This is a genomic window from Streptosporangium saharense (genome assembly GCF_014203715.1).
GTDB classification, from domain to species: Bacteria; Actinomycetota; Actinomycetes; order Streptosporangiales; family Streptosporangiaceae; genus Streptosporangium; species Streptosporangium saharense.
Window position 1 is genome coordinate 229,746 of sequence record NZ_JACHJP010000006.1, and the last position, 177,961, is coordinate 407,706.

Here is a 177,961-nt window from a genome sequence, read left to right on the forward strand (position 1 = left end):
TACGACGGCGTCGAGAAGGTCTTCGCCATGCAGGCGGGCAGGGAGATCAGGGTCATGGTCAAGCCCGAGGCGATCGACGACATCCAGGCCCAGGTGATCGCCCGCGACGTGGCCAAACAGGTCGAGGAGGAGCTGACCTACCCCGGCCAGATCCGCATCACCGTGGTCCGCGAGTCCCGCGCCACGGAGTTCGCCCGATAGGGAACCACCGCAGACGCGGGACCAAACGTCAGGGACGGAACAGCTGCTGGTAGAACGCCAGCTCCGTAGCCAGGGCCGTGCTTCGGGTCTCGGCGCGGCGGAAGCCGTGCGACTCTCCCTCGAAGGTGAGGTAGGTGCACGGGACACCGCGTTCGGCCAGCGCGTCGGCGAAGGCCTGCGACTGCGCCGGAGGCACCACGGGGTCGGACAGTCCCTGCAGCAGGAGCATCGGGCACGTCACCTCGGAGACCCGGGCGAGTGGTTCGCGGGAGCCGTACAGGACGGGGTCCGTGCCGACCAGCCAGTCGATGTAGCGGGACTCGAAGTCGTGGGTGGTGGTCACGAACGGGGCGAGCGCGCTCACGCCGAAGTAGGAGACGCCGCCCGCGAACGCGTCGGAGGCGCAGCAGGCGGCCATGACGGTCCAGCCGCCCGCGCTGCCGCCCCTGATCGCGATCCGCTTCGGGTCGGCGAGCCCTTCGGCGGCCAGCCACTGCGCCGCGGAGACGGCGTCCTCGACGTCGACAACTCCCCACTCGCCGTGCAGCAGCTCGCGGTAGGCGCGGCCGTACCCGGTCGAGCCGCCGTAGTTGAGGTCGAGCACCCCGATGCCCCTGCTGGTGAAGAAGGCCTTCTCCAGGTCGAGCGCGCTGATGCTGTGCGCGGTCGGGCCGCCGTGGACGAACACCACGTACGGCGCCGCCCCCTGCCCCTGGGCCTCCGGGCTGGTCGGCGGGTAGACGATCGCGTGCACCCGGCGCCCCGAGCTGCCCTCGAACTCGACGCTCCTGGGGACGGGCAGGTAGGCGGGGTCGGGCAGCTCGGTGACGTCGCGCCGGAACTCCTCGGTCTTCCCCGTCGCGGGGTCGAGCCTGACGACGGCGCGGGGGATCGCCGGGCCGTAGGCGATCGCGGCCACCGTCCGCCCGTCGCAGGACAGGGACGGGTGCCAGCCGTCATAGGGGGTGTCCAGGTCGGTCAGCGTGCCGTCCTCGGGGTCGAGCACGCCCACGCGCAGGTCACCCCGGCCGTGCAGCAGGACGATCCGCCCGTCGGCCAGCGGCGCGTACGGTGCCCCGCCGAGCTGCCAGAGCGGTCCGGCGCACTCCTCGTCGATGGGGTGGAGCGCCCGCGCGGGGGAGCCGCCGAGGCCGCTCAGGTAGAGGTTCCACCAGCCTGAGCGGTCGGAGACGAAGTACAGGCTCCGGTCGTCACGCCAGTGGGGGGCCAGGACCGACTCCTCAAGCCCCCCGGCCACCGTGCTGGTCAGGCCGTCCGACAGCCGGGTGACCCGGATCTCGGTGCCGTTCCACGGCATACGGGGGTGGTCCCAGCAGACGTAGGCCAGGTGCTCGCCGTCGGGCGACAGGACGGGGAAGGCGTAGAAGTCGCTTCCGCCGACCAGCTCGCGGGGCTCGGACCCGCCGTCCAGCGGGATGGAGACGATCGAGCGGCTGACCCGCCCGTCGTCGTGGTGCCGCTCGCGCACGCACAGGATCCGCCCGTCGTGGACGGTCATGTCCGCGTAACGCAGACCGCACTCGGGCTTGGGCTCCGGCGTGACGGGCACGGGCTCGGCGCCGGGGGACAGCAGGTAGAGGCGCTGGTCGGCGAAGTTCGTGAACACCAGGCCGCCACCGGGGACCAGGGCGTAGGGCCGCCCGCCGTACTCGTGGACGCGCGTCCTGGCGTTCCACGGGGCGGCCAGGAGCTGTGTGCGCGTGCCGTCGGAGTCCTGCCGCACGATCGTGGTGCGGCCGCCCTCAAGGGGACGGTCCTCGGTCCACCACGTCTGGGTGCCGGACACCGTCGGGAACCCCAGGCGCAGCCCTGACCGGGCGACACCCGTGGTCGAGATCGGAGAGGGCCAGGTACCGTACGGCCGGACGGCCTGCTCGGGGGACATGGCGCCATCCTGCCCGATAACCCGTCGCCTGTCGCCGGTATGGTCCTCATCCCTCGTGGCGTGCGGAAATTCGTCTCCCGTGGTCACCTGACGCAGCCTCCCAAACAGTGATGATCAGCTTTTCCCGGGCGCCGTCAGTCGACCGCGGAGACGCCGGGGGTCGTACCGGCCACCACGATCGCCCCCGGGGGCTCGACCGGCGTGGCCGTGGTCTTACGACTGCGGCGGCTGCGTCGCTCCAGCCAGGTGGCGACGGCGCCGACGACCAGGTTGATGATGATGTAGACGACCGCGATGACGATCACGGAGGGGATGAGGTTGTTGAAGTTGGACGGCAGCACCCGCGCCCCCGCGTTCAGCAGGTCCTCGAAGGAGACGATGAAGCCCAGCGCCGTGTCCTTCAGGAGCACAACGAGCTGCGAGACGATCGCCGGCATCATCGCCGTGACGGCCTGCGGCAGCAGGATCATCCGCATGACCTGGCCCTTGCGCAGGCCGACGGCGTAGGCCGCCTCCGACTGGCCGCGTGGCACGGCCTGGATGCCCGCCCGCACGATCTCGGCCAGCACGGAGCCGTTGTACAGGACTAGGCCGACGACCACGGCGGCGAACGGCGTCACGGTGAGCCCGAAGACCGCGCTTCCGCCGTACATCACCGCGAAGATCATGATGAGCAGCGGGATCGCCCTGAAGAACTCGACGACCACCCCGGCGGGGACGCGGATCAGGGCGTGGTCGGACAGCCGCCCGATGCCCAGGACGAACCCGAACGGCACCGCGATCAGCGAGGCGACCAGCGCGGCGCTCAGGGTGTTCAGCAGGCCCGGCACGATCAGGTTGATCCACACGTCGCCCCGCAGGAACGGCGTCCACAGGGCCGGGTCGAGCTGGTTCTTCTCGCCCAGCTTGGCCACCATCGTGTAGGCGGCCAGCAGCGCGACCACGACGACCACCACCGTGAGCACGGTGTTGCGCGCTCGGGCGCGGGGGCCGGGGGCGTCGTAGAGGATGTCGGTCGAGCGTGTGCTCATCGGACCACCGCCAGGCGCCTGGACAGCCAGGTGAACAGCAGCCCGGTCGGCAGGGTCAGCACTAGGAAGCCGAGCGCGAACCCGAAGAAGATCGGGACGACCGCGTCGCCGTGCGCCTCGAAGAGTGTCTTCATCGTCAGGGACGCCTCGGTGACGCCGATGGCCGCGGCGATCGTGGTGTTCTTGGTCAGCGCGATCAGGATGCTGCCCAGCGGGGCGACCACCGCGCGCAGCGCCTGGGGCAGCACGATCAGCCTGAGGTTCTGGGAGAAGGTCAGGCCGATGGCGCGGGCCGCCTCCGCCTGGCCGACCGGCACGGTGTTGATCCCGGACCTGATCGCCTCGCAGACGAACGCGGCCGTGTAGGCCGACAGGCCGATGATCGACAGCCAGAGGTAGTTGGTGGACAGGCTCGTGGAGAACGAGACGTCCAGGACCAGGCCGAGACCGAGTCCGCAGAACACGATCACCAGGGTCAGCGGGGTGTTCCGCAGGATGTTGACGTAGGCCGTGCCGATGCCGCGCAGCACGGGCAGCGGGCTGACCCGCATCGCGGCCAGGATCGTCCCGAGGACCAGCGCCGCGGCCCCGCTGGCGAGCGTGAGCCGGATGGTCAGCCAGAAGGCGTTCAGGATGACCGGGAATTCGTCGAGGAGTGCCTGCACTCGTCCCTCCAGGGAGACCCCGGGCCGGGGACGCGTGCCCCGGCCCGGGGGTGGGTCAGTAGCGCTCGATGGCGGGCGGCGTGGTGAAGAACTTGCCGAACTCCCCGAAGTTGGCGTCCACGGCCTTCTTCCAGCTGCCGTCGGCGAACATCTTCTCGAGGGCCTTGTTGATCTTCTCGCGGGTGTCCTTGTCGTCGAGCTTCAGGCCGATGCCGTACTTCTCCTCGGAGAAGGGCTTGCCGACGAGGCGGAACTTGCCCGGCGACTGGGTGGCGAACCCGGCGAGGATCGTCGCGTCCGTGGAGATCGCGTCGACCTGCTTGTTCTCCAGCAGCGGCAGGCAGGCGCCGTAGCCCTGCTGCTCGATGAGGTACTGGCTCTTCCACGCCTCGCCGAACTTGTCCACCAGGCGCTTGGGCGAGGAGGAGCCCTGGGCGCCGCACACCTTCTTGTTCCTCAGGTCCTCCTCACCGTTGATCGTCGTGTCGTCCGCGCGGGTCAGGACGTCCTGCCCGGTGATGAGGTACGGCCCGGCGAAGGAGATCTTCTTCTTGCGGTCGTCGGTGATCGAGTAGGTCGCGGCGACGATGTTGACCTGGCCCTGCTGGATGAAGGGCTCCCGGTTGGCCGAGATGGCCTCCTTGAACTCGATCTGGTTGTCCTGGTAGCCGAGCTCCTTGGCGACGTATCTCGCCACGTCCACGTCGAAGCCCTTGAACGAACCGTCCGGCTGCTTCTGACCGAGTCCTGGCTGGTCGAACTTGATGCCCACGACGAACTTGCCGCCGCCGCTCCCGCCGCCGCACGCGGTGAGCCCGGCCACCATGGCCGCCACGGCGACAAGCACGGTCCCGGCACGCTTTACACGCATCCTGCTACCTCGTCTTCCCTTATTTCCTTGAGAAACCTGGTGGCCCTAGTGCGTAAGGATCTTGGAGAGGAAGTCCCTGGCCCGGTCGGTCCTGGCGGAGGTGAAGAACTCCTGAGGGGTGCTCTCCTCGACGATGCTGCCCTCGGCCATGAACACCACCCGGTCGGCCGCGCGGCGGGCGAACCCCATCTCGTGGGTGACGACCATCATCGTCATGCCGTCTGCGGCCAGGCCGATCATGACGTCGAGCACCTCCTGGACCATCTCCGGGTCCAGCGCCGAGGTCGGCTCGTCGAACAGGATCATCTTGGGGTTCATGGCCAGGGCGCGGGCGATGGCCACGCGCTGCTGCTGGCCGCCCGAGAGCTGGGCGGGATACTTCGCCGCCTGGGCTCCGATGCCGACCCGGTCGAGTAACTCCATGCCCAGCGCGCGGGCCTTGGCCTTGGCCATGCCCCGCACCTTGGTCGGGCCGAGGGTGACGTTCTCCAGGATCGTCTTGTGCGCGAACAGGTTGAAGGACTGGAACACCATGCCGACCTCGGCCCTGAGCATGGCCAGCGCCCTGCCCTCGGCGGGCAGCGGCCGTCCGTCGAAGGTGACCGTCCCCCCGTCCACGGTCTCCAGCCTGTTGATCGTCCGGCACAGGGTGGACTTTCCGCCTCCCGAGGGGCCGATGACCACGACGACCTCTCCTCTGGAGATCGTCAGATTGATGTCACGCAGGACGTGCAGGTTGCCGAAATGCTTGTTCACGTTCGTGAGGACGACCAGAGGAGTCGCTTCCCCGTTCTCCGTCATGAAACACAACGTAAATCTGTAACCGGCACCTCGGGCTAACCCTGAGGTACCGATCAGATCACATCCCCCTTACTCAGGGTAAAGATTTGCTGTTTTCTGTCATATCTCGACGAGACTCGTGGCGTTAAGTAGCCGATCGAGCGGTCTCGGGCCGTACCTCGGGGTCGGCGGAGCGCCTACCCTTGTCTTGAGATGACTGCCACCGTGGAGAGCGCCCGCACGTACGAGGTTCGTACCTACGGGTGCCAGATGAATGTGCACGACTCCGAGCGCCTTTCCGGCCTCCTGGAGGACGCGGGCTACGTCCCCGCGCCCGAGGGGCAGGTCGCCGACGTGGTCGTGTTCAACACCTGTGCCGTGCGAGAGAACGCCGACAACCGGCTCTACGGCAACCTCGGGCACCTGCGCCCCTCGAAGGTCGGCAACCCCGGCATGCAGATCGCCGTGGGCGGCTGCCTGGCGCAGAAGGACCAGGGAGAGATCGTCCGCAGGGCGCCCTGGGTCGACGTGGTCTTCGGCACGCACAACATCGGCTCGCTGCCGGTGCTCCTCGAACGCGCGCGCGTCCAGCAGGAGGCGCAGGTCGAGATCAAGGAGTCGCTGGAGACCTTCCCGAGCACGCTGCCGACCAAGCGCGAGTCGGCCTACGCCGCCTGGGTCTCGATCTCCGTCGGGTGCAACAACACCTGCACCTTCTGCATCGTGCCCTCGCTGCGTGGCAAGGAGAAGGACCGCCGCCCCGGCGACATCCTCAACGAGGTGCGGACCCTGGTCGACCAGGGGGTCCTGGAGATCACCCTGCTCGGCCAGAACGTCAACACCTACGGCGTCGAGTTCGGCGACCGGCTCGCCTTCGGCAAGCTCCTGCGGGCCTGCGGCGACGTCGAGGGCCTGGAGCGGGTCCGCTTCACCAGCCCGCACCCGGCCGCGTTCACCGACGACGTCATCGCGGCCATGGCCGAGACACCCAACGTGATGCACCAGCTCCACATGCCCCTGCAGTCCGGCTCCGACCGGGTCCTGAAGGCGATGCGCCGCTCCTACCGGGCCGAGCGCTACCTGGGCATCATCGAGCGCGTTCGCGCCGCCATGCCCGACGCGGCCATCTCGACCGACATCATCGTCGGCTTCCCCGGCGAGACCGAGGAGGACTTCCAGGAGACCCTGGAGGTCGTGCGCCGTTCCCGCTTCGCCAACGCCTTCACCTTCCAGTACTCCATCCGTCCCGGCACGCCCGCGGCGACCATGGACGGCCAGGTGCCCAAGGAGGTCGTGCAGGAGCGCTACGAGCGTCTCGTGGCCCTGCAGAACGAGATCTCCTGGGAGGAGAACCGCGGGCAGGTCGGCAGGACGCTCGAAGTCCTGGTCGCCGAGGGCGAGGGCCGCAAGGACGAGGCGACCAACCGCCTGTCGGGCCGTGCCCCCGACAACCGTCTGGTCCACTTCACCCCCGGAGCCGAGGTGCCCAGGCCCGGTGACACGGTCCGCGTCGAGGTCACCTACGCCGCGCCGCACCACCTGGTGGCCGACGGCCCCGTCCTTGAGCTGCGCCGTACCCGCGCGGGCGACGCCTGGCAGGCCAGGCAGGGCGCCCCCGCGTCCGGCGGAGCGGGGGTCATGCTCGGCATGCCGTCGATCGGCCGTCCCGCGGCTCCCGAGGTCCAGGACTCCGGCTGCTCCGTCCGCTCCTGAGCGACGCTCAGCGGCCGGAGAGCCCGTCGAGCACGGCCTCGCAGTAGGCGCGGCGCAGGCCGTCCAGCATGGCGCAGATGCCCTGCCGCACGGGCCTCTTCCTGGGCGTCGCGGGCCGTCTGACCTTCGTCTTCGGACGCTGTGCGTTCTGGCGGGGAGCCGTACGCGCCCGGCCCCACGTCGCGTGCTCCGGCGCGCGGCCCGCGGGGCGGGCCACGGGCGGCACGAGCACGACCGCGGACCTCGGCGGCAACCGAAGCCGCTGGGGGTACGGCTCGGCCTCGGGCAACCCCGTGACGACCCGGCTGAGACCGGGGTCGGGCCCCGGGGCGGGCGGCCGTGGCGCGTCGGTGACGATCGCGACGCTGACCCCCGCGACTCCCGCGGCCACCAGCACACTCGCCAGAGCGTACGGCCAGGCGTACGGCGCGGCCCTCCCGGAGTCTGACAAGCCGCACTTCCTTCCTGGGAGCCGGGGACGTTTCGCGTCGTCCAGTTTGACGGGCGACCGAGGGGTCCTGTGCGGGTTTCCCCTGGAGAACGGGTATTTCCCGGCCTTTTCCTGGACGGCCTTCCCGGTGGGCGCGAAACCCGGTGAAGATGAAACACCAGAAATGGAGCGATCCATTTGGTGCGCGTGATACGGGACGGCAGTGAGAAAACCAGGAAATCGCGGAAATGTGAGGGGTGCGGGGCGCCCGAGGCGCTCCGTTAGTCTGGCGGGGTGCTTGTCGCCGCGGCGGTCTGCCCGCATCCCCCGTTGCTGTTGCCGGAGCTGGCCGGTGCCGCCGCCGTCGAGCTCGACGGGCTGAGGGCCGCCTGCGCGGCCGCGCTCCACGCCCTGCGCGAGGCCGGGCCCGAGGCGGTCGTGGTGGTCGGCGGCGCCTCCCACGCCGGGACGTACGGCCCGCACGCCGCGGGAAGCCTGGCCCCCTGGGGAGCCGACGTCGTGGTCGGCACCGGCGAGCCCGTGCTTCCGCTGTCCCTGACGGTCGGCCGGTGGCTGCTCGACAGGGAGGGGATGACCGCCTCCGCCTTCCACGCCGTGCCGTTCGACGCGCCAGAGGAGGAGTGCGCGCGGCTGGGGGCGCGGCTGGCCACCGAGCACGACAGGGTCGCGCTGCTGGTCATGGCCGACGGCTCGGCCCGCCTTACCGAGAAGTCGCCGGGCTATCTGGACCCGAGGGCGCTGCCGTACGACGCGATGATCGTCGAGGCGCTGGGGCGGGGTGAGGTGCCGGAGCTCGACCCCGGGCAGGCGGAGGAGCTGTGGGTCCAGGGCAGGGCCGCGCTGCGGGTCCTGGCGGGGGCGGGCGGTCCCCCCGAGGGGCTCGCGGGGAAGGTCCTCTACGCCGACGCTCCTTATGGCGTCGGCTACTTCGTCGCCAGCCTGGTCTCCTGAGGGTTCACCCCACCACGCGGCGGGGGACGGCGATCCGCTCCAGGTCGTGGGCCAGGACGACGTCGCCGTCGAAGTGGCGCCGCGCCTCGTCGAGGAACCGGGGCTCCTCGTCCGGGCCGTAGCGCTCCGACAGGTGCGTCAGGACGAGGCGGCGCACCCCCGACTCGGCGGCGACCAGGCCCGCCTGCTCCGCGGTCAGGTGGCCGTACCGCGAGGCCAGCTCGGTCTCCCCGGACAGGAACGTGGACTCGATCACCAGCAGGTCCACCCCCTCGGCCAGGGCGAACACCCCCTCGCACAGCCGGGTGTCCATGACGAAGGCGGCGCTCTGGCCGGGACGCGGCCTTGAGCACTCCTCAAGCCTGACCGTCGCGCCGTCGGGGGCGACGACCGTGCCCGTGCGCTGCAGCTCACCGATCGCAGGGCCGCGAACCCCCCGCTCCGCCAGCAGCTCGGGAACCATCCGGTGGCCGTCCGGCTCGTCGAGGCGGTAGCCGTAGGAGTCGACCGGGTGGGACAGCGGACGGGCCGTGAGGGTCACCGGTCCCGCGTCGAGCCGCGCCTCTTCCCCGGAGACGGGATGCTCGACGATGACCTCGGTGTCGGCGAAGGAGGAGGCGTGCCGCAGCCGCCGCCAGTAGACCTCCCCGCTCGCCGGGAAGACCGCGGAGACCCGGTGGGAGACCCCGTCCCTGGCGATGCGCTGGACGATCCCGGGGACGCCGAGACAGTGGTCGCCGTGGAAGTGCGTGACGCAGATCCAGGTGACGTCGTGCGAGCCGACACCCGCGAACAGCATCTGACGCTGGGTGCCCTCACCGGGATCGAACAGGAAGCCCTGGCCGTCCCAGCGCAGGAGATAGCCGTTGTGGTTGCGGTGACGGGTGGGGACCGCGCTTGAGGTGCCGAGGACGACGAGTTCACGGTGGGACACGACCCGATGCTAGGGGACCGTGATCATCGGGAGGGAATACGGCTCGGTGGGGCGCTCTTTCATGAAGAATGATGACAGGAACCGTGGCGTTCGGGACGGTCCAGACGCCTCTGGGGGAGATGCTCGCCGCCGTCACCGAGGACGGCGTCGCCGGGGTCGGCTGGACCCACAGAAGCACGGGGCTCAGGGCGCGCATGCTGGAGGGACTCGGCCTGGCCGAGATCGACGACCCGGGCAGGACGGAACCCGTGCTCGGCGAACTCGCCGAGTACTACGCGGGCAGGCTGCGGACCTTCGGCGTCCCGGTGGACTGGCGGCTGACCTCACCCGTCCAGCGCAGGGTGCTCGGCACGCTGTACGAGACGGTCGCCTACGGCAAGGCCGTGACGTACGGCGAGCTCGCCACCCGCAGCGGAACCGGCGTCCCGGCGCGGGCCATCGGGTCGATCATGGGGGCCAACCCCATCCCGATCATCGTTCCCTGCCACCGGGTGGTCGCGGGCAACGGGCTCGGCGGGTTCAGCGGGGGAGAGGGCGTGGAGTCCAAGCGGTGGCTGCTCACCCTGGAGGGCTATCTGCAGCCGACCCTCGACTGGGACTGAGCACCCCCGGCCCCCGCGTAACCCCCTGATGTCCTCAGACGGCGGGCGGGTCGACCCTGCCCTCGTCGGAGCGGCCCTGACCCGGGTGTGTCCGGGGATCGTTCTGCGAGCCGTACGGGGCGTTCTGCCCTGAAGGCCGCTGCACGCCTTCCGGCTCGTCGATTCTGTCGGCCATCTCCTTCGCCTTGGTGGCCGCGGTGTCGATGTGCTGGTCGTATTTGCCGCCCGTCTTCTCCTTGGCCATCCGCGCCGCCTGGTCCACGCCCTGCTTGGCGAGTTCCTCGGCCTTGGCGCTGTGGTCACCGAGCATGCTCTTGACCTTGTCGAAGATCGACATGGGTGTGTCCCCCGATCCGGTTCGACGAATCATCGTCCTCATGCATACCCAGGGAGTTGACACACTTATCACCGTGCGCCAGCTACCAGTCATCGCCGTCGTGGGCCCAACCGCGGCGGGAAAGTCCGATCTCGCCGTCGACCTCGCCCTCGAACTGGGGGGTGAGGTGATCAACACCGACTCCATGCAGCTCTACCGGGGGATGGACATCGGGACGGCCAAACTGACCCCGGAGGAGCGGCGCGGGGTCCCGCACCACCTGCTCGACATCTGGGAGGTGACCAGGACCGCGAGCGTCGCCGAGTACCAGGCGCTGGCCAGGCCGCTGATCGACGACATGCTGGCGCGGGGGGTCGTGCCCGTCCTGGCCGGGGGGTCAGGGCTCTACGTGCGGGCCGCGCTCGACGACCTGGAGTTCCCCGGCACCGACCCCGGCATCCGGGCCCGCCTTGAGGCGGAGCTCGAACGCGTGGGCACCGCCCCGCTGTACGAACGGCTCCGCGACCTCGACCCGAAGGCCGCGGAGGCGATCCTGCCGGGCAACGGCCGTAGGATCGTCCGCGCCCTTGAGGTCATCGAGCTGTCCGGACGGCCGTTCTCGGCCACCATGCCCTCCTACGACGCGATCTACCACAGCGTCCAGCTGGGGGTCGAGGTGCCCAGGGAGGTCCTCGACGAGCGGGTGGCCGTACGGGTCGAGCGCATGTGGGAGGCGGGGCTGGTCGAGGAGGTCGGGCGGCTGGCCGCACACGGTCTCGCCGAGGGCCGTACGGCCAGCCGCGCGCTCGGCTACGCCCAGGTGCTGCGCTTCCTCGACGGCGAGTGGACCGAGGACCAGGCGAAACAGGAGACGATCAGGGCCACCCGCAGGTTCGTGCGCCGTCAGGAGTCGTGGTTCCGCCGCGACCCCCGGGTGCTCTGGCTGCCCCAGCGGGAGCCTGGCCTGTTGGGCAGGGCGCTGGCGCTGATACCCCGGTGACGCGCCGATAGAGTTGGGACATGCGATTTGTCAAGGGCCACGGCACAGAGAACGATTTCGTGATCATCCCCGACCTCGACGGCGAGGTGGAGCTCTCCGCGGCGTTCGTCGCCGCGGTGTGTGACCGGCACACGGGGATCGGCGCGGACGGCGTGCTGCACGTGATGCCCACCAAGCTCAGCCCCGAGGTCGCCGACCAGGCGGGCCAGGCCGAGTGGTTCATGGACTACCGCAACGCCGACGGCGGCGTCGCGCAGATGTGCGGCAACGGCGTGCGGGTCTTCGCCCGCTACCTGGTCGACTCGGGCCTGGCGGACGCCGGTGAGTTCGGGGTCGCGACCAGGGGAGGCGTCAAGCGCGTGCGGCTGGCCGAGACCGGCGACGTGACCGTGGAGATGGGCAGGCCGAAGACGTTCGGCGAGAGCGTCGCGACCGTCGCGGGCAAGCCCTACGAGGGGCTCCACGTGGACATGGGCAACCCCCACCTGGCGTGCGTCATCGGGGACCCGGTCGCCCAGCTCGACCTGTCCCACCAGCCCGCCTTCGACCCCGCCGTGTTCCCCGAGGGGGTGAACATCGAGCTGCTCAACCCGGTCGGGGAGCGCCGCGTGGTGATGCGGGTTTTCGAGCGCGGCTCGGGCGAGACGCGCTCCTGCGGGACTGGCGCCGTCGCCTCCGCCGTCGCCGCGGCCAGGCTGGCGGGGGAGACCACCGGCACCTGGGCCGTCGAGGTGCTCGGCGGCACGGTGACCGTCACCCTCGAAGAGGACACCAGCTATCTGGCCGGCCCCGCCGTACTGGTGGCCTCGGGAGAGCTGAACCTGTGAGGCGGCGCGGATTTCGTGGGAGCGCTCTCGCGGCCGGATGTGGCGAACTCCGCTGAACTGGTCGAATCGCATCGCCAATCGGGATGGCGCAGTCGTTTGGGGCATGGTCGCCGACCTGGCAGACTGACGTCCCATGGACGTGGACATCTGGGCCTGGGTGGGCGACACCCAGCGGCAACTGCACGAAGCCGGGAACACCGGCCTGGCCATGGCGATCGGCGACGTGCCCGCGCAGGCACTGGAGGGCCGGTACGCGCAGCTCGACGTGCTCGCGCCGGCCATCGCACAGCAGGCGCAGAACCTGGGGCTGCCCTGGCTGGAGTTCTACGCCCGCTACTGGCATCTGATCGGCCGCATCGGCGACCGCGCCCAGGGGGCGGTCGCCCTCGCCGACGCCGAGACGCTGGTCGAGTTCTCCCGGCGCGAGGACGTCCGTGACTGCCCCGGGGCGCCCGGAGCCGTGACGGCGCTGGCCCTCACCCAGGCGAACACCGACGGTCCCGGCTACGCCGCCGAGCGGCTGGCCGCCCTCGACGCCGTCGTGGTCGAGCCGGACTCGCTGGCCTTCTCCTCCGTCGCGGAGCAGTACGTCGCGGCGCTGCTGGACGCGGGCCGCGCCGAGGAGGCGGTCACCTACGCCGAGTCCGCGGTCGCCAGGCTCGGCGCCGTGGACAGGGAGGCGAGCTGGGAGCTCGGCGCCGCCTCCGCCCGCGCCCTGCTGGCCGCGGGCCGCGCCGAGGACGCGCTCACCGCGCTCGACGCGGCCGCCGGTTTCAAGCCCGACGACCCCGTGGCCAAGGAGCACCGCGAGGGCGTGCTGCGCTCGCTCGTGCTCGCCGTGCTCGGCAGGCCGCAGGAGTCCGTCGACGCGCTGCCCGACCTGGACGTCGTCGGCGACCACCCGCGGGTCTGGGCCGAGTGGGCGCGGGCCATCCGCGAGCTCGCCGGATTCGCGAAGATCACCAACACCTGGCAGCTCGGCCGGGTGCTCAAGCAGTGGATCGACTACTTCGCCATGATGGGCGGCTACCAGGCGCGGGTCGAGCTGGCGCTCGTCGCCGGGGACCTCGCGGTGAGCAGGCAGAGCGTCTGGCAGGCCAGGCTGCTCGCCGACATCGCCGAGTCCGCCGTCGGTGAGCTGAAGTCCCCGGGGAACGTCGCGGAGCGGATCGCCGCGCTGCGTGTCGCCGCGGACGCGGTTACCGAGCCCGAGGCCCCCGGGCCCCAGGATGAGCTCGTCGAGTACTTCGACGCCGCGGACGGCTTCAACGCCGACCCCGAGCGCTGGGTCGGCTGGCTGGCGCCGCTGTCCGGTCAGGACCTGCTCGCCACCCGCAGGCACACCACCACGCTGGGCTTCCTCGGCTACCCGGCCAGGGGCGCCGACATCTACTGGACCATGCTGGTCGAGTCGGGCGACGTCGAGACCGCCGACCCGCAGGACGTCTCCTACCTCACCGGCCTGCTGATCGAGGCCCGTCAGGACGAGCGTCTCGAACAGCTCGCGCAGCGGCTTCCCGAGGCCCAGCGTCACCTGTCCCTCGGCCGTCTGTACCGCGCGCGGGAGCGCTGGGAGCAGGCCGCGACCGAGGGTGAGGCCGCGGCCGCCGCGGGCGCGGGCATCGAGGCGAGCCGCCTGTGGGCCGCCGCCGTACAGCAGAGCGGTGACAACGCCAAGGGCGCCGCGATCCTGCGTGACGTGCTCGACTCGGAGGAGACCGAGCCCGAGGACATCTGGCGGATGATCACCATGGCCACGGCCGCCGAGGATTGGGAGACCGTCCGCGCGGGCACCACCAAGCTCGGCATGCCGCTGAAGTCCACGGAGGGGCCGATCGAGGAGGAGATGGGCCTGGTGCGCATCGTCCTGCCCGCCCCCGACGGCGGCCAGCGCGTGGTCATCAGCGTGCGCACCGGCCCGGCGACGGCCCGGCTGGCCATCCCGCAGCCTCCCGGCCTTGACTACAACGCCGGTGACCTGGTCGTCTTCGACCCCCAACTGCTCGAACCGATCCCGGAGAACCCCGAGGAGCAGGAGGGCTTCATCCCGCCCTTCGCCGCGGTCAGCATGCTCCGCCCGGGTGGCTACACCAGCTGGTTCTTCGACGGCGCCGCTCCCAGCGAGGCCGACTGGACCGAGTTCAACGAGGTCATGGCCGAGCGCGGCTGGCCGATGTGGGTCTACAGCGACGACAACTACACCGTCGCGCACCCGACCTCCGGTGAGCGGCTGCCGGGCGTCTTCGGCTGGATCGCGATCCCGCCGGACGTCACGCCGGTCGAGCTCGACGCGGTGCTCGACGACGCGACCGAGCGCTGGGTGCACCCGCTGGCCTGGCTGGACCTCGCCAAGTCCGTGGACGTCGAGGTCGAACGGCACGAGCGCATCGTCAAGGAGTACGGCCTGTAACCCCGTGCCAGTGGCCGCCCGGGGCATTGTCCCGGGCGGCCTTCACGTGACCAGCGCGGCCATCCCGGCGAATTCTCGTAACGTGAGGTAATCGTCTCACCTGAGTTAAGCATCCAGTTTCATGGAACATGCGCACTCGTTACGCGCACGTGCCACAGTTCCTGTACTCAGGTGAGTGGATGGAGGCATCTTGCAGGACATCGACCGGCTCGGCGCGGTGATCCGGGATGAGCGCCCGTGGGGTGCTTTCGAGCGGTACACCCTCAACGAGACGTCCACGGTGAAGATCATCGAAGTGGCGCCCGGGCAGCGGCTCAGCCTGCAGCGGCACGAGCACCGCGACGAGCTCTGGGTCGCCCTCGACCCCGGCGCGGTGTTCGAGATCGACGGTGAGCGCATCGAGCCCGCCGTCGGCGACCGCGTGCTGATCAGGGCGGGACAGACCCACCGGCTCAGCTCCTCGGGCAAGGCGACCAGGATCCTGGAGATAGCCTTCGGTCACTTCGACGAGGACGACATCGAGCGCCTTGAGGACTCCTACGGCCGCGTCTGAGCAGGTGAGGGATTGCTTACGTGACCTAGAGCGGCAGATGAGGGTTACGCGGTGTGACCTTATGATTGATAGCGGCGGATGAGGGTAGTTCGCCGCTTCGTCATCGGTGAAATCGTAATAAGGGGTGCCATGGTGCGGTCGGCGCTGGGTCGGGGAGCGGTGGCCGTGGCGGTCGCCTTCACTCTGGCGGGATGCGGTCTCACCGGACAGGCGGGCGGGGGAGCCTCGACCGCCCAGGGCAAGTCCTCCGCCGAAGCCCTCAGCGAGCTGGGCAAGCTGCAGGTCAAGGGGCGTGCCCCGATGACCGGCTTCGACCGCGACAAGTTCGGTCCCGCCTGGTCCGACGTCGACCACAACGGCTGCGACACCCGCAACGACATCCTCAAGCGCGACCTGAAGGACGAGACCTTCAAGGCGGGCACCCACGACTGCATCGTGCTGACCGGTGTCCTGGACGACCCCTACAGCGGCAAGACCATCAAGTTCGAACGCGGCCAGAAGACCAGCTCCGCCGTACAGATCGACCATGTGGTCGCCCTCGCCGACGCCTGGCAGAAGGGCGCGCAGCAGCTGCCGGAGGGCAAGCGCAAGGAACTGGCCAACGACCCGCTGAACCTGCTGGCCGTGGACGGGCCGCTGAACAGCCAGAAGGGCGCCGGTGACGCGGCGACCTGGCTTCCGCCGCGCGGCGCCTACCGGTGCGCCTATGTCTCACGCCAGATCCAGGTGAAGGCGAAGTACGACCTGTGGGTGACGTCCGCGGAGAAGGACGCCATGCGGAAGATCCTCAACTCCTGCTGACGGCCCGCCCGTAGCCCGTCCTGTCACGTCGCTCGTTCGTGACGTGACGCCAATAGGATCCGCCTTCGACAAACGCACTCAAGGCGGACGTAAAGGATGGGCGATGAGCGCTAAGGGGCCGGTCGGCAGACGGAGACGGCTGTGGACCTATCTGATCGCGGTTCCCCTGCTGGTGGTGTGCGGCCTGATCCTCAGCGGTTGTTCGCGGGTGAGCACCCAGCCCGACGAGATGGTCCTGCACTACGCGGGTGGCCTGTTCGAGCCGATCAAGTTCGAGCGGTGCATCAACCCCTCCAGCGGGGCGACGCTGCTCGGCCCCGGCGACACCCCCTACTCCTATCCGTTCGGGCAGCGGACCTTCGACTTCTCCGACACCAAGGACGCCGAGTCCAAGCCGTTGTCCGTCGTCTCGAAGGACAACGTCGAGATGACGGTCTCCGGGGTCGCGACGTTCACGTTGAACACCGACTGCAAGACGCTGCAGCGCTTCCACGAGAAGATCGGGCTGAAGTTCCGCGCCTACTACGAGGACGGCGAGTCCGAGGGCTGGAAGCGGATGCTCAACCTGTACATGCGGGTGCCGCTCGACCGCGCGATGGACGCCGCCTCGCAGGAGTTCGAGTGGCGGGGGCTGTTCAACGACCCGAAGGTGAAGCAGGCCTGGGAGGCCAGGGTCGGCGTGCTGGCCAGGCAGTTCATCGAGGAGACCGGCGGCGCCGACTACTTCTGCAACCCCAACTACACCGGCAGTGGCGCGTGCGGTGACATCTCCCTGACCATCCAGAAGCCCGAGCCGCCCACCGCGCTGGTGAACGCCCTCGCCGACGAGCAGGCCGCCAAGACCGAGAACATCGCCCAGGCGCAGCGCAACGCGAAGGTCCGCACCGAGCTGGAGTCCATCAGGGACCTCGTCAAGGTCCTCGGCCCCCAGGGCGCCGTGCTCTGGCAGGCCATCCAGAAGGGCCAGGTCTCGGTGGTCCCGGTTCCCCAGGGCAGCAACCTCAACATCACTCCTTCCGCCAGATAACCGGCGGGGTCACGCGCCCAGCGCGACGCCGAAGTCGTGGGCGATCTTCCGCATGCCCTCGGCGAGCTCCTCCCGGTCGAGCACCTCGATCCGCCCGACCGGGCCGGAGACCGACATCGCGGCGACCGTGCGACCGCCGTCGCGCACCCCGACGGCCATGCAGTGCACGCCCAGCTCCTCCTCGCCCAGGTCCATGGCATAGCCCCGCTCGCGCACCCGCCGCAGCTCCGTCAGCATGCCGGGCAGGTCGGTGATCGTGTTGGCGGTGCGCCTCGGCATGCCGGTCCGCCCGACCAGCGCCGCCACCTCCTCCTCGGCGCGGTCGGCCATCAGGACCTTCCCCACCGCCGTGCTGTGCGGCAGCACCCGCCTGCCGACCTCGGCGAACATCCGCAGCCTCCTGGGCGAGGGCACCTGGGCCACGTAGACGACGAAGTCCCCCTCAAGCACCGCCAGGTTGGCCGTCTCACCGGACAGTTCGACCATCCTCGCGAGGTACGGCTGCGCCAGCGTCGCGACCATGCGCTCGGCCACCCCGCCGAGCCGTACCAGGGCGCCGCCGAGCGCGTAGCGGCGGTCGGACTCCTGGCGCACGTAACCGCGCGCGAGCAGGGTGCGCAGCAGCCGGTGGATCGTCCCGTACGGCAGGCCGGTCCCGGCGGCGATCTCGGAGAGCCCGGCCTCCCCACCCCGCTCCGCGAGCGCCTCAAGGACGTCGAGCGCCCGGTCGACCGACTGCACGGTGCCGTTGCCGCTCCCGTTGACCGATCCGTCCCTGCTCGGGGCTGTGCTGTCCATGTCGTCTGTGCCGTCCGTTCCCGTTCCGCAGAGGTCTGTGTCTGTTCTACCGCTCACCACGCCCGGTCCAGGCCACGCAGGGAGGCGTCCAGCACCTGGGCGACGTGCGCGACGGGGATCGGGCCGGCGCCACGGCGGCGGACGGCCGAGCCGATCTGCAGGGTGCAGCCGGGGTTGGCCGAGACCAGCAGGTCGGCCCCGGTGGCCAGCACCCGTTCCGCCTTGCGGTCGCCGAGGTCGCGGGCCGCCTCCGGCTGCAGGAGATTGTAGGTCCCCGCGGAGCCGCAGCAGATGGACGACTCGGCGATCTCCACCAGCCTGAGCCCGGGGACGGCCGAAAGCAGCGCCCTGGGCTGGGCGCGGATCCCCTGCGCGTGCGCCAGGTGGCAGGCGTCGTGGTAGGCTACGGTGACCGGCAGCGGGTGCCTTGTGGCCACGGGGCCAATCTCGGCGAGATACTCCGACAGGTCCACGACCCTGATGTTTTGCGCCCGGTCCTCCCCGAGCAGGTCGCCGTACTCCTTCATGGTCGATCCGCAGCCCGCGGCGTTGACCACGACCGTGTCCACCCCGGCGCGCTCGAAGGTCGCCAGTGTCCGTTCCGCGAGCCGTACGGCCTGCTCGGGCAGCCCCGAGTGCAGCGACAGGGCACCGCAGCAGCCCTGCGCGGGCGGGATCACCACCTCGCAGCCCTCCATCGCCAGCACCCGCGCGGTCGCCGCGTTGACCTGGGGGAAGAAGGCGCCCTGGACGCATCCGGTGAGCATGCCGACCGTGGCCCTGCGCCGCCCGACCGCCCTGACCCGGCGCGGCAGCCGTACCCGGGCGGGGACCGGGGGAGCCAGCTCGGCCATCGCGGCCAGGGAGGGGCTGATCCGCTCCAGCCTCGGGGCGAGGCGGCGGCGTGCCCCCTCGGTGAGCCGCAGCGGCAGCCGCATCGCCCGCAGCCGCCGAGGATAGGGGAACAGCCGGAAGACCAGGGCCCGCAGCGCCCGCTCCTGGAGGGGTCTGCGGTGGGCCCGTTCGACCTCGGCCCTGGTTTGCTCGATCAGCCGGTCGTACCTCACCCCGGAGGGACAGGCCGTCACGCACGCCATGCATCCCAGGCAGGCGTCGAAGTGCCCGGCCATCTCCGGGGTCAGCGGCGTGCCCCCGACGTGCTGGCCCATGAGGTGGATCCGGCCCCGGGGGGAGTCCATCTCCTCGCCCCACAGCACGTAGGTCGGGCACGTCGGCAGGCAGAACCCGCAGTGCACACAGTCGCCGATCAGCTCCGGGTCCATCTCAGATCCCTCCCGCGAACCGGCCGGGGGACAGTCTCCGGTCCGGGTCGAACCGCTCCTTGACCCGCCGCATCAGCGGCAGCGCGCCGACCGGCCCCCACCTGTCGATCCCCTCGATCGCGTCGTACGGCGCGGCGAGGACGACCAGGCGGCCCCCGAGCCGGTCGCGGACGGCCGAGACGAACGCCGGGAGCACGTCCGGTGGCGGCGCCGCCCACAGCACCCCCGAGGCGGCCGAGCCCCGCACCCTGACGGGGCCACACGCCGTGACCTCCCGCAGCGTCCGGCCCACCTCGGCGGGAGGCAGGCGCAGTTCGCACAGCACCCCACCGGGGTCACCGGGCAGCGTGTTCCACCAGCCGGGCGCCTCGTCACGGACCCGCGCCGGATGCCCGCCCGCCAGTTCCCGTACGGCCGCCGCCCGTTCCCCGGCCGCCGTCCCCTCGACGAGGGCGGCGACGACCGGCGCGCTCCCGGTTCCCGGCCAGTCCACCTCGACGGCGGACGGCTCGGCCTGCGAGGCCGCCAGCGCGGCGACGAGGCCGTCCAGGGCCGCGAGCGAGTCCGGCTCCACCGTGATCCAGCGGCGCTCCGGCGCGACCGGGTGGAGGCGGAAGACGGCCTCGGTGACGACGCCGAGCGTGCCGTACGAGCCGCACAGGAGTTTGCCGAGGTCGTAGCCCGCGACGTTCTTGACGACCCGGCCGCCGGAGGTCGCGACCGTGCCGTCGGCCAGGACCACGGTGACGCCGATCAGCAGGTCGCGGGCGGTGCCGTACCTGAACCTGCGGGGGCCCGCGACGGCGGTGGCGAGCGTGCCGCCGACGGTGCCCGCGCCGAGCGGGTCGTCCAGGGCCAGTTCCTGGGCGACGCCGGGGAAGGAGGCCAGCGTGCCGACGGGCAGGCCGGCGGAGACCCTGACGACCAGGTCACCGGGGGAGTGCTCAAGAGAGGTCAGGCGGCCGGTGCGCAGCAGCAGGTCGCAGCGCTCGGGCGGGTTGCCCCAGGCCAGCTTCGTGCCCGCTCCCGAGGGGACGACGGCGAGGTCGTGCTCCGCGGAGACCCGCATCAGCGCGGCGACCTCGGCGGTCGTGCCTGGATACGCGACCCAGCGGGGGGCGTCTCCGGGAGCGGCTGGCTCGACAGGTACGCCCGTTCCGCGCAGCGCCTCGAACGGGGTCTCCATCAGAACTGCTCCGCCTGTCCGGACTCGACCAGCGGGTGCGCGCCCCTGCGCACGCCGGGGGCCTCGCCGCACAGGCGTGGGGTCGGGAAGACCTTGCCCGGGTTCGACAGTCCCTCGGGATCGAAGGCGCAGCGCACCAACTGCATGGTGGCGAGATCATCCTCAGAGAACATTTTCGTCATATATCGGGACTTGTCGATGCCGACGCCATGCTCCCCGGTGATCGAGCCGCCGTGTTCGACGCAGAGGTCGAGAATCCTGCCGGAGACCAGCTCGGCCCGTTCGGCGGCCCCCGGTTCGTCGTCGTCGAACAGCACCAGCGGGTGCAGGTTGCCGTCCCCGGCGTGGAAGACGTTGGCCACCCGGATGCCGTGCTCCCCGGAGATCCGTTCGATGTCGGCCAGCACCTCGGGCAGCGCGGTCCTGGGCACCACCCCGTCCTGGACGATGTAGGCCGGGCTGATCCTGCCGACCGCGGCGAAGGCCGACTTGCGGCCCTTCCACACGGCGGCCCGCTCGGCGGGGTCGGCCGCGACGCGCAGCTCGAAGGCGCCGTTCTCCTCGCAGATCCGTCGCACCTCGGCGAACTGGTGCGCGACCTCGGGGGAGGGACCGTCCAGTTCGACGATGAGCACCGCCCCCGCGCCCTCGGGGTAGGAGCAGGCGACCGCCGCCTCCGCGGCCTCGATCGCCAGGGCGTCCATCATCTCGATCGCGGCGGGCAGGATGCCGCCGCCGATGATCGCCGAGACCGCCCGGCCGCCGCTCTCGACGTCGTCGAAGGCGGCCAGCAGCGTCGTCACGGCCTGCGGGGCCCGCGTCAGCCGTACGGTGACCTTGGTGGTGATGCCCAGCGTGCCCTCGGAGCCGACGAAGGCGCCCAGCAGGTCGTAGCCGGGGTCGGTGTGCGACAGCTCGACGAGGTCGCCGTCGGGGGTGACGATCTCCAGGGCGAGGACGTGGTTGACGGTGAAGCCGTACTTCAGGCAGTGGGCGCCGCCGGAGTTCTCCGCGACGTTGCCGCCGATGGAGCAGACCTGCTGGCTTGAGGGGTCGGGCGCGTAGTAGTAGCCCTGCTCACGGACCGCCTCGGTGATCGCCAGGTTGGTGACCCCCGGCTCGACGACAGCCAGCCGGTTCGGCAGGTCGATCGACAGAATCCGCCGCATCCTGGAGGTGACGACCAGCACCCCGTCCGTCCTGGGCAGCGCCCCGCCGGACAGGCCGGTCCCCGCGCCCCTGGCCACGAACGGCACGCCGTGGCGGGCGCAGACCCGCACAATGGCCGCGACCTGCTCGGCGGTCTCCGGGAGCACGACGACCCCGGGACTCGTCCGGTGGTGGGTCAGGCCGTCGCACTCGTAGGTGCGCAGCCGTACGGGATCGGTGATCACCGAGCCGGGGCCGAGGATCTCCAGGAACCGTCGGACCGGCTCGTCGAGGGCGGTGTCCGGCATCGCGCCTCCCTTCCCCCGTGGGGGCCCGTGGGTCACGGGCCCCGCGCGGACGTGGTCGCCTCAGGGCATGCGGGCGTAGGCCGGCAGCGTCAGGAACTCGGCGAAGTCGTCGTCGAGGGCGACCTCCTTGAACAGGGCCGTCGCCTGGGCGTAGCGCTCGGCGTCGTAGCCGGGCTGCGCGGCGATCCTGGCGAGTTCCTCCTCGATGATCCGCTCGACGAGTTCCCTTGTCACCACGGCGCCGGTGTCGGCGAGGCGGATGTCGTTGTGGATCCACTGCCAGATCTGGGAACGGGAGATCTCCGCGGTCGCCGCGTCCTCCATCAGGTTGTGGATGGCCACCGCGCCCTGCCCGCCCATCCAGGCCGCGAGGTAGCGCAGCGCCACGTCCACGTTGTTGCGCAGCCCTGCCTCGGTGATCTCCCCCGGCGTCTTGGAGACCGCGAGCAGGTCGGCGGCCGAGACCGAGACGTCCTCGCGCAGCCGGTCGAGCTGGTTGGGCCGGTCGCCGAGGACGCCGTCGAAGACCTCGCGGCAGACCGGGACCAGGTCGGGGTGGGCCACCCACGAGCCGTCGAACCCGTCGCCGGACTCGCGGGTCTTGTCCGCGGTGACCTTCTCCAGGGCGACCCGGTTGACCTCGGGGTCGCGGCGGGAGGGGATGAACGCGGCCATGCCGCCGATGGCGTGGGCGCCGCGTTTGTGGCAGGTGCGCACGAGCAGCTCGGTGTAGGCGCGCATGAAGGGGGCGGTCATGGTCACCGCGTTGCGCTCGGGCAGCAGGAACTCCCTGCCCCGGGTACGGAACTTCTTGATCACGCTGAACAGGTAGTCCCAGCGGCCCGCGTTCAGCCCCGCCGAGTGCTCGCGCAGCTCGTGGAGGATCTCCTCCATCTCGAAGGCGGCCGGGTAGGTCTCGATCAGGACGGTCGCCCTGATCGTGCCCCTGGGGACGCCGAGCAGCTCCTGGGCCCTGACGAAGACGTCGTTCCAGAGACGGGCCTCCAGGTGCGACTCCATCTTCGGCAGGTAGAAGTAGGGGCCCTTGCCCTTGGCGATCTGCCGCTTCGCCGAGTGGAAGAAGTAGAGCCCGAAGTCGACAAGTGAACCGGAGAACGGCTCGCCGTCGAGGGTGAGGTGCTTTTCCTCCAGGTGCCAGCCGCGCGGGCGGACCACGATCGTCGCGAGCTCCTCGTCGGGCCTGAGCGCGTAGTCCTTGCCGCCGGAGGAGAAGTCGATGGTCCGGTCGAGCGCGTCCCGCAGGTTGAGCTGGCCGTTGACCGTGTTCTCCCAGGTGGGGGCGTTGGCGTCCTCGAAGTCCGCGAGCCAGACCTTGGCCCCGGAGTTCAGCGCGTTGATCGTCATCTTGCGGTCGACGGGGCCGGTGATCTCCACCCTGCGGTCCTCAAGGCCGGGCGCGGGCGGGGCGACCCGCCACTCGGACTCGCGCACGTGCCGGGTCTCGGGCAGGAAGTCGAGGGTGCCGCCCGCGGACAGCTCCGCCTGGCGCTCCTGGCGGGCCCGTAGCAGCTCAAGGCGCCTGGCGCCGAACTCGCGCTGGAGTGTGGCCGTGAAGGCCAGCGCCTCCGGCGTGAGGATCTCGTCGAACCGGTCCGCCGATGGGCCGTGGATCTCAACGCCGTCCATGAGCTTCCTTTCCGCAGAGTGGAAAAATACTTCTGAATTGTGGAATAGACGCTACTCGATGCCTGGCCAGGGGGAAAGCCCGGGGTCCATAGGGGGTCCTGTCGGGGGATTCCCCGATGGAGGGCGAGGCCGTACTCCAGGAGAGTTGGACAGGTCCCGAACAGGGGGCGCACGAGGAAGGTCGGAGATGCTGTCCAAGCTGGTTGTGAGGAAGAACGTGGTCGCCGTGGGGGCGCTCGCCGGAGCGGCGGTCGTCCTGCTGTCCGGATGCAGGGTGAACCTCGACCTCGGGGAGCAGAGGCAGTCCGTCACCTCCTACACCGTCGGGGGCGACCTCACGGCCCTTGAGGCGTACACCCACGCCGGGGACGTCGTGGTCGCCGAGACCGGGCAGCGGGAGGTCAGGGTGACCGAGACCCGCCACTGGCACGGGGACGCCAAGGACAGCCCGAAGACCGAGCACCCCGTCGCGGGCGGCACGCTCACCCTGCGCTACGACTGCCAGCGCTCCTCGCACTGCTCTGTCGACTACCGGATCGAGATCCCCAAGGGGCTCGCGGTCACCCTGGAGTCCACCGCGGGCGACCTCACGCTGCGCGCGCTGACCGGCGAGGTGAACGCGACAGCCACCTCGGGCGACATCGAGGGCAACGACCTGGGCGCGAAGAACCTCGTCGCGACCACGGGGGCGGGCGACGTGGAGGTCAGGTTCGCCGCCGTGCCCACCCGCGTCGAGGTCGAGACCGGCGCGGGCGGTGCCACCGTACGGCTGCCGCAGGGCGGCTACAACGTCACGGCGGGCACCGGGGCCGGGGAGGAGATCGTCAAGGTCACCAACGACCCGGCCTCGCCCAACGTCGTCTCGGTACGGACCGGCGCCGGGGACGCCAAGGTGCTGCCCGTGTGAGCCACGCCGGATAACGGGATGAATCCCCAGCCGTTCACGTGGCACCATCTTGGGGAAGAGACCTCGGGGTTCGGGCGTTCTCATAAGGGATGACGCATACGAACCACGTATCTGAACGGAGCGACAACATAGACACTCGTGAGCCGCTGGAGATCGACCGATTCGACGACCTGCCGGAGATCGGCGAGATGGACCTGGCCGAGCGCCAGGCACTGCGCAGGGTCGCGGGGCTCTCAACGGAGCTCCAGGACGTCACCGAGGTCGAGTACCGCCGGCTGCGACTTGAACGAGTCGTCCTGGTCGGCGTCTGGACCTCGGGAACGGCGACCGACGCCGAGAACTCCCTCCTCGAACTGAAGCTCCTGGCCGAGACGGCCGGATCCGAAGTCCTGGAAGGGCTGATCCAGCGTCGTCAGAAGCCCGACACCGCCACCTACATCGGCTCGGGCAAGGCGCAGGAGCTCGCAGACATCGTCGAGGCCACCGGCGCCGACACCGTGGTGTGCGACGGAGAGCTGAGCCCCGGCCAGCTGCGCCAGCTTGAGGAGGTCGTCAAGGTCAAGGTCATCGACCGGACCATGCTGATCCTCGACATCTTCGCCCAGCACGCCAAGAGCCGCGAGGGCAAGGCACAGGTCGAGCTGGCCCAGCTCAACTACCTGCTGCCGCGCCTGCGAGGCTGGGGTGGCAACCTGTCCCGCCAGGTCGGTGGACGCGCCGCGAACGGCGTCGGCATCGGTGGCCGAGGCCCCGGTGAGACCAAGATCGAGCTGGACCGCAGGCGCATCCGCGAGCGGATGGCCAAGCTGCGCCGCCAGATCGGGGAGATGACCACCGCCAGGGAGACCAAGCGGGCCAGGCGTCTTTCCCGTGAGGTGCCCGCGGTCGCCATCGCCGGATACACCAACGCGGGCAAGTCCTCGCTGCTGAACCGGCTGACCAGCGCCGGTGTGCTGGTCGAGGACGCCCTGTTCGCCACGCTGGACCCGACGGTCCGCAGGGCGCACACGCCGGACGGCAGGCTGTTCACGCTCGCCGACACCGTCGGGTTCGTCCGGCACCTGCCGCACCAGCTGGTCGAGGCGTTCCGCTCGACGCTTGAGGAGATCGGCGACGCCGACCTGATCCTGCACGTGGTCGACGGCTCGCACCCCGACCCGGAGTCACAGCTCGCCGCCGTGCGGGAGGTCGTCTCCGAGATCGAGAGCGCCCACGACATCCCGGAGATCGTCGTCGTCAACAAGGCCGACGTCGCCGACCCGGTCGTGCTGGCCCAGCTTGAGGCCAGGGAGAAGCCCATCGTCGTGGTCTCGGCCCGCACCGGCGCCGGGATCGACGAGCTGATGGCGCTGATCGAGCGGGAGCTTCCCCGCTTCGACCAGGAGGTCAGGCTGCTGGTGCCGTACCAGCGGGGCGACCTGATCTCCAGGGCGCACCGGGAGGGCGAGGTGCTGGGCATCGAGCACACCGGTGACGGCACGATCCTGCACGCCAGGGTCCTGCCCTCGCTCTTCGCCGAGCTGGAGCGGACCGCCAAGCCGGTCGAGACCGTCTGAGAGACAGCCTGGGCCCCGTCCACCGTCTGCCGGTGGGCGGGGCCTCTAGCGTATGCCGCGCCGGAAGACCACCAGCGCCACGTCGTCCTCCCTGGCGCCGAACCGCCCGATCAGCCGCTCGCAGAACAGCTCAAGGTCGTCCTCGACCGTGTCCGCGAGCTGCCGTACGATCTCCAGGCTCTCGTCGAGGAGCTTGTCGCGGTCCTCGACGAGGCCGTCGGTGAACATCAGCACCGCCCCGTCCTCCGGCACGGTCAGCAGGTCCACCCGGTAGGTCTCCTCGGCCACGCCGAGCAGCAGGTTGCCGAGCCGGTCGTAGCGGGTCTGGCCGTCACCGATGAGCAGCGGGGGGATGTGACCCGCGTTGGCGACCTCCATGCTCCCGGTGGCCGGGTCGATGAGCGTCAGGCACACGGTCGCGGTCATCCCGGGGTGATAGCGCCGCAGCACGTCGTTGAGCAGGCCCATGGACGCGCCCAGGTCCACGGTGCCGATGAGCGAGGCGCGCAGCGCGTGACGCAGCTCCGCCATGACCGTCGCGGCGTGCAGGGAGTGCCCCTGGACGTCCCCGATGGCGATGAGCACGCGCTCGCCGAGCCGCAGAACCTCGTAGAAGTCGCCGCCGACCTCCACGTTGTCCACCGCGGGCTGGTAACGCCAGCTGATCCGTAGGCCGGGCACCTCGGGGATCCTGGAAGGCAGCAGACTGCGCTGCAGGGTGAGGGCTATCGCGTGCTCCTCGGCGTAGGCGCGCAGCGCGTCGAGCGCCAGCGCCAGTGCCTGACCGAGCTGCCGCAGGACGTTCGACTCGTCCTCGACCAGCTCCGGCGCCGCCTCGACGCCGAGGAACACCGGTGGCCTGCCCGCTTTCGTACGGCACAGCACCGCCCGCACGTCACCCACGATGGCCGCGTCGGGCAGCAGCCGCAGCCAGTCGCCCGCGGGGACGGTGAAGACCTGGGTCCCGGTCGCGTTGCCCAGCGACATCGCGCCCAGCGCGGGCAGGGTGCCCGCTGTCACGTTCCTGGAGACCGCGCAGTCCGGGGGCAGCGCGGTGTATCTGCGGGTGCGCCCGTCGGGTGGCAGCGCCATCGTGCCCGCCTGCCTGCCGAGGATCCTGGAGGCGCCCTCGACGGCCGTGACCAGGAGTTCGTCGAAGGTGGCCGCCGAGTTCATCGCGAGGGTGACCTCGGTGAGGGCCGCCAGCCGCTCGGCGATCCGCTCGGCCCGCTGCCGGGCCCGGTAGTAGCGCAGCGTCGCCTCGACCGTCGCGGCGAACTCGTCCGGCTCGACCGGCTCGGCCAGGTAGGCGTCCGCCCCCCGTTCGAGCCCGTGGGCCCGGTCGGCCGGGGTGATCGCCGCCCCGGAGATCTGGACGACCGGGATCGAGGCGGTCGTGGGATCGGCCTTGATCCGCTCACACACCTCGTAACCGCTGATGTCGGGCAACCGTACGTCCAGGACCACCAGGTCGGGCCGCAGCTCCCTGACCTTGGCGAGCGCCTCGACACCACCGGTTGCCTGCATCACCTCGTGCCCGGAGCGCCGCAGCCAGCTCGACAGGATGTACAGCTTGGTCGGGGTGTCGTCGACGACGAGCACCCTCGCCTGTGCCTGGTTCACCGAGTGTCCGCCTGTTCCAGGGCGCTGCGCAGGGCCGCCAGCAGGCTGTCCCTGCGCAGCCCCTGCTTGGGGACGACCGCGCTGGCCTCCTGCGGATACTGGTGCGAGCCCGCCGCGGTCACCATGACGACCGGGATCCGCCGCAGCCGCTCGTCCTGCGCCATCCGCTGCAGCAGGGCCGCGCCGTCCAGCCTGGGCATGAGCAGGTCGACCAGGGCGAGGTCGGGCGGGTTCGCGGCCATCGTCTCCAGCGCCACCAGGCCGTCGGCGGCCTCGTCCACGTGCGCGGCGACCCCGGAGAGCATCCGCCGTACGGTCGCGCGGAACTCCGCGTCGTCGTCGGCGACGAGAACCCGTCCGACGGACGGCACCGCGTCGTCCCGGCTGGGCAGCCTGACCGTGACCGTCGTCCCCTCACCCGTCCCGCTGGACAGCCTGAGCGTGCCGCCCATCGCTTCGACAAGCCTGCGCGCGTACGGCAGGCCGAGCCCGGTGCCCCTCGTCCTGACCTGGATCGGCCCCGGCACCTGGTAGAACTCCTCGAAGACCCGCTCCTGGTGCTCCTCGGGCACGCCGATCCCGGTGTCGGTGACCAGGAGGACGACCTCGTGGGTCGCGGCGTCGAAGCCGACGTCGAGCGCGACCTCGCCCTCCTCGGTGAACTTCAGCGCGTTGGACAGCAGGTTGCGCAACACCCGGGTGAGCATCGTCTCGTCGACGACCATCTCCCGGGCCTCGGGCGCGATCCGCGTCGTCAGGCGGACCCGGGTGCCGCCGGTCGGGTGCAGCGCCATGCGCAGCCGTTCGGCCAGGGCGACCAGGTCCACCTGGGACGGCTGCGGGTCGAGCCGCCCCGCCTGCGCCTTGGCCATGTCGAGCAGCTCGCTCACCAGGTTGAGGAGCGTCTCGGCCGAGGAGCCGATCAGTTGGATCTGGTGGATCTGCTCGTCGGCCAGCGGCTCCCCGCCGGGTCCGACCAGGAGCCGCACCAGCCCGATGATCGAGTTGAGCGGGGTACGCAGCTCGTGGCTGACCGTCGCCCAGAACCGGTCCTTGGCGGCGCTCGCCTCCCTGAGCTGGGCGGACTTCTCGTCCAGCTCGGCGTAGAGCGCGACGACGCCGCGGTTGGTCTCCTCCAGCTCCTCGGAGAGCTGGTTGTACAGCGCCAGCACGCCCTGGTTGGTCTCCTGCAGCTCGGCGTTGAGCTGGATGACCTCCTCCAGGGTCGCCGCCAGTTCGCGGTTCTGCTGGCGCAGCTCGTCCAGGACGGTGGTCGGGGTCAGTCCCGCGAGCTTGGCACGTATCTCCTTGGCCGAGGGCTTCGGTCTGCCCGGAGGGAGCCGTTTGAGCATGCCTATCGTCCCCCTGGCGGGATCCAGGTGGATCGCGTCGACGAGACGCCCCGCCAGCGTCACACCGTCCGCCGTCTGGAGGGCGGCCTGCTCGGGCAGACCGATCCTGACGACCAGGCTGTCCTGTCCCGCGGCGTCCTGCCCCAGAAGGAAGGTGGCGAACGTCTCCGCCCTCGCGCCCAGCACCTCGCGGCCGATCTCGCTCAGCGCCGTGGCCATCCGGATCTGGTCCTGGGGGTCGAGACCGACGGCCTCGGCGACGTCGCGGCCGAGTTTGCGCATGGCGAACACGTCCTGCTCGTCCCTGACGGGCATGCCGATCAGCTCTTCGCCGTCCCGGACCGGGTTCTCCCGGTTCATCTGCCGGGCCTCACGGCCACCACGCAGGCGTCGTCCCTGCGCGTGCCCGCGTCCCTCAGCAGGGTGGCGGCCACCACCGAGGGAGTCCGGGTGACGAGCCCCGGGTAGGAGGTGATGTCCCAGCGGTCGGACAACCCGTCCGAGTGGAGCACGACCATGCTGTGCGGCGGCACGGTGTACTCGTACTGGCGCAGGGTCCTGGCCTGGTGGCCCGCGATCCCCGGCACCGAGATCATGCCCTGCCTGCCGTCGTGGCTCGCGATCCAGGCGGAGACGTTGCCGAGGCCCGCGAAGCTGACCGTGCCCGCGACCCGGTCCACGTGGGCGACGGCGACGGCCCCGCCCCTGGTCTGGGGCAGCCCCCGATGGATGCGCCCGAGGATGTCCACGGGCGCCAGGGCGGTGTGCTCGGCGAACAGCCGTACGGCCTCACGTGAGGCGTGGGCGGCGGCCTCGCCGTGGCCGAGACCGTCGCAGAGCATCACGGACGCCGAGGTGTCCGAGTCCGAGATCGCGAACGCGTCACCGCAGACGCTCTCCTCGCCGATCGGGCGCGTCACGCCGCTGACCCGGCAGGCGGGCTTGGGCCCCTGACGTGCGGTGAAGTACATGCCGAGCACAGTGCCCCGTCCGGGCACGGAGTGAACCTCGTAGCCGGTCGCCATCCGCGCGATGCCGCCCATGCCGATGCCGAGGGTCCCCGCCGTCGAGTAGCCGTCACGCAGGGCGCGGGCGACGTCGCGCATCCCCGGGCCGCGGTCGACGGCGACGATCTCGATCGCCGAGGTGAGCTCGGGGTGGGGGCGGATCAGCATGGTGCCCTCGACCGCGTGCTTGACCAGGTTCGAGGCCGCCTCGCTCACGGCGACGGCGACCCGTCCCGTGTCCTCCTCGTCGAACCCCCGGTTCTCGGCCAGCACGACCGCGGCGCGACGCAGGGCGCCGATCGCGCTGGCGTCCTCTGCCCTGGCCCACACGTCGTTCTGGGAGACGATCACCTCGCCCATTTCGTCACCGTGATGAGCGTTCCCTCCCCTGGAGCCGACTTCAGGTCGAACTCGTCGACCAGCCTGCGGGAACCGCTGAGCCCGAGGCCGAGGCCGCCGCCGGTGGTCCACCCGTCGACGAGGGCCTGCTCGATGTCGGGAATGCCGGGCCCCTCGTCGCTGAAGGTCAGACGCAGGCCCTTACGCAGGCCGTTCTGCACGATCTCGACGCGGACCCGGCCGCCGCCCGCGTAGACCAGCGCGTTTCGGGCCAGTTCGCTGGCCGCGGTCACGACCTTGGTCTGGTCGACGAGAGACAGCCCCACGTCAACAGCCGCGGTCCTGACGTGCTGGCGCACCAGGACGACGTCGTTGTTGCCGTTGATGGGCAGCTCGGTGGGGGTGGTCACCGGGCGGCCGTGGTGATACGGGGAGCTTCGAGGTGTTTCAGCAGTGCGACGCCCTTCTCGAGGTTCAGCGCGGTACGCACGCCGCCGAGGGAGAGCCCGAGCTCCACGAGGGTGATCGCCACCGCGGGCCGCATCCCGACGACCACCGTCTCGGCGTCGAGCATCCGGGAGATCGCCGCGATGGTCGCCAGCATGCGCCCGATGAACGAGTCGACGATCTCGACGGCGGTGATGTCGATGATCACACCGCGGGCGCCCGTAGCGACGACCTTGTCCGCCAGGTCCTCCTGCAGGGCCAGGACGCTCTGGTCCTGCAGGTCGATCTGGATGGAGACGATCAGGATGTCTCCGAGCTTGAGGACGGGGACGCGGTCCATCACCCCTCCTCTGTCCGTACGGCGACGCGGGTCCTCCTGCTGACGAACTCCACACCGCTCTCCCGCAGCGCGTGCGCCAGGGCGTCGGCGAGGGAGGCCTTGGTCACGATGTCGCCGAACTCGATGCCCAGGGTGACGATGGTGTGGGCGATCTGCGGGCGGATGCCGGAGATCACACACTCGGCGCCCATCAGCCGCGCCGCGACCACGGTCTTGAGGAGGTGCTGGGCGACCTGGGTGTCGACCGCGGGCACGCCGGTGATGTCGATGACGGCGTGCTCGGAGCCGGTGTCGACCAGCGTCTGCAGCAGCTTCTCCATCACCACCTGGGTCCTGGCCGAGTCGAGCGTGCCGACCAGCGGAACCGCGACGATGCCCTCCCAGAGCTTGACCACCGGGGTGGACAGTTCGAGGAGCTGCTCCGCCTGGTCGACGATCACCTTCTCCCTGGCGGCCGAGTAGTTCTCGATGGTGAACAGTCCCAGGTCGTCGATGAGCTGGGAGAACCAGACGAACCCCCGCAGGGCCTCGGGGGAGCCGTCGGTCTCGATGAACTCGTAGACCGCCTCCTTGAGGCCGAACACCACGATGGCGGTCTCGGAGGGGGTGAATCCCTGACGGGCACGGTTGCGGGACAGCTCGGCGAGCAGGCCGCGCAGGTCACTGGAGTCGCCCCCCTCTCCGAGGGACTGCAGGAGCGCCTGGAACAGTTCGCGCAGCTGCGCGGCGAGGTCGGCGCGGTCCACGTTGCCGGTGGAGGAGGATCCCGCTATCTCCTGCCAGCGCCGAAGGACGCGCTCCTCGTTGTCCTGGAGCAGCTGTTCTATGCGACGCCGACCGGCGTCTGCGGGGACGGACAAGGTGACTCCCATGCGTACGGCTTGAGGACAGCTCGCACGAAAGGCTACATGGTATGTCCTGCTTAAAGCCTGTTTTGGGAGGTGGGGGGCAGTGTCATGGGGGCGGGGTTTCCCGGCCGGGTTTTCTCGCGGGGTTTCCTGGTCAGGGCTTCTCGTCAGGGCTCCCGCCGGGTTTCGCGGTCCGGTTTCCCGGTAGGGGTGGTGAACGTCACCTTCGCGTCCGCCGGGGTTCGCCGGTTCGCCGCCGGGCTCTGGTGGGGTTCGGGACGGGCTCCTGCGATGGGTGGCTTTGACGGACTTCGCGCCGATGCGTGACTGGTCGGTGGCCGCGAGGCATGATATGAGGACCCGATTTCAACAGCCTAGATAGATGGCATGTCCAGTTTCAATGGAAAAGCTTGCCTTGATGGGGCTATGTGGGGTGCACTATTGGTCGGTGAAAACCGTACAAAAGCCCCAAAAGCGACAGTGGTCGGGCAAGGTTTGGATTGCTACCATAAGGCAAATCCAGCGGAGAGCTGGGGTGCAAGTTGCCTCGGCGACCGCTGTTACCGATGGTCAAGAAGTGGCTTGAGCTGCGTGAACGTGTTCAGGTCGCACGGGGCCGTGTAGCCGGTGGGTCGGGTGTGGCCACGGTGAAGCGGTGGTTCTTCCCAATTAGCCTGTACAGCGAGCTCACTTGTGAAATAACGTAACTGAACTGAAATCGCCTGATCATGATCTCGGCGATACTGTCGCCGCACAACGATATGCGGATGAGAGCAGGAGACCCCCGATGTCGTCCGGACTCACAGCGAATCCAGCAGGCATGACGCTCCGCGTCCGCCAAGCCGGTTTGCCGTCTCCGGTAACGGCCTCCCTCCCGATGTCCTTCCCTGCGTGCAAGGCTGTGATGCGATGACGGTCCGCCTTCTGACCAACATCGGCCGTCTCTGGACCGGCAACGATGTGTGCAGCAATGCCGCGATCCTGGTGCACAACGACCGGATCGCCTGGGTCGGGCGAGCCGCGGACCTGCCACAGAGCGTCCCCGGCGTGGTCGACGACATCGTTGACGTCGACCATGTCGAGAACCTCGGCGGTGCGCTGGTCACCCCCGGCCTGATCGACGCCCACACCCATCCGGTGTACGCGGGCAACCGCTACGCCGAGATGGCCATGCGCTCCGGCGGATCCAGCTCCTCGGCGATCACCGCGGCCGGTGGCGGCATCGGCTCCACCGTCACGGTGACCCGCGGCACCGACCCGTGGACCCTGTGCAACGGCGTCCGCGAACGCCTGCGCGAGTGGCTGCTCGCCGGCACCACGACCGTCGAGGCCAAGACCGGCTACCACCTCACCCGCGACGGTGAGCTGGCCGACGTGCGACTGCTGCGCGAGCTCGAGAAGGAACCGATGATGCCGCGCGTGCACGTCACCTTCCTTGCCGCGCACGTCGTCCCACCGGAGTACTTCGGCCGTCAGCGCGACTACGTCGAGGCGGTCGGCGCCTGGTGCGCAGACGCCGCGGCGGCCGGTGCCGACAGCGTCGACGTCTACTGCGACGAGGGCCACTTCACCACCGACGAGGCCCGCTGGGTCCTGGCGTCGGGCCGCAACGTCGGTCTGCTGCCGCGCGTGCACGCCGGTGCCTACAGCCGTCGCGGCGCGGTTCAGCTCGCCGCCGAGCTCGGCTGCGCCTCGGCCGACCTGCTCCACCACACCTCGGACGAGGACATCTCGCTCCTGTCCCGCTACGGCGTCCCCGCCGTGGTCTGCCCGGGAACCGCGCTCCAGCGCGGCAGCCTGCCGCCGGTCAGGCGCATGCTCGCCCAGGGTGTCACCGTCGCGCTCGGCAGCGACCACAACCCCGGGCACTGCGGGATCACCTCGATGGCCCTGGTCATCAGCCTCGCCGTCGCGGCCTTCGGGATGAGCGTCGGTGACGCACTGCGTGCGGCGACGCTCGGTGGCGCGACCGTGCTCGGCGTTCCCGACCGCGGCGTCCTCGCTCCCGGCAGGCTGGCCGACATCGTCCAGTGGGACGCCGACCACGAGGGAGCCTTCGCCTGGGCGTTCGGTCTCAAGCCGCGCCGGGTCTGGCGCGGTGGCACCCCCGTCCAGTAACCAGCTTCCCGGTCCCTGACGCCGGTCGGGACCGGGGCTCTGTACGTCCGGCGGTGACGGGAATGTAACTTCCCGCTTCCCGTCCCGCCGGTCCTCCTCTCGAAGCACGGTTGTCCACAGGCCGGTCACGGGGTCCGGAGTTTTCCACAGAACCGCGTTCGGTAGCCGGAGGGGGTGCGGCGGCGCCGTACCGTCCTGGGCGTGCGGACAACAGATCAGGACACCGACCGACTCAGGGCCGGGGCGCGGCTACGGTTGCTGACGTCTCCCGGCTCCCCAGCGTCCTTCGGAGACGGTCCGGGGGAGGCGTCGGCTCGCCGCTCCGACGGTCCCGCCGGCTGGTCGCGGTCGGTCCCGGCGCCGCCGTTCCCACCCTCCTTCGAGGCTCTCCGTACGGCTGTCGCGGCCCAGGGGCCGGTGTTCGGGGTCAGCCGTTCCGGGCTGCGCGTCCTCGTCCTCGTCGCGCTTGTCGCCGCCGCCGTCGCGGGCGTCCACCTGTGGCTGTCCCGCCCTGAGCCAGAGGCCCTCTCCCCGCCCGAGGCCGTGCTGGAGAAGAGCACGCCGTCTCCGGCGGCGGTCCGGGCCGGGGTTCCAGAAGCCACGGAGACTCCCAAGGTCACCGTCCACGTCACCGGCAAGGTCCGCCGTCCCGGGGTGATCACCCTGCCCGGTGGCTCCCGCGTCACCGACGCGCTCCAGGCCGCCGGAGGTGTGCGCGGAAACGCCTCGGCCGGTTCCCTCAACCTCGCCCGCAGGGTGGTCGACGGAGAGCAGATCGTCGTCGGGGCGCCGGGGCTCTCCGGCGTCGCCGTGCCCGCCCCCGCCGATCCGGCGACCGTCGTCCTCGACCTCAACACCGCGACCCCGCAGCAACTGGAGCAACTGCCGGGGGTCGGCGAGGTGCTGGCCCGGCGCATCATCGAGTACCGCGACAGTCATGGGGGCTTCCTCAGGGTCGAGCAACTGCGTGATATCAGCGGCATCGGCGATCGGAAGTACGCCGAGCTGAAGGACAGGGTCCACACATGACCGGCCTGGTTCCCGGCCAGGGCGCTCCCACGAGGACGCACACCCCGCACCTGGTCCTGCCCGCCCTCGCCTCCTGGGCGACCGCCCTCGTGCTCGTCGGCTGCTCCGCCTCCACGGGCGCCTGCGTGGCCCTGGCCGCTCTCGGTGCCGCCCTCCCGGTGGTGGCGACGACCCGCGCCGGGGGAGGTACGGCCCGGCGCGGGGAGGGCTGGTGTGGGGCGGTGCTCGCCGTGCTGGTGTGCGTGGCGGCCGTGGCCGGGGTGGTCGCCCTCCACGTGCACGCGGCCGGCACGGGGCCGGTGGCCGAGCTGGCCGGAAGACGGGCCTCGGTGACGTTCGAGGCGGTGGTGACGGACGACCCCCGGGAGCGTGTCCAGCGCGGCGGTCTCTCCCGCAGAAGCAGCTTCGTGGTGCCCGCGCGCGTCGAGATGGTCAGGGAGACACCCGGCTCGCCAGGAGGCCGGGGGAGCGGGGTGAGGCTGCGGGCCTCGGTGATCCTGCTCGCCTCGGGAGAGGAGTGGCGCTCCCTGCTGCCCAGCCAGCGCATAGCCGTGCGCGGGCGGTTCGAGACCGCCGAGCCCGGTGAACTGCTCACCGCGGTGGTGCTGGTGCGCGGACCGCCCCGGGTGCTGGGCGGACCGTCATGGGTCCAGCGCGTGGCGGGAACGCTTCGCGCGGGGCTGCGTGAGGCCTCGACGGTGCTCCCGCAGGACCAGCGCGGCCTGCTACCAGCGCTGGTCGTCGGTGACATGTCCCAGATGGACAGGCAGGTGAAGGCCGACTTCAAACAGGCCGGTCTCAGTCACCTGACGGCCGTCTCCGGGGCCAACCTCGCCGTCGTGGCGGGGGCAGCCGTCGCGCTGGCCAGGATCACGGGCCTTCGCCTGCCGCTCAGGGCGGCGCTGGCCGTTCTCGCCATGGTCTTCTTCACCGTCGTCGCCCGGCCCTCGCCCAGCGTGCTCCGCGCCCTGCTCATGGGCGGCGTCGCCGCCCTGGCACTCGGCACCGGCCGCTCACGCGACGGGTTCGCGGCGCTGTCGGTGACCGTTCTCGGCCTGATCCTCTTCGACCCCGTCCTCGCCCGCTCCTACGGCTTCGCCCTGTCGGTCTTCGCCACCGGCGGCATCCTGGTGCTCGCGCCACGCTGGCGGGACCGGCTCGCCAGGAGGCTGCCCCGCTGGGCCGCGGAGGCGGTCGCCGTGCCCACGGCGGCCCAGGTCGCCGTCACCCCGGTGCTGGTCCTGATGTCCGGGCAGATCGCGCCCGTGGCGATCCCCGCGAACCTGCTCGCGGGCCCCGCCGTGGCCCCGGCGACCCTGCTCGGATTCACCGCCGCGCTGGTCGCGCCGCTGCACATGGGCGCCGCGCAGCTGCTGGCCCGTCCCGCGGGGCTGGCCACCGGCTGGATCGTCGGCGTGGCCGAGCGCGCCGCTGACCTTCCCCTGGCGGTGCTCCCGTGGCCGGGCGGTCTCGCCGGACTGGCCGCGCTGCTGGTGGCCGCTCCGCTGGCCGTGCTGGCGTTGCGGCACCGGTGGTCACGCCGGATGGTCGCCGCCGTGGCCGTAGGGGCACTCCTCGCCGTCGTCGTGGCCGGGTCGGTCGTGCTGCGCCGCTCCTCCGGAGACTGGCTGCTGGTCGCGTGCGACGTGGGCCAGGGTGACGCGCTGCTGGTCGCCGCGGGCCCCGGGCGCGCCGTGGTGGTGGACACCGGCACCGATCCCGTGCTGGTGGACCGGTGCCTGAGATCCAGGGGGATCAGACAGGTCCCGCTCGTCGTCCTCACCCACCCCCACTTCGACCACGTCGGTGGGCTGGAGGGGGTCTTCCGCGGCCGCTCCGTGGGGGCGGTCGTCGTCACCCCGCGCGATGTGGCCGAGCGCGAGAGCGTCCGGCTGAACACGGACCTGACCCGGCGCGGGATCGCCGAGTGGACGGCGCGGCCCGGGACGAGGTGGTGCTTCGGCCCCTCCGAGCTCACGGTCCTCGCGCCGTGGGGCGAGACGCCCCCTTCAGGAGGAGGGGAGGGCACGACCATCAACAACGCCAGCGTCGTGCTGCACGTGCGCTGGGCGTCCGGTACGGCGCTGCTCAGCGGGGACGTCGAGACCGAGGCGCAGGCCGAACTGCTCAGGAGGGGCCTGCCACGGGCCGACATCCTCAAGGTTCCCCATCACGGTTCGGCGAGATACGACCCCGGCTTCCTCGCGGCCACCGGCGCCCGCGCCGCGTTGATCAGTGTGGGGGCGGGCAACGACTACGGCCATCCGGCGCCCTCGACCGTCACCGGGTTGCTGGCACTCGGCATGCGGGTCTACCGGACGGACCTGTCGGGCGCCCTGACCGTGGTCGCCCGGGGGACGGGGCTGGCCGTCATCAGGGAGAGGTGAGCCCTTGACCTGTTGGACGCCCTGGGACGTCTCAAGGACATCCTGGGACGCTCCTGGATGTCCGGTAGACGTCCTTGGATGTCGCCGGATGCCCGTGGAGATCCCTGGACGTCCCCGGCGGGGCGTTAGGCTCTGTCACATGATCACCAAATGGGATGTCGCGACACCGGGGGTGATGCGACTGCCGTCGGGACGGCTCGTCCGGGGCAGGGGGCTCCGATACCCGCTTCCCGAGGGAGAGCAGCCGACCTTCGGGCTCTACCTCCTGGGACACCGTCCTTCCGCCGTCGACTGGAACCACCGCTGGCTCCGCTGGCCCGACTTCTGGCTGCCCTCCGACCGCGCGGAGGCCGTCGAGGCACTGCGCGAAGTCTGGGAGCGTGCCGGGAGTGAGCGGGTCGAGGTCGCCTGCGGCGGTGGGCGTGGCCGTACGGGCACGGCCCTGGCCTGCGTCGCGGTGCTGGACGGGGTTCCCGGTCCCGAGGCGGTCGCCTACGTCCGCGAGCACTACGCCTCGAAGGCCGTCGAGACGCCCTGGCAGCGTCGCTACGTGTCCCGCTTCCCGTGATCCCGCCGGACGGCCTGCTGGCCCGGCTGCTGCCCGACGCGCCGGAGGACCTCGTCATCCACGAAGGACAGTTCCACCGGGTGGTCGTCGGCGCCGACCGGGTCGTGTGCCTGCCACGCACCAGGGCGGCGGCCTCCCGGCTGCCCCGGCGCGCGGAGACCCTACGCCTGCTCGCCGAACTCGACCTCGGCTTCGCCACACCCGTACCCCTGCTCGAACACGGCGTCGGGTGGTCGTCCCCTGAACGCGGGGCTCGTGACACGGACGGACAGCCGCTGTCTGAACACGGCATCCGGGACGTGGGTGGGCGGCCTCTGCTCGGACCCGGCTCCGGGGGTGAGGGCGGTGCTTGGGATGTGGGCGGGGAGCCTCCTCCCGGACCGGTTGCCCGGAGCGCGGGCGGGCGGTCGTTGTCTGAACACGGCACCCAAGATGTGAGCGGGGGGCCTCTGCTCGGACCCGGTACCCGGAGTGTGGGTGAGCGGTCGTCGCTTGGACACGGGGTTGGGATGGGCGGGTGGTCGTGGCTTGTTCTCAGCCGGGTTCCCGGGGAGCCGCTTGTGGAGGACGTGCTCGCGGATCCCGAGGCGGCCGAGACTGTGGCGGCGCAGTACGCCACGTTGCTGACCGCGTTGCGCGGAGCGGGGGCGGACGAGAGGGCGCGGGCCGTGCCGGTGGAGCCGCAGGGCCGCTGGCGGCGTTTCGCGGAGGACGTCAGAAGCGAGCTGTTCCGGCTGATGTCGGTGGACGGGCGGCGGCGGGCCGAGCGGGAGCTCGCGGCCCTCGACGACCTTCCCCATCTCACCGACGCGCTGGTGCACGGTGACCTCGGCGCGGAGAACGTCCTGTGGGAGACCGTCGATGGCCTGCCCCGGCTCGGCGGGGTGGTCGACTGGGACGAGGTCACGATCGGCGACCAGGCGGAGGACCTGGCGGCGATCGGCGCCGGGCATGGCGCGGCCCTCCTGGGGCGGGTGCTCGCCCTTGGCGGCTGGTCCGGCGACACGGCCGCCCGGGTCACGGTGATCGGCCGGACCTTCGCCCTGCAGCAGGCCCTGTCCGCCTTCCGGGACGAGGACGAGGAGGAACTGGCCGACGGCCTGTCCGGCTACCGCTGAGCCCGGGGTCAGGCCGGGACGGCGGCCTTGAGGGGGCGGTGGAACTCGGTGTCGATGTCGGCGGCGTAGAGGGAACGGCCACAGGGGGCACAGCGGTACATGATGGGCCCCTCGTCGAGGGCCGTGCCGCAGCGCGGGCAGGTGTGACGGCTGACGGTGGAATTCATCGGGATGTCTCTCTCCTCTGGTCATCCGGAGTGTGCCGCACACCACCTGCAGATGGATTGCGAATCGCTTGTCGATTGCGACTCGACCGGCGGTACGTGGCATGCTGCTGGGCATGGCGGCGACCAACCCAGCACCGGTGACCCTGGTAGTCGGCGACGAGGAGCTGCTCGCGGACCGCGCGGTCGGCGAGGTGGTGGCCGCGGCGCGGGCGGGTGACCCGGGGGCCGAGATCCACGACCTGCTCGGCGGAAAGGTCGAGCCGGGGGAGCTGACCCAGCTGACGTCGCCGTCGCTGTTCGGCGACAGGTCGGTGGTGGTGATCCGCTCCGCGCAGGACCTCGCCAAGGACGTGATCGCCGAGATCGTCTCCTACGCCGCCAGCCCGTCGGAGGACACCGTGCTGGTCCTGGTCCACCCGGGCGGGGTCAAGGGCAAGGCACTGGTCGACGGCGTCAAGAAGGCCGGGGCCCACGTGGTCACCGTGACCAAGGTGACCAAACCGGCCGAGCGGCTCGCCTTCGTCAAATCCGAGCTGAGGCGGGCGGGACGCACCATCGGCGGCGACGCGGCGACCGCGCTGCTCGACGCGGTGGGCAACGACCTGAGAGAGCTCGCCGCCGCCTGCAACCAGCTCGCCTTCGACACGCCGGGCAAGACCATCGACGAGGCCGCCGTCGCCCGCTACCACCGGGGACGAGCCGAGGTCAGCGGGTTCACCGTCGCGGACTCCGCGGTCGAGGGGCGCCTCGGTGACGCCCTTGAGCAGCTGCGCTGGGCATTGTCCACCGGTACGGCGCCCGTGCTGCTGGTGAGCGCGCTCGCGGGCGGTCTGCGTTCGCTGGCGAAAGTCGGCGGGGCACCACGCAACCTGCGGGGCGGGCAGCTCGCCAGCCACCTCGGGATGCCCCCCTGGAAGATCGACCGGGTCCAGCGGCAGTTGAACGGCTGGGGCCCCGAGGGCATCGCCCGCGCGCTCCAGGCGACCGCGACGGCCGACGAGCAGGTCAAGGGCGGCGGCGCCGACCCCGCCTACGCCCTTGAGCACATGGTCCAGATCGTCGTGGCCAGCCGTACCGGCCGATAAGGGCTGTGTAGTCGGCTCGGGGAAACGCGCCAAGGTCCACGGAGAGGATCATTCGGGAGCCGGGCGGACGCGGGGGCGGAGGGGAGCGGGGAACTGGCCCGCGACCGTTGCGGTGAGTGCCAGGAGGAAGCCGGTGAGCTGGAGCGGGCTCAGGGACTGGTTCAGGACGATCCAACCGGCGAGCGCGGCGGTGAGCGGGCTGAGGGTGCCGAGCAGGGAGACCTGCGGGGGCGCGAGACGGCTGACCCCGCGGAACCACAGGCTGTAGGCGGCTGCCGTACCGACGAGACCGAGCCAGAGGTAACCAGCGACGGCGGCGCCGTCCAGCGCGGGCGGCGGGCCCTCGACGGCGAAGGCGACCGGGGCGATCATGAGGCCGCCCGCGGTGAGCTGCCAGCCGGTGAGGGCCAGGTCGCCGACGCCGGGCGGCTTCCCCCACGCGCGGGTGAGGACGACCCCGGCGGCCATGCCCGTGGCGCCGAGCAGGCCCGCGGCGACTCCCGTGGCGTCGAGGGCGGCGTTCGCTCTCAGAACCACGAGGGAGACGCCGACCGTGGCCGCGATGGCCGCGGCGATCCGGTGGATCGGGACGCTCTCGCGGAGCACGGCGCGGGTGAGTCCGGCGACGATGAGCGGCTGGATGGAGCCGAGGACCGCCGCGACCCCACCGGGCAGCCGGTAGGCGGACAGGAAGAGCAGCGGGAAGAACAGGCCGATGTTGAGCGCGCCGAGCACCGCGGCGCGCCACCACCAGTCGCCCCGGGGCAGCGTGCGCGTCACGGCGACCAGGAGCAGCCCCGCTGGGAGCGCGCGCATGAGGGCGGTGAACAGCGGGCGCTCCGGTGGGAGCAGCACGGTGGTCACGACGTAGGTCGTGCCCCAGACCGCCGGGGCGAGCGCGGTGACGGCCACCAGGGCGGCGCGGGGGGAGGGCACGGGATCTCCTTCGGAAAGCTCGACGTCAATTGACTTAGCATTGAGTTAGTTGACATCAAGCTACAAGGCCGTGAACCTCTGGAAAGGGGACAAAAGCAAGAACGCCGCGCCCCGCATGGGGCACGGCGTCCTGGAGAACCTGGATTACTTGGCCGCGAGGGCGGCGACGCGCTGGGCGATCGCCGACTTGCGGTTGGCGGCCTGGTTCTTGTGGATGACGCCCTTGCTGGCGGCCTTGTCCAGCTGACGGGAGGCGGCGCGCATGAGCACGACGGCCTCGTCGACGTTGCCCTGCTCGGCGGCCTCGCGGAACTTGCGGACGGCCGTCTTCAGGGAAGACTTGACAGCCTTGTTACGCAGCCGGGCCTTCTCGTTCTGCCGGTTGCGCTTGATCTGGGACTTGATGTTCGCCACGAAGAAGCCTCGGTGAATGTCGTTGGAGTGGGGCGCGCGGGCAGAGAGGGCGCGCCACACGCAGTTGAATAGGCTACCAACCACCCGGGTCGTCGCTCAAATCGACAACCTGGGCGTAGGAGTGTCCACCTAGCTTACCGTGCCCGCCTCCGGCCGCGTACGCGCACCGCCGTCAGTGCCCGGGAGGCTCGGGGTTGAGCCAGGACTCGTCGTACTCCTTCCAGTCCTCGGCCGTGGCCGCGAAGTCCACGTAGAGCGCCAGCCCGAACAGCTCCCGGCGTGTCCCGTGCGAGGTCAGCGCCAGCCTGGCGCCCTGGGCCGCCGTCGCGACGCTCTCCGCCGCGTCCCCCCACACCACGCCGTGGTCGTGGTAGGCGGGGGCGCCGATCAGCACCGTCCTGTCGTCGGGCACGAGGTCGAGGGCCAGGGTGCCCTGCCGTACGACGTGGCCGCCGTAGAGGAGAGCGGAGGGATAGTAGGAGTCGTAGGTCATGATGGCCACCTGGTCGGTACGGGAGGCCACCTCCTTGAAGTAGTCCGGGGACCAGTACTTGTCGTGGCCGATGGCCAGGCGCGCGGCGGGCCGGGTGAGCGGGAACGGCTCTATCTGGGGCGTCGAGACCGACAGCGGGGCCTTGCCGAGGAGTTGGCGGGTCCGGTCGAGCAGGTCGAGGAACCCGGCGTCGCCGTCCCCGACCGGTTCGAAGTTGTAGTGCACGCCGTCGTAGCCCACGGCTATGACCGCGCGGGCGCCGTCGAGTATCCGCTGGCGCGCGGCCGCGTCCCCGAGGCTGAGACGGCCGTCCACCTTCTGCCCGAGCCACGCCGAGACCCGGACGTCCGGTAGCTGCGCGCGCACCTCCTTGAGGAAGGTCGCGGCCCCCGCGTACTTCTCGGGGGGAAGCGTGCCGTCGAGGTCGAACGGGCCGGAGTGGACGTACAGGTCCTTGATCCCGGTCTTGCGCAGCCGTACGGCCAGAGCCTTGACGTCGGCCGCGTCCTTGCGGCCGTCCACCCACATGTGACCGAGCCACAGGGCGTCGTGGCCCGTGCTCTTCGCCCACGGGGCGGCCGTCCCGGTAAACTGGATCGTGAGGGTGGCCGCGACCACCCCGGGCAGCACAAGGAGCAGGGCGGCGACCGCCACGAGAAGGCGTAGGCCGCGTCGTGCTCTGGTCCGGGTAATCACCCGGACATGTCACCATGGAGAACGGCTGGTATGCCAGTCGTAGATCGTCGTCAATCCCGTCGAAACGGACACCGGTGCGCATTCAGCCTGGCCAGACCGATCCCGCGGTGATCCGCAACTTCTGCATCATCGCGCACATCGACCATGGCAAGTCAACGCTTGCCGACCGCATGTTGCAGATCACCGGTGTGGTCGACGACCGCTCCATGCGCGCCCAGTACCTCGACCGGATGGACATCGAGCGCGAGCGCGGCATCACGATCAAGTCGCAGGCGGTCAGGCTGCCGTGGCAGGTCAACGGCACCGAGCACGTTCTCAACATGATCGACACTCCCGGGCACGTCGACTTCACCTACGAGGTCTCCCGCTCGCTGCAGGCGTGCGAGGGCGCGATCCTGCTGGTCGACGCCGCGCAGGGCATCGAGGCGCAGACCCTGGCCAACCTCTACCTGGCCATGAACAACGACATGACGATCATCCCGGTGCTCAACAAGATCGACCTCCCGGCCGCCCAGCCGGAGAAGTACGCGGCGGAGATCGCCCACCTCATCGGCTGTGAGCCCGAGGAGGTCCTGAAGGTGTCCGGCAAGACCGGCGTCGGCGTCAGGGAGCTTCTCGACCACGTCGTCGAGAAGGTCCCCGCCCCGGTCGGCGAGGCCACCGCCCCCGCCCGCGCGTTGATCTTCGACTCGGTCTACGACACCTACCGCGGCGTGGTCACCTACGTCCGGGTCATGGACGGTCACCTGGGCAAGCGTGAGCGCATCCTGATGATGTCCAGCGGCGCCACCCACGAGACGCTGGAGATCGGCGTCATCTCCCCGGAGCCCAAGATCGCGGACAAGGGGCTCGGCGTCGGCGAGGTGGGCTACCTCATCACCGGCGTGAAGGACGTGCGTCAGTCGCGGGTCGGTGACACCGTCACCTCGGGCGCGCGGCCCGCCGCCGATCCGCTCAGCGGTTACGAGCACCCCAAGCCGATGGTGTTCTCCGGCCTCTACCCGATCGACGGCGACGACTACCCCGAGCTGCGCGAGGCGCTGGACAAGCTTCAGCTCAACGACGCGGCCCTGGTCTACGAGCCGGAGACCTCCGCGGCGCTCGGCTTCGGCTTCCGCTGCGGCTTCCTCGGCCTGCTCCACATGGAGATCGTCAGGGAGCGCCTCGAACGCGAGTTCAACCTCTCCCTCATCTCCACCGCGCCCAACGTGATCTACCAGGTGATCATGGAGGACGGTAAGGAGTTCACGGTCACCAACCCCTCGGAGTTCCCCACGGGCAAGGTGGACAGGGTCTTCGAGCCGATGGTCAAGGCGACCGTGCTGGTCCCCTCCGAGTTCATCGGCGCCATCATGGAGCTGTGCCAGAACCGCAGGGGCAACCTGCAGGGCATGGACTACCTGTCCGAGGACCGGGTCGAGATCCGCTACACCATGCCGCTCGGCGAGATCATCTTCGACTTCTTCGACCAGCTCAAGTCCCGCACCCGCGGTTACGCCTCGCTCGACTACGAGCCCTCGGGCGAGCAGGAGTCCGAGCTGGTCAAGGTGGACATCCTGCTCCAGGGTGAGGCGGTCGACGCCTTCAGCGCCATCGTCCACAAGGACAAGGCCTACTCCTACGGTGTCGAGATGGCCAAGAAGCTCCGCGAGCTGATCCCGAGGCAGCAGTTCGAGGTGCCGATCCAGGCGGCCATCGGCGCCCGGGTCATCGCGAGGGAGAACATCCGCGCCATCCGCAAGGACGTCCTCGCCAAGTGCTACGGCGGCGACATCTCCCGTAAGCGCAAGCTGCTGGAGAAGCAGAAGGAGGGCAAGAAGCGGATGAAGATGGTCGGCCGCGTCGAGGTCCCCCAGGAGGCCTTCGTCGCCGCGCTGTCCACCGAGTCCTCCTCCGCGGACAAGGCGAAGAAGTAAAGCGACGCCCCCGTCCGCGTTCTCAGCGGACGGGGGCGTCGTGGGGTGGTGCGGGCGGGGGCGCCGATGACCCAGGATCGCGGCCCCGCCCGGTCTCAGGGGCGCCTCAGCGCAGGACGCTGTAGAGCGCCGAGGTGAGGGACGCCTTGCTGTCGTCCTGGTCGATGGACCACATCATCGAGCCGCCCAGACCCCGCAGGCGGATGTAGGCCGCCTTCTGCAGGACTGTGGCCGGGTCGTCGTAGGACCAGAACTCGTTGCCGTCGTAGAGCCAGTTGGCGCCGGTCAGCACGTCGCGGTAGCGCTTGCCGGGCTTCTTGACCAGGTTCTTGTAGTCCTCGGTGCCGGCGCCCCAGGTGCCCTGGGCGGGTCCGGTCGCGGGCTTGAACAGGCCGTTGCCGCCCGCCGTCACGCCGGTCCAGCCCTGGCCGTAGGCGGGGATGCCGACCACGATCTTCTTGGCGGGGGCGCCGCGGGTCAGGTAGTCACGCACGGTCTGCTCGACGCTGTACTTCACGGTGTTGGGGTCGCGCCGGTCGGTGAACAGGTTGCCGTTGTGACCGGTGATCGGGTCCCACGAGCCGCGCAGGTCGTAGCCCTGGATGGTGGCGAAGGTGAGGTTCTTGAAAACGTCACGCACCTCGAAGCCGGCGTCGATCTTCGGCCCGCCCGCGGGCAGGAAGGCCGTCAGCTCGCTGCGCCGGTCGTAGCGGTCGAGCTGGCGGCGCAGCTCGGTGGTGAACAGCGTGAAGTTCTGCTTGTCCTCGGGCCTGATGACGTTGCCGTCGTTGCCCGCGCTGCCGGGCCACTCCCAGTCGAGGTCGATGCCGTCGAACACACCGGCGCCGGTGCCCGCGGCGGTGTCGGGCAGGTTGCCCCGAAGCCACAGGTCGATGCAGGAGGCGGCCAGCCTGGCGCGGCTCTGCGGGGTGAGGACCGCGTCGGAGAAGTACTTCGAGCCGGTCCAGCCGCCGAGGGAGATCAGCGCCTTGAGGCCGGGGTGCTTGGCCTTGAGCTTCTTGAGCTGGTTCAGGTTGCCGTTCAGCGCCTGGCCGGGCGCGTCGGCGACGCCGTCCACGCTCTGCTCGGCGGGTACCGGCCGCTGCCAGTCGGCCCAGGCGTCCGAGGAGACGCAGTCGCCCTCGGCGCTCACGGATCCGAAGGCGTAGTTGATGTGGGTCAGTTTGGCCGCTGCGCCGCTGGTCTCCACGTCCTTGACGTGGTAGTTGCGGCCGTAGACGCCCCACTGGATGAAGTAGGCGACCCGCTTGAAGCGGTCACCGTGGCCGGTGGTGGTCTGGGCCTGGGCTGTCGCCGGGGCGGCGGTGGCCGCGAGTCCGGCGGCCAGTGCCACGGCGAGCGTGTTCCGGAGGAGTCTCTGCACGGGCTTCTCCACGTTGCCTGGGGGGCCTTGGGGGGTGGAACTTATAGGAAACTTTCCTTTAAGTTTTCCCGGATCGTAGACTGGGGCGATCTGCCCGTCAACGGTCTGGCGTGATCTCGCGTACCGGGCACCGCGTCCGGGGCGGCAGACTTGGTCACGTGCCATCCACACTTCCCGACGGCGATCCCGTTCCCCCCTCAGGTGACCTGCCCGAGGGCGCGCTCGACGGCCTGGGGGAGCGGCCCTTCGGCTTCTACGTCCACGTGCCCTTCTGCGTGACCCGCTGCGGCTACTGCGACTTCAACACCTACACCGCCTCAGAGCTGGGCCCTGGCGCCTCCCGCGAGGACTACGCGCACACAGCCATCCGCGAGGTACGGCGGGCACGCGCCAACCTCGGTGACGTGGACCTGCCGGTGGAGACCGTGTTCTTCGGCGGCGGCACCCCGACCCTGCTGCCCGCGGCCGACCTGGTCCGGATCCTCGCGGCGATCGGGGAGGAGTTCGGCCTGGCGCCCGGAGCCGAGGTGAGCACGGAGGCCAACCCCGAGTCGGTCGATCCGGCCTACCTGGAGGAGCTGCGCGGCGGCGGGTTCAACCGGGTGAGCTTCGGCATGCAGAGCGCCCGCGAGCACGTGCTGCGGGTGCTCGAACGGGCCCACACCCCGGGCCGTCCCGCCCACGCCGTCGCCGAGGCCCGCGCGGCGGGGTTCGAGCACGTCAACCTGGACCTGATCTACAGCACGCCGGGGGAGAGCGACGACGACTGGCGGGCCTCCCTGTCCGCGGCGATCGAGGCGGGGCCCGACCACGTGTCGGCCTACTCGCTGATCGTCGAGGACGGCACCAGGCTCGCGGCCAGGATCCGCCGCGGTGAGCTGCCGATGCCGGACGACGACGTGGCCGCCGACCGCTACCTCATCGCCGACGCCATGCTCGCCGAGGCCGGGTTCGAGTGGTACGAGGTGTCCAACTGGGCCACCTCGGAGGCGGCCCGCTGCAGGCACAACCTGCTGTACTGGACCGGTGGCGACTGGTGGGGGGTCGGCCCCGGCGCGCACAGCCATGTCGGGGGCACCCGGTGGTGGAACGTCAAGCACCCCGCGGCCTACGCCCAGCGCCTGACCGCCGGAGTCTCGCCCGCGCACGCCCGCGAGGTGCTCACCCCGGGCGACAGGGCGGTCGAGCGCCTGATGCTGGAGCTGAGGCTCTCCGCGGGCTTCCCCCTCGGCGAGCTGGACAGGCCGAGGGTCGTCGCCAGGGCGCTGGCGGACGGCCTCCTTGAGGTCGAGCCGTTCAAGACGGGACGGGCGGTGCTCACCCTGCGGGGCCGCCTGCTGGCCGACGCCCTGGTGCGCGACCTGACCTGATCGGGTACGGCCTCAGCTCACGAAACGGATGTTCAGCGGATAGCGGTAGTTCTCCCCGCGATAGGCCGCGACCGAGGCGATGATCATCAGGATGACCGAGCCGATCCAGAGCAGCGGCATCAGCAGGAAGCCGATCAGCACGAAGGCCAGGAGCCAGGAGACCAGGTAGGCGATCATCAGGCTGAGCTGGAAGTTCAGCGCCTCGGCGGCCTGGGCCCGTACGTAGGGGGCCTCGTCCCGCTTGGCGAGGTAGAGCACCAGCGGGCCGACGAAGGACGTCAGCAGGCCGAGCAGGTGGGCGAGCATCGCCATGGTCGTGTCGTCGCTGCCGGGCCGCGGGCCGTACCCGCCGTAACCGGGACCGTAGCCGCCGTAGCCGTACCCCTGCTGGCCGTACGGCCCGGCGCCCTGGGGCGGGTATCCGCCCTGGGGCGGGTATCCCTGGCCGGGCTGGGGGCCGGGCCAGGCGCCGTACCCCAGTCTGGTGTGCTCCTCGCGCGGGAACGGCTCGGGGGTCTCGCTCATGGCCTCTCCTTGAGGGTCCTTGAGGAACGGGAGGTTCAGTCGTCCTGGGCGGGGTCGGTCACGAAGTCGATCAGGCGCTCGACCGGGCCGAGAAGCTCGGGTTCGAGGTCGGCGTAGGTGGATACCGCCCCGAGGATGCGGCGCCAGGCGTCGGCGGGTTCGACGCCCCAGCCGAGGGCGGCGATGACGCCCTCCTTCCAGGGGAGGCCGCGCGGCACCACCGGCCAGGCGGGGATCCGCAGCGTGGACGGCTTGACGGCCTGCCAGACGTCCACGAACGGGTGCCCGACGACCAGCACGTGGGGCGAGGAGACCTCCGCCGCGATCCGGCTCTCCTTGGACCCGGCGACGAGGTGGTCGACGAGCACGCCGAGACGGCGCTCGGGGCCGGGCTCGAACTCCGCGACGATCTCGGGGAGGTGGTCGACGCCTTCGAGGTACTCGACCACGACGCCCTCGACGCGCAGGTCGTGACCCCAGACCTTCTCGACCAGCGCGGCGTCGTGCACGCCCTCCACGTAGATCCTGCTCTCCCTGGCGACCCGGGCCCGCAGGCCCTCGACCGCGATGGAGCCCGAGGCGCTGCGCCGTGGCCCCCGGGAGTCCGGGGACACGGCGGCGGGCCGTACGAGCGTCACCACTTTGCCCTCAAGGAGGAAGGCGGCGGGGTCGAGCGGGAACAGGCGCCGCCGTCCGAAGCGGTCCTCCAGGGTGACGGCCTCCTTGTCGCAGGCGACCACGGCACCGCAGAAGCCGCTCTCGGCGTCCTCGACGACCAGGTCGGGCTCCGCGGGGACCTGGGGGATCTTCCCCTTGAGGGGGCGGCGCCAGTTTCCCGCCAGCACGTCACGCTCGTACATCACCGACCGTCAGCCACCTCTCGCAAGGGATCACGTCGGACGGTAGCAAAGAGCGGCGGCGCGGAGCGGTTCTCACCTGCCGTACGGTCCCGGCTGGCCCCACTGGCCGGCGGCGGCCGCGGCCTGGCGCTTACGGGCGCCGCTGCGCTTGACCAGCACGACGATCGTCACGAGGACGGCCAGCAGGAATCCGAGGCCCGGCACCGCGAACAGCACCACCGTGCCGCCGATCACGGAGTCGGCCGCGATCTCCCTGCCCACGCCGAACTTGGCGTCGACCCCGCCCGAGGTGGTGCAGGTGATCGGGTAGTCGCCCGCCTTGTCCACCCCGATCCGCAGGGCCAGCTCCCACACCTCCCCTCCGGTGGTGGTGACGGTCTGCTGGAAGTTCGGCCGCTGGAGCTTGACGGTCCCGGGGGCGCCCTCGATCTGGCACTCGAAGTTCGTGCCCTTGGCCGCGGAGACGTAGATGGCGGGCTTGTTCGCCGGGTCGATGCTGACTGTCGTCTTCTCGCTGGGGCCGAAGTAGGAGGCCGGGGCCGCCTCGGTGACCGCGCTGAAGAGACCGCCCGCGAAGCCGACGAAGCCAATGATCACGCTCAGCACGAAGACGAGCCACGCGCCGACGATCCAGCCGATGCTGGGCTTCACCTTCGGCGGCGGGCCCTGCGGAGCGCCGTATCCCGGGGGCGGGTAGCCGTAGGAGGGGCCGGCCTGCTGGTACTGCTGTTGCTGCTGGTGGGGCTGGCCGTACGGCTGCTGGGGGGCGCCGTAGCCGGGGCCGTGCGGGGCGCCGCCGCCGGAAGGGGATCCGAAATCATTGGACATATACCGAATTGTGGCCCTTACCGCTTGGATAGCGATAGCAGCTGACTTGACAATGGCTTGCTCCCGCTCATCCTGGTGCCGTGTTCTCGCACCCCCCGGGCTGGAGCCGTACACTTGGCACTCGGGAACACCGAGTGCCAGACCTGGCGTTTCCCGTCCGAGGCAGGTAGGAGGTGAGCACGTTGGTTGACGACCGCAAACTGGCGGTCCTACGCGCCATCGTCGAGGACTACGTGTCCACCAACGAGCCGGTCGGCTCGAAGGCTCTCGCGGATCGCCACAACCTGGGCGTGTCACCCGCGACCATCCGCAACGACATGGCGGTGCTGGAGGAGCAGGGCTACATCGCCCAGCCCCACACCAGCGCGGGCCGGGTGCCGACGGACAAGGGCTACCGGCTGTTCGTCGACCGCCTCTCCCAGGTGAAACCGCTGTCCGGCGCGGAGAGACGGGCCATCGAGAGCTTCCTCGCGGGCGCCGTCGATCTCGACGACGTCGTGATGCGCACGGTGCGGCTGCTGGCCCAGCTGACCCGCCAGGTCGCCGTGGTCCAGTACCCCACGATGTCCAACTCCAAGATCCGCCACGTCGAGCTGGTCCCGCTGAACGAGCGCCGCCTGATGTTCGTGCTCATCACCAACACCGGGCGGGTCGAGCAGCGCGTGGTCGAGCTGCAGGAGGTCATCGACGACAACCGCGTGGCGCATCTGCGCGCGGTGCTCAACGCCTGTCTGGACGGCTGCGGGCTGGCCAGTGTTCCCGACATGGTCGCCGACCTGCCCGAACGGCTCCCCGCCGAGGACAGGCCCGTCGCGGCCACCATCCTGTCCGTCCTGTTGGAGTCCCTCGTGGACCGACATGATGAGAAGATCGTCTTCGCGGGGACCGCCAACCTCGCGGGGGCCGACTTCACCGTCGGGCTCCGCGACGTGCTGGAGGCCCTTGAGGAGCAGGTGGTGCTCATGCGCCTGCTCGGTGAGACCTCGGACCTGTCGGCGCTGACGGTGCGCATCGGCTCGGAGAACCCCTACACGGGTCTCCAGGGCACGTCGATCGTCGCCGCCGGGTACGGTTCGGGTGGCAAACAACTGGCCCGGCTCGGTGTGCTGGGTCCGACACGTATGGACTACCCGGTCACGATGGGCGCGGTGCGCGCGGTGGCACGCTACGTCAGCCAGATCCTGGCTGCATCCTAAGAGGTCAACTAAGTGGCTACTAAGAGCGACTACTACGGCACCCTGGGGGTGCGGCGCGACGCCAGCGCGGAGGAGATCAAGAAGGCCTACCGCCGCCTGGCCAGGGAACTGCATCCCGATGTGAACCCCGACCCTGAGACCCAGGAGCGGTTCAAGGACATCACCCAGGCCTACGAGGTGCTGTCCGACCCCAACAAGCGCCAGATGTACGACATGGGCGCCGACCCGTTCTCCGCGGGCGGCGCGGGCGCGGGGGGCTTCGGCGCGGGCTTCCCCTTCAGCGACATCATGGACGCCTTCTTCGGCGCGGCGGGCGGCGGCGCCGGGCGTGGCCCCCGCTCCCGGGCCCGCAGGGGGCGCAACGCCACCATCAGGGTCGAGCTCGACCTGCGGGAGGCGGCCTTCGGCACGACCCGCGAGCTGGTGGTGGACACCGCGGTCCTGTGTGAGGTCTGCACCGGCTCCGGCGCGGCGCCCGGCACCCACCCCGACACCTGTGACGTCTGTCACGGGCGCGGCGAGGTCTCCCAGGTCACCCGCTCCTTCCTCGGCCAGGTCATGACCTCCCGCCCCTGTCCGCAGTGCGGCGGGTTCGGCTCGATCATCCGCAACCCCTGCCAGGAGTGCTCCGGCGACGGCCGGGTCCGCACCCGGCGGACCATCAAGGTCCGCATCCCCGCGGGCGTCGAGGACGGCACCCACATCCAGCTCGCGGGCGAGGGCGAGATCGGCCCCGGTGGCGGCCCGCCCGGCGACCTGTTCCTGGAGATCGTCGAGCGCCCCCACGAGACCTTCGAGCGTCGCGGCGACGACCTGCACTGCACCGTGCAGATCCCGATGACCGCCGCCGCGCTCGGCACGATCCTGACGCTGGAGACGCTCGACGGCCCCGAGGAGCTCGATGTCCGCCCCGGCACCCAGTCAGGGCAGACCATCCCGCTGTACGGCAAGGGCATCCAGCGCCTCAACGAGACCGGCAGGGGCGACCTGCTGATCCACGTCAACGTCGAGACGCCAGCCCGCCTCGACCAGGCACAGGAGGAGCTCCTGCGCGAGCTTGCCAGGCTCCGCGGCGAGGAGCGCCCGCCTGGCAAGTTCGCCCCCGGGCAGCAGGGCTTCTTCTCCCGCCTGCGGGACGCCTTCAATGGCCGCTGACCCCGGCGAGGGCCGATGACCGTCCCGGTCTTCCTGGCCGAACCGGACGACCTGGCCCGGCCGGAGTTCGTCTTCGGCGGCCAGGAGGGCCGCCACGCGGCTGCCGTACGGCGGCTGCGGGCGGGAGAGCGGCTCGACCTCACCGACGGGGCCGGGACGGTCGCCGAGTGCGTCGTCCGTGACGCGGGCAGGGACTCGCTGCGGGTCGAGGTGCTGCGCCGCTACGAGGTCGCGCCGCCGCGTCCCCGCCTGGTCGTCGTGCAGGGCCTGCCCAAGGGCGACAGGGGAGAGCTGGCGGTCGAGATGATGACCGAGGCCGGGGTCGACGTGATCGTCCCCTGGTCGGCCGCCAGGTGCGTCACCCAGTGGAAGGGCGAGCGCGCGGCCAAGTCCCTGGGCCGCTGGCGTTCCACGGCACGGGAGGCGGGCAAGCAGTCACGGCGCTTCCTGCTGCCCGAGGTGACCGAGCCCGCGACGACCTCCCGGGTCGCCACCCTGCTGTCGGCGGCCGCGCTCGGCGTCGTGCTGCACGAGGAGGCGGCCACGCCGCTGTCGGCCCTTCCCCTGCCCGCCGACGGCGACATCGTCGTGGTCGTCGGTCCTGAGGGCGGGGTCGCCGAGGAGGAGCTCGCCGCCTTCCGCGAGGCGGGCGCGGTGACCGCGCTGCTGGGGCCCACGGTGCTGCGCACCTCGACGGCGGGCGTCGCCGCCGCGGCCGTGCTGCAGTCCCGCACGGGCCGCTGGTGAGGGAACCCGGCTCTCAGGGGCGGGCGGAGGTGGGCGAGGAGTCCGTCTGCACCGGGGTCCGCTGGGGGTCCTCAGGGGGGCACTCGTCGGCCGCGCAGGGAGAGTCGGAGGAACCGTTCGTCTCCGAGGGCTCCGGCGGGGCCGGGGTCTCGGTCGGCTCCTGGCACCCCTTCTGCGTCTCCTCAGGCTCGACCGTGGTGCCGGGGGGAACCGTTCCGCAGGTCGGCGACGGCGAGGGCGTGGGGGTCCTGGACGGCTTGCCCGACGGCTTCGCGCTCGGCGACGCGGACTTCGCGGTCGACGGCGACGGCGCGGGCGGCGTGACGCTCGGCTTCACCGGGGGCGGGGGCGGCGCCGTGGTCCGCAGCGGAGGCCGCGACGTCGCGGACATCTCCGGGCTCGTCGGCACGGTGAAGTTGACCTCGCCGCTCTGGACCTGCTTCGTGTCGTGACGGAACTGCGGGACGACCATCACGACCGCCGCCGCGACGAGGACGGCCCCCGCCACGGAGGCCCCGGCGCGCCACCACATCAGCCCACGGAGCCCGCGGCGCTCTATGCGGGCCCGGATGATCTCCAGCCCGTCCGGGGAGGGAACGACCGAGTTCGCCTCCGCGCTCAGGGCACGGCGGAGAAGCTCGCCGTACTCGTCGTCGGGGGAGTCGGTCATGACAGTTGCTCCAGTGAGGTTCGTAGGGCGGCCATGCCGCGAGCCGTGTGGCTCTTGACCGCGCCTTTGCTGATGCCCATCGCGTGGGCGATCTGCGCCTCCGACAGATCACCGTAGTAACGCAGGACCAGGGCCTCCCGCTGCCGGGCGGGCAGGCCACGAAGCGCCTCGATGACGGCTGACCTCTCCAGCTCGCCGATGGCGCCGTTCTCGGCGCTCGGCGCGTCGGGCAGGCCCTTCGGCGCGTACTTCTCAACGACCGCCCGGTGGCGCAGCACGGATCGCGATCTGTTGACGACCGACTGACGCAGGTAGGCGAGTGCCTTGTCGGTGTCACGCAGGCGGCGCCAGGCGCCGTGGATGGCGACGAACGCATCCTGCACGACTTCCTCCGCGGTTGCCATGTCGCGGACGAGCAAAACTGCGAGACGCACAAGAGACCGATAGTGCGCGCTGTAGAGCGCGGTCACGGCCATGTCGGCGTCCCAACCGACGGGCACCGCCCCCAGCGACCTGTCGGCCACGAGGGTCTCGGTGGTCACATCAGTGGGACGCTCGGCCTTCCCAGAGGGTTTACGCTCTGCCGGTTCATTAGGGGGCATGACCCAGTCGTGTCCTCGCCAGGCGGCCACATCGTGCTAATCGCATGGGCTGTCGTTGTTGAAGTTTTGCACACTTACCTTAGCTGGGCGGATCTTTGTTTGCTGACGATGCACCATCACCGATTGACAACGGCACCGGGGATCCGGGAGGGATAGGGTGCCCGCATGGTGAGTGAAGCCGACTGCCTGTTCTGCAGGATCGTGGCCGGGGAGATCCCCGCGCGGGTGGTCCTAGAGACCGAGCGAACCCTGGCCTTCAGGGACGTCAACCCCCAGGCGCCGACCCATGTCCTGGTGATCCCCAAGGACCACTACCGGGACGCGGCGGCGCTGGCGGCGGCCGACCACGGCCTCGCCGACGAGGTGCTCAGGACGGCGCACACTGTGGCCGAGCAGGAGGGCGTCGCCGAGGCCGGATACCGCCTCGTGTTCAACACCGGCCCCGAGGCCGGGCAGACCGTCTTCCACGTGCACGGACACGTGCTCGGCGGACGCGGCCTGACCTGGCCGCCCGGGTGAAAACGGGAAGGCGCGATCGGGTCGAACACGGATACGATGGCGTGGAAGTCTGAACCCGATATCTGGAGGCGAACAGGCCGAAAGGCCCGCCTATGTCCGAGACAAACGATTCCAGCAGAACGCCCCAGCCCAGGGCCAAGGGTCCCAGCAGGACCCAGGCGAAGGTAGTGATTCCGGACGAGCATTCGATGGTGAGCCTGCTGGGCTCGCGCGACGAGCTGCTGCGGGTCGTCGAGGGCTCCTTCCGCGCCGACATCCACGTCCGGGGCAACGAGATCACCATCACCGGAAGCCCTGAGGAGAGCAGCACCGTGGTGCGCCTCTTCGAGGAGCTGGTCGAGCTCGTCCGCGGGGGCGCGGAACTCACGCCCGACGCGGTCGAGCGCAGCATCGCGATGCTGCGTATGAACTCCGACCGTCCGGCCGAGGTGCTCTCCCTCGACATCATCTCCTCGCGGGGCCGGACGATCCGTCCCAAGACGGTGAACCAGAAGCGCTACGTCGACGCGATCGACAGGCACACCATCGTCTTCGGCATCGGCCCCGCCGGCACCGGCAAGACCTACCTGGCCATGGCCAAGGCGGTCAGGGCGCTGCAGGAGAAGAAGGTCAACCGGATCATCCTCACCCGTCCCGCGGTCGAGGCGGGCGAACGGCTCGGCTTCCTTCCCGGCACGCTCTACGAGAAGATCGACCCCTACCTGCGCCCGCTCTACGACGCGCTGCACGACATGATCGACCCCGACTCGATCCCCAGGCTGATGGCCGCGGGTACGATCGAGGTCGCCCCGCTGGCCTACATGCGCGGCCGTACGCTCAACGACGCCTTCATCATCCTCGACGAGGCGCAGAACACCTCGCCCGAGCAGATGAAGATGTTCCTGACGCGGCTGGGGTTCAACTCGAAGATCGTCGTCACGGGTGACGTCACCCAGGTCGACCTGCCCGGTGGCACGCAGAGCGGTCTGAAGGTGGTCCAGGAGATCCTGGACGGCATCCCCGACATCCACTTCAGCCGCCTGACCAGCTCCGACGTGGTACGGCACAGGCTGGTCAGCGACATCGTCGACGCCTACGGTCGCTACGACGAGACGCAGCGGCGCGACGAGCCGCAGCCGATCAAGGGCGTGGTGAAGCGTCCCAGGGGAAGAACGGTGAGCGACCGATGAGCATCGAGGTCAACAACGAGTCCGGCGTCGAGATCGACGAGGGGCTCATCGTCTCCCTGGCCGGGCACGTGCTGGAGCGGATGGACATCAACCCGCTCGCCGAGCTGTCCATCCTCGTCGTGGACGAGGAGGCCATGTCGGTGCTGCACGAGCAGTGGATGGGCGAGCCCGGGCCGACGGACGTGCTCGCCTTCCCGATGGACGAGCTGCGGCCCGGTCCCGGCAGCGGCGCCCGTCAGGAGGGCGACGCCCCGACCGACCCGGCGCTCCTGGGCGACGTGGTGCTGTGCCCGCAGGTGGCGGCCAAGCAGGCCGCCGAGGCGGGGCACAGCACGGAGGCCGAGCTTGAGCTGCTGTGCACCCACGGCATCCTCCACCTGCTCGGCTACGACCACGCCGAGCCCGAGGAGCACAAGGAGATGTTCGGCCTGCAGGGCGAGCTTCTCGAGTCGTGGCGAAAAGTGCGCCCGAAGCGGTGAACTTCGCCAACGGGTGGTTGCTCTCGGCCGTCGTCCTCGTCGTGGTCGGCGGCCTGATCGCCAGCGCGGAGACGGCCCTCACCCGCATCTCACGGGTGCGGGCCGAGGAGTTCGTGCGTGAGGGACGCCGGGGCGCCACGCGCCTGCAGGCGATCGTCGCCGACCCACCGCGCTACCTCAACCTGCTGCTCTTGCTGCGCCTGAGCTGCGAGCTGGTCGCCACGGTGATCGCCACGCTGCTCTTCATCGACCTGCTCGGCGACGAGGGCGGGGCCTACGCCGCCGCCGCGGCCGTCATGATCGTGATCAGCTACGTGATCGTCGGGGTCTCCCCGCGCACGCTCGGCCGCCAGCACGCCGAGCCGATCGCCCTGGCCAGTGCTCCCCTCGTGTACGGCCTGACCAGGATCTTCGGCCCCCTGCCCAAGCTGCTCATCCTCATCGGCAACGCCGTGACGCCCGGCAAGGGCTTCAGGGAGGGGCCCTTCACCTCCGAGGCCGAGCTGCGCGACCTGGTCGACCTGGCCGAGGAGCGCAGGGTCATCGAGCCGGACGAGCGGGAGATGATCCACTCGGTCTTCGAGCTTGGCGACACCCTGGTGCGCGAGGTCATGGTGCCGCGCACCGACATGGTCTTCATCGAGCGCGGCAAGACCCTGAACCAGGCGCTGTCGCTCGCCCTGCGCAGCGGCTTCTCCCGCATCCCCGTCGTGGGGGAGAACGAGGACGACGTCATCGGGATCGCCTACCTCAAGGACGTCGTGCGGCGCCTGCAGGACACCGGCGAGCAGGGGCAGTCGGAGCAGATCGAGACGATCATGCGCCCGGCCTCCTACGTGCCGGAGAGCAAGCCGATCGACCAGCTCCTGCGCGAGATGCAGGCCCGCCAGATCCACCAGGCCATCGTCATCGACGAGTACGGCGGGACAGCCGGTCTGGTCACCATCGAGGACATCCTTGAGGAGATCGTCGGTGAGATCACCGACGAGTACGACCAGGAGGTGCCCAGGATCGAGTCGCTGGACGACGGCTCGGTACGGGTGACCGCCCGCCTGCCCGTGAGCGACCTGGCCGACCTGTTCGGCGTCGAGCTAGAGGTGGACGACGTCGAGACCGTGGGCGGCCTGCTGGCGCACGCCCTCGGCCGGGTGCCGATCGCGGGCTCAGAGGCCGTGGTCGAGGGGCTCAGCCTCACGGCCGAGAGCCTGGCGGGCCGCCGCAACCGGATCGGCACGGTCCTGGTCAGGCGGGTCGCCCCGGCCGAGCCCGACTCGGTCGAGGCGTCCGCGGGCCACGACTGACCCCTGGGGAAGGCGGCTTTCAAGCGGCCCGCAAGCGGCCTGCAACCGCCGCCGGGCACTGTGGTCCCACGGCACCCGCTCACACGGGAGCCGATGGGGGCCGGCGTCGGGAGGGGTTCGCGGCGCCGAGACGAAAGGCACGGGGGAAAAGGCACGAGAGGTTGTGGCAGACGGCCTCGCGTCGCTCGCTGGAGGGTGTTCTCAACCGCATGGGGTGGGTTGAGGGCACCCTTAGGCGTTTCTTGGCGATTGCCGCTTTTGCTGCAGGGAAGAAAGCGGACGGCGGGGACAAGGTATCTCGCATGTGACATCGGGGGATGAGTCATGACGCGGGGGATTCGAGTTGTTATTGCGGTCACGATCTGCGGGATGCTGGCCGTGGGGGCGGCCGCGTGCGGGGGCGGTACGGCGCGCGACGCCTCGGCGGGGGGCGACGGCTCCCGGGCGGAGCTGACGAGGCTGCGGGGACTGTTGCGGGCCGGGGCCTCGCGGCTGCCCGACGGCTTCTCGGCCAGGGCACGCGACGGGTGGGTGCCCCCGTTCAGGGCGGCCAACCAGAACTGCAGGCTCCTGCTCGACACGGCCGGAGACGGGGGCGTCGATCCCGGCGGGCGGACACGGGTGGCCGTGACCTACCCGGGCGACAGGCTGGGGGAACTGGCCGGGGTCAGCATGGCCTCCTACACCGGCCAGGGCGCCGAACTCCGCTTCGCCGAGCTGACCCGGGCACTGGACGGCTGCCGGGTGGCCAGGAACGCCCTGGCGGGCAAGGGCACCCTGTTCCGGGTCTCCCGGCTGCGGCTCGACGACGCCGGTTCCGACGTCCAGGCCAGACGGCTGCGGGGCAGGCTCAACGGCTACCCCTACGAGATGCACGTCGTCTTCGCCCTGACGGGCAACACCCTGGTCTCGCTGGTGCACACCGGCGTCGCCAGGGTGGACGCCGCGCGCACGGGGCAGCTCACCCGCTCGCTCATCGATGGCGCGGCCTCCTGAGCGGTCCCGGCGCTCGCACGGGTCAGGCGCGCTGAATACCCTTGTGCCGTGAGTGACGCGACCCTCGACGCAGAGGACAACAAGATCATCGTGCTGGCCCGCTCCGCCCGCGCCCGCAACGGCGCCGCCGAGGGCGCCGCCGTACGAGACGAGACGGGGCGGACCTATTCGGCGACCAACGTGGCGCTGCCGTCGCTGACGCTGTCGGCGCTCCAGGTGGCCGTGGCGATGGCCGTCTCCAGCGGGGCCGAGTCTCTTGAGGCGGCGGCGTTGGTCACGGCGGCGGAGGGTCCCGCGGAGGCGGACGTGCTCGCCGTACGGGATCTGGGTGGGGAGAGGCTGCTCGTCGCCGGTCCTGACGGGACGCTGCGTCAGAGCTGACCGTTCCATCGGGGACAATGGTTGGCGTGAGTTCCTCAGCCGCTGATTTCCGCGCCGGTTTCGCCTGCTTCGTCGGCAGGCCCAATGTCGGCAAATCCACGCTGATGAACGCGTTGGTCGGCACGAAGGTGGCGATCACCTCCTCGAAGCCGCAGACCACCCGCAGGGCCATCAGGGGCATCGTGCACCGGCCCGACGCCCAGCTCGTCATCGTGGACACCCCCGGGCTGCACCGGCCGAGGACCCTGCTGGGCGAACGGCTGGACAGCCTGGTGCTGTCCACGCTCACCGAGGTCGACGTGATCGGCTTCTGCGTGCCCGCCAACGAGCCGGTCGGCAAGGGTGACCGGTTCATCGCGGAGAAGCTCGCCGCGGTCAAGAAGACCCCGGTCGTCGCCGTGGTGACCAAGTGCGACCTGGCGACCCGCGAGCAGATCGCCGCCCAGCTGCTGGCGGTCTCCCAGCTCGCGGAGTTCGCGGAGATCGTCCCGGTCTCGGCGGAGTCGGGCGAGCAGCTGGACGTGGTCGCGGACGTGTTGATCGACCGGCTTCCCGAGAGCCCGCCGCTGTACGAGGGAGGGCAGCTCACCGACGAGCCGGAGCAGGTGCTGGTCGGCGAGCTGATCAGGGAGGCCGCGCTCGAAGGGGTCAGGGACGAGCTGCCGCACTCCATCGCGGTCGTCGTGGACGAGATGCTGCCCCGCGAGGGCCGTGACGACCTGCTCGACATCTACGCGCACATGTTCGTCGAGCGCCCGTCGCAGAAGGCCATCGTGATCGGTCACCGGGGGGCGCGCCTGAAGGAGGTCGGCAGTCAGGCCCGCAGGCAGATCGAGGCGCTGCTCGGCAGCCGGGTCTATCTCGACCTGCGCATCAGCGTCGCCAAGGACTGGCAGCGCGACCCCAAGCAGCTACGCCGTCTCGGCTTCTACGACTGAGGGTTTCCCACACCACCGGGGGCCGCTGCCGTACGCCGTCCGGCAGACGCCGTGGGGAGAAACTCGCAAGGGCGTTCCATGGGTCTTGACCTGCCCTTATGGGTTTTTCAACGGATTTGTATGGCCATTGTTGAATGCTTTTATGGGCATTTTTCCGGTAAATAGGGGATGCTCTGTTCGATCTCGTCTTGATGAAGGCCTCCCGGAATCCGGGAAATCCGGCGTAGCCTTCGGGGTAAAGAGGAGGTCAAGGGCGCAGTGACCGAGAAAATCGCGCGGGGGCAGGAACCACAGGAGCCGCCCCGCCCCGAGCCGCCGGAGCCGTCCGAGCTGCCCGAGACGCCCGAGACGCCCGAGCCCGAGCTTCCCGAGCAGGAGTGGCAGGAGCAGCCCGCCCCGGTCGGGCTCCGTGTCCCCACGGGCAGGGCGCGCAGGGTGCGGCGCTTCCGGCTGACCGCCTGGATCGCGCTGGTCCTGGCGGCCGTCGTGGTCGGCGCCTCGGTCCTGTGGGTCAACGGGCCGCCGACGGAGGCCGAACTGCGGGAGAAGGCGGGCCTGTTCGGCAAGGAGATCCTGCGGGTCGGGGTCAAGGACGACACCCCGGGCATCGCGCTCCAGGAGAAGACCGGAACCCGCGTCTTCAGGGGCTTCGACATCGACATCGCCTACATGATCGCCGCGGACCTGGGCTACTCGAAGGACCGGGTCGCCTTCATGGCCATCGAGACCGAGGACAGGGCCCGGATGCAGGCCCGGGACAAGGACGGCCGCTTCGTCAGGGTCGATCTCGTGGTCGCGACCTTCAGCGTGACGCCCGAGCGGCAGAAGGACCCCTCCGTCGGCTTCTCCACGCCCTACCTCTACACCGAGCAGTCCGTGGTGACCAGGTCCGACTACCAGGGGAAGGTCACCTCCCTGGGGCAGCTGAGGGGTAAGAAGGTCTGCACGCTCGGCACCTCGACCTCGGAGGTCGAGCTTGAGCGGGCGACCAGCGCGTTCGTCACCGCCAAGAACCGGATCAGCGAATGCGTCGAGGGCCTGAAGGGCGGGGAGTACGACGCGGTGACGACCGACGCGGCCATCCTGGCGGGGTTCGTCAAGGAGTCGGCGGGAGGGCTGGTCCACCACGACATCGCGCTGGAGAAGACCGAGATGTGGGCGGTCAACGCGGGCCCGAACGCCGCGCTGCGCGACCTGGTCAACCTCGCGCTCTACCGCTCCTACGCCGACCCCCAGAACCACGGCTGGGAGGACGCCTACAAGGACAACATCGAGCCGATGCTCCTGGCCAGCCCCGACGTCAACGTCGCCCAGTCGGAGCAGCCGTGCGTGCTTCCCCCGCCGATCCGCAGATGGCCGTGGGAGCGGGGTCTGGCCAGCGCCCAGGAGTGTCTGTCCCGGTGAAACGTCCCCGGCGAGTCATGGCCACGCCGAGGAACCAGGAGTGGCTGCTCGCGCTGCTGCCGGTCTTCCCGGTCGTCCTGCTGGTGATGCGGCTGTGGTACGCCAGCAGGCAGGACACCCAGACGCTTCTCCTGCTGGTGCAGAGCATCAGCCCGCTCGGCATGCTCACCGCCGTCCTGCTGACGAGCGTGTGGGTGCTGCCCGCCCTCATCCTGGGCGGCAGGGTGCTGGGCACCCTCTACTGGATCAGCGCGCGCCGTTCCTCGTGGCTGGTGCGCACCGCGCAGCGGCTGCCCAGCTGGGTGGTCGTCCTGGCCGTGGTGATCGGCCTGTTCTCCTGGCAGCTGCGCTTCCTGCCGACGCTGGCGATGCTGGCGATGGCCGCGGCGGGGCTGACGATCCGCGACCGGTTCCCGCACCACGAGGGGCTGCGCACGGCCTTCTGCTACGCGCTGCCGCTGATGGTCGCGCTGCTGTCCTACGTGGTGCTGTGGCCGGCGATCAGTACGGCCTTCGCCGCCCGTGACGTGCCGACCTCGATCCTGCTCACGCTCCCGCCGGGGGCCGCGGTGCTGCTCACCGGGCCCGTCCCCGAGGTGGCCGCGCGCACGCTCACCCACGGCATCGCCATCGCCATCGCGATCTTCGCGCCGTTCCTGGTCGGGGTGATCGTGATGCGGGCGCCGATCCTGCCGCTGACCGCCCTGCAGGTCGAGGAGGAGGGCAGGACCACGGTGCTCGTCGGCTATCTGGTCGCGGGCGACGACCGGATGTTCACCGTCCTCGGGCGGGAGGGCGCCGTGAGCTTCGTCCGCAACGAGGCGCTCAAGTCGAGGGTGCTGTGCCCCGACCCGGGCGAGGTGCCGAGGACCCCGGTCAACCTGCACGGCTGGTACGTGGAGCAGAACATGGCCTCCTGGATAGCCCCGTCCCGTCCCACGCTCCCCGTCGACTCGCGCTGCCAGGGCAGGTCGGCCGGCTGAGGGAACCCGCGCTACTGGCGGTAGTCCTCGACCTCCCGCACCGGGCGCGGCTCCGCCGAGTCGGGGTCCTCGCCGAACTCCCTGCGCGCCCTGCGCTGCCTGAGCAGGTCCCACGCCTGGTCGAGGGCCTCCTCAAGCTCCTTGATCCGGTTGTTCTCCTCGTGGGAGGAGATCGCGCCGGAGGCCAGCCCCCGCCGGAGGTCGCGTTCCTCGGCGATCAGCTCGTGGATGTGGGCGAGGATGTCGTCGTCCTTCATGGTCGCCACTGTAACCCGCGCCCCTCCGCGGCCAGGAGACCGCCGGGGGGTTTCCGCAGCTCAGAGAGGTCACACCCGCCCCTCGCGTCCCGCGATGTGAGACCGCGTCTCAGGTATTCGCCCTCGTCTGCTAACGTGCTAGGCATGCTGCGCGGGCTGCTTCTTAGCTGCCGCGACGAGGGCCTGTAACAGGCCGGCTCCCTCGTCGCGGAGCGAGCCATGCGTGTCGGCCGCGATCGTCTTTCTCGTCGAGGAGCCTTTCATGTACCCGCAGCAGCAGCCCAGTTCCATGCCTTTCGCGCGCTATCAGCCTTTTGTTCCGGTACGGCTGGACGACCGCACCTGGCCGGGTAAGGTCATCGACCGTGCCCCCCGGTGGTGCGCCGTGGACCTGCGTGACGGCAACCAGGCGCTGATCGACCCGATGGACTCCCACCGCAAGCTCAAGATGTTCGAGCTGCTGGTGGAGATGGGCTACAAGGAGATCGAGGTCGGCTTTCCCTCCGCCTCGCAGACCGACTTCGACTTCGTCCGGCAGATCATCGAGGAGGGCCGGATCCCCGACGACGTGGTGATCCAGGTCCTCACCCAGGCCAGGGCCGAACTGATCGAGCGGACCTTCGAGTCGCTGCGCGGCGCGAAGCAGGCCATCGTCCACCTGTACAACTCGACCTCCACGCTGCAGCGCAGGGTCGTCTTCGGCCAGGACAGGGAGGGCATCACCGCCATCGCGGTCGAGGGCGCCAAGCTGTGCAAGAAGCTCGCGGCCGAGATGGACGACACCGAGATCTACTTCCAGTACTCGCCCGAGTCCTTCACCGGGACCGAGCTGGAGTACGCCGTGGAGATCTGCAACGCCGTCAACGACGTCTGGCAGCCGACCCCGGAGCGCAAGGTCATCGTCAACCTCCCCGCGACCGTGGAGATGGCCACGCCCAACGTCTACGCCGACCAGATCGAGTGGATGCACCGCAACCTGGCCTACCGCGACTCGATCGTGCTGTCGCTGCACCCGCACAACGACCGGGGCACCGCCGTGGCCGCCGCCGAGCTGGGCTACATGGCCGGGGCCGACCGCATCGAGGGCTGCCTGTTCGGCAACGGTGAGCGCACCGGCAACGTGTGCCTGGTCACGCTGGGCATGAACCTGTTCTCGCAGGGCATCGACCCGCAGATCGACTTCTCCGACATCGACGAGGTCCGCCGGGTCACCGAGTACTGCAACCAGCTGCCCGTCCACCCGCGCCACCCCTGGGGCGGCGAGCTGGTCTACACCGCCTTCTCCGGCTCCCACCAGGACGCCATCAAGAAGGGCCTGGAGCACATGGAGCGCGACGCCACCGCCGCGGGCGTCGAGGTGGACGACTTCACCTGGGGCGTGCCGTACCTGCCGATCGATCCCAAGGACATCGGCCGCACCTATGAGGCGGTCATCCGGGTCAACAGCCAGTCGGGCAAGGGCGGGGTCGCCTACATCATGAAGGCCGACCACCACCTGGACCTGCCGCGCCGCCTGCAGATCGAGTTCTCCCGCGTCGTGCAGGGCCGTACCGACGAGCTGGGGGGAGAGGTGAGCCCGGCCCAGATGTGGGAGGTCTTCACCGACGAGTACCTCCCGAACCCCGCCAGGCCGTGGGGGCGCCTGGGGCTGCTGGCCCACCGTACGGTCTCCAGGGGCGACGACGAGGACGCCATCGGCGTCGACCTGCGCGTGGACGGGGAGATCCGCGAGGTCGAGGGCGTCGGCAACGGCCCCATCTCGGCCTTCTGCGACGCCCTGGCCAAGATCGGGGTTCAGGTCCGCGTCCTGGACTACGCCGAGCACGCGATGAGCGCGGGAACCGACGCCAAGGCGGCCTCCTACATCGAGTGCGAGGTCGGGGGCCAGGCCCTGTGGGGCGTCGGCATCGACGCCAACACCACGACCGCCTCCCTGAAGGCCATCATCTCCGCGGTCAACCGCGCGGGCCGCTAAGACTCACGAAGGCCGCCCGGCACGATCCGCCGGGCGGCACACCTCAACGTCCCCTGTTCCTTCGACGCGGCCGCGTCATGTCCGCTCCGTTTCGGTGTTCGGCTGCTCGCACCGTCTGTGCTCGGGCAGCCGTTCGATCTCCTTCTCCGCCCACAGGGCCCAGTCGCGCTGCAGGGCGCTGAAGCGCATTCCCCACTCCAGCGCGAGGCTGCCGTAGATCGACAGGCTGTCGTCCATCGTGCTGACCATCTCCCGCAGGGGGGCCAGCCTCCTGATCCGCTCCTCGCCGAGCTCGGCCTGCCGCCGCAGGTAGTCGTGGGCCTGCTCGGGGGAGACCTCGCCGAGGAAGAAGACGCGCAGGAGCATCTCGCTGCGCCTGGACAGCGGGCCGGGGTCGGTCTGCGTCAGCCAGTGCCGCAGCTCGGCGCGCCCCGCCTCGGTGACGGCGTACTCCTTGCGCCCCCGGGGACCCTGCGCGCTCACCTCGACCATTCCCGCGCTCGCGAGACGGCCAAGCTCGGCGTAGACCTGGCTCTGCGTGGCGGGCCACACGTTGGCCAGGGAGACGTCGAAGGTCTTCAGCAGGTCGTAGCCGCTCGCGGGTCCCTGACTCAGCAGGCCGAGCAGCGCGTGTCGGAGGCTCATGCCCCGATCCTACATTCCTGTGTTGACATGTCGATACAGGAATGTCTAGCTTTGACCTGTCTGCATAGGAATGTCGAACGTGAAGAGAGTGCGAGTCATGGTCCGCAGTTTTCTTGGGTTTCTCCCGTGGATCGTCTACGCCGTCATCGCCACCGGCGACGAGTGGCGCTGGGGAGCCCTGGCCGGGCTGGTGATCGCGCTCGGACTCATCGTTGTCGACCGCCGTTCCGGCAAGGACTGGGACCAGATGGTGATCGAGACCAGTGCCGCGATCTTCTTCGTCCTGACCGCGGCCATCTCCTTCGCCGACCCCTCCTCCTCGCTCATGCCGTACGGCCCGGCCCTGGTCAACGCCTGGCTGGCCCTCACCGCCTGGGGGTCGCTGGCCATCCGCAAGCCCTTCACCCTCGGCATCGCCAGGAGCATGGCGCCGGAGGAGGTCTGGCGGACGCCCCGGTTCTACCGGGTCAACGCGGTCATCACCGCGGTGTGGGGGACCGCCTTCGTCGTCGCCGCGGTGCTGCTGGCCGTGCTGCTGAACGTGGCCCCGCACGCCACCGCCGCCGTCATCGCCGTCAAGGTCGTCACCTTCGTGGTGCCCATGGTCTTCACCGTCCGTTACCCGAAGATCGTCTCCGCCCGCTACCGGGACGCCCGTGGCGTGGCCTGAACGATTCCCAACGAGTCATCTGGAGCAGCACGTGACCACCACTCCCGAGATCTCCGAAACCCCCGCCTACCTCAGCGGCAACCTCGCCCCGGTCCCCGACGAGATCGGCGCCTTCGACCTGCCGGTCACCGGCGCCCTGCCGGCCGAGCTGACGGGCCGCTACTTCCGCAACGGCCCCAACCCGCTGCCGGGTCACGACTCGGGGCACTGGTTCGCCGGGGCGGGCATGATCCACGGCGTCAGGCTGCGTGACGGCCGCGCGGAGTGGTACCGCAACCGCTGGGTCCGCACCCGCTCCTTCACCGAGGGCGCCAGGCTCATCGGCCCCAACGGCCTCGACAGGACCGCCGTCAGCGCGAACACCTCCGTCATCCGGCACGCGGACAGGATCCTCGCGCTGGTCGAGAGCGGCTTCCCGTACGAGATGACGCCCGAGCTGGACACGGTCGGGTCGTGTGACTTCGGCGGGCGGCTGACCAGCGCGATGACCGCCCACCCCAAGCTGGACCCGGTCACCGGTGAGCTGCACTTCTTCGGGTACGGCTTCATGCCGCCCTACCTGACCTACCACCGGCTGTCCTCGGCGGGGGAACTGGTCGAGAGCCGGGTGGTCGAGGTGCCGGGGCCGACGATGATCCACGACTTCGCGATCACCGAGAACTACGTGATCTGGCTCGACCTGCCGGTCGTCTTCGACATGGAGCTGGTCGGCAAGAGCCTGCCGTTCCAGTGGAGCGACTCCTACGGCGCCAGGCTCGGTGTGATGGACCGCGACGGGCGGGTGACCTGGTTCGAGATCGACCCGTGCTACGTCTTCCACGTCGGCAACGCCCGCGAGGACGCCTCGGGACGGGTGGTGCTCGACGCCATCCGCTACGCGCGGGAGTCCTTCACCTCCATCTGGGGCAGGATCAGCGGCTCGGACAACCCCGCCGCCGAGACCGAGGGGGCGGTGCTGCACCGCTGGGTGCTCGACCCGGCGACCGGCAAGGCGACCGAGGAGCAGCGTGACGACCGCGCTGTCGAGTTCCCCACGTTCAACGAGGACCTGCTCGGCAGGGAGAGCCGCCTGCTCTACACCGTCTCCGACGACGCGATCGTGAAGTACGACACCGAGAGCGGCGCGGCGCTGGTCAGGGACGCGGGCGGGCAGCCCGGGGAGGCGATCTTCGTGCCCGCGCAGGACGCGAAGGCCGAGGACGGTGGCTGGCTGATGTCGATCGTCACCGACCACTCGGGGGAGGCGTCACACCTGCTCGTCCTGGACGCGGCGGACCTGGAGTTCGTCGCCTCGGTCCAGCTTCCCCGCCGTGTCCCGGCGGGCTTCCACGGCTCCTGGCTGCCGGACCTGTGAGCCGGGACGGCGCCCGGAGAGGGTGACTCGGGAGGGAACCCTGCGGGGGCGGGTCCCCTCCCGATTTTTTTTATGCTTACGACTGTTTCCGGTACCTCCGGTATTTCGGAGGAAAGTTTCCTAACGAATGCTCCGCCCGTTGGATCCGGACGGTTCCGTGGAAATTCCGGCGCGACCGGCAACGGAAAAGCCGAAGACTTATTTCCTGTCGGGCCGCCCGGACGAATTCGTCCGGGCGGCCCGCGGGCGGGGGTGCGCGCCCCCGCCGGCTGGGATCAGCAGCTCAGCTTGTCGCCCGGGTCGACCCCGAGGATCGCGGCGAAGCGCTTGTAGGCGTCGATGCGGCTCTGCACCTGGCGGGGGTTGCCGCCGTCGCATTCCAGGAAGCCGTTGATGCTGCGGATCGTCTCACCGAACCCGGCGCCGTTGACCATCGCGGTGTGCGGGGTCATCGTGCCGGGGCCGTTCTGGGTCATCCAGTACCAGATGCCGGTCATCCAGGCGACGGAGGCCTCGGTCTGCACCAGGTTGGGGTTGTTGAGCAGGTCGATGCCCAGGGCGTCGCCCGCGGCCTTGTAGTTGTAGTTCCAGCTCAGCTGGATCGGGCCGCGGCCGTAGTAGGAGGAACGGCCCGCGGGACAGCCGAAGGGCTGGTCGGTGTCGCAGTAGTGGGGGTAGTTGGCGGTGTTCACCTCGACGATGTAGAACAGGCCGGCCGTCTCGTGGTTGATGTTGGCGAGGAAGGCCGCGGCCTCCTGCTTCTTGACGGTGTCGCTGCCGGTGCCCGCGAAGGCGGGGTAGGCGCTCAGCGCCGTGACCAGGCCGTTGTAGGTATAGAAGGGGTTGCGCTTGGGGAACATCTCGTTGAACTGCGCCTCGGTGACGACGAAGTTGCCCTCGCTCGCCTCACAGGCTCCCTGGTCAGTCCAGATGGCGGAGGGGCCGCCGGGGACGTTGCCGCGGGTCCACCACTTCGCCCGCCAGTTGTGACCCTGGTAGGAGGCCACGAGCCCACCGGCGTAGGCCTTGGTCGTGTTCCACTCGCTCGCGCAGATCGGCGCGGCGGAGGTGGAGGACGCGGAGGCGGGGGACGCCAGGGGCACGGCGGCCAGCACGCCGGCGACGGCCATTGAGAAAAGGGATGACGCGAGGCGGTTTCTCGGCATTCTTTCACTTCCTTGCATGACGGAAAAACGAGCACGAAACGACAAGAGACCGGCCCCGGGGCGGACGGTGGCACCGCGGGCGGACTCCGATGGGGGTCGCCGTCGCGGGATTGACGACAATCAACAGGAATTCGATTTCTTGCGTCAATAGGTAGGGCGCAAAGTTCCGCATAGTGCGCACGTGTGGCCCTCCCCGGGGCGGTGCGCGGGCCGTACGGTGGGATCGGGAGGGGCGCTCTACGCCGAGTTGACCGGGGCCATTGGTGGCCGATTCTGGATTCGGGGTAACTGACCGGTAGCTGGAACGGGAAGGGCGTCGCCCCACGATCCGGGGGAGGAGCGAGCCGTGGAGTACGAGGAGTTCATCGGCACCCTGAGTCGGTACGCCGGTCTTGACGAGGACGAGGCGGAGCGCGCGGTGCGCGCGACGCTCGGGACTCTGGGTGAGCGGCTCTCGGTCGGCGAGGGTCTGCTGGGGCGGCTACCCGAGCGGGTGCGGGCGTGGATGCGCACCGGGAGGGACCCCGAGCCCTTCGACGTGGACGAGTTCCTGCGCCGGGTCGCCGAGCGCGAGGGGGTCGACGTCGAGGTGGCGGCGCGGCACGCGCGGGAGGTCTTCTGGCTGCTCGGAGAGGTGACGGCGCCGGGCGCGATCGACGGGGTGGCCGCCTGCCTGCCCGAGGACTTCGAGTCCCTGGTCGCCGAGGCCAGACGGCGCGGCGTCAGGATCATGCCCGCCGAGGAGTTCCTCGCCCGGGTCGCGAGCCGGGCCGGGCTTGAGGCGGCCGACGCCCACCGCGCGACCGAGGCGGTGCTGGAGACGCTCGCCGAGTGCGTCGCGGAGGGCAGGGCGGAGAACCTGATCGGCGAGCTCGCCGTACCGCTGCACGAGCCCCTCAAGCGGGGGGCGGCCGAGGGGCGCGCGGAGGCCGTGCGGGTGCCGCTTGAGGACTTCGTGCTGCGGGTGGCCGAGCGGCAGCGGGCGGACGGTCAGGACGTGCGGGGGCACGCCAGCGCCGTCCTCACCACGCTGCGCGAGGCCACGACGGAACGGGGCTTCCTCGACGTCATGGCGGGCCTGCCCGACGAGTACAGGACGCTGCTCACCGGCCGCTGACGGCTCAGGCGGGCAGGCCGAGCAGGGCCGCGTGGCAGCGCATGGCGTGCTCGAAGGCCGCCCTGGGATCCAGGATCACGTTGTTGAACTGGCCGAAGAGCTCGAAGCTGACCCAGCCGAACAGCCCGGTCCAGGCGAGCAGGGCGCGGGCGATGACGTCGTCGGGGACCCCGGGGATGATGTCGCGCACCCGGCCCGCGTCGCCGGAGAAGGCCGCGGGCGGGGCGGGAAAGCCGTCCCGGGGGTTCAGGACCCCGGCCTCGTGGGCGTCGGAGACGATCCGCCCGTAGACCACGGTGTCGCGGATCGCCGCGGCGACGGTGTCCATCGGGGCCTTGTAGCCGGGCACCGGCGAGCCGTACAGCAGGGCGTACTCGTGCGGGTGGGCCAGCGCCCAGTCCCGTACGGCGTGGCAGACGGCAAGCCACCGCCCCGTGTGGTCCTCGCGTGCGACGGCGGCGTCGGCCTTCTCCACGGCCTCCCCGAGGGCGTTGTAGCCGTCGATGATCAGGGCCGTCAGCAGGTCGTCTCTGGAGGGGAAGTAGCGGTAGATCGCGGAGGAGACCATCCCCATCTCCCTGGCGATGGCGCGCAGCGACAGGCCTGAGGCCCCCTCCGTGGCCAACTGGCCGCGCGCGATGTCGGTGATCTCCCTGGTCAGCTCGGCGCGGACCCGTTCACGCGCCGTACGGCTTGCACTCATGTCCGGACCATATCAGAGCGATGCAAGAAAAAGAGAGCACTGCTCTTGACGGGCGCGAGCGGCTTGGGAGAGCATTGCTCTCGAAACGGAATGGCAATCTCCAAGGAGTCCCCCGATGCTGTCCCTGGCCAAGAACCTCAATCTCCTCGTCATGTTCCTGCTGGAGCTCGGCGTTCTCGGCGCGACGGGGTTCTGGGGCTTCACCGTGGGGCAGAACTGGCCGCTGCGGCTGCTGCTCGGACTCGGCACGCCCGCCCTGTTCATCGCGGTCTGGGCCGTCTTCGGGGCCGCCAACGACGCGAGGATCCCGCTCACCGGGCTCGCCAGGGTGGCCCTCGAAGTCCTGTGGTTCGGCGGCGGCGCCGTGGCACTGGTCATGGCGGGCCGCCTGGTCCCCGGCCTCGTCTTCGCCGCCGTCTACGTCGTCAACGCCGCGCTGCGGCTGCTGTGGCACCAGTGACCGGTGCCTCGAAAGGCTCGAAGGGAAAGGAACGGACATGGGCAAGCATGTCGTCGCGGGAGCGGGACAGGTCGGCTCGCAGGTCGCCAGGCTCCTGGCGGAGCGGGGGGACGAGGTCGTCCTCGTCAGCCGCTCCGGGTCGGGTCCCGACCTGCCGGGAGTCACCCGGGTCGCCGCCAACGTGGTGGACCGGGAGCGGATGACCAGCCTGACCAAGGGCGCGGACGCCCTCCACAACTGCGTCAACCCGCCCTACCACCGCTGGGCGCAGGACTGGCCGCCGATGGCGGAGTCGCTGCTGGCCGCGGCGCGGGAGAACGGGGCGGGATACGTCATCCTCGGCAACCTCTACGTCTACGCCGCCCCCGAGCGGCCCATGCGGGAGGACGACCCGCTCAGCCCGCCGAGCGCCAAGGGGAAAATCAGGGCGCGGATGTGGGAGCAGGCTCTGGCGGCCCATCAGGCGGGCGAGGTCAGGGTGACCGAGGTGCGCGGCTCTGACTACTTCGGGCCGGGCTGCCTCGACCAGTCGCACCTGGGGGAGCGGCTCGTGCCCCGGCTGCTCGGCGGCAAGGCGGTCCGCATGATCGGCGACCCCGACCAGACGCATAGCTGGACCTACGTGCCCGACGTGGCCGCCGCCCTGGTGACGGCCGCGACCGACGACCGCTCCTGGGGCCGCGCCTGGCACATCCCGACGACGGAGCCGGTCACGGCGCGCCAGATCGCGGAGCGGATGTGCGAGATCGCGGGCGTCCGCGATCCGGGGATCAGGGCTATGCCCCACTGGGTGCTCCGCGCCGGGGGCCTGGTCTCGCCCATGATCGCCGAGCTTGAGGAGCTGCGTTACCAGTTCGTCCGGCCCTTCGTCATGGACTCGACCGACTTCCAGACGACCTTCGGGATGAAGCCGACCCCGATGGACGAGGCGCTGGCAGCCACGATCGCCTGGTGGCGGGACCGGCTGGCCAACGCGGCGTGAGCCGTACGCTCTGAGCATGAAGATCGCCATGATCGGCCTCGGGGACATCGCGCGCAAGGCGTACCTGCCGGTGCTGAGCGCGCTGCCCGGCCTCGACCTGCACCTGTGCACCCGCGACCGCGCCGTCCTCGACCGCCTCGGGGACGCCCACCGGATCGCCGGCCGTCTCACCTCGGTCGGCGAGGTGATCGACGCCGGGGTCGAGGCGGCCTTCGTGCACGCGGCGACCGGGGCCCACGTGGAGATCGCCGAACCGCTGCTCGACGCGGGGATACCCGTCTACCTGGACAAACCGATCGCCTACGCGCTCGCGGACTCCGAGCGTCTGGTACGGCTCGCACGCGACAGGGGGACGTCGCTGTTCGTCGGGTTCAACCGCCGCTGGGCGCCGCCGTACACGGACCTGCTTGAGCTGCCGCGCCACCTGGTCGTGATGCAGAAGAACCGGGCGGACCTCGCAGAGGACCCCCGGGTGGCGGTTCTCGACGACTTCATCCACGTCGTGGACACCCTCAGGTTCCTGGTGCCGGGGCCCGTCGAACACACCGGGATCAGGACCAGGGTCAGGGGCGGCCTGCTCGAACACGTGACGCTTGAGTTGTCGGGGGACGGCTTCACGGCCCTGGGGATCATGAGCAGGGTGAGCGGCGGCGCCGAGGAGACGGTCGAGGTGCTGGGCGGGGGCGTCAAACGGCGGGTGGTCAACCTCTCCGACGTGATCGACCACGCGGGCGCCGAGGTCCTGACCCGGCGCGGCGACTGGACGCCCGTCTCCCGTCAGCGTGGCATCGAGCGCTCCTGCCTGGAGTTCCTCGGCGCCGTCCGGGCCGGGACCCTGCTCGACGCGCGGGACGCCCTGCTCACCCACGCCCTGTGCGAGGAGATCGTGGCCGCCTGCGGGGGATGAGCCTTCCCGGGTGTGTCGATGCCGCTTTTCCGGCTGAAGGTAGGAGACGATGCCTTGGGCGGTGAAAAGCCGTCTCATCCTGTCTGTGGCGGTTGCCGGGCATCCACGATCCCCCCGTGCGGAGACCGGCCGTGACGTCACGGATTTCCAGCGAGGGGGAGAAGTGACTGAGCGGAGTGCTCGATCGGGCGCCGCCCTGACCGCGGTGTTCCTGGCGGTGATGTTGGCCGGCGGCTGCGGCACCGGCGCGCCCTCCGCCACGGCGCCTCTGGCGAGTACGGCTCCCGCGGCCGAGGCCCCGGCTGCCGACGTACGGGCCAGCGCGCCCGCGGGCGCCCAGGGGGCGGGGATCGCGCCGTCGCCGACCGTCTCCGGGGACGACTCGGCCTGCCCGACCACGGGCAACACCAAGCGGTTCGCCAAGACGCGCTTCGCCCTGCACGCCGGGCTCGCGCTGGGCGCCTTCCACCGCTACATCTACAAGCCGCTGCGCTCCGGCGGGTTCAAGGAGGGCGCGGAGAAGCGCAAGCGCACCTTCGTGAAGGCCGCGATCGCCGGGCTGTTCGCCCTGCACGAGCTGAAGGTGGCCAAGAGGTTCGCCGAGGCCAACCCGACGCTGTGCCGTGCGGTGCAGAGCGTGAGCAACAGCTTCGCGGCCCTGACCAACAAGCTGAAGGGCGGCACGGCGACGGAGAAGGACCTCGACGAGAGCCAGAACGTCTTCGGCGAGCTGCAGCGGCAGGCCACGGGCAACGGCTTCGGCTTCAAGGAGAAGAACGTCACGGTCCCCGGCGCGGGCTGAGCCGCGGGCTGAGCCGCGGGCTGAGCCGCGGGCTGAGCCGCGGGCTGAGCCGCGGGCTGAGCCGCGGGCTGAGCAAGGAGCAGGGCCGGTCCTCTCGGAGTCCGAGAGGACCGGCCCTGTGGTTTCTCCAGGTGGGTCCCGCGCCCCACACCCCGGCGGTGCGCGGCGCGGGACGTCTCTTTCCCTCGGTCCGCGCCGTCAGCGCTGGGCGAGGTACTGTCGGCCCAGGTCGCGCAGGCGCTCGTGGGCCGACTCGTAGACACCGCCGCGCCCACCGAGGTAGGCCTTGGGGAGCTTGGCGACCATCGTGTAGTTGCTGTCGCAGACGTTGCCGACCGGCGCCTCACCGATCTGGCTGACCAGCTGGTAGGCGTCCAGGGTCTCCAGGCCGGTGATCTCCGAGGTCCAGGTGACCAGGTCGTGCTGGCTGATCCGGTAGGCGTCCTCAAGCGGGCGGGCCGAGCCGGTCGACATCAGGCTAGTGTCGTCCTCAAGGCGCGGCCACGGGGTGGTGACGCCCTTGATCAGCTCGACCGCGACCACGGTGTTCATCGCCGACTCCACGGCCGTGCCGCACACCTCGCCGTGGCCCTGGCGGGCGTGCCCGTCGCCGACGGCGAACAGGCCACCCTCCACGTTGACACCGAGGTAGACGGTCACCCCGGCACGCAACTCGGGAGTGTCCATGTTGCCGCCGTGGGCGTCCGGGGTGATCGTCATCCGGGCCTCGGAGGCGCCGGGGGCGACACCGACGGTGCCGTGCATCGGGTCGAGCGGCAACTCGACAGTGAAGTCGCTGTTACGGGCGTGGTAACGCGCCACCCCCGCCGCGACGTCGATGTCGTAACGCCAGACGACCTCGTCGAGCGGCGGGGTGAGCATGGCGGTGGTGTGCGTGCCGGTCAGCGCCCCGAAGTGCGGGAACGTCGCCGATACCGCCCAGTCCCTGGCGGGCTCGATGGAGACGAAGTGCAGCGCCAGCGTGTCGCCGGGCTGGGCGCCCTCCACGTGGAAGGGGCCGGTCACCGGGTTCAGGTAGGGGAACTCGCAGACCTGTGAGGGCAGGTCCTCGACGGAGCGGACCAGGCCGCCGAAGCAGTCCTCGGTGTACAGCTCAAGAATGGTGCCCGGCTTGACCGTGCCGACGGCCTGCCTGCCGCCGAAGGTGTAGCTGAGCTCCTCGGGGGAGGGCCGGTAGGAGACGACGTTCACCGCACACCCGTCCGGCCGAGGTTCGTCACCGAGCCGGGGAGGGCCGAGGTGAGACCCTCCTCCACCTCAAGAAAGATTTCGGGCATCTACTGTCCTTGCGTGAATCGGAAGGGGGAGTGACGCGGGGGGTGTGCGGCTTGCGTCGCGGAGGATCTACTTCAGGGGGGCGTCGTGGGACTCGCCGAGGGCGGCCAGCAGGGGACGGCGGCCGTAGGCGAAGAAGGTGGCGAGCACCAGCAGGCCGATCGCGAGCCAGACGATGCCCACGACCTGGGCGGCGATGCTGGCGTTGATCACCACGTAGACCAGGATGCCGAACCCGATCAGCGGGGCGATCAGGTGCCGCCACAGGTCGCGGCTGCCCTTCTTGAAGAAGTAGTGCACGATCACCGACAGGTGCAGCGCCAGGAAGGCGGTCATCGCGCCGAAGTTGACAAGGCTGCTGATCAGCGCGATGCCGTCCTCACGGTTGGCCAGGAAGAGACCGACGGCCAGGGAGACGAGGGCGACCAGGAGGGTGGCGTTGACCGGGACCTTGTTCTTCGGGTGGATCTTGGCCAGGAAGGCGGGGAGCTGGCGGTCACGGGCCATGGCGTACAGCAGACGCGAGGTGGCGGCCTGGGCGACCAGGGAGTTGGCGAAGCCCCAGGCGATGGCGGTGGAGACCGCGGTCAGGATGCCCAGCCAGTGGCCCCCGGCGAACTCCGCCATGTCGTAGAAGGCGGTGCCGTTGGGGTCGCCACCGCTCAGGAGCTGGCTGCGGTTGGGGGTGAGCAGCGCGCCGATCCAGGTCTGCACGATGAACAGGGCACCGGCCAGGCCCAGCGCGGCGATCATCGAGCGGCCGATCTTGTGGCTGTCGACCTTGCTCTCCTCGGCCAGCATGGAGATTCCGTCGAAACCGAGGAAGGACAGCACCGCGACGGAGACCGCGCCGAAGGCAAGTGGCCAGGAGAAGGTGTCGGGGTTGAACAATGGAGTCAACGCGCCGGTCTGCGCCTTGCCCTGGATGAGCGCGAACAGGCCGATGAGGATGAAGATCGCGAGCACGATGAGCTCGGCGATCAGCATGTACCTCGTGACCCTCGCGGTCATCTGGATGCCGGTGTAGTTGACGATCGTGTTGAGGACGACGAACACCAGCAGCCAGGCCCACACCGGCAGCGGCACGAACGACGCCATCGCGAGGCTGGCGATGAGGTAGAGCAGCGCGGGCACCAGGACGTAGTCGAGCAGCATCGCCCAGCCGGCCATGAAGCCGACGGGGCCGACGATTCCCCGGCCCGCGTAGGTGTAGACCGAACCGGCCATCGGGAAGGCCTTGGCCATCTGCGAGTAGGAGAACGCGGTGAAGGCCATGGCGACCATGCCGATGATGTACGCGAGCGCGACCATGCCACCGGACGCCTGGAAGACGCTTCCGAAGATCCCGAAGGGGGCGATCGGGACCATGAAGATCAGTCCGTAGATCAGCAGGTCGTTGAAGCTCAGCGTCCTTCGGAGCTCCTGCCGGTACCCGAACTGTTCCAGGGAGGGGTCAGTAGTCATGGAACGACTCCTAAAAGAGATGTTGCGAGCGTCACTTTAGGACGAATCCTTGAAAAGGAAAAGTTTGCAGAGGCAACTTGTTAACGAACGATGTCGAAATCGAGACCGTCCGCCCTGCCGATGTGGGCGCCCCGCCGTACACCGTGGTCCTGGAGGGTCAGGCGTCCCCGCGCGGTGACGATCGAGGTGCCGTCCGCGACCTCGTCGAGCACAGGCACGTGGAGGGTTCCCGCGCGTCTCGCGAGCGCCGCGAGCATCAGCACCGCCTCATAGCAGCCCTGGCCGTGCCCGTTGAGCAACGGCGCATTTGATCCGAAACGGCGAGTGTAACGCTCTCCCAGGCTCAGGCTGTCATCGGTGACGAGGCTGGAGAAATACCCCATAGCGCCGTACAGCTCGCCGGTGTCGTCGCCGCCGATGCCGAGCAGTCCGTGCTCCTCAAGGGCCCCGCAGAGCCGGGGGAAACCCAGGCCCGCCGCGGTGAAGGCGCGGTTGAAGTCGACCAGGTCACTGCCGATCAGGCTGAGCAGCACGGCGTCGGGCCTGCTGGCGACCAGGTGGTCCAGGATCCTGGACAGGTCGGGCCTGCCGTACGGGACGTAGCGCTCGCCGACGACCGTCGCCCCGCGTGAGGCGAGATAGCGCCGGGTGGCCCCGTGGACCAGGCGCGGCCAGATGTAGTCGTTGCCGAGCAGAAACCACCGCTTCGCGCGCCGCAGCTCGATCAGCCAGTCAAGGCCGGGCTTGAGCTGCCGTTCCGGAGTCTCCCCGAGGAAGTAGACACCCGGGGAGCGGCCACCGCCCTCGTAGGGCGGGGAGTAGACGAACGGCAGACGCCCGCCGAGCGCCCGCACGATCGCGATCCGGACGTCGCTGCCACAGGTGCCGACGACCGCGTCGATCACCTTGCCGCGCGCCAGTTCCCCGACCTCCGCGGCCACCTCCTCCGCGGGCCGTCCTCCGTCGATGAGAACCAGTTCGACCGGTCTGCCGAGAATGCCGCCGGATAGATTTACCTCGTCCGAGGCGAGGACGGCGCAGTTGATCGCGCATGGGCCTACAAGCCCGAGAACCCCGGAGATGGGGACCACGAGCCCGACGCGTAGGGCGACCCCTTGGAGGAGCTGCGCTTCCAGGGGTTCGATCACTGGTGTGATGGCTTCAGCCACATTGCAGAGTATCCTCCTTGAAGGACGGGTATGGGAGGCCCGTTACTCACCCGGGATACAGACGGGAGCTTCACATGGTGACGACCGGGCTGGGATCCTCGCTGGCCTATCTGCTCAGCCGCGCTGAGCGGAGTGTCAACCGGGGTCTCGCCGCCGCGCTCACCGCTGAGGACGTCAGCGTCGAGCAGTGGCGCATACTTCGTGCCCTCGCCGACGATTGCGGTCACTCGATGGGGGATCTGGCCGAGACGGTCCTGATGCCGCATCCGACGCTTACCAAGGCGATCGACCGGCTCATCGACCGCGCGTTCGTCTATCGCGGCCACGATCCGGCCGACCGCCGCAGGGTCGCGGTCTTCCTCGCCGACCGTGGTGCCGAGCTGCTCGCCCGCGTCGAGGGCGCCATCGCCGAGCATCACAGGGAGATCGAGGCCGCCTACGGCACCGAGCGCACGGAACAACTCATGGGCGAGCTGGAACGGCTGGTCAAGGCCCTGAACGAGGGGCCCGCTGAACGACCGCCGACCGAGCGACTCGCCGGACCCCCTGGCAGGCTCGCTGAGCGCTTCGCCGAGCGCGACGGCACCGCCGTCCCCGCGCTGCGCTCCTGAGCTCTCCGCCGCCCTCCTGGGGGCGGCCAGAGCCGTACGGCCCGGCCCCGAGCGGGGACCGGGCCTTCGCAGCGCTCTGAGCAGGCGCCCTGAGCAGGGCAGATGAGGTCAGAACCGGGCGCCGTGAGCCTGGGCGACCCGTCCGACGGCGACGGCCCAGGCGGCCTGGCGCAGGGTGATCCCGCGCTCCGCCGCCGTCGCCGCGACCGTGTCGAAGCACCGCCCCGCGAGGTCGGGACGGGAGGCGAGCACCCCGCCCGCGCCGGTCAGGACGTCGGGGAGCACGACGGTCCCCGCCTCGGCGAGGACCAGGTCGGCCTCCGGCGACAGCGGCCCGTCCACCGCCTCGGCCACGAGAGGGGCCCTGACGCGACGGACCTGATCGACGGTGACCGGGGCGGCCAGCACGAGCACGTCGAACGCCTCCCCGCCGGAGGCCGCGACCACCCGGCAGCCCTCCCGTGCCAGGTGGGAGGCGGTCAGCCGCGCGGTCTCACCGGATCCGTGCACCGCGACCGTACGGCCCCGCCGTGTCCCCGAGGCCCGCAGCACGGCCGCCGCCACCCCGAAGGCCGTGGCCACGGCCTCGCCGGGCGCCGGAAAAGCAGGCTGGACCGAGTGCTGGACCGAGTGGCTGTCGGCCATCCAGGCGGCGAGCCGCTCGTCGGAGTCCGGATCCGGGGCGGGGACCTCCCCGTCCGAGCCGGTGATCGTCATGATCTCGTTGACGTAGCGCCTGGTCACCCGTTCGAGCTCCCTGGCCTCCAGGCTCGCGGGATCGACGCGCACGCCTCCCCGCGCCCCGCCGTACGGCACGCCGGCGAGCGCGTGTTTCCAGGTCGTGACCATGGCCAGCGCGGTGACCTCCCGCAGGTCGGCGGAGGGGGCGAAACGCGTGCCGCCCCTGGCCGGGCCGAGGACGGTGCTGTGCTGCACCCTGAAGCCCTGGACGACGTCGGTGCGGCCGTCCGCGCGGCGGACCGGCACCGAGACGGTCAGTGAGCGGCGGGGGGTGGCGAGCATCGCGCGCAGGCCGTCGTCGAGGCCGAGCAGGAGGGCCGTCTCGTCGAGGCGGCGCAGGGCGGCGTCGAGCGGGGATTTCCGTAGGGGATCGTGACCGGTGAGGGCGGTCGCCGGCGTCGTTGACGGCACCGTGAGGGTCATGAGGTCAGGCCTCCAGTGGTGAGCGGAGCGCCATTGCTCCACTCGTGGCGGTTTGTGATGATCAGACTATTTATGGGTTCTTTGCCGTGCCAAGATGGATACGTTGCGGACTGGTGACCGTTTTTTGTGCGTTTCCCCAATGTGATGGGACAGTCGTTATCCGGATGGCCCGCCGGGCAGAGACACACCTCGGAACGGCGGGAACCTGCCGTTCCGCGATGGGCTTGAGGGGATGAACGTGCCGGAACTTGTGGTCGGGCCGCTGCTGCGTCATGTGGACGGCACGGGCGCCTCGGTCTGGGTCGAGACGAGCGCGCCGTGCGAGGTGACCGTCGAGGTGGGCGGAGTCGAGGCGGGCGCGGAGACCTTCTCCGTCCACGGCCACCACTACGCCGTCGTGGACGTCGCGGGGGAGGGGACCTACGAGGTCCGCCTCGACGGGGAGACCGTGTGGCCGCAGCCGGACCGCCCGGCCAGTCACGTTCGGTTCCTGGATCCGGACGGCCCGAAAAAGGTGATGTTCGGCTCGTGCAGGACCAGCGTGCCGCACGACGCCTCGCACACCATCTCCCACGGCGTGGACGTCCTGCGCGCCTACGCCCGAGCCTTGGTGGACAGGCCCCGGGAGGAGTGGCCTGACCTGCTCCTGCTGCTCGGTGACCAGGTCTACGCCGACGAGCCGTCCGCCGAGATGCTGGAGTTCGTCGCCGCGCGCAGGGACACCGAGCCCAAGACCGAGATCGCCGACTTCGAGGAGTACGCCGAGCTGTACCGGCAGGCGTGGACCGACCCGGAGATCCGCTGGATCCTCTCGACAGTGCCCAGCGCGATGATCTTCGATGACCACGACCTGCGCGACGACTTCAACACCTCCGCCTCCTGGCGGGAGAAGATGGCCAAGGTCCCCTGGTGGCGCAGGAGGGTGGTTTCCGGGCTCGGCGCCTACTGGGTCTACCAGCACCTGGGCAACCTGTCCCCGGCCGAGCGCGCCGCCGACGAGCTGTTCGGCAAGCTGCGCGCCGCCGAGGGAGACGGGGGAGAGCTGCTCGACGCCTTCGCCGAGCACGCCTACGAGGTCCCGGTGGACAGCAGGTGGAGCTACTCCCGCGACCTCGGCGGCACCCGGCTGATCATGCTCGACTCCCGCTGCGCCAGGCAGCTCACCCCCGGTGACCGGCGCATGATCGACCCGGTCGAGTGGGAGTGGCTCGTCGAGCAGCTCGACCGGGAGGGCGCGGAGCGCTTCGTGATCGGCACCTCGGTGCCGTTCCTGCTGCCCGCGGGCATCCACCACATCCAGAACTGGAACGAGGAACTCGCCCAGGGAGCCTGGGGCAGGCGGGTCGCCCGTTGGTCGGAGGCCCTGCGCCAGGCCGTCGACCTCGAACACTGGGCCGCCTTCCGCCGCTCCTTCGAGGACCTGTCCACGCTGCTGGCGAAGGTCGGCAAACCGGTCGTCCTGCTCTCCGGCGACGTGCACTACTCCTACGTGGCCAAGGCCGACGGGCTGCCCATCTACCAGCTCGTGTGCTCGCCGATCCGCAACCCGCTGAGCCGTACGCTCAGGCTGGCCAACATCATCGCGCAGTTCGGCCTGGCCACCCTGGTCGGCGGCTGGCTGTCACGGCTCGCGCGTATCCCCAAGCCGCCGTTCGCCTGGCGCGTCACCAACGGCCCGTGGTTCTCCAACGCCCTGGCCACCCTGTCCCTGGACACCACGCCGCCCCAGGCCCGCTGGGACACCGCCACGGTCTCCGGGGACGACGTCTACGAGGTCACCACGGTCCCGCTCGGCTGACGGGCGCGGGCTCCCGATCCGGTACGGCTGCCCGCCGTACCCCCGGCAAAGCGCGCAGGCCGAGGGCGCCCGCGAGGCCGAGCACGACGACGTACAGGATGACGGCGTCGGAGAGCAGTGGAGCGATCCACGGGCGGTAGACCTCGGCGATCCACCGGGTCAGCGGCGTCGGCTGCAGCCGCAGCAGGGCGGTCGCGCCCGGCAGGTAGACCAGCCCGGTGACGACGCCCCTGACGAGCAGCGGCCCGTCGAGCCGGGAGGCGGGCATCAGGGCGAGCAGCGGGAACAGCATCGCGTCGTACCACGGGTGCTGCATCGGCGAGGTGAGCAGCCAGCCCAGGCACCACGCCAGCGCGAGCCGTACGGCGGGCAGGTCATGGGGTCCCCGCGGCAGCCGCCAGCACAGCAGGAGCGCGGCGAGCAGGGCCGCGCCCAGGGCGATCCGCCCCTCAAGCTCGGCGGCCTGCGGGCCGAGCTCTCCGACGAGCACCCGCCACGGGTCGGCCAGCGACTGGTCGCCGACCTTCCCGGCCACGTTCGCCAGCGCCTCCGGGCCCTGGGTCGCGTACAGCGTGACGAGCGTCGCGAGCGCGCCCATGCCCAGCGTCAGGAGCGTTCCAAGGCGGCGGTTGACGGCCCAGGCGAGCCCCGCCCCGGCCAGCACGAACGGCGCCTTGACGGCCGCGGCCGCGCCCAGCAGCGCCCCGGAGAGCAGGCCCGTGGCCATCCACGGTCTGCGCAGCGCGAACAGGGCGGCCACCATCAGGAACGCCCCGAACCCGTCGACGTGGCCGCCGAGCACCACGTGCCACAGCATCAGCGGATTGAGGCTCCACAGCAGGTGCGCCCTGACCCGCCGGGCTCGTGAGGGACCGGCGAGCCTGTCGAGCATCACCGCCGTCAGCAGGAACGCCACGGCCAGCATGACCTTGAAGGCGAACACGGTCGCCGCCATCGAGTCGCCGCCGAGCCGCGAGGCCGCGAACTGCGCCCAGGTGGTCAGCGGGCCGTAGACCGAGGGGGTGTTACGCCAGGCCAGCGGGGCCAGGTCGCCGACCGGGTCGCCGGTTCCGTGCAGCCAGGCCGGGGGCGTCACGTACGGGTCGTGGCCGAGGGCGGCGATGCGCCCGTAGGCCGCGTAGTTGAGCACGTCCGTGGACCCGGCGGGCGGCGCGAGCGTCAGCAGGGCGACGACGATCGGCGTGCCGAGCGCGAACAGGCCGCGCGCGGGAAGCCAGCCGCGGCGCAGCGCGTACAGCGCCGCGCACGTCCCCAGCCCCCCGGCGACCAGGGCGGCCCAGCCGAGCTGGATCACCGGCGTCTGCGGCGGGTCGAGACGCAGCGACCAGGGCAGGACGCCCGTGCCCAACTCGGGCACCGCCGCCGAAGGTCCCAGCAGCGCGAGGACGAGCATGGCCGCCACGGAGAGCGCGCCCAGGAGGAGCCCGAGCGGCCCGGTGAGCCGCGCGCGCAGGGGTGGCCCGGCGCCGGGGCCCGGTTCCGTCCTCGGAGAACGCTGACCGGCCCCAACCGACGCCGCCACCTGTCGAACCCCCAAGCGTCACCGGAGCGCGCGGCGCCGCGCGGTCCCCCTGCCCCGTCCGCGCTCGCCTGGGGCGGCCCGGAAGGCGGCTCCCACGGCGACGACGCGATATCCACTCCAGCGTAGATCGTCCGGAGCCGTGGGGTGACGTCCGAGAAGCCAGGAATTCCCTACTTCGCGAACTCCGCAAGGGCCTCGGCGAGCCGGTCGACGGCCCACAAAAGGTCCTCCTCGGAGACGACGATGGGCGGGGCGAGGCGGACCGTCGAACCGTGGGTGTCCTTGGCCAGTACGCCCAGGCGCATCAGCGCCACGGAGACCTGCCTGCCGGTGGCCAGCGAGGGGTCGATGTCGACGCCCGCCCACAGGCCACGGCCGCGTACGGTGACCACGCCCTTGCCGATGAGCGCGCGCAGCCTGTCGTGCAGCACCGCGCCCAGCTCCCTGGCCCGCTCCTGGTACTCCCCGGTGCGCAGCAGCTCGACGACAGCGTTCGCGACCGCGCAGGCCAGCGGGTTGCCGCCGAAGGTCGAACCGTGCTGACCGGGCTTGATGACGCCGAGCACGTCCTCGTTCGCGGTGATCGCCGAGACCGGGACGACGCCGCCGCCCAGGGCCTTGCCCAGCACGTAGATGTCAGGCACGACGTGCTCGTGGTCACAGGCGAAGGTGTCGCCGGTACGGCCCAGCCCCGACTGGATCTCGTCGGCGATCATCAGGATGTTCTCGGCGGAGCACAGCTCGCGGACCTGGGTGAGGTAGCCGTCCGGCGGCACCAGCACGCCCGCCTCCCCCTGGATGGGTTCGAGCATCACCGCGACCGTGTTGGCGTCCACGGCCTCGCGGATCGCCTCGATCGAGCCGTACTTCACGATCTTGAAGCCGGGGGTGTACGGGCCGAAGCCGTCGTGGGCGTCGGGGTCGGTGGAGAAGCTGACGATCGTGGTGGTGCGGCCGTGGAAGTTGTCCTCCATCACGATGATGTTGGCCTGGCCGTCCGGGACGCCCTTGACCTCGTAGCCCCACTTGCGGGCCACCTTGATCGCGGTCTCCACGGCCTCGGCGCCGGTGTTCATGGGCAGGACCATGTCCTTGCCCGTGAGGTCGCCGAGACCGGCGGCGAAGGCGGCGAACTGGTCGTGGAAGAAGGCGCGGCTGGTCAGGGTGAGCCTGGTCAGCTGCTCCTGGGCCGCTCCGATGATCTTCGGGTTGCCGTGGCCGAAGTTCAGCGAGGAGTAGCCGGACAGGCAGTCCAGATACCGCCTGCCCTCGACGTCGGTGACCCAGGCGCCCTGGGCCTCGTGGATCACGACGGGGAGGGGGTGGTAGTTGTGCGCGCTGCGGCGCTCACTGAGTTCGATGAACTCTTCTGTGCTTGTCATCGGATCGTTCGCCGTTCCTTGCCTTTGGTGCTTGCTGACTGCTTTATCCCCGGATTTCGAGGGTGCAGCACTTGGGTCCGCCGCCCGCCTTGCGCAGCTCGGACAGCTCGACGGGCACGACCTCGAAGCCGCGTCGTTTGAGTTCCAGTTGCAGGCCGGTCGCCTCGGAGTTGATCACCACGTGGGTGCCGTCGCTGACCGCGTTGAGGCCGAGCACCACCGCGTCGTCCTCGGTGGCGATGACGGCGTCGGGGAACAGGTGCCTGAGCACCTCCTGGCTCCCCGCCGAGAAGGCCTCTGGGAAGTATGCCACGTTATGTCCGTTTAGCGGGAAAAGTGCGGTGTCCAGGTGGTAGAAGCGGGGATCGACCAGCCGCAGCGAGACCACCGGGCGGCCGAGGAACTCCTGGGCCTCCTTGTGCGCGGCCACGTCCGTGCGGAACCCCGTCCCCGCGAGCACCAGGTGGTCGAGGGTGAGGAAGTCGCCCTCGCCCTCGTTGGTGAACTCGGCCTCACGCGCGGCGCCGTAGCCGTTGGAGGTGAACCACTCCAGGTAGGCGGGTCCCTCGGCGGCCCGCTCCCGGTGCGTGAAGCGCGCGCCGTACACGCGTCCGCCGACGACCAGCGCGCCGTTGGCCGCGAAGACCATGTCCGGCAGGCCCTCGACCGGGTCGATCAGGCTGACCCGGTGGCCGAGCTCCTCGTAGGCGCTCCTGAGCCCCTCCCACTGGCGGATCGCGACCCCACGGTCGGCACCCGCCGCCGGGTCCATCCACGGGTTGATCACGTACTCGACGGCGAAGTGGTCAGGCCGACACATGAGGTAGTGCCTCGTCATTGAGAACCCCGTAAAGGACGTCGCGGTGAAGACCGCACCAGCCTAGAAACGAGGCATATTCGGGGCCAATAGCCCGATCTTGCGCGTTGCCGCAGGTCCCTTGCGTGATTCAGGCGAGGAACGGTGATTCGTTGCGTGATGTGATCAGAGGGGCGTCGATGAGCCTGGAGAGCACGATGGAACTCTTCGTACGGACCACGAAGGGCTCGGCGGCGATGCGCTCGATCACCTGCTCCACGTGGCGCACGTCGGTCGCCCTGATGTGCAGCAGCGCGTCCGCCTCACCGGTGATGGTGCACGCGGAGACGACCTCGGGATGCCGGGTGACGGCGACCCCGATCTCCGACGGCGACGTCTTGCCCGCGCAGAACAACTCGACGTAGGCCTCGGTGGTCCAGCCGAGCGCGGCGGGCTCGACCCTGGCGGTGAACCCGGTGATCGCCCCCGCCTCGCGCAACCGGTCGACCCGCCGCTTGACCGCCGAGGCGGACAGGCCGACCCGCTGCCCGATCTCGGCGTAGGTTGCGCGGGCGTCCTCGACGAGCGCCCCGATGATGTCACGATCCAACCGGTCCAGTTCCACGCTGCTTTCTAACACAGCACGGGGGCCGCGACGCGCGTCGCGGCCCCCGTGGAAGATCGGACTCAGGCGGGCTCGGCCTCGCCCGTCGCCTGCTCAAGGGCCTCCTCGGGGGAGGCCTCCAGGTCGTCGGAGGCCTGGGCCAGCGCCGAGGCCTTGTCCAGCCGCACCCAGCTCGTCACGCTCTCGACGGCGAACAGCACCCCGAGGTACAGCGTGAGCGCGGCGACCACCCAGGTGGCCACGCCGAACGCGGCACCGGCCCCGATGGCCAGCAGCCGCAGCTCCCAGCCGAGCCCGGCCCTGAACACCCAGTCGGGCGGCCAGATGCTCTGCCGCGTCCGGTAGACCGTGTCGTAGGTGTGGTAGCCGACCACGTAGAGCAGCACGAACAGCAGCCACTTGGGCACGTCCGCGGCCAGGCCGACCAGGATGATCGTCAGGAACTCGGTCGCCCTGATCAGCGGGGGAACCAGCCAGTCGAGCTTGCCCAGGTGGTCGCGGGCGGCCGTCGGCAGCACCAGGACCAGCATGACCAGGGAGGGCAGGAGCAGGATCGGCCCCTGGGTCAGCACCCCGGCGACCGCGACCGCGACGATCACCACCAGCGCGGCGAGCGCCCCGAGCACCGGGGGCAGCCCGGGCCCGATCCTGCCGCGCAGCGCGGAGACGAGCGGGCCGTCGTCGCGGTAGGCGAGCAGCCGGGCGGTCTGGACGCGCAGCCGCTCCAGGTAGGGGTCGGGAGCGGGGGTTGTCTGCGGCTGGGTGATCATGCGAGCGACCTCATCAGGCGTCCGGTGAGCGTGTAGGCGGTGGCGACGCCGCCCCAGATGATCAGGGTGATGAAGGTGACCCTGGCGTCGAAGAAGGCGCTGACGAGCGCGATGGCGGCGAAGCGCTCGCCGATCGGGAAGACGACCATCTTGCGGGCCCAGTAGACGGCCCTGTTCCTGCCGGCCTTGCTCCACATCCTCAGCAGGCCGCGGATGCCGCCGCTGCGGGCGATCTTGCGCTGCTCCAGCGCCGCGCGCAGCTCGGTGTCGGGGCTGGTCGCCAGCGAGACCGAGGGCAGCGGCGAGGGCGGCCTGCGCCGGTTGGCGGCGCCGAAGGAGAAGTCGAGCAGGTGCTTGACGGACTGCAGGGCGATCGCGGTCAGCGCCAGCGTCCACACGTCGCCGACCCCGGAGATGGCCGCGCCGACCGCGAGCCCGGCGAAGACCACGTACTCCTTGAACCGGTCGAAGGTGGCGTCGAGCCAGGCGCCGAGCACGCCGAACTTGCGCGCGTAGCGCGCGACCTGGCCGTCCACGCAGTCGAACACGAACGCGAAGTAGATCAGGATGGCACCCGCCACCATGCCGGGCCGCGCGCCGGTCGCGAAGCAGGCCGCCGAGGCGACGCCGAGCGCGATCGAGATCAGCGTGACCTGGTTCGGGGTGAGCCCCCGCCTGGCCGCCCAGCGGGCGATGAAGCGCGAGTAGGTGCTGACGAAGTAGGTGGTGAAGAAGCCGTCGGCGCCCTTGACCGCGTTGTTCAGCCGGGCCCTGTCCTCGTTGAACTCCGCCATCTCGGCGACCGCCTGCGCGGCCTCCTCCTGGGTGTTCAGGCGGCGGAAGAACAGGTCGCGCCTGCCCCGGATGCCGACCGAGACGCCACGCCGTACCAGACCGAGGACCAGGAGCTGGACCAGGTCGTCCTCGGGGCCGAACAGGTGGGCCATGTCCGCGAGCTCGCGGGCGGCCTCGGCCAGGGTGGCCGCGTGCTTGTGGTGCAGGTGCAGCGGGCCCAGCAGGACGGAGTTCGGGCGGGTCACCGCGTGGAAGGCGGAGCCGACCGAGATCACCCGGGACTTGCTCGCCCGCACCCTGACCGGCAGGCCTTCGAGGGTGCGGTCGCCGATCTCCGGCAGCGCCTCGTCGATCGGGACGTCGGGGACGATGAAGTCGCCGTTCTCGTCCTCCTCGCGGGGCTCCTTGGTGATCAGCGCGAGCGCGCCGCGCTTCGACTTGGTGATCTGGTAGAGCAGCTCGTCGTGGACCAGCGAGTTCGCGGGCAGGAGGAGCAGGTTCTCCGTCGCGTCCTCGACCGCGTCCGCGACGGCGCGCAGGGCGCCCGCGAGATCGGCGGTCTCCACGAGACGGCCGGGGAGACCCCGGTGGGCCTCGGCCTCGCCGGAGCGGACGATCGTCACCGGAGCGGGATCGAGGGAGGCGATCTGGCCGTGCAGTTTGCCGATCACCGTGGGGGAGCCGGGGAGCACGGGCAGGGTCAGCGCGGCGGGCGGCGTCGGCTGGCCGAAAGCGGTTGAAGTGCCAGGTGATGAACCCAGCAGGACCACGCGGGGCATGGCACCCTTTCGTGCAGGGATGGGGTGAAACATGGCATGGGGAACTCGCCAGGGGCCAAAGTTTAATGAGTTTTAGGTGAACAACACGCACTCGTGATCCTTCCGTTCCCGTTGATCATGATTGGACCGGCATGGCGCCGTGCCATCTAGACTGATCCGGTGACCCTGTACCGTGACGAGGGCATCGTGCTGCGCACGCACAAACTGGGCGAGGCCGATCGCATCGTCACCGTCCTGACCAGGCGGACCGGAAAGATCCGGGGCGTCGCCAAGGGCGTGCGGCGGACCATGTCGCGCTTCGGCGCCCGCCTCGAACCCTTCACCCACGTGGATCTCCAGCTCCACACCGGCCGCACCCTCGACGTGATCACCCAGGCGGAGACCATCCGCCCGTACGGCGAGGCCCTCGTGACCGACTACCCGCGCTACACGGCCGGCAGCGCGATGCTGGAGACCGCGGACCGGCTGATCATGGGCGAGAAGGAACCGGCCCTGCGGCACTTCCTGCTGCTGGTCGGGGGGCTGCGCACGCTGGGCTCGGGCGAGCACGAGGCCAGGCTCGTGCTCGACGCCTACTTCCTGCGCTCGCTGGCCGTGGCGGGCTACGCTCCGGCCCTGGAGGCGTGCGCCCGGTGCAGGGCGCCCTCGGTCAGGGCGTTCGCGATCGTGGCGGGGGGAGTGGTGTGCGGGACCTGCCGTCCCGCGGGCGCCGCCGTACCGGCCGGGGAGACCATCGCGCTGATGGTCGCCCTGCTCAAGGGCGACTGGCCGAGCGCGGACGCCTCGGAGAGCAGGCACCGCGCCGAGTGCAGCGGCCTGGTCGCCGCCTACCTCCAATGGCACCTCGAACACGGCATACGCTCGCTCCGTCATGTGGAACGGGAGCGCGCAGAAAGGGAGCTCGCCACGTGAACGTCCGTCCCCCGACGCCCCATCCGTCAGGAGCGACCCCGCCGCCCATTCCCCGCGACCTCGTGCCCCGGCACGTGGCGATCGTGATGGACGGCAACGGCAGGTGGGCCAAGCAGCGCGGTCTGCCGCGCACCGAGGGACACAAGGCCGGTGAGTCCTCGCTGTTCGACGTGATCGAGGGCGCGATCGAGCTGGGCGTCCCCTACCTGTCCGCCTACGCCTTCTCCACGGAGAACTGGAAGCGCTCGCCGGACGAGATCCGCTTCCTGATGGGCTTCAACCGCGACGTCATCCGCCGCCGCAGGGACGAGCTCAACGCGATGGGGGTGCGGGTGCGCTGGGCGGGCCGTCCCGGACGGCTCTGGAAGAGCGTCATCAAGGAGCTGCAGGACGCCGAGCGGATGACCGAGGGCAACTCCAGACTGACCCTGCAGTTCTGCGTCAACTACGGCGGCCGCGCCGAGATCGTGGACGCCGCGCTGCGCCTGGCCGAGGACATCGCCGCGGGCAGGGTCAAGCCGGGCAAGGTCAAGGAAGAGACCTTCGCCAGATATCTCGACGAGCCGGACATCCCCGACGTCGATCTGTTCGTGCGCTCCTCCGGCGAGCAGCGCACCTCCAACTACCTGATCTGGCAGATGGCCTACGCGGAGATGGTGTTCCTGAACCGCCTGTGGCCCGACTTCGACCGCCGCGACCTCTGGGAGGCCTGCGAGCTGTTCGCCAAGCGCGACAGACGGTACGGCGGGGCCGTGCCCAACCCCGTCGCGCGGACCCCACTCCCCTGAGGCCTGCGCGGGAGCCGTACCGGACCGGCTTTCAGGCCTTGACCTCGCGCAGCCGTCCCGTCTCGACCTCGTAGATGAAGCCGCGGACCGAGTCGGTGTGCGGGATGAAGGGGTCGTTCCTGATGCGGCTGATGGACTGCAGGACGTCCTCCTCCAGGTCGGGGAAGGCCTCGGCCGCCCAGTCGGGCTTGGCACCGACCTCCGCCTGGATCTGCCGCTTGAACTCGTCGTCGGTGAAGGTGAGCATTCCGCAGTCGGTGTGGTGGATGAGGATGATCTCCCGCGTGCCGAGCAGGCGCTGGCTGATGGCCAGGCTGCGCCGCTCGTCGGCGGTCACCACCCCGCCCGCGTTGCGGATGACGTGCGCGTCGCCCTCGGTGAGACCCAGCAGGCCGTACGGGTTCAGCCGGGCGTCCATGCAGGCCAGCACGGCGACCCCGCGCGCCGGGGGCAGCGGTAGGTGGCCCTTGTCGAAGGTCGCGGCATAACGCTCCGCGTTGGCGAGAAGCTCGTCGGTGACGCTCATGAGATCTCCTGTCATTCCTCAGGGAAACGCCACAGGCAAACCTACCTTTATTTCCTACTCAGTCAATAGGTAATTACGGAGAGTGCTTCTCCGGTCGGAAGCCTGGGCGGCGCGGGTGGCGCGGGCGCCCAGGGCACGTAGATACGCGACCAGCTCCGGCGGCTCGCGCACCTCGAACTCGCAGCCGAGCATGAGCAGGCGCGCGGCGGTCCACTCCAGGGTGTCGGCCGGTCCCCGCAGGAGGCAGCTACGCTCGTCGATCGGCTCGACGCCCCCCGCGCCGCCGAGCCGGCGCGCCACCTCCTCGGCGGGAAGGCCCAGGGTAGCCACCACCTCGTACGTGGGCGCGGACGAGTACAGCCTGCCGGTGACGAACGCGGCCACGTCCTGTTCCGGCGGCACCCGGGCCGGGACCCGTACGCCGGTCGCCAGCGGATCGCCGATCCGGTCGACGCGGAAGTTCCGCCAGTCGTCGCGGTCGTTGTCGTAGGCCAGCAGGTACCACCGGCGTCCGGCCGTCACCAGGCGGTACGGCTCGGTCAGGCGCCTGGTCTCCGTGCCGTCGGCGGCCCGGTAGGCGAAACGCAGCCGCTCACGGTTGGCGACGGCCCCGGCGAGCACCACCAGGGTCTGCGGATCGACGGGCGGCCCGTCCACGGTGCGCATCGGCACGGTCGCGGCGGCGAGCGCGCCGACCCGGTGCCGCAGCCGGGCGGGCAGCACCTGCTCCAGCTTGGCCAGGGCCCGTACGGACGCCTCCTCGATGCCGTCCACCGGATGCGAGGCCGCGGTGCGCAGGCCGACGGCGATGGCCACCGCCTCCTCGTCGTCGACCAGCAGCGGCGGCATGGCCGTACCCGCGGCGAGCCGGTAACCGCCGGCCGCGCCCATCGTCGCCTGGACCGGATATCCCAGCTCGCGCAGGCGGTCGACGTCGCGGCGGACGGTCCGGGGGCTGACGCCGAGACGCTCGGCCAGCTCACTGCCCGGCCAGTCGCGGGGCGTCTGGAGCAACGACAGCAGTTCGAGCAGCCGTGCGGACGTGTCACTCATGACAGCCAGCATGCCCGACCATGTAGGACAGATCCCGACCTACATGGCTCCTAACGTTGTTCCCGTTGCCACGACCCGTCGGGAGAAGCATGAACACCGAGATCCGCCCCTTCCGGATCGACATCGCCCAGGCCGACCTGGACGACCTGAACGACCGCCTCGACCGCACCCGGTGGCCCCGGCCGCTGCCCGGCGAGGGATGGACCCGTGGGGTTCCCGTCACCTACCTCAGGGAACTGGCCGCCTACTGGCGCGACGGATACGACTGGCGCGGGCACGAGGCGCGCCTGAACGGGTTCCCGCAGTTCATGACCGAGATCGACGGCCAGGAGATCCACTTCCTGCACGTACGCTCAGCCGAGCCCGACGCCCTGCCGCTCGTCCTCACCCACGGCTGGCCGAACACGTTCGCGGAGTTCACCCGGCTCATCGGCCACCTCACCGACCCCCGCGCGCACGGCGGCGACCCCGCGGGGGCCTTCCACGTCGTCGTCCCCTCCGTGCCGGGCTTCGGGTTCTCCGCGCCGCCACGCGGGACCGGCTGGAACGCGGCGCGCGTGGCGCGGACCTGGGTGGAGCTGATGCGCCGCCTCGGCTACGAGCGGTACGGCACGCAGGGCGGGGACTTCGGGGCCTACGTCGCGCCCGAGGTCGCCAGGGCCGCGCCGGACCACGTGGCCGGTGTCTACGTCATCGGCGGTCTCGGTTTCCCCACGGAGAAGGACCTGCCGGAGATGACCGAGGAGGAGCGGGCGGCCTTCGCCTGGCTCCAGGGACAGGACTGGATGAACGGCGTCGACCACCACGCGCTGCTGCGCGCGGCGCCACAGACCTTCGCCTACGGATGGCACGACTCACCGGTCGCGGCGCTGGCCTGGATGACGCAGAAGTTCCACGAGTTCAACGCCTCGGGCAGGCCGTTGGAGGAGGTGATCGACCGGGACCTGCTGCTGACCAACGTGAGCCTGTACTGGTTCACCGCAACCTTCGGCAGCTCGGCCTGGCCGTACTACGAGAGCATCGGCTTCGACTGGCCGGAGGGCCAGACCGCCGTGCCGACCGGCGTCTACAGCGGCCCACCCGGTATCCGCCGCCTGGCCGAACGCCACAACGCCATCCTCCACTGGCCCGAGAACAACCCCTCCGGCCATCACTTCATCGCCATGGACCAACCAGCCAACCTGGCCACCGACCTCCAAACCTTCTTCGCCAAAGTCCGCTAAGCACCTCTAGGCGCTTTCGGTCCCCAGCGTGAAGAGCCTGGCCCGGCCCTCAGGTGCTGGGAGTGAAGGGTTTTGGTTCTAGGGGTACCGGTGCCGTGCGTGAGGAGTTTCCGGCTTGGGCGCGCCGACGCTTGGACTGAGGAGCGAAGGAGCGAAGCGGATGAGCGACGAGGGAAAGCGTTGGCCTGAGGCGCCTAAGCCCCGCGGCGCCGAAGGCGCCGCAAATAAGCAGGGCTAGGCTCGCCGACGGGCCCGATAAGCCGCCACATGCATCCGGTTCCCGCACGTACGGCTGTCGCAGTAGACCCGGGAGCGGTTGCGTGACTCGTCCACGAAGACGTTGTCGCAGTCGGGGGCGGAGCAGGTGCGCAGCCGTTCCCACTCGCCCTCGACGAGCAGGTGGGCCAGCGCGACGCCCAGGTCGGCCGACAGGTGCTCGCCGACGGAGGCCCCGGGGGCGAAGTAGTGGACGTGCAGGGGGTGGCCGTCGTGCTCGGTCAGGCGGGGGGTGATGCGGGTCCCGCTCAGCAGCGTGTTCAGCCGGATGACCGCCGTCGCCTGGTCGGGGGCGGTGAAGACCTTGTGGAAGGCGTCGCGGACCGCGCGCACCTGGTTCAGGTCGGCCGTGCCGAGCTCGCCGACGCCGCTGACCTGGTGGCGGTCCACGAACTCACCGAGCTCCCGCAGGTCGGTCAGCCGGTCGGGGCCTCCGGTCGCGGGGGAGGTGTTGATGAGGTCGACCACGGTCGCGAGTGAGTGCACCATGTCATGTCCGAATGGCATGTTGACTCCTGAAAATGGCGGTTTCGGCGGGGGGAGGCGCGCCCGGCGGCTCGCCGTACCGGACGATTATCCCCCGTGTCGCGGGTGTGAGGGGCCTTTCACGCTACGTCTCCCACGTCGTGGGTGGGTCAGGAGGAGTGGCTCGCTGCGGCGTGCGTCCTGGCGGCGGCCGAGCAGGAGGCGCAGGTGCCGAAGACCTCGACCGTGTGCGTGACGTCCGTGAAGCCGTGCTCGGCCCCGACGGCCTCGGCCCAGCGCTCGACGGCGGGCCCGGCGACCTCGACGGTCCTGCCGCAGCGGCGGCAGACGAGGTGGTGGTGGTGGTCTCCGCTGGCGCAGGCACGGTAGACCGACTCCCCGTCGTCGGTCCTGAGCATGTCGACGTGGCCGCTGTCGGCCAGGGCCTGCAACGCCCGGTAGACGGTGGTCAGGCCTATCTTGGCGCCCTCGGCGCGCATCTCGGCATAGACGTCCTGCGCGCTTCGGAAGCCCTCGCTGTGGCGGAGGACGTCATGGACGGCATCGCGTCTGCTGCTCATGGGCTGGACTCCTGTGGTCGGCTTCGGCGTACGAATCTACCGAGCCCGAGGGCCAGGACGAACCCTCCGAGCGCTATGACAACAATGATGGCGCCCGATGGCACCTTGACGTAGAAGGAGGAAGTCAGCCCGCTGACCGTGGCGATCATCCCGAAGACCATGGCCAACAGCATCGTGCTCCTGAAGCCCCGGGTGAGTTGCTGACTGGTCGCGACCGGGACCACCATCAGCGCGCTGACCAGCAGAAGTCCGACCACGCGCATCGCGATGACCACGGTCAGCGCGGCGGTCACGGCGATCAGCAGGCTCAGGAAACGCACCGGAAGACCGGACGTCTTCGCGACCTCCTCGTCCTGGCAGAGCACGTACAGCTCGCGACCGAAGAAGACGACGACGAACAGGACCGCGACCGCGAGCAGGGCGATCACCCAGACGTCCTCGACGCTGACGCTGCTGATCGAGCCGAACAGGTAGTACAGCAGGCTGGAGTTGCTGCCGCCGGGGGCGAGCGAGATGAGCAGCACACCCCCGGCGATGCCGCCGTAGAACAGCAGGGCGAGCGCCACGTCGCCGCCCGTCCTGCCGCGCTCGCGGACCAGTTCGATGGCCACGGCCCCGAGCACCGAGACCACGACCGCGGTCAGCACGGGGGCGGTCCCGGTCAGGAAGCCGAGCGCGACGCCGGTGAGCGCGACGTGCCCGATGCCGTCACCGAGCAGGGCGAGCCTGCGCTGCACGATGAAGGTGCCGATGGCCGGGGCGGCGAGGCCGACCAGCAGCGCGGCGATCAGCGCCCGCTGCATGAACTCGAACTGCAGGAGGTCGATCACGGCGTTGGTCTCCAGTCGAGCGGGCTGAGCGGCTTGTCCGCCGCGTGGGGGTGGACGTGGTCGTGGCCGGGCAGCGCGTGGGCGCCGACCGCGTGGGGCGGCGCGCCGTCGTGGCACACGAAGCCGTTCCTGAGCACGACGGCCCGGGTGATCAGCGGTTCGAGCGGGCCGAGCTCGTGGGCGACCAGCAGGACCGTTTTGCCCTGGGAGACCAGGGAGGTCAGGGTGTCGGCGAGCAACTGCTGGCTCTGGGCGTCCACGCCCGCCGTCGGCTCGTCCATGACGAAGGTGTCGGGTTCGCCCGCCAGGGCGCGGGCGATGAGCACCCGCTGCTGCTGCCCGCCGGACAGCGCCTGGACCGGGTCGCCCGCCCTGTCGGCCATGCCGACGGCCTCCAGCGCCCTCGACGTGGCCTCCCTGTCGGCGGCGCTGGTCAGGCGCAGGCGCCGCTGCCTGGCGATCCTGCCGGAGGCGACGACCTCGCGGATGGTCGTGGGCACGCCGCCGCCGACCGAGAGCCGCTGCGGCACGTACCCGATCCGCCACCACTGCCTGAACCTGGCGGGCGGTGAGCCGTACAGCAGGGTGGTGCCGCCGGACAGCGGGATGAGGCCGAGCAGGGCGCGGATGAGGGTGGACTTGCCCGACCCGTTCGCACCGAGCACGGCCACCACCTCACCGGCCCCGATGGTCAGGTCGACGCCCCGGAGCACCGGGCGGCGGTCCAGGCTGACCTGGCCGCCGCTCATGCTGAAAACCGTTTCGATGGATGTCACATGTCGCCTTTACGAGCAGCCGAGCGCCGTTTTGAGCGCACTGAGGTTCTGGCGCATGGCGGACAGGTAGTCGCCGTTCGCCGGCTGGCTTTCGACCGGGTCCAGGACGGCGGTCCTGGCACCGATCTCCCTGGAGAGGACCTCGGCGACCTTCGGGCTGACGAGGGTCTCGCTGAAAATCGTAGTCACTTTCTCCTGCTTGGCCACATTCGCTACTTCGGCGAGGCGGGCGGGGGAGGGTTCGGCCTCCGGGTCGAGGCCGGTGATCCCGATCTGGCGGAGTTTGTAGCGGTCGGCGAGGTAGCCGAACGCGGCGTGACTGGTGACGATCGCCCTCGACGAGCAGGTGCTCAGGCCCCGTGACATCTCGCCGTCCAGGGTGGTGAGGTCGGCGACGGTCGCGGCGGCGCGGTCGCGGTAGCCCTTGGCGTGGGCCGGGTCCGCCTCGGCGAGCCTGTCGCCGAGCTTCGTCGCGATCGTGGCCATCCGGGTGGGGTCGAGCCAGACGTGCGGGTCGTAGGAGGTGTCGTGGGCGTGGCCCTCCTCGTCCTCCTCGCCGTCGTCCGAGAGGGGAAGGGTCTTGACCAGCGCCGCGGCGTCGAAGCCCCGGTCGGCCGCGTGCTGTTCTACGGCCTCGTCGACCGCGGGCTGCACGCCCTTGACGTAGACGACCAGGCCGGTCCGCTCGATGCCGGCGATCTGGACGGGGGACAGTTCGAGGTCGTGCGGCTCGACCCCGGGCTTGGTCAGGGCGGTGACGGCGGTGTCGGGGCCGCCGATCCGCTCGGCGAGCCACTGCAGGGGATACATGGCCGCGGTGATGTCGGTTCTGCCTCCCTGTGCTCCGGTTCCTGGGGCCGGGCCTGCCTGGCCGGAGCCGCAGGCGGTGGTGACGGTGAGGACGGCGGTCAGGGCGGTGAGCAGACGTGCTGTGCGTACGTGCATACGTCGGGAGGAGCCGGACATCATGCTCACCAGTATGCGCGTAAATGAAAATGGTTGTCAAAATCGTCTAGAACGCCCCGAATCTGTCGGCGACGAGCAGAAGCAGGAAGGTGAGCAGGGCGACGCGCAGGATGCGGCCCTTGACGCCGAGCGAGGGCCACGACATGTAGGCCAGCCAGCCGACGAACCCGACCACCGGCAGCACCGCGAGGCCACCGAGGAAGGACGGCACGGCGAACCCGGCGAGCAGCAGCACGACCAGGGCGACCGGCAGGATCCAGCGGGGCAGCTGGAAGAGGAAGACGAGCGGGGCCGCGCTGCGCTGCTCGACCCTGCGCCGCAGGCCCGTGGCCCCGGGCGTGAAGAACTGCTCACCGGGCGGCAGGGGGCGGGGGCCTCGCGCCGCGCCCCGGGTGGGGCGGGGCCTGGCCATCGGGTGTGCGGGGCGCTCACGGCGTTTTTCGGCCACGGCCCGAGCCTAACGCCGAGACCCTCCCGGCGGCAGCTCCCGCACCGGTACGCGGGCGGGGGACGGGCTCTGGCATGCTGGGCGGATGCTCGCTCTCATCCGCTACTCGGTGCCCGCAGGCCGTACCGGGGAGTTCCTCGTCCAGGCGCACGACATCGTCGACACCCTGGCGGGACAGCCCGGATACGTGCGCGGGCGGGTGGTCAGGTCGGTGGACGAGCCCGAGCTGTGGGCGCTGGTCAGCGAGTGGGAGGGGGCCGGGTTCTACCGGCGCGCCCTCGGCGCGGCCAGGATGGCGCTGTATCCCCTGATGCCCCTGATGCTCAACGAGCCCAGCGCCTTCGAGGACGCCGAGCGCCCCTAGGTGGCTCCGCCGTACGGCGGCGCGCGGGTAATGCGCGTCTCGCGCCGGTGCGGCTCCCCTAAGCTGGGGACTCGACCAATTCCTCGCCGACCTCCAGCCGGATGGAGATTTTCCCTTATGGCACGCCGTACGGACATCATGGACACCATCGTCAGCCTCGCCAAGCGACGTGGGCTCGTCTACCCCTCCAGCGAGATCTACGGTGGCCTCCGGGCCTCCTGGGACTACGGCCCACTGGGGGTGGAGCTCAAGAACAACGTGAAGCGGCAGTGGTGGAAGACCATGGTGCAGGGCCGTGACGACGTCGTGGGCCTTGACTCCTGCGTGATCCTCGCCCGCGAGGTGTGGCAGGCCAGCGGCCACGTGGAGACCTTCACCGACCCGCTGACCGAGTGCCAGTCGTGCCACAAGCGCTACCGGGCCGACCACCTCGAAGAGGCCTACGCCGACAAGCACGGCAGGCAGCCCGCCGAGGGCCTGGCCGACATCACCTGCCCCAACTGCGGCAACAAGGGCGCCTTCACCCAGCCCAAGCAGTTCAGCGGTCTGCTGAAGACCTATCTTGGCGCCGTCGAGGACGAGTCCGGCCTGGCCTACCTGCGCCCGGAGACCGCGCAGGGCATCTTCATCAACTACCTCAACGTGCAGCAGTCGGCGCGCAGGAAGATCCCGTTCGGCATCGGCCAGATCGGCAAGTCGTTCCGCAACGAGATCACCCCGGGCAACTTCATCTTCCGCACCCGCGAGTTCGAGCAGATGGAGATGGAGTTCTTCGTCAAGCCGGGCAGCGACGAGGAGTGGCACCAGTACTGGATCGACGAGCGCTTCCGCTGGTACACCGACCTGGGCATCACCCCGGAGAACCTGCGCCTGTACGAGCACCCGAAGGAGAAGCTCTCCCACTACTCCAAGCGGACCGTGGACATCGAGTACCGCTTCAACTTCACCGGTGGTGAGTGGGGCGAGCTTGAGGGCGTCGCCAACCGCACCGACTTCGACCTGACGGCCCACGGCAAGGCCTCCGGCACCGACCTGAGCTTCTTCGAGCAGGAGACCGGCGAGCGCTACGTCCCCTACGTGATCGAGCCCGCCGCCGGTGTCGACCGCGCCACGCTCACCTTCCTGATCGACGCCTACACCGAGGACGAGGCGCCCAACGCCAAGGGCGTCATGGAGAAGCGCACGGTCATGCGGCTCGACCACCGCCTGGCGCCGGTCAAGGTCGCGGTGCTCCCGCTGTCGCGCAACGCCGACCTGTCGCCGAAGGCGAAGGACCTGGCCGCCCAGCTCCGCCGCCGCTGGAACGTCGAGTTCGACGACGCGGGCGCCATCGGCCGCCGCTACCGCCGCCAGGACGAGATCGGCACGCCGTTCTGCGTCACCGTCGACTTCGACACCCTTGAGGACCACGCGGTGACCATCCGCGAGCGCGACTCGATGACCCAGGAGCGCGTGGCCCTCGACAAGGTCGACTCCTACCTCCGCCAGCACCTCAACGACTGACCCGTCAGGCCCCCGCCCCGGCGACGGGCGCGGGGGCCGTACCCTCCGGTCCCGCGGACCCCGCGCCGTCGGGGACGACGGGCCCGACCAGGGGAGTCACTCCCCGGTGTACGGCGACGCAGATCACGAGCCGGTCGTCGGGCCACTCCTCCCGCAGCGGGACGAAGGCCAGCACGGCCAGGCGCTTTTTGACGGGGCTGCGTTCGAAGAGCGGTCCAAGCCGTGCCCGGCAGCCCCGCGTGGCCAGCGCCCGCATCCTCGCCTCGCCGGGCCAGATGCCCGGGGGCAGCAGGAAGCGCGCCAGCACCTCGCCGTCGTGCGGGGCCGAACAGCTCACCAGGGGCAGGATCCCGCTGTTCTTGTCGGAGGTCGTGCTGTCGGAGACCTCGTTCACGCAGCTGCCGAGCCGTACGTCGTCGATGTAGGTGACGGCGCCCGGCTCCTGTGACCGCTCGGCGGAGGCGGGCCCTGAGGAGGGCGGCGCGGGGACCTCGGTCCCGGGACGCCACGCCAGGCGCGGCACGAGGACCACCGCGCCGGTGACCAGGGCGGCCAGGACGAGCGTCCCCGCCAGAACCCCGACGACCACCTTTCTCGTACGGCGCGCCCGCTTCGGGGGATCGGCCGGTTCCCCGGCGGGGGCCGCCCAACCGGGGCGTCCCGCCTCCCACGGCGGCCTGGCCGTCTCCCTCTCCTCCTCGCGGCTGTCCGGTCTGGCCCAGGGGTGGTCGTTCCTCGCTTCGCCACTACTCATCACAAAGGTGACAATCCCACGCGAAGCCGGGGCGGGCCAGGAGATCACCCGGCTTCCCCGGCAATCGGGACCCGGTGGGACTCCCGGTGCGGATGTGACGCGCGTTACATCGGATGCGGCCTATACCCCATACAGCATGGGTTGAACCCTCCGTGAACGCGTTTGAATGCTGAGACAATTGGTTTATACCAATTGGTTTATACCAATTCTTGGGGTGGTCCATATCACTGCGGCTTTGCGGCTCATTTAAATTGGATTAGACCGCTACGTACCCTTCTAGCTGGGCAAACACCCTTTCGCGGGGTGGGTGGCGTTTCGTCTTCTTCTGCATCGGTAGAGTCCAAGCAAGGCGGAACCACACGTCATTTGAAGTCGCAGAAGGAGCAACCGTGCCCAAGTACGTTTACGACTTCACCGAGGGCAACAAAGATCTCAAGGATCTGCTCGGCGGTAAGGGGGCCAACCTGGCCGAGATGACCAATCTCGGGTTGCCGGTGCCTCCCGGCTTCACCATCACCACCGACGCGTGCCGCCGTTTCCTTGAGGACGGCGGGCTCCCCGAGGGGCTGGACGAGGAGATCTCCCGGCACCTGACGGCGCTGGAGGGACGGATGGGCAGGCGCCTCGGCCAGGCCGACGACCCCCTACTGGTCAGCGTGCGCTCCGGTGCCAAGTTCTCCATGCCGGGAATGATGGAGACCGTCCTGAACATCGGGCTCAACGACCAGTCCGTGCACGGCCTCGTCAAGCAGGCCGGGGGCAACGAGCGCTTCGCCTGGGACTCCTACCGCCGTCTCATCCAGATGTTCGGCAAGACCGTCCAGGGCATCGACGGCGAGCTGTTCGACGAGGCCCTTGAGGAGCTCAAGCACGGCCGCGACGACCTGGAGCTTGAGGCGGCCGACTTCCAGCGCCTGGTCGAGACGTACAAGGGCATCGTCCGCGAGCAGACCGGTCAGGACTTCCCCGCCGACCCCCACGACCAGATGCGCATGGCCGTCATGGCGGTCTTCGAGTCGTGGAACGCCCCGCGCGCCATCCTCTACCGCCGCCAGGAGCGCATCCCCGCCGACCTGGGCACGGCCGTCAACGTCTGCTCCATGGTGTTCGGCAACTGCGGCATGGACTCGGGCACCGGCGTGGCCTTCACCCGTGACCCCGGCAGCGGCCACCAGGGTGTCTACGGCGACTACCTGCAGAACGCCCAGGGCGAGGACGTGGTCGCGGGCATCCGCAACACGATGCCGCTGCAGGACCTTGAGCGCCTCGACAAGCCCGTCTACGACGAGCTGATGAAGATCATGGAGACGCTGGAGAACCACTACCGCGACCTGTGCGACATCGAGTTCACGGTCGAGCGCGGCAAGCTGTGGATGCTCCAGACCCGGGTGGGCAAGCGGACCGCCGGCGCCGCCTTCCGCATCGCCGTACAGCTCGCCGACCAGGGCCTGATCGACCTCGACGAGGCCGTGACCCGGGTGAGCGGCGCCCAGCTCGCCCAGCTCATGTTCCCCCGCTTCGACGGCGACGCGAAGACCAACAAGATCACCACCGGTATGAACGCCTCGCCCGGCGCCGCCGTCGGCAAGGCCGTCTTCTCCTCGGAGCGGGCCGTCGAGCTGGCCGCCGCGGGGGAGGACGTCATCCTGGTCCGCCGCGAGACCAACCCCGACGACCTGGCGGGCATGATCGCCGCCCAGGGCGTGCTGACCAGCCGAGGCGGCAAGACCTCCCACGCGGCGGTCGTCGCCAGGGGCATGGGCAAGACCTGCGTGTGCGGAGCCGAGGAGCTGGAGGTCTCGACCAAGGAGCGCAGGTTCACCGCCCCCGGCGGCGTCGTGGTCTCCGAGGGGGACGTCATCTCCATCGACGGTTCGAGCGGCGCGGTCTACCTCGGCGAGGTGCCCGTCGTCCCCTCCCCCGTCGTCGAGTACTTCGAGGGCGCGACCGACCAGGACGACGAGCTGGTCAGGGCCGTGCACCGCATCATGACCCACGCCGACGCCACCAGGCGGCTGAAGGTGCGGGCCAACGCCGACAACGCCGAGGACGCCGCCCGCGCCCGCAGGTTCGGCGCCGAGGGCATCGGGCTGTGCCGTACCGAGCACATGTTCCTCGGTGACCGCAGGCAGCTCGTCGAGGACCTCGTCCTGGCCTCCTCGAAGGAGGAGCGCGACCAGGCGCTGGCCGCCCTCGAACCGCTGCAGAAGGCCGACTTCGTGGAGATCTTCCAGGCGATGGCGGGCCTGCCCGTCACGATCCGGCTGATCGACCCGCCGCTGCACGAGTTCCTGCCCGACTACACCGAGCTGTCGGTCAAGGTCGCCCTCGCGGGGGACCGGGCCGAGGAGAAGGACCGCAGGGTGCTGGCCGCCGTCAAGCGCCTGCACGAGCAGAACCCCATGCTCGGCCTGCGCGGTGTACGGCTCGGCCTGGTCATCCCCGGCCTGTTCGCCATGCAGGTCAGGGCGATCGCCGAGGCCGCGAAGGCCGTCGAGGGCGCCCGTGCCGAGATCATGATCCCGCTGGTCGGGGCGGTCCAGGAGCTGGAGTACGTCAAGGACGAGGCCCAGCGCATCCTGGCCGACGTCGGCGTCGAGGCGCTGGTCGGCACCATGATCGAGGTGCCGAGGGCGGCGCTGACCGCGGGACAGATCGCCGAGGCCGCGGAGTTCTTCTCCTTCGGCACCAACGACCTGACCCAGATGACCTGGGGATTCTCCCGGGACGACGTGGAGGCCGCGTTCTTCTCCAAGTATCTGGAGCTGGGCGTCTTCGGCGTCTCGCCGTTCGAGTCGCTGGACCGCGACGGCGTCGGCAGGCTCGTGCGGATCGCCGCGGAGGAGGGCCGCGCGACCAGGCCCGACCTCAAGCTCGGCATCTGCGGCGAGCACGGCGGCGACCCGGACTCCATCCACTTCTGCCACCAGGCCGGGCTCGACTACGTGTCCTGCTCGCCGTTCCGCATCCCCGTCGCCCGTCTTGAGGCGGGCCGCGCGGCGCTGACGAGCGCGGAGTCGGACACCCGCTGACAGATCATGTGTCCCGGCCTCTCCTCCCCGCGAGGAGGGGCCGGGCTTTCCAGGAGTCACCAGGTGTTTCCATGACGTTCCGCATGGGTGGCCTCTTTCCTGGATAAAATCACTGAACTTATGCACGCATACGACGAGCATGACCAGGCGAGATGGGTGCCGGAACCGCCCGGCAACCCGGAACGAGGCCCGTTCGAGCGCGACCGGGCGCGGGTGCTGCACAGCGCGGGGCTGCGCAGGCTCGCCGCTAAGACCCAGGTGGTCGGCCCGGCCGAGACGATCGGCAGCGGACAGCACATCCCGCGCACCCGGCTGACCCACTCCCTGGAGTGCGCGCAGATCGGCAGGGAGATGGGCCAGTCCCTGCGCAGGGACCCCGACCTGGTCGAGACCGCCTGCCTGGCCCACGACCTCGGGCATCCGCCGTTCGGGCACAACGGGGAGACCGCCCTCAACACCCTGGCCGCCGGGTGCGGCGGGTTCGAGGGGAACGCGCAGAGCCTGCGCCTGCTGACCCGCCTTGAGGCCAAGGTCCTCACCGAGGACGGCCGCAGCGCGGGTCTCAACCTCACCAGGGCCTGCCTGGACGCGGCGACCAAGTATCCCTGGACCAGGGAGAAGAGCCCCAAGTACGGCGCCTACGACGACGACCTGGCGGTCTTCGCGTGGATCAGGCAGGGCGCCCCTGAGGGGAGCGTCAGCTTCGAGGCCCAGATCATGGACTGGGCCGACGACGTCGCCTACTCGGTGCACGACCTTGAGGACGCCCTGCACTCCGGCGCCGTCATGCCGCAGGTGCTGCGCGACCCGGCAGAACGCGGCGGGATCTGCGCGACCACCCGCGCGTGGTACGCCCCCGACGCCGAGCCCGCCGAGCTTGAGGAGGTCCTCGGCCACCTGTTCGCCAGGCCGCTGTGGCCCCGCCACTTCGACGGCACGCTCACCGACCTCGTCGCGACCAAGGCCCTCACCAGCGCGCTGATCGGTCACCTGTGCCGCGCCGCCCAGGAGGCCACCCGCGAGGCGTACGGCGAGGCCGCCGGGCGGCACGGCGCCAGCCTGGTCGTCCCCCGGCGCACCCGGCTCGAATGCGCCCTGCTGAAGGGGCTGACCGCGCACTACGTGATGACCAGCGACGCGCACAGCGCCAACCAGGCCAGGCAGCGGGAGCTCATCCACGACCTCGCCCACCTGATCATGCTCGGCGCGCCCCTCACCCTGGAGCCCGCGCTGCGGCCCGCCTTCACCAGGGCGGAGACCGACGCCGGGCGGCTGCGGGTGGTCGTCGACCAGATCGCCTCGCTCACCGACACCTCCGCGCTCACCTGGCACCGGCGGCTGTCCGGCGGCTGAGCCCCACCGCCCGTCAGTGGTGGAACCCGGGCCTCGGCTCGGCGCCGCCACCCCGGTGGAGCCGGTCGAGGCAGCGCCGGATGTCCTCGGCGAGCAGGGCCGCCTCGTCGCGGCCGATGCCGTGCCTGATCAGCACCCGCTGGACGACCGTCTCCTGCCGGTCGGGCGGCAGCGGGTAGGACGGCACCTGCCAGCCCCTGGTCCGTAGCTGCTCCGACAGGTCGTAGAGCGTGAAGCCGGGGTCGGGGTCGGCCAGGGTGTAGGAGACCGCGGGAAGGGCGCCCTCGCCGTCGTAGAGCAGCTCGAACGGCCCCATCTTGGCGATCTGGTCCGCCAGGGACCGCGCGGTGTCCAGGCACGCCTGCTGGACCCTGCGGTAGCCCTCACGCCCGAGCCGCAGCATCGTGTAGTACTGGGCGACGATCTCGCCGCCAGGGCGGGAGAAGTTGAGGGCGAACGTCGGCATCTCCCCGCCCAGATAGCTGACGTCGAAGATCAGGTCCTTCGGCAGCAGGTCGGCCGAGCGCCACACGACCCATCCCACACCGAGCGGTGCCAGGCCGTACTTGTGGCCGGAGGTGTTGATGGAGGCGACCCGTTCGAGCCGGAAGTCCCACAGCAGGTCGGGCTGGACGAACGGGGCGACGAACCCGCCACTGGCCGCGTCCACGTGGATCGGCACGTCCAGGCCCGTCTCGGCGTGGATCGCGTCCAGCTCCTCGGCGAGGTCGGCGACCGGCTCGAAGTCGCAGGTGTAGGTGACGCCCAGGATCGCCACGACGCCGATGGTGTTCTCGTCCACGTAGTCGCGTAGCTGGTGCGGGCGCAGCCCGGTCGCGTCGCGTTCGAGCGGCACCTGCCGCAGCTCGACGTCGAAGTAGCGGGCGAACTTCTCCCAGCAGACCTGTACCGGGCCGCAGACCAGGTTGGGGCGGTCGGTCGGCTTGCCGTCCTCCTGGCGGCGACGGCGCCACCTCCACTTGAGCGCCAGCCCGCCGAGCATCGCCGCCTCGCTCGAACCGGTCGTCGAGCAGCCCATCGTGCCCGCGCCCTCGGGGGAGTTCCACAGGTCGGCCAGCATGTGCACGCACCGGGACTCGATCGCGGCCGTCTGCGGGTACTCGTCCTTGTCGATCATGTTCTTGCCGAGGCAGAGGTCCATCAGGCGATGGGTCTCCTCGTCGCTCCAGGTGGTGCAGAACGTCGCCAGGTTCTGCGCGGCGTTGCCGTCGAGCAGCAGCTCGGAGCTGACGAGGTCGTAGACCGCGCGCGGGTCGGCGGGGGAGTCGGGCAGGCGGTACTTCGGCAGCGGCCGCTCGCTCAGCGGCGTGGTGTACGCGTCGTCGTGGAGGGTGGCCTCCCCGCGGGTGACCTTGTGCAGGGCCATGAGGATCTCCTGTTCGGGGCCGGGTTCACCGGCTACCTACCCGACCGGCAAACACCACAAAGTCCGATGAAATTCATGAAAAGTCCAAAAGGGGTGTTTCGCGTTTTTTCTTGATGTCTTAGCTGGTCGGGCGCCGTGGCTCACGCGCCGGGATATGTCAGGAAACCTGCGGTTTATGGCTGGATCAATGATTGTTCCGGTGCATTGATCGTGATTACGTGGACCACGCCGGGGGCCTTTCGATCAATGGGGGAGATCATGCGCGTTCTCAGCGGGCTGCTCGTCGTCATCGTCTTGATCCTGTTACCCGTGCCTGTGGCGCAGGCCCAGGTGTGTCAGCACCGTACGGGTGTCAGCCACGGCGGCGGGATCTTCCCGAACACGTTCACCGAGGACTCGGTCTGCGGCAACCAGGCGGGCGCCCCGGTCCACGCGACCCCCGACGGCTCGTCACCCCGGGTCGGGGTCCTGGACACCACCCAGAGCTGGTTCCTGTGCTGGACGCGCGGCCAGCGGCACGCCGGTGGCAACGACGTCTGGTACTACACCCAGGGCGACCGGGTGGTCAGCGCCCCCGAACGGCACGGCTACGGCTTCGTGCCCGCCTCGCACCTGAACACCTCGCTCGACCCCGACGACACCCGCCTCGCGCCCTGCCCGCCGCTGCCGCCCGAGCGCTCGACCGCCTACATGGTCTACGACCGCGTCACCGGCGCCTCCGTGCGCGCGGACGAGCACAGGAGGTTCCGCTCCGCCTCGCTGGTGAAACTGCTCATCGCCCTCGACTACCTCGAAACCCTCGGCCCGGGTACGGCGGTGCCGCCCGCCGACGCCCAGTTGCTGCGGGCCATGCTGCGATCGAGTGACGACACCGCCGCGAGCACCCTGTGGGTGCGCGGCGGCTGGGGAGCGATCGTGGACCGGATGGTGACCAAGATCGATCTGACCGACACCGTGCCGCCCGCGAATCCGGGGATGTGGGGCTACACCGAGATCAGCGCCGCCGACGTGGTGAAGGTCTACCGCTACATCCTGGAGAGCGCCCACCCGTCCTTCCGCGACCTCGTCATGGGCCACCTGCGCCAGGCGACCCGGTGCGCCGCCGACGGCTGGGACCAGTACTTCGGCATCCCCGCCGCCGTCCCCGGCCCCTGGGCCGTCAAACAGGGCTGGTCCGCCTTCGAGGAGGAGCCACGGTGCTCGGCGGCGGCCAGGAGCGGCCCGTCGGCCCGTACGGCGGACGCCGACCTGGCCAGCCCCGCGATGCACACCAGCGGCACCCTCTGCGCCAACGACCGGAAGATCATGGTCATCCTCACCCTCAACCCCCTCGGCACCCCCTGGACCACCGCCGCCACCCGGATCACCACGAAGGCGACCGACCTCTACGCCGCGTCTCCCTGCTGACAAAATCGGACTTACTTCGTAAAGGGCATGTGGCTATTCACAGCGACCAGGCCACGGGGAGAGCGCGGGTGCCGAAGACCACACCGTCGTAGTTGAACGGCAGTTCGTCGTCCTCCCCGAGGACGCGCAGGGTGGGCAGGCGCTCGAAGAGGGTGCGGTAGGCGATCTCCAGTTCGGCGCGGGCGAGGTTCTGGCCGAGGCACTGGTGGACGCCGTAGCCGAAGGCCAGGTGGTTGCGGGCGCCCCGGCGGATGTCGAGGGTGTCGGGGTCGTCGAAGACGCGGGGGTCGCGGTTCGCCGACGCGCCGAGCACGAAGAACCCCTCTCCCGCCCGTACGGCCTGGCCCCCGACCTCCATGTCCTGGGTCGCGACCCGGTCGAACCCCACCCAGTCCACGATCGAGTGGTAGCGCAGCAACTCCTCGACGGCCAGCGGCCAGCCTTCGGGGTCGGCGCGCAGGGCGTCGAGCTGGTCGGGGTGGCGCAGCAGGGCGTGCACGCCCAGCGGGATCATGTTCGCCGTGGTCTCGTGTCCCGCGATGAGCAGCAGGAAGACCATGCCGACCAGGGCGTCGTGGGTCAGTTCCCCGGTCTCCCGCCGCGCGGTGACCAGGCGTCCGATGAGGTCGTCGCCGGGCTCGCGCTCCGCCACGGTGATCAGCTTGTCGAGGTAGTACCAGACCTCGATGGCGGCGGCGATGCCCTCCTCGGAGGAGCCGACGCCGGTGTCCATCATCTTGCGGGTCCTGGCCCGGAAGAAGTCGCGGTCCGAGTAGGGGACGCCGAGGAGGGCGCAGGTCACCATGGACGGCAGGGAGAAGCCGAAGGCGTCCACGAGGTCGGTCGGGGAGCCCGCCCTGATCATGTCGTCGATGAGGAGGTCGGTCGCCTCCTGGATGGCGGGGCGCATCTCCCTGACCCGCCGTACGGTGAACTCGGGGATGAGCATGCGCCGGTAGAGGCTGTGCTCGGGCGGGTCCATGTCGATGAACTGGCCGGCCTGGAACCTCCTGCGGATCTCCAGCTCCTCCTCGGAGGGATCGTCCGGCCGCATCAGGGGCATCGGGTGGCCGGGGGAGGCGGGGTCGGTGCTGACGCGGTGGTGGTCGCTGAGCACCTGCTGGGCCTCGGCGTGCCGGGTCACCAGCCATACTTCGCCCCGGGGGATCCTGGCTCTGACGAGGGGAGCCTGTTCGCGGAGTCGTTCGTACTCGTCAGGGGGAGCAAACGGGCAAGTGCGAGAAATTGGGAAATTTACCGTCATTGGATCGTGCTCCCCAAAAGTCGCCATATTTTGTTCTTGTTTGGAGAACGTAGCAAAAGCGCCTTGTCTGTCAAGATGTCACTTTTGGGCAGCCGAAAAGGCGATATTTATATGGATCTGGTGCTGAGTGAAGTGGCGCGGGCCCGGCGCCTCAGGCGGCGCGGATGTGAGGGCGCGGTTCGAGTTTGGCGAGCCGGTCGATCGGCCTGGGAGGCGACGGGGCCGAACGGTTGTGGCCGGGAACGCGACGTCGCCCAGACGGTCGCCTCCCAGGGCGAGCCCGACGGCGAGAGCGGTGATGATCCTTCCTGGATCACGGATCGCGCGGGCCGGTGGTGCGTGGCGTTCGCGGCGGCGGAGGCGTGCCCGGGCGGGAGATGGGTCCCGGAACCAGCGCTGGTTTTCGCATGAAAAGTGCCTCCTGCCTTGATATAGGTGACACTCTAGGAAAACCCAGTCATTCCAGGTCAAAGGTCAGGACTGGCGATACTCATCGCGAAAGCCCCAGGCCGGGGTCGTGATTCTCGGCGACCGTTCACCGAGGAACGGTTCGACCCCGATCGATGGGAGGGGCGGCGTCAATGGGGGAGTGTGCCGCAGTACCCGGCGTCCGGGACGCCCAGAGAAGTGAGTGATCGTTGGTAGTGTCACCGCATGTCCCAGATATCCGGATCGCCCGCCGCACCCGTCACCGCCGCCGACGTCCAGCGAGCCGTACGGCTGGCGGTCGACGCCCTGCGCCCGGCGCTCGCGGCCGACTGGGACGTCAGGGCGGGCTCCCTGGAGTGGAGTTGCTGGGAGACCGTCGAGCACCTCGCCGACGACCTGTTCTCCTACGCGGCCCAGCTCGGTCCCGAGCCGCCTCCGGCGGACGACGACGTCCCGTTCGCCTGGGTCAGGCGGAGGCCGGGAGGACCGGCGAACGTGATCTTCGCGGATCGGGGCCACGGGCCCGCCGGGCTGCTGCGGGTGCTGGAGGCGTGCGGGGCACTGCTGACCGTCGTGGTGCGTACCGCCTCACCGCAGGCGCGCGCCTTCCACGGCTTCGGGGTCGCGGACCCGGAGGGTTTCGCCGCCATGGGCGTGGTGGAGACCCTGGTCCACACCCACGACGTCGCCGAGGGGCTCGGGGTCGCCTGGGAGCCGCCCGCCGACCTGTGCGCCCGGGTCCTGGCCCGCCTGTTCCCTGACGCTCCCGCCGACGTCGCCCCGCTGCCCGCCCTCCTGTGGTCCACCGGCCGCGCCGACCTCCCCGGCCGTCCCCGCCCCACCTCCTGGCGCTGGTACGGCGAGCCCCGCCCCGCCTCCTGACCGGGTGGACCTCCACGGGTCAGTTGCCCAGGGGGATCTTCTCCTCCGGGGTCGGGGACGGCTTCTCCGGCTTGTCCGGCGCGCCGGGTTTGGAGGCGCACAGGGTCGAGCACTTCGGGGAGACGCCGACCCGGCTCATCACGGCCCGGGTCCGTTCGGCGGGGGAGAGCGTGCGGTTGCCGTTCAGCCAGGCGTCCAGATACTCCCAGGGCTCGACCATGCCGCGCCGTACCCACCAGAGGGAGTGGTCGGTCTTCCAGGAGATCGCGAAGTAGAGGTTGCTCGCGGTCGAGCGGGCGTTGCCCGAGTTGCCGACCTGGCCGAGGACCTGACCCGCGGAGACCCTGACGCCCGGCTTGATGCCGGGGGTGACCTTGTCCAGGTGGCCGCCGAGATAGCGCACGCCGTCGTCGCCGACGACCGTGACGAAGCGGCCCTCCCGGTCCGCGCCCCGGTCGGTCGAGGGCTTCCACCGGTTCTTGGCGTTGACCTCGTCGACGACGCCGTTCACCGGGGAGATGAACGAGCACCCCTTGCCGGTCCAGATCGTGGTCTTCGGCAGCACGAGGAGCCTGCTCTCGTAGCTCACCCTGCAGTCCTTCACCGGGAAGACGTAGGTGAAGTTCGACAGCTTCGGCGGCGGGACCTGCACCGGGTCGTCGCCCGCGGGCCGGGTCACGCTCGCCTGCGCGACGGGTGTCGGGGACGGCGTGGGAATCGTCGCCGTGACCCTCCCCGGACCGGCGGCCGCGACCTCGGCGGCCGGAGGGAGGGTGCTGACACCCGCGACACCGCCCGGGGCCGCGCAGGCCCCGGTGGCGAGCAGAACGCCCGCCGCCACGGTCAGTCGAGCTATATGCCCCGATCGCATGATCTCCACCAGGCTAACGTTATCCATAACAAGCCTTTACCTTTGTAGCCGACCTTCCGGTTGGTCATGACCTGTTCGGGAAAGTCGGCGCTCCAGCCGAGGCGGCCCCGGGATGCCCCGGGTTGTCGGGGGACCGCACTAGACTCACGGCGTGGCAGGCCGGATCAGTGACGAGGACATCGCGCTCGTGCGGGAGCGCTCACCGATCGCGGACATCGTGGGTGAGCACATCCAGCTCCGCAACGCGGGCGGCGGCAACATGAAGGGGCTGTGTCCCTTCCACGACGAGAAGAGCCCCTCCTTCAACGTCACCCCAGCCCGTGGCTACTGGTACTGCTTCGGTTGCGCCGAGGGCGGCGACGTCATCACCTTCGTCCGCCGCCTTGAGCACCTGTCGTTCGGCGAGGCCGTCGAACGGCTGGCCAACCGGGCCGGCATCCAGCTCCGCTACGAGCAGGGGGGCTACGTCCCCGGGCGTGAGCAGGGCGAGCGCAGCCGTCTCATCGAGGCGCACCGGGCGGCGGCGGAGTTCTACGTCGAGCGGCTCTCCTCCCCCGAGGCCGCGACCGGGCGCCGCTTCCTGTCGGAGCGCGGGTTCGAGCGGGCCGACGCCGAGCACTTCGGGGTGGGCTACGCGCCCGCCGAGTGGGAGGCCCTGGCCCGGCACCTGATGGCCAGGGGGTTCACCGCCGCCGAGCTGGTCAAGGGCGGCCTGGCGAAGGAGGGGCGGCGCGGGCCGATCGACCGCTTCCGCAACAGGCTCGTCTGGCCGATCCGCGACATCACCGGCGACGTCATCGGGTTCGGCGCGCGCAAGCTGAACGACGCCGAGGACGGCCCGAAATACCTCAACACCCCCGAGAGCCCGCTCTACAAGAAGAGCGAGGTCCTCTACGGCGTGGACCTGGCCAAGCGGGAGATCTCCAAGCGGTCCCAGGCGGTGATCGTCGAGGGATACACCGACGTGATGGCCTGTCACCTGTCGGGGGTGCCGACCGCGGTCGCCACCTGCGGCACGGCCTTCGGCCAGGAGCACATCAAGGTGCTGCGGCGGCTGCTGCTCGACCAGTCGGGCTCGCACGGCGAGGTGATCTTCACCTTCGACGGCGACGCGGCGGGGCAGAAGGCGGCGCTGCGGGCCTTCGCCGACGAGCAGAAGTTCGTCACCCAGACCTTCGTCGCGGTCCAGGGCGACGGGCTCGACCCGTGCGACCTGCGCGTCACGCGCGGTGAGGCCGCGGTGCGCGACCTGATCGCCAGCAGGGAGCCGCTGTTCGCCTTCGCCATCCGCAGCGTGATCTCCCGCCACGACGTGAGCACCAACGAGGGCAGGCTGTCGGCGCTCGACGCCGCCGCCCCGATCGTCGCCGGGATCAAGGACAGGGCGCTGCGCCAGCTCTACGCCGTCGACCTCGACCGCTGGCTGGGCTTCAACAACGAGCGGTTCGTGGTGGACCGCATCGCCGAGATCTCCGTCGCCGCCCAGGGCGCCCCCCAGCGCCCGCAGCGGCCCGCCGCGCCACGCAAGGTCGCCGAGCTGACCGACCCCGCGGTGCGGACCGAGGCCGAGGTGCTGAAGCTGGCCGTGCAGCGGCCCGCGCTGCTCGGCCCCGGCTACGACACGATCGGCGCCGAGGCGTTCACGCTGCCCGAGCACGTCGCCCTGCACAAGCTGATCCTGGAGGCGGGCGGCACGGCCGCCGCGGGCCCCGGCGGGCGGGAGTGGGTCGACCGGCTGCTGGTCGTGTCCACCGAGGCGCTGCGCCCGCTGGTCACCCGGCTCGCTGTCGAGGAGCTGCGCGCCGACCTGGACGGCGAGGGGAGATACGCCTCGGCGATGCTCGCCGCGCTCGAACTCATCTCGGTCGGACGGTCCATCGAGCAGCTGAAGTCGCGGATGCAGCGGACCAACCCTGTCGAGGAGCAGCAGGAGTACAACCGGCTGTTCGCCGAGTTGGTCGCGCTCGAACAGCAGCGCCGGGTGCTCAGGGATCGCGCCTCGGGCAGTTGATCGTAATGTGCTTTGATTTCCATACTGCGATTCGACCAAACCCCAATAAGGTCTCGGTTCGATAATGATCGCCGCCTTACCTTCGGTGACAAAAATAGGTCTGCCATTTAGGGGACCGAATACAGCAGACTGTCTCCCGTGGGTGCATCGGTGCTGCCAAGTGGGCCGCCATCGGTAGACCAGGTGGCCGACCTCGTCGCGAAAGGAAGAGAGCGCGGAAGCGTCACGGTCGATGACGTGGCCGCCGCTCTCGACAAATCCGAGCTGCCGTCGGACGCGCTTGAACGCGTCGTGCGCATGCTCGCCGAACACGGAGTGGAGGTTCTCGAGCCCCAGGGCGACGAGGACACCGTCCGGTCCGATGAGGAGGATGTCGGTAAAAGGGCCCCGACCAGCGATCTGGTCCGCATCTACCTGCGGGAGATCGGCCGGGTGCCCCTGCTCACGGCCGAGGAGGAGGTGGAGCTCGCCAAGTCCATCGAGGCGGGGCTGTTCGCCGAGGACAAGCTGACCAGCGTCGTCTCGCGGATGGCCTTCCCGGAGTTCAAGGAGCTCGTGTGGGAGGGCACACGGGCCAAGCAACGCCTGATCGAGGCCAATCTGCGGCTCGTCGTCTCCATCGCCAAAAGGTACGTCGGGCGCGGGATGCTGTTCCTGGACCTCATCCAGGAGGGCAACCTGGGACTCATCAGGGCGGTCGAGAAATTCGACTACACCAAGGGATACAAGTTCTCCACGTACGCGACGTGGTGGATTCGCCAGGCGATCACACGGGCCATCGCCGACCAGGCGCGCACCATTCGCATTCCGGTGCACATGGTCGAGACCATCAACAAACTGGTCCGTGTCCAGCGTCAGCTCCACCAGGATCTCGGCCGTGAGCCCGCGCCCGAGGAGATCGCGCTGGAGATGGACCTCCCGATCGAGCGCGTGATCGAGATCCAGCGCATCGCCCAGGAGCCGGTCTCGCTGCAGTCGCCCATCGGCGAGGAGGACTCCGACCTCGGCGACTTCATCGAGGACGCCGACGCCGTCGTGCCGATGGAGGCCGCGGCCTTCATCATGCTCCAGGACCAGCTCGACGACATCCTCGCGACGCTGTCCGAACGGGAGCAGCGCATCATCCAGCTGCGCTTCGGCCTGGCGGACGGGCATCCCAGGACGCTGGAGGAGGTCGGCAGGGAGTTCGGCGTGACGCGGGAGCGCATCCGGCAGATCGAGTCGAAGACGCTGGCGAAGCTGCGTCACCCGACCCGCGCCCAGATGCTCCGCGACTATCTCGACTGAACATCCCGTACGGCGGAGGCCCCCGAGAACCCGTCCCGGGGGCCTCCGCCGTACACCGGAGACATTGGGTTTTTGCTGTGGAGCGGGTGGGTTCGAGGGACTTCCTCCCTGCCGTTCCCGATGGCGATCGGCGGACGCGTCGGCACGTCGCCGAGGCTGTGACGTGCGGTTACAGGATTATAGATGCCTCAGAAAAGATCTTCGGGGAGCCGTCCATGTCCGTTGTCCTTCGTCCGGCCGCGGCCTGCGGCCTGCTCGCCCTCGCTCTCGCCCTGACCGCGTGCGGCTCGGCGACCACCGGCGCCGGTGCCCCGGAGGGCCCTGCTCCCGCCGTACCCGCCGCCGCGCCGCCGGGTGGGTACGCCGCGCAGGAGGCCCTTGAGTCCGCGCGGGTGGTCGGGGAGTACCGGACCTACGCGGAGCGGCAGATCTACGACGCCATCGCGAAGACCGCCAAGTTCGTCGACGCGATCAAGAAGGGCGACGTGAAGCGGGCGAAGGCCCTCTACGGGCCGAGCAGGCTCGGCTGGGAGAGCGTCGAGCCGGTCGTCGAGGCCTTCCCCGAGATCGACGTCAGGGTCGACTCCCGGGAGGCCGACCTCGGCCAGGGCGAGGAGTGGACGGGCTGGCACCGCCTGGAGAAGGCGCTGTGGCGGGCACCGGAGACCCTCGCCAGGGAGGCGGCGTACGGCGACGCCCTGCTGGTCGATCTCAGCAGGCTCAGGGCCATGCTGCCGAAGGCGGAGATCACCGTGGCCTCCATGGCGACCGGGGCGAAGGAACTGCTCGACGAGGTGGCGGTCGGCAAGGTGACCGGGGAGGAGGAGGCGTTCTCGCACACCGACCTGTGGGACTTCAAGGGCAACGTGGACGGCGCCCACGAGGTCTACCGGCTGCTGCGGCCGATGGTGGTCCGGCGCGACGCCAGGCTCACGGCCACCCTGGACACCGAGTTCGCGGACATGCGGGCCCTGCTCGCCAGGCACGCCAGGGGAGAGGGGTTCGTGGCCTACACGGACCTGTCGAAGGAGCAGGTCAAGGAGCTGTCCGACGGGCTCAACGCCCTGGCCGAGCCGCTGGCGAGACTGGCCGCGGTGATCTCCGGATAGGGCGGTCTCAGTACCCCCCGTCACCGCCCCGGCCGCCTGAGCCGCCTCCGCCGTCGCCTCCGTTCCCGCCCCGGCCTCCCTGGCCGTCCTGCCCGTCCTGTCCGTTCTGGCTGCCTTGGCCGTTGGAGGGGGTGGCCGTGCAGCTCGGCGTTCCCGGTGTTTCCGATGGAGGAGTGGCCGAGGCGGGCGACGGCGTGAAGAACGCCAGGGACAACCCGCCGATCATGATTTTCTGCTTTATATACATAAATGCCCCCTTTTTAGAGTTCTGCCCGATGGCTGCCCGCCGTACTCGGAACCGTGGGAAACGGGCCCCGGGGTCATGTGCGCGGCGGGGAAGATCGGGTGCCAGAAGCATGCAGAAGGGGCGAAGGGCTGTTCTCCCGGCCAATACTGGCCCAGACTGGGCGAATGGAGGGGCGGACAGCGGTTGACGATGTCGCACTCGGACGCGAGGCGTGGTCCGTCCTCGACGCCAACCGCGCGGGCGCCGTGACCGTGCCTGCACCCGGCCTCTACCCGCACCAGTGGAACTGGGACTCGACCTTCGTCGCGATCGGCGTCTCCCGCTGCGACACCCGCAGGGCGGGCACCGAACTGCTCAGCCTCCTGACCGGGCAGTGGCGCACCGGGATGGTGCCCCACATCGTCTTCGGCAGGGTCTTCGGCAGGGGCCTGGCCGACGGTTACTTCCCCGGCCCGGCCGTCTGGCGCTCCGGGGAGCATCCCGCCGCCCCCAACGGGGTGCCGACCTCGGGGCTGACCCAGCCGCCGCTGCACGCCCTGGCCGTCTGGTGGATGTGGCGGCACGCGAAGGACCGCGAGGAGGCGTGCGACCTGGTCCGCAGGCTGTATCCCATGCTGGTCGCCCAGCACGACTACCTCGCCACGACCAGAGACCTGGGCGGGGGAGGGCTGGCCGCGATCGTCCACCCCTGGGAGTCGGGGATGGACGACAGCCCGGTGTGGGACACCCCGCTGGACGCCATGGCTGCGGCGCCCGGCCTCCAGGAGGACGAGCCGTTCCCCGACCGCTACGTCTGGCTGGCCCAGCGCTACCGCGACTCCGGCTACGACCCGGCCTATCTGCGCGCGGAGCATCCCTTCGCGGTCGAGGACCCGATGTTCAACGGCATCTGGCTGGCCTCCTGCCAGGCGCTCGCTGAACTGGCCCCGCTGGCCGGGGCCGATCCCGCGCCGCACCAGGAGGCGGCCGAGCGGATCCGCGCCGGGCTGCTGGAGCGGCTCTGGGGCGGGGAGGCCTTCCATGCCCTCGACCTGCGCTCGGGACGGCTCAACCCGATGTGCACCGTGGGCGGCTTCGGGCCGATGCTCGACCCCGGCCTGCCCAGGGACCGGGTGGCCAAGCTGGTCGGCGTGCTCGAATCGGCCCGGTTCATGGGGGCCGCGGGCTATCCGGTGCCCAGCTGCGAGATCCGCGCCCCCCAGTTCGACCGGTCGCGCTACTGGCGGGGACCGTCCTGGGTGAACACCAACTGGCTGCTGCGGCGGGCGGCGGCCGTACACGGGCTCGACGGCCTGGCGCGCCTGCTCGGCGTCTGCACCCTGCGCCTGGTACGGCAGGCGGGCTTCAGGGAGTGCTTCGACCCCTTCGACGGCAGCGGCAGGGGCAGCAGGGACTTCTCCTGGTCCGCGGCGCTCACCCTCGACCTGCTCGCCGATAACGTGGAGGGATGAAGCTCTTCAATCGGACGCCCGCCCAGGTTCGCGCGGCCGTGGCGCCGACCGACCGGGTGCTCACCTACGCCGAGGGGCCCGACGGTTACGTGGTCGCGACCGACAGGGCGCTCTACCTGGGGGAGACCAGGCTGCCGTGGTTCAGGATCGACCGGGGCGTGTGGGACGAGGAGGGGCTGACCGTCGTCACCACGGAGGGGCAGACATACCGGGCGCCGCTGCCCGAGCCGGGACGGGTGCCGGAGGCGGTCAGGGAGCGGGTCACGGCCTCGATCGTGGTCAGCCAGTACGCCCCGCTCGACGCCAGAGGGGGAGTGCGGCTGGTGGCGAGGCGGACCGACGAGGACCTGATGGTCTGGGAGTTCGTCTTCGACGCGGGGATGGACCCGGAGGACCCCGGTCTGCGGGCTCTCGCCGAGCAGGCCCTTGAGGAGACACGCCGAAGCTTCGGCGTCTAGCACGCGGAAGGGCCCCCGAGGGGGCCCTTCGCCGTGTGTGGGATCAATGTGGGGTGACGGCCTTCTCGTCCTTCTCCTTCGGCCACCCGGTGCCTGTCTCGTCGTGTTCGTTCGGTCCTGTGCCGTTGTGCGGCTGCAGGAACGGCAGCTTGTTCCTGGCCACGACGCTCACCTTCGTCCTGGCCACCTCGGTGACTTTGGAGACCTGGGCGCCGACGAGCCCGGCGGCCTCCTGTACGGCGGGGCTGTCGGAAACCCGGCGTGCCATCCCCTTGAGCTGTTCGTAACGCTCCCGGCCCGCGCGACTTCCAAGGATGTATCCAACCGCGAGGCCAACACCGAACATCAGTCGGTAACGCATCTCCACCTCCACAAGCGTCCTGGGCGGGACCCTACCCGCGGACGAGAAGTTGTCTCGGCCCTACCCCGGAGCATCGATGCGACACACACTCCCGGAGTGCGCTAATCTATTCCTGCGCCGCAAGGAGCGGGGGAAAACCCCCGGGCCGACCAGCGCAAACCACGATCCCGTGTAGCTCAATCGGCAGAGCAGCCGGCTGTTAACCGGCAGGTTATAGGTTCGAGTCCTATCGCGGGAGCCAAGCGGAAGGCCCCGGGAGCACAGCTCCCGGGGCCTTCGCCGTTTCGTGCCCTATTTCCCGGACAAATCCCGGTGAATCACAGAAAATAGGGGACGCATCGCCCCGTGTCCCTCCGCTCGCGCTCGGTGACCGGGCCGCGCCGTCATGGACCGCAGTAGATCATCGTGGGATCGCCGTGGATCGCTGTAGATCACTGTGGGATTGGGGACACCACGCCGAGGGAACCGTGCCGCCCGGAACGGCATGCCGTACCCGTTAAACGTAAATAGGTGGTTTTTCTGTGCCGACTTGGCCGAGAACCCGGCGCCAGACGCCGGAGAGGGAACAGGGAGCACGTGCGCAGGACTACGAGGGATCCCATCGGGGAGGCCACGACAGGACACCGCGGCAGCCGCCCGCCCAGCCGGTGGACCTGGGGGCCGCCGAGGAGTTCCTGAAGCTGTTCCACGAGGAGAACCCGGAGGCGGGCCCGATGCGGCCCCGGCTGCGCGAGGTGCGTGCCGAGATCACCGCCACGGGGACCTACACCCACACCCCGAAGGAACTCGTCTTCGGCGCCAGGGTGGCCTGGCGCAACAGCGACAGGTGCATCGGGCGGCTGTACTGGAAGTCGCTGCGGGTGCGCGACCGGCGCCGGGTGAACACGGTCGAGGGGGTCGCCGTCGAGTGCGTCAACCACCTCCGCGAGGCCGCCTCGGAGGGCAAGATCCGGCCGATGATCACGATCTTCGCCCAGGACCGTCCCGGGGCGCCGGGGCCGAGGATCTGGAACGAGCAGCTCATCCGGTACGCGGGGTACGCGATGGACGACGGCTCCATCGTCGGCGACCCGCGCAACGCCGGATTCACCACGATGGCGCGCAAGCTCGGCTGGCCCGGCGGCAGGGGCACACCCTTCGACGTGCTTCCCTTGGCGGTCTCGATGGGGGACGGGCCACCGCTGCTGTCCATGATCCCCGGGGACGCGGTGCTTGAGGTGCCGCTGTCCCACCCGGCCTATCCGTGGTTCGAGCGGCTGGGGCTGCGCTGGCACGCCGTACCGGCGATCTCGAACATGTGCCTGGAGATCGGCGGGATCTGCTACCGGGCGGCGCCGTTCAACGGGTGGTACATGGGCACTGAGATCGGGGCGCGCAACCTCGCCGACCCCGACCGCTACAACCTGGTGCCGCTGGTCGCCGCGCGGCTCGGCCTGGACACCCGCAGCGAGCGCTCGCTGTGGCGGGACCACGCGCTGGTCGAGCTGAACGTGGCGGTGCTGCACTCCTTCGACAGGGCGGGGGTCACGATCACCGACCACCACACCGAGTCCAGGCGCTTCCTGACGCACGTGGAGCGTGAGGAGAGGGCGGGCAGGTCCTGCCCGGCCGACTGGAGCTGGATCGTCCCGCCCATCTCCGGCGCCGCGACCCCGGTCTTCCACCGGTACTACGACCAGGCGCGGCTCTCACCGAACTTCGTCACGCACCCCGACGCCCAGGAGCGGTCGGCGGGTCGGTGGAGCAGGGGATGGTGACGCCCGGCGTCACCGGGGCTCGGCGACCAGGGAGAGCCAGTGCGGGGGTGAGGCGAAGGGGGCCTTCCTGGCGGTGACGGCCTCCATCAGGGTGGCCGCGGAGGCGCGGGCGCCCTCGATGACCTCCCTGGGGTAGGCGTAGCGGACCTGGTGCTCCTCGAACTCGTCCTCGTCGTCGAGGAGCACCCGGCCGTCCTTACGCATGCGGATCACGTCGAGATCGAGGTCGATCATGGTCACCTCGTCGCCGTTCCAGCGCGGCACGGTCGAGACGTCACAGTAGATCTCCGCCTTGTACGGCGCCGCGTTGAAAGTGGCCGTCCACCAGGCGTCACGGGGGAAGAGGATCACGAACGGCTCGTCCCAGACGACGGGCGGCTCCTGCCCCCGCCTGCCGCTGCTGCCGGGCGGGCAGCCGACCCACACACCGTGCTCGTCCTCACCGAGGAGCAGCGCCGGGTGGTTCCAGTGCAGTGAGCCGTCGTACTTGCGGTAGACCACCTTCACGATCTCATGAGACATCCCCCGACTTTAAGGGTTGACAGAGATCTATGTATTTCCTACCGTCTAACTAGGTTAAGAGCGTCAGTGCAAAGCCCCGGCTGGCTGACCGGCAACCCTCGCACCGCGGCGGGGTGCCCCCGGGGGAGACCGGGCGGCACGGTCGGCGTGCCGCAAGCGCGGACCCGCACGGGTCACCGAGGCATGCCTGGGAGTGCCACATGTCCGAGATCACACTCAACTACGCGAGCCCCGTCGACCTGGACACCCACGGTCACTACCGGCCGGGCGGCAGGCTGGGTCCCCGCTACCCCTTCCAGGGACGGATCACCGACGACGGCACGGGGGAGTTCCCCGCCGAGCCCGGGCGCTACCACCTCTACGTCGCGGCCGTCTGCCCCTACGCGCAGCGCGCGGCGATCGTGCGCTCCCTCAAGGGGCTGCAGGAGGTCGTCTCGCTGTCCTACGTGGACGACGATCGCGACGGCAGGGGCTGGGCGTTCCGCGAACGGCGCGGCGCCGACCCGGTCAACGGCTTCGCGACCCTCAGGCAGGCCTACGAGGCGACCGAGCCCGGATTCGACGGCCACGTCTCGGTGCCCGTTCTCTGGGACCGGCACGGCGGGCGCATCGTCAGCAACAACTTCCCGGACATCACCCTCGACCTGGGCACCCGCTTCGGCGGCGACCCCGACGTGGACCTCTACCCCGAGGAACTGCGGCCCGAGATCGACGCGCTCAACACGCGGATCTACGAGTTCGTCAACACCGCGGGCGGCAAGGTCGCCGCGGCCACGACCGAGCGGGAGTATCACGAGGCGAGGAGGGCCGTCGTCGACTTCCTCGACGAACTCGACGCCAGACTCGCCGACCGCAGGTTCCTGTTCGGCTCCGCGATCACCGAGTCCGACGTACGGCTCTGGCCCACCCTGGTCAGGTTCGACGTCGCCGACAACCCCTCGGCCAGGATCAGCGAGCGTCCGCTGACCGCCTTCCCCAACCTGTGGGCCTACGCCAGGGACCTCTACCAGCACCCCGCCTTCCACGAGAACACCGACCTCACCGTGCTCGCCTCCACGCCCAGGGAGACCGAGCCCTGGCGCGTCCAGGTCGAGCCCTCCACCCCCGACTGGGACCTTCCCCATCGAAGAGCAGCGCTGTGACGAGCCGTACGAGCCGTACGAGAGGGGAGTGGACGGCGTGAGCGCCTCCATCGCGATCGTCGGCGCGGGGCCGACCGGCACCTGCCTGGTCGAGCGGATCTGCGCCAACGCCGCCGAGCTGCTCAGCTGGCCTTCGCTCGACATCCACGTGATCGACCCCTACCCGCCTGGCGGCGGAAGGGTCTGGCGCGAGCGGCAACCCGACCTGCTCTGGATGAACTCCGCCGCCGCGGACGTGACGCTCTTCACCGACGAGTCCGTCCGGTGCGTCGGCCCGATCCGCCCCGGCCCCTCGCTGGCCGAGTGGCTCGGCTGCGATCCGGGACGGTTCGTCCCCAGGCCGGTGCAGAACGCCTACCTCACCCACGTCTTCCAGCGCGCCGTGGACACCGCCCCCCGAGGGGTGCGGGTGCACGTGCACCGGACCCGAGTCCTCGACCTGACCGACGTTCCCGGGGGCCAGGCCGTACGGCTTGAGGACGGCACGACGGTCGAGGTCGACGCGGTGATCCTCGCGCAGGGACACGGCGACGTCACCCCGGCCGCCGACGAACGCAGGCTGACGGCACTGGCCAAGGAAAGTGGCCTGCGCTACGTGCCGACCGGCTACACCGCCGACCTCGACCTCGGCCAGGACCAGCTGCCTCCCGGCGAACCGGTGATCGTGCGCGGCCTGGGACTGGCCTTCGTCGACCTGATGGTGCTGCTCACCTCGGGCAGGGGCGGCCGGTTCGTCAGGGAGCACGACGGGGAGCTGGTCTACCTGCCCAGCGGGCGGGAACCGCTGCTGCACGTGGGATCGCGGCGCGGCGTGCCGTACCACGCGAAGACCGCCTATCCCTACCGGGGACTGCGCCCACCGGAGCCGCGCTTCCTGACCGCGCGGGCGCTCGGCGAGGGGCCGTGGAACTTCCGGCGGGACGTGTGGCCGCTGGTGGCCAAGGAACTCGCCTTCGCCTACTACCACGAGCTGATCAACAGCCACCCGAGGCGGGTCAGGATCGGCTGGGCGGAGTTCGCCGAGCGGTTCGCCGCCGAGGAGTGGCGCAGCTCCGGGATGCGGCTGCTGATCCGCAAGGCCGTACCCCGGCACGCCGACCGGCTCGACCTCGACCGGCTCGACCGGCCCCTCGACCGGATCCGCTTCGGCGACCAGGCAGGACTGCACCGGTGGATGGACGGCTACATGGCCGCCGACCTGGCACGGCGCTCCGACCCCGCGCACAGCGCCGACCACGCCCTGATCCTCGGGCTGCTGTCCGTCAACGGCGTCCTCGCCGAGCTGGGCATCTCCGACCGGTGGTTCGAGGGCTTCTTCAGCTACGTCGCCAGCGGCCCGCCCGGCCCCCGGCTTGAGGAGCTCAAGGCCCTGGCCAGGGCGGGCGTGGTCACCTTCCTCGGCGCCGATACCAGGGTCGAACACCGCGGCGGGCGCTGGGTCGCGCAGAGCCCGACCCTGCCCGGCGTCGTCACCGCGCGAACCCTCGTCGAGGCCAGGCTGCCCGCGCCCAGCGTCAGCCGCTCGACCGACCCCCTCATCTCCACGCTGCGCGACCGCGGCGAGATCGACGAGTCAGCCGGCCTGCTGAGAGTACGGCCCGCCGACCGCCGCCTGCTTGACCGGTCGGACACCCCTCATCCCCGCAGGTTCGCCTTCGGCCCCTGGGTCGTCGGCGGCCGGGTCACCGGCGGCTTCGCCAGGCCCGGCCTCGACGCCCCGCTCTTCCGCCACGCCGACGCCCTGGCCCGGATCGTGCTGTCCGAGGCCGTCACCACCCAGATCAGACATGTCGCTTGAGATCCCCCGAGGAGAAGGTAAGTGAAAGTGCAAAAGGGCATCCTGGCTCTCGTCGGGGTGCTGACGCTCGCCGCCTGCGGAGCCGAGACCGGAGCCGCGAACACGGCCTCGGGCGGCGAGGGCGGCGGTGCCAAGGGGGGCTCGCTGGTGTGGGCTGTCGAGACGCAGCCCGTCACGTTCAACCCCCAGCAGTGGGGTCAGAACAAGGCCAGGCTGCTGGTGCACAACCAGTTCGACGCGCTCGTCGCCAGGGGCAAGGACGGTGAGTTCCTGCCGTGGCTGGCCACCTCGTGGGAGGTCTCGAAGGACGGCCTCACCTACACCTTCCAGCTCAGGAAGGACGTGACCTTCCACGACGGCGAGAAGTTCGACGCCGCCTCGGTCAAGGCCAACCTCGACCAGCTCGTCGCGCCCGGATACAACGCCGCGGTCGCCGGGATCCAACTGCGCAACTTCTCCTCGGCCGAGGTGACGGACCCCTACACGCTGAAGGTCACGCTGAAGGCGCCCGACGCGCTGTTCCTGGACTTCCTGTCCTCGCCGTACGCGGGGCAGGTCTCCCCGAAGTCGCTGAAGACCGCAAAGGACCTCAAGGCGGGCGGCCCCGACCTCGTCGGCACGGGACCGTTCATCCTCGACCGCTTCACCCCCGGCCAGGAGGTCCACTACCGGCGCAACCCCGCCTACAACTGGGCACCGCCCAACGCCGCGCACCAGGGACCCGCCTACCTGGAGGAGATCACCTACCGGTTCCTGCCCGAGGCCGCGGTCCGGGTCGGCGCGCTCACCTCGGGGCAGGTCCAGGTCATCGAGGGTGTGCCCGCGACCGAACTCGGCCTCCTCAAGGCCGACTCCAGCGTGAAGGTGGAGACCAGCCTCAACTCGGGCAGCGCGTTCTCCTACTACTTCAACATCTCCCACCCGCCGTTCGACGACAAGCGGGTGCGCGAGGCGTTCAGGGACGCCGTCGACGTGGACACCGTGCTCAACTCGGTCTACCAGGGCACGGCCAAGCGGGCCTGGAGCATCGTCGGCCAGGGCAGCCCGCAGTTCTACGACGCCTCCCTGGAGAACACCTACGGCAACAACGCGCAGCGGGCCAACAAGCTGCTCGACGAGGCGGGCTGGAGCAAGCGGGACGCCGAGGGCTTCCGGGTCAAGGACGGCAAGCGGCTGACCGTCCGCTCCATCGAGTCGGCCCCCTACGTCAGGGACCGCCGCGACGTCCTCGCGCAGGCCGTACAGGCCGCGGTCAAGCAGAGCGTCGGCATCGACTTCCAGCCCAAGGTGGTCGACCAGGGCACCCAGCAGAAGGCGCTGCAGGACGACCAGTACGAGCTGTTCCAGAACTCGCGCGGCGACACCGACGCGGGGGCCGCGCTCAACCTGATCCTGCCGAAGGGCGCGGCGATCAACCGCACCCACTACGAGAACGCCGAGCTGGACAAGCTGCTCGCCGAGGCCTCGACCACCTCCGACCTGGCCAAGCGCAAGGAGATCTACGCCAAGGTGCAGCGGATCGTCGTCACGGACGAGGCGCTGCTGCTGCCGCTCTACGTCCCCGCCGACCAGGTCGCCTACGGCGCCGGGGTCACCGGGATCACCTTCGAGCCGGTCTCCGGCACCCCCAACAGTGCTTACGACGTCCGGACAGGCACGTGAGCACCCTCACACTCACCCGGCGGCGGGGGCTGGCCGCCGCCGGGTGGATCGGCCCGGTGGTCAGGCGGCTCGGAGCGGGACTCGTCGTGCTCTGGGTCGCCGCCACCGCGGCCTACGTCGCGCTGCTGCTCGTCCCCGGCGACACCGTGGACGTCCTCATCGCCGACGGCGTCGACACCCCGCAGCGGCGGGCGCAGATCATCACCGAATGGGGGCTCGACCGCCCCATCCCACACCAGTACGGCGACTACCTGCTGAGGCTGCTCCACGGCGACCTCGGCCGCTCCTACGTCCTGCAGCGCGACGTCGCGGAGATCCTGTCCTCGCAGATCTGGCCGACCGTCAGGCTCGCCCTCACCGCGGCGGCCTTCGGCGTCGTGATCGCCCTCGTGCTCGCGCTGACCACCGCGGGCCGCCGTTCCTGGACCACCGGGCTCGCCGGGTTCTCCGAGCTGACCGCGGCCTCGATCCCGCCGTTCCTTGCCGGTCTCCTGCTGCTGGCCGTCTTCTCCTTCACCCTCGGGTGGTTCCCCGTCTCCGGCGACCGTGGTTTCGCCTCCCTCGTGCTGCCCGCCCTGGCCCTCGGCCTGCAGATCGCCGGGGCCCTCGGCCAGGTGCTGCGCGAGGGCCTGGAACGGGCGCTTGAGGAACCGTTCGCGGTGACCGCCCGCTCGCGCGGCATCACCGAGTGGCGGCTCGTCGCCAGGCACGCCCTGCGGCACGCGTTGCTGCCCGCCGTGACCCTCACCGGCTGGTTCGTCGGCGTCCTGCTCGGCGGGGCGATCGTCGTCGAGGCCGTCTTCGGCAGGCCCGGCCTGGGGCAGATCACCCTCGGCGCGGTGACCGGCAAGGACATGCCCGTGGTCATGGCCGTCATCATGTTCGCCGCCGCGATCTACGTGACGGTCAGCACCCTCGTGGACCTCGCCTACCTCGCGATCGACCCCCGGTTGAGGAGGAGCCGATGACCGTCTCCGACAGGGAACCGGCCTCCGAGCGCTCCGACAGGGAACCGGCCGTCGCGGTGCCGCCCGCCCGGCTCGCGGCCGACGACGAACCTGGCCTCGACCCCGTGCCCGCCGTTCCCCCCGCCGCCCCGCGCACTGTCCCGCGCCGGTACGGCGTGCGTCCAGGACAGGTCGTCGCGCTGCTCTTCCTGGCCGTCATCGCGGTCGCCGCTCTGGCCCCCGGCCTGCTGAGCGGAGCCGACCCGCTGGCCGCGGACCCGCTGCACGCGCTCGCTCCACCGAGCGCCCAGCACTGGTTCGGCACCGACCACCTCGGACGCGACGTGCTCTCCCGGGTCGTCCACGGGGCCGGTTACTCGCTGGGCATCGGCGCCGCGGCGATCCTGTTCGCCGCCGTCCTGGGCACCGTCCTCGGCGCGCTGGCCGGACTGTCCCCCCGCTACGTGGACGAGCCGCTCAGCCGCCTGTTCGACGTGCTGGCCAGCTTCCCCGAACTGCTGCTCGCCATGCTGGTCATCAGCGTCACCGGGCCCGGCGCGGGCAACGTGATCCTCGCGATCGGCCTGGTCCAACTGCCCAACTACGCCCGCGTCATCAGGGGACAGACCTTCGTCGTGCGCCGCTCAGGCTACGTGGAACAGGCCGTCACCCTCGGGCTGCGCAGGCCGACCCTCGTCGTGCGCCACGTGCTGCCCAACATCCTGGGGCCGCTCCCCGTGCTCGCCACGATCGGCATGGGCACCGCCATCATCGCCACCTCCGGGCTCAGCTTCCTCGGCATGGGCCCGCAGCCGCCCGACCCCGAATGGGGCTCGATGCTGGCCGAGGCACGCAACTACCTGCGCGTCGCCTGGTGGTCCGTACTCTTCCCCGGCCTGTTCGTCACACTGACCGTCGTCAGCCTGACCGCGGTCGGGCGCCGCCTCCAGCGCCGTTTCGAGGGGAGACTCCCATGAGCCTCATCGAGGTCGAGGACCTGCGTGTGACCTTCCCCAAGGCCGGGGTCGAGGCCGTCAGGGGGGTGAGCCTGTCGATCGCCGAGGGCGAGTGCGTGGCGATCGTCGGAGAGTCGGGATCGGGCAAGAGCGTCACCGCCAGGACCCTGGTCGGACTGACCGGCCAGGGCGCTACCGTGACGGCCAGCCGGTTCGACGTCAGGGGCAGGGACGCCCGCCGCTTCGGACCCCGTGACTGGCGCAGGCTGCGGGGCCGCTTCGCCGGGCTCGTGCTCCAGGACGCCCTCGTCTCGCTCGACCCGCTGCGCACCGTCGGAGCGGAGATCGCCGAGGTGCTCGCCGCCCACGACGTCGTGCCGCGTGCGGGCCGTACGGAAAAGGTGCTCGAACTGCTCGACGCGGTCGGCGTGCCGGAACCGGAGCTGCGGGCCGCGCAGTACCCCCACCAGCTCTCCGGCGGGCTGCGCCAGCGCGCGCTGATCGCCTCGGCCATCGCGGCCGACCCGCCGCTGCTCATCGCGGACGAGCCGACCACCGCGCTCGACGTCACCGTGCAGGCCCAGATCCTGCGCCTGCTGGCCGCGCGCAGAGCCGAGGGCACGGCGCTGCTGATGATCAGTCATGACTTGGCCGTCGTCTCCTCCATCGCCGACCGGGTGCTCGTCATGAAGGACGGCGTGGTCGTCGAGGAGGGACCGACCAACCGGGTGCTGTCCGCCCCCGAGCGGGACTACACCAGGCTGCTGCTGGCCGCCGTACCGTCCGCGGCTTCACGGGGCACCCGCCTGTCGGCCATCGCGACCGGTGGCGTCTCGCTGCGCGCCCCGCTGCCCGAGCGCAGGATCGACCACGGCTCGCCGGTCGTCGAGGCCAGGGGCCTGACCGCCGAGTACGGCCGGCGCCGCGTGGTCGACGACGTCTCCTTCGAGGTCCACCCCGGCGAGACCGTCGGCATCGTGGGGGAGTCGGGCTCCGGCAAGACGACAGTCGCCCGGCTCGTCATGGGGCTGATGAAGCCCGTCGCCGGACAGGTGTGGCTGGACGGCTCTCCCTGGTCGGGGCTGCCCGAGCGCGAACGCCGCCCCCGCCGCTCCGTCATCCAGGTGATCTCGCAGAACCCGCTGGACTCCTTCGACCCCCGCTACACCGTCGGCCGTCTTGTCGCCGAACCCCTCGGCGGGCCGTGGAAGTCACGCGCGGCCAGGGTCGCCGAACTGCTCGAACGGGTCGGCCTGCCCGCGGACCTCGCCGGACGCCACCCGAGAGGACTGTCCGGCGGTCAACGGCAACGGGTCGCCATCGCCAGGGCACTGGCCCCCAGGCCCCGGGTGCTCGTGTGCGACGAGCCGGTCTCCGCACTTGACGTCTCGGTCCAGGCCCAGGTGCTCGACCTGCTCGGCGAGATCCAGGCGGCCGACGGAACCGCCCTGATCTTCATCTCGCACGACCTGGGGGTGGTCCACCACATCAGCGACCGGGTGGTGGTCATGCGGGAGGGCCGGGTGGTCGAGGACGGCCACGTGGACGAGGTGTTCTTCCTGCCCAAACACGAGTACACAAAGGAACTCCTCGGCGCGGTCCCCAAACTCGCGACCACCCTTTAGGGGCTTTGCCCTGGTGCGTTTCCGGTCGAGGTCCCGGGTTCTGGCCTGGTCGGTTCCTCGGCGTTCTCCTGATCACTGCCGTGTTCCCGCGATGTTCCCGGCTCCTTGGCGCTGGCCGTTCTCTCGGTTCTCGCCGTGCTTTGGGCGTCTCTGCAGGCCGTCAAGCGCTTCTCGGCTCCTGGCTTGGCCGTTCCCTGAGCCAGAGGGTTCCTTGGTGGGCCGCAGGTTCTGAGGGATCTTAAGCCAGGCGGCGGGCTCCGGCTGACGGGGTGGCCGGGTAGGTCTCGGGGGCGGCCCAGCCGCGCTCGGCGTAGGCGGCGGTCACCGAGTCGCGTACGGCCTCGACCCGCTCCTCGGGAACCAGCGTGATGACGGAGCCGCCGAAACCGCCCCCGGTCATCCTGGCGCCCCTGGCCCCGCCCCTGACCGACGCCTCGACGGCCACGTCCAACTCCGGGCACGAGACCTGGAACTGGTCGCGCAGCGACAGGTGGGAGGCGTTCAGCAGCGCGCCGATCTCCCGTACGGCCCCGGCCCTCAGCAGCCCGATCAACGCCTCGACCCGGTGGTTCTCCGTCACGACGTGCTGGACGCGCCTACGCTCGTCACCGTCGAGTCTGCCGAGCGCGCCCGCCAGGTCCGTGACGTCGCGCAGCGAGGCCACCCCGAGGCGCTTGGCGGCGTTCTCACACTCCTGGCGGCGGCGGGCGTACTGCCCGTCGGCCAGCGCGTGACGCACCCCGGTATTGATGATCAGCAGCCGCAATCCGTGCGCGGCCGGGTCGAACGGGACGTTCCTGGTGGCCAGGCTCCGGCAGTCCATGAACAGCGCCCTGCCCTCCTGGGCGAGCGCGGAGGCGGCCTGGTCCATGATCCCGCACGGCATGCCGACGAAGTCGTTCTCCGCCCTCCGCGCGGCCAGCGCGACCCCCATCCCGTCCAGGGCGAGGCCATACAGGTCGTTGAGCGCCACACAGACGGCCACCTCAAGCGCCGCGCTCGACGAGAGCCCCGCGCCCTGCGGCACGTCCCCGTCCACGACCAGATCCGCGCCCCGCACCGGATGCCCGGCCTCGCGCAGCGCCCAGAACACCCCGGCGACGTAACGCGCCCACCCCTCGGCCTCGTCGAGGGTTCCGAGGGTCACGACCCCGTCCGCCTGCAGCGAGCGAAGCCTGACGACGTCGTCCTGCCGGGGAGAGACCGCCGCGGTGACCCCCCACGGGACGGCGAAGGGCAGCACGAACCCGTCGTTGTAGTCGGTGTGCTCACCGATCAGGTTCACCCGCCCGGGGGCGTGCCACACCCCCTCGGGCTCCGCCTGGAAGGTCTCACGAAAAGCCTCAACAACGCGCATGATCGAACATCCTCCAACAAGGTTCCCCCGTAGGGTAGCGAGTCCGGCGAAACCCGGCGCCGCCGTTCAAGGTCACATCTTGGCCCCGTCCCGCTCGGCCGATGTGCGAACAGCGCCGACCTTTGGTTGAATGCGGCAGTACGGCGTGCGCGAGGGGCGGTAGCTCAGCCGGTTAGAGCAGGGGACTCATAATCCCTGGGTCGCGGGTTCGAGTCCCGCCCGCCCTACCCTTCCGAGAAGTGCTTCTGACGTGGGCTTTCGCGGTCATGGATCTTCGTCGTGCTCCCGGCTTTCGCCGGTTGCCTGTGGGGGCTGTGCCGAATGCGTGCCGAAATTCCGGGGAGATCGGCTTCTCCCGCCAAGAGCCTCGAAGATCCGGCGCCTGGCCACTTCATCCTGCTCAAGGACGCCCCTGGCGTAGATCTGACGACATCTGGATTCTTCGTCCGCGAGCGGACAGGACGGCCAGTCGGGTTGCGCCCGCACTTGGAGGCCGCGTTCACCGAGCTGCCCGACGAGGCCGCGCTTCGAGAACGCGCCCGCACCATCGCGCACTCGGTCGAGGTCCTCGCCGAACTCGGGCTCGTTCAGTCAGCGAGCGTCCAGGTGAAGGTGCACAGGGCGTCGAGCCTGTTCAAGCTTGTACGTCCTGAACCGTTTTTGGGTTCTATCCGTTGCGTGAGCGGTCCCTGACGATCGACGGCGACAGCCACACCTTCTACGACGTCACCGGAAAGGACACCCCCTGTTCCACCACTCCGCAGGTCCGGACGACGCATCCCTGGGCTCGCAGTACGTACAGCAGGCACAAGTCTGGTTCGACAGCGTGTGGACCACATCGCCTACGAGCGTCCCGTATGAACGCCGACCTTGCGGAAGTGCTGCGGTCGGTGAAACACGTCCTGATCGACTTCGACGGCCCCATCTGCTCGGTCCTCGCCGGCCTTCCCGCGCCAGAGGTTGCCGAACGCCTGCGCGCAGCCGTGCTCTCCCACGGAGAGAGTGTGTCGACGAGCTGGGGGAGCGAGACCGATCCGCTCGCTCTTCTGCGGCGCATCAGCGTCGATCGTCCGGACCTGGGGGCGATGACGGATGCGGCGTTGACACGGTTGGAAGAAGAAGCTGTCCAACTCGCCCGACCAACTCCCGGGGGGAAGCTGTTCTCCGAGCCTGCGGCGATTCTGGCCGGACCGTCTGGCTGGTCAGCAACAACGCGAGCAGCGCTATCCAGGCCTATCTGAACGCGCATGATCTCAGCGGTCAGGTGGCGGGAGCCTTCGGCCGCGTCCCAGGCGATCCGGCATCGATGAAGCCCAGTCCCCGACTGCTGCTGGACGTCATGGACGCCGCTGGCTCTGTCCCTGCGGAGTGCGTCTTCATCGGCGACGCCGTACGAGACGTCGAAGCTGGTGATGCCGTTGGCATATCAACCATCGGGTACGCCAACAAGCCAGGGAAGGACACCTCCCTGGCAACTGCTGGCGCTGTGACGGTTGTGGGATCGATGAAGGTCATCGCAGATGCTCTGACTTGAGCTGCGAGCTACATAAAGCACGCCTCTGAGTGAGAATTTTCTACACAAGTATCAAGTATTAAAGGCGGTCCGCCGCGTGCCAGACGGTCACCGCCGTGCTGCGGTTCTTCGGTCGGTCGTTGCTGACACCGCCCCGCGCGCCACCCGATCCTGTCCAAAGCGATCAGCCAGTCACCCACCCCGTTACCAAGTCGGTGGTCCGCAGCAAACTCGGCCACTCACACACGGAAGGCGGCCCGTAGATCGATTGGGGTGTCATCCAAGTCGAAAAGTGTTAGCCACCGCACACCGCAGGAGACTAATCCCTCTCACTTGTCCTGCACTGATCACAACCGGGCTCTTTGGTCCGTAGTCGGCATAGGCGGGGCGATCGGCATACTTCGGTTATGCCGTAAGGGGCTGGAGTCGATTGCTGCTGCGCTGCTTTCGACGCTCAGGCCTGGCGGCCCTGCGATTCGGGTCGGCTTGCCGCCGAGCAAGTGATCTTTATCTGTCGCATTGCGGTTTCTGGTCAATAGCTTGAGATTATTGACTGATCTTACGGCGAGTCCGGCGAACTCTGCTCGAGCTATTCGGCAAGGTAATAAAAATTCCGTTTTGTACCGAACCAGATTTGCCAATTTAAGTTGGCCGTAACGTTTCAGGCGGTCGGCGGATATACCGTCTGCCTTCACTTTGTCTACTCGGCAAGCAGCGCGATACCTGGAGGGAACGGGCGCGTGAGTGCACGAGACACGAACATCAAAGCGGCTTGGGTAGGGGCGGCCGCGACGGTTCTCGCGGCCGTCATCAGCCTGGTAGGAGTGCTCATCTTCAACTCTCGGGGCGAGAATCCGATGCGTGTCTCCCTCGCCTCGCCCACCTTCAAAAGCTCCCCGGATCATGGCTCCTCCATATTTTTCTCCGGGACGTGGACGGGAACCGCCACTCACCCCACGGCGGCCCTCGAATTTCCGGTGAACTTCTGGATACCGGACAGCATCCAGTCGGGAACCGAGTCGGGCGTGCTGCGGTGGGCTGAGGAACTACACTGTTTCGCTCGGTTGAGATGGGTGGGAGGGGCGAATGAAAAGGCTACCCTAGATCTCAAAGAGGTGACCGGCAAGGGCTGTTACGCAGGAAGGCTGACGCTCGTCCGTCAGGCGGACAACGAAATCTATTTCGAGGTCACCCGCCAAGGGGAGAGCGCTCCTCGATATCTCGGCCGATTGAGCCGCAAGTGAACGGCCGCTAGAGTGATCACCATGGCGCGGTGGGCGGCGGTGCTTGTGCATTTGTGCTTGTAAAGAGCATGATTAGTTGGGGTTCTGCACTCTTCTCCAGAGATGTTTCCCTTTCGCTTCAACTGAATGAATTCGGCAGGCATGAGGGATGAAGTCGCGGGTGAGCGGGGGTGCTCCCCGCGTACGCGGGGTGACCATTTCGGAGAATGGGCCATCTGCGGGCCGTTTGGGATCTACTAGTGATGACAGGCGACGGTAGGAGCTGACGGTCAGACAGCAAGCTCAGCGTGGCTGCGTACAGGTGCCTACGGGTAGTTGAGGTGGGATGCCACTTCCTATGTAACAAGCCACTAGGAAGCTACAGGGCGATGCTGTGCCGAAGCGTCCTCCGATAGCCCTCAGCTGTGAGTGTTCTTGCAGATGGAAGGTGCGGTCGTAAGCTTTCGCGTCCGTGTCATAATCCCTGGAGCGTGAGTTCGGGACTGCCTGCTCCGGCTCTTCGGGCCTTCTGGAAGTGCCCTTGACCGGACTTTCATGGCCGGGCGCTTCCTGTGTTTCCGGTCGTGTGTTCCTGATTGCGGGTTGCGTCGGAGGTTTGAGGTGATCGTCGCCTTTCGCTGAGAACCCTGCTGACCTGGTGTTTGACCGACCCGGGGCTCATGGGTGGGAGAGCCGGGTTCTTGCTTTTCGATAGGAAGCCTGGCTGGGATGACTATTGGCAGGGTTGGGTGTGAAATTTAGTGTCAGGGGATGATGCGACGGATAGCTCTTCTGCTGATCTTCGGTCTTCTGGTTCTGAGTCCTGGGGCGGCGTTCGCCGAGGTGGGTGGGGTTCAGGCCACGCCCATCTACGTCGGGGACTCCTTCGGGCCCAACTGCGCGGTCGGGGCCACCGTGAAAGGGGGGTTCGTCACCTCCGGGAAGTGCGGTGCTCCGGGCCAGGTCATACGCACGTCGACCGGGGTGGTCGTGGGGACCGTTCGGGCCTCGACCTATCCCAATCCTTCCTCGGCCTGGGTCAGCGTGACCTCGGCCTGGGAGCCGGTCGGCGCCTACAGGTACTTCGGCGGTCAGAACATGCCGGTTCTCGGGAGCACCCCGGCCCCCGTCGGCTCCTCGGTCTGCGGGGTCAGCCCCACGACCGGATGGCGATGCGGCATCCTGCAGAGCAGGAACGTCTCGGTGTCCTTCCCCGACGGAACCCTGCACGGCCTGCTCCTGACCAACATCTGCTTCGAGCCCGGCACCCCGCTGGGATCCCCCCTCTTCTCAGGCGGCCAGCTGCAGGGACTCCTGGTCGGTTTCTCCGGCAACTGCAGTTCGGGAGGCCGGTCCTACTACACGCCCATCAACGAGATCCTGCAGCGGTACGGCCTGACCCTGCTCACCTCCTCCTGACCTCCGAACGCGGGAGCGTGCCCGGGCGGGTGAAAGAGGGTAATCAGTCCTCATGAACGGAGGCCGAGTTCGATCGCCCACACCGAACCGGACGACGCGGAGGCGATGGACCGTGCTTGACGTGATCCCGCCGCCTTCTCCGTGCTGTTCGACCGGCACGCTCCCGCGCTCCACCGGTATGTGACGCAGACCGGGCAGATCGCTGGCCGACACCTTCCTCGCGGCCTTCCGCAGACTCGGGCGTTACGACACCGCCCACCGTGACGCCCGCCCGTGGCTGTACGGCATCGCCGTGCCGAGGTCAGGGCGTACCGGGGGTGGGGGAGAAGGGGTTGGGCGGCTGTTGGTTTGCGGTCAAATCGCCGGTGGATCGTACGGCGGGGCCGGGGGCTCACGGGTACGGTGGGGCGTTGGACACGGCGGTGGCCTGAGGCGTGAGTCGTTGGGGCTCGGCAGGATCGGTCTCCATGGCGGATCTTCCGTGCCGGGGGTCCCCGGAGGGCCAGGGCGAAGGTGAGTGTTGAGGCGGGGCGATGTGAAGGTGCGGAGAGTGTGATGGGGCGGGAAGCGCCGTTTCTTCGGCGGATGAGGGTGACCGGCTACAAGAGCATCGCCTCCTGTGAGGTCGTCTTCACCCCGTTGCTGATCCTGCTGGGGCCGAACGGGGCGGGGAAGAGCAACCTTCTTGACGCGCTCCGGTTCGTGAAGGACGCGCTGAACCGGACTCCGGCCGACGCCCTGGCCGCGCGTGGTGGCCTGGACGAGGTGCTTCGCCAGGCTCCCGGCGCCTCGGACGAGTTCGCGATCCTCCTGGAGTTCGGGGCCGAACTGGCGGGTGAACCGGCGTCGGTCGAGTACGGATTCAGGGTCGGCAGGGACCTCACGGGACAGCGGGCACTGGTCGTCAGGGAGGAACACTGTGTCATCCGCCGGGGTGAGTCCGGTTCCGGGGAACCGCGGTTCGAGGTGCAGGCCGGGGCGGTCACCGGCGGGGGAGACATCGAACCCGACCGGCTCTACCTGCCGCTGGCCGCCACCCGGTGGGATTTCAGCGATGTCTACTACGACCTCAGGGACATGCTCTTCCACCACCTGGACGTCGACCAGATGCGGCGGCTCCAGTCAAGTCAGCGGACCGGGAGGATCGGCTACTCGGGGAAGCACATCGGACCCGTGCTGGGGGAGCTGGCGTTCAGATATCCGGTGTTCAAGGCCCGTGTCGACGACTACCTCGGCGCGATGGTCCCGGAGGCGCTGGGGGTGGACGAGCGGCTCGTTGATAAGTATTCGGCCGTGGAACTCCGTACCCGGGACGCTGAGCGGCCGTTCGGGCCGGAGGCCATCTCCGTGGGGACCCTGCACGCGGCCGGTGTGCTGACCGCGCTGTTCCAGCCCGCCGTACTCGACGGGCAGGCGAAGCTGGTGGCGATCGAGGAGCCGGAGACCGCGCTCCACCCCGCGGCGGCCGGGGCGTTGTTCGACGCGCTGACGGAGGCGAGCGAGCTCGTCCAGGTCGTGATCACCACGCAGAGCGCCGAGCTGCTCGACCGGGACGACGTCGATCCGGCCTCCGTGCGGATCGTGGCGATGGAGAACGGGGTGACCGTGGTCGGCGAGATCGACGGGGTCAGCCGTACTCTCCTCGAAGAGGGGCACGCCACCCTCGGCGAACTGCTGCGCGACGGCCAGCTCCGCCCGGAGGCGGGCGCATGACCGGTCCGGTGACGATCGCCTCCATCGTGGAGGGCGACGGTGAGGTGTCCGCGCTTCCCGTGCTGCTCCGCAGGATCGCCGGGGCGCTCTCGTGCTGGGACGTGCGGATCCCTCCGCCGCGCCGCGTTCCCCGCAGCAGGCTCGTCGCCCGTGGCGGGGTCGAGAACGCAGTCCTCCAGGCGTCCTACCAGCTCACCGGCGCGGGAGGGATCCTGCTGCTGATCGACTCCGACGACGACTGCCCGGCCACTCTCGGTCCTGAGCTATTTCGGAGAGCCCGTGAGGCGCGGGGAGACCGGGAGATCTCGGTGGTGCTCGCCTGCCGGGAGTTCGAGGCGTGGTTCCTGGCTGCTGCGGAGTCCCTGTCGGGGCATCGGGGGCTGGCCGATCCGCTGCTTCCGCCGCCGAATCCGGAGGGCATCCGGGGTGCCAAGGAGTGGCTCTCCGCCCGCAAGTCCGATGGCACGCGCTACCGGGAGACCGTGGACCAGGCGGCGCTGGCCGCGCTCTTCGACATGGAGCAGGCCCGTAAGGCGGCGCCGTCCTTCGACAAGTTCTGGCGTGACGTCGAACGGCTGCTGCTGGGTCGCTGAACTTTGTGCCCTGTGCCGGAGTCTCAGACGGTATGGGGTTTCGGTGGGCTCTTGTGCGGTTGGTTGTGGTGGCCGTGGTGCTTGGGGTGGTGGTCGCGGGGGGTGCCTGGTGGTGCTGGCCACGATGGGGGAGGCGTTGCGGGACAGCATTCCGGTGTTCCGCTTCCTCTCTGGGTGATGGCCCGGGTACGGCGGCGCGTCCAGGGGCGCGCCGCCTTGGGGGTCAGGCGACCTTGGGGGAGGGGGCCTTCCAGGTGTTGCAGGCGCCGGGCTTCGCCGTGTTGTATCCGGTCTTGAACCAGGCCAGGCGGTTGGCGGGCTTGCCGTACCACTTGGGGATGAACCTGTCGTACTCCTTGGGCGTCTCGGCGGACAGCAGGGGTCCCCAGTCGCGGGCCATACGGCCGAGGCTCTTGAGGGACACGCCGGTCAGGCAGTCGGACTGCTGGTAGAAGCGGTGGGTCTGCTCGTTCATCTCGGCCTCCTCACCGTCGTAGCGCAGTGCCCACCAGGCCTCGCTGATGCCCGTCTGCGACTGGACGAACTGGGCGTAGGCGCGGGTGACCTCGACGAGGACGGGCAGCTCGGAGCTGGCCCTGATCCAGTCGGAGCGCAGTTGCACCTGGACGGAGCGGTAGCAACTGGTGGCGGCGGAGCCGGACACCGTGAGGCCGCTGGAGCAGGGGCCGGGAAGGGTGTTCCTGATAGCCAGTTCGGCCGGGACGAATTCCTTCACCCGCTTGCCCCAGGCGGTGTTCAGGCAGCCGACGATCTTCTTGAGGTAGGCCGTCGTCGAGGCCTTGGTGGTGCCCTTGACCGCCTTGCAGGAGACCGAGGGCAGGGCGGGCACGGTGTAGAGGGGGTTGTGGGTCAGCTCGGGGGCGCCGACGATGGGATAGGCGGACGCGGCTGTTGGGGCCGAGAGCAGCAGGGCCAGGGCCCCGGCGGAGGCCGTCAGAAAGACCGGAAATATGCGGCGGATCGTCATAAATCGCGATCATAGGGAGAGGCGACCTCGCGCGGACGTTTCGTGACCGGGCTGTGCCCTCACGACGCTCGGGACCTGTCCACGCGACCCGTCCGTCCCCACGACCCAAAAACCTCCGGCCCGCACGACCTGTTCGCATGGTGCTCACCGCCTCCGGTCTCACGGCCCGCACGTGTGGTCCGGTCGCTGGTGACAGCCGCCCTCACGGTCCTAAGACCTCAGCTTGAGAGGGCCGGGGTGTCACTGTCTGCGGCGGAGGTTGCCGTCGTCGAGGCGGGCGTTGACCAGTTTGCCGAGGAGGGTGACGAGTTGGTCGCGTTCTTCCGGGGTGAGGGTCTCGGCCCAGTAGCGCTCCCTGGCGTTGTAGATCGAGAAGGCCTCGACGAAGGCGGTTCTGCCCTTCTCCGACAGGGTGACGACGTGGGTCCTGCGGTCGCGTTCCGACAGGCGGCGCTCGATCATCTCCTGGCCGGAGATCTTGTCGAGCAGGGCTGAGGCGGCGGCCCGGCTCATCCCGGAGAGCCTGATCAGGTCCCGGGTCTCCATCTCCCCGTACATGTACAGGATCAGCAGCAGTTTGAGCGTGGGGGCGGCGACGATGTCGGCGCGCCTGAGGGTGGCGGACAGGTCGTAGAACACGAGGCTCGTCGCGCAGTGCAGCGTCATGCACAGCCGCATGGCCTCGTCGTCGACCCCCGGGATCTGGGGAGGGACGGACTCGACCGCCTGGCCGATCAGGGACCACATGGTGGTGTCCTCAACGGCGTCGGGCGCGGTCGCGGCGTTCAAAGCGCGGTCACTGGGCAACGGCACGGCTCCGCTTGTCTGGGGGGAGAAGGACGATCAGGACATTCAACCATCATGATGACTGCCAATGTATTGACGGTCAATGTATTGACAAATTTCGCGGTGCTGCCCACGCTGGTCGAACCCAACCGAGAAGTACGGAGACACCGCCGCATGATGAGGTATCACTCCCTGGGCGTTAACGGTCCCAAGGTGTCCGCGCTGAGCATCGGCTCCTACCACACCTACGACCGGATGCGTCACGAGGACATCGTCGAGTTCCTGACGACCGCGAGGAACGCCGGGGTCACGTGGTTCGACGTGGGCCACTACACCTCGGCCGCCCGACCGGACGATCCGGTCTCCGAGACCGACATGCGGTTCGCGGCGGCGCGGGACGCGGCGGGCATCGCCAGGGAGGACTACTTCCACACCGAGAAGCTCTGGTACGGCGGGCCGCGCCCCTCCTTCCGCGACCAGCTCGCGGAGTCCCTGCCCCGGGCGAGGGTGGACGCGGCCGACTGCGTCATCTACAACCCGGACACGGCCTACTACTTCCAGACCGCCGTGGACATGAAGGACATCGTCCGGCAGATGGCCGGGCTGGTCGAGGCCGGGCTGACGAGGTACTGGGGCATCAACCACGCGACCCCGGCCGAGATCGACGAGGCCTGCGCCTACGCGCACCAGGAGGGCATGCCGCTGCCCAGCGTGCTGCAACTGCCGTACTCGGCAATCGCCAGGAAGATGGGCGAGGACGGTGAGCTGGCCGAGGTCATGGAGCGCTGGGACCTGGTGATCCAGACGACGAACGTGCTGGCCGTCGGCGTGCTGGCAGGACGGCGGGCCGCCAGCAGCGAGCGTCCGCTCGGCCCCTCCGGCATGACCAGGCACGCCGAGGAGGTCCGCGACGCGTTCGCCGCACGGGCCGAGGCGCTGGGCGCGACGGCCGCGCAGCTCGCGATCGCCTTCGCCCTCACCCACCCGCGTACGGCCTCGGTGCTCTTCGGGGCCAGCAGCGTCGAACAGCTCAAGGCCAACCTCGGCGCGCTCGACCTGGTGAACAGGCTGGGCACCGAGGGCGTACGCGCCGCCGTCGCCGACCTGCCGCAGAACCCGGACGAACTGCGGGTCGGGGAGATCGACGGCCAGCCAGCCGTCGGCTGACCCCCGCACGAGATGGTCAGCCGACCGTGGGCCGACGCCGTACGAGACGGTCGGCTCACCTCGGGCTGACGCCGTACGGGACGGTCGGCTCATCGCGGGCTGGCCCGTGCGGAACGGTCGGCCCACCGTGGGCTACGCCGTACGAGACGGGCAGTCCGCGGTGGGCCGGTCGGCGCGAGAGCGCATCTGTCGGGGGACAAGCTCCAACCACCCTGTTTTGAAGAAAGGCCGACCCGTGAGTCCAACCACCACGCGCGTCCGACGCCTGATCGCAGTCGCCGGTGCCACCGGTCTCGCGCTGGCGATCACCTCCTGTTCCAGCGAACGCGGCACGCGGCAGGCGTCCGCGGGCGGCGAGAAGACGGGGACGTTCGTCTTCGCCGCCGCCTCAGAGCCGGTCGCGCTGGACCCGGCGTTCGTCGCCGACAGCGAGAGCACACGGGTCGCCAACCAGATCTTCGAGGGTCTGGTGTCGATCAAGCCCGGCACTGCCGAGCCCGCGCCGGGCCTGGCGACCTCCTGGTCGCAGACCGACGACGGCCTGAGCTACACCTTCCAGCTCCGCAAGGACGTGAAGTTCTCCGACGGCACACCCTTCGACGCCGAGGCCGTCTGCTTCAACTTCGAGCGCTGGTACAACTGGAACGGTCCGCTGCAGGCCGAGAACATCAGCAACCTGTACCAACTGGTCTTCGCGGGCTTCAAGACCAGCGACAACCCGGCGCTCACCAAGGGCATCTACAAGGGCTGCGCGGCGCAGGGCGACGCGGTCACCATCACGCTGACCCGCCCCTACGGCAGCCTCATCCCCGCGCTGGCCATCTCGTCGTTCGCGATGCAGAGCCCGACGGCCCTCAAGCAGTACAAGGCCGACGACCCCGGCGCCTCCGGGGACGTCCGGCGCAACGAGTACTCGACGGCGCACCCCACCGGCACGGGACCGTACCTGTTCGAGTCGTGGGAGAAGGGGCAGCGGCTGACGCTGCGCGCCAACCCCACCTACTGGGGCGGGAAGCCGAAGATCGACAAGATCGTGGTGCGGATCATCCCGGACGGCACCGCCAGGCTGCAGGCGCTGCAGAGCGGGGAGATCGACGGCTACGACCTGGTCGCGCCCGCGGACGTGCAGGGGCTGTCCGGCGCGGGCTTCCAGGTCCTGCCCAGGGAGCCGCTCAACATCCTCTATCTCGGCATGAACCAGGCGGATCCGCTGCTGGCCGACATCAGGGTCCGCAAGGCCATCGCCCACGCCCTCGACAAGCAGGCGATCGTCTCGCAGACGCTGCCCGCGGGCACCAAGCCCGCCGAGCAGTTCATCCCGCCGCCGGTCAACGGCTACGCCGACAGCGTCGCGACCTACGACTACGACCCGGCCAAGGCGAAGAAGCTCCTTGAGGAGGCGGGCGCGGTCGGCAAGACGGTCACGTTCAACTACCCGACCGGTACGTCGAGGCCGTACATGCCGAGCCCCGAGGACACCTTCGTGGCGATCCGCACCCAGCTTGAGGCCGTCGGGCTGAAGGTCAACGCCGTGCCGGAGAAGTGGAGCCCCGAGTACCTGGAGCGGATCAAGGCCAAGACCGACCACGGCCTGTACCTCCTCGGCGGGACGGGCATCATGAACAGCGCCGACACCTTCCTCGGCATCTTCTTCGGCCGCAAGACCGTCGAGTGGGGCTTCGAGGACAAGAAGCTGTTCGAGTCGGTCGCCGCGGCGCGCAGCGCGCGCAACCTGGCCGAGCAGGGCGAGAAGTACGCCACGGTGAGTAAGGAGCTCATGGACCTGCTGCCGGGCATCCCGGTCGCGCACCCGGTCCCCTCGCTCGCGCTCTCGCCCAGGATCACCGGTTACGTCACCAGCCCGCTCGCGGCCGAGGTGTGGAACACCCTTGAGATCAAGGGCTAGGGAACAGAAGAGATGATCGCCTTCGTCGCCCGGCGGCTGGCCCTGGTGGTGCCGGTGCTGTTCGGACTCAGCCTGCTGCTGTTCGTGTGGCTGCGGCTGCTGCCCGGGGACCCGGCGCGGGCACTGCTCGGGGAGCGGGCCACCCAGGAGGGGATCGACCGGGTCAACCACCTGTACGGGTTCGACCGGTCGCTCCCCGAGCAGTTCCTGCTCTTCCTCGAACGGCTCGCGCGGGGCGACCTCGGCTCCTCCATCAGGACGGGGCAGAGCGTGGTGGGCAGTTTCTTCGAGCGTTTCCCGGCGACCGTCGAACTGGCGGTCGCCGGGCTCGGCCTGGCGATCGTGGTCGGCATCCCGCTCGGCTACTTCGCCGCCCGCCGCAAGGGCGGCCCGCTCGACCACCTGTCCGTCGGGGCCTCCCTGCTGGGGGTCGTGGTGCCGGTGTTCTTCCTGGCCTACCTCCTGAAGTACGTCTTCGCGATCCGGCTCGGCTGGCTGCCGACGGCGGGACGCCAGGACGTCAGGCTCGACGCGACCCACCCGACCGGCCTCTACGTGCTGGACGGGGTGCTGACCGGGGAGTGGGACGCCGCCTGGGACGCGCTGCTGCACCTGATCCTGCCCGCGATGGCCCTCGGGGCGATCCCGCTGGCGATCATCGTGCGGATCACCAGGGCCTCGGTGCTGGAAGTGATGAACGAGGACTTCGTCCGCACCGCGCGCGCCAAGGGCCTGACCAGGGCGGTGATCCGGCGCAGGCACGTCATGCGCAACGCGCTGCTGCCCGTCTCGACCACGATCGGCCTGCAGGCAGGTGCCCTGCTGGCCGGGGCTGTGCTCACCGAGACGGTGTTCGCGCTCAACGGGGTCGGGGAGTTCCTGTTCACCGCCGTCAACCATCTGGACTATCCGGTGCTCCAAGGATTCGTGCTGTTCATCGCGGTCATCTACGCGGTCGTCAACCTGCTGGTGGACGTGTCGTACGCGGTCATCGACCCCAGGGCGAGGCAGCGATGAGCGCCCCGGTCCTCGCCCAGGAAGCCGTCCCGGCGCGGCCCGGTGGGACGTGGCGGGTCGCGCTGCGCAGGCTGCTGCGCCGCAGGTCGGCCATCGCCGGAGGCGTCATCGTGCTGCTGTTCACGGTGGTCGCGCTGGCCGCGCCGCTGCTGACGCCGTACGAGCCGGGCAGCGCCGAGTGGGCGGGGAAGATCACCCCGTCGTCGGTGCCAGGGCCGGGTCCCGGTCACCTGCTCGGTCTCGACAGCTTCGGCTCCGACCTCTTCACCCAGTTGGTGTACGGCGCGCGGCAGTCACTGGTCATCGGCATCACCGCGACCGGGCTCGGGCTGCTCGTCGGGGCGCTGGTCGGCCTGCTCGCCGGAGGGCTCGGCGGCTGGGTGGACACGCTGGCGATGCGGGTGACCGACGTGATGCTGTCGATCCCCGCGCTGCTGCTCGCGGTGAGCGTCGCCGCGGTGATGGGCCGCAGCCCGGTCGCCGTGATGATCGCCATCGCGGCGGCGCAGGTGCCGGTGTTCGCCCGCCTGCTCAGGGGGTCGATGCTGGCCCAGCGGGGGCTGGACTACGTGGTCGCGGCCCGCTCGGTCGGGGTGCCGACGAGCAGGATCGTGTTCGGCCAGATGCTGCCCAACTCGGTAGGGCCGGTGATCGTCCAGGCGACCCTCGTGCTGGCGACGGCGACGATCGAGGTGGCCGCGCTGTCGTTCCTCGGTCTCGGCCAGGCAGACCCGACGGTCGCCGAGTGGGGCCGCATGCTGGTCAAGGCGCAGGCCCGGCTGGAGAGCGCTCCCCACCTGGCGCTGCTGCCCGGCGCCTGCATCGCCGTCACGGCACTCGGCTTCACCCTCGTCGGTGAGGCCCTGCGCGAAGTCCTCGACCCGAAGACCACGAGGTGACCATGTCCCTGCTCGACGTCCGGAACCTCCGGGTACGGTTCACCTCCACCCAGTCCGTGTCCACCACCGCCGTTGACGGCGTCAGCCTGACCGTCGAGGCCGGGGAGGTCGTGGCGCTGGTCGGCGAGTCCGGCTGCGGCAAGTCCGCGACCGCGCTCGCGCTGCTCGGGCTGCTGCCCGGCTCGGCGCGGGTCGAGGGCGAGATCGTGTTCGACGGCGAGGACCTGACCACGCTGAACGACCGGCAGCTTTCGGCCAGGCGCGGCCGTGACCTGGCGATGGTCTTCCAGGACCCGATGACCTCGCTCAACCCGGTCGTGCCGATCGGCGTGCAGATCACCGAGGTCCTGCTGCGCCACACCGGCCTGTCGAAGGCGGCGGCCGGGGCCCGCGCCGAGGAACTGCTGCGCGAGGTCGGCATCCCCGACCCGGTCCGCAGACTGCGGCAGTATCCCCACCAGCTCTCCGGCGGCATGCGCCAGCGCGTCATGATCGCCATCGCCATCGCGTGCGGCCCGAAGCTGCTGATCGCCGACGAGCCGACCACGGCGCTCGACGTCACGATCCAGGCCCAGGTCCTCGAACTGCTGGCCAGGCTCGCCCGTGACCACGGCGCCGCGCTGCTGATGATCACACACGACCTGGGCGTCGTCGCGGGCCTGGCCGACCGGGTCAACGTGATGTACGGCGGGCGGGTCGTCGAGACGGCTTCGGCGCCGGAGCTGTTCCGCAGGCCCATGCACCGCTACACCCGTGGCCTGCTGGCCTCGATCCCGGCGCTCGACTCGCCCAGGGACGTGGCGCTCACCCCGATCCCCGGCTCGCCGTTCGACCGGCTGCCCTGGGAGTCGGGGTGCTCGTTCGCCTCCCGGTGCGCGGTCGCCGACGAGGCGTGCATGGTCCCCGACCTGCCCATGACCGACGACTCTCCCGGCCACCGGCACCGGTGCGTCCACCCCGGGGGCGACGCTCCGGTCCCGGTCTCCGTCACCACGCGGGAGCCGCAGGCCCCCTCCGGGGGCGGGAGTCCCGAGCCACTGGTGCGGATCAGCGACCTGCGGGTGCGCTACCCGGCCAGGCGTGCCGCGGTCACCAACCGGCCCGTCGAGTACGTCCGCGCGGTCGACGGGGTCAGCCTCGACCTGCCGAGGGGTCGGACCTACGGGCTGGTCGGGGAGTCCGGCTGCGGCAAGTCCAGCCTGGGACGCGCGCTGCTGCGGCTCGAACCTGTCGCCTCGGGAAGCGTGCTCTTCGACGGCGTCGACCTGGCCGGGATGCGCGAGCGCGGGCTGCGCCCGATGCGGCGCCGGATGCAGATGGTCTTCCAGGACCCGATGGCCAGCCTCAACCCGCGCCAGAGCGTCGGCGACATCCTGGAGCTGCCGCTGCGCGTGCACGGTGTGCCCGGGGGACGTAGGGAGTGGCGGGCCAAGGTGCTGCGCACGCTGGACCAGGTCGGACTGCCGCGCGCGGCCGAGCACCGCTACCCGCACGAGTTCTCCGGCGGCCAGCGTCAGCGGGTCGGCATCGCCAGGGCGATCATCCTCGAACCCGACCTGCTGATCGCCGACGAGCCGGTCTCCGCGCTGGACGTCTCGGTCCAGGCGCAGATCGTCAACCTGCTCCAGGAGGTCAAGCGGACGCTGTCGCTGACGACGCTGCTGATCGCCCATGACCTGGCCGTGGTGCGGCACATGAGCGACACGGTCGGCGTCATGTATCTCGGCAGGCTCGTGGAGGAGGCGGACTCGCGGGAGCTGTTCGAACGCCCGCTGCACCCCTACACCGTGTCGCTGATGTCGGCGGTGCCGCTGCCCGACCCGGTCGCCGAGTCGCGGCGCGAGCGGATCATCCTCAGCGGCGACCTGCCCAGCCCGGCCAACCCGCCGAGCGGCTGCCCGTTCCACACCCGCTGCCCCTTCCGGCGCGAGACCCGCTGCGCCGACGAGGTTCCGCAGGTCAGGGAGGTCGTGCCGGGACACCGGGTGGCCTGCCACTGGGCGGAGGACATCGCGGGCCTCTCCTGAGGGCCGCGCCGTACGGACGGCGTCCCCGCCTGCCGATGGGGCTTCGGCAGGCGGGGACGCCGCCCTCCTTCATGCCAGCAGGGCGTGCCGGTGCCTCCACGCCAGTTCCAGTACGGCGGCGCCCGCCGCCTGCGTCGGCTTCTCGCTGACGTAGCGGGCCACGTGGGCGGCGTCGAAGGGGATGGCCGTCCCGACGACCCGGCCCTCCTCGTTCTCCTCGACCACGGCCCCGAGGAGGTCGTCGTATGCCTCGGCCTCGAAGACCGTCACGGCCAGAATGTCCGTCGCGAACGTCAGCGGATCGACCCCGAGGCCGAGCACCAGCGGCCTGACGGCTCCCTCGGCACGGGCCTTCTCCATCCGCAGGTGGAAGGGCCAGGAGTCGTGGTCGAACGCTTCGCCGTACAGCTCGGGAAGGCCGAGGAACTCCTCGGCGTACTCCCGCACGACGCACCTCCACAGGTCGAGGTCCGCGGCCTCGGTCTCGGCGCGCACGGGCTGGAACACCCCGACCGGCATGACCTGGTAGAGGCCGCCCGCGTGGGCGACCCGCGCGGGGTCCCGCCAGTGCAGGACGAACGTCGCCTCTCCCGTACGGCTGTCGCGTCGCAGGGTCAGCACCGAGACGGCGGGCAGCGTGGGCCGTCCGGCCAGGTTCGTCGGGTCTCCCACGAGGGTCCTGAACGGCAGCGCCCCCTCGCCGAGACCGAGCAGGCCGGCCCTGGCCAGCTCGTGGGCCGCGGCCTCCCCGACGTCCACGGCGTCGAAGTAGTGGCCCCGCCCGAGGTCGAGCCTCGGCCACGCGGCGTCGAGCAGCCGGTAGCACACCCGGTTCTCGAACAGCTTCGGCCTGCCGTGGGCCGCCATGGCCCGCGCGTAGGTGGTGCTGTTCTCCGGCAGGAACGGGCGGGCCTGAGCCTCGGTGCCGGTGACGGGGGAGGGGGGAACGTCGTCGTGCCACACCGGGCGGACGTCGCCGAACGGCAGCGGGTCATCCGGCAGCCAGCCGGGACGGGTCAGCAGGTGGGTCGATCCGGCGCGGCCGAGGCCGGGGTGGCGCAGGGCGGCGGCACGCGTCAGGGCGTGCCGGTTCCCGTTCAGGTGGTCGCGCACCTGACGCCACCGCGCGGGGGAGTCACTCACCGGGCCTCCAGGAGGAGAGAGAGGTAAACCATGTGCGAACTGTCGGTGGGGCACGCGAGAATGCGGAGCATCATGGTTATCTCCCCAACACTTCCGTTCACCGCCACGACCTCGCTCAACGGCGACATCGTGGTCTTCTACGTCGGCTCCGAGCCCCGCATGACGGCCGAGCAGGCCCTCGCCTTCGCCGACCAGCTCCGCGACCTGGCGGCCGCCTCCGCCTGTCTGAGCTGATCCTCCCGCACGTCACGGCAGGGCGGGTACGGCGGGCTTCTCCGTCGTCCAGCCCGCGTCGAGCACCACCTCGACCTGGTCGTCCCCGGTGCCCGGCCTGCCGGTGACGGTCGAGGACAGCACCTGTGAGGTGACGGGGTCGATGACCAGGGTCCGCCGCACGGTCGCCGGGAGCCGTGAGGAGCCCGCGGTCTGCAGGGTGAAGGAGAAGGCCGCCCCCGCCCTGCCCTGTTCGTCCTCCGCCTCACCCAGATAGCGCACCTCGGGCAGGTCGGCCAGCGCCCGGTAGGCGGCGGCGCGCACCTTCGGCGGCGACGGCTTGCTCCACAGCAGGCCGCTGAGCGCGTCCGCGACGACGCCGTCGAGCGAGCCGCCCGGCGCGTCCCTGACCAGCTCGGCGACCTGTTCCCGCAGGCTGACGGGGTCGGTCGGCAGCCCCCTGATCTGTTCGAGGGTCATCTTCCTGCCCGCCATGCTGAACGCCGTCCCGTCGGGCACGGTTTCGAGGTGGCCCCTGCCGGGTTCGGTGGACAGCGTCCCCCCGGGGACCCGCCACTCGGTGGGGGAGCCGTCCCGGCGCCAGGCCTTCTTGTCGGTCTCGCTCGCGGGGCGCGTGCCCAGGGAGCGGGTCCCCACCCAGACCTCGCCGTCCTCGGTGACCCACTGCTCGGTGAGCTGTGACTCGGCGACCCGGTAGCGGTCGCCCTCGGCGCCGAACGTCTCCGGGTAGGTCCGCCGGTTCAGCTTGCTGACGTGCCAGTACGCGCCGTCGTTCTCGGGACCCGCCTCGGCGGTCACCGCGGCGGCCAACAGGATCGACCGCCCGGAGACCGTCGTCGTGACGCCCGGCGACACGACCTGTTCCGGTTCGGCGGTCGTGGCCCCCGTGACCACGACCGCCACCGCCACCACGGTGACCACCGTCGCCGTGGCGGCGAGCACACCGGTGATCCCCTTGGTGAACCTCAGGCGCGGCCGTCCTGCCTCGGCGTCCAGGGCCTGGCGCACCCTGGCCTTGAGAACCGGGTCGGGCCGTGGCTCGCCGTACAGCTCGCGGAGCTTCTCCAGTTCATCCACGGCGCGTCTCCTCGGGGTCGAGCATCGGGTTGGTCTCGCCAAGGATGGCGCGCAGTTTCCGTCTGGCCCGGCTCAGGCGTGATCCCACGGTTCCGTAGGGAATGCCGAGGGCCGCCGCGACCTCCTCGTGGCTGAGGTCGGCGAGGGCGACCAGGAGCAGGACGTCACGGTCACGCTGGTGGAGCTCGGCGACGGCCGCGGCGAGACTCGGCCGCAGGCTCTCCGCGCTGACCCGCGCCGCGACGCGCTCCTCGTGCCCGGGGGCGTCCGGGTCGAGGCCGTGCCGGCCGAGCGCGCGCAGCGTGCGCACCTCGCCCCGGCGCTGCCTGCCGACGAGGTTGGTCGCGATGCCGTACAGCCAGGCCCGCACCCCGGCGCGGGACGGGTCGTAGCGCGACCGCTTGCGGAACGCGGTGAGGAACGTCTCCGCGACGATGTCCTCCGCGACGTCGTCCCCCAGCCGCTGGGCGACGTAGCGGTGGATCTCGGCGAAGTGGGCGTCGAAGATCGCGCTGAACCCCTCGGCCTCGTCGAGGGAGTGAGGCACGGCCTCGGGACTCCCCGGACGGACGGCCCATGAGATCGAGGTCACGAAGGTCTCCCGTTTCCAGCGCGGTCGGCGGTCATCCCTTCTCACCCGATCCGTCCGATCGCTTTCACGGAACCTTTCTCAGGGGGTTTCCTCCAGGAGGTCGCGGACGTCCATGAGGGCGAAGCCGAGCAGGTTCAGGCCCTGCCAGGTGCCGGGGGAGGCGGCTCGTTCGTCGTCGGCGGTCAGCCCGATGCCCCAGATCCTGTCGACGGGACTGGCCTCGACCAGGACGCGCCTCCCGGTGCCGAGCAGGAAGTCCCCGAGCTCCGGGTTCGCACCGAACTTGGCGGTGTTGCCGCGCACCACGATCGCGTAGCGGTGCTCCTCCCACACGGCCTCGTCGAAGCCGCGGACCTCCCGGCCGAGCCGTTTGGCCTCGCCGGGGTGCGGCGCCGTGAGGACCGCGGCCGCCGTCTCGTCGTCGCCGAACAGCCACGCTTTGTGCGCCATCATGTGGTGCTCGGCGGAGCGGAAGACGTGCTCGCCGCCGCCGAAGTCGTTCTCCGCGGGGAAGGGCGCCTCCCACCACTGGCTCAGGCACCCGGCGCCGACCCCGCCCCCGCGCGGCGGCCGGTGACCCCAGAAGAACAGGTAGCGCAGCCGTACACCGTCATGCTCGGCGGCGACGGCCTCGGCGACGGAACGCGGCAATCCAGGCACCGTCACACCCTGCCACGCGCGGTCGGCGCGCGGCCAGCGGTTATCCACGCCGAGGCACGTCACAGGAGCCGGTCAGGTACGGCGGGCGAGCCGCAGGCGCTGCTGGTCGGCGAAGACCGCGGCGACCAGCACCACGCCGACGGTGATGGTCTGCCAGGAGGAGCTGACGCTCGCCACGACCAGCCCGGTCTGCAGCACCGTGATGATGAGCGTCCCGATGACGGCCCCGGCGATGTTGCCGCGCCCGCCGAACAGGCTGACGCCGCCGATGACGACGGCGGCGATGGCCGACAGCTCGGAGGTCTGCCCGGCCGTCACCGACGCGCTGGCCAGCTGGGCCATCACCAGGAACCCGGCGACCCCGGCCAGCGAACCCGCCAGCGCGTAGACCGCCGTGGTGTGCCGCCCGACCCGGATACCGGTGCGCGCCGCGGCCTCGGGGTTGCTGCCGATGCCGTAACAGTGCCGTCCGAACCGGGTCCGGTGCAGCAGCAGGGCCGCCCCGGCCGTGATGACCACCGTCACGAGGACCGGGACCGGGATCCAGCCGTCGAGGACCGCGCTGTTGCCGATGGCGAAGATGTCCGGGGGAAGGGTGGAGATGTCCTGACCGTCGTTGATCAGCTGGGTGACGCCGGTTGCCGCGCCCATCATGCCGAGCGTCGCGATCAGCGGCATGATCCCCAGCCGGGTGACGACGAGGCCGTTGACGGTGCCGACGAGCGTGCCCGTGACGACCGCGACGACGGCGCCGACGACGAGGATCGCCGCCTGCGACAGGCCCGTCCCGCCGAGCATCTGGGTCATCGCCCAGCCGGAGACCATCCCGGACAGGCCGAGGTTGGCGCCGACGGACAGGTCGATGCCGCGTCCCACGACGACGAAGGTCTGACCGAGGCTGAGCAGGATCACCTCCGTCGCGGCCAGGGACGTCGCCACCCAGGCCGCCTTGGAGTGGAACTGCGGCACCGCGACGAAGAACGCGGCCACGATGAGGACGAGCACGCCGAGGGTCCACAGGCTGCCCGCGCGTTCCCCGACGGCGGTGAGCCGGGGCGCGGTGATCCTGACGGAGGGCTGGGTCTGGGTCATCGCGTGCCTCCGTGTGAGGTGTTCTTCGGGGAGATCGGCAGCCCCGTCCGTTCGTCGGCCTCGCCCTCAAGGCCGGTGATCAGGCTGACGAGGCGTTCGACGGTGACCGTCTCGCGGTCGGCGAGCGCGACCAGCCGTCCCCGGCGCAGCACCGCGACGCGGTCGGCGATCTCCATGACGTGGGGGAGCTGGTGGCTGACCAGGACGACCGCGGTGCCCATGCCCCTGACGTGGTCGATGAGGTTGAGCACCTCGCGCTGCTGCTCGACGCCGAGGGCGGCGGTCGGCTCGTCCAGCAACAGCACCCGCTCGCACCAGGTGACGGCGCGGGCGATGGCGACCGCCTGGCGCTGCCCGCCGGACAGGTCGCCGCACTCGCGGGTGACGTCGGGGACGTGGATGCGCACCCGTTCGAGCGCCGCCTCGGTCCGCCTGCGCATCTCCTTCCTGTCGAGCCAGCCCAGCAGGCGGCCGGGGAGGGAGGAGGAGACGATCTCCCTGCCGAGGAACAGGTTGCCGGTGACGTCCAGGTCGAGGGCGAGCGCGAGGTCCTGGTAGACGGTTGCGACCCCGGCCGCCGTGGCGTCCGTCGGGCCGCGGAAGACCGTGGGCTCGCCGTTGACCAGCAGCGTCCCCTCGGACGGGGTCGTGTTGCCCGACAGGATCTTCAGCAGCGTGCTCTTGCCCGCGCCGTTGTCGCCGACCAGGGCGAGCACCTCACCCGCTCTCAGGTCGAGGGTGACGTCGCACAGCGCGACGACGGAGCCGTAGCGCTTGGTCAGGCCGCGCGCTTCGAGGACGGCCGCCGGGGCGTCGGGCGCGGGGCCCGGTGTCGCGGTCTCTGCCGTGGATGTCATGGGATCTCCCGGACGGGGGGTCTGGTCAGGCGGTCTCGGAGGTGGTTTTCGAGGGGTACGGCGGGGCCGTACGCCTGGAGGGGTCAGCTGACGAACAGGGGGAGCTGGGAGCCCGCGCACACGTGCAGCACCTCGCCGGTGACACGGGCCGCCCGCGCCGAGGCCAGGAAGGCGACGGCGTTGGCGACGTCCTCGGGACGGACCAGTTCTCCCATCGGGGTGGCCGCCCTGACCCGCTCGGCGTAGGCGTCGAGAACGCTCTCGTCGCCGCGCTGCCTGGCGAAGCGGGTACGGACGAAGCTGGGGGCGACGGCGTTGACGGTCACGCCGATCGGCGCGAGTTCGAGGGCCAGCGACCGGGTGAGCCCGACGAGACCGGCCTTCGAGGCGGCGTAGGCGGGGTGGCCGCCCCCGAGCCAGGTGCGTGAGGCGATGTTGACCAGGGCGCCGGAGCGCTGCCTGGTCCACCACGGCAGTGCCGCCCTGGCCAGCAGGGCGGGGCCCCTGAGGTTGACGTCGAGGGTCAGCGCCCACGCCTCGACGTCGAGGTCCGCCAGGTTCTGTGGCGGCTCGACCCCGGCGGCGCAGACGAGCGCGTCGAGGCGGCCGAACCGTTCGCCGGTCCTGGTCACGAGGTCGGTGATCTGGGCGGGGTCCCCGACGTCGAGCTCGTCGGCCTCGGCCAGGTCACCGGAGGCGGTGATTCCGGCGGCGACCTCGCGGGCGCGGGTGAGGTCGAGGTCGGTGACGACGACGGTCCAGCCGTCCTCGGCCAGTTTCGCGCAGGTCACCCCGCCGATGTCCCCGCCGCCTCCGGTGACGACGGCGACCCTGCCCTGTTCCTGCTTCATCCGGTGTGCTCCTGTGTGGTGGTCGGACGGGGGTCAGCGCAGCGGGGACCAGGAGGTCGGGCGGACGACCACGCCGGTGTTCGCCGTCTCCATGCGAGCGCTCTCGTCGTGCCAGGCGGCCAGCTCGGGGAAGTCCCCGGGGGCCGACCGGGTGCGGGTCAGCGTGGCGAAGTCGGGGAAGGCCCAGACCACGATCGCCTCGCTCCGGTTGCGGAAGGCCACCTCGTAGGCGCCGAGCACGCCGAAGCCGTACCGCTGCCGGTCGAGTTCCTCCTTCAGCGCGCCGACCCGGTCGAGATACTTGGGTGTTCCCCCCGGCCTGAGGCGGACCGTCTCGTGCAGCACGACCGGGGCGCGCAGGCCCCCGGTGACGATGTCGTCGAGCGTCGGGGTGTAGTCGGTGCCGACCAGGACGCGGTCGAAGCCGCCGGAGCGCTCGCCGTACCAGCGCTCAAGGGGTTCGTGGAACAGCTCGGGGTGGGTGTCGAAGTGCTCGGCGAAGCCGTCCCAGCCGCCGGGCATCTGCCAGAAGCCGATGATCTGCGGCCACTGGCCGGTCAGGAAGACCGGGACCCAGGCGGCGACGCAGCGCCCGCCCGCCGAACCCCTGGCGTTGCCCTCGGTGGTGACGACGTGGCCGAGTTCGTCGAGGTAGCGGGTGTGGGCGCCGGGTGACCTGACCGGGTCGAGGGTCTCGTGCAGGTAGAGGTGCACGGGTCAGCTCCCCGAGGTGTAGAGCAGGGGCGTGATGGCGGGGTCGTCGATGTTGTCCTTGGTGACGCCGACGTTGGGGACCAGGGTCGAGGGCTTGATGGAGGCCTTGTCCCCGGTCAGGTAGGCGTGGGCGAAGTCGACGGCGAGCGCGGCCTGGTTGCCCGGCTGGGAGACGGAGAGGAAGGAGATCTTCCCGGCCCTGAGCTGCTTGACCTCCTCGGGGGAGGCGTCGAACGCGGCGACCTGGATCTGCCCCGTCTTGCCGACTGCGGCGACGGCGGCGATGGCGCCCTCGCCGTTGACCTCGGTCGCGCCGAAGACGGCGTTGGTCTCGGGGTGGGCCAGCAGCAGGCCACGGACCGCCTGCTGGTTCGACGGGACCGTGGCGCCGCCGTACTGCTCCTTGAGGACCGTGATGCCGGGGAAGTTCGCCCGCATCGTGTCGTTGAAGCCCTTGACCCGGTCGTCGACGGTCGAGCTGCCGGGGGCGATGTTCAGCACGGCGACGGTCCCCTTGCCGCCGAGCTGTCTGCCGAAGTGCTCGGCGACGAGTTTGCCGCCCTGGTAGTTGTCGGTGGCGATCTGCGCGACCAGTCCCGTGGTGTCCTTGAGCGTCCCGCCGACGGTGATGACCGGGATCCCGGCGTCGATGTAGCGCTGCACGGCGGGCCGCAGCGAGACGTCGTCAACCGGCGAGACCAGCAGGAAGTCGGGGTGGGAGGCGAGTTCGGCGTTGAGGACGGTGTTCTGGGTCGTGGCGTCGTAGGCGGAGACCGGCACGTACTTGACCTGGTAGCCGTACTTCTTACCCTGCTCGGCGGCGCCCCGGTAGGCGGTGTCGAAGTAGGGGAAGGGCGAGACGCCGGGGACGTAGTCGATGACGACCGTGCGGGAGGTTTCCGCGGGAGAGGTCTTCGGGGCGGCGGAGGCGGAACAGGCCGTCGCCAGGGCGAGTGCCGCGGCGCAGGCGGCGAGGCCGATCCTTGAGGTGTTCATGGGTGGTGCTCCCTGGGTGGTGGGGGGTAAGGGCGGGAATGGACGGGCAGGGCGGCTCCCACGTCGAGCAGCCCGAGGTCGGCTCCCGAGGGCGCGACGAGCGTCATGCCGACGGGCAGGCCGTCCTGGAGACCGCAGGGCAGGCTGAGCGCGGGCACGCCCGCCAGGCAGAACGGGTAGGTGAAGGCCATCAGCGTCGAGGTCGTCTCCTCGGTGGCGGTGTCGATCCTGGGCGCGGTGATCGGCGTGGTCGGGCAGGCCAGCACGTCGGTGTCGGCGAAGGCGGCCTCGACCTCCCGCCGCCACTCCTCGCGGAAGCGCAGCGCTCGCGCGTAGCCCACGTCGTCGGCGCCGGGGACCCGGCGCCGTTCCACGCTGGCCGAGTAGACCGTGTCCTCGTCGCCCTCGTCGAGCAGGTCGGAGTAGACGGCGCCGACCTCGCGGGTGTAGATGACGCGCGCCCGCTCCCGCACGACCGGCGCGGCCGGTAGCTCGACGGGCACGGGTACGGCGCCCGCCTCGGCGAGCCTGGCGACGGCCTCGTCGAAGCGGGCGAGCACGCCGGGCTCGGCCTCGCGGAACCAGCCGGTCAGGACGCCGACCCGCAGCCCGGCGAGGTCGACTTCTGCGGGAGTCCTTCCGGCGGAGCCGTCGAGCACGCCGAAGACGAGCGCGACGTCCCGTGGCTCCCAGGCCATCACGCCGACGGTGTCGAAGGTGGGGCTGAGCGGCACGACGCCCCGGGTGCTGAGACGGCCGTGGGTGGGACGCATCCCGCACACGCCGGTCAGCGCGGCCGGGATCAGCGTCGAGCCCGCCGTGTCGGTGCCCAGCGCCGCGGCCACCATGTCGGCGGCCACCGCGACGGCGGAGCCCCCGCTCGACCCCCCGGCCGTCCGCTCCGGGTCCCACGGGTTGCGGGCGTCGCCGTGGTGCGGGTTCCTCGTCACGGCTGAGGAGGCCAGCTCGGGCAGGTTGGTCTTGCCGACGAGTACGGCTCCCGCCTCCTTCAGCAGGGTGACCACCTCGGCGTCCCGCCCGGCCACGGGCCGCGCGTCGAGGGGGAGGCCGAGGCTCGTGACGTGGCCCGCGACGTCGATGTTGTCCTTGACCGCGATGGGCAGCCCGGCCAGCGGACCCTCCGTTCCCGGTACGGCGTCGGCGAGGACCTGGGTGAAGGCGTGCAGGGCCGGGTCCTGGGAGGCGACGCGCTCCAGCGAGGCGAGCAACGGCTCGTCCGCGGGCAGGGCCCCGGACCGTACGGCCTCGGCCAGACCGGCGAGGCCCCCGTGGGCCAGGCGCAGACGGCGCAGCGGCGGGGTCACGCGGGGCTTCCGTTCAGGACCGGCGCCGTCACGTAGCCGAACCTGTGGCGCGGGGACAGGGCCTCGTAGCGGGGCCATTCCAGTTCGATCCCGACGACGCCGGTGAGCGTCGCCTGGAACTCGGCGAGCCGTACCTCGTCGGCCCGCACCTGGGAGGGCCGAAGCCCCCGCAGGACGCAGAAGGCCGCGAGCGAGCCCGCGGCCTCGCCGACCGTCCACTCGCCGGGGTGCACCCGGTAGGCGCCGCTGGTCAGGTGGGTGGCGCCGATGTTCTTCGCGGCGGGCAGCAGGTTCCCGACCCTGACCGGGATCAGGCTGCCCAGTGGGATCTGGAACGGCCAGGTGTCGATGTCCACGGTCGGGCGGCCCGAGGTCGAGGGGTGGACGTCGATCCGGTAGGCGGCGACGCCGACGCTGTCGGCGAAGCGCTCGGCCCCTTCGAGTCCCCTCCTGGCCTCGACGCCGATGTGCTGTTCGAGGAGGGTGAACTCGGCGGTGATACGACGGCTCTCCCTGACGTAGGGCATCTTGGCCAGCCCGTCCGGAGTCCCGGTCAGGTCGCCGCGCGGCCGCAGTTCCGGGTAGCCGGTTCCGCCGTCGTGCCTGGGGGCCTCGGTCTGCATCCAGTACAGGAACGACAGCGAGAGCTGCCGGGCGTCGGCGAGGGCGCGCAGCCTGGTCGGCTCGTCGACGCCGATGAGCGGCAGCCTGGAGTAGTCCATCATCGGCCAGGCGGCGACGGTCACGTCGGACCAGCCGCCGTCGAGGTGGCCGGAGTCGAGCACCCGCCTGGCGTGCCACAGGTCGTAGCGGACGCCGCCGGGGGACGGCTCGGTGACGAAGAGCGGCCTGGTGCGGGTCCTGTGGGTGACGTGGTCGCTGATCTCCCAGCTCAGCAGCGGCCCCGGCCACTCCGGGGGCTGGTAGGAGCGCCAGGCGTCGTAGTCCGCGGGCCGTTCGACGACGTTGTCGGTCCCCGGGTGCCAGCCGAGCACCATGGCCCAGGTGATCGCCTGCTGGTCGAACGGGTCGGCGGCCCCGGGCAGGGCGTGCGGCTCTCCGGTCTGCGCGACGCTCTCTGCGCCGAAGACGTGCTCCGCCCCGGCGAGGTCGATCACGTCGCCGAGGTCGGTGGCGTCGAGATAGAACCTCCCGGTCAGCTCCACGTCGTGGCCCTCGGCGTCGCGCACCAGCACGCCGCGGATCTCGTCCCGGTCGACGGGGACCTCGACGGCCCGGTAGCCGCGCAGCACGGTGACCAGCCCCCGGCTGATCCACGGCGCCAGCATCTCCTCAAGGACCAGGCGTGCGACGTGGGGTTCGTGGCTCAGCGGGCCGATGTTCCCCGAGCCCGGGTTGAGCAGGCGGGTTCCCCTGGCGGCCGGGTTCAGCGGGTAGTTGCGCCGGTAGAAGTCACGCACCCGGTCGCGGAAGTCCCGGTAGGTCCGGGTGCACCCGACCGACTCGATCCAGGGGTGCTCGTCCGGCGGGACGCACTGGCTGGAGACCTGGCCCCCGATCCAGTCGGACTCGCTGACCACGACGCCGCGCAGGCCGAGCCGCGCCGCGGCGAGGGCTGCGGCGACGCCGCCGAGGCCGCCGCCGATGACGACGAGGTCGAAGTGTGCCGGTCGAGACACGTCGGTTGCTCCCAAGGGTGTGGAGGGCCGTGCCCTCGTGTGTGCGCTATGCGCACCGTTGTGCGTATAGCGATCCTACTGTCGTGTTTTTTCGGGTCAAGGGGTGGTTGGTAACCGTTCGGCGGCGACGGCCCTCAGGGGGCGGGGCGCAGCCTGAAGTGCTCCTCCAGGTGGAGGAGACCGTCAGAACCCGGGGTGAACGTCCTGGCCAGGCTCTCCTTGACCCCGAAGACCGCGTCCGAGCCGATGTAGGTGTCCCGCGCGTCGAAGACGGCCGTGGTCAGCGTCCGGTATCCCTCGGCGGTGACCATCACGTGGATGTGCGCCGGTCGCCAGGGATGGCGTCCCGTCGCGCGCAGCAGCCTGCCCGCCGGGCCGTCGTCGGGGATGGGGTAGCTGACGGGCCGCAGGGTCGCGAAGCCGTACCTCCCCTGGGTGTCTGTCCTGAAGCGGCCCCTGAAGTTGTGCTCGGGCTGCTCGGCGTCCTGCACGTCGTAGTGGCCGTCGGGTCCGGCCTGCCACACGTCCACCACGGCCCCCGCGACCGGCTCGCCCCCGACGCCGGTGACGGTCCCGCTCACCAGCAGGGCCTCTCCTTCGGCGTCGTCCAGCACGATGGAGGCGCCGGGGTCGCGGAAGGGCGCGCCGGGGACGTGGAACGGTCCCAGGATGGTGGCCTCGGTCGCCTCGTCCCGTGCCGCGTTGGCCAGGTCGTCCACCAGGGTGGACAGCCCCAGCGTGTCGGACAGCAGCACGAACTCCTGCCGGTTCTCGTCGCACGTCTTCCCGGTCTCGGTGAGGAACCCGATGCCCGCGAGCCACTCCTCCTGCGTCAGCCCGACGTCGACCGCGAAGGCGTGCAGGTGCCGTACCAGCGAGGACATCACCTCGCGCAGGCGCGGGTCCGGCGTTCCTTCCAGCCGTTCCAGTACGGCGCGCGTCACCGGGAAGGCGGTCATGGGGTCACCTCGTTGCTTTCCTGGGAGGGCCTGGCGCCCGCGTACGCGGCGCGCAGGAGGTCACGCACCCCCGCGACGGGCCGCTCGGCGGCGACCAGGGCGGCGGCCTCGTCGAGGTCCCGTTCCCTCATGCCGACGGCGGCCAGACTGGTCGGGGCCCCGATGGAGACGGCCAGGTCCCACAGCCCGGCTGCGGCGTCCTCGGCGCCCAGCGCCCGCGCGAGCGGCGCGAGCGAGGGCCCGGCCGCCTCGCGGTTGTGGGCGGTGGCGTACGGCAGGACCGCGGAGTGGGTCGCCGCGTGCGGCAGGGCGTACCTGCCGCCGAGCACGTGACAGATCCTGTGGTGGATCCCCGTCGTGGTCGTGCCGAGCACCCATCCGGCCAGCCAGGCGCCGTAGAGCGCCTCGTCCCTGGCCGCCAGGTCGGCCGGGTCCCGCACGACGCCGGGCAGCGCCCGCGCCAGCGCCCCGGCCCCCTCGATCGCGGCCGTCACGGTCAGCGGGGAGACCCTGGGCGCGTAGACGGCCTCGACCAGGTGGGCCATGGCGTTCATGCCGCTGGCCGCCGACAGCGCCGGGGGAAGCCCGAGGGTCAGCACCGGGTCGTAGACGACGCAGACGGGCCGGACGCCGGGATCACGGCCCGTCCGCTTGCGGCCGTCCCCGGTGAGACCCCAGATCGGCGTCATCTCGCTGCCCGCGTAGGTCGTCGGCACGGCCAGGATCCTCAGCCGCGTCTCCAGCGCCACGGCCTTGGCCAGGCCGGTCGCCGAGCCGCCGCCGACGCAGACCAGCAGGTCGGCGCCGCTCTCGCGGGCCAGCCGTACGGCATCGGCGGCGAGGTGCTCGGGGACGTGTGTGGCGGTGCGACCGACCCTGGCCACGACCAGGCCGGGGAGCCGGGCGGCGACGGTTTCCGCGGTCGTACGGCTGTGCCGGTCGTTGACGAGCATGACCCGCTCGGCGCCGAGCGCGCGGACCTCGCCGGGCACGGCGTCGAGGGAGCCAGCGCCGAACACCACCCGGCCGCCCGGCTGGTCGAGGACGAAGTCACGCATCGAGGTCCCCGCCTGCGAGCCAGGCCCTGCCCTCGCCGTACAGCGCCTCGACCTCTGGGCCGGTGAGCTGCGGCATGTCCCGTTTCACCGGGTAGCCGAGGCCGGTCTGCAGGTAGGCCAGGTGCCGGTAGCCCTCGGGCAGCCCGGCGAGCCGTTCCCGGTCGAGGTGGAGCAGGGCGCCGGGGTCGACGGGGTCGATCCTGTCGCGCTCGTAGATCGGCTGGCGCAGCACCAGGCCCCAGCGCCCCTCGCGCCGCTCGACGAAGTCGAAGAACCGGCCCGTGCACACCACGTCGCAGAGCACCCCGTCGACCTCGGCGCGCTGCGAGATCGTCATCTTCGTCTGGGCGACGGCCCGCTCACCGGCGAGTTCGACGGAGGTCCCGCCGAGGAAGTGCAGGATGCGGACCCCTCGGTCCCACCCCTGCCTGCTGGCCTCGGCGAACTCGGCGTGGCCGCCCTGGAACCAGGTGGCCCGCATGACGCCTTCGGGGTGCCAGACCGTGGCGAAACGCTCCCAGTCGCCCGCGTCCCGCCACAGGGCCCAGTTCTCGACGAGTTCCCTGATGGCCTGCCGATCGGCGGCTGACATGACTGACTCCTTTGATGGTCGGGTTACTCCCACGGCCAACCGGCCTCGTCCAGGACGTGACAGGTGGCCTCGAAGACACGGCGGGCCGCGAGGTCCGGGGGAAGCGCCTCCAGGGCGTCCGACCAGATCTCGGCGGACATCCGGGCCCGCACCCCCCGGTCGCGCAGCGTCGCGAGCAGCCCGGCGAGCGGGATGGCCCCCTCGCCGGGGAGCAGCCGCCGGTGGCGCGCCTCCTCCCGCGCGTCGGCCTCGGGCTCGGGCAGGGCGTCGTTGAGCTGGACGGAGGCGATCCTGTCCGCGGGGATGCTGGCGAGCAGGCCGGTCGGGTCGCCCGACCTGTGGTGGTGCCAGCTGTCCAGCAGGACGGCGGCGTTCGGCTCCCCGCTGGCGGAGACGACCTCCCAGGCGTCCCGCAGCGCGGGCAGCTCGCTGAACGGCATGAACTCCAGGGCGACGGTCACCCCGTGCCCGGCGGCGCGGCGGCATAGCGCCGCGAACCGGGCGAGGGCCTCCTCCTCGGGGCGCGGGACGAACCGCACCGCGTTGAACTGGGGACACCCGAAGAGGTCGAGCACCCGGAACAGCAGCTCACCCTCCTCGTCGTTCGGGAGGGCGGCCGTCCAGTCCCACGGCGTCTCGACCTCCGCGACGCGCAGGCCGTACTCCTCGACCAGCCCGCGCATCTCCGCGTCGCCGAGCCCGTCGTGCCGCGCCCGCCGGTACTGGTCGAGGGACAGGCCGACGGAGTCGAACCCCGCGAGGGCCGCGGCCCGCACGCGCTCGGCGAACGTCGCCCCTCGCAGGGTCATCGCGCACAGGGTCAGGGGGCGTCCGGCCGGCATCTCACTCACTTCCGTCTTTTGTGCGCTCTGCGCGCAACTGTGCGCATAGTAACCATGATGGACGAGCGGGGGCAAGGAGGCTGGGCCGGGAAAAACGGAGGCCACCGCCCGGGAGAGGGCGGTGGCCAGGGGAAACGCGTCGTCAGGCGGCCAGGAAGTGCGTCAGGTGGCGAAGCACCCGTTGCGGCTGCTCCTCGGGCAGGAAGTGCTTGCAGTCCTCGATCGCGGCGCCCGTCACCCGCTCCGCGTAGTCCTCCCAGATCCTCAGCACCGGACTGCGGCCGAGCCCGCCCTGGGCGCCCCACAGCAGGAGCAGCGGCAGGCGGAGCCGGTTGCCCTCGCGGGCGTCGCGCTCGTCGGCCTCCAGGTCCTCCCGGAACCCGGCCCGGTAGTCCTCAAGCGAGGCATGTAGCGCGTCAGGATCGCTGAAGGCCGTGACGTACTCCGCCAGCGCCTCGGCGTCGATCGCCCCGGGCACGAAGGACTGGCGTTCGAAGAAGAACCTCAGGTAGGCCTCGACGTTGCCCGCGATGAGCAGTTCGGGCAGGTCGGGCTGGAGGTGGAAGAACCAGTGCCACATCACCGCGGCCGAGTCGCGGTCGAAGGAGTTCATGACCTCCCTGGACGGCAGGATGTCGAGCAGGGCGAGCCGTTCGACCTGGCCGGGGACGTCGAGCGCCCAGCGGTGCGCGACCCTGGCGCCCCGGTCGTGACCGACGACGGCCGCCGTCTCGAAGCCCAGCTTCTCGACGAGCCGGGACAGGTCGGCGGCCGTGCTCCGCTTGTCGTAGCCCGAGCCCGGCTTGCCGGAACGGCCGTAGCCGCGCAGGTCGGGGGCGACGACCGTGTGGTGCTCGCTGAGGGGCTCCATGAGGTGGCGCCAGCAGTGGCCGGTCTGCGGCCAGCCGTGCAGCAGGACGACGAGCCTGTCCCCGGAGCCGCAGCGCCGGTAGAACAGGGAGCCGGTGTGGTGGGTGGTGATCATCGGGAGAGGTCCTCTCGGACCCGCGCCCCGGCGACGAACTACCCGAGAAGTCCCATCTCCTGGCCGCGGAAGCCAGGGCGCAGGTCTGCTTCGATCTGGGCGACGGCCCGCTCGATGACGGGCAGGAAGTCGCGCATGGACTGTGCGGTGCCACGGCCGGAGAGCATCGACACGTTGATGGCGGCGACGACCCGGCCGGTCGAGTCGCGGACGGGCATGGCGAGCGAGCGCGTGCCCTCGTCGTACTCCTGGTCGACGATCGCCCAGCCCTGCGTCCTGACCTTGGTGATCAGGGAACGCAGCTTGGCGGGGTCGGTCACGGTGCGCCGGGTGTGGGCCTCAAGCCGTACCGAGGAGAGATAGGCGTCGAGCCGTTCCTCGGGCTGCCCGGCGAGCAGCACCCGCCCCATGGAGGTGGGGTAGGCGGGGAAGCGGCTGCCGACCATTATCGGCACGGACATCAGGCGCTTGGTCGGGACGCGGGCGACGAAGACCACCTCCTCGCCGTCGAGCACGCCGAGGGAGCAGCTCTCGTGGATCTCGGTGACGAGCTGTTCCATGTGCGGGAGCGCCACGTCGGGGAGGCTGAGGCTGGACAGGTAGGCGTAGCCGAGCTCCAGGATGCGTGGGCGCAGGGCGTAGAGACGGCCGTCGGTGACCATGTATCCCAGATCGACGAGCGTGAGCAGGAAGCGCCGGGTCGCGGCCCTGTCGAGCCCGGTGGCCTTGGAGACCTCGGTGGAGGTCATCTGGGGCCGGGTCTCGTCGAAGGCCTTGATGATCTTCAAGCCACGTTCGAGCGACTGGACGAAGTACGCCGGGCGCTCGCCGTTGCGCGGCTCCGGCTCGGTCCCGTCCGCGTCACGGCCGGTCCGCGTCATCGTCTCACCCTCCTGCTGCCCTGACGTTCCGCCCCGCTGGAAGTCCCCTGCTGGAGATCCGTGGCGGAGATCTCAGCATAGGGGGAGCGCGGGCCGGTTCCGTCTGGCCGGTGGGCACGCCCTCAGCCTCCGTTCCCTGCGGCCTCGGCCAGGATCGCCGCCAGTTCCCGGGGACGGCTCAGCATCGGCGAGTGGGAGCTGTCCAGGCTCAGCGTCCGCGTCGCCCGCCCGGCCATCCTGGCCTGCGCGACGGGGGAGAGCGCCTGGTCGTTCTCGCACACCACGTACGTCGAGGGGATCGTGTGCCAGGCGGCCTCGGTCACCGGGGAGCCGACGGTCATGAGGTGCTCGGGGGTCAGGGACGCCACGGCGGCACGCGCCAGGGCCGGGTCGCAGTCGCCGTAGAACATGTGCGTCGCGGCCTCCTCGGAGACCGTCAGGTAGTCGCCCTCGGCGACCGAGGTGAGGTGGGGCTCGGGCGGCACCGGGGCGGGCACGGCCGCGTCCACGCAGGACTCGCCCACCTCCAGCATGAACGCCGCCACGTAGACCAGCCGCCTGACCCTGCCGCCGAGCCCGTCGCCGAGCCCGTCGCCGAGCCCGTCGCCGGGCCCGGAGTCGAGACCGGAGACGGCCTGGGTGACGACCGCCCCGCCGTACGAGTGGCCGCACACCACGAGCGGCCCCGTCAGGTTCTCCAGTTCGGCGCGCAGGAAGGCGGAGTGCCCGGCCAGGTCGTGCCGTCCGGGAGCGCGCCCGACACCGGGCAGTTGTACGGCGAGCGTCCTGAGGCCCTCCTCCCCAAGGAAGGGGAGGAGGGGGTCCCAGGACCGGGCGCCGTGCCAGGCGCCGTGCACCAGGACGAGGGTCGGTCCTGTCATTTCGATCGTCCTCGCTCTTCAGGCTCGGGGTTGTGCCAGGAATGTTAACATGCCGCACACACGTGCGCTATGCGCACAAAAGGTGGCCCGGAGACGACAACGGCCCCCGTCCGCGTGGCGGTCGGGGGCCGGAGGGAGGGGAGGCGTCACGCCACGGGGCGGCCCGCGGTGATCGTGTCGAAGTCGGGGATCCGTTCGGCGATCGGGTTGCCGGTGAAGTCGCCGACCCAGCCGTCGTCGTCGTGGAAGAAACGGATCGCGGTGAAGGCCGGTTCCGTGCCCATGTCGAACCAGTGCGTGGTGTTCCTCGGCACGCTCAGCAGGTCGCCCGCCTCGCACAGCACCGCGTGGATCCTGCCCTCGGTGTGCAGGTAGAAGATGCCGGAGCCCTCGACGAAGAAGCGGACCTCGTCGTCGTCGTGGGTGTGCTCGGCGAGGAACTTCCGCCGCGCCCCCGCGGCCCGCTCCGGCCAGTCGGCACTGCCGTCGGGGTGCAGCTGGGCGACGTCGACGAAGGTGTATCCCTCCTCGGCGACGACCCTGTCCACCTCCTCGCGGTAGGCCTTGAGGATCTCGTCCTGCGAGGCCCCCGAGGGCAGGTCCTCGGCCACCCTCCAGTGGCGCAGCCGGACGTCGATGCCCTTGAGCTCGGTGGCGATCTCGTCGGGATCGACGGTCGCCAGCAGTCTCTCGGGAGCCTCGCCGTCGGTGTAGACGGTCAGGTATGTCATGACCTGGAGTATAAGCTAAAACCTAGTATCTATGTATGAAAAGTGGACAATTACCGCCAAGGGTGCATAGCATCCGGCTGTGATCCATGCAAGAGTCCTCGGAGCCACACTCGTGTTCAGTGCCCTCGCGCTCGCGGGCTGCTCCCAGACAACCCCCACCCCGACCGCCACGACAGCCGCGTCCTCCGCAGCCGCGCCTGTCCCGACGGCCTCCCCGACCGTGCCCGTTCCCCCGAAGTTCGCCCAGGGCGTCACCGTCGCGCTGGTACGCCAGCTCTCGTCCGGCGACTACTTCGAGCAGTGGCTCGCGGGCGCCCAGGCCGAGGCCAAGACGCTCAACGTCAAGCTGGAGCTGTCCAGCGGCGACGGCAACAACGACAAGCAGGCGCTCAACCTGGAACAGGCGGTGCAGCGCAGGGCCGACGCGATCATCGTCGACCACGGCTTCGCCGACACGGTCCAGCCCGCCATCAAGAAGGCCGTCGCCGCGGGCATCCCGCTGGTCGCCTTCGACGTCGATCCCGGCACCCCCGAGGCTGTCCAGCTCACCCAGGACGACCACAGGATCGCGAGTCAGGGCCTCGACCAGCTCAAGGCCGACCTCGGGGACGGCGGCGAGGTCGTCTACGTCTACGTCGCGGGCTTCGCGCCGCTCGACCGCCGTAACGAGACCTGGACCCGGTTCAAGAAGGACAACCCGGCCATCAAGCAGGTCGCCCAGATCGGCGTGGTCAACAGCTCGACGGCCTCCGCCGTCGCGGACCAGGCCAAGGCCGCGCTGCAGGCCAACCCCGGCGTGAAGGCGATCTTCGCCCCCTACAACGAGTTCGCCAAGGGCGCCGCGCTCGCCGTCAAGGAACTCGGCCTGCAGGACAAGGTCAGGATCTACGGCGCCGACATCTCCACCGCCGACATCGGCGTCATGACCGAGCCCCGCAGCCCGTGGGTGGCCACCTCGGCGACCGACCCGTCCAACGTCGGCAGGGTCGCCGTCCGCGCCGCCGCGCTGCTCGTCGCCGGGGAGAAGGTCGAGCACACCCTCACCGTGCCGCCCGCGCTCATCACCCAGAAACAGCTGCGCGACGGCGGCATCACCGGCATCGAACAGCTCGTCCAGGCCGTCCCCGGCCTGAACACCCCCGAGATCGCCAAGGTCCCCTGGGCGGCGTCGTCGTGACGGTGCTGTCCGTCTCCGAGGTGTCGAAGACGTACGGCGCGACCAGGGCACTGCGCGGGGTCAGCCTCGACCTCGCACCCGGGGAGGTCCTCGGGCTCATCGGCGCCAACGGCGCGGGCAAGTCCACCCTGATCAAGGTGCTGTCCGGCGCCACGAGGGCCTCCTCAGGGTCTGTCAGGCTCGCGGGACGGCCCTTCGAGCCCTCGGGTCCGCTCGACGCCCAGGCCGCCGGGGTGCAGACCGTCCACCAGAACATCGACGACGGCGTGGTGCCCGGCATGACCGTCGCGGAGAACCTCACCCTCGACGGGTTCGGCCGGGGCGGTTCGGGCTGGTTCGTCACCCGGGGGCGGATCCGTGAGCGGGCCAGGCCCGTCGCGGCCGACGCCGGGCTCCTCGCGGACCTTGACGCCCCCGTGGAGTCGCTGTCGCCGAGCGGGCGCCAGCGGGTCGTCATCGCCCGCGCGCTGTCACGCGCGCCCAAGGTGCTCATCCTCGACGAGCCGACCTCGACCCTGTCGGCGGCGGAGGCCGACGCCCTGCTGCCCAGGGTCCGCGAGCTCGCGGGCGACGGCGTGGCCGTGCTGTACGTCTCGCACCGCCTCTCCGAGATCGAGGCCCTGTGCGATCGCGTCGTGGTGCTGCGCGACGGCCGGGCCAGGCGGACGTTCACCGCCCCGGTCGACCGCCACGCCGTGGTGGCCGCCATGCTGGGCGACCTCGTGCCGGACACGTCCACGACAGGGAAGGCCGTGGACACCTCGGAGAGCGTGCTGACCGCGTCGGGCGTGACGGCCCGTCCCGGTGGCGCGCCGTTCGACCTGCGGGTACGGCCCGGCGAGATCCTCGGTGTCACCGGGCTCGTCGGCTCGGGCAAGACGGAGCTGCTCGAACAGTTCTTCGGCGCCAGGCCGCTGCTGTCCGGCACGCTCACCCTCGGCGGCGCGCCGTACCGGCCGAAGGATCCGGGGGCGGCGATCAAGGCGGGGGTCGCGCTGGTCGCGGAGGAGCGGGCGGCGCGGGCCGTGGTGCCCGGCTGGTCGCTGCGGGCCCACGTGAGCCTGCCCAGGCTCGGGGCGCACACCGTGGCCGGGGTGCTCTCGCGCCGCGCCGAGCGCTCCTCGGCGGAGGAGGTAGTACGGCTGCTCGCCGTGCGGACCTCCGGCGTCGAGGCCGCCATCGAGACGCTGTCGGGAGGCAACCAGCAGAAGGTCGTCGTCGGCAGGTGGCTGACCGGCTCACCCAGGCTGCTGCTGCTGGACGAGCCGTTCCGCGGGGTGGACGTGGGGGCGCGCGCCGACCTCGGCCGGGTCCTGCGCGGACGCGCCGACGGCCTCGCCGTACTCGTGGCCTCCTCCGACCCGGAAGAGGTGCTCGAACTGGCCGACCGGATCCTCGTGCTGCACGAGGGAAGCCTGGCGGGGGAGCTGCGCGCGGCCGACGCGACCGCGGAGCGGCTCACCGGCCTCATGGCGGGCACCCCCGCGCGGGAGCCGTCATGAGCGCCGCCGGAAGGGCCGGGGACGCGGCCAACCGGTACGGGCTGCTCGTCGTGCTCGCCGGACTGCTCCTGACCTTCTCCCTCGTCCGGCCCGCCTTCGCGACCTACGGCAACGCCCTGATCGTCCTGCAGTCGGTCGCGGTCGTCGGCGTCGTCGCCCTCGGCGTCACGGTCTCCATGACGACCGGGGGGTTCGACCTGTCGGCGGGGGCGTGTGTCGGGACCGTCGTGATGGTGACGGCGCTGGCGATGGTGCGGTACAACCTCACGGGCGCGAGCGCCGTCGTGGCGGGCCTGCTCGCCGGGCTGCTCGTGGCGGGGGTGAACGTGCTGCTCACCGTGGTCGCGCGGGTGCCCGACCTGGTGGCGACGCTCGGCACGATGTTCCTGTTCCAGGGGCTGGCGCTGATCGTCACCTCGGGCCAGTCGGTCGCGGCGGGCATGACCGTGGACGGCGCGCCCGCCCCGGGACGCTACACCGAGGGCTTCGCCTGGCTCGGCGGCGGCACGATCGCCTCGGTCCCGGTGCCGGTGGTGGTCTTCGCGCTGCTCGCCGTCGCCGTCCACGTCCTGCTCGGCCACACCCGCTGGGGCAGGGCGCTGTACGCGATCGGCGGCAACGCCGAGGCGGCCAGGCTCGCCGGGATCCGCGTGGCGCGCTACCGGGCGCTGGGCTACGTGATCTCCGGCCTGTGCGCCGCGCTCGGCGGCATCCTGCTCTCGGCGAGGCTCGGCCGGGGTGACGTGGGCGCGGGCGACCCCTACCTGCTGCAGTCGGTGGCCGCCGCCCTCATCGGGTTCGCGGTCCTGGGCACCAACCGGCCAAACGCGCTCGGCACCGTCGTCGGCGCCCTGTTCATCGGCGTGGTCATCAACGGGATGACCATGCTCAACGCGCCCTACTACGCGCAGACCTTCGTCCAGGGCGCGCTGCTCGTCGGCTCGCTCGTGATGAGTTTCGGACTCGCCCGTGGTGGGCGAGAGGGGAGGACCTCCCGGTGACCGCCTACGAACTGCTCTCGGTCGAGACGGTTCCCGCCTACGTCGAGTCCAGGCCCGCGCTGCGCGACCTGCTCGGCCCCGGCGCCGTGACCTCCGTGCGGGAGGTGAGCGACGGCAACCTCAACCTGGTGTTCGTCGTCGAGGGCGCCGATGGGAGCAGCAGCCGGGGGCTGGTGCTCAAGCAGGCGCTGCCGTACGTGCGGGTCGATCCGACCTGGCCTGTCACGGCCGAGCGCAACGGGTACGAGGCGGGGGCGCTGCGCGTGCACAACGCGGTCGCGCCCGGCCTGGTGCCCGAGATCTACGACGCCGACCCCGCGCGGCACGTCGTGGCGATCGAGGACCTGTCGGACCACCGGGTCTGGCGGGGCGCCCTCAACGAGGGGCTGCGGCACGAGGGCGTCGCCGCCGACCTCGGCCGCTACGTCGCGCGGGTCGGGTTCGGCACCTCGGTCTTCGGGCTCGGCGCCAGGGCGCACAAGGCGGCGGTCGCGGCCTCGGTCAACCCCGAGATGTGCGAGATCACCGAGGACCTCGTCTTCACCGAGCCCTACGTCACCCACGAGCACAACCGGATCAGACCGGCGAACGAGCGCGACGTGGCCGACTACGTGGGCGACCCCCGGGTGCGGGCCGCGATCGGCACGGCCAAGCTGACGTTCATGACGCACGCCGAGGCGCTCGTCCACGGGGACCTGCATACCGGTTCCGTGCTCGTGCGTGACGAGCCGCGCTCGACCCGTGCCTTCGATGTCGAGTTCGCCTTCTACGGCCCCCTCGGGTTCGACCTCGGCGCGCTGTGGGGCAACTACGTGCTGGCCGCCGCCCGCGCCCTCGCGTTCGGTGACGAGGCCCACGCCTCCTGGGTGCTCGGCCTGGCCCGGGAGACCTGGGAGGCGTTCGAGGAGGAGTTCACCCGGCTGTGGCCCGGGCGCGCGGACCCGCGGGTCGGGGAGCTTGAGCCGTACCTGGCCAAGGTGTACGGCGACGCGATCGCGGTGGCGGCGGCGAAGGCGGCGCGCCGGGTCATCGGCTACGCGGGTGTTTCCGACATCGACACGCTGCCCGAGGACCTGCGGGCGGGCGCGGTCCGCGGGGTGCTCGGCGCGGCCAGGCTGCTGCTGGTCGAGGGAGGCGGTCCCGGTGTCCTCGACCGGGTCGGTGGAGTTCTGGCGGGTAAAAACCTGTAAAATTGGTAGGAAAAATATGGTAAATTCTCCTTGATCGTTACAAGGAGGCAATCGTGCACGTCGACCTTGAGGGGGAGGGGCTCGGCCGTCTCATCGACTCCGCCAGACAGGCACTGCGGACGGCCGGTGAGCCCCTGCCCGACGTCACAGGAGAGGGAGAGTCGGCGGGAGGGCTGGTCAGGGCGACCGCGGGGGGCGCGGGGACGCTGGAGTCGCTGCGCCTCGACCCGCGCGCCCTGCGGGCGGGCTCCCAGGAACTGGCCGAGCAGATCGTCGACGCCGTCAACGCCGCCCTGTCCGACCTGCGCTCCAGGGTAGGCGCCGTACCGTCGGTCCCGGGCGTCACCGGTCTGGAGGCGGAGCTGGAGCGGCTCCAGGAGGAGGCGCTGACCAGGCTCGACGCCTTCACCGGCGCGATCGGCGACGTCCTGGCCCGCATCGAGGGCAGGGCCGGATGAGCGCCGAACCCCTCGGGCTGACCGTACGGCACGACACCCTGCTCAGCTCGGGCTCCGACCTCAGGACGGTCGCGGCCGACGTGCTTCGCAGGCTTGAGGAGCTGTCCGCCCTCGCCGAGAGCCTCACCGGCGTGGGCGGCGGCGACGACATCAGCGGCCTGATCGGCGAGGGCTACCGGGCGGTCCACGCCATGGCCGTCGAGTCGATCTCCTCCGCCGCCGAGGCCCTGGCACACGACGGCGACGGATTCCTGGCGATGCGGGCGAACTACACCGCCGCCGACCAGGAGGCGGAACGAGCCGTCTCCCCGGTGAGGGCGGTGTGAGATGGCCCTGCAACTGCCCGAGGAACTCGCCGGGCTGCTCTACGAGCTCGGCTACCTGTGGCCACAGATCGACGAGGACCAGCTGCACACGCTCGCGGGCGCCTGGACGGCCTTCGGGAGCGACCTGGCCGTCCTCGTCGAACGCGCCGACGCCCTGGCCCGCCAGGTCGTCCAGCACAACGACGGTCCCGCGGTCGCCGGGTTCACCGAGGAGTGGACGCACGAGGACGCGCCGCACACCGTCGCCGTCGACGGCGCGACCGGGGCCCAGGTCCTCGCGGCCTGCCTGGCCGTGTGCTCCGCGCTCGTGGTGGCCCTGAAGATCGTGGTCGCCGTCCAGCTCGCCGTACTGCTCACGCAGATCGTCAGGGCGCTCGCGACGGCCCCGCTCACCTACAACCGGTCGCTGCTGAAGATCCCGGCCTACAAGAAGGCCGCCGACCGCCTGCTCAACCTGGCCTTCAGCCAGACGGCCGGGGTGATCCTTGCGTAAGGGCAGACTCCTCGCCGGGATGGGAAGCGGCCTGTTCGCCCGGGCGGGCAAACGCTTCCGCCGCGCCAGGAAACCGGTGCCCGTCGCCCTGGGCGACCTGCTGCGGCAGCCGGGAGCGCGCCAGGGGTTCAGCTGGTCGCCCACCACGGGCACCCGGCCCACCGACGGCTACATGGTCGCGACCACCGGGCGGACCGCGCAGTTCCCCGAGCACATCCTCGACGACCCGGACGCCGCGGCCGAGGCGATCGACGACTACCTCATGCGCAACCGCGACGTGTTCGAGAACGACCCCAACATGCATCTGGGCGGCTGGGTCGAGGACGGCAAACTGTGGGTGGAGCCGTCCCACAACATCGCCAGTCGTGACGAGGCCGTCGAACTGGCCAGGAACACCGACCAGATCGCTATCTACGATGTGAGGACCGGCGACTACATCCAGACAGGAGGCGCGGGTGGTTTTCTCGAAGCGGACCCGTAGGGTCCAGACGCGGCTGCCGGAGGGATACTTCGACCTGCCCAAGGAGGAACGGCTGCGGTGGGCACGCCAGTTCGCCCTCGACGTGCGCGACGAACGCGACGCCGCCCGCGAGGCCGAAGCCGACCCCGGGGACGAGGGACAGGACCGCTGACTGTGTGCCCCGTCCCAGGGGCCGACGCGCGTGAGGCCGGACCAGCCGGAGTCTCCGGCCTCCGGGACCGCTGACTGTGTGCCCGGCCTCCGGGAAGGCCGGGCACGGGGGTCAGCGTACGGCGACGGCGTAGGTGAGCAGCCATTCGACGCACTCGGTGACATGCCGGGCGTGCGTCAGGTCACGGCCCCAGGCGTACAGGCCGTGGTGGGCCACGATCACCGCCGGGACGCCCCTGTCGTAGGACGCCTCGAACCGGTCCCCGAGCTCGGCCATGTCCTGGCTGTTGGCGATCACCGGGACGACCACCTCGTCGTCGTGCGCCAGCCGTCCGATGCCCTTGAGCATCTCGATGTCCCGCAGCGGCACGCCGTCCGGCCAGTGGTGCCCGGCGACGACCGCGCTGAGCGTGTGGACGTGCACGACCGCGCCCGCGCCGGTCAGCGCCGCGACCCGGGCGTGCAGACCGGCCTCGGCAGACGGCCTGCGCGGCTCGATCCCCTCGACCGGCACCGTCTCGCCCACCGGGCCGACGACCGAGACGTCCCCGGCGGTCAGCTCACCCTTGTCCAGGCCGCTCGCGGTGACGACAAGCCGGAGCGGGTCACGGCTGACGACCTCGGAGAGGTTGCCCGAGGTGCCGCGCATCCAGCCGAGACCGGTGAAACGCGCCGACTCGGCCGCGAGCCTGGACCCGGCTTCGAGGACCCGCTCCACGGTCGGCTCCGCCGTACGGCTCATCGCAGGTCTCCGAAGGACGTGACGACCGGGTGGGGGCCGAAGTCGGCGTCCTCGCTCGGTTCGCCGGGGCGGCGCAGGCCCGTGGTCCGCCAACCGGCGGCGGCCGCCGCGTCCAGTTCGGCGGGCACGTCGGACAGGAAGAGCAGGTCCGTCCCGCCGAGTTCGGCCGCGATGCGACGGTAGGACGACGCCTCGCGCTTCGGCCCCGCGTTGACCGTGTCGAACCACCGCTCGACGAGGACAGACAGGTCCCCGTCCTCGGTGTGCGCGAACCACGGACGCTGGGCCGAGACCGAGCCCGAGGAGAAGACCGCCAGGTGCCTGCCCTCGGCGTGCCAGGCGCGCAGGGCCGGGGCCACGTCGGGGAAGAAGTGCGCGGTCAGCTCGCCCGCCGCGAACCCCGCAGCCCAGATCCGCCCCTGGAGGGTCTTCAGCGGCGTCGCCTTGACGTCGTGGTCCATCCAGTCGTGCAGCACCTTCACGACCTCCTCCGTCGTGCCGCCGCCGATCTCCTCGACGGCGGCGCGGACCTCCGGATCGTCCCGGTTGGCGTCGATCCAGGGGCCGAGCCTCGGCCTGGCGAAGGCGTAGAGCCCGACGTGGACGGACTCCGTCGAACTCGTCGTCCCCTCGATGTCGAGCACGGTCCATCCGGTCATCGATGCCTCCAGGCTGGAGACCCCGCCCTTCAGAGCGGGGAGGAAAGCCGGAACGGTGCCGATCGGCTTATCCAAAGTGAATGGTTCTGGCAAAGTGGATCTATGCGGACGGCGTACAGGTGCCGGGCTTACCCGACACCCGAACAGGCGGCGACGCTGAATCGCACGTTCGGAAGCGTCCGTTTCGTCTGGAACCGGACGCTGGCCTGGCGGCACACCCGCTACCACGGCGAGCAGGCCAACGCCTACCTGACCGCGATGAAAGCCACCGACGAGCTGGCATGACTGAACGAGGTGTCCTCGGTTCCGCTCCAGCAGGCCATCCGGCATCAGCAGGTCGCGTTCACCAACTTCTTCGCCGGGCACGCCCGCTATCCGCGCTACAAGTCCCGCGCCGGGCGGCAGAGCGCGGAGTACACCCGGTCCGCGTTCCGGTACCGCGACGGTGTGCTGACGCTGGCCAAGATGGACGCGCCGCTGGCGTTCGTCTGGTCGTGGCCCCGTATCGACCCGGCCACGATCGACCCGACCACGGTGACCGTCTCCCGTGACCCCTGCGGACGCTGGTACGTCTCCCTCGCCGCCGACGTGGCCACCCCCGAGCAGGCCCCCGCCACGGGTGCGGTCGTCGGCGTGGACATGGGCATCACCGACTTCGCGGTCACCTCGGACGGCGAGAAGATCGCCAACCCGCGCCACCTGGCGAAACGAGAACGCAACCTTGCCCGTTACCAGCGGCGTATGGCCCGCAAACAGCGCGGCGGCGCGAACCGGGCCAAGGCCAGAGCGAAGGTCGCCCGCGCCCACCGCAAGGTCAGGGCCGCCCGCGCGGACTTCCTGCACAAGACGTCCGCCCGCCTGGTCCGCGACCACGACGTGATCGTGATCGAGGACCTTCACGTCAGGGGCATGGTCCGTAACCGGTCGCTGGCCAAGGCGATCTCCGACTGCGGGTGGGGCACCTTCCGGCGCATGCTGGAGTACAAGACGGCCAGGTACGGCCGCCACCTGATCGTGATCGACCGCTGGTTCCCCAGCTCGAAGACCTGCTCGGCGTGCGGTCACCTGCTCGCCGGGCTGAGCCTCTCCACCCGGCGCTGGACATGCCCGGGTTGCGGCACCCTGCACGACAGGGACGTCAACGCCGCGAAGAACATCCTGGCGGCAGGCCTTGCCGTGTCGGCCCGTGGAGCTGATGTAAGACCGCAAGGGTCCTCCCTTCGGCAATCGGCTGTGAAGCGGGAAGCCCCACCTGCGAGGGTGGGACTCCCCCTCCTTTAGGAGAGGGAGGAAGTCAACTGGTCAGTACCTCCACGAAGTCGGCGACGAAGCGCGCGGTGTCCACCTCGGTGATCACGTGGGTGTCGGGGGCGGGCTCGTAGGCGAAGGACGGCGGCAGCCCGTCGTGGGTGCGCATCAGCCGCGCCCGCGTCTGGAAGCCGTTGCCGACCACGTTGACGGGACCGTCGACGGCCGCCGTCGCGAAGCCCGGGTCGAGCAGGACGCCCGCGGCCAGCGGGTCATGCAGCGGGATGATCCTGCGGCCCCACTCGTGCTGGTAGAAGTCCAGGTACGACTCCAGGATCTCGGTGGCGAAGCGTGCCGTCGGCGTGTCCGTCGCCCGCAGGGCGGCGATGGCCCGCTCGTCGAGGATCGTGCCCGCGGTGACGTTCACCCCGACCATGACGAGCCTCTCACGCGGGGCGGCGAACACGGCCCTGGCGGCGACCGGGTCGTTGTCGATGTTGGCGTCCACCATCAGCAGCGTTCCCGGCCGGGCGTAGGGGCCGGAGCCGCCCATCAGCACCACCGAGCGGTAGCGGGTGAACAGGTCGGGGTCGAGCCGCAGCGCGAGCCCCAGGTTGGTCAGCGGCCCCAGGGCGAGCAGGTCCAGCTCACCCGGCCGTTCGCGCGCCAGCCGTACGAGAAGTTCCGCACCTGACTCGCCGGTCACCTCGGGCAGCGGCCGCTCGTAGCCCCGGTCGCCGAGGCCGTCCTTGCCGTGCACGTAGCCCGCGATGTGCGCGACCCCCGCCATCGGTTCCGCGGCGCCGCGCGCGATCGGCACGTCCAGGCCGAGCAGCCCGGTGACGTGGCCGATGTTGCGCACCGCGTCCTCCTCGGTGCAGTTGCCGAAGACCGACGTGATGCCGACGATCTCCGCGTCCGGCCTGCCCGCGAGGTACAGCAGGGTGTGGGCGTCGTCGATACCGGTGTCGGTGTCCACGACGATGCTGCGGACCATCAACTCTCCTCGGGGTGGTGGGGAACGGCGAAGTGGTCACGGACCCGGGACGGCTCGTAGACGCCGTGCTCGGTCACGATGCTGGTCACCAGGCGCGGCGGGGTCGCGTCGAAGGCGGGGTAGTAGCCGGTGACGCCCTCGGCCGCGGTGCGCCGCCCCAGCACGTGCAGCACCTCGTCGCCGTCGCGCCGCTCGATCACGACGTCGTCGATCGTGCGGGCCTGCGGGTCCGGCGCGTCGATCAGCGCGTGGTACGGCACGCCGAAGGCGTTCGCGGCCAGTGCGACCCCCAGCGTGCCGACCTTGTTGACCACGTGACCGTCGAGCGTGACCCGGTCGGCCGCGGTCAGCGCCACGTCGGCGAGTCCGTCGGCCAGCGCGGTCGCGACCATCCCGTCGGTGATCAGGGTCGGCCGGTAGCCCATCTCGACGAGCGTGGCCGCGGTGAGCCTGGCGCCCTGGAGGTAGGGGCGGGTCTCGGTGCAGACGAACTCCAGGTGCTTGCCCGCCTCCTGCGCGGCCTGGACGGTCGCGATGAGGAAGGCGTCGGCCCAGCAGTGGGTGAGCACCCGGGCGCCGTCGCCGAGCAGGCCCGCCGCGTGACGGCCGAGGGCGGCGCTGCGTGCCCGGTAGGCGGCGTCGTGCGCGCGGGCGGCCTCGGTGACCGCCTCGACCAGCTCCTCACCCGTCGCGGGAAGCCCGCCGTTCCCGTCGAGCACCGCTTCGAGCACTCCCTGTACGGCGTCGCGGATGTGGTTGTTCGTGGGCCGGGTCGCGATGAGCCTGTCGCCCGCCTTGCGCAGCCGGGCGAAGGCCACCCTGGGCGGGTCCCGCCTGGCCTCGCGGGCGGCGAGGACGAGTCCGGCGGTCGCCGCGAACAGGGGGCCCGAGCTCTGCGTGACCATCCGCTCGATGGCCTGCGCGACCTCCTCGCTCGTGGCGCACCGCACCCAGCGCACCTCGAACGGGTAGACGCGCCGGTCGAGGATCTCGACCGCGTCGGCGGTGATCCTGACGGAGTCGGCCAGGACGGGGATGCCACTCATGAGGCCTCCAGGAGACGGCGTCGCCCACGGGTGGCCGCGGCGACGACCAGGGCGAGCAGGGTGATCACGTAGGGCGCGGCGTCGGCGGCCTGCTGCGGGAGCCCCAGCCCCTGCAGCCGGAACCCGAACGCCTCGGCGGCCCCGAACAGCAGGCACGCGGCCAGCACCGGCCACGGCCACGCCCCGCCGAGCATCACCGCGACGACGGCGACCCAGCCCCTGCCCGCGCTCATACCTTCACTGAACAACGTCACGTTGCCCAGCGCCAGTTGTGCTCCGCCGAGACCGCACAGCGCTCCCGCGCCGAGCACCGCGACGTGCCGGTAGCGGTCGGCCCCGAGCCCGAGGGAGAGCGCCGCCTCGGGATGCCCGCCGACGCCGCGCAGCCGCAGCCCGGAGCGGGTGCGCGCCAGCCACCAGGCCGTGACCGCGACCAGCAGCGGGGCGAGCGGCACCAGCGGCGACTGCGGCCCGAGCACCGGCACGTCCAGCCCGAGTTTGGCGAAGGTGGGCAGTCCCGGCAGGTCGGGGGAGGTGTAGACGCCGCCCGCGCCGAGGAGGACGCGCATCAGGAACGCGGTAAGCCCCAGCGCGAGCAGGTTGACGCCGACCGCGACCACGACCGGGTCGGCGCGGAAGGCCACGGCGGGCACCGAGAGCGCCAGCGCGTAGACGGCGGTCGTGACGACCGCGCCCACCACGCCGAGCCAGGCGCTGCCGGTCAGGTGGCTGAACAGCACCCCGCTGAACGCCCCCCACAGCAGTTGGCCCTCAAGGGCCATGTTGAACACGCCCGCCGTCTGGCACAGCAGCCCGCCGAGCGCCGCGAACACGACCGGCGCGCTCGCGGTCAGCGTGGCGGAGACCAGCGCGAGATCGACGACGTTCACGGGGTGACCCCTCCCGGCCTCTTCTTCGCGGTACGGCGACGCGCCAGGGCGAGCACCGCGACGATCACGATGATCAGCCCCTGCACGATCTGGGTGAGCTGGCTCGGCACGCCCGCCTCGCGTTCCATGCCCTGGCCTCCGGCCTGCAGGACGGTCAGCAGCGCCGAGGTGAACGGCACGAGCACGGGCCTGCCGGTCGCCAGCAGCACCGCCGCGATCGCGGTGAAGGTGTAGCCGGGCGCGACCAGCGCGCCGTCCACGAACCGGTACGGCGGGCCGAGCACGACCAGTCCACCGACCAGCCCGGCCACGGCGCCGCCCGTCGCGAGGGTGACGGCGCCGAGCCTGGCGACCCCGACGCCCCCGTAGCGGGCGAACTCCCGGTTGGCGCCGGTCGCCCTGATCTCGTAGCCGAGGGCCGTCCCCGCGTCGGCGTACAGCCAGAGCGCGGTCAGCAGCGCGACCACCGGCAGCGCGGGTGTCAGGTAGCCGCTCTCGCCGAGCGCGGGCAGGTGGGAGGCGTCGGGCAGGACCGGCGTCTGCGCCAGGCCCGTCCCCCGCTCGGCCAGCGGGAAGCGCGCCAGGTAGGAGGCGAGCGCGACGCCGGGCGGGCTGAGCAGCAGCGTGGTGACGATCACCGGGATGCCGAGCCTGGCGCGCAGCGGCGCCGCGACCCAGGCGAGGAGCCCCCCGGCCAGCGCGGCGACGACCAGCGGGAACACCACGGCGAGCACCGGCGGCAGCGGCACGAGCAGCGCGGCCGCCGCGGCGGCCACCCCGCCGAGGGCGAGCTGACCGTCGCCGCCGAGGTTGAGCTCACCGGTGCGCAGCGGGATCGCGAAGGCCAGCGCCATGCCCAGGACCGGCACGTAGGCCGCGACCGTGTACTCCAGGTTCCCCTCCCCGACCGCGCCCCTGACCAGCGCCGGGTAGGCGAGGAACGGATCGACGCCGGTGGCGAGCATCACGAGGGTGGTCAGCGCGAGGGCCGCGACGGGCGCGAGCAGCGGCGCCGTACGGGTGGTCAGGTTCACCCGGCGGCTCCCGTCATCGCGGCGCCGAGCCGGTCCTCCCCGGCCTCCTCCGCCGACAGTTCGGCGACGATCGCGCCCTCGAACATGACGAGGATCCGGTCGGCCAGGGCGCGCAGCTCGGACAGTTCGCTCGACTGCAGCAGCACCGCCCTGCCCTCGTCCCGGGCCTGGGCGAGCAGGGCGTGGATCTGCTCCTGCGCCCCGACGTCCACCCCCTGCGTCGGCTCCTCGACCACGACGAGGGGCCGGTCGCCCGACAGCTCGCGGGCCAGCACCGCCTTCTGCGCGTTGCCGCCGGACAGCACGGAGATCGGCTCGTCGAGCGAGGCCGCGCGGACGCCGAACCGCTCGACGAGCGCCCGTGCCCGCTCCCTGACGGCGGCACGGGAGAAGCGCCGCTCACGCTGGCCGCCCATGAGCAGGTTGTCAGCCAGCGACATCGTAGGCGCGGTCGCCCTGCCGGGCCGGTCCTCGGGGACGTAGGCGACCCGTGGGTCCCTGCCACGCCGTACCGGAGCGCCCGCGAGCAGCACGCGGCCCTCGTCGGGGGTGCGCAGCCCGGTCACGACGTCGAGCAGCTCCCGCTGGCCGCTGCCCGCGACCCCGGCGATCCCCACGATCTCCCCCCTGCGCACCCCGAACGAGACACCCCCGACCCGCGCGGGCCCCTCGCCGCCGCGCACCCGCACGTTCTCGACCTCCAGGAGGTACGGCCCGGCGGCCCGTTCACCGGGTGGCGCGAGGGGCCGGGGGGCGAGGGAACGGCCGATCATGGCGACGACAAGCTCCTGGGCCGTCGTCTCCGCGGTGGCGAAGCGCCCGGTGACCCGGCCGCCGCGCAGCACTGTGACGCGGTTGCTCGCGGCGAGCACCTCGCCCAGCTTGTGCGTCACCAGCACGACGGAGACCCCCTCACCGGTGACGCCGCGCAGCACCTCGAAGAGCCTGGCCGCCTCACCCGGCGTCAGCACCGCCGTCGGCTCGTCCAGGATGAGCACCCGGGCCCTGCGGTACAGGGCCCTGAGGATCTCCACCCGCTGGCGCACGCCGACGGGCAGCGTGCCGACCCTCGCGGCGGGGTCGGCGCGCAGGCCGTACAGCTCGCCGAGCCGTTCCACCTCGCGGCTGGCGGCGGCGGTGTCGAGCACGCCACGGCGGGTCGGCTCGGCGCCGATCACCACGTTCTCCGCGACGGTCAGGCCGGGGAAGAGCCGCAGACGCTGGTGGACCATGCCGAGCCCGGCCGCGATGGCGTCGGCGGGGGAGCGCATCCGCAGCCGGACCCCGTCACGCAGCACGTGACCGGCGTCCGGCTGGTGCACGCCGTACATCACGGACATCAGCGTGGACTTGCCCGCGCCGTTCTCACCGACGACGGCGTGGATCTCTCCTGTCTCGATCGACAGGTCGATCCCGTCGTTGGCGACGACGTCGCCGAACCGCTTGGTGATGCCGACGAGTTCGACCGCCGGCACCTCTAACCCGCCAGGGGGTCGGCGACGACGAGCTTGCCCGACACGATGTCGTCGCGGGCCTGCTTGACCTTGGCGACGACCTGGGGGCTGGCGGCGACCGTGCACTGGGAGGAGGCGAGGTCGTCGCCGAGCGCGTTGACGCCGACGCCGCCCTCGGCCAGGCCGTACACCTTGACGCCGCCCGTCTTGCCGGCGGCGATGTCCTTGATGGCGGCGGCCTCGGCCACGTCCACGTGCTTGAGCACGTTGTCGATCACGTTTCCAGGGCTCTGCGGGCACTGGTTGACGTCCACGCCGAACGACTTCACGTGGGCCTCGGCCGCGGCCTCGAACACGCCCTGGTTCCCGCCCGACGCGGCGGCGGCGATGATGTCGGCGCCCTGACCCGCGAGCGCCTGCGCCTGGGCCTTCGCCCTGGCGGGGTCGCTGAAGGGGGTGTTGCCGCCGACGTAGAGCGGGGTGCCGGTGACCTTGGGGTTGACGGCCTTCGCGCCGGTGAAGAACGGGTCGATCCAGCGGTGGATGAAGGGCGAGTCGATCGGCAGGACGATGCCGATCTTGCCGCTCTCGCTCAGCAGGCCCGCCTCGACGCCCGCGAGATAGGCGGCCTCGTGCTCCTTGAACGACACGCAGGTGAGGTTGGGGGCCGGGTCCTTGGCGCACGAGTCGATCTGCAGGAACTGCTGGCCGGGGTGCTGCCGGGGGACCGTGGCGAACACGTCGTCGAAGGAGAAGCTGACCCCCACGATCACGGTCGGCTTGGCGCGCACTGCCGCGTCGACGTTCTGCGCGATCCCGGCGGGGTCCTTGCTCTCGTAGAGCTTGAAGGAGGCGCCGATCTCCTTGGCGGCGGCCTGCGCGCCCTTGACGCTGAGCTGCAGGAAGCTGTTGGTGCTCGCGGGGTTGGGCGTGATCAGGATGACGGACTTCGCGGCGGGGGCTCCGGCCGAGGTGCCGCCGGTTGTCGTGCCGCCGCACCCGGTGAGCGTCAGGAGGAGTACGGCGAGCAGGGCGAGCGTCGGGGTGGTTCGCATCACAGTCCTTCGTAACGGCGCACACGGCACCGGGCGGGGACCGGCGCCCCGCTGCCCTGAGCATATCCATTTAATTCCTACCAGAACAGGCGGTTATGGGCGTCCGGGAACGCCACGGCCGGGTGCCCGTAACCGTCGGATCTGGAGGGAAGGGGCTGTGAGCTGGTATTTCACGAAAAAGGCCGCGCTGGGCGATATATGCGGGGAGTGTCGTAGAACACAGGCGGCGGCCTGCCGTACGGCCCGGGGCAGGTCAGCCGGGGTACGGGTAGGGGTAGGGGTCGTTGGAGGGGTCGGTGCGGCGGGGGGAGGGGAAGCCGCCGGTGGGGGGGTCGAACCAGAGCAGGACCTGGCCGGTGCCCACGGAGTTCTCGTATTCGCCGTACTGGCGCCCCGGTGCGGTGCAGTCGCCTTCGCCGAGGGC

At 70.5% G+C, this 177,961-nt stretch carries 171 protein-coding genes, 2 tRNA genes, 3 pseudogenes and 1 riboswitch (1 of these 177 running past the window's edge); of the genes and pseudogenes, 89 read left to right on the forward strand and 87 right to left on the reverse strand.

Features of this window, described 5'->3' with window-relative positions:
* Positions 1 to 201, forward strand: partial view of a ribonuclease Y gene (gene rny, locus FHS44_RS26585; protein ID WP_184719413.1) — the end only. The gene continues 1,419 nt to the left of window position 1, outside the view; 201 of the gene's 1,620 nt are visible here — the last part of the coding sequence; the start codon falls outside the window, past its left edge; its stop codon occupies positions 199 to 201.
* Positions 202 to 229: 28 nt separating this feature from the next.
* Here rny and FHS44_RS26590 read toward each other — a convergent pair whose 3' ends face one another.
* The 5 genes from FHS44_RS26590 to FHS44_RS26610 all read right to left on the reverse strand — a co-directional run bounded on the left by FHS44_RS26590 (position 230) and on the right by FHS44_RS26610 (position 5,475).
* Positions 230 to 2,107, reverse strand: coding sequence for a S9 family peptidase (locus tag FHS44_RS26590; RefSeq protein WP_184719415.1), 1,878 nt, complete (start codon positions 2,105 to 2,107; stop codon positions 230 to 232).
* A gap of 134 nt (positions 2,108 to 2,241) precedes the next feature.
* On the reverse strand, positions 2,242 to 3,138 hold the full coding sequence (locus tag FHS44_RS26595; protein ID WP_184719417.1) for an amino acid ABC transporter permease: 897 nt from the start codon (positions 3,136 to 3,138) through the stop codon (positions 2,242 to 2,244).
* Entirely contained in the window at positions 3,135 to 3,803 is a 669-nt protein-coding gene (locus FHS44_RS26600) for an amino acid ABC transporter permease (RefSeq protein ID WP_184719419.1), read from the reverse strand. Before FHS44_RS26600 ends, FHS44_RS26595 begins: the two co-directional genes overlap by 4 nt.
* 55 nt (positions 3,804 to 3,858) lie before the next feature.
* Complete coding sequence (locus tag FHS44_RS26605) at positions 3,859 to 4,674, reverse strand: glutamate ABC transporter substrate-binding protein (protein WP_184719421.1); 816 nt, start codon at positions 4,672 to 4,674, stop codon at positions 3,859 to 3,861.
* Between the two features lie 45 nt (positions 4,675 to 4,719).
* Positions 4,720 to 5,475 (reverse strand): amino acid ABC transporter ATP-binding protein, encoded by a 756-nt coding sequence (locus tag FHS44_RS26610; RefSeq protein ID WP_281401598.1) that lies wholly within the window; start codon positions 5,473 to 5,475, stop codon positions 4,720 to 4,722.
* Between the two features lie 192 nt (positions 5,476 to 5,667).
* Between FHS44_RS26610 and miaB the strand changes: the two genes are divergently transcribed.
* Positions 5,668 to 7,167 (forward strand): tRNA (N6-isopentenyl adenosine(37)-C2)-methylthiotransferase MiaB, encoded by a 1,500-nt coding sequence (gene miaB / locus FHS44_RS26615; RefSeq protein ID WP_184719423.1) that lies wholly within the window; start codon positions 5,668 to 5,670, stop codon positions 7,165 to 7,167.
* Between the two features lie 7 nt (positions 7,168 to 7,174).
* Here miaB and FHS44_RS26620 read toward each other — a convergent pair whose 3' ends face one another.
* Positions 7,175 to 7,618, reverse strand: coding sequence for a hypothetical protein (locus FHS44_RS26620; RefSeq protein ID WP_184719425.1), 444 nt, complete (start codon positions 7,616 to 7,618; stop codon positions 7,175 to 7,177).
* A gap of 273 nt (positions 7,619 to 7,891) precedes the next feature.
* On the opposite strand from FHS44_RS26620, the gene FHS44_RS26625 reads away from it, so the two are divergent.
* Positions 7,892 to 8,569 (forward strand): class III extradiol ring-cleavage dioxygenase family protein, encoded by a 678-nt coding sequence (locus FHS44_RS26625; protein WP_184719427.1) that lies wholly within the window; start codon positions 7,892 to 7,894, stop codon positions 8,567 to 8,569.
* A 4-nt stretch (positions 8,570 to 8,573) separates the two neighbouring features.
* Here FHS44_RS26625 and FHS44_RS26630 read toward each other — a convergent pair whose 3' ends face one another.
* Positions 8,574 to 9,503 (reverse strand): ribonuclease Z, encoded by a 930-nt coding sequence (locus FHS44_RS26630; protein WP_184719429.1) that lies wholly within the window; start codon positions 9,501 to 9,503, stop codon positions 8,574 to 8,576.
* 83 nt (positions 9,504 to 9,586) lie between these two features.
* On the opposite strand from FHS44_RS26630, the gene FHS44_RS26635 reads away from it, so the two are divergent.
* Positions 9,587 to 10,105, forward strand: coding sequence for a methylated-DNA--[protein]-cysteine S-methyltransferase (locus FHS44_RS26635; RefSeq protein ID WP_312863823.1), 519 nt, complete (start codon positions 9,587 to 9,589; stop codon positions 10,103 to 10,105).
* A 34-nt stretch (positions 10,106 to 10,139) separates the two neighbouring features.
* On the opposite strand, the gene FHS44_RS26640 is transcribed toward FHS44_RS26635, so the two are convergent.
* Entirely contained in the window at positions 10,140 to 10,442 is a 303-nt protein-coding gene (locus FHS44_RS26640; RefSeq protein ID WP_184719431.1) for an antitoxin, read from the reverse strand.
* Between the two features lie 73 nt (positions 10,443 to 10,515).
* Between FHS44_RS26640 and miaA the strand changes: the two genes are divergently transcribed.
* The 6 genes from miaA to FHS44_RS26670 all read left to right on the forward strand — a co-directional run bounded on the left by miaA (position 10,516) and on the right by FHS44_RS26670 (position 17,039).
* Positions 10,516 to 11,421 (forward strand): tRNA (adenosine(37)-N6)-dimethylallyltransferase MiaA, encoded by a 906-nt coding sequence (gene miaA, locus FHS44_RS26645; RefSeq protein ID WP_312863824.1) that lies wholly within the window; start codon positions 10,516 to 10,518, stop codon positions 11,419 to 11,421.
* A gap of 20 nt (positions 11,422 to 11,441) precedes the next feature.
* Positions 11,442 to 12,248, forward strand: a complete 807-nt coding sequence (gene dapF, locus FHS44_RS26650) for a diaminopimelate epimerase (protein ID WP_184719435.1) — start codon at positions 11,442 to 11,444, stop codon at positions 12,246 to 12,248.
* Positions 12,249 to 12,381: 133 nt separating this feature from the next.
* Entirely contained in the window at positions 12,382 to 14,658 is a 2,277-nt protein-coding gene (locus tag FHS44_RS26655) for a tetratricopeptide repeat protein (RefSeq protein ID WP_184719438.1), read from the forward strand.
* A gap of 190 nt (positions 14,659 to 14,848) precedes the next feature.
* Positions 14,849 to 15,211: a phosphomannose isomerase type II C-terminal cupin domain gene (locus tag FHS44_RS26660; protein WP_221461329.1), complete on the forward strand. Its 363-nt coding sequence runs from the start codon at positions 14,849 to 14,851 to the stop codon at positions 15,209 to 15,211.
* 129 nt (positions 15,212 to 15,340) lie between these two features.
* A complete protein-coding gene (locus tag FHS44_RS26665; protein ID WP_184719442.1) occupies positions 15,341 to 16,012 on the forward strand; it encodes an HNH endonuclease family protein in 672 nt (223 codons plus the stop codon).
* A 103-nt stretch (positions 16,013 to 16,115) separates the two neighbouring features.
* Entirely contained in the window at positions 16,116 to 17,039 is a 924-nt protein-coding gene (locus FHS44_RS26670) for an SPFH domain-containing protein (RefSeq protein ID WP_184719444.1), read from the forward strand.
* A gap of 9 nt (positions 17,040 to 17,048) precedes the next feature.
* Here FHS44_RS26670 and FHS44_RS26675 read toward each other — a convergent pair whose 3' ends face one another.
* Genes FHS44_RS26675 through aceB form a run of 5 tightly spaced genes read right to left on the reverse strand, consistent with a single transcriptional unit; the run spans position 17,049 to position 23,410 of the window.
* A complete protein-coding gene (locus FHS44_RS26675) occupies positions 17,049 to 17,837 on the reverse strand; it encodes an IclR family transcriptional regulator (protein WP_184719446.1) in 789 nt (262 codons plus the stop codon).
* Positions 17,838 to 17,890: 53 nt separating this feature from the next.
* A complete protein-coding gene (locus tag FHS44_RS26680; protein WP_184719447.1) occupies positions 17,891 to 19,120 on the reverse strand; it encodes a (Fe-S)-binding protein in 1,230 nt (409 codons plus the stop codon).
* A 1-nt stretch (position 19,121) separates the two neighbouring features.
* Entirely contained in the window at positions 19,122 to 20,306 is a 1,185-nt protein-coding gene (locus tag FHS44_RS26685; RefSeq protein ID WP_184719449.1) for an FAD-binding oxidoreductase, read from the reverse strand.
* Positions 20,306 to 21,763, reverse strand: a complete 1,458-nt coding sequence (locus FHS44_RS26690) for an FAD-linked oxidase C-terminal domain-containing protein (protein WP_184719451.1) — start codon at positions 21,761 to 21,763, stop codon at positions 20,306 to 20,308. Before FHS44_RS26690 ends, FHS44_RS26685 begins: the two co-directional genes overlap by 1 nt.
* Positions 21,764 to 21,823: 60 nt before the next feature.
* Positions 21,824 to 23,410 (reverse strand): malate synthase A, encoded by a 1,587-nt coding sequence (gene aceB / locus FHS44_RS26695; RefSeq protein WP_184719453.1) that lies wholly within the window; start codon positions 23,408 to 23,410, stop codon positions 21,824 to 21,826.
* A 187-nt stretch (positions 23,411 to 23,597) separates the two neighbouring features.
* Between aceB and FHS44_RS26700 the strand changes: the two genes are divergently transcribed.
* Both FHS44_RS26700 and hflX read left to right on the forward strand, forming a co-directional pair.
* A complete protein-coding gene (locus FHS44_RS26700; protein ID WP_184719456.1) occupies positions 23,598 to 24,317 on the forward strand; it encodes a DUF4097 family beta strand repeat-containing protein in 720 nt (239 codons plus the stop codon).
* Positions 24,318 to 24,406: 89 nt separating this feature from the next.
* Positions 24,407 to 25,873, forward strand: coding sequence for a GTPase HflX (gene hflX, locus FHS44_RS26705; RefSeq protein WP_376771610.1), 1,467 nt, complete (start codon positions 24,407 to 24,409; stop codon positions 25,871 to 25,873).
* 45 nt (positions 25,874 to 25,918) lie between these two features.
* Here the strand turns inward: hflX and FHS44_RS42440 are convergent, their stop codons facing one another.
* From FHS44_RS42440 to FHS44_RS26735, 6 genes are read right to left on the reverse strand one after another with little or no spacing between them, the layout of a single operon-like run.
* Entirely contained in the window at positions 25,919 to 27,496 is a 1,578-nt protein-coding gene (locus FHS44_RS42440; RefSeq protein WP_184719458.1) for a fused response regulator/phosphatase, read from the reverse strand.
* A complete protein-coding gene (locus tag FHS44_RS26715) occupies positions 27,493 to 29,208 on the reverse strand; it encodes an ATP-binding response regulator (RefSeq protein ID WP_184719460.1) in 1,716 nt (571 codons plus the stop codon). The genes FHS44_RS42440 and FHS44_RS26715 overlap by 4 nt, the downstream gene beginning before the upstream one ends.
* Positions 29,205 to 30,215 (reverse strand): ATP-binding SpoIIE family protein phosphatase, encoded by a 1,011-nt coding sequence (locus tag FHS44_RS26720; RefSeq protein WP_184719462.1) that lies wholly within the window; start codon positions 30,213 to 30,215, stop codon positions 29,205 to 29,207. Before FHS44_RS26720 ends, FHS44_RS26715 begins: the two co-directional genes overlap by 4 nt.
* Complete coding sequence (locus tag FHS44_RS26725; RefSeq protein WP_184719464.1) at positions 30,203 to 30,604, reverse strand: anti-sigma regulatory factor; 402 nt, start codon at positions 30,602 to 30,604, stop codon at positions 30,203 to 30,205. Before FHS44_RS26725 ends, FHS44_RS26720 begins: the two co-directional genes overlap by 13 nt.
* Positions 30,601 to 30,981 carry an STAS domain-containing protein gene (locus FHS44_RS26730; RefSeq protein WP_221461330.1) on the reverse strand — a complete coding sequence of 127 codons (381 nt, stop codon included), beginning with the start codon at positions 30,979 to 30,981 and terminating at the stop codon, positions 30,601 to 30,603. Before FHS44_RS26730 ends, FHS44_RS26725 begins: the two co-directional genes overlap by 4 nt.
* Entirely contained in the window at positions 30,981 to 31,841 is an 861-nt protein-coding gene (locus FHS44_RS26735; protein ID WP_376771611.1) for an STAS domain-containing protein, read from the reverse strand. The genes FHS44_RS26730 and FHS44_RS26735 overlap by 1 nt, the downstream gene beginning before the upstream one ends.
* Before the next feature lie 897 nt (positions 31,842 to 32,738).
* Between FHS44_RS26735 and hutI the strand changes: the two genes are divergently transcribed.
* The 6 genes and pseudogenes from hutI to FHS44_RS42760 form a co-directional block, all read left to right on the forward strand.
* Positions 32,739 to 33,947 carry an imidazolonepropionase gene (hutI, locus tag FHS44_RS26740; RefSeq protein ID WP_184719469.1) on the forward strand — a complete coding sequence of 403 codons (1,209 nt, stop codon included), beginning with the start codon at positions 32,739 to 32,741 and terminating at the stop codon, positions 33,945 to 33,947.
* 201 nt (positions 33,948 to 34,148) lie between these two features.
* Positions 34,149 to 34,976, forward strand: a complete 828-nt coding sequence (locus FHS44_RS26745) for a ComEA family DNA-binding protein (protein ID WP_312863825.1) — start codon at positions 34,149 to 34,151, stop codon at positions 34,974 to 34,976.
* Positions 34,973 to 37,363 carry a ComEC/Rec2 family competence protein gene (locus FHS44_RS26750; protein WP_184719471.1) on the forward strand — a complete coding sequence of 797 codons (2,391 nt, stop codon included), beginning with the start codon at positions 34,973 to 34,975 and terminating at the stop codon, positions 37,361 to 37,363. The genes FHS44_RS26745 and FHS44_RS26750 overlap by 4 nt, the downstream gene beginning before the upstream one ends.
* A 139-nt stretch (positions 37,364 to 37,502) precedes the next feature.
* Positions 37,503 to 37,931, forward strand: coding sequence for a protein-tyrosine phosphatase family protein (locus FHS44_RS26755; RefSeq protein ID WP_184719473.1), 429 nt, complete (start codon positions 37,503 to 37,505; stop codon positions 37,929 to 37,931).
* A pseudogene (locus tag FHS44_RS42755) lies at positions 37,928 to 38,305 on the forward strand (hypothetical protein); the annotation flags it as partial. The gene FHS44_RS26755 and the pseudogene FHS44_RS42755, both read left to right, overlap by 4 nt.
* A gap of 150 nt (positions 38,306 to 38,455) precedes the next feature.
* Positions 38,456 to 39,049: pseudogene (locus tag FHS44_RS42760) on the forward strand (phosphotransferase family protein); the annotation flags it as partial.
* An 8-nt stretch (positions 39,050 to 39,057) separates the two neighbouring features.
* Here FHS44_RS42760 and FHS44_RS26765 read toward each other — a convergent pair.
* Positions 39,058 to 39,216 (reverse strand): hypothetical protein, encoded by a 159-nt coding sequence (locus FHS44_RS26765; protein ID WP_184719476.1) that lies wholly within the window; start codon positions 39,214 to 39,216, stop codon positions 39,058 to 39,060.
* Between the two features lie 101 nt (positions 39,217 to 39,317).
* Here FHS44_RS26765 and holA point away from each other — a divergent pair, with 101 nt between their 5' ends.
* The gene (gene holA / locus FHS44_RS26770; protein WP_184719485.1) at positions 39,318 to 40,301 is read left to right on the forward strand and encodes a DNA polymerase III subunit delta; all 984 of its coding nucleotides are present in this window, start codon (positions 39,318 to 39,320) and stop codon (positions 40,299 to 40,301) included.
* Between the two features lie 48 nt (positions 40,302 to 40,349).
* Here holA and FHS44_RS26775 read toward each other — a convergent pair whose 3' ends face one another.
* The 3 genes from FHS44_RS26775 to FHS44_RS26785 all read right to left on the reverse strand — a co-directional run bounded on the left by FHS44_RS26775 (position 40,350) and on the right by FHS44_RS26785 (position 42,840).
* The gene (locus FHS44_RS26775; RefSeq protein WP_184719487.1) at positions 40,350 to 41,237 is read right to left on the reverse strand and encodes an EamA family transporter; all 888 of its coding nucleotides are present in this window, start codon (positions 41,235 to 41,237) and stop codon (positions 40,350 to 40,352) included.
* Between the two features lie 144 nt (positions 41,238 to 41,381).
* Positions 41,382 to 41,651, reverse strand: a complete 270-nt coding sequence (rpsT, locus tag FHS44_RS26780) for a 30S ribosomal protein S20 (protein WP_184719489.1) — start codon at positions 41,649 to 41,651, stop codon at positions 41,382 to 41,384.
* A gap of 172 nt (positions 41,652 to 41,823) precedes the next feature.
* On the reverse strand, positions 41,824 to 42,840 hold the full coding sequence (locus FHS44_RS26785; RefSeq protein ID WP_184719491.1) for a glycoside hydrolase family 18 protein: 1,017 nt from the start codon (positions 42,838 to 42,840) through the stop codon (positions 41,824 to 41,826).
* A gap of 74 nt (positions 42,841 to 42,914) precedes the next feature.
* On the opposite strand from FHS44_RS26785, the gene lepA reads away from it, so the two are divergent.
* Positions 42,915 to 44,756 carry a translation elongation factor 4 gene (lepA, locus tag FHS44_RS26790; RefSeq protein WP_184719493.1) on the forward strand — a complete coding sequence of 614 codons (1,842 nt, stop codon included), beginning with the start codon at positions 42,915 to 42,917 and terminating at the stop codon, positions 44,754 to 44,756.
* 106 nt (positions 44,757 to 44,862) lie between these two features.
* Here the strand turns inward: lepA and FHS44_RS26795 are convergent, their stop codons facing one another.
* Positions 44,863 to 46,140: a glycoside hydrolase family 18 protein gene (locus tag FHS44_RS26795; RefSeq protein ID WP_184719495.1), complete on the reverse strand. Its 1,278-nt coding sequence runs from the start codon at positions 46,138 to 46,140 to the stop codon at positions 44,863 to 44,865.
* A 158-nt stretch (positions 46,141 to 46,298) separates the two neighbouring features.
* Between FHS44_RS26795 and hemW the strand changes: the two genes are divergently transcribed.
* Positions 46,299 to 47,510, forward strand: coding sequence for a radical SAM family heme chaperone HemW (hemW, locus tag FHS44_RS26800; protein WP_184719497.1), 1,212 nt, complete (start codon positions 46,299 to 46,301; stop codon positions 47,508 to 47,510).
* Between the two features lie 12 nt (positions 47,511 to 47,522).
* Here the strand turns inward: hemW and FHS44_RS26805 are convergent, their stop codons facing one another.
* From FHS44_RS26805 to FHS44_RS26815, 3 genes are all read right to left on the reverse strand, one after another.
* The gene (locus FHS44_RS26805) at positions 47,523 to 48,035 is read right to left on the reverse strand and encodes a DUF4870 domain-containing protein (protein WP_184719499.1); all 513 of its coding nucleotides are present in this window, start codon (positions 48,033 to 48,035) and stop codon (positions 47,523 to 47,525) included.
* A gap of 35 nt (positions 48,036 to 48,070) precedes the next feature.
* Positions 48,071 to 48,895: a DUF3097 domain-containing protein gene (locus tag FHS44_RS26810; protein WP_184719501.1), complete on the reverse strand. Its 825-nt coding sequence runs from the start codon at positions 48,893 to 48,895 to the stop codon at positions 48,071 to 48,073.
* A gap of 72 nt (positions 48,896 to 48,967) precedes the next feature.
* Entirely contained in the window at positions 48,968 to 49,723 is a 756-nt protein-coding gene (locus tag FHS44_RS26815; protein WP_184719502.1) for a hypothetical protein, read from the reverse strand.
* A 182-nt stretch (positions 49,724 to 49,905) separates the two neighbouring features.
* Here FHS44_RS26815 and hrcA point away from each other — a divergent pair, with 182 nt between their 5' ends.
* Genes hrcA through FHS44_RS26830 form a run of 3 tightly spaced genes read left to right on the forward strand, consistent with a single transcriptional unit; the run spans position 49,906 to position 52,821 of the window.
* Positions 49,906 to 50,919, forward strand: a complete 1,014-nt coding sequence (gene hrcA, locus FHS44_RS26820; RefSeq protein WP_184719761.1) for a heat-inducible transcriptional repressor HrcA — start codon at positions 49,906 to 49,908, stop codon at positions 50,917 to 50,919.
* 12 nt (positions 50,920 to 50,931) lie between these two features.
* Positions 50,932 to 52,074 (forward strand): molecular chaperone DnaJ, encoded by a 1,143-nt coding sequence (gene dnaJ, locus FHS44_RS26825; RefSeq protein WP_184719504.1) that lies wholly within the window; start codon positions 50,932 to 50,934, stop codon positions 52,072 to 52,074.
* Between the two features lie 15 nt (positions 52,075 to 52,089).
* A complete protein-coding gene (locus FHS44_RS26830; RefSeq protein ID WP_184719506.1) occupies positions 52,090 to 52,821 on the forward strand; it encodes a 16S rRNA (uracil(1498)-N(3))-methyltransferase in 732 nt (243 codons plus the stop codon).
* A 13-nt stretch (positions 52,822 to 52,834) separates the two neighbouring features.
* Here FHS44_RS26830 and FHS44_RS26835 read toward each other — a convergent pair whose 3' ends face one another.
* Positions 52,835 to 53,491, reverse strand: coding sequence for a hypothetical protein (locus FHS44_RS26835; RefSeq protein ID WP_184719508.1), 657 nt, complete (start codon positions 53,489 to 53,491; stop codon positions 52,835 to 52,837).
* Positions 53,488 to 53,967, reverse strand: a complete 480-nt coding sequence (locus tag FHS44_RS26840; protein ID WP_184719763.1) for a SigE family RNA polymerase sigma factor — start codon at positions 53,965 to 53,967, stop codon at positions 53,488 to 53,490. Before FHS44_RS26840 ends, FHS44_RS26835 begins: the two co-directional genes overlap by 4 nt.
* A gap of 294 nt (positions 53,968 to 54,261) precedes the next feature.
* Here FHS44_RS26840 and FHS44_RS26845 point away from each other — a divergent pair, with 294 nt between their 5' ends.
* The 9 genes from FHS44_RS26845 to FHS44_RS26885 all read left to right on the forward strand — a co-directional run bounded on the left by FHS44_RS26845 (position 54,262) and on the right by FHS44_RS26885 (position 62,263).
* Entirely contained in the window at positions 54,262 to 54,612 is a 351-nt protein-coding gene (locus tag FHS44_RS26845) for a histidine triad nucleotide-binding protein (protein ID WP_184719765.1), read from the forward strand.
* A gap of 92 nt (positions 54,613 to 54,704) precedes the next feature.
* Complete coding sequence (locus tag FHS44_RS26850) at positions 54,705 to 55,781, forward strand: PhoH family protein (protein WP_184719510.1); 1,077 nt, start codon at positions 54,705 to 54,707, stop codon at positions 55,779 to 55,781.
* A complete protein-coding gene (gene ybeY, locus FHS44_RS26855) occupies positions 55,778 to 56,260 on the forward strand; it encodes an rRNA maturation RNase YbeY (protein WP_184719512.1) in 483 nt (160 codons plus the stop codon). Before FHS44_RS26850 ends, ybeY begins: the two co-directional genes overlap by 4 nt.
* Positions 56,233 to 57,561: a hemolysin family protein gene (locus FHS44_RS26860; protein WP_312863827.1), complete on the forward strand. Its 1,329-nt coding sequence runs from the start codon at positions 56,233 to 56,235 to the stop codon at positions 57,559 to 57,561. Before ybeY ends, FHS44_RS26860 begins: the two co-directional genes overlap by 28 nt.
* A 324-nt stretch (positions 57,562 to 57,885) precedes the next feature.
* Complete coding sequence (locus FHS44_RS26865; protein ID WP_184719514.1) at positions 57,886 to 58,557, forward strand: hypothetical protein; 672 nt, start codon at positions 57,886 to 57,888, stop codon at positions 58,555 to 58,557.
* A gap of 48 nt (positions 58,558 to 58,605) precedes the next feature.
* A complete protein-coding gene (locus FHS44_RS26870; RefSeq protein WP_184719516.1) occupies positions 58,606 to 58,938 on the forward strand; it encodes a cytidine deaminase-like protein in 333 nt (110 codons plus the stop codon).
* Between the two features lie 17 nt (positions 58,939 to 58,955).
* Positions 58,956 to 59,876, forward strand: coding sequence for a GTPase Era (era, locus tag FHS44_RS26875; protein ID WP_184719518.1), 921 nt, complete (start codon positions 58,956 to 58,958; stop codon positions 59,874 to 59,876).
* A gap of 258 nt (positions 59,877 to 60,134) precedes the next feature.
* Positions 60,135 to 61,280 carry a transporter substrate-binding domain-containing protein gene (locus tag FHS44_RS26880; protein WP_184719520.1) on the forward strand — a complete coding sequence of 382 codons (1,146 nt, stop codon included), beginning with the start codon at positions 60,135 to 60,137 and terminating at the stop codon, positions 61,278 to 61,280.
* 17 nt (positions 61,281 to 61,297) lie between these two features.
* Entirely contained in the window at positions 61,298 to 62,263 is a 966-nt protein-coding gene (locus tag FHS44_RS26885) for a hypothetical protein (RefSeq protein WP_184719522.1), read from the forward strand.
* 11 nt (positions 62,264 to 62,274) lie between these two features.
* Here the strand turns inward: FHS44_RS26885 and FHS44_RS26890 are convergent, their stop codons facing one another.
* Positions 62,275 to 62,520 carry a DUF2630 family protein gene (locus FHS44_RS26890; RefSeq protein ID WP_184719524.1) on the reverse strand — a complete coding sequence of 82 codons (246 nt, stop codon included), beginning with the start codon at positions 62,518 to 62,520 and terminating at the stop codon, positions 62,275 to 62,277.
* 262 nt (positions 62,521 to 62,782) lie between these two features.
* On the opposite strand from FHS44_RS26890, the gene leuA reads away from it, so the two are divergent.
* Complete coding sequence (gene leuA / locus FHS44_RS26895; protein ID WP_184719525.1) at positions 62,783 to 64,495, forward strand: 2-isopropylmalate synthase; 1,713 nt, start codon at positions 62,783 to 62,785, stop codon at positions 64,493 to 64,495.
* A 75-nt stretch (positions 64,496 to 64,570) separates the two neighbouring features.
* Here leuA and FHS44_RS26900 read toward each other — a convergent pair whose 3' ends face one another.
* Positions 64,571 to 65,140: a PadR family transcriptional regulator gene (locus FHS44_RS26900; protein ID WP_184719527.1), complete on the reverse strand. Its 570-nt coding sequence runs from the start codon at positions 65,138 to 65,140 to the stop codon at positions 64,571 to 64,573.
* Positions 65,141 to 65,219: 79 nt separating this feature from the next.
* Between FHS44_RS26900 and FHS44_RS26905 the strand changes: the two genes are divergently transcribed.
* Both FHS44_RS26905 and FHS44_RS26910 read left to right on the forward strand, forming a co-directional pair.
* A complete protein-coding gene (locus FHS44_RS26905) occupies positions 65,220 to 65,810 on the forward strand; it encodes a DUF3159 domain-containing protein (protein WP_221461334.1) in 591 nt (196 codons plus the stop codon).
* Positions 65,811 to 65,841: 31 nt separating this feature from the next.
* On the forward strand, positions 65,842 to 67,164 hold the full coding sequence (locus FHS44_RS26910; RefSeq protein ID WP_312863828.1) for a carotenoid oxygenase family protein: 1,323 nt from the start codon (positions 65,842 to 65,844) through the stop codon (positions 67,162 to 67,164).
* 275 nt (positions 67,165 to 67,439) lie between these two features.
* Here FHS44_RS26910 and FHS44_RS26915 read toward each other — a convergent pair whose 3' ends face one another.
* A complete protein-coding gene (locus FHS44_RS26915) occupies positions 67,440 to 68,294 on the reverse strand; it encodes a glycoside hydrolase family 19 protein (protein ID WP_246436067.1) in 855 nt (284 codons plus the stop codon).
* 382 nt (positions 68,295 to 68,676) lie between these two features.
* Between FHS44_RS26915 and FHS44_RS42445 the strand changes: the two genes are divergently transcribed.
* Positions 68,677 to 69,447, forward strand: a complete 771-nt coding sequence (locus FHS44_RS42445) for a DUF2267 domain-containing protein (protein WP_184719531.1) — start codon at positions 68,677 to 68,679, stop codon at positions 69,445 to 69,447.
* A 4-nt stretch (positions 69,448 to 69,451) separates the two neighbouring features.
* Here the strand turns inward: FHS44_RS42445 and FHS44_RS26925 are convergent, their stop codons facing one another.
* Positions 69,452 to 70,150 (reverse strand): TetR/AcrR family transcriptional regulator, encoded by a 699-nt coding sequence (locus FHS44_RS26925; protein WP_184719533.1) that lies wholly within the window; start codon positions 70,148 to 70,150, stop codon positions 69,452 to 69,454.
* A 115-nt stretch (positions 70,151 to 70,265) separates the two neighbouring features.
* Between FHS44_RS26925 and FHS44_RS26930 the strand changes: the two genes are divergently transcribed.
* The 4 genes from FHS44_RS26930 (at position 70,266) to FHS44_RS26945 (ending at position 73,301) form a co-directional block, all read left to right on the forward strand.
* Entirely contained in the window at positions 70,266 to 70,610 is a 345-nt protein-coding gene (locus tag FHS44_RS26930; protein WP_184719535.1) for a YrdB family protein, read from the forward strand.
* Between the two features lie 37 nt (positions 70,611 to 70,647).
* Positions 70,648 to 71,592, forward strand: a complete 945-nt coding sequence (locus FHS44_RS26935; RefSeq protein ID WP_184719538.1) for an NAD-dependent epimerase/dehydratase family protein — start codon at positions 70,648 to 70,650, stop codon at positions 71,590 to 71,592.
* Positions 71,593 to 71,608: 16 nt separating this feature from the next.
* Positions 71,609 to 72,499, forward strand: coding sequence for a Gfo/Idh/MocA family protein (locus tag FHS44_RS26940; RefSeq protein ID WP_184719540.1), 891 nt, complete (start codon positions 71,609 to 71,611; stop codon positions 72,497 to 72,499).
* A gap of 163 nt (positions 72,500 to 72,662) precedes the next feature.
* Positions 72,663 to 73,301, forward strand: a complete 639-nt coding sequence (locus FHS44_RS26945; protein WP_184719542.1) for a hypothetical protein — start codon at positions 72,663 to 72,665, stop codon at positions 73,299 to 73,301.
* A gap of 198 nt (positions 73,302 to 73,499) precedes the next feature.
* Here the strand turns inward: FHS44_RS26945 and FHS44_RS26950 are convergent, their stop codons facing one another.
* From FHS44_RS26950 to FHS44_RS26960, 3 genes are all read right to left on the reverse strand, one after another.
* Positions 73,500 to 74,513: an acetamidase/formamidase family protein gene (locus FHS44_RS26950; protein WP_184719544.1), complete on the reverse strand. Its 1,014-nt coding sequence runs from the start codon at positions 74,511 to 74,513 to the stop codon at positions 73,500 to 73,502.
* Between the two features lie 153 nt (positions 74,514 to 74,666).
* Entirely contained in the window at positions 74,667 to 76,061 is a 1,395-nt protein-coding gene (locus tag FHS44_RS26955) for an APC family permease (protein ID WP_184719547.1), read from the reverse strand.
* Positions 76,062 to 76,141: 80 nt separating this feature from the next.
* Positions 76,142 to 77,230, reverse strand: a complete 1,089-nt coding sequence (locus tag FHS44_RS26960; RefSeq protein ID WP_184719549.1) for a substrate-binding domain-containing protein — start codon at positions 77,228 to 77,230, stop codon at positions 76,142 to 76,144.
* A 74-nt stretch (positions 77,231 to 77,304) separates the two neighbouring features.
* Here FHS44_RS26960 and FHS44_RS26965 point away from each other — a divergent pair, with 74 nt between their 5' ends.
* A complete protein-coding gene (locus FHS44_RS26965) occupies positions 77,305 to 77,841 on the forward strand; it encodes a MarR family winged helix-turn-helix transcriptional regulator (RefSeq protein ID WP_184719551.1) in 537 nt (178 codons plus the stop codon).
* A 108-nt stretch (positions 77,842 to 77,949) separates the two neighbouring features.
* Here FHS44_RS26965 and FHS44_RS26970 read toward each other — a convergent pair whose 3' ends face one another.
* A complete protein-coding gene (locus FHS44_RS26970; protein WP_184719553.1) occupies positions 77,950 to 79,005 on the reverse strand; it encodes a Glu/Leu/Phe/Val family dehydrogenase in 1,056 nt (351 codons plus the stop codon).
* A gap of 238 nt (positions 79,006 to 79,243) precedes the next feature.
* Here FHS44_RS26970 and FHS44_RS26975 point away from each other — a divergent pair, with 238 nt between their 5' ends.
* The gene (locus FHS44_RS26975; RefSeq protein ID WP_184719555.1) at positions 79,244 to 80,803 is read left to right on the forward strand and encodes an alkaline phosphatase D family protein; all 1,560 of its coding nucleotides are present in this window, start codon (positions 79,244 to 79,246) and stop codon (positions 80,801 to 80,803) included.
* Here the strand turns inward: FHS44_RS26975 and mptB are convergent.
* From mptB to FHS44_RS41925, 6 genes are all read right to left on the reverse strand, one after another.
* Positions 80,781 to 82,346 carry a polyprenol phosphomannose-dependent alpha 1,6 mannosyltransferase MptB gene (gene mptB / locus FHS44_RS26980; protein ID WP_184719557.1) on the reverse strand — a complete coding sequence of 522 codons (1,566 nt, stop codon included), beginning with the start codon at positions 82,344 to 82,346 and terminating at the stop codon, positions 80,781 to 80,783. The genes FHS44_RS26975 and mptB overlap by 23 nt on opposite strands.
* Positions 82,347 to 82,516: 170 nt before the next feature.
* On the reverse strand, positions 82,517 to 83,728 hold the full coding sequence (rocD, locus tag FHS44_RS26985; protein ID WP_184719559.1) for an ornithine--oxo-acid transaminase: 1,212 nt from the start codon (positions 83,726 to 83,728) through the stop codon (positions 82,517 to 82,519).
* A 43-nt stretch (positions 83,729 to 83,771) separates the two neighbouring features.
* Positions 83,772 to 84,566, reverse strand: a complete 795-nt coding sequence (gene ddaH / locus FHS44_RS26990) for a dimethylargininase (RefSeq protein ID WP_184719561.1) — start codon at positions 84,564 to 84,566, stop codon at positions 83,772 to 83,774.
* Positions 84,567 to 84,675: 109 nt separating this feature from the next.
* Positions 84,676 to 85,149 carry an Lrp/AsnC family transcriptional regulator gene (locus FHS44_RS26995; protein ID WP_184719563.1) on the reverse strand — a complete coding sequence of 158 codons (474 nt, stop codon included), beginning with the start codon at positions 85,147 to 85,149 and terminating at the stop codon, positions 84,676 to 84,678.
* A gap of 62 nt (positions 85,150 to 85,211) precedes the next feature.
* Complete coding sequence (locus FHS44_RS41920; protein WP_184719565.1) at positions 85,212 to 85,919, reverse strand: DUF5941 domain-containing protein; 708 nt, start codon at positions 85,917 to 85,919, stop codon at positions 85,212 to 85,214.
* Positions 85,916 to 87,493, reverse strand: a complete 1,578-nt coding sequence (locus FHS44_RS41925) for a CDP-alcohol phosphatidyltransferase family protein (protein WP_184719567.1) — start codon at positions 87,491 to 87,493, stop codon at positions 85,916 to 85,918. The genes FHS44_RS41920 and FHS44_RS41925 overlap by 4 nt, the downstream gene beginning before the upstream one ends.
* A gap of 159 nt (positions 87,494 to 87,652) precedes the next feature.
* Between FHS44_RS41925 and recO the strand changes: the two genes are divergently transcribed.
* Complete coding sequence (gene recO / locus FHS44_RS27010; protein ID WP_184719569.1) at positions 87,653 to 88,405, forward strand: DNA repair protein RecO; 753 nt, start codon at positions 87,653 to 87,655, stop codon at positions 88,403 to 88,405.
* Positions 88,402 to 89,193 carry an isoprenyl transferase gene (locus FHS44_RS27015; protein WP_184719571.1) on the forward strand — a complete coding sequence of 264 codons (792 nt, stop codon included), beginning with the start codon at positions 88,402 to 88,404 and terminating at the stop codon, positions 89,191 to 89,193. Before recO ends, FHS44_RS27015 begins: the two co-directional genes overlap by 4 nt.
* 31 nt (positions 89,194 to 89,224) lie before the next feature.
* On the opposite strand, the gene FHS44_RS27020 is transcribed toward FHS44_RS27015, so the two are convergent.
* Positions 89,225 to 89,719 carry a beta-class carbonic anhydrase gene (locus FHS44_RS27020; protein WP_184719573.1) on the reverse strand — a complete coding sequence of 165 codons (495 nt, stop codon included), beginning with the start codon at positions 89,717 to 89,719 and terminating at the stop codon, positions 89,225 to 89,227.
* 54 nt (positions 89,720 to 89,773) lie between these two features.
* Positions 89,774 to 90,772 (reverse strand): helix-turn-helix transcriptional regulator, encoded by a 999-nt coding sequence (locus tag FHS44_RS27025; RefSeq protein ID WP_184719575.1) that lies wholly within the window; start codon positions 90,770 to 90,772, stop codon positions 89,774 to 89,776.
* An 89-nt stretch (positions 90,773 to 90,861) separates the two neighbouring features.
* On the opposite strand from FHS44_RS27025, the gene FHS44_RS27030 reads away from it, so the two are divergent.
* Entirely contained in the window at positions 90,862 to 91,995 is a 1,134-nt protein-coding gene (locus FHS44_RS27030; protein WP_184719576.1) for an epoxide hydrolase family protein, read from the forward strand.
* A 234-nt stretch (positions 91,996 to 92,229) separates the two neighbouring features.
* On the opposite strand, the gene FHS44_RS27035 is transcribed toward FHS44_RS27030, so the two are convergent.
* The 6 genes from FHS44_RS27035 to FHS44_RS27060 all read right to left on the reverse strand — a co-directional run bounded on the left by FHS44_RS27035 (position 92,230) and on the right by FHS44_RS27060 (position 96,337).
* Positions 92,230 to 92,778, reverse strand: a complete 549-nt coding sequence (locus tag FHS44_RS27035; protein WP_184719578.1) for a CGNR zinc finger domain-containing protein — start codon at positions 92,776 to 92,778, stop codon at positions 92,230 to 92,232.
* Positions 92,779 to 92,906: 128 nt separating this feature from the next.
* Positions 92,907 to 93,317, reverse strand: a complete 411-nt coding sequence (locus FHS44_RS27040) for a Fur family transcriptional regulator (protein WP_184719580.1) — start codon at positions 93,315 to 93,317, stop codon at positions 92,907 to 92,909.
* Positions 93,314 to 94,147 carry a metal ABC transporter permease gene (locus tag FHS44_RS27045; protein WP_184719582.1) on the reverse strand — a complete coding sequence of 278 codons (834 nt, stop codon included), beginning with the start codon at positions 94,145 to 94,147 and terminating at the stop codon, positions 93,314 to 93,316. Before FHS44_RS27045 ends, FHS44_RS27040 begins: the two co-directional genes overlap by 4 nt.
* Positions 94,144 to 94,896: a metal ABC transporter ATP-binding protein gene (locus FHS44_RS27050; RefSeq protein WP_184719584.1), complete on the reverse strand. Its 753-nt coding sequence runs from the start codon at positions 94,894 to 94,896 to the stop codon at positions 94,144 to 94,146. Before FHS44_RS27050 ends, FHS44_RS27045 begins: the two co-directional genes overlap by 4 nt.
* Before the next feature lie 36 nt (positions 94,897 to 94,932).
* Positions 94,933 to 95,868 carry a metal ABC transporter substrate-binding protein gene (locus tag FHS44_RS27055; RefSeq protein WP_184719586.1) on the reverse strand — a complete coding sequence of 312 codons (936 nt, stop codon included), beginning with the start codon at positions 95,866 to 95,868 and terminating at the stop codon, positions 94,933 to 94,935.
* 67 nt (positions 95,869 to 95,935) lie between these two features.
* A complete protein-coding gene (locus tag FHS44_RS27060; protein ID WP_312863829.1) occupies positions 95,936 to 96,337 on the reverse strand; it encodes a DUF6703 family protein in 402 nt (133 codons plus the stop codon).
* An 85-nt stretch (positions 96,338 to 96,422) separates the two neighbouring features.
* Between FHS44_RS27060 and FHS44_RS27065 the strand changes: the two genes are divergently transcribed.
* Together FHS44_RS27065 and FHS44_RS27070 are read left to right on the forward strand one after the other, a co-directional pair.
* The gene (locus tag FHS44_RS27065; RefSeq protein ID WP_184719588.1) at positions 96,423 to 96,701 is read left to right on the forward strand and encodes an antibiotic biosynthesis monooxygenase family protein; all 279 of its coding nucleotides are present in this window, start codon (positions 96,423 to 96,425) and stop codon (positions 96,699 to 96,701) included.
* A 117-nt stretch (positions 96,702 to 96,818) separates the two neighbouring features.
* Positions 96,819 to 98,204, forward strand: a complete 1,386-nt coding sequence (locus FHS44_RS27070; RefSeq protein ID WP_184719590.1) for a glycine--tRNA ligase — start codon at positions 96,819 to 96,821, stop codon at positions 98,202 to 98,204.
* Positions 98,205 to 98,208: 4 nt separating this feature from the next.
* On the opposite strand, the gene FHS44_RS27075 is transcribed toward FHS44_RS27070, so the two are convergent.
* Positions 98,209 to 98,958 carry a hypothetical protein gene (locus tag FHS44_RS27075; RefSeq protein ID WP_184719592.1) on the reverse strand — a complete coding sequence of 250 codons (750 nt, stop codon included), beginning with the start codon at positions 98,956 to 98,958 and terminating at the stop codon, positions 98,209 to 98,211.
* Between the two features lie 389 nt (positions 98,959 to 99,347).
* Here FHS44_RS27075 and ppdK point away from each other — a divergent pair, with 389 nt between their 5' ends.
* Positions 99,348 to 101,990 carry a pyruvate, phosphate dikinase gene (gene ppdK / locus FHS44_RS27080; RefSeq protein ID WP_184719594.1) on the forward strand — a complete coding sequence of 881 codons (2,643 nt, stop codon included), beginning with the start codon at positions 99,348 to 99,350 and terminating at the stop codon, positions 101,988 to 101,990.
* 120 nt (positions 101,991 to 102,110) lie between these two features.
* Positions 102,111 to 103,343 (forward strand): deoxyguanosinetriphosphate triphosphohydrolase, encoded by a 1,233-nt coding sequence (locus FHS44_RS27085; protein ID WP_184719596.1) that lies wholly within the window; start codon positions 102,111 to 102,113, stop codon positions 103,341 to 103,343.
* 13 nt (positions 103,344 to 103,356) lie between these two features.
* On the opposite strand, the gene gad is transcribed toward FHS44_RS27085, so the two are convergent.
* Positions 103,357 to 104,730, reverse strand: coding sequence for a glutamate decarboxylase (gene gad, locus FHS44_RS27090; RefSeq protein ID WP_184719598.1), 1,374 nt, complete (start codon positions 104,728 to 104,730; stop codon positions 103,357 to 103,359).
* A 258-nt stretch (positions 104,731 to 104,988) separates the two neighbouring features.
* Here gad and FHS44_RS27095 point away from each other — a divergent pair, with 258 nt between their 5' ends.
* On the forward strand, positions 104,989 to 106,137 hold the full coding sequence (locus tag FHS44_RS27095) for a serine hydrolase family protein (protein ID WP_184719600.1): 1,149 nt from the start codon (positions 104,989 to 104,991) through the stop codon (positions 106,135 to 106,137).
* Between the two features lie 37 nt (positions 106,138 to 106,174).
* Here FHS44_RS27095 and FHS44_RS27100 read toward each other — a convergent pair whose 3' ends face one another.
* Entirely contained in the window at positions 106,175 to 107,281 is a 1,107-nt protein-coding gene (locus FHS44_RS27100) for a cytochrome P450 (RefSeq protein ID WP_312863830.1), read from the reverse strand.
* Positions 107,282 to 108,055: 774 nt separating this feature from the next.
* Between FHS44_RS27100 and FHS44_RS27105 the strand changes: the two genes are divergently transcribed.
* Entirely contained in the window at positions 108,056 to 108,712 is a 657-nt protein-coding gene (locus FHS44_RS27105) for a hypothetical protein (RefSeq protein WP_184719604.1), read from the forward strand.
* Positions 108,713 to 108,731: 19 nt separating this feature from the next.
* Here FHS44_RS27105 and FHS44_RS27110 read toward each other — a convergent pair whose 3' ends face one another.
* Positions 108,732 to 109,583, reverse strand: a complete 852-nt coding sequence (locus FHS44_RS27110; protein WP_184719775.1) for a M23 family metallopeptidase — start codon at positions 109,581 to 109,583, stop codon at positions 108,732 to 108,734.
* 151 nt (positions 109,584 to 109,734) lie between these two features.
* Here FHS44_RS27110 and dnaG point away from each other — a divergent pair, with 151 nt between their 5' ends.
* From dnaG to FHS44_RS27135, 5 genes are all read left to right on the forward strand, one after another.
* On the forward strand, positions 109,735 to 111,594 hold the full coding sequence (gene dnaG / locus FHS44_RS27115) for a DNA primase (protein WP_184719605.1): 1,860 nt from the start codon (positions 109,735 to 109,737) through the stop codon (positions 111,592 to 111,594).
* A 183-nt stretch (positions 111,595 to 111,777) separates the two neighbouring features.
* Positions 111,778 to 112,881 carry an RNA polymerase sigma factor RpoD gene (gene rpoD / locus FHS44_RS27120; protein ID WP_376771612.1) on the forward strand — a complete coding sequence of 368 codons (1,104 nt, stop codon included), beginning with the start codon at positions 111,778 to 111,780 and terminating at the stop codon, positions 112,879 to 112,881.
* 215 nt (positions 112,882 to 113,096) lie between these two features.
* Complete coding sequence (efeO, locus tag FHS44_RS27125) at positions 113,097 to 113,990, forward strand: iron uptake system protein EfeO (RefSeq protein ID WP_184719607.1); 894 nt, start codon at positions 113,097 to 113,099, stop codon at positions 113,988 to 113,990.
* 411 nt (positions 113,991 to 114,401) lie between these two features.
* Positions 114,402 to 115,688, forward strand: a complete 1,287-nt coding sequence (locus FHS44_RS27130; RefSeq protein ID WP_184719609.1) for an MGH1-like glycoside hydrolase domain-containing protein — start codon at positions 114,402 to 114,404, stop codon at positions 115,686 to 115,688.
* Entirely contained in the window at positions 115,685 to 116,146 is a 462-nt protein-coding gene (locus tag FHS44_RS27135; RefSeq protein WP_184719611.1) for a hypothetical protein, read from the forward strand. Before FHS44_RS27130 ends, FHS44_RS27135 begins: the two co-directional genes overlap by 4 nt.
* 43 nt (positions 116,147 to 116,189) lie before the next feature.
* Here the strand turns inward: FHS44_RS27135 and FHS44_RS27140 are convergent, their stop codons facing one another.
* Positions 116,190 to 116,507, reverse strand: coding sequence for a YtxH domain-containing protein (locus FHS44_RS27140; protein WP_184719613.1), 318 nt, complete (start codon positions 116,505 to 116,507; stop codon positions 116,190 to 116,192).
* A gap of 165 nt (positions 116,508 to 116,672) precedes the next feature.
* Between FHS44_RS27140 and FHS44_RS27145 the strand changes: the two genes are divergently transcribed.
* Both FHS44_RS27145 and FHS44_RS27150 read left to right on the forward strand, forming a co-directional pair.
* Positions 116,673 to 116,748, forward strand: a tRNA-Asn gene (locus FHS44_RS27145).
* Positions 116,749 to 117,028: 280 nt separating this feature from the next.
* A complete protein-coding gene (locus tag FHS44_RS27150) occupies positions 117,029 to 118,264 on the forward strand; it encodes a nitric oxide synthase oxygenase (protein WP_312863831.1) in 1,236 nt (411 codons plus the stop codon).
* A gap of 9 nt (positions 118,265 to 118,273) precedes the next feature.
* Here FHS44_RS27150 and FHS44_RS27155 read toward each other — a convergent pair whose 3' ends face one another.
* Positions 118,274 to 118,786, reverse strand: coding sequence for a DUF402 domain-containing protein (locus FHS44_RS27155; RefSeq protein ID WP_184719615.1), 513 nt, complete (start codon positions 118,784 to 118,786; stop codon positions 118,274 to 118,276).
* Positions 118,787 to 118,838: 52 nt separating this feature from the next.
* Positions 118,839 to 118,951, forward strand: a riboswitch (SAM riboswitch).
* 35 nt (positions 118,952 to 118,986) lie between these two features.
* Between FHS44_RS27155 and FHS44_RS27160 the strand changes: the two genes are divergently transcribed.
* The 6 genes from FHS44_RS27160 to FHS44_RS27185 are packed head-to-tail and all read left to right on the forward strand — an operon-like array spanning position 118,987 to position 126,916.
* Positions 118,987 to 119,928, forward strand: coding sequence for a glutathione S-transferase C-terminal domain-containing protein (locus FHS44_RS27160; protein WP_184719617.1), 942 nt, complete (start codon positions 118,987 to 118,989; stop codon positions 119,926 to 119,928).
* Between the two features lie 37 nt (positions 119,929 to 119,965).
* Complete coding sequence (locus tag FHS44_RS27165) at positions 119,966 to 121,726, forward strand: FAD/NAD(P)-binding protein (protein ID WP_184719619.1); 1,761 nt, start codon at positions 119,966 to 119,968, stop codon at positions 121,724 to 121,726.
* A 21-nt stretch (positions 121,727 to 121,747) separates the two neighbouring features.
* Positions 121,748 to 123,388, forward strand: a complete 1,641-nt coding sequence (locus tag FHS44_RS27170) for an ABC transporter substrate-binding protein (RefSeq protein WP_184719621.1) — start codon at positions 121,748 to 121,750, stop codon at positions 123,386 to 123,388.
* Positions 123,385 to 124,356 carry an ABC transporter permease gene (locus FHS44_RS27175; RefSeq protein WP_184719623.1) on the forward strand — a complete coding sequence of 324 codons (972 nt, stop codon included), beginning with the start codon at positions 123,385 to 123,387 and terminating at the stop codon, positions 124,354 to 124,356. The genes FHS44_RS27170 and FHS44_RS27175 overlap by 4 nt, the downstream gene beginning before the upstream one ends.
* Entirely contained in the window at positions 124,353 to 125,312 is a 960-nt protein-coding gene (locus tag FHS44_RS27180; RefSeq protein ID WP_184719625.1) for an ABC transporter permease, read from the forward strand. The genes FHS44_RS27175 and FHS44_RS27180 overlap by 4 nt, the downstream gene beginning before the upstream one ends.
* Entirely contained in the window at positions 125,309 to 126,916 is a 1,608-nt protein-coding gene (locus FHS44_RS27185) for a dipeptide ABC transporter ATP-binding protein (protein ID WP_184719627.1), read from the forward strand. Before FHS44_RS27180 ends, FHS44_RS27185 begins: the two co-directional genes overlap by 4 nt.
* 238 nt (positions 126,917 to 127,154) lie before the next feature.
* On the opposite strand, the gene galK is transcribed toward FHS44_RS27185, so the two are convergent.
* Positions 127,155 to 128,273, reverse strand: coding sequence for a galactokinase (galK, locus tag FHS44_RS27190; protein ID WP_184719630.1), 1,119 nt, complete (start codon positions 128,271 to 128,273; stop codon positions 127,155 to 127,157).
* A 153-nt stretch (positions 128,274 to 128,426) separates the two neighbouring features.
* Between galK and FHS44_RS27195 the strand changes: the two genes are divergently transcribed.
* The 8 genes from FHS44_RS27195 (at position 128,427) to FHS44_RS27225 (ending at position 134,734) form a co-directional block, all read left to right on the forward strand.
* Positions 128,427 to 128,500, forward strand: a tRNA-Ile gene (locus tag FHS44_RS27195).
* A 52-nt stretch (positions 128,501 to 128,552) separates the two neighbouring features.
* On the forward strand, positions 128,553 to 128,966 hold the full coding sequence (locus FHS44_RS27200) for a hypothetical protein (RefSeq protein WP_221461336.1): 414 nt from the start codon (positions 128,553 to 128,555) through the stop codon (positions 128,964 to 128,966).
* A 164-nt stretch (positions 128,967 to 129,130) separates the two neighbouring features.
* Entirely contained in the window at positions 129,131 to 129,514 is a 384-nt protein-coding gene (locus FHS44_RS40260) for a hypothetical protein (protein WP_221461337.1), read from the forward strand.
* Entirely contained in the window at positions 129,472 to 129,807 is a 336-nt protein-coding gene (locus tag FHS44_RS40265; RefSeq protein ID WP_376771615.1) for an HAD family hydrolase, read from the forward strand. The genes FHS44_RS40260 and FHS44_RS40265 overlap by 43 nt, the downstream gene beginning before the upstream one ends.
* A gap of 719 nt (positions 129,808 to 130,526) precedes the next feature.
* Complete coding sequence (locus tag FHS44_RS27210; RefSeq protein WP_184719632.1) at positions 130,527 to 131,030, forward strand: hypothetical protein; 504 nt, start codon at positions 130,527 to 130,529, stop codon at positions 131,028 to 131,030.
* A 750-nt stretch (positions 131,031 to 131,780) separates the two neighbouring features.
* Positions 131,781 to 132,428 (forward strand): S1 family peptidase, encoded by a 648-nt coding sequence (locus FHS44_RS27215; RefSeq protein WP_184719634.1) that lies wholly within the window; start codon positions 131,781 to 131,783, stop codon positions 132,426 to 132,428.
* Between the two features lie 585 nt (positions 132,429 to 133,013).
* Positions 133,014 to 134,141, forward strand: a complete 1,128-nt coding sequence (locus tag FHS44_RS27220) for an AAA family ATPase (protein WP_184719636.1) — start codon at positions 133,014 to 133,016, stop codon at positions 134,139 to 134,141.
* On the forward strand, positions 134,138 to 134,734 hold the full coding sequence (locus tag FHS44_RS27225) for a DUF4276 family protein (RefSeq protein WP_184719638.1): 597 nt from the start codon (positions 134,138 to 134,140) through the stop codon (positions 134,732 to 134,734). The genes FHS44_RS27220 and FHS44_RS27225 overlap by 4 nt, the downstream gene beginning before the upstream one ends.
* 223 nt (positions 134,735 to 134,957) lie before the next feature.
* On the opposite strand, the gene FHS44_RS27230 is transcribed toward FHS44_RS27225, so the two are convergent.
* Together FHS44_RS27230 and FHS44_RS27235 are read right to left on the reverse strand one after the other, a co-directional pair.
* Entirely contained in the window at positions 134,958 to 135,722 is a 765-nt protein-coding gene (locus tag FHS44_RS27230) for a neutral zinc metallopeptidase (protein ID WP_184719640.1), read from the reverse strand.
* A 240-nt stretch (positions 135,723 to 135,962) separates the two neighbouring features.
* On the reverse strand, positions 135,963 to 136,535 hold the full coding sequence (locus FHS44_RS27235; RefSeq protein WP_184719642.1) for a MarR family winged helix-turn-helix transcriptional regulator: 573 nt from the start codon (positions 136,533 to 136,535) through the stop codon (positions 135,963 to 135,965).
* Between the two features lie 186 nt (positions 136,536 to 136,721).
* Between FHS44_RS27235 and FHS44_RS27240 the strand changes: the two genes are divergently transcribed.
* The 5 genes from FHS44_RS27240 to FHS44_RS27260 all read left to right on the forward strand — a co-directional run bounded on the left by FHS44_RS27240 (position 136,722) and on the right by FHS44_RS27260 (position 143,524).
* Complete coding sequence (locus tag FHS44_RS27240) at positions 136,722 to 137,675, forward strand: aldo/keto reductase (RefSeq protein ID WP_184719644.1); 954 nt, start codon at positions 136,722 to 136,724, stop codon at positions 137,673 to 137,675.
* Between the two features lie 235 nt (positions 137,676 to 137,910).
* Positions 137,911 to 139,581 (forward strand): ABC transporter substrate-binding protein, encoded by a 1,671-nt coding sequence (locus FHS44_RS27245; protein ID WP_184719646.1) that lies wholly within the window; start codon positions 137,911 to 137,913, stop codon positions 139,579 to 139,581.
* A 12-nt stretch (positions 139,582 to 139,593) separates the two neighbouring features.
* Positions 139,594 to 140,598 (forward strand): ABC transporter permease, encoded by a 1,005-nt coding sequence (locus tag FHS44_RS27250; RefSeq protein ID WP_184719649.1) that lies wholly within the window; start codon positions 139,594 to 139,596, stop codon positions 140,596 to 140,598.
* Complete coding sequence (locus FHS44_RS27255; protein WP_184719651.1) at positions 140,595 to 141,497, forward strand: ABC transporter permease; 903 nt, start codon at positions 140,595 to 140,597, stop codon at positions 141,495 to 141,497. Before FHS44_RS27250 ends, FHS44_RS27255 begins: the two co-directional genes overlap by 4 nt.
* A gap of 2 nt (positions 141,498 to 141,499) precedes the next feature.
* Positions 141,500 to 143,524 carry an ABC transporter ATP-binding protein gene (locus FHS44_RS27260; protein WP_184719653.1) on the forward strand — a complete coding sequence of 675 codons (2,025 nt, stop codon included), beginning with the start codon at positions 141,500 to 141,502 and terminating at the stop codon, positions 143,522 to 143,524.
* Positions 143,525 to 143,593: 69 nt separating this feature from the next.
* Here the strand turns inward: FHS44_RS27260 and FHS44_RS27265 are convergent, their stop codons facing one another.
* On the reverse strand, positions 143,594 to 144,667 hold the full coding sequence (locus FHS44_RS27265) for a transcriptional regulator (RefSeq protein WP_184719656.1): 1,074 nt from the start codon (positions 144,665 to 144,667) through the stop codon (positions 143,594 to 143,596).
* A 72-nt stretch (positions 144,668 to 144,739) separates the two neighbouring features.
* On the opposite strand from FHS44_RS27265, the gene FHS44_RS27270 reads away from it, so the two are divergent.
* Positions 144,740 to 144,901: a hypothetical protein gene (locus FHS44_RS27270; RefSeq protein WP_184719658.1), complete on the forward strand. Its 162-nt coding sequence runs from the start codon at positions 144,740 to 144,742 to the stop codon at positions 144,899 to 144,901.
* A 12-nt stretch (positions 144,902 to 144,913) separates the two neighbouring features.
* Here FHS44_RS27270 and FHS44_RS27275 read toward each other — a convergent pair whose 3' ends face one another.
* The 18 genes from FHS44_RS27275 to FHS44_RS27360 form a co-directional block, all read right to left on the reverse strand.
* On the reverse strand, positions 144,914 to 145,978 hold the full coding sequence (locus tag FHS44_RS27275) for a CU044_5270 family protein (RefSeq protein WP_184719659.1): 1,065 nt from the start codon (positions 145,976 to 145,978) through the stop codon (positions 144,914 to 144,916).
* Positions 145,971 to 146,570, reverse strand: coding sequence for an RNA polymerase sigma factor (locus FHS44_RS27280; protein ID WP_312863833.1), 600 nt, complete (start codon positions 146,568 to 146,570; stop codon positions 145,971 to 145,973). Before FHS44_RS27280 ends, FHS44_RS27275 begins: the two co-directional genes overlap by 8 nt.
* 78 nt (positions 146,571 to 146,648) lie before the next feature.
* A complete protein-coding gene (gene ybiA, locus FHS44_RS27285; RefSeq protein ID WP_376771613.1) occupies positions 146,649 to 147,230 on the reverse strand; it encodes a riboflavin biosynthesis intermediates N-glycosidase in 582 nt (193 codons plus the stop codon).
* 72 nt (positions 147,231 to 147,302) lie between these two features.
* Positions 147,303 to 148,322, reverse strand: coding sequence for an ABC transporter permease (locus tag FHS44_RS27290; RefSeq protein ID WP_184719663.1), 1,020 nt, complete (start codon positions 148,320 to 148,322; stop codon positions 147,303 to 147,305).
* Entirely contained in the window at positions 148,319 to 149,179 is an 861-nt protein-coding gene (locus FHS44_RS27295; protein WP_184719665.1) for an ATP-binding cassette domain-containing protein, read from the reverse strand. Before FHS44_RS27295 ends, FHS44_RS27290 begins: the two co-directional genes overlap by 4 nt.
* Positions 149,180 to 149,262: 83 nt before the next feature.
* On the reverse strand, positions 149,263 to 150,030 hold the full coding sequence (locus FHS44_RS27300; protein ID WP_184719667.1) for an SDR family NAD(P)-dependent oxidoreductase: 768 nt from the start codon (positions 150,028 to 150,030) through the stop codon (positions 149,263 to 149,265).
* Between the two features lie 33 nt (positions 150,031 to 150,063).
* Positions 150,064 to 150,744: a hypothetical protein gene (locus FHS44_RS27305; RefSeq protein WP_184719669.1), complete on the reverse strand. Its 681-nt coding sequence runs from the start codon at positions 150,742 to 150,744 to the stop codon at positions 150,064 to 150,066.
* Between the two features lie 3 nt (positions 150,745 to 150,747).
* Positions 150,748 to 151,740: an ABC transporter substrate-binding protein gene (locus tag FHS44_RS27310; RefSeq protein WP_184719672.1), complete on the reverse strand. Its 993-nt coding sequence runs from the start codon at positions 151,738 to 151,740 to the stop codon at positions 150,748 to 150,750.
* The gene (locus FHS44_RS27315; RefSeq protein WP_184719674.1) at positions 151,737 to 153,065 is read right to left on the reverse strand and encodes an amidase; all 1,329 of its coding nucleotides are present in this window, start codon (positions 153,063 to 153,065) and stop codon (positions 151,737 to 151,739) included. The genes FHS44_RS27310 and FHS44_RS27315 overlap by 4 nt, the downstream gene beginning before the upstream one ends.
* The gene (locus FHS44_RS27320) at positions 153,062 to 154,705 is read right to left on the reverse strand and encodes an FAD-dependent oxidoreductase (protein WP_184719676.1); all 1,644 of its coding nucleotides are present in this window, start codon (positions 154,703 to 154,705) and stop codon (positions 153,062 to 153,064) included. The genes FHS44_RS27315 and FHS44_RS27320 overlap by 4 nt, the downstream gene beginning before the upstream one ends.
* A 134-nt stretch (positions 154,706 to 154,839) precedes the next feature.
* Positions 154,840 to 155,664 (reverse strand): intradiol ring-cleavage dioxygenase, encoded by an 825-nt coding sequence (locus FHS44_RS27325; protein ID WP_184719678.1) that lies wholly within the window; start codon positions 155,662 to 155,664, stop codon positions 154,840 to 154,842.
* The gene (locus FHS44_RS27330; RefSeq protein WP_184719680.1) at positions 155,661 to 156,722 is read right to left on the reverse strand and encodes a maleylacetate reductase; all 1,062 of its coding nucleotides are present in this window, start codon (positions 156,720 to 156,722) and stop codon (positions 155,661 to 155,663) included. The genes FHS44_RS27325 and FHS44_RS27330 overlap by 4 nt, the downstream gene beginning before the upstream one ends.
* Positions 156,715 to 157,314: a nuclear transport factor 2 family protein gene (locus FHS44_RS27335; RefSeq protein WP_184719682.1), complete on the reverse strand. Its 600-nt coding sequence runs from the start codon at positions 157,312 to 157,314 to the stop codon at positions 156,715 to 156,717. Before FHS44_RS27335 ends, FHS44_RS27330 begins: the two co-directional genes overlap by 8 nt.
* Before the next feature lie 23 nt (positions 157,315 to 157,337).
* Entirely contained in the window at positions 157,338 to 158,156 is an 819-nt protein-coding gene (locus FHS44_RS27340) for a sugar phosphate isomerase/epimerase family protein (protein WP_246436139.1), read from the reverse strand.
* 142 nt (positions 158,157 to 158,298) lie between these two features.
* On the reverse strand, positions 158,299 to 159,141 hold the full coding sequence (locus FHS44_RS27345) for an alpha/beta fold hydrolase (protein ID WP_184719686.1): 843 nt from the start codon (positions 159,139 to 159,141) through the stop codon (positions 158,299 to 158,301).
* Positions 159,142 to 159,179: 38 nt separating this feature from the next.
* Positions 159,180 to 160,022, reverse strand: coding sequence for an IclR family transcriptional regulator domain-containing protein (locus FHS44_RS27350; protein WP_184719688.1), 843 nt, complete (start codon positions 160,020 to 160,022; stop codon positions 159,180 to 159,182).
* A gap of 122 nt (positions 160,023 to 160,144) precedes the next feature.
* Entirely contained in the window at positions 160,145 to 160,903 is a 759-nt protein-coding gene (locus FHS44_RS27355; protein WP_184719691.1) for an alpha/beta fold hydrolase, read from the reverse strand.
* A 146-nt stretch (positions 160,904 to 161,049) separates the two neighbouring features.
* Positions 161,050 to 161,634, reverse strand: coding sequence for a 1,2-dihydroxy-3-keto-5-methylthiopentene dioxygenase (locus FHS44_RS27360; RefSeq protein ID WP_184719692.1), 585 nt, complete (start codon positions 161,632 to 161,634; stop codon positions 161,050 to 161,052).
* A 79-nt stretch (positions 161,635 to 161,713) separates the two neighbouring features.
* Here FHS44_RS27360 and FHS44_RS27365 point away from each other — a divergent pair, with 79 nt between their 5' ends.
* The 9 genes from FHS44_RS27365 to FHS44_RS27405 are packed head-to-tail and all read left to right on the forward strand — an operon-like array spanning position 161,714 to position 168,413.
* On the forward strand, positions 161,714 to 162,811 hold the full coding sequence (locus tag FHS44_RS27365) for a substrate-binding domain-containing protein (protein WP_184719694.1): 1,098 nt from the start codon (positions 161,714 to 161,716) through the stop codon (positions 162,809 to 162,811).
* A complete protein-coding gene (locus FHS44_RS27370) occupies positions 162,808 to 164,313 on the forward strand; it encodes a sugar ABC transporter ATP-binding protein (protein WP_184719696.1) in 1,506 nt (501 codons plus the stop codon). Before FHS44_RS27365 ends, FHS44_RS27370 begins: the two co-directional genes overlap by 4 nt.
* Positions 164,310 to 165,314 carry an ABC transporter permease gene (locus tag FHS44_RS27375; RefSeq protein WP_184719699.1) on the forward strand — a complete coding sequence of 335 codons (1,005 nt, stop codon included), beginning with the start codon at positions 164,310 to 164,312 and terminating at the stop codon, positions 165,312 to 165,314. Before FHS44_RS27370 ends, FHS44_RS27375 begins: the two co-directional genes overlap by 4 nt.
* Positions 165,311 to 166,504 carry an S-methyl-5-thioribose kinase gene (mtnK, locus tag FHS44_RS27380; RefSeq protein ID WP_184719700.1) on the forward strand — a complete coding sequence of 398 codons (1,194 nt, stop codon included), beginning with the start codon at positions 165,311 to 165,313 and terminating at the stop codon, positions 166,502 to 166,504. Before FHS44_RS27375 ends, mtnK begins: the two co-directional genes overlap by 4 nt.
* A 53-nt stretch (positions 166,505 to 166,557) precedes the next feature.
* Positions 166,558 to 166,962, forward strand: coding sequence for a YbaB/EbfC family nucleoid-associated protein (locus FHS44_RS27385; protein WP_184719702.1), 405 nt, complete (start codon positions 166,558 to 166,560; stop codon positions 166,960 to 166,962).
* Positions 166,959 to 167,288, forward strand: a complete 330-nt coding sequence (locus tag FHS44_RS27390; RefSeq protein WP_184719704.1) for a hypothetical protein — start codon at positions 166,959 to 166,961, stop codon at positions 167,286 to 167,288. The genes FHS44_RS27385 and FHS44_RS27390 overlap by 4 nt, the downstream gene beginning before the upstream one ends.
* A 1-nt stretch (position 167,289) precedes the next feature.
* A complete protein-coding gene (locus FHS44_RS27395; protein ID WP_184719707.1) occupies positions 167,290 to 167,781 on the forward strand; it encodes a WXG100-like domain-containing protein in 492 nt (163 codons plus the stop codon).
* Complete coding sequence (locus FHS44_RS27400; RefSeq protein ID WP_184719709.1) at positions 167,774 to 168,262, forward strand: hypothetical protein; 489 nt, start codon at positions 167,774 to 167,776, stop codon at positions 168,260 to 168,262. The genes FHS44_RS27395 and FHS44_RS27400 overlap by 8 nt, the downstream gene beginning before the upstream one ends.
* Positions 168,237 to 168,413 carry a hypothetical protein gene (locus FHS44_RS27405; RefSeq protein WP_184719711.1) on the forward strand — a complete coding sequence of 59 codons (177 nt, stop codon included), beginning with the start codon at positions 168,237 to 168,239 and terminating at the stop codon, positions 168,411 to 168,413. Before FHS44_RS27400 ends, FHS44_RS27405 begins: the two co-directional genes overlap by 26 nt.
* 111 nt (positions 168,414 to 168,524) lie before the next feature.
* On the opposite strand, the gene mtnB is transcribed toward FHS44_RS27405, so the two are convergent.
* Positions 168,525 to 169,154 carry a methylthioribulose 1-phosphate dehydratase gene (mtnB, locus tag FHS44_RS27410; protein WP_184719713.1) on the reverse strand — a complete coding sequence of 210 codons (630 nt, stop codon included), beginning with the start codon at positions 169,152 to 169,154 and terminating at the stop codon, positions 168,525 to 168,527.
* Positions 169,151 to 169,813, reverse strand: coding sequence for an acireductone synthase (gene mtnC / locus FHS44_RS27415; RefSeq protein ID WP_221461339.1), 663 nt, complete (start codon positions 169,811 to 169,813; stop codon positions 169,151 to 169,153). The genes mtnB and mtnC overlap by 4 nt, the downstream gene beginning before the upstream one ends.
* A 102-nt stretch (positions 169,814 to 169,915) precedes the next feature.
* Between mtnC and FHS44_RS27420 the strand changes: the two are divergent.
* Positions 169,916 to 171,094: pseudogene (locus tag FHS44_RS27420) on the forward strand (RNA-guided endonuclease InsQ/TnpB family protein).
* Positions 171,095 to 171,107: 13 nt separating this feature from the next.
* Here the strand turns inward: FHS44_RS27420 and FHS44_RS27425 are convergent.
* From FHS44_RS27425 to FHS44_RS40275, 6 genes are read right to left on the reverse strand one after another with little or no spacing between them, the layout of a single operon-like run.
* Complete coding sequence (locus FHS44_RS27425) at positions 171,108 to 172,058, reverse strand: nucleoside hydrolase (RefSeq protein WP_184719714.1); 951 nt, start codon at positions 172,056 to 172,058, stop codon at positions 171,108 to 171,110.
* Positions 172,058 to 173,104, reverse strand: coding sequence for a s-methyl-5-thioribose-1-phosphate isomerase (locus FHS44_RS27430; RefSeq protein WP_184719723.1), 1,047 nt, complete (start codon positions 173,102 to 173,104; stop codon positions 172,058 to 172,060). The genes FHS44_RS27425 and FHS44_RS27430 overlap by 1 nt, the downstream gene beginning before the upstream one ends.
* Positions 173,101 to 173,994: an ABC transporter permease gene (locus FHS44_RS27435; RefSeq protein WP_184719725.1), complete on the reverse strand. Its 894-nt coding sequence runs from the start codon at positions 173,992 to 173,994 to the stop codon at positions 173,101 to 173,103. The genes FHS44_RS27430 and FHS44_RS27435 overlap by 4 nt, the downstream gene beginning before the upstream one ends.
* On the reverse strand, positions 173,991 to 175,028 hold the full coding sequence (locus FHS44_RS27440; RefSeq protein ID WP_184719727.1) for an ABC transporter permease: 1,038 nt from the start codon (positions 175,026 to 175,028) through the stop codon (positions 173,991 to 173,993). The genes FHS44_RS27435 and FHS44_RS27440 overlap by 4 nt, the downstream gene beginning before the upstream one ends.
* Positions 175,025 to 176,503, reverse strand: a complete 1,479-nt coding sequence (locus FHS44_RS40270) for an ABC transporter ATP-binding protein (protein WP_221461340.1) — start codon at positions 176,501 to 176,503, stop codon at positions 175,025 to 175,027. The genes FHS44_RS27440 and FHS44_RS40270 overlap by 4 nt, the downstream gene beginning before the upstream one ends.
* A gap of 2 nt (positions 176,504 to 176,505) precedes the next feature.
* Positions 176,506 to 177,537 carry a BMP family ABC transporter substrate-binding protein gene (locus FHS44_RS40275; RefSeq protein ID WP_221461341.1) on the reverse strand — a complete coding sequence of 344 codons (1,032 nt, stop codon included), beginning with the start codon at positions 177,535 to 177,537 and terminating at the stop codon, positions 176,506 to 176,508.
* Between the last annotated feature and the right edge of the window lie 424 nt (positions 177,538 to 177,961).

What these genes read in the sequence shown, in the direction of transcription:
- FHS44_RS26715 (WP_184719460.1), bottom strand. Translation starts at nt 29,208, where the DNA reads ATGAACCGGGAGAACCCGGTCCGGGACGGCGAAGAGCTGATCGGCATG.
- FHS44_RS26670 (WP_184719444.1), top strand. Translation starts at nt 16,116, where the DNA reads ATGAGCGCTAAGGGGCCGGTCGGCAGACGGAGACGGCTGTGGACCTAT.
- FHS44_RS27220 (WP_184719636.1), top strand. Translation starts at nt 133,014, where the DNA reads ATGAGGGTGACCGGCTACAAGAGCATCGCCTCCTGTGAGGTCGTCTTC.
- FHS44_RS27130 (WP_184719609.1), top strand. Translation starts at nt 114,402, where the DNA reads ATGGAGGGGCGGACAGCGGTTGACGATGTCGCACTCGGACGCGAGGCG.
- FHS44_RS40260 (WP_221461337.1), top strand. Translation starts at nt 129,131, where the DNA reads ATGAACGCCGACCTTGCGGAAGTGCTGCGGTCGGTGAAACACGTCCTG.
- FHS44_RS27105 (WP_184719604.1), top strand. Translation starts at nt 108,056, where the DNA reads ATGTCCCAGATATCCGGATCGCCCGCCGCACCCGTCACCGCCGCCGAC.
- FHS44_RS26765 (WP_184719476.1), bottom strand. Translation starts at nt 39,216, where the DNA reads ATGAATTCCACCGTCAGCCGTCACACCTGCCCGCGCTGCGGCACGGCC.
- FHS44_RS26885 (WP_184719522.1), top strand. Translation starts at nt 61,298, where the DNA reads ATGGCCACGCCGAGGAACCAGGAGTGGCTGCTCGCGCTGCTGCCGGTC.
- FHS44_RS26750 (WP_184719471.1), top strand. Translation starts at nt 34,973, where the DNA reads ATGACCGGCCTGGTTCCCGGCCAGGGCGCTCCCACGAGGACGCACACC.
- FHS44_RS27040 (WP_184719580.1), bottom strand. Translation starts at nt 93,317, where the DNA reads ATGAGCAGCAGACGCGATGCCGTCCATGACGTCCTCCGCCACAGCGAG.
- FHS44_RS27065 (WP_184719588.1), top strand. Translation starts at nt 96,423, where the DNA reads ATGCTCGCTCTCATCCGCTACTCGGTGCCCGCAGGCCGTACCGGGGAG.
- FHS44_RS27255 (WP_184719651.1), top strand. Translation starts at nt 140,595, where the DNA reads ATGAGCGCCCCGGTCCTCGCCCAGGAAGCCGTCCCGGCGCGGCCCGGT.
- aceB (WP_184719453.1), bottom strand. Translation starts at nt 23,410, where the DNA reads ATGGACGGCGTTGAGATCCACGGCCCATCGGCGGACCGGTTCGACGAG.
- FHS44_RS27430 (WP_184719723.1), bottom strand. Translation starts at nt 173,104, where the DNA reads ATGAGTGGCATCCCCGTCCTGGCCGACTCCGTCAGGATCACCGCCGAC.
- FHS44_RS27070 (WP_184719590.1), top strand. Translation starts at nt 96,819, where the DNA reads ATGGCACGCCGTACGGACATCATGGACACCATCGTCAGCCTCGCCAAG.
- FHS44_RS27055 (WP_184719586.1), bottom strand. Translation starts at nt 95,868, where the DNA reads ATGCACGTACGCACAGCACGTCTGCTCACCGCCCTGACCGCCGTCCTC.
- FHS44_RS27300 (WP_184719667.1), bottom strand. Translation starts at nt 150,030, where the DNA reads ATGAAGCAGGAACAGGGCAGGGTCGCCGTCGTCACCGGAGGCGGCGGG.
- FHS44_RS27215 (WP_184719634.1), top strand. Translation starts at nt 131,781, where the DNA reads ATGATGCGACGGATAGCTCTTCTGCTGATCTTCGGTCTTCTGGTTCTG.
- FHS44_RS27035 (WP_184719578.1), bottom strand. Translation starts at nt 92,778, where the DNA reads ATGCCATTCGGACATGACATGGTGCACTCACTCGCGACCGTGGTCGAC.
- FHS44_RS26690 (WP_184719451.1), bottom strand. Translation starts at nt 21,763, where the DNA reads ATGCCGGACACCGCCCTCGACGAGCCGGTCCGACGGTTCCTGGAGATC.
- rocD (WP_184719559.1), bottom strand. Translation starts at nt 83,728, where the DNA reads ATGACAAGCACAGAAGAGTTCATCGAACTCAGTGAGCGCCGCAGCGCG.
- FHS44_RS26890 (WP_184719524.1), bottom strand. Translation starts at nt 62,520, where the DNA reads ATGAAGGACGACGACATCCTCGCCCACATCCACGAGCTGATCGCCGAG.
- FHS44_RS26815 (WP_184719502.1), bottom strand. Translation starts at nt 49,723, where the DNA reads ATGTCCAATGATTTCGGATCCCCTTCCGGCGGCGGCGCCCCGCACGGC.
- FHS44_RS26590 (WP_184719415.1), bottom strand. Translation starts at nt 2,107, where the DNA reads ATGTCCCCCGAGCAGGCCGTCCGGCCGTACGGTACCTGGCCCTCTCCG.
- FHS44_RS27290 (WP_184719663.1), bottom strand. Translation starts at nt 148,322, where the DNA reads ATGACCCAGACCCAGCCCTCCGTCAGGATCACCGCGCCCCGGCTCACC.
- gad (WP_184719598.1), bottom strand. Translation starts at nt 104,730, where the DNA reads ATGGCCCTGCACAAGGTCACCCGCGGGGAGGCCACCCTCCACGACGAC.
- FHS44_RS26935 (WP_184719538.1), top strand. Translation starts at nt 70,648, where the DNA reads ATGGGCAAGCATGTCGTCGCGGGAGCGGGACAGGTCGGCTCGCAGGTC.
- FHS44_RS26805 (WP_184719499.1), bottom strand. Translation starts at nt 48,035, where the DNA reads ATGAGCGAGACCCCCGAGCCGTTCCCGCGCGAGGAGCACACCAGACTG.
- FHS44_RS26720 (WP_184719462.1), bottom strand. Translation starts at nt 30,215, where the DNA reads ATGGGCGAGGTGATCGTCTCCCAGAACGACGTGTGGGCCAGGGCAGAG.
- FHS44_RS26810 (WP_184719501.1), bottom strand. Translation starts at nt 48,895, where the DNA reads ATGTACGAGCGTGACGTGCTGGCGGGAAACTGGCGCCGCCCCCTCAAG.
- FHS44_RS27135 (WP_184719611.1), top strand. Translation starts at nt 115,685, where the DNA reads ATGAAGCTCTTCAATCGGACGCCCGCCCAGGTTCGCGCGGCCGTGGCG.
- FHS44_RS26955 (WP_184719547.1), bottom strand. Translation starts at nt 76,061, where the DNA reads ATGACTACTGACCCCTCCCTGGAACAGTTCGGGTACCGGCAGGAGCTC.
- FHS44_RS27325 (WP_184719678.1), bottom strand. Translation starts at nt 155,664, where the DNA reads ATGACCGCCTTCCCGGTGACGCGCGCCGTACTGGAACGGCTGGAAGGA.
- galK (WP_184719630.1), bottom strand. Translation starts at nt 128,273, where the DNA reads ATGCGCGTTGTTGAGGCTTTTCGTGAGACCTTCCAGGCGGAGCCCGAG.
- FHS44_RS26865 (WP_184719514.1), top strand. Translation starts at nt 57,886, where the DNA reads ATGACGCGGGGGATTCGAGTTGTTATTGCGGTCACGATCTGCGGGATG.
- FHS44_RS27075 (WP_184719592.1), bottom strand. Translation starts at nt 98,958, where the DNA reads ATGAGTAGTGGCGAAGCGAGGAACGACCACCCCTGGGCCAGACCGGAC.
- FHS44_RS27375 (WP_184719699.1), top strand. Translation starts at nt 164,310, where the DNA reads ATGAGCGCCGCCGGAAGGGCCGGGGACGCGGCCAACCGGTACGGGCTG.
- FHS44_RS27270 (WP_184719658.1), top strand. Translation starts at nt 144,740, where the DNA reads ATGGTTATCTCCCCAACACTTCCGTTCACCGCCACGACCTCGCTCAAC.
- mtnC (WP_221461339.1), bottom strand. Translation starts at nt 169,813, where the DNA reads ATGACCGGATGGACCGTGCTCGACATCGAGGGGACGACGAGTTCGACG.
- mtnB (WP_184719713.1), bottom strand. Translation starts at nt 169,154, where the DNA reads ATGAGCCGTACGGCGGAGCCGACCGTGGAGCGGGTCCTCGAAGCCGGG.
- FHS44_RS26700 (WP_184719456.1), top strand. Translation starts at nt 23,598, where the DNA reads ATGCTGTCCAAGCTGGTTGTGAGGAAGAACGTGGTCGCCGTGGGGGCG.
- FHS44_RS27225 (WP_184719638.1), top strand. Translation starts at nt 134,138, where the DNA reads ATGACCGGTCCGGTGACGATCGCCTCCATCGTGGAGGGCGACGGTGAG.
- FHS44_RS27360 (WP_184719692.1), bottom strand. Translation starts at nt 161,634, where the DNA reads ATGACATACCTGACCGTCTACACCGACGGCGAGGCTCCCGAGAGACTG.
- FHS44_RS27310 (WP_184719672.1), bottom strand. Translation starts at nt 151,740, where the DNA reads ATGAACACCTCAAGGATCGGCCTCGCCGCCTGCGCCGCGGCACTCGCC.
- FHS44_RS27425 (WP_184719714.1), bottom strand. Translation starts at nt 172,058, where the DNA reads ATGGTCCGCAGCATCGTCGTGGACACCGACACCGGTATCGACGACGCC.
- FHS44_RS26840 (WP_184719763.1), bottom strand. Translation starts at nt 53,967, where the DNA reads ATGGCCGTGACCGCGCTCTACAGCGCGCACTATCGGTCTCTTGTGCGT.
- FHS44_RS27395 (WP_184719707.1), top strand. Translation starts at nt 167,290, where the DNA reads ATGGCCCTGCAACTGCCCGAGGAACTCGCCGGGCTGCTCTACGAGCTC.
- FHS44_RS26605 (WP_184719421.1), bottom strand. Translation starts at nt 4,674, where the DNA reads ATGCGTGTAAAGCGTGCCGGGACCGTGCTTGTCGCCGTGGCGGCCATG.
- FHS44_RS27390 (WP_184719704.1), top strand. Translation starts at nt 166,959, where the DNA reads ATGAGCGCCGAACCCCTCGGGCTGACCGTACGGCACGACACCCTGCTC.
- hflX (WP_376771610.1), top strand. Translation starts at nt 24,407, where the DNA reads ATGACGCATACGAACCACGTATCTGAACGGAGCGACAACATAGACACT.
- FHS44_RS26930 (WP_184719535.1), top strand. Translation starts at nt 70,266, where the DNA reads ATGCTGTCCCTGGCCAAGAACCTCAATCTCCTCGTCATGTTCCTGCTG.
- FHS44_RS27295 (WP_184719665.1), bottom strand. Translation starts at nt 149,179, where the DNA reads ATGACATCCACGGCAGAGACCGCGACACCGGGCCCCGCGCCCGACGCC.
- FHS44_RS40275 (WP_221461341.1), bottom strand. Translation starts at nt 177,537, where the DNA reads ATGCGAACCACCCCGACGCTCGCCCTGCTCGCCGTACTCCTCCTGACG.
- leuA (WP_184719525.1), top strand. Translation starts at nt 62,783, where the DNA reads ATGTACCCGCAGCAGCAGCCCAGTTCCATGCCTTTCGCGCGCTATCAG.
- FHS44_RS27085 (WP_184719596.1), top strand. Translation starts at nt 102,111, where the DNA reads ATGCACGCATACGACGAGCATGACCAGGCGAGATGGGTGCCGGAACCG.
- FHS44_RS26675 (WP_184719446.1), bottom strand. Translation starts at nt 17,837, where the DNA reads ATGGACAGCACAGCCCCGAGCAGGGACGGATCGGTCAACGGGAGCGGC.
- FHS44_RS27250 (WP_184719649.1), top strand. Translation starts at nt 139,594, where the DNA reads ATGATCGCCTTCGTCGCCCGGCGGCTGGCCCTGGTGGTGCCGGTGCTG.
- FHS44_RS27185 (WP_184719627.1), top strand. Translation starts at nt 125,309, where the DNA reads ATGAGCCTCATCGAGGTCGAGGACCTGCGTGTGACCTTCCCCAAGGCC.
- FHS44_RS26850 (WP_184719510.1), top strand. Translation starts at nt 54,705, where the DNA reads ATGTCCGAGACAAACGATTCCAGCAGAACGCCCCAGCCCAGGGCCAAG.
- FHS44_RS27160 (WP_184719617.1), top strand. Translation starts at nt 118,987, where the DNA reads ATGTCCGAGATCACACTCAACTACGCGAGCCCCGTCGACCTGGACACC.
- FHS44_RS26830 (WP_184719506.1), top strand. Translation starts at nt 52,090, where the DNA reads ATGACCGTCCCGGTCTTCCTGGCCGAACCGGACGACCTGGCCCGGCCG.
- FHS44_RS27025 (WP_184719575.1), bottom strand. Translation starts at nt 90,772, where the DNA reads ATGAGTGACACGTCCGCACGGCTGCTCGAACTGCTGTCGTTGCTCCAG.
- FHS44_RS27155 (WP_184719615.1), bottom strand. Translation starts at nt 118,786, where the DNA reads ATGTCTCATGAGATCGTGAAGGTGGTCTACCGCAAGTACGACGGCTCA.
- FHS44_RS27020 (WP_184719573.1), bottom strand. Translation starts at nt 89,719, where the DNA reads ATGAGCGTCACCGACGAGCTTCTCGCCAACGCGGAGCGTTATGCCGCG.
- FHS44_RS41920 (WP_184719565.1), bottom strand. Translation starts at nt 85,919, where the DNA reads ATGATCACCCAGCCGCAGACAACCCCCGCTCCCGACCCCTACCTGGAG.
- FHS44_RS27260 (WP_184719653.1), top strand. Translation starts at nt 141,500, where the DNA reads ATGTCCCTGCTCGACGTCCGGAACCTCCGGGTACGGTTCACCTCCACC.
- FHS44_RS26680 (WP_184719447.1), bottom strand. Translation starts at nt 19,120, where the DNA reads ATGGACCCGGAGCTGATCGGCGACTGTGTGCACTGCGGGTTCTGCCTG.
- FHS44_RS27050 (WP_184719584.1), bottom strand. Translation starts at nt 94,896, where the DNA reads ATGAGCGGCGGCCAGGTCAGCCTGGACCGCCGCCCGGTGCTCCGGGGC.
- dapF (WP_184719435.1), top strand. Translation starts at nt 11,442, where the DNA reads ATGCGATTTGTCAAGGGCCACGGCACAGAGAACGATTTCGTGATCATC.
- FHS44_RS26685 (WP_184719449.1), bottom strand. Translation starts at nt 20,306, where the DNA reads ATGGAGACCCCGTTCGAGGCGCTGCGCGGAACGGGCGTACCTGTCGAG.
- FHS44_RS26915 (WP_246436067.1), bottom strand. Translation starts at nt 68,294, where the DNA reads ATGGCCGTCGCCGGCGTGCTGGCCGCCGTGCCCCTGGCGTCCCCCGCC.
- efeO (WP_184719607.1), top strand. Translation starts at nt 113,097, where the DNA reads ATGTCCGTTGTCCTTCGTCCGGCCGCGGCCTGCGGCCTGCTCGCCCTC.
- FHS44_RS26965 (WP_184719551.1), top strand. Translation starts at nt 77,305, where the DNA reads ATGGTGACGACCGGGCTGGGATCCTCGCTGGCCTATCTGCTCAGCCGC.
- FHS44_RS26925 (WP_184719533.1), bottom strand. Translation starts at nt 70,150, where the DNA reads ATGAGTGCAAGCCGTACGGCGCGTGAACGGGTCCGCGCCGAGCTGACC.
- FHS44_RS26595 (WP_184719417.1), bottom strand. Translation starts at nt 3,138, where the DNA reads ATGAGCACACGCTCGACCGACATCCTCTACGACGCCCCCGGCCCCCGC.
- FHS44_RS27350 (WP_184719688.1), bottom strand. Translation starts at nt 160,022, where the DNA reads ATGACGCGGACCGGCCGTGACGCGGACGGGACCGAGCCGGAGCCGCGC.
- FHS44_RS26900 (WP_184719527.1), bottom strand. Translation starts at nt 65,140, where the DNA reads ATGAGCCTCCGACACGCGCTGCTCGGCCTGCTGAGTCAGGGACCCGCG.
- FHS44_RS26755 (WP_184719473.1), top strand. Translation starts at nt 37,503, where the DNA reads ATGATCACCAAATGGGATGTCGCGACACCGGGGGTGATGCGACTGCCG.
- holA (WP_184719485.1), top strand. Translation starts at nt 39,318, where the DNA reads ATGCTGCTGGGCATGGCGGCGACCAACCCAGCACCGGTGACCCTGGTA.
- hutI (WP_184719469.1), top strand. Translation starts at nt 32,739, where the DNA reads ATGACGGTCCGCCTTCTGACCAACATCGGCCGTCTCTGGACCGGCAAC.
- FHS44_RS26655 (WP_184719438.1), top strand. Translation starts at nt 12,382, where the DNA reads ATGGACGTGGACATCTGGGCCTGGGTGGGCGACACCCAGCGGCAACTG.
- FHS44_RS27230 (WP_184719640.1), bottom strand. Translation starts at nt 135,722, where the DNA reads ATGACGATCCGCCGCATATTTCCGGTCTTTCTGACGGCCTCCGCCGGG.
- FHS44_RS26610 (WP_281401598.1), bottom strand. Translation starts at nt 5,475, where the DNA reads ATGACGGAGAACGGGGAAGCGACTCCTCTGGTCGTCCTCACGAACGTG.
- era (WP_184719518.1), top strand. Translation starts at nt 58,956, where the DNA reads ATGGTTGGCGTGAGTTCCTCAGCCGCTGATTTCCGCGCCGGTTTCGCC.
- FHS44_RS27030 (WP_184719576.1), top strand. Translation starts at nt 90,862, where the DNA reads ATGAACACCGAGATCCGCCCCTTCCGGATCGACATCGCCCAGGCCGAC.
- ybeY (WP_184719512.1), top strand. Translation starts at nt 55,778, where the DNA reads ATGAGCATCGAGGTCAACAACGAGTCCGGCGTCGAGATCGACGAGGGG.
- FHS44_RS27330 (WP_184719680.1), bottom strand. Translation starts at nt 156,722, where the DNA reads ATGCGTGACTTCGTCCTCGACCAGCCGGGCGGCCGGGTGGTGTTCGGC.
- FHS44_RS27340 (WP_246436139.1), bottom strand. Translation starts at nt 158,156, where the DNA reads ATGCCGGCCGGACGCCCCCTGACCCTGTGCGCGATGACCCTGCGAGGG.
- FHS44_RS27345 (WP_184719686.1), bottom strand. Translation starts at nt 159,141, where the DNA reads ATGATCACCACCCACCACACCGGCTCCCTGTTCTACCGGCGCTGCGGC.
- FHS44_RS27095 (WP_184719600.1), top strand. Translation starts at nt 104,989, where the DNA reads ATGCGCGTTCTCAGCGGGCTGCTCGTCGTCATCGTCTTGATCCTGTTA.
- FHS44_RS26970 (WP_184719553.1), bottom strand. Translation starts at nt 79,005, where the DNA reads ATGACCCTCACGGTGCCGTCAACGACGCCGGCGACCGCCCTCACCGGT.
- FHS44_RS26835 (WP_184719508.1), bottom strand. Translation starts at nt 53,491, where the DNA reads ATGACCGACTCCCCCGACGACGAGTACGGCGAGCTTCTCCGCCGTGCC.
- FHS44_RS27180 (WP_184719625.1), top strand. Translation starts at nt 124,353, where the DNA reads ATGACCGTCTCCGACAGGGAACCGGCCTCCGAGCGCTCCGACAGGGAA.
- FHS44_RS26940 (WP_184719540.1), top strand. Translation starts at nt 71,609, where the DNA reads ATGAAGATCGCCATGATCGGCCTCGGGGACATCGCGCGCAAGGCGTAC.
- FHS44_RS26730 (WP_221461330.1), bottom strand. Translation starts at nt 30,981, where the DNA reads ATGGACCGCGTCCCCGTCCTCAAGCTCGGAGACATCCTGATCGTCTCC.
- ddaH (WP_184719561.1), bottom strand. Translation starts at nt 84,566, where the DNA reads ATGACGAGGCACTACCTCATGTGTCGGCCTGACCACTTCGCCGTCGAG.
- FHS44_RS27355 (WP_184719691.1), bottom strand. Translation starts at nt 160,903, where the DNA reads ATGACAGGACCGACCCTCGTCCTGGTGCACGGCGCCTGGCACGGCGCC.
- FHS44_RS27140 (WP_184719613.1), bottom strand. Translation starts at nt 116,507, where the DNA reads ATGCGTTACCGACTGATGTTCGGTGTTGGCCTCGCGGTTGGATACATC.
- FHS44_RS27335 (WP_184719682.1), bottom strand. Translation starts at nt 157,314, where the DNA reads ATGTCAGCCGCCGATCGGCAGGCCATCAGGGAACTCGTCGAGAACTGG.
- FHS44_RS41925 (WP_184719567.1), bottom strand. Translation starts at nt 87,493, where the DNA reads ATGCCCCGCGTGGTCCTGCTGGGTTCATCACCTGGCACTTCAACCGCT.
- FHS44_RS26665 (WP_184719442.1), top strand. Translation starts at nt 15,341, where the DNA reads ATGGTGCGGTCGGCGCTGGGTCGGGGAGCGGTGGCCGTGGCGGTCGCC.
- miaB (WP_184719423.1), top strand. Translation starts at nt 5,668, where the DNA reads ATGACTGCCACCGTGGAGAGCGCCCGCACGTACGAGGTTCGTACCTAC.
- FHS44_RS26640 (WP_184719431.1), bottom strand. Translation starts at nt 10,442, where the DNA reads ATGTCGATCTTCGACAAGGTCAAGAGCATGCTCGGTGACCACAGCGCC.
- FHS44_RS27110 (WP_184719775.1), bottom strand. Translation starts at nt 109,583, where the DNA reads ATGCGATCGGGGCATATAGCTCGACTGACCGTGGCGGCGGGCGTTCTG.